General features: G+C 69.5%; 198 protein-coding genes, 2 pseudogenes and 2 riboswitches (1 of these 202 cut by a window edge). Of the genes and pseudogenes, 97 read left to right on the forward strand and 103 right to left on the reverse strand.

What is annotated here, in order from left to right:
• Nucleotides 1-161 precede the first annotated feature (161 nt).
• Nucleotides 162-830 (forward strand): lipoyl(octanoyl) transferase LipB, encoded by a 669-nt coding sequence (gene lipB / locus ASG73_RS04370; protein ID WP_055991473.1) that lies wholly within the window; start codon nt 162-164, stop codon nt 828-830.
• Here the strand turns inward: lipB and ASG73_RS04375 are convergent, their stop codons facing one another.
• Entirely contained in the window at nt 831-1259 is a 429-nt protein-coding gene (locus ASG73_RS04375) for a pyridoxamine 5'-phosphate oxidase family protein (RefSeq protein WP_055991476.1), read from the reverse strand.
• A gap of 158 nt (nt 1260-1417) precedes the next feature.
• Between ASG73_RS04375 and lipA the strand changes: the two genes are divergently transcribed.
• Genes lipA through ASG73_RS04390 form a run of 3 tightly spaced genes read left to right on the forward strand, consistent with a single transcriptional unit; the run spans nt 1418 to nt 4553 of the window.
• A complete protein-coding gene (lipA, locus tag ASG73_RS04380; RefSeq protein WP_055991479.1) occupies nt 1418-2473 on the forward strand; it encodes a lipoyl synthase in 1056 nt (351 codons plus the stop codon).
• 38 nt (nt 2474-2511) lie between these two features.
• Entirely contained in the window at nt 2512-3234 is a 723-nt protein-coding gene (locus ASG73_RS04385; protein WP_055991482.1) for a DUF4191 domain-containing protein, read from the forward strand.
• A gap of 41 nt (nt 3235-3275) precedes the next feature.
• Nucleotides 3276-4553 (forward strand): M18 family aminopeptidase, encoded by a 1278-nt coding sequence (locus ASG73_RS04390; RefSeq protein ID WP_055991485.1) that lies wholly within the window; start codon nt 3276-3278, stop codon nt 4551-4553.
• Nucleotide 4554: 1 nt separating this feature from the next.
• Here the strand turns inward: ASG73_RS04390 and ASG73_RS04395 are convergent, their stop codons facing one another.
• Nucleotides 4555-4962 carry an RDD family protein gene (locus ASG73_RS04395; protein WP_055991488.1) on the reverse strand — a complete coding sequence of 136 codons (408 nt, stop codon included), beginning with the start codon at nt 4960-4962 and terminating at the stop codon, nt 4555-4557.
• 210 nt (nt 4963-5172) lie between these two features.
• Between ASG73_RS04395 and glnA the strand changes: the two genes are divergently transcribed.
• Nucleotides 5173-6597 carry a type I glutamate--ammonia ligase gene (gene glnA, locus ASG73_RS04400; RefSeq protein WP_055991491.1) on the forward strand — a complete coding sequence of 475 codons (1425 nt, stop codon included), beginning with the start codon at nt 5173-5175 and terminating at the stop codon, nt 6595-6597.
• 69 nt (nt 6598-6666) lie between these two features.
• Here the strand turns inward: glnA and ASG73_RS04405 are convergent, their stop codons facing one another.
• Nucleotides 6667-7728, reverse strand: coding sequence for a tyrosine-type recombinase/integrase (locus ASG73_RS04405; protein WP_055991494.1), 1062 nt, complete (start codon nt 7726-7728; stop codon nt 6667-6669).
• A 182-nt stretch (nt 7729-7910) separates the two neighbouring features.
• Here ASG73_RS04405 and ASG73_RS04410 point away from each other — a divergent pair, with 182 nt between their 5' ends.
• The 15 genes from ASG73_RS04410 (at nt 7911) to ASG73_RS04480 (ending at nt 22434) form a co-directional block, all read left to right on the forward strand.
• Nucleotides 7911-8087, forward strand: a complete 177-nt coding sequence (locus tag ASG73_RS04410; protein WP_200946690.1) for a helix-turn-helix transcriptional regulator — start codon at nt 7911-7913, stop codon at nt 8085-8087.
• A gap of 33 nt (nt 8088-8120) precedes the next feature.
• A complete protein-coding gene (locus ASG73_RS04415; RefSeq protein ID WP_055991499.1) occupies nt 8121-9797 on the forward strand; it encodes an AAA family ATPase in 1677 nt (558 codons plus the stop codon).
• Nucleotides 9798-9799: 2 nt separating this feature from the next.
• On the forward strand, nt 9800-10027 hold the full coding sequence (locus ASG73_RS04420; RefSeq protein ID WP_055991502.1) for a hypothetical protein: 228 nt from the start codon (nt 9800-9802) through the stop codon (nt 10025-10027).
• 676 nt (nt 10028-10703) lie between these two features.
• Nucleotides 10704-12173, forward strand: a complete 1470-nt coding sequence (locus ASG73_RS04425) for a terminase large subunit domain-containing protein (protein ID WP_055991505.1) — start codon at nt 10704-10706, stop codon at nt 12171-12173.
• On the forward strand, nt 12170-13456 hold the full coding sequence (locus tag ASG73_RS04430) for a phage portal protein (protein WP_055991508.1): 1287 nt from the start codon (nt 12170-12172) through the stop codon (nt 13454-13456). Before ASG73_RS04425 ends, ASG73_RS04430 begins: the two co-directional genes overlap by 4 nt.
• Complete coding sequence (locus ASG73_RS04435; RefSeq protein WP_055991511.1) at nt 13453-14274, forward strand: hypothetical protein; 822 nt, start codon at nt 13453-13455, stop codon at nt 14272-14274. The genes ASG73_RS04430 and ASG73_RS04435 overlap by 4 nt, the downstream gene beginning before the upstream one ends.
• Nucleotides 14271-14678, forward strand: coding sequence for a hypothetical protein (locus ASG73_RS04440; RefSeq protein WP_055991514.1), 408 nt, complete (start codon nt 14271-14273; stop codon nt 14676-14678). Before ASG73_RS04435 ends, ASG73_RS04440 begins: the two co-directional genes overlap by 4 nt.
• A gap of 123 nt (nt 14679-14801) precedes the next feature.
• On the forward strand, nt 14802-15671 hold the full coding sequence (locus ASG73_RS04445) for a phage major capsid protein (protein ID WP_055991517.1): 870 nt from the start codon (nt 14802-14804) through the stop codon (nt 15669-15671).
• A gap of 118 nt (nt 15672-15789) precedes the next feature.
• Nucleotides 15790-15984 (forward strand): hypothetical protein, encoded by a 195-nt coding sequence (locus tag ASG73_RS04450; RefSeq protein WP_055991521.1) that lies wholly within the window; start codon nt 15790-15792, stop codon nt 15982-15984.
• The gene (locus tag ASG73_RS04455) at nt 15981-16295 is read left to right on the forward strand and encodes a hypothetical protein (protein WP_055991524.1); all 315 of its coding nucleotides are present in this window, start codon (nt 15981-15983) and stop codon (nt 16293-16295) included. Before ASG73_RS04450 ends, ASG73_RS04455 begins: the two co-directional genes overlap by 4 nt.
• Nucleotides 16296-16303: 8 nt before the next feature.
• Nucleotides 16304-16612: a phage head completion protein gene (locus ASG73_RS04460; RefSeq protein ID WP_162253963.1), complete on the forward strand. Its 309-nt coding sequence runs from the start codon at nt 16304-16306 to the stop codon at nt 16610-16612.
• 475 nt (nt 16613-17087) lie between these two features.
• Nucleotides 17088-17864 carry an NAD-dependent epimerase/dehydratase family protein gene (locus tag ASG73_RS04465; RefSeq protein ID WP_055991530.1) on the forward strand — a complete coding sequence of 259 codons (777 nt, stop codon included), beginning with the start codon at nt 17088-17090 and terminating at the stop codon, nt 17862-17864.
• Nucleotides 17865-17910: 46 nt separating this feature from the next.
• A complete protein-coding gene (locus tag ASG73_RS04470; protein ID WP_235499350.1) occupies nt 17911-19077 on the forward strand; it encodes an MFS transporter in 1167 nt (388 codons plus the stop codon).
• A 302-nt stretch (nt 19078-19379) separates the two neighbouring features.
• The gene (locus ASG73_RS04475; protein WP_235499351.1) at nt 19380-21068 is read left to right on the forward strand and encodes an SPFH domain-containing protein; all 1689 of its coding nucleotides are present in this window, start codon (nt 19380-19382) and stop codon (nt 21066-21068) included.
• Complete coding sequence (locus tag ASG73_RS04480) at nt 21061-22434, forward strand: SPFH domain-containing protein (protein ID WP_200946692.1); 1374 nt, start codon at nt 21061-21063, stop codon at nt 22432-22434. The genes ASG73_RS04475 and ASG73_RS04480 overlap by 8 nt, the downstream gene beginning before the upstream one ends.
• Nucleotides 22435-22607: 173 nt before the next feature.
• On the opposite strand, the gene ASG73_RS04485 is transcribed toward ASG73_RS04480, so the two are convergent.
• Entirely contained in the window at nt 22608-23171 is a 564-nt protein-coding gene (locus tag ASG73_RS04485) for a PadR family transcriptional regulator (protein ID WP_055991539.1), read from the reverse strand.
• Nucleotides 23172-23222: 51 nt separating this feature from the next.
• Here ASG73_RS04485 and ASG73_RS04490 point away from each other — a divergent pair, with 51 nt between their 5' ends.
• The gene (locus ASG73_RS04490) at nt 23223-23612 is read left to right on the forward strand and encodes a nuclear transport factor 2 family protein (protein WP_055991542.1); all 390 of its coding nucleotides are present in this window, start codon (nt 23223-23225) and stop codon (nt 23610-23612) included.
• Here ASG73_RS04490 and ASG73_RS04495 read toward each other — a convergent pair.
• The 3 genes from ASG73_RS04495 to ASG73_RS04505 all read right to left on the reverse strand — a co-directional run bounded on the left by ASG73_RS04495 (nt 23597) and on the right by ASG73_RS04505 (nt 27521).
• Nucleotides 23597-24382, reverse strand: a complete 786-nt coding sequence (locus ASG73_RS04495; protein ID WP_055991545.1) for an SGNH/GDSL hydrolase family protein — start codon at nt 24380-24382, stop codon at nt 23597-23599. The two genes, ASG73_RS04490 and ASG73_RS04495, sit on opposite strands and share 16 nt — an antisense overlap.
• Nucleotides 24382-26400, reverse strand: a complete 2019-nt coding sequence (locus tag ASG73_RS04500; protein WP_055992673.1) for an oxidoreductase — start codon at nt 26398-26400, stop codon at nt 24382-24384. Before ASG73_RS04500 ends, ASG73_RS04495 begins: the two co-directional genes overlap by 1 nt.
• Before the next feature lie 236 nt (nt 26401-26636).
• Entirely contained in the window at nt 26637-27521 is an 885-nt protein-coding gene (locus ASG73_RS04505) for a LysR family transcriptional regulator (protein WP_055991548.1), read from the reverse strand.
• A gap of 71 nt (nt 27522-27592) precedes the next feature.
• Here ASG73_RS04505 and ASG73_RS04510 point away from each other — a divergent pair, with 71 nt between their 5' ends.
• On the forward strand, nt 27593-28600 hold the full coding sequence (locus ASG73_RS04510; RefSeq protein ID WP_055991551.1) for a YeiH family protein: 1008 nt from the start codon (nt 27593-27595) through the stop codon (nt 28598-28600).
• Nucleotides 28601-28788: 188 nt separating this feature from the next.
• Here the strand turns inward: ASG73_RS04510 and ASG73_RS04515 are convergent, their stop codons facing one another.
• Complete coding sequence (locus tag ASG73_RS04515) at nt 28789-30147, reverse strand: MFS transporter (protein WP_055991554.1); 1359 nt, start codon at nt 30145-30147, stop codon at nt 28789-28791.
• A gap of 90 nt (nt 30148-30237) precedes the next feature.
• Between ASG73_RS04515 and ASG73_RS04520 the strand changes: the two genes are divergently transcribed.
• The 5 genes from ASG73_RS04520 to ASG73_RS04540 all read left to right on the forward strand — a co-directional run bounded on the left by ASG73_RS04520 (nt 30238) and on the right by ASG73_RS04540 (nt 35522).
• Nucleotides 30238-30978, forward strand: a complete 741-nt coding sequence (locus ASG73_RS04520) for an IclR family transcriptional regulator (protein ID WP_055991557.1) — start codon at nt 30238-30240, stop codon at nt 30976-30978.
• A gap of 169 nt (nt 30979-31147) precedes the next feature.
• A complete protein-coding gene (gene mhpA, locus ASG73_RS04525) occupies nt 31148-32851 on the forward strand; it encodes a bifunctional 3-(3-hydroxy-phenyl)propionate/3-hydroxycinnamic acid hydroxylase MhpA (protein ID WP_055991560.1) in 1704 nt (567 codons plus the stop codon).
• Complete coding sequence (locus tag ASG73_RS04530) at nt 32848-33798, forward strand: 3-carboxyethylcatechol 2,3-dioxygenase (protein ID WP_055991563.1); 951 nt, start codon at nt 32848-32850, stop codon at nt 33796-33798. The genes mhpA and ASG73_RS04530 overlap by 4 nt, the downstream gene beginning before the upstream one ends.
• The gene (locus ASG73_RS04535) at nt 33795-34643 is read left to right on the forward strand and encodes an alpha/beta fold hydrolase (RefSeq protein WP_055991566.1); all 849 of its coding nucleotides are present in this window, start codon (nt 33795-33797) and stop codon (nt 34641-34643) included. Before ASG73_RS04530 ends, ASG73_RS04535 begins: the two co-directional genes overlap by 4 nt.
• 117 nt (nt 34644-34760) lie before the next feature.
• On the forward strand, nt 34761-35522 hold the full coding sequence (locus ASG73_RS04540) for an alpha/beta fold hydrolase (RefSeq protein ID WP_055991569.1): 762 nt from the start codon (nt 34761-34763) through the stop codon (nt 35520-35522).
• Between the two features lie 17 nt (nt 35523-35539).
• On the opposite strand, the gene ASG73_RS04545 is transcribed toward ASG73_RS04540, so the two are convergent.
• Nucleotides 35540-35848, reverse strand: a complete 309-nt coding sequence (locus tag ASG73_RS04545) for a putative quinol monooxygenase (protein WP_055991572.1) — start codon at nt 35846-35848, stop codon at nt 35540-35542.
• A 150-nt stretch (nt 35849-35998) separates the two neighbouring features.
• Between ASG73_RS04545 and ASG73_RS04550 the strand changes: the two genes are divergently transcribed.
• The 6 genes from ASG73_RS04550 (at nt 35999) to ASG73_RS17770 (ending at nt 43224) form a co-directional block, all read left to right on the forward strand.
• The gene (locus ASG73_RS04550) at nt 35999-37219 is read left to right on the forward strand and encodes an MBL fold metallo-hydrolase (RefSeq protein ID WP_200946694.1); all 1221 of its coding nucleotides are present in this window, start codon (nt 35999-36001) and stop codon (nt 37217-37219) included.
• A 168-nt stretch (nt 37220-37387) separates the two neighbouring features.
• Complete coding sequence (locus tag ASG73_RS04555; RefSeq protein ID WP_200946696.1) at nt 37388-38890, forward strand: GntP family permease; 1503 nt, start codon at nt 37388-37390, stop codon at nt 38888-38890.
• 3 nt (nt 38891-38893) lie between these two features.
• Nucleotides 38894-40267, forward strand: a complete 1374-nt coding sequence (locus ASG73_RS04560) for a four-carbon acid sugar kinase family protein (protein WP_082567006.1) — start codon at nt 38894-38896, stop codon at nt 40265-40267.
• Nucleotides 40268-40274: 7 nt separating this feature from the next.
• Nucleotides 40275-41321 carry a 4-hydroxythreonine-4-phosphate dehydrogenase PdxA gene (pdxA, locus tag ASG73_RS04565; protein WP_055991576.1) on the forward strand — a complete coding sequence of 349 codons (1047 nt, stop codon included), beginning with the start codon at nt 40275-40277 and terminating at the stop codon, nt 41319-41321.
• Nucleotides 41322-41350: 29 nt separating this feature from the next.
• Nucleotides 41351-42148, forward strand: coding sequence for a DeoR/GlpR family DNA-binding transcription regulator (locus tag ASG73_RS04570; protein WP_235499352.1), 798 nt, complete (start codon nt 41351-41353; stop codon nt 42146-42148).
• Nucleotides 42148-43224 carry a glycerate kinase gene (locus ASG73_RS17770; RefSeq protein ID WP_055991582.1) on the forward strand — a complete coding sequence of 359 codons (1077 nt, stop codon included), beginning with the start codon at nt 42148-42150 and terminating at the stop codon, nt 43222-43224. Before ASG73_RS04570 ends, ASG73_RS17770 begins: the two co-directional genes overlap by 1 nt.
• Before the next feature lie 80 nt (nt 43225-43304).
• On the opposite strand, the gene ASG73_RS04580 is transcribed toward ASG73_RS17770, so the two are convergent.
• Both ASG73_RS04580 and ASG73_RS04585 read right to left on the reverse strand, forming a co-directional pair.
• Nucleotides 43305-43700, reverse strand: coding sequence for a type II toxin-antitoxin system VapC family toxin (locus ASG73_RS04580; RefSeq protein ID WP_055991585.1), 396 nt, complete (start codon nt 43698-43700; stop codon nt 43305-43307).
• The gene (locus tag ASG73_RS04585) at nt 43697-43969 is read right to left on the reverse strand and encodes a type II toxin-antitoxin system VapB family antitoxin (RefSeq protein WP_055991588.1); all 273 of its coding nucleotides are present in this window, start codon (nt 43967-43969) and stop codon (nt 43697-43699) included. The genes ASG73_RS04580 and ASG73_RS04585 overlap by 4 nt, the downstream gene beginning before the upstream one ends.
• Nucleotides 43970-44135: 166 nt before the next feature.
• Between ASG73_RS04585 and ASG73_RS04590 the strand changes: the two genes are divergently transcribed.
• Both ASG73_RS04590 and ASG73_RS04595 read left to right on the forward strand, forming a co-directional pair.
• Complete coding sequence (locus ASG73_RS04590; protein ID WP_055991591.1) at nt 44136-45149, forward strand: MBL fold metallo-hydrolase; 1014 nt, start codon at nt 44136-44138, stop codon at nt 45147-45149.
• A complete protein-coding gene (locus tag ASG73_RS04595; protein ID WP_055991593.1) occupies nt 45146-46339 on the forward strand; it encodes an MFS transporter in 1194 nt (397 codons plus the stop codon). The genes ASG73_RS04590 and ASG73_RS04595 overlap by 4 nt, the downstream gene beginning before the upstream one ends.
• 8 nt (nt 46340-46347) lie before the next feature.
• On the opposite strand, the gene ASG73_RS04600 is transcribed toward ASG73_RS04595, so the two are convergent.
• Both ASG73_RS04600 and ASG73_RS04605 read right to left on the reverse strand, forming a co-directional pair.
• Nucleotides 46348-47001: a hypothetical protein gene (locus ASG73_RS04600; protein WP_055991596.1), complete on the reverse strand. Its 654-nt coding sequence runs from the start codon at nt 46999-47001 to the stop codon at nt 46348-46350.
• Nucleotides 47002-47030: 29 nt separating this feature from the next.
• Nucleotides 47031-47552 (reverse strand): hypothetical protein, encoded by a 522-nt coding sequence (locus tag ASG73_RS04605; protein WP_055991599.1) that lies wholly within the window; start codon nt 47550-47552, stop codon nt 47031-47033.
• A gap of 68 nt (nt 47553-47620) precedes the next feature.
• On the opposite strand from ASG73_RS04605, the gene ASG73_RS04610 reads away from it, so the two are divergent.
• A complete protein-coding gene (locus ASG73_RS04610; RefSeq protein WP_055991602.1) occupies nt 47621-49078 on the forward strand; it encodes a hypothetical protein in 1458 nt (485 codons plus the stop codon).
• Between the two features lie 20 nt (nt 49079-49098).
• Here the strand turns inward: ASG73_RS04610 and ASG73_RS04615 are convergent, their stop codons facing one another.
• Complete coding sequence (locus ASG73_RS04615) at nt 49099-49476, reverse strand: PH domain-containing protein (RefSeq protein WP_055991604.1); 378 nt, start codon at nt 49474-49476, stop codon at nt 49099-49101.
• A gap of 88 nt (nt 49477-49564) precedes the next feature.
• On the reverse strand, nt 49565-50290 hold the full coding sequence (locus ASG73_RS04620) for an OB-fold protein (RefSeq protein WP_055991607.1): 726 nt from the start codon (nt 50288-50290) through the stop codon (nt 49565-49567).
• 376 nt (nt 50291-50666) lie between these two features.
• Here ASG73_RS04620 and ASG73_RS04625 point away from each other — a divergent pair, with 376 nt between their 5' ends.
• Entirely contained in the window at nt 50667-52163 is a 1497-nt protein-coding gene (locus ASG73_RS04625) for an immunity protein Imm33 domain-containing protein (RefSeq protein WP_055991610.1), read from the forward strand.
• A 19-nt stretch (nt 52164-52182) separates the two neighbouring features.
• Here the strand turns inward: ASG73_RS04625 and ASG73_RS04630 are convergent, their stop codons facing one another.
• The 10 genes from ASG73_RS04630 to ASG73_RS04670 form a co-directional block, all read right to left on the reverse strand.
• Complete coding sequence (locus ASG73_RS04630; protein ID WP_055991613.1) at nt 52183-53313, reverse strand: alanine racemase; 1131 nt, start codon at nt 53311-53313, stop codon at nt 52183-52185.
• Nucleotides 53314-53403: 90 nt separating this feature from the next.
• Nucleotides 53404-54027, reverse strand: coding sequence for an LON peptidase substrate-binding domain-containing protein (locus ASG73_RS04635; RefSeq protein ID WP_055991616.1), 624 nt, complete (start codon nt 54025-54027; stop codon nt 53404-53406).
• A gap of 315 nt (nt 54028-54342) precedes the next feature.
• Entirely contained in the window at nt 54343-55818 is a 1476-nt protein-coding gene (locus tag ASG73_RS04640; protein WP_156466133.1) for a hypothetical protein, read from the reverse strand.
• Nucleotides 55815-56684 (reverse strand): T3SS (YopN, CesT) and YbjN peptide-binding chaperone 1, encoded by an 870-nt coding sequence (locus ASG73_RS04645; RefSeq protein ID WP_055991622.1) that lies wholly within the window; start codon nt 56682-56684, stop codon nt 55815-55817. Before ASG73_RS04645 ends, ASG73_RS04640 begins: the two co-directional genes overlap by 4 nt.
• 86 nt (nt 56685-56770) lie before the next feature.
• Nucleotides 56771-58147 carry an NAD(P)-binding protein gene (locus tag ASG73_RS04650; RefSeq protein ID WP_055991625.1) on the reverse strand — a complete coding sequence of 459 codons (1377 nt, stop codon included), beginning with the start codon at nt 58145-58147 and terminating at the stop codon, nt 56771-56773.
• A 521-nt stretch (nt 58148-58668) separates the two neighbouring features.
• A complete protein-coding gene (locus tag ASG73_RS04655) occupies nt 58669-59145 on the reverse strand; it encodes a hypothetical protein (protein ID WP_055991628.1) in 477 nt (158 codons plus the stop codon).
• 119 nt (nt 59146-59264) lie between these two features.
• Entirely contained in the window at nt 59265-60572 is a 1308-nt protein-coding gene (locus tag ASG73_RS17435; RefSeq protein ID WP_082567008.1) for an exodeoxyribonuclease VII large subunit, read from the reverse strand.
• 259 nt (nt 60573-60831) lie between these two features.
• Nucleotides 60832-61785, reverse strand: coding sequence for a DUF6011 domain-containing protein (locus tag ASG73_RS17775; protein WP_156466134.1), 954 nt, complete (start codon nt 61783-61785; stop codon nt 60832-60834).
• Nucleotides 61785-63287, reverse strand: coding sequence for a hypothetical protein (locus ASG73_RS04665; RefSeq protein WP_235499353.1), 1503 nt, complete (start codon nt 63285-63287; stop codon nt 61785-61787). The genes ASG73_RS17775 and ASG73_RS04665 overlap by 1 nt, the downstream gene beginning before the upstream one ends.
• A 1-nt stretch (nt 63288) precedes the next feature.
• A complete protein-coding gene (locus tag ASG73_RS04670; protein WP_235499354.1) occupies nt 63289-65880 on the reverse strand; it encodes a hypothetical protein in 2592 nt (863 codons plus the stop codon).
• A gap of 422 nt (nt 65881-66302) precedes the next feature.
• Between ASG73_RS04670 and ASG73_RS18280 the strand changes: the two are divergent.
• The 10 genes and pseudogenes from ASG73_RS18280 to ASG73_RS04715 all read left to right on the forward strand — a co-directional run.
• Nucleotides 66303-68645: pseudogene (locus tag ASG73_RS18280) on the forward strand (restriction endonuclease); the annotation flags it as partial.
• Nucleotides 68646-69820: 1175 nt separating this feature from the next.
• Complete coding sequence (locus ASG73_RS18285; RefSeq protein WP_235499376.1) at nt 69821-71002, forward strand: type ISP restriction/modification enzyme; 1182 nt, start codon at nt 69821-69823, stop codon at nt 71000-71002.
• 157 nt (nt 71003-71159) lie between these two features.
• Nucleotides 71160-71612: a GIY-YIG nuclease family protein gene (locus ASG73_RS17780; RefSeq protein ID WP_235499355.1), complete on the forward strand. Its 453-nt coding sequence runs from the start codon at nt 71160-71162 to the stop codon at nt 71610-71612.
• 92 nt (nt 71613-71704) lie between these two features.
• Nucleotides 71705-72979: an exonuclease domain-containing protein gene (locus tag ASG73_RS04685; protein ID WP_082567009.1), complete on the forward strand. Its 1275-nt coding sequence runs from the start codon at nt 71705-71707 to the stop codon at nt 72977-72979.
• Nucleotides 72976-78366 carry an AAA domain-containing protein gene (locus tag ASG73_RS04690; RefSeq protein WP_055991642.1) on the forward strand — a complete coding sequence of 1797 codons (5391 nt, stop codon included), beginning with the start codon at nt 72976-72978 and terminating at the stop codon, nt 78364-78366. Before ASG73_RS04685 ends, ASG73_RS04690 begins: the two co-directional genes overlap by 4 nt.
• The gene (locus tag ASG73_RS04695) at nt 78363-79148 is read left to right on the forward strand and encodes a GIY-YIG nuclease family protein (RefSeq protein ID WP_055991646.1); all 786 of its coding nucleotides are present in this window, start codon (nt 78363-78365) and stop codon (nt 79146-79148) included. Before ASG73_RS04690 ends, ASG73_RS04695 begins: the two co-directional genes overlap by 4 nt.
• 1 nt (nt 79149) lies before the next feature.
• Nucleotides 79150-80367, forward strand: a complete 1218-nt coding sequence (locus tag ASG73_RS04700; RefSeq protein WP_055991649.1) for a DUF6361 family protein — start codon at nt 79150-79152, stop codon at nt 80365-80367.
• Nucleotides 80354-82141 carry a phospholipase D family protein gene (locus tag ASG73_RS04705; protein WP_156466136.1) on the forward strand — a complete coding sequence of 596 codons (1788 nt, stop codon included), beginning with the start codon at nt 80354-80356 and terminating at the stop codon, nt 82139-82141. The genes ASG73_RS04700 and ASG73_RS04705 overlap by 14 nt, the downstream gene beginning before the upstream one ends.
• The gene (locus ASG73_RS04710; RefSeq protein WP_055991654.1) at nt 82138-85362 is read left to right on the forward strand and encodes a helicase-related protein; all 3225 of its coding nucleotides are present in this window, start codon (nt 82138-82140) and stop codon (nt 85360-85362) included. The genes ASG73_RS04705 and ASG73_RS04710 overlap by 4 nt, the downstream gene beginning before the upstream one ends.
• A gap of 181 nt (nt 85363-85543) precedes the next feature.
• Nucleotides 85544-85813 carry a hypothetical protein gene (locus ASG73_RS04715; protein ID WP_055991657.1) on the forward strand — a complete coding sequence of 90 codons (270 nt, stop codon included), beginning with the start codon at nt 85544-85546 and terminating at the stop codon, nt 85811-85813.
• Between the two features lie 566 nt (nt 85814-86379).
• Here the strand turns inward: ASG73_RS04715 and ASG73_RS04720 are convergent.
• Nucleotides 86380-87543 carry a hypothetical protein gene (locus tag ASG73_RS04720; RefSeq protein ID WP_055991660.1) on the reverse strand — a complete coding sequence of 388 codons (1164 nt, stop codon included), beginning with the start codon at nt 87541-87543 and terminating at the stop codon, nt 86380-86382.
• Between the two features lie 519 nt (nt 87544-88062).
• On the opposite strand from ASG73_RS04720, the gene ASG73_RS17785 reads away from it, so the two are divergent.
• From ASG73_RS17785 to ASG73_RS18605, 3 genes and pseudogenes are all read left to right on the forward strand, one after another.
• On the forward strand, nt 88063-88686 hold the full coding sequence (locus ASG73_RS17785) for a hypothetical protein (protein WP_156466137.1): 624 nt from the start codon (nt 88063-88065) through the stop codon (nt 88684-88686).
• A gap of 221 nt (nt 88687-88907) precedes the next feature.
• Nucleotides 88908-89069, forward strand: a pseudogene (locus ASG73_RS18600) (helix-turn-helix domain-containing protein); the annotation flags it as partial.
• Nucleotides 89070-89152: 83 nt separating this feature from the next.
• Nucleotides 89153-89392, forward strand: a complete 240-nt coding sequence (locus ASG73_RS18605; protein ID WP_442905339.1) for a hypothetical protein — start codon at nt 89153-89155, stop codon at nt 89390-89392.
• Between the two features lie 122 nt (nt 89393-89514).
• On the opposite strand, the gene ASG73_RS04725 is transcribed toward ASG73_RS18605, so the two are convergent.
• The gene (locus tag ASG73_RS04725; RefSeq protein WP_055991663.1) at nt 89515-90435 is read right to left on the reverse strand and encodes a haloalkane dehalogenase; all 921 of its coding nucleotides are present in this window, start codon (nt 90433-90435) and stop codon (nt 89515-89517) included.
• Nucleotides 90436-90781: 346 nt separating this feature from the next.
• On the opposite strand from ASG73_RS04725, the gene ASG73_RS04730 reads away from it, so the two are divergent.
• Both ASG73_RS04730 and ASG73_RS04735 read left to right on the forward strand, forming a co-directional pair.
• Nucleotides 90782-92662: a tannase/feruloyl esterase family alpha/beta hydrolase gene (locus ASG73_RS04730; RefSeq protein ID WP_156466139.1), complete on the forward strand. Its 1881-nt coding sequence runs from the start codon at nt 90782-90784 to the stop codon at nt 92660-92662.
• Between the two features lie 123 nt (nt 92663-92785).
• Nucleotides 92786-93766, forward strand: a complete 981-nt coding sequence (locus ASG73_RS04735) for a thermonuclease family protein (protein WP_082567012.1) — start codon at nt 92786-92788, stop codon at nt 93764-93766.
• A gap of 320 nt (nt 93767-94086) precedes the next feature.
• Here the strand turns inward: ASG73_RS04735 and ASG73_RS17790 are convergent, their stop codons facing one another.
• The gene (locus tag ASG73_RS17790) at nt 94087-95169 is read right to left on the reverse strand and encodes a hypothetical protein (protein ID WP_156466140.1); all 1083 of its coding nucleotides are present in this window, start codon (nt 95167-95169) and stop codon (nt 94087-94089) included.
• Between the two features lie 72 nt (nt 95170-95241).
• Nucleotides 95242-95343, reverse strand: coding sequence for an HVA1 family protein (locus ASG73_RS17450; protein ID WP_082567013.1), 102 nt, complete (start codon nt 95341-95343; stop codon nt 95242-95244).
• 11 nt (nt 95344-95354) lie between these two features.
• Here ASG73_RS17450 and ASG73_RS18110 point away from each other — a divergent pair, with 11 nt between their 5' ends.
• From ASG73_RS18110 to ASG73_RS04750, 3 genes are all read left to right on the forward strand, one after another.
• Nucleotides 95355-95723 carry a hypothetical protein gene (locus ASG73_RS18110; RefSeq protein WP_200946698.1) on the forward strand — a complete coding sequence of 123 codons (369 nt, stop codon included), beginning with the start codon at nt 95355-95357 and terminating at the stop codon, nt 95721-95723.
• Nucleotides 95675-96055 (forward strand): NrtR DNA-binding winged helix domain-containing protein, encoded by a 381-nt coding sequence (locus ASG73_RS18115; protein ID WP_200946700.1) that lies wholly within the window; start codon nt 95675-95677, stop codon nt 96053-96055. Before ASG73_RS18110 ends, ASG73_RS18115 begins: the two co-directional genes overlap by 49 nt.
• A gap of 61 nt (nt 96056-96116) precedes the next feature.
• The gene (locus tag ASG73_RS04750) at nt 96117-96851 is read left to right on the forward strand and encodes a hypothetical protein (protein ID WP_055991675.1); all 735 of its coding nucleotides are present in this window, start codon (nt 96117-96119) and stop codon (nt 96849-96851) included.
• Nucleotides 96852-96921: 70 nt separating this feature from the next.
• Here ASG73_RS04750 and ASG73_RS04755 read toward each other — a convergent pair whose 3' ends face one another.
• Nucleotides 96922-97818, reverse strand: a complete 897-nt coding sequence (locus ASG73_RS04755) for a dihydrodipicolinate synthase family protein (RefSeq protein WP_055991678.1) — start codon at nt 97816-97818, stop codon at nt 96922-96924.
• A 74-nt stretch (nt 97819-97892) separates the two neighbouring features.
• Here ASG73_RS04755 and ASG73_RS04760 point away from each other — a divergent pair, with 74 nt between their 5' ends.
• The 6 genes from ASG73_RS04760 (at nt 97893) to ASG73_RS04785 (ending at nt 104228) form a co-directional block, all read left to right on the forward strand.
• Nucleotides 97893-98411, forward strand: coding sequence for a 2Fe-2S iron-sulfur cluster-binding protein (locus ASG73_RS04760; RefSeq protein WP_055991681.1), 519 nt, complete (start codon nt 97893-97895; stop codon nt 98409-98411).
• Nucleotides 98408-99397: an FAD binding domain-containing protein gene (locus tag ASG73_RS04765; protein WP_055991684.1), complete on the forward strand. Its 990-nt coding sequence runs from the start codon at nt 98408-98410 to the stop codon at nt 99395-99397. Before ASG73_RS04760 ends, ASG73_RS04765 begins: the two co-directional genes overlap by 4 nt.
• Nucleotides 99394-101478 carry a xanthine dehydrogenase family protein molybdopterin-binding subunit gene (locus tag ASG73_RS04770; protein WP_055991687.1) on the forward strand — a complete coding sequence of 695 codons (2085 nt, stop codon included), beginning with the start codon at nt 99394-99396 and terminating at the stop codon, nt 101476-101478. The genes ASG73_RS04765 and ASG73_RS04770 overlap by 4 nt, the downstream gene beginning before the upstream one ends.
• Nucleotides 101479-101535: 57 nt before the next feature.
• Nucleotides 101536-102390, forward strand: coding sequence for a hypothetical protein (locus tag ASG73_RS18120; protein WP_200946701.1), 855 nt, complete (start codon nt 101536-101538; stop codon nt 102388-102390).
• A gap of 218 nt (nt 102391-102608) precedes the next feature.
• The gene (locus ASG73_RS04780) at nt 102609-103448 is read left to right on the forward strand and encodes an urea carboxylase-associated family protein (protein ID WP_055991690.1); all 840 of its coding nucleotides are present in this window, start codon (nt 102609-102611) and stop codon (nt 103446-103448) included.
• Between the two features lie 135 nt (nt 103449-103583).
• Complete coding sequence (locus ASG73_RS04785) at nt 103584-104228, forward strand: NAD(P)-dependent oxidoreductase (protein WP_055991693.1); 645 nt, start codon at nt 103584-103586, stop codon at nt 104226-104228.
• Nucleotides 104229-104231: 3 nt separating this feature from the next.
• On the opposite strand, the gene ASG73_RS04790 is transcribed toward ASG73_RS04785, so the two are convergent.
• From ASG73_RS04790 to ASG73_RS04845, 12 genes are all read right to left on the reverse strand, one after another.
• Complete coding sequence (locus ASG73_RS04790; protein WP_055991696.1) at nt 104232-105014, reverse strand: hypothetical protein; 783 nt, start codon at nt 105012-105014, stop codon at nt 104232-104234.
• Nucleotides 105015-105090: 76 nt separating this feature from the next.
• Nucleotides 105091-106155, reverse strand: a complete 1065-nt coding sequence (locus tag ASG73_RS04795; protein WP_055991699.1) for an NADH:flavin oxidoreductase — start codon at nt 106153-106155, stop codon at nt 105091-105093.
• 150 nt (nt 106156-106305) lie between these two features.
• Nucleotides 106306-106509, reverse strand: coding sequence for a hypothetical protein (locus ASG73_RS04800; RefSeq protein ID WP_055991702.1), 204 nt, complete (start codon nt 106507-106509; stop codon nt 106306-106308).
• A 45-nt stretch (nt 106510-106554) separates the two neighbouring features.
• Nucleotides 106555-109299, reverse strand: a complete 2745-nt coding sequence (locus ASG73_RS04805; protein ID WP_055991705.1) for a helix-turn-helix transcriptional regulator — start codon at nt 109297-109299, stop codon at nt 106555-106557.
• A 41-nt stretch (nt 109300-109340) separates the two neighbouring features.
• Entirely contained in the window at nt 109341-110897 is a 1557-nt protein-coding gene (locus ASG73_RS04810; protein ID WP_055991708.1) for a M20/M25/M40 family metallo-hydrolase, read from the reverse strand.
• A gap of 200 nt (nt 110898-111097) precedes the next feature.
• On the reverse strand, nt 111098-112525 hold the full coding sequence (locus ASG73_RS04815) for a tryptophan-rich sensory protein (protein ID WP_055992685.1): 1428 nt from the start codon (nt 112523-112525) through the stop codon (nt 111098-111100).
• Nucleotides 112526-112530: 5 nt separating this feature from the next.
• A complete protein-coding gene (locus ASG73_RS04820; protein ID WP_055991711.1) occupies nt 112531-113253 on the reverse strand; it encodes a CPBP family intramembrane glutamic endopeptidase in 723 nt (240 codons plus the stop codon).
• Entirely contained in the window at nt 113250-114641 is a 1392-nt protein-coding gene (locus ASG73_RS04825; RefSeq protein ID WP_055992688.1) for a cryptochrome/photolyase family protein, read from the reverse strand. Before ASG73_RS04825 ends, ASG73_RS04820 begins: the two co-directional genes overlap by 4 nt.
• A complete protein-coding gene (locus ASG73_RS04830; protein WP_055991714.1) occupies nt 114638-115393 on the reverse strand; it encodes an SDR family NAD(P)-dependent oxidoreductase in 756 nt (251 codons plus the stop codon). Before ASG73_RS04830 ends, ASG73_RS04825 begins: the two co-directional genes overlap by 4 nt.
• Nucleotides 115390-116667 (reverse strand): SAM-dependent methyltransferase, encoded by a 1278-nt coding sequence (locus tag ASG73_RS04835; protein WP_055991717.1) that lies wholly within the window; start codon nt 116665-116667, stop codon nt 115390-115392. The genes ASG73_RS04830 and ASG73_RS04835 overlap by 4 nt, the downstream gene beginning before the upstream one ends.
• Entirely contained in the window at nt 116664-117428 is a 765-nt protein-coding gene (locus ASG73_RS04840) for a DUF1365 domain-containing protein (RefSeq protein WP_235499356.1), read from the reverse strand. The genes ASG73_RS04835 and ASG73_RS04840 overlap by 4 nt, the downstream gene beginning before the upstream one ends.
• The gene (locus tag ASG73_RS04845; RefSeq protein ID WP_055991720.1) at nt 117425-118702 is read right to left on the reverse strand and encodes an NAD(P)/FAD-dependent oxidoreductase; all 1278 of its coding nucleotides are present in this window, start codon (nt 118700-118702) and stop codon (nt 117425-117427) included. Before ASG73_RS04845 ends, ASG73_RS04840 begins: the two co-directional genes overlap by 4 nt.
• 140 nt (nt 118703-118842) lie before the next feature.
• Between ASG73_RS04845 and ASG73_RS04850 the strand changes: the two genes are divergently transcribed.
• The 9 genes from ASG73_RS04850 to fahA all read left to right on the forward strand — a co-directional run bounded on the left by ASG73_RS04850 (nt 118843) and on the right by fahA (nt 129810).
• Nucleotides 118843-119280 (forward strand): SRPBCC family protein, encoded by a 438-nt coding sequence (locus ASG73_RS04850; protein WP_055991723.1) that lies wholly within the window; start codon nt 118843-118845, stop codon nt 119278-119280.
• A gap of 21 nt (nt 119281-119301) precedes the next feature.
• Complete coding sequence (locus ASG73_RS04855) at nt 119302-120174, forward strand: MerR family transcriptional regulator (protein ID WP_055991726.1); 873 nt, start codon at nt 119302-119304, stop codon at nt 120172-120174.
• Nucleotides 120175-120508: 334 nt separating this feature from the next.
• On the forward strand, nt 120509-121639 hold the full coding sequence (locus tag ASG73_RS04860; RefSeq protein ID WP_156466141.1) for a polysaccharide deacetylase: 1131 nt from the start codon (nt 120509-120511) through the stop codon (nt 121637-121639).
• Nucleotides 121640-121711: 72 nt separating this feature from the next.
• The gene (locus ASG73_RS04865) at nt 121712-122389 is read left to right on the forward strand and encodes an IclR family transcriptional regulator (RefSeq protein WP_055991732.1); all 678 of its coding nucleotides are present in this window, start codon (nt 121712-121714) and stop codon (nt 122387-122389) included.
• 118 nt (nt 122390-122507) lie between these two features.
• Nucleotides 122508-124838 carry a cytochrome P450/oxidoreductase gene (locus ASG73_RS04870; protein ID WP_055991735.1) on the forward strand — a complete coding sequence of 777 codons (2331 nt, stop codon included), beginning with the start codon at nt 122508-122510 and terminating at the stop codon, nt 124836-124838.
• Nucleotides 124839-124874: 36 nt separating this feature from the next.
• Complete coding sequence (locus ASG73_RS04875; RefSeq protein ID WP_055991738.1) at nt 124875-126416, forward strand: GntP family permease; 1542 nt, start codon at nt 124875-124877, stop codon at nt 126414-126416.
• A gap of 50 nt (nt 126417-126466) precedes the next feature.
• Nucleotides 126467-127687 carry a homogentisate 1,2-dioxygenase gene (locus ASG73_RS04880; RefSeq protein ID WP_055991741.1) on the forward strand — a complete coding sequence of 407 codons (1221 nt, stop codon included), beginning with the start codon at nt 126467-126469 and terminating at the stop codon, nt 127685-127687.
• Nucleotides 127684-128553 carry a hypothetical protein gene (locus ASG73_RS04885; protein WP_235499357.1) on the forward strand — a complete coding sequence of 290 codons (870 nt, stop codon included), beginning with the start codon at nt 127684-127686 and terminating at the stop codon, nt 128551-128553. Before ASG73_RS04880 ends, ASG73_RS04885 begins: the two co-directional genes overlap by 4 nt.
• A 21-nt stretch (nt 128554-128574) precedes the next feature.
• Entirely contained in the window at nt 128575-129810 is a 1236-nt protein-coding gene (fahA, locus tag ASG73_RS04890) for a fumarylacetoacetase (protein WP_055991747.1), read from the forward strand.
• 132 nt (nt 129811-129942) lie between these two features.
• Here fahA and ASG73_RS04895 read toward each other — a convergent pair whose 3' ends face one another.
• From ASG73_RS04895 to ASG73_RS04910, 4 genes are all read right to left on the reverse strand, one after another.
• Nucleotides 129943-130650, reverse strand: a complete 708-nt coding sequence (locus ASG73_RS04895) for a class I SAM-dependent methyltransferase (RefSeq protein ID WP_082567015.1) — start codon at nt 130648-130650, stop codon at nt 129943-129945.
• A 235-nt stretch (nt 130651-130885) separates the two neighbouring features.
• A complete protein-coding gene (locus ASG73_RS04900; protein ID WP_055991752.1) occupies nt 130886-132967 on the reverse strand; it encodes a heavy metal translocating P-type ATPase in 2082 nt (693 codons plus the stop codon).
• A gap of 81 nt (nt 132968-133048) precedes the next feature.
• Nucleotides 133049-133807: an IclR family transcriptional regulator gene (locus tag ASG73_RS04905; protein ID WP_055991755.1), complete on the reverse strand. Its 759-nt coding sequence runs from the start codon at nt 133805-133807 to the stop codon at nt 133049-133051.
• Between the two features lie 9 nt (nt 133808-133816).
• On the reverse strand, nt 133817-135151 hold the full coding sequence (locus ASG73_RS04910; RefSeq protein ID WP_055992694.1) for a YjiH family protein: 1335 nt from the start codon (nt 135149-135151) through the stop codon (nt 133817-133819).
• 220 nt (nt 135152-135371) lie between these two features.
• Between ASG73_RS04910 and ASG73_RS04915 the strand changes: the two genes are divergently transcribed.
• Complete coding sequence (locus ASG73_RS04915) at nt 135372-136565, forward strand: PucR family transcriptional regulator (RefSeq protein WP_055991758.1); 1194 nt, start codon at nt 135372-135374, stop codon at nt 136563-136565.
• Here ASG73_RS04915 and ASG73_RS04920 read toward each other — a convergent pair.
• A complete protein-coding gene (locus tag ASG73_RS04920) occupies nt 136555-137778 on the reverse strand; it encodes an FAD-dependent monooxygenase (protein ID WP_055991761.1) in 1224 nt (407 codons plus the stop codon). The genes ASG73_RS04915 and ASG73_RS04920 overlap by 11 nt on opposite strands.
• 113 nt (nt 137779-137891) lie before the next feature.
• Between ASG73_RS04920 and ASG73_RS04925 the strand changes: the two genes are divergently transcribed.
• The 4 genes from ASG73_RS04925 (at nt 137892) to ASG73_RS04940 (ending at nt 142810) form a co-directional block, all read left to right on the forward strand.
• On the forward strand, nt 137892-139244 hold the full coding sequence (locus ASG73_RS04925) for an MFS transporter (RefSeq protein ID WP_055991764.1): 1353 nt from the start codon (nt 137892-137894) through the stop codon (nt 139242-139244).
• A gap of 64 nt (nt 139245-139308) precedes the next feature.
• Entirely contained in the window at nt 139309-140736 is a 1428-nt protein-coding gene (locus ASG73_RS04930) for an MFS transporter (protein ID WP_055992697.1), read from the forward strand.
• A gap of 53 nt (nt 140737-140789) precedes the next feature.
• Complete coding sequence (gene kynA / locus ASG73_RS04935) at nt 140790-141575, forward strand: tryptophan 2,3-dioxygenase (protein ID WP_082567053.1); 786 nt, start codon at nt 140790-140792, stop codon at nt 141573-141575.
• Nucleotides 141572-142810: a kynureninase gene (locus ASG73_RS04940; RefSeq protein ID WP_055991770.1), complete on the forward strand. Its 1239-nt coding sequence runs from the start codon at nt 141572-141574 to the stop codon at nt 142808-142810. Before kynA ends, ASG73_RS04940 begins: the two co-directional genes overlap by 4 nt.
• On the opposite strand, the gene ASG73_RS04945 is transcribed toward ASG73_RS04940, so the two are convergent.
• Entirely contained in the window at nt 142797-143561 is a 765-nt protein-coding gene (locus tag ASG73_RS04945; protein ID WP_055991774.1) for an alpha/beta hydrolase family protein, read from the reverse strand. The two genes, ASG73_RS04940 and ASG73_RS04945, sit on opposite strands and share 14 nt — an antisense overlap.
• A gap of 88 nt (nt 143562-143649) precedes the next feature.
• Here ASG73_RS04945 and ASG73_RS04950 point away from each other — a divergent pair, with 88 nt between their 5' ends.
• Genes ASG73_RS04950 through ASG73_RS04960 form a run of 3 tightly spaced genes read left to right on the forward strand, consistent with a single transcriptional unit; the run spans nt 143650 to nt 145816 of the window.
• Nucleotides 143650-144009 (forward strand): hypothetical protein, encoded by a 360-nt coding sequence (locus ASG73_RS04950; protein WP_156466142.1) that lies wholly within the window; start codon nt 143650-143652, stop codon nt 144007-144009.
• A 53-nt stretch (nt 144010-144062) separates the two neighbouring features.
• Complete coding sequence (locus ASG73_RS18125) at nt 144063-144743, forward strand: hypothetical protein (protein WP_055991780.1); 681 nt, start codon at nt 144063-144065, stop codon at nt 144741-144743.
• Between the two features lie 32 nt (nt 144744-144775).
• Entirely contained in the window at nt 144776-145816 is a 1041-nt protein-coding gene (locus ASG73_RS04960; protein WP_235499377.1) for an HNH endonuclease signature motif containing protein, read from the forward strand.
• Between the two features lie 266 nt (nt 145817-146082).
• On the opposite strand, the gene ASG73_RS04965 is transcribed toward ASG73_RS04960, so the two are convergent.
• The 8 genes from ASG73_RS04965 to ASG73_RS05000 form a co-directional block, all read right to left on the reverse strand.
• Nucleotides 146083-146790: an ABC transporter ATP-binding protein gene (locus ASG73_RS04965; protein ID WP_055991785.1), complete on the reverse strand. Its 708-nt coding sequence runs from the start codon at nt 146788-146790 to the stop codon at nt 146083-146085.
• On the reverse strand, nt 146787-147566 hold the full coding sequence (locus ASG73_RS04970) for an ABC transporter ATP-binding protein (RefSeq protein ID WP_055991788.1): 780 nt from the start codon (nt 147564-147566) through the stop codon (nt 146787-146789). Before ASG73_RS04970 ends, ASG73_RS04965 begins: the two co-directional genes overlap by 4 nt.
• Complete coding sequence (locus ASG73_RS04975) at nt 147566-148666, reverse strand: branched-chain amino acid ABC transporter permease (protein WP_055991791.1); 1101 nt, start codon at nt 148664-148666, stop codon at nt 147566-147568. Before ASG73_RS04975 ends, ASG73_RS04970 begins: the two co-directional genes overlap by 1 nt.
• Nucleotides 148663-149529, reverse strand: coding sequence for a branched-chain amino acid ABC transporter permease (locus ASG73_RS04980; protein ID WP_055991794.1), 867 nt, complete (start codon nt 149527-149529; stop codon nt 148663-148665). Before ASG73_RS04980 ends, ASG73_RS04975 begins: the two co-directional genes overlap by 4 nt.
• Before the next feature lie 33 nt (nt 149530-149562).
• Nucleotides 149563-150771, reverse strand: coding sequence for an ABC transporter substrate-binding protein (locus ASG73_RS04985; protein WP_055991797.1), 1209 nt, complete (start codon nt 150769-150771; stop codon nt 149563-149565).
• A 176-nt stretch (nt 150772-150947) separates the two neighbouring features.
• Nucleotides 150948-151772, reverse strand: coding sequence for an MOSC domain-containing protein (locus ASG73_RS04990; protein ID WP_055992700.1), 825 nt, complete (start codon nt 151770-151772; stop codon nt 150948-150950).
• Nucleotides 151773-151870: 98 nt separating this feature from the next.
• Nucleotides 151871-152407, reverse strand: coding sequence for an STM3941 family protein (locus ASG73_RS04995; protein WP_156466143.1), 537 nt, complete (start codon nt 152405-152407; stop codon nt 151871-151873).
• A gap of 24 nt (nt 152408-152431) precedes the next feature.
• A complete protein-coding gene (locus tag ASG73_RS05000) occupies nt 152432-152797 on the reverse strand; it encodes a hypothetical protein (protein ID WP_055991804.1) in 366 nt (121 codons plus the stop codon).
• Between the two features lie 162 nt (nt 152798-152959).
• Here ASG73_RS05000 and ASG73_RS05005 point away from each other — a divergent pair, with 162 nt between their 5' ends.
• The 5 genes from ASG73_RS05005 to ASG73_RS05025 are packed head-to-tail and all read left to right on the forward strand — an operon-like array spanning nt 152960 to nt 157548.
• The gene (locus tag ASG73_RS05005; RefSeq protein ID WP_082567017.1) at nt 152960-153925 is read left to right on the forward strand and encodes an ABC transporter ATP-binding protein; all 966 of its coding nucleotides are present in this window, start codon (nt 152960-152962) and stop codon (nt 153923-153925) included.
• On the forward strand, nt 153922-154680 hold the full coding sequence (locus ASG73_RS05010) for an ABC transporter permease (protein ID WP_055991808.1): 759 nt from the start codon (nt 153922-153924) through the stop codon (nt 154678-154680). The genes ASG73_RS05005 and ASG73_RS05010 overlap by 4 nt, the downstream gene beginning before the upstream one ends.
• Complete coding sequence (locus ASG73_RS05015; protein WP_055991811.1) at nt 154677-155822, forward strand: sensor histidine kinase; 1146 nt, start codon at nt 154677-154679, stop codon at nt 155820-155822. Before ASG73_RS05010 ends, ASG73_RS05015 begins: the two co-directional genes overlap by 4 nt.
• Nucleotides 155819-156424 carry a response regulator transcription factor gene (locus tag ASG73_RS05020; RefSeq protein ID WP_082567018.1) on the forward strand — a complete coding sequence of 202 codons (606 nt, stop codon included), beginning with the start codon at nt 155819-155821 and terminating at the stop codon, nt 156422-156424. Before ASG73_RS05015 ends, ASG73_RS05020 begins: the two co-directional genes overlap by 4 nt.
• A gap of 38 nt (nt 156425-156462) precedes the next feature.
• Entirely contained in the window at nt 156463-157548 is a 1086-nt protein-coding gene (locus tag ASG73_RS05025) for a DUF4185 domain-containing protein (protein WP_055991814.1), read from the forward strand.
• Between the two features lie 18 nt (nt 157549-157566).
• Here ASG73_RS05025 and ASG73_RS05030 read toward each other — a convergent pair whose 3' ends face one another.
• Both ASG73_RS05030 and ASG73_RS05035 read right to left on the reverse strand, forming a co-directional pair.
• Nucleotides 157567-158394, reverse strand: coding sequence for an SDR family oxidoreductase (locus tag ASG73_RS05030; protein ID WP_055991817.1), 828 nt, complete (start codon nt 158392-158394; stop codon nt 157567-157569).
• A 48-nt stretch (nt 158395-158442) separates the two neighbouring features.
• The gene (locus ASG73_RS05035; RefSeq protein ID WP_055991820.1) at nt 158443-159588 is read right to left on the reverse strand and encodes an acyl-CoA dehydrogenase family protein; all 1146 of its coding nucleotides are present in this window, start codon (nt 159586-159588) and stop codon (nt 158443-158445) included.
• 76 nt (nt 159589-159664) lie between these two features.
• Between ASG73_RS05035 and ASG73_RS05040 the strand changes: the two genes are divergently transcribed.
• Genes ASG73_RS05040 through ASG73_RS05070 form a run of 7 tightly spaced genes read left to right on the forward strand, consistent with a single transcriptional unit; the run spans nt 159665 to nt 168405 of the window.
• Nucleotides 159665-160441 (forward strand): TIGR03084 family metal-binding protein, encoded by a 777-nt coding sequence (locus ASG73_RS05040; RefSeq protein ID WP_055991823.1) that lies wholly within the window; start codon nt 159665-159667, stop codon nt 160439-160441.
• Nucleotides 160438-162186, forward strand: a complete 1749-nt coding sequence (locus tag ASG73_RS05045; protein ID WP_235499358.1) for an acyclic terpene utilization AtuA family protein — start codon at nt 160438-160440, stop codon at nt 162184-162186. Before ASG73_RS05040 ends, ASG73_RS05045 begins: the two co-directional genes overlap by 4 nt.
• Entirely contained in the window at nt 162183-163352 is a 1170-nt protein-coding gene (locus ASG73_RS05050) for an acyl-CoA dehydrogenase family protein (protein ID WP_055991826.1), read from the forward strand. Before ASG73_RS05045 ends, ASG73_RS05050 begins: the two co-directional genes overlap by 4 nt.
• Nucleotides 163349-164947 carry an acyl-CoA carboxylase subunit beta gene (locus ASG73_RS05055; protein WP_055991829.1) on the forward strand — a complete coding sequence of 533 codons (1599 nt, stop codon included), beginning with the start codon at nt 163349-163351 and terminating at the stop codon, nt 164945-164947. Before ASG73_RS05050 ends, ASG73_RS05055 begins: the two co-directional genes overlap by 4 nt.
• Nucleotides 164948-164957: 10 nt before the next feature.
• Nucleotides 164958-167006 carry an ATP-binding protein gene (locus ASG73_RS05060; protein WP_055991832.1) on the forward strand — a complete coding sequence of 683 codons (2049 nt, stop codon included), beginning with the start codon at nt 164958-164960 and terminating at the stop codon, nt 167004-167006.
• Nucleotides 167003-167791 (forward strand): enoyl-CoA hydratase family protein, encoded by a 789-nt coding sequence (locus ASG73_RS05065; protein WP_055991835.1) that lies wholly within the window; start codon nt 167003-167005, stop codon nt 167789-167791. Before ASG73_RS05060 ends, ASG73_RS05065 begins: the two co-directional genes overlap by 4 nt.
• Nucleotides 167791-168405, forward strand: a complete 615-nt coding sequence (locus ASG73_RS05070) for a TetR/AcrR family transcriptional regulator (protein WP_055992712.1) — start codon at nt 167791-167793, stop codon at nt 168403-168405. Before ASG73_RS05065 ends, ASG73_RS05070 begins: the two co-directional genes overlap by 1 nt.
• Before the next feature lie 12 nt (nt 168406-168417).
• On the opposite strand, the gene ASG73_RS05075 is transcribed toward ASG73_RS05070, so the two are convergent.
• Both ASG73_RS05075 and dnaE read right to left on the reverse strand, forming a co-directional pair.
• Entirely contained in the window at nt 168418-170562 is a 2145-nt protein-coding gene (locus ASG73_RS05075) for a S9 family peptidase (RefSeq protein WP_055991838.1), read from the reverse strand.
• Nucleotides 170559-174161, reverse strand: coding sequence for a DNA polymerase III subunit alpha (gene dnaE / locus ASG73_RS05080; RefSeq protein WP_055991841.1), 3603 nt, complete (start codon nt 174159-174161; stop codon nt 170559-170561). Before dnaE ends, ASG73_RS05075 begins: the two co-directional genes overlap by 4 nt.
• Nucleotides 174162-174333: 172 nt before the next feature.
• Here dnaE and ASG73_RS05085 point away from each other — a divergent pair, with 172 nt between their 5' ends.
• On the forward strand, nt 174334-175866 hold the full coding sequence (locus ASG73_RS05085; RefSeq protein ID WP_235499359.1) for an AMP-binding protein: 1533 nt from the start codon (nt 174334-174336) through the stop codon (nt 175864-175866).
• A 65-nt stretch (nt 175867-175931) separates the two neighbouring features.
• On the opposite strand, the gene ASG73_RS05090 is transcribed toward ASG73_RS05085, so the two are convergent.
• The 21 genes from ASG73_RS05090 to mraZ all read right to left on the reverse strand — a co-directional run bounded on the left by ASG73_RS05090 (nt 175932) and on the right by mraZ (nt 197563).
• Complete coding sequence (locus ASG73_RS05090; protein WP_055991847.1) at nt 175932-176867, reverse strand: RluA family pseudouridine synthase; 936 nt, start codon at nt 176865-176867, stop codon at nt 175932-175934.
• Nucleotides 176860-177444 carry a signal peptidase II gene (gene lspA / locus ASG73_RS05095; protein ID WP_055991850.1) on the reverse strand — a complete coding sequence of 195 codons (585 nt, stop codon included), beginning with the start codon at nt 177442-177444 and terminating at the stop codon, nt 176860-176862. The genes ASG73_RS05090 and lspA overlap by 8 nt, the downstream gene beginning before the upstream one ends.
• Entirely contained in the window at nt 177417-177905 is a 489-nt protein-coding gene (locus ASG73_RS05100; RefSeq protein ID WP_055991852.1) for a TraR/DksA family transcriptional regulator, read from the reverse strand. The genes lspA and ASG73_RS05100 overlap by 28 nt, the downstream gene beginning before the upstream one ends.
• Before the next feature lie 192 nt (nt 177906-178097).
• On the reverse strand, nt 178098-179222 hold the full coding sequence (locus ASG73_RS18480) for a DivIVA domain-containing protein (RefSeq protein ID WP_055991856.1): 1125 nt from the start codon (nt 179220-179222) through the stop codon (nt 178098-178100).
• Between the two features lie 73 nt (nt 179223-179295).
• Complete coding sequence (locus ASG73_RS05110; RefSeq protein ID WP_055991859.1) at nt 179296-179571, reverse strand: YggT family protein; 276 nt, start codon at nt 179569-179571, stop codon at nt 179296-179298.
• 85 nt (nt 179572-179656) lie between these two features.
• Nucleotides 179657-180127 carry a cell division protein SepF gene (locus ASG73_RS05115; RefSeq protein ID WP_055991861.1) on the reverse strand — a complete coding sequence of 157 codons (471 nt, stop codon included), beginning with the start codon at nt 180125-180127 and terminating at the stop codon, nt 179657-179659.
• A gap of 52 nt (nt 180128-180179) precedes the next feature.
• A complete protein-coding gene (locus tag ASG73_RS05120; protein ID WP_055991864.1) occupies nt 180180-180890 on the reverse strand; it encodes a YggS family pyridoxal phosphate-dependent enzyme in 711 nt (236 codons plus the stop codon).
• Nucleotides 180887-181618, reverse strand: coding sequence for a polyphenol oxidase family protein (locus ASG73_RS05125; RefSeq protein ID WP_055991868.1), 732 nt, complete (start codon nt 181616-181618; stop codon nt 180887-180889). Before ASG73_RS05125 ends, ASG73_RS05120 begins: the two co-directional genes overlap by 4 nt.
• Nucleotides 181619-181757: 139 nt before the next feature.
• Nucleotides 181758-183068, reverse strand: a complete 1311-nt coding sequence (gene ftsZ, locus ASG73_RS05130) for a cell division protein FtsZ (RefSeq protein ID WP_055991871.1) — start codon at nt 183066-183068, stop codon at nt 181758-181760.
• A 148-nt stretch (nt 183069-183216) separates the two neighbouring features.
• Nucleotides 183217-184020 carry a cell division protein FtsQ/DivIB gene (locus ASG73_RS05135; protein WP_082567022.1) on the reverse strand — a complete coding sequence of 268 codons (804 nt, stop codon included), beginning with the start codon at nt 184018-184020 and terminating at the stop codon, nt 183217-183219.
• Nucleotides 183971-185296 carry a UDP-N-acetylmuramate--L-alanine ligase gene (murC, locus tag ASG73_RS05140; RefSeq protein ID WP_235499378.1) on the reverse strand — a complete coding sequence of 442 codons (1326 nt, stop codon included), beginning with the start codon at nt 185294-185296 and terminating at the stop codon, nt 183971-183973. The genes ASG73_RS05135 and murC overlap by 50 nt, the downstream gene beginning before the upstream one ends.
• Nucleotides 185297-185405: 109 nt before the next feature.
• Nucleotides 185406-186518, reverse strand: coding sequence for an undecaprenyldiphospho-muramoylpentapeptide beta-N-acetylglucosaminyltransferase (gene murG / locus ASG73_RS05145; protein ID WP_055991880.1), 1113 nt, complete (start codon nt 186516-186518; stop codon nt 185406-185408).
• Nucleotides 186515-187789, reverse strand: a complete 1275-nt coding sequence (gene ftsW / locus ASG73_RS05150; RefSeq protein ID WP_055991883.1) for a putative lipid II flippase FtsW — start codon at nt 187787-187789, stop codon at nt 186515-186517. The genes murG and ftsW overlap by 4 nt, the downstream gene beginning before the upstream one ends.
• 2 nt (nt 187790-187791) lie before the next feature.
• Nucleotides 187792-189291, reverse strand: coding sequence for a UDP-N-acetylmuramoyl-L-alanine--D-glutamate ligase (murD, locus tag ASG73_RS05155; RefSeq protein WP_156466144.1), 1500 nt, complete (start codon nt 189289-189291; stop codon nt 187792-187794).
• Entirely contained in the window at nt 189288-190370 is a 1083-nt protein-coding gene (gene mraY, locus ASG73_RS05160) for a phospho-N-acetylmuramoyl-pentapeptide-transferase (protein WP_055991889.1), read from the reverse strand. The genes murD and mraY overlap by 4 nt, the downstream gene beginning before the upstream one ends.
• A complete protein-coding gene (locus tag ASG73_RS05165) occupies nt 190367-191770 on the reverse strand; it encodes a UDP-N-acetylmuramoyl-tripeptide--D-alanyl-D-alanine ligase (protein ID WP_055991892.1) in 1404 nt (467 codons plus the stop codon). Before ASG73_RS05165 ends, mraY begins: the two co-directional genes overlap by 4 nt.
• Nucleotides 191767-193308: a UDP-N-acetylmuramoyl-L-alanyl-D-glutamate--2,6-diaminopimelate ligase gene (locus tag ASG73_RS05170; protein ID WP_055991895.1), complete on the reverse strand. Its 1542-nt coding sequence runs from the start codon at nt 193306-193308 to the stop codon at nt 191767-191769. The genes ASG73_RS05165 and ASG73_RS05170 overlap by 4 nt, the downstream gene beginning before the upstream one ends.
• Nucleotides 193309-193319: 11 nt before the next feature.
• Entirely contained in the window at nt 193320-195335 is a 2016-nt protein-coding gene (locus tag ASG73_RS05175) for a peptidoglycan D,D-transpeptidase FtsI family protein (protein ID WP_235499360.1), read from the reverse strand.
• Between the two features lie 43 nt (nt 195336-195378).
• Nucleotides 195379-195957, reverse strand: coding sequence for a hypothetical protein (locus ASG73_RS05180; RefSeq protein ID WP_055991898.1), 579 nt, complete (start codon nt 195955-195957; stop codon nt 195379-195381).
• Between the two features lie 3 nt (nt 195958-195960).
• Entirely contained in the window at nt 195961-196965 is a 1005-nt protein-coding gene (rsmH, locus tag ASG73_RS05185) for a 16S rRNA (cytosine(1402)-N(4))-methyltransferase RsmH (RefSeq protein WP_055991901.1), read from the reverse strand.
• Between the two features lie 166 nt (nt 196966-197131).
• Nucleotides 197132-197563, reverse strand: coding sequence for a division/cell wall cluster transcriptional repressor MraZ (mraZ, locus tag ASG73_RS05190; RefSeq protein ID WP_055991904.1), 432 nt, complete (start codon nt 197561-197563; stop codon nt 197132-197134).
• Between the two features lie 323 nt (nt 197564-197886).
• Between mraZ and ASG73_RS05195 the strand changes: the two genes are divergently transcribed.
• The 3 genes from ASG73_RS05195 to ASG73_RS05205 are packed head-to-tail and all read left to right on the forward strand — an operon-like array spanning nt 197887 to nt 202398.
• On the forward strand, nt 197887-198882 hold the full coding sequence (locus ASG73_RS05195) for an AAA family ATPase (protein ID WP_055992718.1): 996 nt from the start codon (nt 197887-197889) through the stop codon (nt 198880-198882).
• Between the two features lie 10 nt (nt 198883-198892).
• Nucleotides 198893-200107, forward strand: coding sequence for a DUF58 domain-containing protein (locus tag ASG73_RS05200; RefSeq protein ID WP_055991907.1), 1215 nt, complete (start codon nt 198893-198895; stop codon nt 200105-200107).
• Nucleotides 200104-202398: a transglutaminase family protein gene (locus ASG73_RS05205; protein ID WP_055991910.1), complete on the forward strand. Its 2295-nt coding sequence runs from the start codon at nt 200104-200106 to the stop codon at nt 202396-202398. The genes ASG73_RS05200 and ASG73_RS05205 overlap by 4 nt, the downstream gene beginning before the upstream one ends.
• 116 nt (nt 202399-202514) lie before the next feature.
• On the opposite strand, the gene ASG73_RS05210 is transcribed toward ASG73_RS05205, so the two are convergent.
• From ASG73_RS05210 to ASG73_RS05235, 6 genes are all read right to left on the reverse strand, one after another.
• Nucleotides 202515-204086, reverse strand: a complete 1572-nt coding sequence (locus ASG73_RS05210) for an RNA polymerase sigma factor (protein ID WP_156466146.1) — start codon at nt 204084-204086, stop codon at nt 202515-202517.
• A gap of 176 nt (nt 204087-204262) precedes the next feature.
• Nucleotides 204263-204661, reverse strand: coding sequence for a universal stress protein (locus ASG73_RS05215; RefSeq protein WP_055991916.1), 399 nt, complete (start codon nt 204659-204661; stop codon nt 204263-204265).
• Nucleotides 204662-204734: 73 nt separating this feature from the next.
• Nucleotides 204735-205895, reverse strand: a complete 1161-nt coding sequence (gene metX / locus ASG73_RS05220; protein ID WP_055992721.1) for a homoserine O-acetyltransferase MetX — start codon at nt 205893-205895, stop codon at nt 204735-204737.
• A gap of 13 nt (nt 205896-205908) precedes the next feature.
• Nucleotides 205909-206018, reverse strand: a riboswitch (SAM riboswitch).
• A 62-nt stretch (nt 206019-206080) separates the two neighbouring features.
• Nucleotides 206081-207148, reverse strand: a complete 1068-nt coding sequence (locus ASG73_RS05225; protein WP_055991919.1) for a DUF4192 domain-containing protein — start codon at nt 207146-207148, stop codon at nt 206081-206083.
• 86 nt (nt 207149-207234) lie between these two features.
• A complete protein-coding gene (locus ASG73_RS05230) occupies nt 207235-207657 on the reverse strand; it encodes a YkvA family protein (protein ID WP_055991922.1) in 423 nt (140 codons plus the stop codon).
• A gap of 181 nt (nt 207658-207838) precedes the next feature.
• A complete protein-coding gene (locus ASG73_RS05235) occupies nt 207839-208579 on the reverse strand; it encodes an EcsC family protein (protein WP_055991925.1) in 741 nt (246 codons plus the stop codon).
• A gap of 115 nt (nt 208580-208694) precedes the next feature.
• On the opposite strand from ASG73_RS05235, the gene ASG73_RS05240 reads away from it, so the two are divergent.
• The gene (locus tag ASG73_RS05240) at nt 208695-210371 is read left to right on the forward strand and encodes a DNA polymerase (RefSeq protein WP_055991928.1); all 1677 of its coding nucleotides are present in this window, start codon (nt 208695-208697) and stop codon (nt 210369-210371) included.
• On the opposite strand, the gene ASG73_RS05245 is transcribed toward ASG73_RS05240, so the two are convergent.
• From ASG73_RS05245 to ASG73_RS05280, 8 genes are all read right to left on the reverse strand, one after another.
• Nucleotides 210368-211279 (reverse strand): PAC2 family protein, encoded by a 912-nt coding sequence (locus ASG73_RS05245; protein WP_082567023.1) that lies wholly within the window; start codon nt 211277-211279, stop codon nt 210368-210370. The two genes, ASG73_RS05240 and ASG73_RS05245, sit on opposite strands and share 4 nt — an antisense overlap.
• A gap of 67 nt (nt 211280-211346) precedes the next feature.
• Nucleotides 211347-215168: an ATP-dependent RNA helicase HrpA gene (gene hrpA / locus ASG73_RS05250; protein ID WP_055991934.1), complete on the reverse strand. Its 3822-nt coding sequence runs from the start codon at nt 215166-215168 to the stop codon at nt 211347-211349.
• Nucleotides 215169-215236: 68 nt separating this feature from the next.
• On the reverse strand, nt 215237-216499 hold the full coding sequence (locus tag ASG73_RS05255) for a GNAT family N-acetyltransferase (RefSeq protein ID WP_055991937.1): 1263 nt from the start codon (nt 216497-216499) through the stop codon (nt 215237-215239).
• A gap of 52 nt (nt 216500-216551) precedes the next feature.
• Nucleotides 216552-217799 carry a hypothetical protein gene (locus tag ASG73_RS05260; protein WP_055991940.1) on the reverse strand — a complete coding sequence of 416 codons (1248 nt, stop codon included), beginning with the start codon at nt 217797-217799 and terminating at the stop codon, nt 216552-216554.
• Nucleotides 217799-218101 carry a hypothetical protein gene (locus ASG73_RS05265; RefSeq protein ID WP_156466147.1) on the reverse strand — a complete coding sequence of 101 codons (303 nt, stop codon included), beginning with the start codon at nt 218099-218101 and terminating at the stop codon, nt 217799-217801. The genes ASG73_RS05260 and ASG73_RS05265 overlap by 1 nt, the downstream gene beginning before the upstream one ends.
• A gap of 147 nt (nt 218102-218248) precedes the next feature.
• A complete protein-coding gene (locus ASG73_RS05270) occupies nt 218249-219568 on the reverse strand; it encodes a bifunctional o-acetylhomoserine/o-acetylserine sulfhydrylase (RefSeq protein WP_055991946.1) in 1320 nt (439 codons plus the stop codon).
• Between the two features lie 18 nt (nt 219569-219586).
• A riboswitch (SAM riboswitch) is annotated at nt 219587-219699 on the reverse strand.
• Between the two features lie 47 nt (nt 219700-219746).
• The gene (locus ASG73_RS05275) at nt 219747-220160 is read right to left on the reverse strand and encodes a hypothetical protein (protein WP_055991949.1); all 414 of its coding nucleotides are present in this window, start codon (nt 220158-220160) and stop codon (nt 219747-219749) included.
• Entirely contained in the window at nt 220147-220515 is a 369-nt protein-coding gene (locus ASG73_RS05280) for a hypothetical protein (protein ID WP_082567024.1), read from the reverse strand. The genes ASG73_RS05275 and ASG73_RS05280 overlap by 14 nt, the downstream gene beginning before the upstream one ends.
• A 41-nt stretch (nt 220516-220556) precedes the next feature.
• On the opposite strand from ASG73_RS05280, the gene ASG73_RS05285 reads away from it, so the two are divergent.
• Complete coding sequence (locus ASG73_RS05285; protein WP_055991954.1) at nt 220557-222029, forward strand: carboxyl transferase domain-containing protein; 1473 nt, start codon at nt 220557-220559, stop codon at nt 222027-222029.
• On the opposite strand, the gene ASG73_RS05290 is transcribed toward ASG73_RS05285, so the two are convergent.
• Complete coding sequence (locus ASG73_RS05290) at nt 222026-222463, reverse strand: hypothetical protein (RefSeq protein WP_156466148.1); 438 nt, start codon at nt 222461-222463, stop codon at nt 222026-222028. The genes ASG73_RS05285 and ASG73_RS05290 overlap by 4 nt on opposite strands.
• Nucleotides 222464-222621: 158 nt before the next feature.
• On the opposite strand from ASG73_RS05290, the gene ASG73_RS05295 reads away from it, so the two are divergent.
• Nucleotides 222622-223995: an L-serine ammonia-lyase gene (locus ASG73_RS05295; RefSeq protein ID WP_055991960.1), complete on the forward strand. Its 1374-nt coding sequence runs from the start codon at nt 222622-222624 to the stop codon at nt 223993-223995.
• A 98-nt stretch (nt 223996-224093) separates the two neighbouring features.
• Here ASG73_RS05295 and ASG73_RS05300 read toward each other — a convergent pair whose 3' ends face one another.
• The 7 genes from ASG73_RS05300 to ASG73_RS05325 all read right to left on the reverse strand — a co-directional run.
• Complete coding sequence (locus ASG73_RS05300; protein WP_055991963.1) at nt 224094-225425, reverse strand: DUF2510 domain-containing protein; 1332 nt, start codon at nt 225423-225425, stop codon at nt 224094-224096.
• Between the two features lie 111 nt (nt 225426-225536).
• The gene (locus ASG73_RS05305) at nt 225537-226109 is read right to left on the reverse strand and encodes a hypothetical protein (RefSeq protein ID WP_156466149.1); all 573 of its coding nucleotides are present in this window, start codon (nt 226107-226109) and stop codon (nt 225537-225539) included.
• Nucleotides 226110-226123: 14 nt separating this feature from the next.
• Entirely contained in the window at nt 226124-227809 is a 1686-nt protein-coding gene (locus ASG73_RS05310; protein ID WP_055992724.1) for an NERD domain-containing protein, read from the reverse strand.
• 130 nt (nt 227810-227939) lie between these two features.
• Complete coding sequence (locus ASG73_RS18295) at nt 227940-228149, reverse strand: hypothetical protein (protein ID WP_235499361.1); 210 nt, start codon at nt 228147-228149, stop codon at nt 227940-227942.
• A 13-nt stretch (nt 228150-228162) separates the two neighbouring features.
• Entirely contained in the window at nt 228163-228579 is a 417-nt protein-coding gene (locus ASG73_RS18300) for a nuclease-related domain-containing protein (protein ID WP_235499362.1), read from the reverse strand.
• Between the two features lie 314 nt (nt 228580-228893).
• The gene (locus ASG73_RS05320; RefSeq protein WP_055991969.1) at nt 228894-229565 is read right to left on the reverse strand and encodes a Type 1 glutamine amidotransferase-like domain-containing protein; all 672 of its coding nucleotides are present in this window, start codon (nt 229563-229565) and stop codon (nt 228894-228896) included.
• Nucleotides 229566-229678: 113 nt separating this feature from the next.
• Nucleotides 229679-230686, reverse strand: the 3' portion of a protein-coding gene (locus ASG73_RS05325) for an HNH endonuclease signature motif containing protein (RefSeq protein WP_055991972.1). It continues 693 nt past the right edge of the window; the window shows 1008 of its 1701 coding nt (coding positions 694-1701); the start codon falls outside the window, past its right edge; its stop codon occupies nt 229679-229681.

Below are 230686 nucleotides of genomic sequence, written 5' to 3' on the forward strand. Positions count from 1 at the left end.
GTGCTCATGCAGCCATCATCTGGCCACTACCGGAGCCCCGGACTGTCAGCGGTGTCCCTTCACATACCTGTCAGACATGTCCCTTCAAATCACACCGACGATTCACCGGCGGGTTCACCTCCAATGAGGAAGGGGTGTGTCCCCGGCGTAGGCTGCTGGACATGCGTTTTGAGGAGCTCGGCTTCGCCCCCGACACCGTCGACTACCTGACCGCTTGGGAGCACCAGAAGCAGGTGCACGCAGCCGTCGTCGCCGGTGAGCTCGAGGACACCACCCTGCTGCTGGAGCACACCGCGGTCTACACCGCGGGCAAGCGCACCGAGCCGCACGAGCGGCCCTTCGACGGCACCCCGGTCATCGACGTCGACCGCGGCGGCAAGATCACCTGGCACGGCCCCGGGCAGCTCGTCGGCTACCCGATCGCCCACCTGCCGGGTCGGCGCGATGTCATCGCGCACGTGCGCCGCCTCGAGGAGATGATGATCCGCGTCGCCGCCGACGTGGGCGTCACCGTCACCCGGGTGCCCGGTCGCTCCGGCATCTGGGTGCCCGGCACCGACGGTGAGCGTGACCGCAAGCTCGGCCAGATCGGCATCCGCGTCTCCCGGGACGTGGCGATGCACGGCTTCAGCCTCAACGTCAGCTGCGACCTGTCCTGGACGCAGACGATCGTCCCGTGCGGCATCCCCGACGCCGACGTCTCGACCCTGGCGCTGGAGACCGGGCGCGACATCACCGTGGCCGACATCCTCCCTTCGGCCAAGGCCCACCTGCTCGAGGTCATGACGGAGGACCTGCCGCTGACCAAGGGGGCTGCGGCCACCGCCTGATCAGCGCTTCAGGATGGCGTGCTCCCACGGCCTGTCCAGGTCGAAGCGCCGACCGGTGACCTCCTCCGGGACGATCTCGACGAAGACCTCCTTGTCCGTCGGGATCCACGAGCGCAGTCGAGAGTTTTCGGCACGTTCGCGGTCGTCCCTCTTCTCCAGCACCCGCGCGTCACCACGCACGATGACCGACCACGCCTCGTCCTGCGCGTACCCGTCGATCTCGAAGGCCACGTCGGACTGCATGACGACCCCCAGGAGCTTGTTGCCCTGCGAGGTGCGAAACAGCAGGACCTCGTGGTCGGTCGCGTAGTTGAGCGGCACGATGTGCACCTCCCCCGTGAGGTGGAAGGCGAGACGGCCGAACTCGTTGCCGCGCAACAGCTCCCAGCACTCGTCCCGGCTCAGCTCGTGGATTGGTGACTGCGTCATCCCGACCTCCTGTGGCCCGACCCGGGCACCGCTGCCCGTCCCATGATCGTAGTGACGAAGGGGGTCCCCGTCGCCCCCCTTCGTCCCCCGCGGGGAGCGGCGTAGGCTTGAGTGATTCCGGACACCACCGGATCACCGAGAGTTGCCAGGAGAGTTGCGTGACCGTCGCACCCGAAGGACGTCGCATGTTGCGTGTCGAGGCACGCAATGCCGAGACCCCGATCGAGCGCAAGCCGGAGTGGATCCGGACCACGGCGAAGATGGGCCCCGAGTACAACCAGATGCGTGGCCGCGTCAGTGGCGCCGGCCTGCACACGGTGTGCCAGGAGGCCGGCTGCCCCAACATCTTCGAGTGCTGGGAGGACCGAGAGGCCACCTTCCTCATCGGAGGTGACGTGTGCACCCGTCGCTGCGACTTCTGCGACATCGCCACCGGTCGCCCGACGAGCCTCGACCTGGACGAGCCGCGTCGCGTCGCCGAGTCCGTCCTCGAGATGGGCCTGCGCTACTCCACCGTCACCGGCGTCGCCCGCGACGACCAGCCCGACGGTGCCGCGGGCCTGTACGCCGAGACGATCCGCCAGATCCACGCGCTGAACCCCAACACCGGCGTCGAGATCCTCCCGCCCGACTTCGGCGCCAAGCCCGAGCTCGTCGGCCAGGTCTTCGACGCCCGACCCGAGGTCTTCGCCCACAACCTCGAGACGGTCCCGCGGATCTTCCGCAAGATCCGCCCCGCCTTCACCTACGAGAAGTCGCTCGCGGTCCTGTCGATGGCCCGCGAGGCCGAGCTCGTCACCAAGTCCAACCTCATCCTCGGGATGGGCGAGGAGGACCACGAGATCGAGGAGGCCATCCGCGACCTGCACGAGGCCGGCTGCGACATCCTCACGATCACCCAGTACCTGCGCCCCTCCAAGCTGCACCACCCGATCGAGCGGTGGGTCAAGCCGGAGGAGTTCGTCCACTGGAGCGACCTCGCCGAGGAGATCGGCTTCAAGGGCGTCATGTCCGGGCCGCTCGTGCGCTCCAGCTACCGCGCCGGTCGTCTCTACGCGACCGCGATGCGCAAGTGGGGTCGCCCGATCCCCGAGCACCTCTCGCACCTCGAGGCAGCCATCGACGAGCCCGCCCGCCAGGAGGCCTCCTCGCTGGTCGCCAAGGCGCATGCCCAGGCCCTCCTCGACCAGCCCGCCACCGGCACCGACGGCTGACGCTTCCCCCTTCGCAAAAGGAACTAGACTCCCCCCTCATGGCCAGCAAGAGCGACAAGCCCGTCAAGCCCAAGCGCGAGAACCCCTTCAAGCGGATCGCCGGCGTCTACAAGACGATCAAGGCGATCGATCCGCAGGTGACCCTGTGGATGCTCCTCGCCTTCGTGGTGGTGCTGCTTGTCGGCACGGTCATCGGCCTGATCTTCGGGCATGTCATCGCCTCGCTGCTCGTCTCGATCCCCTTCGCCGCGCTCGCCGCGATGATCGTGCTCTCGCGGCGTGGTGAGGCGGCTGCCTTCAAGCAGATGGAGGGCCAGCGCGGCGCCTCGATCGGTGGTCTGTCGGCGCTGCGTCGTGGGTGGTACTACGACCAGGAGCCGATCGCCGCCGACGCGACCAAGCCGAGCGAGATCAACACCGCGGCCGTCGTCTTCCGCGCGCTCGGCCGTCCCGGCATCGTCCTGCTGGGCGAGGGCCCCAAGCACCGCGTCGACAAGCTCTTCGCCAAGGAGATCAAGAAGGTGGGCCGGGTCGCGCCGGGCGTTCCGGTGCACACCTACCTCGTCGGCAGCGGCGACGGTGAGCTGGCTCCTCGCAAGATCCGGATGACGCTGACCAAGCTCAAGCCCGAGCTGACCAAGGAGGAGATGTCGGTCGTCAACAAGCGGCTGAAGTCCCTCCCCGGGCTTCGCCAGGGCGTCCCGGCCGGGGTCGACCCCAACCGGGCCCGCTCCAGCCGCGCCGCCCAGCGGGGCCGCTGAGCGTCCACGCTCCACCCCACGTCTCGTCGAGGAGAGCCGCCCTGCCTGCTGCACCGATCGCCCACGCCGAGGACCTCGCCGACTTCGTCGACGCCTCCCCCTCGAGCTACCACGCCGCGACCGAGGTGGCTCGCCGCCTGCAGGACGCCGGGTTCGCCGCACTCGACGAGACGCAGTCCTGGCCGCAAGAGCCGGGCCGCTACCTCGTCGTGCGCGACGGTGCCCTCATCGCGTGGGTCCTCCCGAGCACGGCGTCGACGACCACGCCCGTGCGGGTCTTCGGCGCCCACACCGACTCCCCCGGATTCAAGCTCAAGCCGCAGCCGACGACCGGACGCCTCGGCTGGCTGCAGGCAGGTGTCGAGGTCTACGGCGGACCGCTGCTGAACTCCTGGCTCGACCGCGAGCTGCGTCTGGCCGGTCGGCTGGTCCTCGACGACGGCACCGAGGTCCTCGCCGACACCGGCCCGCTGCTGCGGTTGCCGCAGCTGGCGATCCACCTCGACCGCGAGGCCAACGAGCGCTTCGCCCTCGACAAGCAGGCGCACACCCAGCCGGTGTGGGGGCTCGGCGCCCCCGAGTCGGCCGACCTGCTGGCCGAGCTCGCGGGCTCAGCCGGTGTGGACGCCGCTCGCATCCGCGGCTACGACCTCGTCACCGCCGACTCCGCGCGCGGCGCCGTCTTCGGTCGTGACGACGCCTTCTTCGCCGCGGGCCGCCTCGACGACCTCGCGTCCGTCCACGCCGGCACGGTCGCCATGGCGGCGCTCGGCAGCGATCTCGACGCCGACCACATCCCGGTGCTCGCCGTCTTCGACCACGAGGAGATCGGGTCGGCGACCCGCTCGGGCGCGGCCGGCCCCTTCCTCGAGGACGTGCTCGAGCGCATCGGCCTGGCGCTCGGCGCCGATCGGGGCGAGCGGATGCGCGCGCTGGCGTCGTCGTGGTGCGTCTCGAGCGATGTCGGCCACTCCGTGCACCCCAACTACCCCGGCAAGCACGATCCTCAGGTCCGCCCGGTGCTCGGCTCCGGTCCGATCCTGAAGATCAACGCCAACCAGCGCTACTCGACCGACGGGGTCGGAGCCGCCGCGTGGCACGGCTGGTGCGAGGCGGCGGGCGTGACCAGCCAGGAGTTCGTCTCCAACAACACGGTGCCGTGCGGCTCGACGATCGGGCCGATCACGGCGACCCGGCTGGGCATCCGCACCGTCGACGTCGGCATCCCGATCCTGTCGATGCACTCGGCTCGGGAGCTGGCGGGCACGAGCGACCTGTACGACCTGACGCGGGTGGCGGAGCGCTTCTTCCGCGGCTGAGTCAGCGTCGCGTGATGCGGGTGCCGGCCGCGCGGTCGTGCAGACCGCGACCGTCGTCACCCAGGACGATCAGGGCGGGGATGAAGAGGCACAGCAGCGCAGCACGAGCGGCGGCACGAAGGGGGGTGACCCACTCCCCGTGCAGCGGCACGACCTGAAGACCCATGAGCCGGTGGCCGAAGGTGGCGCCCCCGAGGGTGACCCCGACGACGTTGAGCAGGAAGAGCAGCCCGAGCGGCGCGAAGGAGAAGGCCGCGGGGCTGAGCTCGACCACGGCACCGATGAGCCCGTGGACGATCAGCAGGCACGAGGCCCAGTCGATGACGAGGGCGATGAAGCGACGACCGAAGGGGGCGCGGCTCCCCCCTTCGTCCGAAGTGGGGGCGGGAGGACCGACTCTGCTGCTCACGCGCGGAAGCCTACGTCGCCGCGCGGCGGACGCTCCCACCGCCCGAGCCACTCGCTGAGTAGGATCGACCTCAGCAAATGGGGCCTCGGCCTCATGTAACACAGGTGAAACATGTGGGTCATGGCCGAGAAACCGTCCGTGTCTAGCGTGATCACCAACAGTTGAAGCGGGAGGTCACAGTGGCCCGCCGCCCCACCCCAGGAGGATGGTTTGTTCAGCTCCCCTGACGAGGTTCTTGAGTTCATCAAGGCCGAAGACGTCAAGTTCGTCGACATTCGCTTCTGCGACCTGCCCGGCGTCATGCAGCACTTCAACGTGCCCGCCGAGTCGATCGACGAGGAGTTCTTCACCGAGGGCCAGATGTTCGACGGCTCCTCGATCCGCGGCTTCCAGGCCATCCACGAGTCCGACATGAAGCTCGTGCCGGACATCGACTCCGCGTACATCGACCCCTTCCGCGTCGAGAAGACGCTCATCGTCAACTTCTCGATCGTCGACCCCTTCACGGGCGAGCAGTACAGCCGTGACCCGCGCAATGTCGCGTCCAAGGCCGAGGCCTACCTGAAGTCGACCGGCATCGCCGACACCGCCTACTTCGGCGCCGAGGCCGAGTTCCACATCTTCGACGACATCCGCTTCGACAGCCAGCCGCAGGGCTCCTACTACTTCATCGACTCGGTCGAGGCGTCGTGGAACACCGGCCGCAAGGAAGAGGGCGGCAACCAGGGCTACAAGACGGTCATGAAGGGCGGCTACTTCCCCGTGCCGCCCGTCGACCACTTCACCGACCTGCGCGACCAGATCTGCCTGAAGATGAAGGAGGTCGGTCTCAACGTCGAGCGCAGCCACCACGAGGTCGGCTCCGCCGGTCAGCAGGAGATCAACTACCGCTTCAACACGCTGCTCGCCTCCGGCGATGACCTGATGAAGTTCAAGTACGTCGTCAAGAGCGCTGCCTGGGCCGCCGGTCGTACCGCGACCTTCATGCCCAAGCCCGTCTTCGGTGACAACGGCTCCGGCATGCACACCCACCAGAGCCTGTGGAAGGACGGCGAGCCGCTCTTCTACGACGAGCAGGGTTACGGCGGCCTGTCCGACCTCGCCCGCTGGTACATCGGTGGTCTGCTCAAGCACGCCCCGGCGCTGCTCGCCTTCACCAACCCGACGGCCAACAGCTACCACCGGCTGGTCCCGGGCTACGAGGCCCCGATCAACCTCGTGTACTCCGCGCGCAACCGCTCGGCCTGCATCCGCATCCCGATCGCTGGCAACTCCCCCAAGGCCAAGCGCGTCGAGTTCCGCATCCCGGACCCGTCGAGCAACCCGTACCTGTGCTTCGCCGCGCAGCTGATGGCGGGCCTCGACGGCATCAAGAACCGCATCGAGCCCCCGGAGCCGGTCGACAAGGACCTCTACGAGCTCCCGCCGGAGGAGCACGACGCCATCGAGCAGGTCCCGACCTCCCTCCCCGAGGTCCTCAAGGCCCTGGAGGCCGACCACGAGTTCCTGCTCGAGGGCGACGTCTTCACCCAGGACCTGATCGACACCTGGATCACCTGGAAGTACGAGAACGAGGTGCTCCCCCTGCAGGTGCGCCCGCACCCGCACGAGTTCGAGATGTACTTCGACATCTGAGCCGACAGGGCAAGCGAAAGGCCCCAGATCCCCGAAATACCGGGGGTCTGGGGCCTTCGTCGTGCTCGGCTACTTGGCCGCTGGCCGCAGATTGGCCGCAGGCCGGTCCGCGAAGACGGCCGACATGGCTGCACGGCTGCGATCGTCGGCGTCCGGCATGAGGTGGCCGTAAGTGTTCAAGGTCGTGGTGGCCGAGGCGTGGCGCAGGCGGGCCTGCACGACCTTGACGTCGAGGCCGCCGGCGATGAGGGCCGAGGCGAAGAAGTGCCGCAGGTCGTGGTGACGGAACGCCTCTGGCAGGCCCTCCACCCCACCTCGGGCGGCCCGGATGGCGCGCTCGAGGGTGTGTGGCGCCACGGGCTTGCCGAAGGGGTCGGTGAGGATCGTTTCGCCGTGCATGTGCTCGGCCAGCTCGGCCGCGACCTCGACCGGGAGCGGCACCGTCGCGGCCGACGACGCCGATTTGAGGGGCCCGCCACCCCACTGGACCTCTGGGGTCACGCTGCCGGTCTCCAGGTCAACGTCCCCGGGTCGCAGACCGCAGACCTCACTGATGCGCAGGCCGGCGAAAGCACCGAGGAGGATGGCTGGCCGCAGGTGTTCGGGCATCGCGTCGTGGAGGCCCCAGACCTGCTCTGCCGTCGCGACATACGGCCGCTGGGCACCCTGGGGAGGTGCGGTCCGCCGGGAGCACGGAGAGCGCGGGATCAGGCCGTCGTGGGCCGCGTCGGCCATGACCTGCGCCAGCCTCCTGTAGATCGCGTACCGGGTCGAGGGTGCGTACCTCTCCCCCAGCTTCGCCACCCAGGCCGACACATCGCTGGGTCGCACATCTCCGAGCCGCCGGTCCCCGAACTCGGCCACGATGACGCGGCAGTGGACCTGCGCTTGGCGAAGGGTCGAGGCCCTCCTCGATGCATACCCCTCGAGCCACCGCTCGACCCATTGGGCCACCGTGGTCTCCGACGCCTTGCGGTCGAGGTGGTCGCCGCGCTGGACGGCCGCCTCGCCTGACTTCACCCACGCCCTGGCGTCGGCCTGGCGCTTGAAACGTCGGTGATGCTCCCGGCCGCGCTCATCCCGATATCGGGCTCGATAGGTGCCGTTCTCCTGCCGCCTGACGCTGCCCATGCTGGCCGCTCCTAACTTCGACTAGCCCTGACTCTAACCCCACTGCTACGTTCTAGTTAGACGTCCTGGTTGTTCCACAGAACTTCTCCTTTCGGGTCGAGGAAGCCTCTCCGAGAGCAGCGCACCAATCCGGGAAGCCCGGTACGTGTGATCCATGCAGATCACTACCGATGGGATCCCCCATGTCCACACGCCTCTTCACGAAGCCCGAGGTCGCCGAGCGCCTCCGCATCCCCGTCTCGACGCTCAACTATTGGAGGAGCCGGGGAGAGGGTCCGCGTTTCGTGCGCGTCGGCCGTCGCCTCGCCTGCACCGAAGCCGACCTGGAGGCGTTCATCTCCTCCCTCGCGGCCGCCTGAGCACCCTTCCCCCACAACGAGATCGGAGTACCCATGATTGACGCCGACATCACCACCGCACTGGCCCGCCTCGACGCCCACAACGACCGCTGCCAGGAGGCCCGCGCCCGCATCGAGGAAGAGCACCTCGCCTACGCCCGCGAGGCCGTCGGGCTGCCTTTCGGCCCCCTCGACCACGACGGGGAGCGTCGCCTCGCTGACGCCCTGCGCGAGCGCAAGAACCGAGAGCCCGACTGGAGCCTGCCCATCGGCGACTTCAAGGATCCACTGGACTGGCGAGAGATGCGCGCAGACACCGACGACCGGGGCCACATCGTCCTGATCGACGGCGAGCGCACCATCCCCTCCGACCCGATGGTCGAGCGTCGCCTGTCTGGCCTGCTGGCCGAAGCTGAGGACCGCCACGAGGCCGACCACGGCCAGGCCACCAACCCGTGGTGCGCCTCCTGCGAGATTCGCTTCCTGCGATCGCCCTACGGCGACAACGATCTTGCGTCCGCCGGCTGGACCGAGAGCGAGCTGCGGGAGAGCGCACAGACCACCCTGCGGGCCCGTGCCCGAGCCACCCTGCTGAGGACGCGGGGAGTCGTCCCAGACGCCACCCCGGCGGACCCGGAGACCGTGGAGACCCTCGGTGGGTCCTGGGCGGCGCAGGATCTCACCGACGTACTCGACGGCACTTTCGAGCCCACCGTGCCCTGCATCTTCGAGCGCGAGGATGGGCAGGCCCTGTTCTACGCGGGGATGGTCCACTCCATGCACGGCGAGTCCGAGTCCGGGAAGTCGCTCGTCGCACAGTGGGCCTGCGCGATCGAGCTCCAGATGGGCGAGAGCGTCGTCTACATCGACTACGAGAGCGACAGGGAAGAGGTGGTCGGCCGCCTACTGATGATGGGCTGCAGCAAGGACTCGATCCTCGACGGCTTCACCTACGTCCACCCCGAGGAAGACCCCGCCGCGGACCGGGCCAACTTCGAGGCTCTGCTGCGGACCAAGCCCTCCTTGGTCATCATCGACGGCGTCACCGACTCCCTCGGACTGGCCGGGCTGTCCTCGATGGACAACGACGATCTGGCGCGCTGGTCGAGGAACCTGCCTCGGCGCATCGCCAAGCGCACCGGCGCCGCCGTCGTGCTGATCGACCACGTCACGAAGTCCACGGAGGGCAGGGGCCGGTTCGCTCTCGGAGGACAGGCCAAGATGTCCGGCCTCGACGGCGCGGCGTACACCGTCGACGTGATCTCCCCCGCAGGAAAGGGGCGGTTTGGCCGCCTCTCCCTGCGAATCGCCAAGGACCGCCCCGGCGGGATCCGAGGAGCCTGTGGGGAGCCCCGGAAGTCGGATCGCACGCAGGAGGCCGCCATCGTCGTGATCGACGGCACCGTCGACGGGCAGATCGGCGTGAGGGTCAAGGCCCCCGATGAGCTGGCAGACCCGGCCGTCATCGAGCGTCGCCACCAGTCCAAGGCGGCCGGCATCATGCGCAACCTCATCGACGAGATTGAAGCCCACCCTGGCTCCACGAAGAACGCCCTCATTGACTCGGTCAAGGGCAACAAGGAGGAGAAGAGCACCGCACTGCGGTCCCTCATCGAAGACGGATACGTCCGGGTGGACACCGGCGCTCGCAACGCCCACCACCACCACATCGGAGACAAGCCCTTCGCCATCACCCCCGATCTCCTGCCCACCATCCAGACGGAGGACTGACCATGTGCATCACCGGCAAGCGCGCCTACTACTCACGGGCTGAGGCCAAGAAGAAGGCCAAGGACATGAGCCGACGCACGGGCGAGCGGGTCATCCCCTACCGCTGCGATGTGTGCCCGGACTGGCACATCGGCAAGCCACCCCCCGGCCTCATCCGGGGTGAGGTCTCCCGCTCGGAGATCCACCAGCACAGGTACGACCGTGCCCGCGCCCTGGGCTACGAGCAGTGACCATGACCTGCTGCCTCGAGTGCGGGGAGCTGAGCGACGAGGCCCGATGCGAACAGCATCGGGCCTCGCCCGTTGAGCGGCGCGGCTCGAGCCCACGCGAGCGGGGGTACGACGCCGCATGGGATCGCCTCTCACGGAGTGCTCGAGCAGCACAACCTTGGTGCTCAGACTGCGGAGCAACCTCAAGGCTCACTGCCGACCACAAGCCCTCCGCGTGGACGCGCAGGGCCAAGGGCCTGCCGCTGCGCCTCATCGACGTGGACGTCGTGTGCAGTGACTGCAACTGGGCCCGAGGCTCGAGCCGACCGGGGTCTCCTCGCGCCGACCCTGGGGGGTAGGGGGTGCGGGGTCCGAGCGGGACCGGGACGCAGAGGACGAATCTTCGACTCTCTCGAACACCTGTGCGACGAGGAGCCCCAGACCCCCCTCTCAGGGCCTCAAGCACCTACCTCACGCATGAGATAACGACCCTCTTTGCCCCACTGGGTCTGACTGGGTCTGACTGGGTCTAAAAGCCCCCAGACCCAGTGACCACGACTGGGTCTGGGTCCCCCCTCCCTTTAGGGGGACCCAGTCCCGGTCAGCGCTGGAGAATCGGTGACCGGGTCCGAGAGACCTGGACCCGGTCGATTTTGACCCTCAACCTCTACTTTAGACTTTGCGATACCCTCTCCTCATGGGGAAGCCGGGACCGAAGTCTCAGATCACAGCTCCCCCGCTCGACCTCACTGGAGCACCAGAGCGGGGATGGGAGCGGGTGGTCTGGTTCGCCCAACGCTTCCTGCTGGTCCCCAAGGGCACCGGCGCGAAGACCCCGTTTACCCTGCGGCCCTGGCAGGTCGACATCGTGCGGGAGTTCTTCCCGGCCGCTGGTCGGCCCCGGCAAGGACTGCTGTCCCTCCCCCGCGGCAACGGCAAGACGGCTCTGGCCGCCGTGCTGGCCCTCTACGCGCTGTTTGCTGACGAGCAGGAGGGAGCGCAGGTTCTGGTGGTCGCATCCGACGAGAGGCAGGCGGGGCACGTCCTGCGGGCTGCGCGTCGGATGATCGAGCTGTCTCCTGAGCTGGCCGAGCGCACTCACCTGTACGCCGATCGGATCCACTGCCCGCAGACCGACTCGGAGATGCGGGCGCTCCCTGCCGACGAGGGCGCCCTCCAGGGATGGGATCCCACGCTCATGATCGTGGACGAGCTGCACGTCGTCACGGAGAAGGTGTGGGAGGCCGTCACGAGCGCCTCCGGCAAGCGGGCCGAGTCGCTCACGCTGGCGATCTCCACGCCGGCCGACAACACCGAGTCTGTGATGTGGAAGCTGGTGCAGTGGGGCCGTGAGGGCACCGACCCCTCGGAGTTCGTCTACGTCGAGTACAGCGCCCCGGATGGCTGCGCTCTGGACGACGAGGAGGCCTGGGCTGTCGCGAACCCTGCCCTGGGTGACTTCCTCGCCATCGACGCGCTGCGGAGCCAGAAGCGCACCATCCGCGAGGAGGCCTTCCGCCGGTACCGCCTGGGGCAGTGGGTCGGGAGCGAGAACACCTGGCTCCCCTTCGACTCCTTCGCACCGCTGGCCCGCCCTCACCTGATCGGCAAGCGGGAGCGCGTGGTCCTCGCCTTCGATGGGAGCGCCTCGGGCGACTCCACGGCCCTGGTGGGCTGCACGCTCGGTCCGACGCCCTACGTCTTCGTGGTGGGCCTGTGGGAGAACCCGACGCCCGGCAAGGCCGGCTGGAGGGTGCCACGCGAGGAGGTCGACACCACGGTGAAGGACGCCTTCAAGCGCTTCAACGTCGTGGAGATGGCCTGTGACCCCTGGGGCTGGCGCTCTGAGATCGAGTCCTGGGCAAAGCGCCACGGGGAGCGCCGCGTCATCGAGTGGAACACCGCGCACGCCTCACGGATGGCACCGGCCACGGACCGCATGTACCAGCTGGTGGTCACTGGTGGGCTCGAGCACGACGGAGACCCCCGGATGATCGCGCACTTCGACAACGCGGTGGCGAAGAACACCAACCTCGGTGACCTCATCAGCAAGGACAAGAAGAACAGCACTCGGAAGATCGACTCGGCCGTGGCGGCCATCGTCGCCGCAGACCGGGCCGCCTTCCACACCCAGAAGCCCGCTCGCACAGGAAGTTTCGCCTCATGACCACTACCAAGACCCTCGAGGCCCTCACGGCCTCCCTCGACACTCGGCAGGCCGCCATCGCGGAGAACGAGACCTACCTCTCGGGCAAGCAGCGCCTGGCGTTCATGTCCTCGCAGGCCCGCGAGGCCACGAAGCTGGGCCGGATGGCGACCAACGTCCCCCGGCTGGCCGTCACCTCCTTGGCCGAGCGCCTGCGGGTGACCGACCTGCACCTGTCTGGCCAGCACGATGAGGCCCTGTGGGCCGACTTCCGGCGCAACGACCTCGACCAGACGCTCGGGCTGGCCTTCCGGGAGGCGCTCGGCCTGGGCTCCTCCTACGCCATCGTGTGGGACCGCACCGGGCGGGCCCGGCCGCGGGTGAGCATCGAGTCTGCGCAGCACGTCACGGTGCAGACCGACCCCGGCACCGGGGAGACCCTGGCCGCGGTGAAGCGGTGGAACGTGCCCGGCGGGAGCCGTGCAGTCCTCTACCTCCCCGACGCGGTGATCCCCTTCACCGCCGACGGCGAGAACGCCACCATCGGCTGGCGAGAGGGCGAGAGCATCCCCAACCCGCTCGGTGCGGTGCCGGTGGTGGAGTTCCGCAACGGTGACCGGCTCCTGGGCCCCGGCGTCTCCGAGATCGAGGATCTCAAGCCGCTGGTGGACGCCCTGAACAAGGTGCTGGCCGACATGATGGTCGGCTCTGAGTTCTACGCCCGGCCCCGTCGCTGGGCGACCGGCGTAGAGCTCGGCGAGGACGAGGAGGGCCGCCCGGTCAACCCCTTCCCCGAGGGCGACCGGATGATGATCTCCGAGGCCGTCGAGGCCCGTTTCGGCTCCCTGCCGGCTGCGGACCTGGGCTCCTACGAGGCTGCGGTGAAGATCCTCCTGGGGCAGATCATGGCCGTGTCGGCCCTGCCGGCGCACTACATCGGCGTCCTCAACTCCAACCCCACCAGCGCCGACGCAAACCGCTCGGCCGAGGCCTCCTTGGCCGCTCGGGCGCAGGCTCGGCAGGCGCAGTTTGGTCGGCCCGTCGAGGCCATCGGCCGGCTCATGCACGCGGTGCGTACCGGCACCGATCCCGAGGCCGCCGACGTCTCGGTGGTGTGGGCCGACCCGGCCACGCGCTCGGTGGCGCAGGAGGCTGACGCGGTGGTGAAGCTGCACGCCGAGGGCCTGCTGCCCACGGACTACGCGCTGGCCCGCCTGGGCTACTCCGGCGACGAGATCGCCCGTATCCGCCTGGCTCGCCTGCAGGAGAGCGTGGAGCGTGCGCGGCTGGAGCCGCCGGCATGACGGAGCCTCTGCTCGATTACCGGACGCTGGAGCTCCTGCGGGATGGGGCCGTGGCGATCTTCGAGCCGGTCTGGGGCTTCCGCAAGGACGTCCCGGCCGACCAGTGGGTCGACCTGGCGGCCCGGACGATGGTCTCCACCTCCCTGCAGGGTGAGGCCCTGGGCCGCTCCTACGGCTCCTACGCCACGACGGTGGACGGGAGCGCCCTCCTCCCGCCGGACATCGCCACGACGGCCCGCAGGCCCGCGCCGGACGACTTCGAGCCGCGCTCCTCCCGTGCGCCCAAGCCGGATCCGCTCATCGACGTGGAGGAGCGCTCCCGGGAGCTGGAGGGCCAGTACGTCTCTGCCCTGCGCACCATTGGTGGGCTCTCTAGTGGCTTTGAGGACGCCGACCGCCCGCGGGTCGATCGGCTCATCGGGGATGAGGCCGTGGCCGCTGTGCAGCGCGGCTATCAGGACGGTCTACGCCTCTACGACCAGGAGGACGTGGAGTACGAGGAGTTTGGGCAGGACACCGGCGGCCGCCCCGAGGTGGACGCGCTCGGCCGCGTCCGACCGAGCACGACTTCCACGAGGGTTCGCGGCTACCGGCGCGGGATCAACCCCGGCTGCTGCGAGCTGTGCTTCTGGCTGTGGAAGGAAGGGCGCGTCTACCCGATCGACCAGCCGATGCACCGGCACACCGGATGCCGGTGCGTGCCGGTACCCACCACCGACCCTGTGGGCCGGTGGTCCCTGAGCAACGAGGAGATGGATCTCCTCGAGGCGCTCTACGAGCGTTACGTGAAGACCGACGATGAGGAGGAGTCAGCATGACCGAGCAGGAGCAGACCGTGGAGCAGGACCAGGAGCAGGAAGGGGCCGACCAGGAGCAGGAGCAGGAGCCCGACACCTTCCCGCGTGACTACGTGGAGAAGCTGCGCAAGGAGAGCGCGGGGCACCGCACGTCCGCCCGTGAGGCCACCGAGGCCCTGCTGCCGCTGCAGGAGCGCCTGCATGGGGCACTGGTGGGCGCTACGGGCCGTCTGGCCGACCCGTCCGACCTCCCCTTCGACCCGGCGCACCTCGAGGACGAGGACGCCCTGACGGCCGCGATCGACGCCCTCCTCGAGGCCAAGCCTCACCTGGCCCCCCGGCGCGTCTCTGGGGACGTGGGGCAGGGACTGGGTGGCCCCCAGTCCGGCGTGGACCTTGGCGGGATGCTGCGCACGCGAGCCTGAACCCTCAACCTGTGGTCGAGGGTTTCTGTTACCCTCGACCACAGGAGCCCGGCGCTCCTCCTGAACAACGGCTAGATGCCCGCGTGACCACTTCCGCTGCATCTCGTCCTCAGGAGGACTCCAATGGCTCTCGACACCACCACCGCTACCGAGCTGACTTCCGAGCAGGTCCAGACCGTCCTGGTCCAGCCGCTCGAGGCCCGCTCCACCTTCCTCTCCTCCGGTGTGCGCATCATCGACACCGCCGGCCCCCTTCGCCTGCCCAAGATGGGTGGAGCGACCGCTCCCCAGTGGCACGGCCAGAACGAGCAGATTTCCGAGGTCGACCCCGACTTCGACGAGATCACGCTCCTGCCCTCGACGATGAAGTCGGTCAAGACCCTGACCCGCTTCTCCAACGAGCTGGCGCGGCAGTCCGTCGTGGCTCTGGACGAGGCCCTCAAGGCCCGCCTGGTCAAGGACGTGGCCGACACCATCGACGCCCAGCTCCTGAGCGCAGGCGGCGACGGCGTCACGATGCCCAAGGGCCTGTTCGGCTACGCCGGCACGCAGTCGGTGCCCGTGGGTGGAGACCTCACGCTCGACCACCTCATCGAGGCTGAGGGCCTGGCCCTGGCTGGCAACGTCAACTCCGAGGCTCTGAAGTGGGTCATGACCCCGCGGGAGTTCACCAAGCTCCGGAAGGTCAAGGACACCTCGGAGCGCTACCAGCTCCAGCCCGACCCGACCCGCGCCGGTGGCTTTACCCTCTTCGGTCACTCGGTCATCGTCACCGGCCGCGTCCCCGACACCACGGGCGCGACGCCGACGGCCCGCGTCGGTCTGGTCGACTTCTCGCAGGTCGTCGTGGCCCGCGACGCTTCCCCGAGCGTCAAGATCCTCGACCAGACCTTCGGCGACTTCGACCAGCAGGCCATCCGCGTGGTGGCCCGCTACGACGCGGCCCCGCTCAACTCCGAGGCCGTCATCGTCCTCTCGGGCATCACCGTCTGACGATGAGCGCGCTCACCAATCTGGAGGCCTCCCCCTCGGCCTCCTGCGCCCGCCGAGGGGGACGGTCCGACCTCTGCTCCTGGTCTGGCTGTCCCTCTCGGTGCGGGGCGGTGAGCCCATGAGCGAGCCCGTCCCCGTGCTGGCACTGGTGGGCCCCTCGGTCCTCCAGGAGGCCCGCGCACGCGGCCTGCGGGGCGGCGTCGAGGTGGTCTGGTCTCCCGAGCGTGGATGGCTCTGTGCCGACCACACCGCCCAGCCCTGCATCCACACCGAGGGCCTCCCCGGCCCCGGACTTCCTCAGGAGGACTCATGAGCGCACCGACCGGCCAGACCGTGGCCGACTTCCTCGGAGCGGGCGACGACGTGGAGCTGGTGGCCCTGGCCTCCCAGCACGTCCTGATCGTCACCGCGATGGCACGGACCTATGTGCGCGGCAACGGCTTCACTGAGGGCGACGTCTCCGAGGACATCGCGGCCGTCATCACCACGGCCACGGCCCGGATGGTCGCCAACCCCGAGCAGATCAACACCCAGATCGGCTCCACGGCTGTGTGGGGTGGCTTCCAGGGCTGGTCCCTGGCTGAGCTCTTCGTCCTCAACTCGTGGCGGGGGCGGGCGGCATGATCCGGGTGATGCATGAGCGGTGCGACCTCGAGGCATCCGAGGTCGATCGGTTCGGGGACACCACCTGGGTCCTCAAGGCGTCCAACGTCCCCTGCGAGATGGTCCCGCTGGACTCGAGCGAGCAGACCCAGCGCGGCGTCGCCGTCACGACCACCTACCAGTGGGTGACGCGCTCGACCCTGATCCCCAACGTGCAGACCAACTGGCGCATCATCTGGCGCGGGAGGGACTTCAACGTGGTGGGTCACGTCGAGGACTACTACCTGCGGGGCCGGCTGCAGCACCGGCAGGCCGTCGTGAAGTTCATCCAGGGCTGACCGGACGAGGGAACCTCGTTTGGCCGCAGATTGGCCGCAAGCGGGCTCACGATTGCTCGCATCCACTAGCACGCTCTAGACGCTTCCACACCGGATTTCCGGTGTTTCTCGCACCGGCTGACATGGGCTCACACCCTCCGATTAGTTCGAGATGTACTTCGACATCTGAGCCGAGCCGAGCGCCAGCGAGGGTCGGGTCAGATGTCGAACAGAAAACTCAGTGACATCTGATCCACGCCACACGCCGAAGGGCGGGACTCCCGATCGGGGGTCCCGCCCTTCGTCATGGCTTGGTTGTGTGTTGAACCGGTAGCCCAGGATGTCGGCATGCCCTGGGTAGCCCTGCCGGCACGCAGGGCTACCTGTTCAACACACAACCTTCCAGCGATTGGGCTCCCTCACCCGCGGTCCCCGGACGGCGACCGGTAGGTGACGTCCACCTGACATCCCCCGCCTCGCAGTGCACAGTGGAGTCATGAGCACACGACGCATCCTCATCACCGGAGCGGCAGGCGGGGTGGGGACGTTCCTCACCGAGCGTCTCAAGGACCAGTACGACATCACCGGCCACGACCTGGAGCCGCAGCCCGACGCGCACCCGGTGATCCTCGGGGCCGACCTCACCGACTACGACGCCGTCCGCGGGGTCATGGACGGCATCGACACGGTGGTCCACCTGGCCGGGGCCGCGTCGCCCGAGGCGTCCTGGGAGGCCGTGCTCAACGCCAACATCATCGGCACGCGCAATGTCCTCGAGGCAGCACGTGACGCCGGTGTGCGGCGGGTCGTCTTCGCCTCGTCCAACCACGCGATGGGCATGTACGACCGTCACGAGCAGTGGCCGGTCTACCCGGACACCGTGCCGCGACCGGATTCCTTGTACGGGGTCTCCAAGGTCTTCGGCGAGACGATCGGTCGCTACTACTACGACGAGTACGGCCTGTCCTTCATCGCACTGCGGATCGGGTGGGTCTCCGGCGACCCGACCGTCTCCGATGTCGACGTCCTGCACGCCATGTGGCTCAGCGAGCGTGACACCGCGCAGGTCGTGCGGTGCGCGATCGAGGCAGAGGTCGACTTCGGGATCTACTACGCGATCTCCGACAACCCCAACCGTCGCTGGGCGATGACCAACACCATGCTCGAGCTCGGCTACCGACCGCAGGACTCCTGGGCCGACGAGGCGCCGGCCGATGAGCCCGTGGTCGAGGGCGGTGTGCCCGTCGCCGACACCTGGCCCAAGGGGTCGTAGGTCGCGGGGTGAGGTCGGCCCGGCGTGACATGGGAGACTTCCCCCAGTGAGCAGTGTGTGGACGGCGCGAGGCATGCCCGCGCTCTTGTGGGCGACCTTCCTGGGGTTCAGCGGCTTCGCTGTCCTCATGCCGGTCGCTCCCCTGTGGGCGGTGCACGGCGGCGCTGACGAAGGGGGTGCCGGCCTCGTCAACGGCGTGCTGCTGGCGGTCACCGTCCTCACGCAGTTCACGGTGCCGGCGATGCTGCGCCGCTTCGGCTGGGGCCCGACACTCGCGGTCGGCTTGATCCTCCTCGGCGCTCCGTCTCTCGGCTTCATCGCCAGCGACTCGCTCGCCACCGTCCTCTCCCTGTCCGTCGTGCGCGGCGTCGGCTTCGGCATCCTGACGGTCACCGGCAGCGCCGCCGTGGCCGAGCTGTCGACGCCCGAGACCCGCGGCAAGGCGGTCGGTGCCTACGGGCTGGCGATCGCCGGGCCACAGGTCGTGCTGCTCCCCCTCGGCTCATGGGTCGCCGAGACGGTGAACTTCAGCGTCGTCTTCGTCGTCGGTGCGCTCCCCCTGCTCGGGGTGCCCGCGGCGCTGGCGCTCGGTCGGGTCGTCGACGCCTTCCCGGCACACAGCGAGACCCCGGGCGCCACGCCGGGAGCCAGCACCCACCGCGCCACCATCACCCTGCTGCGCCCGATGATGCTGCTGCTGGGCGTGACGGTCGCAGGCGGCGCAGTCCTCACCTTCGGCCCGCAGATGGTGCGCAACCCCGCGATCGTCATCCCCGCCCTGGCTCTCATGGAGCTGATGGCCGCCATCTTCCGCTGGTGGATCGGCGGCGTCGCGGACCGGTACGGAGCAGAGCGCTTCCTCGCCCCCTTCGTCCTGCTGACCGTGCTCGGTGTCGGCGGTATCGCCTGGGCCATCCACGAGCAGTCCGTGCCCGTGCTGCTCATCGGCGCGGTCCTGCTCGGCAGCGCCTACGGAGGCCTGCAGAACCTCACCCTCGTCATCTCCTTCGCCTCCGTGTCGCGACGGCACATCGGGCTGGCCAGCTCGATCTGGAATGTCGGCTTCGACCTCGGCTCCGGGCTCGGCTCCGTCATGGTGGGCGCGATCGCCGCCGGCCACGGCTTCCCCACGGCGCTGGCAGTGACAGCGGCCCTCGCGCTGCTGACGCTGCCGTTGGCGCTCGTGCGGCGGGGGCTTCGTGACGGTCGCTGAGCGACCTCCTCAGCCAGCGTGGTGACCGTCGCTGAGCGACCTCCTCAGCCGGCGTGGTGACCGTCGCCGAGCGACCTCCTCAGCCAGCGTGGTGACCGTCGCGGAGCGACCTCCTCAGCCAGCGTGGCGACCGTCGCTGAGCGACCTCCTCAGCCAGCGAAAACCGGGGAGTCCTCCCCTTCGCGCTGCCTCTGTCGACCGTGGGAGGATCGCCGCACACGATCGGGACAAAGGGGTATGGGTTGAGTACAGGGGCGCAGCAGTTCATGAATGCTGCCCGGCAGGTCGCAGGAGCGACCGGCATGGGACAAGCAGTCGACGACGTGAGGCAGCAGGCACAGGGGGCCGGCTTCGACCTCAACGCGCGGGACTTCCCCGCAGCCCGGGGCGAAGGGGGGACCGCCGGAACCCGGATCAACACCGAGCACGTCTCCCTCGACGACGCCGCCGAGGCGCTCAGCCGCAGCCGCTACGAGATGGGGCAGCACGGCCCGGTCCACGTCATCACGCCGATGATCATGCCCAAGGGGCGCCGCCTCAAGGCCATGCTGCCCGTGATCCTCCTGATCATCCTCGGCTTCGTCGGATCGCTCTTCCTTCTCCCCTTCGGGACCAGCCTGGCCGTCTTCGGCCCGCACTACTGGGTCCTTGTCATCGCCGTCGCGGCCTTCATGTGGTGGCGCCAGGGCATGGTCATGGTCCCCGAGGGCTGCACCGCGCTCATCAGCCGCTTCGGCAAGGTCGAGGCCGAGGTCGGTCCCGGTCGCGTGACCTTGTGGAACCCGTGGAAGCGGGTCTCCTACATCGTCAACACCACGCGCGAGTACCCCTTCAACGCACCGATCCGCTCGGCACCGACCAAGTCGGGCGTCCAGGCGTCGGTCGACCTCTTCCTGCAGTTCCGCATCGTCAGCGCCCGCGAGTTCGTCTTCGTGCTCGGCGCCGTGCAGGGCTTCCAGGACAAGCTCAACAACGCGATCTCCGAGACCACCCGCTCGCTCATCTACGAGCAGGAGGCCTCCAGCATCTACGACCTCGTCGGTGAGAGCACCGCGCGACTGCTCGACCAGCTCAACGCCCAGTTCGCCCCCGCGGTCGAGCTGACGACGGCCAACATCACGCACGCCGAGCCGTCGGCCCAGGAGTACCGGATGGACCTCGCGGCACCGGAGATGATCCGGGTGGCCAAGGAGGCCTACACCTATGACTACGAGCTGGGGCTGAAGAAGGAGCAGAACGAGGGTGACCTCAACAAGGACCTCGCCTCGCTCAACGAGAACCTCTCCGGCATCCAGGCCGACATCGCGCGCTACCAGGCGCAGATGGACACCGCGCTGGAGCGGGAGACCAACCGGGCCGAGGCGGTGGCGCGTCAGCGCTTCGTCGAGTCCGAGTCGGACGCCAATGCCAACGCGGCACTCCTCGAGGCGCAGGCCCTGGACATCCGCGCACTGAGCGCGGCGCTGGCCCCGGAGATCCTCGACTACCGCTACCAGCAGGACATGCTGGACAAGATGGAAGGGGTGTCCGGCTCCCTCCCGCAGATCGTGCGGATCGGCGAGGAGTCCGAGGGCGTGGACTACCTGCAGATCGCCCGCCAGCTCGTCGGCGGCCAGGAGGCCAAGCTCTTCACGGAAGAGGACATGGAGGCCATCCGTTCGCGTCAGGGCGACATCGCCGACCGGGTCAGCGCCCGCCAGGCCGACATCGTGGATCTGCTGCACGCTCCCGAGGAGACGGACGTGGAGATCCTTCCGGTCACCGAGACGCAAGCAGACCCCGAGGGCGAGCAGCGACTCGACGAGATCCGCCAGTCCGTGACCGACGAGAGCGTCACCGAGGCGCTCGGCGAGGTCAGCGGCACGCGCACCCCGGCCCAGCCGGCAGGAGCGCCGGAGCCACCCGACGCTCCGGTCGACCTGCCACCACCGCCGCCGATGACCGAGCCGATGACCCAGACCGACCCGAGCGAGGGTGAGCGCAATGAGTGACCAGATGATGGAGCAGGCGGTCCGCGCGGTGCGCGGCCAGGGCATGAGCTCGATCAAGGAGGTCGTCTCCGGGTGGAGCGATGTCGCGCGCTACCTGCGTGGCGGTGACTCCGGATCGCTCGTCCCCGTGGTCATCCCCAAGGACAAGCGTGGCCTGAAGTGGGCCTCACTCATCTGGTTCGGCCTGTGGGCACTCTTCAGCGGGGTCTTCCTCGCAGCGAGCGACCACGGCGCCATGGGTGGTCTGGCGATCTTCGTCGCAATCATCTCCTTCCTCCTGGCGGCACTGTGGTGGTGGCGCTCCGCGATCGTCGAGATCGAGGAGGGCACGGTCGGCGTGCTGACGAAGTTCGGCGCCATCTCCGGCCCCGGCCTCTCCCCCGGTCGCCACTACCTGTGGCACCCCTGGGCCCGGGTCGCGTACGTCGTCGACGTGACGACCGAGATCCCTTACACCGCACCGGTGCTCAGCTCACCGACGCATGAGAACGTGCCGCTGAAGTCGATCGAGTTCTTCCTGCGCTTCCGCATCGTCGACGCGATCCGCTTCGTCCAGACGATCGGCGCGGGCAACTTCGACCTCGTGCTGTCCAACTCGGTGCAGGACGCCATCCGTCAGCGCAGCCGGCAGGTGCGCACCGAGCAGGCCTATGACCTGCGCGGCAGCGACGTCAAGGACATGCAGGACATCCTCAACCGTCAGCTGACCCGGTACGGCGTGCAGATCATGGGCTGCAACATCCCCGACGTGCAGCTGCCCGACCAGTACCGCGAGCACATCGCCACGCGTGAGCGGGTCGCCAAGGAGCTCGTGGCCTACGAGAAGGAGTGGGAGCTGACGCGCAAGCGCCGTATCGACACCCTCCTGCTCGAGATCGAGCGGTCCAAGAAGGTGCGCGACGCCAAGGTCGTCGAGGTCCAGGCCTCGCTCAACAAGGCCCGCAAGGATGTCGCGCAGATGCTCGAGGAGCGCGAGACCGAGGCGCAGAAGATCCGCTACGAGATCGAGACCCGGGCCCGCACCAACCTCGTTGCGGCACAGGGTGAGGCGAAGGCCCAGGAGCAGCTGGCCACGGCCTACCGCGACAACCGTGCGGTCCTCAGCTACGAGCTCGCCCGTCGTCGCCTCGACGTGGGCGCGACCCTCGCCGAGGACGCCCCCCGGCCGGTCATCGTGCACACCGACGCCGGCAGCGGTGACACCTCGGCGCTGTCCACGCTGCTCATGGCCCAGCTGCTGCCGCAGCTGCAGTCCGGCGGCTCGGCTCCGCGTCGCGGATCCCGTCAGGTGGCCCAGTCCGCCGGCGACATCGACCAGGTCGCCGAGCGCGCCGCCCGCGCGCTGCGGGAGCAGACGCAGGGCTGAGCAACGGGCTGCAGAACCACGGCCGAAGGGGGGCGCTTCCGATCACGGGAGCGCCCCCCCTTCGGCTGAATTTCGTGGCGCCGAGGAAGCTCCTCGCTGCCTCTGCCGTTGCTCCGTACTTTGTGCCACGTGCCGCGTGGCACAAAGTACGGAGCAACGGCAGAGCGCCCGGATCAGCCCGGCGGCGCCTGCCGGGCATCGAGGACCGTGAGCACCTGCTGGGCCCACCGGATGTTTTCCTCCTCGAAGCTGATCCCCCGCAGCAGCGTGAGGTACTGCCCCACGCGCGGCTCCGCGACGAGGTACTCCTCTTCGGGCCGTCCGGCGAGGGTGCGCTCCTGCACGAGCCGGTAGACGGCGAGCTTGGCCTCGAAGGCCTCGAGCCGCTCGACGACGTGCTCCCGGATCGCCTCCGGCTCGCCCGACTCCAGCGCCGCCACCTGGACCAGCAGCTCGTCACGCACCGCCATGGGCTTGGGCGAGCGCAGCGTGTGGGCACGCAGGGCCGCGCGGCCCGCGGCGGTGAGGCGGAAGACCCGCTTGTCCGGTCGCTTCGACTGGGCCACGGTGCGCGCGGTGACCAGTCCGGCGTCCTCGAGCTTGTCCAGCTCGCGATAGAGCTGCTGCGGACTCGCGGTCCAGTAGTTGGCGACCGATACGTCGAAGGCCTTGGCCAGGTCGTACCCGGACGACTCGTCGTGCGCGAGAGCGGTGAGGATCGCGTCCTGGAGTGCCATGCCCGGATCCTACCTCTGGCACCTATTCATATCGTTGAGTAGGTTGAGCGCATGTTCCGTGAAGCGATCGAACGCCATGACATGGACGCCGCCGAGGCACTGCTCTCCGACGATGTCGTCTTCCACAGCCCTGTCGCCCACAAGCCCTACCCGGGCAAGGCGATCACCAACGCGATCCTGCGCGCGGTGACCGAGGTCTTCGAGGACTTCCGCTACGTGCGCCAGCTCCAGGACGGCAAGGAGGAGGCCTACGTCTTCGAGGCGACCGTCAACGGCCTCGAGCTCACCGGGGTCGACTTCCTCACCCTCGACGAGGACGGCAAGATCGTCGACTTCATCGTGATGACCCGACCGCTCAAGGCGAGTCAGGCGTTGGCCGACCGGATGGCCGAGCGCTTCCCTCAGATCCAACAGGCAGCGGCGGACTACCCCGCTCCCTGAGGAGGTCGCTCAGCGACCGTCTCGAAGGGGCTGAGCGTCGGCCGCTTGGCGACGCGTCCGTCACCAGAGGACCTGCCGGTCAGGCGCCGGCCGAGCCACGGGCCGACATGTCGACGGCTCCACTCGACCTCGGTGCGCACGCTCCGGCGGGGAGCCGCCCCGGCGGGCACCGAGTCCCAGCCCTGCTCCACGGGCACATCGAGCGCAGCGGCGCTGCCCAGGGCGAGCCTTTCGTGACCGAGCGCCGACAGGTGCAACCGGTCATCGGCCCATGCCCGCGGATCCTCGAAGATCGTCCCCGTGGTCGGCGCCGGCGGCATCATGCCGTGCTCGTCCGCCAGCTGCTGGTAGATCCCGTTGAGCACCAACCGCCGCCGCGCGATGAGGCGCCCGGCAGGGCTGACCGCCCGGATGTCCGGGATCGGCACGACGACGACGCGGGCCCCCTTCGCGGTGAAGGGCGCCACGACCTGCACGAGGGTCTCGCGCAGCTCGTCGACGTCCAACCGGGGCCGCAGGAGGTCGTTCATCCCCGCGGTGAAGGTCAGCACGTCCGGCTCCAGTGCCAACGCCGCCTCGACCTGGGTCTCGAGGATCTGCTGCGCCCGCAGACCCCGTACGGCGAGGTTCGCGTAGTCCACCTCACCGTGGTGGCCGGCGAGCAGCTCGGCGAGCCGGTCCGCCCACCCGCGAGGTGTGCCGTCGGGCCATGGGTCGTCACCGACCCCCTCGGAGAGGCTGTCACCGATGGCCACGTAGCGCAGCGCCATCAGACCCGCGCCGCGATCCGGGTGCCCTGGTCGATGGCCCGCTTGGCGTCGAGCTCCGCGGCGACGTCGGCGCCGCCGATGAGGTGGACGGTGGCCCCCTTCGCGTCGAGCTCGTCGTGCAGGCCCCGGTTGGGTTCCTGACCGGTGCACAGCACGATCGTGTCGACCGCGAGGACCTGCGACTGCCCGTCGATGACGACGTGCAGGCCGTCGTCGTCGATCCGCTCGTAGGTCACGCCGGGCACCATCGTCACGCCGCGGGCCGCGAGCTCGCCGCGGTGGATCCAGCCGGTGGTCTTGCCCAGGCCCTTGCCGACCTTCGTCGTCTTGCGCTGCAGGAGGGTCACCTCGCGCGGCGCCGACCGGTGCGAAGGGGGAACCAGCCCACCTCGTGTCGTGTGGTCACCGTCGATGCCCCAGGTCCGCTGGAAGGCCGCGATGTCCAGGCTCGCCTCGTCACCCGGGTCGGTGATGAAGGCCGCGACGTCGAAGCCGATGCCGCCTGCGCCGAGGATCGCCACGCGTCGGCCCACCTCGACTCGCCCACGCAGGACGTCGAGGTAGGTGACGACCGTGGGGTGGTCGGTGCCCGGCAGGTCGGGGACGCGCGGGGTGACACCGGTGGCGATGGCGACCTCGTCGTAGCCGGACAGGTCGTCCGCCTCGACTCGAGCACCGAGCTTGACGTCGACACCGGTCTCCGTGAGCTTGTGCCGGAAGTAGCGCAGCGTCTCGTCGAACTCCTCCTTGCCCGGGACCCGCCGGGCCACGTCGAGCTGGCCGCCGATGTCGTCGGCGCCGTCGAAGAGGGTCACGTGGTGGCCGCGCTCGGCGGCCGTCGTGGCGAAGGCCAGACCGGCGGGACCGGCCCCGACGACGGCGAGGCGCTTGGCCAACCGGGTCGGGCCGATGACCAGCTCGGTCTCGTGGCAGGCACGGGGGTTCACCAAGCAGGACGTGATCTTGCCGCTGAAGGTGTGGTCGAGGCAGGCCTGGTTGCAGCCGATGCAGGTGTTGATCGTCTCGGGCTCCCCCTTCGCCGCCTTGGCCACGAACTGCGGGTCGGCGAGGAAGGGCCGCGCCATCGAGATCATGTCGGCGTAGCCGTCGGCGAGGAGCTGCTCGCCGACCTCGGGGGTGTTGATCCGGTTGGTCGCGACGAGCGGGATCGAGACCTCGCCCATCACCCTCTTGGTCACGCCAGCCCACGCGGCGCGCGGCACCTGCGTGGCGATCGTGGGGACGCGGGCCTCGTGCCAGCCGATGCCGGTGTTGATGATGTCGGCGCCCGCGCTCTCGACCTCCTTGGCCAGCTGGACGACCTCCTCGAGCGTCGAGCCCTCGGGGACGAGGTCGAGCATCGACAGCCGGTAGACGAGGACGAAGTCAGGGCCGACCGCCTCCCGGACCCGGCGCACGATCTCGAGGGGGAAGCGGATCCGGTTGGCGTAGGAGCCACCCCAGCGGTCGGTGCGCTGGTTGGTCCGCGTGACGATGAACTCGTTGATGAGGTAACCCTCGGAGCCCATGATCTCGACGCCGTCGTAGCCGGCCTGCTGGGCCAGCCGGGCGCAGCGCACGTAGTCCTCGATCGTCTGCTCGACCTCGGTGTCGGTCAGCTCACGGGGAACGTACCGGCTGATCGGGGCCTGGATCGGCGATGGGGCGACGAGGTCGGCGTGAGTGGCATAGCGGCCGAAGTGCAGGATCTGCATGGCGATCAGGCCACCCGCCTCGTGCACGGCCTCGGTGACGATGCGGTGGTTGGCCACGTCGGCCTCGGTCGTCATGGCAGCCCCACCCTCCGCCGGACGGGCCTCCAAGTTGGGCGCGATACCGCCGGTGACGATCAGGCCGGCTCCCCCCTTCGCCCGCTCGGCGTAGAAGGCGGCCATCCGCGCGAAGCCGCCCGGCGCCTCCTCGAGGCCGACGTGCATCGACCCCATGATGACGCGGTTGCGCAGGGTGGTGGTGCCGACCGTGATCGGCTCGAGCAGGTGCGGGTAGGGCAGAGACATGGTCACCGACTTAATTGGTCAATTTGTTGAATAGGGAAACCATAGCGGGTCTCCCCGCGCGGCTGACCCGACCTCCGCCATCCGGGTGGAGGTATACCCGCCGACGAATCCTCGGCGAGCCTGCGTCCACCCAGGAACCCGCTTCGTCGAGTGGATGCCGACTCGCAGGTGAATCGTCCGCGGGTATACCTCCACCCGCGGGGGCAGCCGGCCGCGAGGTTCAGCCGGCCGCGGGGTCAGCCGGCCGCGGCGACGGCGAGCAGGGCAGACGTGGCGGCGCTCATCCGGCCGTCCTTGCGCCACACCGCCGTCAGCGGCCGCTCGAGGTCCAGGGTGGTCGGCACCACGACGAGGTGACCGGCGTCGACCTCGGTCGCGACCGCCCGCTGGGAGATGACTGCGGGCCCGAGGCCGGCCCGCACGGCACCCATGAGCGCGGTCGTGGAGCCGGCCTGCAGCGCGATGGTCGGCACCCCACCGAGGGCCCGTTCGAAGGTACTGCGGGTCCCGCTCCCTTCCTCCCGCAGCACCCACTCAGCCCGAGCCAGCACCTCCGGACGAAGGGGGGTCCGCCGCGCCGCCCACGGATGGTCGGGATGGACCACGACGACCAGCCGGTCGGTCCCGACGACGCGGTGGTCCAGGCCGGGCGCACGAGCGGCGGTCTCGATGAAGCCGATGTCGGCCAGCTGCGAGCGGACCATGTCGGCGACCCGGTCGCTGTTGACGACGTGCAGCTGCGGGTGGACCTCCATCCGCTCCCGCAGCGCACCGAGCCATCGCGGGAGGATGTGCTCGGCGATCGTCAGGCTCGCCGCGACGCGCACCTCCCCTCGCTTGCTCCCGGTCAGCGAGGACAGGCCCGCACGCATGGCCTCCACCTCGTTGAGGACCCGCCGAGCCCAGGCGATGACCGCTCGACCGTCGGTGGTCAGGGTGGACCCGCGCGGGGTGCGCTCGAGGAGCGAGAGCTGCCACCGAGCCTCGAAGGCTCGCACCCGCGCGCTCGCGGACGGCTGGCTCAACCCCCGCTCACGGGCAGCGGCACTCAGGCTGCCCGTCTCGTCGACGGCCACGAGCAGACGCAGCGTCTCGATGTCGAGGTCCGGAAGATCAGCCATAGCCCCAGCCTATGACCTGAGTCCAGATCGGGGTCTACTGCGACGCCCTCGGTCGGCGCACTGTAGGGAGCGTGACCTTGACCCGGACCGCATCCGCACCTGCGAACCAGACGCCGACCAGCCCCACGCGGCGGTACGCCTGGGGCACTGCCCTGCCACCGCTGACCGCTGCCGCGCTGGCGATGGTCGTCGCCCCCTTCGTCCCTCTGCTCAGCCCCCTCCTCCTCGCCCTCGTCGCCGGGACAGTCATCGCCAACTCCCACTTCGTCCGCCTCTCGGTCGTCGCCGACCACGCTCGGGCGACCCCCTTCCTGCTGCGGCTCGGGGTGGCGGCACTCGGGCTGCAGCTGCCCTTCGGCGACATCGTCGGGATCGGTCCCGCAGGGCTGGTGGTCATCGTGACGACGGTGGCGGTGACCTTCCGCACGACCTTGGCCATCGGCCGCCGACTGGGTCTGGACGAGGGCTTCGTCGTGCTGCTGTCCGCCGGGTTCTCGATCTGCGGCGCGGCAGCCATCGCCGGTGTCCAGGACTCGGTGCGGGCAAAGGAGAAGTTCGTCGCGCTCGCCGTTGCCATGGTGACGATCTTCGGCTCCGCGATGATCGTCCTCGTGCCGTGGCTGGCAGGGGTCATCGGCCTGAGCGATCACCAGGCCGCGATCTGGGCGGGCGCGAGCATCCACGAGGTCGCCCAGGTGGCTGCCGCAGGGTCGCTCATCGGCGGGCCGGCCGTGGCGCTCGCGATGACCGTCAAGCTCGGCCGGGTGGCGCTGCTCGCCCCGATCTCCGCGCTCCTGGCGAAGGGGGCGAAGGGAACCTCCGCGCCCCTCGTCCCCTGGTTCATCCTCGCCTTCGCCGTCGCGGTCGCGGTGCGCTCCGCCGGGCTGCTGCCGGCGCAGGTGCTCGAGGGGACGGGCCTCGCGACCACGCTGCTGCTGGCGGCCGGCATGTACGGGCTGGGGATGGGCATCCGGGCCAAGGACCTGTGGCCGCTGCCCGTCCAGGCGCTCATCCTGGCGACCGTCTCGACGCTCGTCGCCGGCGGGACCTCGCTCGCGCTCGTCCTGGCGCTGGCGTGACGAGCTCAGCGGCTCGCGGGGCACGGGTGGCGGGGCACGGGTGGCGGGGCACGGGTGGCGGGGCACGGGGCGCTGGGGCGCTGGGGCGCCGACGAGGTTCCGCCCGGGGGTGCTGGCATGCCTCCGGCCGTGACTCATGACGTGAATCTGATTCACCCCATGAGTCACGGCCGAAGGCGCGACACAGGTCAGGCGACGGGCACGCTCTCGGCGATCGGCCCCCTTCGCGTCGTGCGTCGTGCTGCGGACCGCGACAGGAGCACCGCGACCGCACTGATGACGTAGGCGCCGCCGATGTACCACGCGAGGTGGCTCGTGCCGGCGGAGTCGCTGACGAGGCGCTGGGCGACGAGCGGGGCCAGGCCGGCGCCGAGCAGCGAGCCGAGCTGATAGGTCAGCGAGACACCGGAGTAGCGGGCCGTGGGTTCGAAGAGCTCGGACAGGTAGGCACCGACCGGGCCGTACATCGAGGCCTGGATCAGCGGGTTGCCGACGAGGAAGGCGATCGTGATGAGCGTGGCGTTGCCGCTGTCGAAGAGCATGAACATCGGCCACACGGCAATCGCGGAGAAGACGGCGCCACCGATCATGACCTGCTTGCGGCCGAGGCGATCACTCAGCGCGGCGAAGGCCGGGATGGTGAAGATGTGCACGAAATTGCTCAGCGTCAGCATGTACAGCGCCGTCTCCCGGGAGACCGCGCCGCTGTCGACGACGTACGGGACCATGAAGACCGCGAGCAGGCCCTGGATGAAGAGCGGCGCCATGACCGCGAGGCTGCCGAACAGGATCGTGGAGCGGTACTGGGTGAAGAGGATGGCCATCGGCAGGCCCGTGTGCACCTCGCCGCGCTTGCGGGCGGCCTCGAACTCGGGGCTCTCCGAGACGCGGGTGCGCATGTACAGACCCACGGCGACGACGACGGCCGACAGGAGGAAGGGGATGCGCCAGGCCCACTCGACGAAGGCCGGACCGGCCAGTCCGGAGGTCACCGCGAGGACAAAGGTGGCCATGACGGCACCGAAGGGGGCTCCGGCCATCGCCAACGAGGCACCGAAGCCCTTGGTCCCGGTGGTGGAGTGCTCGCCGGACATGAGCATCGCGCCGGCCCACTCGCCACCGACGGCGAGGCCCTGCACGAGTCGCAGCACGGCGAGCAGGATCGGGGCAGCGATGCCGATGGACGCGGCGGTCGGCATCAGCCCGATGACCATGGAGACGATGCCCATGACGAGCAGGGTGATGACGAGCATCTTCTTGCGGCCGATCTTGTCGCCGAAGTGCCCGAAGAGCAGCCCACCGATGGGCCGGGAGATGTACCCGGTGAAGAGGGTGAGGTAGCTGAGCAGCACCCCTGTGCCGTGGTCCACCCCGGAGAAGAAGAGGTCGGGGAAGACCAGGCCGGCCGCTGCCGCGTAGAGCAGGAAGTCGTAGTACTCGACGGCCGAGCCGATGAAGCTCGAACCCTGCGCGCGACGCCTCTCGCGCGGGGTCGTCGTGACGGTGGCAGCGGGCGCCGCGGGGGTGGGCAGATCGTCGTTGATCATGGGGCCTCCAGGTCTGGGGTACTGGCCCCATTGGTGGGTCTGCGCGCCCCAGAACCCAGCACGCGTGCCACGTGGTGGCACGATGGGGCCATGCCCAAGCAGGTCAGCTCGGTCGAGCGTGCGGTCCAGCTGCTCGCGATGGTCGACCAGTTCGGCAGTGACGGACTCGGCGTGAGTGAGCTGGCGCGGCGCACGGACATCCCCAAGTCGACCGTCTTTCGCCTGCTGCACACCCTCGAAGCCAGCGGCGCCGTCGAGCGGCGCGGCGAGCACTACCGGACGGGTCCCCTCTTCGGCACCCACCTGGCTCTGCCGGACGACCCGCTGGTCGCCAAGGTGCAGACGCGACTGACCCCCTTCCTCTCGGTCCTCTACGAGCAGACGCGCGAGACCTGTCAGCTCGGGGTGCTGCGGGAGGGCGAGCTGCTCTTCCTCAACAAGCTGCACGGCGTGCACCGAGCGCACTCGCCCTCACGTATCGGCGGCCGCGCCCCGGCGCACGCGACCTCGCTGGGCAAGGTGCTGATGGCCTTCGACCGGGAGAGCGCGGACCGGGTGTGTGCCTCCGAGCTGACCGCCTTCACCGACCGCACGATCACCGACGGCGAGGAACTGCGCGTGGAGCTGGCCAAGGTCGCCCGCACCCGGATCGGCGTGGACGACAACGAGTACGTCGAAGGGGTGAGCAGCGTCGCCTCCGTCGTCATGGACGCTGCTGGCCGGCCGGTCGCGTCCCTCGCCCTCACCGGCCCCACCAGCGTCGCCCGCGCCGGCTACGAGCAGCTGCTGCTCGACGTGTGCGCGCGAGCGAGTGCGGCGATGCGGGCCTGAGCGTCCCTTCGAGACGGCCGCGGGCGGCCTCCTCAGGGACCGGGGCCCCGCTCCCTGAGGAGCTTGCGCAGCAAGCGTCTCGAAGGGTGTGCCACCGGGTGGCACGGCAGGTGGGCGGGGCGGGGCGGCGTTGCGAGGGTGGGCGCACAGACCCCGAAGGAGTGGTGACATGCAGACCGAAGTTGTGATCGTCGGAGCCGGCCCGACCGGCCTGGCCCTGGCCAACCTGCTGGGTCGTTACGGGCGGAGCGCGATCGTGCTCGAGTCCCGCAGCGACCTCATCGACTACCCGCGCGGCGTGGGCCTGGACGACGAGTCGATGCGCTCGATCCAGACGATGGACCTGGTCGAGGAGGTCACCCCCTTCACCATCCCCCACCACGTCATGCGCCTGGTCAACGGCAAGGGCGAGACGATGATGACCAACGCGCCCGCCGGCGAACCGCTCGGCTGGCCGCGCAAGTTCGGCTTCATCCAGCCGCTCGTCGACCGCCAGCTCTACGAGGGCCTGTCCCGCTTCGACGACATCGACATCCGCTTCGACCACACGGTCACCGACGCGCAGGACCGCGGCGACCACGTCGAGGTCACCGCGACCGTCACCGGCCCCGACGGGGCGACGCGCGAGGAGGCCATCACCGCGCAGTACGTCGTCGGGTGCGAAGGGGGAGCCTCCCCCACGCGCAAGCGGATGGGCGTCGACTTCGTCGGCCACTCCCCCTCCACGCGCTGGGTCGTCATCGACGTCAACAACGACCCGCTCGGTTTGCCCAATGTCTACCTCGGCGCCGACCCCGCGCGTCCGTACGTCTCCATCGGTCTGCCGCACGGCATCCGCCGCTGGGAGTTCATGCTCTTCGACGACGAGCCGAGCGAGCAGGTCGAGGACCCCGACTTCGTCGCCGCCCTGCTCAAGGACCACGTCCCCGACTCCTCGACGCTCGACGTCATCCGCTGTCGCGTCTTCACCCACCACGGGCGGATCGCGAGCAGCTTCCGCCAGGGACGTGTGCTCATCGCCGGCGACGCCGCGCACCTCATGCCCGTCTGGATGGGCCAGGGGTGGAACTCGGGCATGCGCGACGCCACCAACCTGTCGTGGAAGCTCGCCAGCGTCCTCGCCGGGCAGGCCGACGAGACGATCCTCGACAGCTTCGAGGCCGAGCGGCACGACCACGCCAAGGCGATGATCGACTTGTCGATGACCCTCGGCAATGTCATCAAGCCGACCAACCGCGTGGTCTGCGGAGCGCGCGACCTCGCCTCCCGGGCGCTCAATCTCAGCCCGCGGGTCAAGAGCTACTTCACCGACATGCGCTTCAAGCCGATGCCCTTCTACGCGAAGGGAGTGGTCGTCGCCCCGGACTCGCTGACGCCCGGTGAGCAGCCGCGCACGCGCACCTCCTCCTTCATGACGATCAAGAACGCGGTGGACAAGAAGACACCGGTCGGCGTCCAGTTCCCCCAGCCTCGCGTCAACACGGCGGACGTCACCGGGGCCCGCCTCGACGACGTCACCGGCGACTGGTGGACCATCGCCGCCTGGGGCAACGACCCGGCCCGGCTCTTCACCGAGGACGAGCGAGCACAGCTGCAGCACATGGGCGCTCGCTTCGTCTCCTTCATGTCCGAGTCGCAGCGCCCGTGGGCCGAAACTGAGTACGCCGGGTCCGGCACCCTCGTCGTCGGCGACGTCGACGGCTCGATCAAGGGCTGGTTCGACAAGCACGCGATGGGTGTCGTCTTCCTGCGGCCCGACCGCTTCGTCGGCGCGGCCTGCTTGGCGCAGGAGTCGGGCAAGGCGCTCGCTGCGCTGCGCGTGGCGATGGGCGCGACCAGCGTTGCGGCACCTGCCCTGGCGGTCGTCGCATGAGCCTCTCGCTCGTCGCCATGTCGCACACCCCGCTGCTGCACCGGGTGGAGGTGGACCCGCAGGTGCGGGCCGAGGTCGACGGCGCCTTCGAGGCGGTGCGCGCCTTCGTGCGCGAGGTCGACCCCGAGCTCGTGATCACCATCGGGCCGGACCACTACAACGGCTTCTTCTACGACACGATGCCGCCCTTCTGCCTCGGTCTGGGCGCCTACGGCCTGGGTGACTACGGCACCGCGACCGGCGCGCTGGACGTGCCCGCCGACATCGCCGAAGAGCTCGCACGTCACGTGCAGGGCGAGGACATCGACCTGACGATCTCGCGCGCCATGGGCGTCGACCACGGAGCGGTGCAGCCGCTCGAGGTGATCTTCGGCGGGATCGACACCGTCCCGACGATCCCGCTCTTCGTCAACGGCGTGGCCGCCCCCTTCGTCCCGATGCGTCGGATCCGCGCGCTCGGCGAGTCGGTCGGTCACTGGGCCGCGGATCGTCCCGAGCGGATCCTCGTCATCGCCTCGGGTGGGCTCAGCCACGACCCACCGGTCCCGCAGTGGGCCACCGCGACGCCCGAGGTGCGCGCGGGCCTGCTTGACGGGCGCAACCCGACGCCGCAGGCGCGCGCCGCCCGCGAGCAGCGCGTCGTCGACACGGCCCGCGACTTCGTCGCCGGCACCGCCACCATCCAGGACCTCAACCCGGAGTGGGACGCGCAGTTCATGAGCGTCTGCCGCGAAGGGAGGACCGCCGCCTTCGACGACTACGTCACCGAGGAGATGGCTGCCACCGCGGGCAACTCCTCGCACGAGGTCCGCAGCTGGGTCACCGCCTTCTCGGCGATGGCCGCCGTCGGCGACTACGCCGTCGAGCACGAGTACTACCGACCGATCCGCGAGTTCATCGCCGGCTTCGGTGTCATGACCGCACGCACCAAGGAGACCCACGCATGAGCGCCACCACCACCACCGAGCTGACCTACGAGTCCACGAGCCGCATGGTGCAGACGCGGCGCTGGAACATCCACATCAACGAGGCCGGCAGCGGCGAGCCGCTGATCCTGCTGCACGGCTCGGGCCCCGGCGCCACGGGCTGGAGCAACTTCTCCGCGAACATCCCGCAGCTGGCGCAGCACTACCGCGTCATCGCCGTCGACATGCCCGGCTGGGGCGAGTCCGAGGCCGTGACCTGGCAGGAGCGCGACCACTCGACGGCTCTGCTCGACCTCATGGACGCCCTCGAGCTCGACAAGGCCACCATCATCGGCAACTCGATGGGCGGCGGCACGACCCTGCGCTTCGGCTACGAGCACCCCGAGCGGGTCCACCGCCTGATCACGATGGGTTCCTCATCCGGCGCACCGACCCTCATGGGCGCGGCCGGCCTCACCGAGGGGCTGAAGGTCCTGCAGAAGGGCTACCGCAAGCCGAGCTTCGACACGATGCGCGAGCTCGTGGACGTCATGACCTTCGACTCGAAGTTCGCCACCGACGAGCTCATCCAGGGGCGGGCCGACATGGTCACCGCGCACCCGGAGCACGCGCAGAACTTCATCGACGGCACGGGCAAGAAGCCCGTCGTCGAGCTCGACCACGCGCGCCTGCGCGAGATCGCCGTGCCGACGCTGCTCTTCCACGGTCGCGATGACCGGGTCGTGCACTTCGAGCACTCGCTGCGCCTGACCTCGCTCGTGCCCAACTCGCGCCTGTACCTGATCAACGGCTGCGGGCACTGGCTCCAGATCGAGCACGCCCAGGAGTTCACCGACCAGGTGCTGCACTTCCTGCGCAACTCCTGACCCCGCACCTGGATCCACCGCAGATGTGGGCCTGCGGACTCGCTCATCCCTAGACTCGGTAGGCAGGATGCAGCAGTGCGCCTCGCCCGCTGCACGACAGGTGGAGGGATGAGATCAATGACGATCGAGCACACGCTGATGGGCACCGGCCCGACCAAGGTGATCACGGTGCACGGCTGGTTCGGCGGTGAGGACGGCTGGGGTCTGCTCCCCGAGCTGATCGACACCGACGCGTACACCGTCGCCTTCTTCGACCTGCGCGGCTACGGGCGGCGGATCGACGTCCCGGGCGACTACACGCTCGACGAGGTGGCGCAGGACGTCTTCGCCCTGGCCGACGAGCTGGGGTGGCAGCAGTTCGCCCTCGTCGGCCACTCGATGGGTGGGGCGATGGTGCTGCGCACCTTCAGCGACGACCCGGAGCGGATCACCGCGGTCATCGGGATCAGCCCGGTACCCGCGTCCGGGGTCCCCCTCGACGCCGACTCCCAGGCGCTCTTCGACGGGGCCGCGCAGGAGCACGGCAACCGTCGGGCGATCATCGACTTCACGACCGGCAACCGACAGCCGGCGAGCTGGCTGGACGCGATGGTCGCCTACTCCGCGCAGCACTCGCGGCCCGAGGCGGTGACCGCCTACCTCACCGCGTGGACCGGCGCCGACTTCGTCGCCGACCTGCCCGCGCTCCACGTGCCGATCCATGCCGTCGTCGGCGAGCACGACCCCGCCCTCGGTGAGGCGACGATGCGGGCGACGTGGATGGAGCAGCTCGCCGGGTGCGAGCTGACCGTGATCCCCAACGCCGGCCACTACGCGATGTTCGAGGCCCCGGTCTCCCTGATCGCCGCCATCGACACGACCCTGCGCAGCGAGGGCTGAGCAGGTCGGCCGACGGGTCAGCCGGCCAGGTCCACCTGGTCGCCGACGGGCGTCATCACGGTGACCACGGGCGGGCCCGTCACGAAGGTCTTGGTGGCCTGACCCATGGCGGCGAACTCGTCCATCGCGCCGTGCCGGCGCAGCGCGTCCTTGGAGTCGTAGGCCTCGATGAAGACGTAGTCGCCCTCGCTCTTGGCGACCCGCTGCAGGTCGTAGCGCAGGCACCCTTCGTCGGCGAGGAAGGCTGCGCGAGCTGTCGCGACCGCCGCCTCGAAGTCGTCGGTGCACTCGGGCTTCACGGTGAGGGTGGCGATGACATTCAGCATGCCCACACCCTATGTGAATCTGGCTTCAAGTACAGCCCCTGCTGCTGGTGAGCCGGATGGCGGGCGCGTTCCGGGGTGGCGAACACCGCGGCAGGACCAGCACGGGTTGCCTACGTTGACGCGCGACCCCGCTGATCAAAGGAGATCACCATGTCCGATCACACCGAGCACGGTCCCGCCTGCCTGTGCGACCACCTCCCCCACGAGCCCGTGACGAGCGAGCGCGACGAGGCGGTCGACGAGGCCCGCACCGGCCTGAGCCTCTCCCGTCGCTCGATCATGGCCGGCATCGGCGCGGCCTCCGGTCTCGCCCTCGTCCCCGGCATGGCGGCGGCTGCGCCCAACCCCCGTGCGAAGGGGGGACGCCCGCCCCGTGGTGAGGGCGTCGAGCTCGTCCTCCTCGGGACCCGCGCCGGCCCGCCGGTCGACCTGCACCAGGTCGGGGCCTCGAGCGCCCTCGTCGTCGACGGTCGCACCTATGTCGTCGACTGCGGCCGCTCGTCGGTCACCCAGTTCGCCGCTGCCGGACTGCGTTTCGACTCCATCGCCGGTGTCTTCCTCACGCACCTGCACGCCGATCACATCGCCGACTACTACAACTTCTTCATGATGGGTGGTCACATCAAGAACCAGGCGGGCGACCACATCGAGCGGCAGGTCCCGATCTACGGGCCCGGCTCCGCCGGTGGGCTGCAGCCGAAGTTCGGTGGCGGCGAGGTCCCGACCCTGAAGCCGTCCGACCCGACGCCGGGCACCGCAGCGATGACGCAGTCGCTGCACGACGCCTACGCGTACAGCATGAATGTCTTCCTGCGGGACATGAATGTCGCGGACATCCGCACCCTGATGGACGTCCGCGAGATCGGACTGCCGGCCGGCACCAACGCGACCTTCGAGCAGACGTCTCCTCGGATGCGTCCCTTCAAGATCTTCAGCGACGACAAGGTCGAGGTGTACGCCACCCTCGTGCCGCACGGCCCGGTCTTCCCGGCATACGCCTTCCGCTTCGACACCGAGTACGGCTCGGTGACCTTCAGCGGCGACACCCGCCACTCCGACAACCTCATCGAGATGGCGCACGGCACCGACCTGCTCGTCCACGAGGCCATCGGGGTCAAGGGCGCCGGCATCGGCGAGGCGTCGCTGGACCACATGCTCCAGTCGCACGTCGAGATCGACAAGCTCGGCCCGATCGCCCAGGAGGCCGGCGCCAAGCACCTCGTCGTCTCCCACTACGCCGACCTCGGCGCAGCCAAGGTCGACACCAACCTGTGGCGACGTGACGCGCAGAAGGGCTACGGCGGGCAGGTCACCATCGGTCAGGACCTCGACCGCTTCACCCTGCCGGCGCGTGGTCGCAAGCACGGCTGACCCCGCCGCATGGACGAAGGGGGGCGGCGGCCCCCCTTCGTCCACCTGCGCACCATCTGAACCACTATTGCGCAGTCTGCGCAAAAAGTGATTGTTTTACGCAAAAACTCGTGCCATACTCGCCTGTGCCGGGCAGCGCCGCCCGCCCCCGCTCTCAGGAGAGTCATCGTGGACATCAAACTGCTGCTAGCCCTGGTGGTGGGCATCGCGGCCATCATCGTGCTGGTCCTCCGTACACGGCTCGACGCCTTCGTCGCCCTGCTCATCGCCGGCCTCGTGACCGGTGTCATCGCCGGTCAACCGCTGACCGGCATCGTCAGCTCGATCACGACCGGCTTCGGCAACACCCTCGGCAGCATCGGCATCGTGATCGGTCTCGGTGTCGCCATCGGCAAGATCCTCGAGGTCTCCGGTGCCGCGGACTCGCTCGCCCGGGCCTTCCTCACCGCCTTCGGCAAGGGCCGCGAGGAGTGGGCGATGGGATCGGTCGGCTCACTGGTGTCGATCCCGGTCTTCTGCGACTCCGGCTACGTGATCATGAACCCGCTGGCTCGCTCGATCGCCCGCGTCAAGCGCGGCGGCTACGTCGCCCTCGCCCTCGCGCTCGGCTGTGGCATGACGCTGACCCACCACATGGTCCCCCCGACGCCCGGTCCGCTCGCCGCGACCGGCATCCTCGGTGCCGACCTCGGTCTGGTCATCGTCGTCGGCCTGATCTTCACCGTCATCCTGCTGCCGGTGGTCATCGTCTACGCCCGATGGGTCGGCCCCACCCTCGAGGACCAGATCATCCCCGAGGTGCGCGAGGCCGTCTACGGCCACCTGACCCCTGTCGGCGCCGGTTCCGGTTCCGGTTCGAGTTCGGGCCTCCCCGACGCTCCGGCATCCGGTGGTCACGACGGTGACGAGGTCAGGGAGATCGCCACGTACAACCCGAACGACTACCTGGGCGAGCCCCCCGCCGGCAAGTCCCACCGCCACGTCGGCGCCCTCCTGGGCTCGCTGCCGCTGGCCATCCCGCTCGTGCTGATCGTGCTCAACACGGTCACCGCCGCGGTCGATCGAAACCAGCAGGGCGCCCTGTCGGGTGAGTACGAGCCGAGCAGCTGGACGACCCCCTTCGCCTTCCTCGGCAACCCGGTCGTCGCGCTGGTCATCGGCGCCATCCTCGCCGTCTACGTCCTGCTCCCCCGCTGGACCCCGCGCAACAAGGTCCAGGGCTGGATGGCCGACGCTGCCGCATCGGCCGGTCTCATCCTGCTGATCACCGGTGCCGGTGGCGCCTTCGGTCAGGTCCTGCGCGACTCCGGCGTCGGCGATGCCCTCGCCGAGGCGGTCGCCGCGACGGCCCTGCCCGCCTTCCTCGTCCCCTTCGTCATCGCCTCCGTGGTGCGCATCGCCCAGGGCTCGGGCACGGTCGCGATGATCACCGCGGCCTCGGTCACCGCACCGCTCGTCGCGACTCTCGGTATCGACCCCACCGTGGCGGTCATGGCCTGCACCACCGGCTCGATGGTCTTCAGCTACTTCAACGACTCCTACTTCTGGGTGGTCACCCGCTTCACCGGCATCGAGGGCACGGCCGCGCTGAAGGGTTGGTCGGGCATCACCACGAGCGTGTGGGTCTGCTCCATCCCGCTGCTCTTCATCCTCAACATGGTGATGGGCTGAGCCATGGCCAAGGTTCTCGTGGTCGCCGATGACCTCACCGGCGCCAACGCCAGCGCCGCCGGCTTCGCGAGGACGAGCATGCGAGCGGTCACCCTGGGACGAGCGGACGAGTGGAGCGCGATCACGCAGTTCCACCCGCAGTTCGACGCGATCGTCGTCACGACCGACTCACGGCACGCCAACCCGCAGGACGTGCGTGGACCCATCCACGACGCCGTGCGGGCCGGCTGGCCGGTCGAGCTGCTCAGCACCCGGATCGACACGACCCTGCGTGGCAACATCGGCATCGCGACCGAGGCCATGCTCACGACGGTCCGGGAGCTCTCGGACCGCCGGGTGATGGCCCTGTGCCTGGCGGCTCACCCGGAGGCTGGGCGGGTGACCGTCGACGGCCACCAGCTCCTCGGCGGACAGAGGCTCGAGCTCACCGAGCTGGCTCGTGACCCACGCACCCCGGTCGACACCTCGGACGTCGGCGAGGTGCTGACCCGCTTCACCGACCTGCGCATCGGCTACCTGCCGCTACGCGCGGTCACCAGCCCGCGCGACGAGCTCGTCGACACGATCCGCGAGCTGCTCCACGAGGACATCGACGTCATCGTCGCCGACGCGCTGACCGTCGACCACCTGGAGCGCGTGGCCGCAGCCGCAGTCGCCGCGGATGACGACATCCAGTGGATGACCGTCGACCCCGGCCCCGGTGCGTTGGCCATGGCGATCGCACTCGACCTCCCCGACCAGTCCAGCACCAGACCGCTCCTGGCCGTCTCGGGATCGGCCACCGAGCTGACCCGGGCCCAGCTGCAACGACTCATCAGCGAGCGTGGCTGCCACGTCGTCAGCCCGACGGCCCTCCCCGGCTCGGTGGTCCCCGACGTCGACGCCACCGTCCCCGAGGTGGTGCGTGCACTCCAGCAGGCCGGCCCCGGCGAGATCGTCCTGGTCGCGACGGTCCTCGACAGCAGCCACCTGCGTCAGCTCACCCCGGCGGAGGGCGACGCGCTGCCGGTGGCACTCGGCGACATCGTCCGGCGGACCCTCGCGCGGGTCCCGGTGGACGGCCTCTTCACCACCGGTGGTGACATCACCGCGGCGGTCCTGCAGCACCTCGACGGTCAAGGCCTCGAGGTCGAGGACGAGGTCATCCCCCTCGCCGTCGCCGGTGAGATCGTCTCCGGCCCGTATGCCGGCCTGCCCATGGTCACCAAGGGCGGCCTGATCGGTGACCCGGACACGACCGTGCTGTGCCTCGACCGCCTCACCGAGATGGCCCAGCTGAGACGAAGGGCGGTCCGCGCGGCCCCCTCCCTGACCAGTCCCCCTTCGCCCGCTCCCCCAACCCACGACGTCGGCCCGACCGGGCCGCAAAGGAGATAACCCCACCATGGCTTCTGCGCCTGTCCTCGCCCTCACGCTCGGTGACCCCGCCGGCATCGGCCCGGAGATCACCGCCAAGACCCTCGCCGAGTTCGCCGGCACCCCGGAGCACCACGGCATCGCCGTCGGCGACCGCATCGCGCTCGAGAAGGCCGTCGAGGTCCTCGGCCTCGACGTGCAGGTGCGCAGCGTCGACGGGTGGGACACCCCACCCGCCGGTGAGGGCGTCATCGACGTCTTCGACATCGGTGTCCTCGGCGACACGATGGTCGAGTGGGGCACCGTCGACGGCACTGCCGGTCGGGCTGCGATCACCGCCATCGAGGTCGCGGCGAAGGCTGCGATGGACCAGCAGGTCGCGGGCATCGTCACCGGGCCGATCAACAAGGAAGCCATCTGGGCGGCCGGCAGCGAGCACCTGGGCCACACCGAGATGCTCGGCGAGCTCACCGGCGTGACCAAGCAGGACACGATGTTCGTCGTGCGCAACGACGCCCAGCAGGGCCACCACCTGCGGATCTTCTTCGCCACCCGGCACACCTCCCTTCGCAAGGCGCTCGACGCGATCACCATCGAGACCCAGATCGACTCGATCGAGCGCGCACACCGCGCCCTGCAGATCTACGGGGTCGAGCAGCCCCGCCTCGCGACGGCTGCCATCAACCCGCATGCCGGGGAGAACGGCGCCTTCGGCGACGAGGAGATCGACGTCCTGCGTCCCGCGGTCGCCGCCGTCAACGCCAAGGGCCTGGCCGTGGCCGGTCCGATCCCGGCAGACTCGGTCTTCCACCACGGGCTCATCGGCCGCTACGACGGGGTGCTCTCGCAGTACCACGACCAGGGCCACATCGCGGCCAAGACCTACGACTTCGACGGCACCATCTCGGTGACCGTGGGACTGCCCATCCTGCGCACCTCCGTCGACCACGGCACCGCCTTCGACATCGCCGGCACCGGCAAGGCCGACCACGGCACCATGCGCTCGGCCTACCTCGCCGCGGTCGACTACGCTCCCTTCGTCGATCGCATCCGGGAGGAGTACCTCCCGAGGTGAGCCGCCACCCACGACAGTCAGGCATCCAGATGAGTGACCTTCGAGCCGGCATGCACCGGGGCCGCGGCCAGCGGTTGAGCGAGATCGTCCGGCTGCTGCACTCCGGGGTCACCCGGGTGGAGGACCTCGCCGTGGCGGTCAAGATCTCCGAGTCGACGGTGCGGCGTGACCTGGCCTCCCTCGAGGCCGAGGGCGCGATCGCCCGGACCTACGGCGGTGCACAGCCCTTCGCTCCCTTCCGCGAGACGCTGCTGCACGATCGGATGAGCGTGGAGGTCGAGGCCAAGACCCGTATCGGGGCCGCCGCTGCCGAGCTCGTCGAGGACGGGTCGACGATCTTCGTCGATGCCGGGACCACGACCGCGCACCTCGTCGAGTGCCTGCGCGGCCGGACGGACCTGATCGTCCTCACTCGTGGGCTCGAGATCGCGCTGGCCCTGGCGGACAGCCCGATCGAGGTGATCGTCGTCGGCGGCGCGGTCTCGTCGTCGAGTCATGGGATGACCGGCGCGGTCTCGCAGCTCGTCCTCGAGCGGTTCGCCGTCGACATCGCCTTCCTCGGCTGCGATGCCGTCCACCCCGAGCGGGGTGTGGGTGAACCAACCATCGAGGAGGCCGCCACCAAGGAGGTGGCGGCGCGCAATGCCCGCCGCTCGGTGGTCCTGGCCCATGCCGCCAAGCTCACCGCCGGCGCGGTACCGGCGTGGGCACCGCTGCCGCTGGGATGGACCCTCGTGACCGACGAGTCCAGCGAGGCTCGCCTGCAGCCCTACCGGGATGCCGGGGTCGAGCTGATCGCTGCCGGGGCACGGCTCCAGGAGCGCTGATGGCGGCGATGGACGAAGGGGGTCGGGCCCGCCGGCGCACGGTGCTCGTCGCCCCGGACAAGTTCCGCGGGTCGATGACGGCACCCGAGGTGGTGGCGGCAGTCACCGCCGCTGCCGAGCCTCTGGGGTGGCAGGTCGTGGGCCGCCCGATGGCCGACGGCGGCGAGGGCATGCTCGATGCCTTCGGCGGCGCCAACCGCTCCAGCGAGGTCACCGGTCCGCACGGCCGGCCGGTGTCCGCGCCATGGCGTCACCACGACGGTGTGTCCGTCATCGAGAGCGCCCTGGCCTCTGGCCTGGACCTGGCCGGCGGCGGGTCGCTCAACGACCCGATGGCCGCCACCAGCCGCGGCACCGGTGAGCTCATCGCCGACGCCGTCCTCGACGGAGCCCGGCGCATCATCGTCGGTCTCGGCGGCTCCGCCATGACCGACGGTGGGCAGGCCGCGGTCGAGGCAGTCCTCGAGCGCCTCGGCGGGGACCGGCCGATCGACCGCGGCGTCGAGCTGCTCGTCGCCTGCGATGTCGAGACGGTCTTCACCGACGCGGCTTCGGTCTTCGGACCGCAGAAGGGAGCCGACCCCGACCAGGTCATCGAGCTCACCGACCGGCTGCACCGGGTGCGAGCCCACTACGAGGACCGCCACGGCGGCTGGCTGACCGAGCACGGCGTCGACCTCGCGACGGCGCCCGGTGGTGGCGCCGCCGGTGGGATGGGTGGCGGGCTGCTCGTCCTCGGCGGATGGCTCGTGCCCGGGCTCAGGCTGGTGGCCGAGCAGGTCGGCCTCGACGAGGCGCTCACGCACGTCGACGCGGTCATCACGGGTGAGGGCGCCCTCGATGCCGAGTCCTTCAACGGCAAGGTCGTGGGCGGTGTCGTCGACGCCGCACTCCTGCGTGAGCTCCCGGTGCTGATCCTCACGGGCACCATCCGGGCGGACGTGCCCTCTCTGCCGCCGCGGGTGACCGCCGTCGATCTCAGTGGAAGGTTCGGTGAGGACGCGTCGTGGACGCACACGGCCGCGTGCATCCGTCGCGCCGTCGAGCAGGAGATGGACAACTTCCCTGAAGGATGAGATCAGTGATGATCGACCACACGCTGGTGGGTTCGGCCCGACCAAGGTGAATCGAGCCTTCAGGTGCAGGCGCCGGTCGGCTAGTAGGCCGCACGACCAATGTCCGTCGCCGCGAAGGCGTCACCGATGAAGAGCAGCTCGTCGCCCAGGTCTGCCGCGAGTGCGTACGAGAAGCAGTCGCCCAGATTGAGCCGCGCAGGGCTGCCGCTCCCCCGACCGAAGTCGCGGTGCGCCTCGCGCGCCAGCCGAGCCTGCTGCGGCGTGAGCGCCGCTACCTCCACGTCCAGGGTCGTCAGCAGGTCGTCGAAGCGGCGCCGGGTGGCGGCGCTCGATCGGTTGTCGATGACGATGCCGCACTCGACATGGGTGGCCGCCGACATCTGCACCGAGTCCGCAGAGGCCAAGGCACGCAGGAGTCGCTCAGCCTCCGGCTCGTCGGCGATGATCGCGACCAAGGCCGAGGTGTCGACGATCATGCGGGCAGACCGTCCTCGTCGTACATCATCTCGAGGTCGGCTCGCATGGCCGCACGGTCCTCGTCGGTCATGGCGCCATGGATCTGGTCGACGAGCGCGCGGGCCCGGACGAGCTTTGCCTGAGGCCGGGAGTGTGCGTCCTGCTCACGCAGACGCGCCAGGTACTGCTCCAAGGCGGCCTCCAGGGCGCTCGTCTGGGTGCTGCCAGTACGCCGGGCCGCCTCTCTCGCCAGCTCGTGGACCCGCTCGTTCTTGATGTTCATGGCCATGACTACACCTCCATCAACACATTTTGCACCTGCTACACCACGGTGGATGTCGAGGTGTCAGACCGACATCTGCCGGGCCCCACTGGGTGGATGCGGACTCGCCGACGAATCGTCCGCGCGGATACCTCCACCCGGGCGCGAGGCAGAAGGTGCTTGACTCAGGCACATGACTCAGAGCGCGACCCATGACTGGACCGCCCCGGGACCCGAAGAGGTCGCTCCCGGGGTGCACCGCATCCCCCTTCCGCTGCCGATGGACGGGCTCAAGGCGGTCAACGTCTACGCCGTCCTCGGCGAGGACCGGCACACCCTCATCGACGGCGGCTGGGAGATCGAGGTCGCGCAGCGGGCGCTGGATGACGCCCTGGGCGAGCTCGGGTTGGCGACGCAGGACTTCGAGCAGTGCCTCGTCACGCACCACCACCGTGACCACTTCACGATGGCGATGGGTCTGCGGCAGCGCGCCGGTCTGATCGTCGGACTGGGCGAAGGGGAGGCCCCGCAGCTGGAGGCGATCCGCAGCACCCACGGGCTGGAGGGGTCCCACACCCTGCTGGTCGCCGCGGGCGCCACCTCGGTGATCGAGGACCTGGCCCGGCTCCCCCACGAGGAGCAGGACCGGTCGCTGTGGGCCGACCCCGACCGCTGGCTCGTCGACGACGAGTCGGTGACGGCGGGGCACCGCTCGCTGCGGGTCAAGGCGACGCCGGGGCACACGAGCGGGCACGTCGTCTTCTTCGACGACGACGCCGACCTCGTCTTCGCCGGCGACCATGTCCTGCCGCACATCACGCCGTCGATCGGCTTCCAGGCCAAGCCGGAGCCGACCCCGCTCGCGGACTACCTCGACTCGCTGGCCGCGATGCTGACCGAGCGCGACCGCGTGCTGCTGCCGGCCCACGGAGCGGCCGGCGGCAGCCTGCACCGGCGGGTCGAGGAGCTGCTCGCCCACCACGAGCGTCGGCTGGCGCAGACCGAGGCGGTCGTGCGAGCGGGCGCGTCCACCGGGTTCGACGCGGCCCGCGCGCTGCGCTGGACCCGTCACGAGCGGCACCTGGACGAGCTCGACCCCTTCAACCAGATGCTCGCCACCACCGAGACGCTCGCGCACCTGCAGGTGCTCGCCGCGCAGCAGCGGGTGCGGCAGAGCGAGGTCGACGGGGTGTGGCGCTACTCGTGACACGACCCGTCGAGTCGCCGTCCGCGCACCGCCGGACGGCCTGGATCACGCTGTTCGCCCTGCTGTCGGCGGGGTGGGCGACCAACCACTTCGCCGCGCTCCTGCCAGCCCTCGCGGACGTCTCGCACATCTCCAAGCCGGGTCTGGACGCGGCCTTCGGCCTCTACGCGCTCGGTCTGCTGCCCAGCCTGATGCTCGGCGGCGGGATCTCCGACCGCCGGGGTCGGCGACCGGTCGTCCTCACCGGGCTCGTCCTCGCGGCCTCCGGCAACCTCGTGATGCTCCTCTGGCCGACCTTGGCCGGGGTGGTGCTCGGCCGCCTCGTCGTCGGTCTGGGCGTGGGCATGGTGGCCAGCGCCGGGACCGCATGGGCGGCCGACCAGGACGCGGCGAAGGGAGCCGCCCGCGCCGGCGTCGTCCTCACCAGCGGCTTCGCGATCGGCCCCGTGGCATCCGCCCTCCTGGCGGTGTCGATGCCCGGTCGACCGGGCATCGTCCTGGCCTACGCCGTGCCGGTCGTGCTCACCGGCGTCTCGGCGCTGCTCGTCCTGCGGGCGCACGCCACCGCCCGGACCACGGCTACGGCGACCCGCCGGGACGACGACGCACGGTCCGCTCCCTTCGTCGACGGGCGGCGCATCGGCCCGGCCCTCGCCTCGGCCCTGCCGATGGGGCTGTGGGTCTTCTCGTGCGTCGTCGTGGCGGTCATCGTGCTCACCGAGCGCATCGGGGACCGGTTCAGCGGGCCGATGCTCATCGCGGTGGCCTGCGTCCTGTCGCTGGGCACCGGGATGGTCGCCCAGATCTCGACGCGCACCGTGGTCGGCTGGCGCCCCCTCGGCGTCGTCGGCGCGGGCCTGGCGGCCGCCGGGTTCGCCATCGCGGCCGTGGCCGGCGCGCAGATGGGGCTGGCGACCTTCGTCCTGTGCGCGCTCGTCCTCGGCTCCGCCTACGGGCTGTGTCTCGGCCAGGGTCTGCAGGACGTCGAGCGGCTCGCGCCGCGGCACGCGCGCGGACTGGTGACCGGCCTCTTCTACGTCGTGTCGTACTCAGGCTTCGCGCTGGGCTTCGTGCTCAACACCTACGAGGACAGCATCGGCTCGTCCGCCCCGCTGCTCGTGCTCGCCGTGCTGGCCGCGGTGACCGCCCTCGCCCGGTCCGTGGGCGGCGCGAGGAGCACGCAGCACTGACCCGGGAGCTACCGGCCCGCTCCTCGCTCCAGCACCTCGACCGCGGCGCTGGCCGCGAGCCGGTGCCAGCGCCCCGGGTGGTCGAGCAGGGCGTGGCCACCGCTCACCTGCTGGTAGGTGGCGTCGCCGCCGAGGGCGCGCAGCCGGTCGACGAGGTCACGTGAGCGCGCCGGGCTGCACACGGTGTCGTCCACGCCATGGATGACGCGGACGACCTTGTCCCGCAGGTGATCGACGGGGTCGTGCTCGCCGACCCACGGGGCGAGAGCGACAGTGCCGATTACCTCGTCCTGGCCCCCGCCGCGCAGTGCGGCCCAGCCGCCGCTGGAGTGACCGAGCAGCACGACGGGCAGGTCGTGCTCGGTGGCCAGGCGCCGCACGATCTCGCGGGTCTGCACCAGACCGGTGCCCGACGAGGCGATCCAGCCCCCGTGCCGGTTGTGCACGAGGACGGGCGCGATGCTCCCTCGCGAGGCCCGCGCCACGGCGGGTGCGAAGGGGAGCATCCGCAGGTAGGAGACGTCGCGATGGCGGCGGGGTTGTGGGGTCACCGAGCGCCCGCCGTGCAGGACCAGCGCGATCGCCCGGGTACGTGGCCCGACCCGCAGGCGGCCTTGCCGGACCGCTGCCATGAGGTCGTCGAGATCGTCGCGCGTCGTCATGTCGCGAGTCTCGCACGACGCTCGCCGGGTCAGCCGCCCGCTGGCCCCGGCTCGGCGGGCGCGTAGTCGTAGCGGGCGGAGGACCGGGTCTCGCGGAACTCCGCGAAGGTCATGCCGCCCGAGTCGGGGAAGGCCTCGTACTGCTCCCAGCGCGCCCACCTGCGCCGCCATGCGGCGTCCTTGGCGTCCTCCTCGACCGTGTAGTACCAGCGGTCGTCACCGAGGTGGCCGTCCTTGAGGACCAGCCAGATCCGTCCCGTCGGTCCTTCGCTCGTCGGCTCCCCACTCTCCGGCGCGACGGCGTCGTCGGGCTGGTCGGCCGCCTCGACGTGCGGGACCTCGTCGATGGCGTAGGTCGGCAGGTCCTGGATCTCGCGGTACTGCTCCCACGTGACGCCGAGGTCGACGCGCGCGCCCAGCTCCTCGAAGTCACGCTGCTCGTCCGCCACGAGCGCCTCCACGCGGGCCACTGCGTCTGCCTGCGCGGCGTAGTACTCGAAGACCGGCATCCAGCTCTGACGGATGCCACTGATGACCCAGACGTTGTGCATCGCTTCTCCTCAGATCACGGGCAGTGCTCCCCATGGCACTACCCCCTTCGCGCCGATTGACTCTCCCCATGACGAGCTTCCCCCGCCCCCTGCCCGCGACCGACTCCGTCCGCGGGGAGCAGCCCGCCGTCGACCTCGGTGGGGCGGTCCTGCGCTACCGGTGCGCTGACGAAGTCGCGTCCTTTGCCGGCCCGGTCATCGATCGATTTCGCCGGTACCACGCGTCGGGTGCACCGCTGGACGGGCAGCGCACGATCGTCGGCTTCACGATGTGGCAGCTGCGCCAGTCCGGTCCGCCGCACGAGTACTGGATCACCGCCTCCGACTACGACAGTGACGACATCGTGGACATCGCGACCGATGACCTGACCTTCGCGCTGTGGATCGAGGCGAGCCAGGTCGACGTCGTCGGGCGCGTGGGGGCACACGGCGATCAGGTGGACGTGTCCTCGCGGGTGATGTTCACCAAGGCCGCGTTGACTGTCATCGACAAGGGACGTCCGGACGAGCTCGTCCTGGAGCGTCGTGCGCCCAAGGACGAGCAGGACTCCGGCTGGTTCGTCCGCACTGCGGAGCGGTCTGTGCTGCGCAACAAGGAGGTCGAGATCCTCGCCGGGGTCATGGCCGGCACGACGCCGTACCTGCTGCCCCATCTCACTCTGCCGGTCGGGTCGGTGGTCCGCTTCGCCGATGGCCGCTGCCTGGGCATCTGGTCGGGGCAGGGTGACCTGCTGATCGACGGCAACGGCACCCGGGTCGCCGCCCCTTCCCCGTCGCGGGTGGTCTCGGACCTCGAGGTGCTCACCGAGACGGTGGACGGGGTGACGCTGCAGGCCAGGATCGATCCCGCGATCGCACCGCTCGCTGGAGGGATCGTCGCTGCCTTCGCCGCGGGCGCAGCGGGTCCGCTGCGGGCCGGCGCGCAGATCGCCTCCTCGTACGCGACCTTCACGCTGCAGGAGGGCGAAGGGGGGACCCTCCTGATCACCACCCCCGACTTCTCCTCACCGGAGAGCTACCGCAGCGCCACGACCGATGACCTGACCGCTGCCCTGTGGGCCCACGCGGCGCAGACCAAAATGGTCCGTCAGGCCGAGCTGGAGCCGCAGCGCACACGCGCCGGGACGACCATCGCGATCCAGCGCGCTGCGATGGAAGCCCTCGTGCTCGGCTCCAGCGTCCCCTACCTGATGGAGCGCATCCCCTCGGCGGAGGGTGAGGGCCTGCTCGCGGACGGCACCGTCCGCTCGGGCTGGTTCATCACCTCGCCGGTCGCGCAGACCGACGAGGAGCGCGCGATCCTCAACATCGACGCGGGCGAGCTGCAGGCGTGCGACCCGCTCTTCGCGCCCTACTACGCGCTGCCGGACCACGTGATCCTGGAGTTTGCCGGAGGTCAGCTCGCGGCGGGTCACCTGCTCGACCCCGTGAGGTTCGACGAGGTGAGCTCGCAGCACCTGGGCATGACCATGGGTGAGCTCCTGGGCTCCGGCAAGGTGTCGCGGCCGGTCCTTCGCTGCAGTTGATCCGGTCAGGCCGACCTGGATCAGGCGCCTGAGTTGAGCACAGCCCACGCGATGAGCTGGTCGAGCCGGCGGATGTCGATCTTCTTGTCGAGCTTGATCTTGATGTGCCCGGCACGGGTCCACATCTCCAGCTCCGAGTTGAAGTCGAACATGCCGCTGGCATTCTCCGACGACCACATGTCGATGCGGCTGTATGGCAGCGAGTAGACCTCGACCTTCTTGCCCGTGAGCCCCTGCGCGTCACGCACGATGAGTCGCTTGGTGGTGAAGACCGCTGAGTCGCGGAAGGTCTTGTACGCCGCGACGGCCTGCTCCCCCTCGACCAAGAGGGCGGTGACGTCGTCGGGGATGGGGATCTCCTGGATCAGGGTCCATGAGGTGATCGCTGCTGTTTCCATGACCGGATCGTGGCAGCGAGCTCTGACAACGCCGATCGCCCTGGGCCCGAGTCAATCTCGGGCCCAGGGCGATCGTCAGCTGCTGCGGTCAGACGACCTTGCAGTTCTTCAGGTCGACGCCCAGGTCGCCGCCGTCGTCGAAGTCGCCGATCACCTTGATCGCGTCGCCGACCGTGAGCTTGGACAGCACGTCGTTGCTCATGTCGTGGCAGGTGACGCTGAGGAACTCAAAATCTCCACCGTCGGTGATGTTGAGCAGGTACTTGTCCTCGTTGAAGAGCTCGGTGTCGATCTTCTCCACGACACCCGAGACCTCGACGGTCTTGCCCTTGTACTTCTGGTCCGCAGCAAGCTCGTTGCCCTCGAACTCCTTGATGAACTCACCCGCCGTGACCTTCATGTCGGCGCCAGCCGGGGCAGCCGGTGCTGGGGCAGGTGCCGGGGCCTTCGTCGATGAGGGGCTCTTAGGAGCCTCCTTCTTCTTCTCGGCCGGCTTGGCGGACGGCGTCGCCTCGGCGGCCTTTGCTGCCGTCGACACCTCCGACGACTCAGCCGCACTGCTCGTGCTCTCCGAGGACGAGGTGTCCGTGTCGTCGCTGCCCTGGCTGACCGCGACGGCGCCGCAGCAGCAGATGATGACCACGGCAATCACGCCGATGATGATCCACTTGACCATGCCGCCCTTCTTGGCGGGTGGCGTGGGGCCGGCCGTCGCAGCCGGAGCCTGTTGGGTCCGAGAGTCATCGGTCCACTCGCTACCGTTGAAGTAACGCTCGGTGCCGTCAGGCTGGGGGTACCACCCGGGAGAGCTCATGATCCTTCTTTCCTCGCATGAAGAGGCGGGAAGGGCTCTTGCGCGAGTCTGTCGCGACAGCACGAGTTCACCCGCCCCGACGCAGGGGCGAGCCACTTCATGGTGATCGTGCTGGAAGGGATGAAACAGCCCCAATGCCAGGCTCGACCGCGGTCGACAACTTGACCCCCACCGAATGTCTCCCCGACCGCAGTGAATGACGGCGCCAACGTAACACTTGATCGTTCAAGTGTGGGTTTGGTCAGCGTCGAGTTACGAAAACGTAAGAAAGGGCGCTGTTTCGCGACGCTCTGCTGCGTCCCTACACGACCTTCGGGGAGTGCTGGCTCGTCGTCGGGCCCCTGGCCAGACCGGCCGAACAGCGGGAGGCTGGAGTATGACTCCCTTCCCGCTCCCGAAGCCCACGACGGTGGCCGAGCCGCAACCGGCCCAGGACCTCGGTGGCGTGGTGGTCACCTTCCGCTGCGCCCCCGAGCTGGCCGGCTATGCCGTCCCCGTGATCGACCGTTTGCGCCAGCACCATGGGGCGAAGGGGGTCGAGCACGGACTGTCGACGCCCTTCGGCTTTTCCCGGTGGCTGCTGCGTCAGGACGGCGAGGCGCAGTACGCGATCACCTCGCCCGGCCACGCCGGCGGTGAGGGCACCGGCGGGGTCACCGATGACCTCACCGTGGCGCTGTGGGTCGAGGCGAGCCAGGCCGATGCGGTGCACCGGGCCGCGGTCCACCGTCAGCACGTCGACTTCTCCAACGCGGTGTCCTTCACCCGGGCCGCGCTGGCCGCCGTCGAAGGGGGTGGGCCCGGCGAGCTGGTCCTGCACCGACGCCGCCCATCGGCCGACGGCGACTCGGGCTGGGTCGTGCGGACGGCTGACCCGTCGACGGGGAGCGACGACGTCGAGGACATCCACGTCACCGCTGGCCGCCTGGTCGACGTCGCACCCCATCTCGTCCCCTATCTCGCGCTACCGGTCGGGACGGTGGTGCGCGTGGCCGAGGGGCGCTTCCTCGGGGCGTGGTGGACGGCGTCGAAGGACGGCACCATCACCGCAGCGGACCACCAGCTCCTCGACGAGGAGGGCCACGGCCCGGGCGCGCGTCGCGGCGATGACGCCGCGCCTGCGCGCACGACGGTGGAGCGGGTGAGCGAGGGTGTCACGCTGCGAGTGCGCGCTCACCCAGACCTCGCCGGGCTCGCCGAGGCGGTGCTCGTGGGCTTCGCCGACGGCGCGTCACCGCTCACAGCGGGGTCACGCCTGGAGTCGAGCTATGTCACCTACTCGCTCGCGGAGAGCGACGACGAGAGTGTCCTGCTCGTCACCGCCCCGGACTTCTCGTCGCCGAGTGCCTACCGCGAGGGGACGAGCGATGACCTGACGGCGGCGCTCGAGGTCGAGGCCGAGCAGGCCGCACTGGCCCGTCGCGCCGGTGTCGAGCCGGAGCCGGTCCTGGCGTCGGATGTCATCGCGATCCAGCAGGGTGCGCTCGACGACCTGACGCACCACCGGCTCACGTCCTATGTCATGGAGCGGGAGGCTCCCGCCCCGGGCTCGGAGTACCTCGCCGACGGCGCGCGCCGGTCCGGCTGGTCGATCAGCACACCGTCGGCGCAGTCGGAGCGCTCGCGGGCCGTGGTCCAGGTCGACGCGGGTGAGCTGCAGGCGTGCGACGACATCTTCGCCCCCTACTACGCACTGCCCGTGGGCACGCTCCTGGAGTTTGCCCACGGCAACCTGCACTCGGCCCACCTGGTCGACGAGGGTGGGTTCGAGGCGCTGGCCCGCCAGCACCCCGAGCGCAGCATGCACGACCTGCTCGCCTCGGGTGAGGTCTCGCGGCCACTCTTCGACCCGCACAGCACCCACGCCCCCTGAGCAGGCCCTCGAGCGACGGTCACCACCCGTGGCAGCGCTCCCACCGCTCGGTGACCGGCTCCCCTTCGCCGGTGACGACCTCGTAGTGGTCGTGCTGAGCCGCCGTGGCGCAGGCGTGGATCGGCAGGATCCGCACCCGCGTGCCGACGGGCAGGTCGGGCAGCTCGCGCTCGACGCCGGGGCGGATGGCGAGGACGCCGTGCTCCTGGCTCGCCCCGACCATGAGCAGGTCGGGCAGGACCTCGCCCGCGTCCGTGGTGACGAGGCCGAGGTGCTGGTCGACGGCCTGGGTGCCGGTGCCGCGGTCGCTGGAGGTGGCCGTCCACCCGGCGTCGGTGAGGATCGACGCGTCGTCGGGGCCGCGGCCGATGACGGTGGCGACGACCGACAGGGCGAGGTCGTCGATCGCGCACACGCCGATGCCGGCCATGACGAGGTCGAAGAAGACGACATTGCCGGCGCGGACCTCGGTGACGCCGGTGAGGTCGGCCGCGGCGTGGGCGGTCGGGGTCGAGCCGACGCTCACGACAGGGGCGGCATGGCCGGCGGCCCGCAACCGCTCGGCAGCGTCGACGGTGGCGCGGCGCTCCTGCTCGGCAGCGGCGCGCTGAGCCTGTGGGGTGGTCGCGAAGTAGGACCCGCCCGCGTGCGCCATGACCCCACGCGTCTGCGCCCCACCGTCGGTGAGGACGCGCGCGATCTCGAGGAGCTGCGGGTCGTCGGGGAGCACCCCGGCCCGGTGCCCGTCGGTGTCGATCTCGATGAGCACCGGCAGTGACTCCTCGTGCTCCGTGGCGAAGTCCGCAACCGCCTGCGCCTGAGCAACGGTGTCGAGCAGGATCGTCAGGTCGATGCCGCGCCGACGCAGCCGCGCGACCCGCTCGAGCTTGGTCGGCGCGATGCCGACGGCGTAGAGGATGTCGGTGTAGCCCGCGTCGGCGAAGAACTCCGCCTCGGCCAGCGTCGAGACCGTGATCGGCCCGGTCCCGCCGTCGAAGATCATCGCCGTCGGCTCGAGCGCCTTGCTCGTCTTGACGTGCGGGCGCCAGGTCACGCCGAGGGCGTCGAGGTGGGCCCGCAGGCGGGCGATGTTGCGCTCGACCTTGGCTCGGTCCACGCGGGCGAAGGGAGTGTCCGGTGACGTCGTCATGGGGTCATGATGCCCCCAACGCTCCCCGTCTCGAACGGTCCCTGAGGAGGTTGCGCAGCAACCGTCTCGAAGGGTCCCCGACATGCGGTCTCACGCCGGGTCGTCGGGGAACTGCATCGGCAGCAGGTCCAGCGCCTCGGTGGTCAACCGAGCGGTGCTCTCGAGCAGCTCGTCGACGGTGGCCGAGCGCAGGAGCGTCTGATGGTCCAGGGCGCCGAGAGGGGCGATGCCCGCCAGCTGCCAGCTGCGGCTGACGGGGTCGTCGGACAGCTCGACGTCGGACGGCCAGAGATGCTCGTGGTACTCGCTCATCACCGCCAGGGCCCGCCGGACGACGTGCTCGGTCTCCGTCAGTCGGGAGGCCTGCTCGCTGCTCCACTCCAAGGCCGGCACGAGGCGCACCTCGGCCCGCGGATACGGGTCGTCGGGGAGCCACTGGACGACCTCGAACCGGTCGCCGCCGCGTGCCAGCAGGCCCATCCGACCGCCCGGCATCGGGCGCAGCTGGTCGATGGTGGCGACGGTGCCGATCGAGAAGCGCTGGTCTCCCCCGCCAACCTCGACGCCGCGCTCGATGAGGACCACCCCGAACTGCCGGTCGCCGCCCACGACGTCCCGCATCATCGCCAGGTACCGGGGCTCGAAGACCTGCAGGAGCAGGGGGCTCCCAGGGAGCAGGGCTGCCCCCAGCGGGAACATCGGCAGTAGGTCCATCTGACCAACATGGCACACGTGGCGTCGGACTGGGCGCGCACGGATGCAGAGCGCCATCGGCGCCATCACGAGCTACCCCGCTGCATCGGACAGCACCGACGAGCCGGCCCAGACCTGCCCGACGGACACTCCTCGCGAGGGCGGCTGGACGTGCTACGCGCCCGATCAGCCCTGACGGGGACCGAAGTCGATGACGTCGGCGAACCCGCCGGCCCGCTCGTCTGGTGACCAGACGCCCGCAACCATCCAGTCCTCGTGTCCTCGCATCGCCTCGGCGATGCGCTTGCGGACCTGACCTCGCCACTCCGGTTTCGGTCAGACGCTTGGCAGCTCGCCCCGGTTTCTCATCTGCTGCTCCTTGTACCCCCGCAGCCCGGCCGCCTCCTCGGGGTCTGTGTCAGCAAGCAGCTCGAGTGCTTCCACGTCAGAGTCGCCGTGGTTGGCGCCCCCAATCCAGGCACTGACGAGCGGGACGCCCTCCCACGCTCCACCGCGTGCGACGGCGACGACGGCGTGCGGTGCGCGGAAGTCGAGGTCCACCCGCTCCACCTCGACCTGCTTGAGCTGCGGCGGCATTGACCCCACCCTGTCCAACGCGGTGAGCGCGGCAGCGCGGAACCCGTAGGCGTCGTACTCGGCGCGCACCGTCTGCACGCAACTCGTCACGGCGTCCGGCTCCTCCGGAAGGATCACTGCGGCTACCTCGGCCACCCCGGGTGCGTCCGTCAGGTCGAGCATCTCCTGGGCCGCCCACGCGGGCACGCGGCTGCGCCACTGCTGCGGTCGCCCCATGACGTCGGTCGGCAGGCGCGACCGCTCGCCCTCGGTCATCTGCACGCTCGTGGTTCGGACTCGCCAGCCAAACCCGTTGGCCTGCAGACCTCCCGGCCGCTCGGCATGCCACAGCCCCCCGTCGTCCAGCAGGGCCACGACCTCGTCGACGGCCTGCCACACCTGCGCGGGCTTGGTCCGCGGGTGCGCGCGCACGCTGATGACGTCGATGCCGTCCTGCGAGTGCGGCTTGGCCACGACGACCAGCCCCGCGGCGCGGGTCTCGACGATGGTCTGCAGGCCACCGGTGAGCCTGAGCCACGCGCCATCGGCCACCAGTCGCTCGGTCCACCTCGGCTCGAGGACGAGCGCGGTGGCCAGCACGATCCGGGTCAGCTCGGTGACCTCGAGCGGGAAGCGATCGATGAGCCCGCGCGTGTACTCCGCCGCCCACGCGTCGAGCGAGGCCTGGTCGGGGATCGGCCGCTCCACCCCTACGGGCGTCACCGCATCTGCGGCGGCCCACGCCCCGGCGGCCGCGGCAAGGGTCGGGTGCGGCTGCGCGAGCAGGCGCCTCCCTGCGGCACTCGCCTCGTCCAGAGACATCCCGAGGATCTCCTCGAGGGAGGCTCGGTCGTCCCCCGTGGCGCGCTCGGCGGCGGAGGCGAGGAGCAGCCAGAGCCCCGCGTGGGAGACCACGGAGGTCGTGGTCTGGTCGAGCTGCTCACGGCAGCGGGCCGCGTAGCCGGTGATGGCCCGGGCGACGGTCCTGTCCGGTGCCGGCGTCGCGGTGAAGTCCGCTGGTCCCCCTTCGACCGTCTCCCGCTGGCCGCACGTGAGGCACTCGGCGGTCCACATGCCCGGCACGATGAGGCAGCCACCGAGCCGCTGCCACGGGGTGGCGGCGACCTGCTCGGCGAGCTCGAGGGGCGGCATCCCCATGACGACCTGGTGGGTCGCGCTCGACCCGCAGCGTCCGCACTGCAGCCTTGTTGACTCATCGAAGGGGGCTGAATTCATGGGGTCTCCTGACGGTCGCGGGCTTCGGGGAGGATCTCGTCGTCCCAGTCGGCGATGAGTTGGAAGAGCAGGTGGACGTGCTCGCGCAGATGCTCAGGCACGAAGGGTGTGGCCAGCATGTCGATCATCGCCAGGAGGCTCTCGTCGTCGAGGACTGTGAACTTCACACCGTGGACGGAGCCGTTGAGTCGATCGGCGATCCGTGTCGCGTCGTCGCAGTCTGCGGCGTGATGATCGAGGGCACAGCAGATGCGGATGCGCGGCACGCTGCAGGATGACCGGACCCACACGAAGGTGTCGAGGTACTCGACGTAGACGTCTCCATCATCGGTCCCGTCGATCTCCGCGAGCATGGGACGCAGGGCGATATCGACGAGCTCGTTGACTTCCGCCCTGCTGGTGGGTCGGGCTCCATCGGCGTGGACGGGGCTGGCCTGCCAAGGCTCGACGGACGGCGGCGTGAGCTCATCAGACAGGCTCGTCAGCAGCGCCGGGTGGACGATGCCGAAGACGTCGCGCAGCACGCTGATGACCACCGTGGCCGGCTCGTCGGGGCGACACTCGTCGTAGTACTTCCCGTAGGTCGGCTCCTGCCGCGTGGGGCACACCATCCCCCAGCGACGGATGGCCGCCTGCTGACGACGGTTCATCCGCCACTCGCGCGCGAGCGTCATATTGCTCGCGACCTCGACGAGCACCTGAGGGCGCACGAAGTTGAGCTCGACGAAGGGGGTGTCTCCCTCGACGTCCTCGCTCGTCCGGTCGAGCGAGATGCGGAAGATGTTGTCACCGTCCCACTCCTCGATGACCGTGACCAGGCGCTCGTGGAAGTCCCTCCACGCCGCCTCGACCTGCTCGTCGAACATGCCCCGCTCCCCTCTCGACCCTTGAGCAAGGCTAGGTGGCAGCACCGACAACGGTCCTCTGCTCCGTTACGTGGATGTCGCGCAGGTCAGGGCATGCCGGCGAGCTCTGCCATGCGGGTCAGCGCCGGCCCGGCGCTGGCGCGTAGCCTGCCCAGCACCTGCTGCATGGCCTCGGACTCGGCCAGCTCCGGCGGTGTGCGGGCTGGGTTGAGCGCCACCGTGTCCGCCCATGCCTTGAGGTGGGGATCGCTGGCGAAGGCAGCTCCGGCGCGAGCGCCGATCACCTGCATCGCGAGCCAGTCGGTCGGGGTGTCGGAGTAGGGCGAAGGGGGGCACAGCCGGTTCTTCTCCACGTCACTGGAGATCGTCGCCTCTGCATGACCCGCGAGCGCCGCGCCGAAGCACGGGAAGCCGGTCCGGATCGGTTGCAGGGTGATGACTTCCGGCTGCCAGATCGGGACCAGCGGCGGGTACCGCAGCCCGGAGGCGGCGCAGTGCACGACGAGGGCGTCGGGGGCGACCTGCACGCTCCCGTCGGCGCAGACGACGCGCCCCTGCTCGACGGCCAGCACGTGGCCCAGGCGTACGACGTGCTCGATGGTGCGCAGTACGTCGAGCTCCCACGTGGCCAGGGTCGGCGTCTTGGCCATCGTCGGCGTGACCGTCGGGTCGATCCGCAGCAGGACACCCCGCTCCTCCAGACCCAAGAAGATCTCATCGGCCGTGGCCGCCGTGGCCGCGACCTCCATGACGTCGGCGGCGGCGCCGAGGAAGATCCGTGGGTCGGGTTGGATCATCGCGCGGTTGAGCATCCACGGCTCCCGGGAGCGCACCCAGCAGATCCGGTCGGGGTCGACGCCGCGGTCGAGCAGCCAGATGCACGCGTCGGTCGCCGTCTTGCCGGACCCGACGACCACGTACTCGGAGGGTGCGTCGGCCACCCGCACGAGCTCGTTGACCGGGATGACCCTGGCTCCCGTGTCCACGGCGAAGGGAGGCATCGTGGTGGCGGGGATGTGCGGTGAGAGGTAGTGCGCGTTGACCACCCGGGCGGGACCGCGCACGTTGTGCCGCTCCCCCGAGATCGTCGAGACGCACCGCCCGTCGTCCGTCCACACGTAGCCGGGCATGAAGCTCACCCGGCCCGAGGCCACCAGGCGCTCGGTGAGGACGGAGTCGTAGTACGCGCAGATCTGCGCGGCGGTGGCCCGCTCGTGCAACCCACGCTCCGGCCCGTGCTGCTGTGCGCGTCCGTCGCCGAGGAGCGTGGAGGCCACCCCGTAGAAGGCCGAGGCCTGGTGCAACCGGACGAAGGGGTAGGCGTCCAGCCAGTGCCCGCCGGGCGCGTGCCGCCGGTCGAGGAGGGCGACCCGCACGTCGGCGTGGCTGATGAGCGCGTCGGTGAAGGCCATGCCCATGGCCCCCGCACCGACCACGACGTAGTCGGCCTCGATGGTGCCCATCGCTCAAGCGTCCTCCCGCCGCGGGGGTGGGTCAACGCTGGTGCTCCTCGGCTCACGCCGCGCGGGTCAGGCACCTGAGTCAGCACGGCCCAGGCGTCGAGCCCAAGGGCTTGACCACAGGTTGGCGGTGCTTGCTCCGCCAACAACTCACGGCCCTATGTCACCGTGCGGCTCATCACCAGCCTCACCTCTGGGCGACCACATGGGCCAAAAGAGCTGGCCTTTGCCACGAGTCCTTTTGACCTCCACCTGCCAGGCCCTTGCTGCCCGATTCAGCGCTTGCCAGTGAGGGTCCGACAAGGGCGGTCCCATGAGCTCATCGCAGCAGTCGCATCGTCGGAGCTCGTCTACCCGACAAGCTTCCTGCTCCTGCCACCTCCGCAGCACCCGTGCGAAAAGGCCTGCCAGCACCCCCGCCCCGACCCCCTCGTGACGCTCGGTCATGCCAACCCCTCCCAGCACTCCCACGCCCGACAACGTTGCTCAGCGCCCACCTTCAATGCCCTGTCCGCCATGTCGTCTCACCTCTGGTCGTGACGTTCCCGAAGCCATTCATAGGCCACCTGCGCATCACGTCCTGGCCGCTCCAGGATGCGATCGCGAGCTTCAGTCGAGAGCGGCTCCGCGTGGCTGGAGGACTGCTCCCACAGCGCGAGGAAGAGTACGTCCACTCCGCCGACCTCTGCGACGAGGGTGCGCATCACGGCCCTGGCCCGTTGCTCGACACACTGACGGAGCAAGACGTGTCTGCTCTCCGCGTAGGTCCACTGCCCCACGTCGTGCCGAGCCGCCCAGCGTCCCAAGGCGATGTCATCAAGGAAGTCGACGACATCAGATGGATCGTGCGGGTCGACCAACTGCTCTTGCCCCGTGGTGCGAACCTCGTTGAAGAGTTCGCTCTCGTAGGCCAACGCCAGCAACGTGAGGACATGATCTGTCACGTTGTCAGCTTCGCCGTCGATCTCCTCGGGAACTACGCCTGCGGCGGCCAGCGACATCCACGCCCATGCTGCCCACCGGACGTCGCCGTGGCTGCCCCAGTATCGAAAGCATGTCCCCATGAGCAAGTGGAGGGCGTCAGGTCCCGTCGTCACACGTTGCGGCTGCACCATGCCCGTCACCGCAGGGATCGCAGTTGCGAGGGAGTGCGGCTACGCAGGACACGATCGCGCCATTCCTGGGTCGAGGACCAATCGCGTCGTGACCTCTGGCGCTTGAGAGGAGTGACAGCTCGTGTCGGCCCCCACGACACCCAGACACTGAGCACCACCAAGACACCCGCGGCTGCCAGGCAGACCCATGGGAGGAAACCCCAGACAGCCACCTGCACGAGCAGCACAGCGCACAACGAGATGAAGGCTGTGGCCAAGCGATGGGCCCGACGGCGGATCCGGACCACTGCATCCTCCACGAGGTGGACGTCGATCCATTTGTGCGCGTCATCAGCCTGGGCACGGCAGCGACGCGCGACTCTCTCAGCGAGCTCAACGCTGTTGCGCAACCGCGCGATCTCCCCCTTCTGCTCCCCCAACTTCTGCTGGCTGGATGACAGTTCGTTCTTGATCTTTTCCCGCTCTGTCTCGCGCCGCTTCCTCGCCACGGCAGCCCGGCCGTTTGAGACCAAGGACAGAGCGCGACCTGCCTCCCCCGGTGTCGGAAAGGCAGCATGCGCCGCAGCGTCCGCGAGGCTGATGTCCTCGCGGTGGCCGATCCCGGTGACCACCGGGACCGGCGACGCGTGGATTGCCCTGGCCAGATCAGCGTTGTCGAACTCCTCAAGTCCCGCCTTGTCGCCACCACCTCGGATGATGGCCACCACGTCGGCATCTCCCGGGGACAAGTCGGCTAGGAAGTCGGCACACCCCTGTGCCATCGTCTGACCCCGGCCTCCAACTGGGACCACGGTGAGCTGATCGTCCCGCAGATGGCCCAGCTGCCCTGCCACGTCCCGCCATCCGGCCCGCCCCGCTGGAGGAACAAGTGCCGTGATCCGGCGAACACCCTCCACGCCTCGGATGGAGTAGGAGTACAACTGAGCGTCCAAACTCCGACGTCGGATGACTCCCTGAGCTGACAGCGTCCTAGCGAATTGCTCACGGCGCTGCTGCCGGGGGCCGGTTTGCTGGGCCATTCGGGCATGCAGGGCCAAGCAAAACCAGCCCGGCTTGCCCTGATTTGGCGTTGCCCGCACCTGCATATCAAGGACCATCCCCAGCTCCACCCGGGGCGTCCGTCCACTCAGTTGACCGCCGGGGATGCAGACATCCACATACCCTCCGTCCTCCGCGACGGTCGCCCAGACATTTCCATCTGTTGGTCTGACCGAAATGACCTCAGCGCGGATGCGGCGAGGCTCCAAGGCGCGGATGAGCTCCCCCGCTTCGTCGCAGAGTTCCTTCAGTGGTGCTGACGCGATATCCGTCATGTCGCCCTCCCTGATCTCGTGCTTGTCACGCTATGGGAGACGTACGACATCGGAGGCTCAGCGCCTCCGGATAGAACCCGTCCTCGATGCGGGGGCCCGACGGGCTCGGCACAGACGACGTGGTGAATGGCGAGGCCCCGCCGCCCTAGGTGTAACTGGGCATGATCGTGGTGACGCGGGCCTTGGCGCGGGGGGCGCGGATGGGCCGTGGCCTCTGTCCCACCGATGGACCTTCTCTAGTCGGCGGGATCGAGGCTTATCAGCGGCCTGCCCGTATAAGCCGCCATTTCTCCAACTCCTTGGTGTACGCCTCCAAGGAAGCCTCATGCTGCACAGTGAAGGCGCGCTGCTGCTCGGCATGGAGCCAGGCAGCGCGACTCTTCCGTTCCGTCCACTTCTCGAACGCGGGGTTGGAGATCGTGCGCGCATGCGAGCCGTAATACTTGATGCAGTCCGTCCCGACTCGATGGCGCTGACTCTCAGGGTTCGTCAATCGCCGGCCACATTTGACGCAATGGCTCGCCATATCCCAAATGGTGGTGGGTGGCGCGGACCCGACTTGCTCGAGACGCACCTTCGCGAGCTTCGGCTTACGCGGCTTCTTGCCTGCGCGGCGGCGAGCCTCCGCTCGGTCCCGCCACGTGCGACGCGGGCGTGGTGACAAGCTCCCTTGCCCATGCACACCTGTCGTCGGCCCCGTCGGCCCCTCTCCCGATGTTGCGTTTCGCGGCGTCTTCTGAGGCCGAGCATTCACCTCGGTGGCCGTCAACGACCCGCTGTCCAGCAGAGCAGAGAGCCAGTCAACCGGCCCATCTTCATCGGACACGTGAACGGGCGGTGGTGACGACTGAGGCGTCCGGGCAGCGACGTGCCCCAAGATGACACCCAGATCCGGGTCGAGCCGCGACCCCCAGAGCGTTTTGCGGCCCAAGGGAGTCATCACTCGAGCGCTCTGTGTCGATCCCTTGGGCTCGCGGATCACCTCGAGCGGGAAAGGAACCCGCGTCACCTTGGCCCACATCGCCCCCTTGACTAGGAGGAGCGCCCGATCCGTCAAGACGGCATCACACCAGATGTGGGCGCTCACTGAGTAGAGCGCCCGTGGTACTTCGTCGGCTTCCAAAGCCTCGATAAGGGCCTGACGCATGCCGTTGTCTCGCAGCCCAATTTCACCGTTGAGAGGAGCCAGTCGGGCCTCGGTGAACGTCGCCATCACACCGTCCCTTCGAGGGACAGCTGTCCCCGGGAGAAAGCCTTCAGGATCCGTCGATGCGTCTGCCGTGGCAATTCCCTGGTCCCGGGTTCACCCAGCGGTGTGCCAGGAACTGCAGGCGCATTGTCGAGCAGCTCATCAAGCCCCGCACGGCTCACCAGCAGCAATCCGTGGGTTGCACGGGTACACGTCACGGCTAGCCGACCAAAGGCAGAGTTGAAGGCGTCCAGACCCGACGCTCCCGAGAGCGGGTGCACGGCGACGGTGAGCGTGTTGGTCTGTCCCTGCCAAGAGTCGACGGTGGATGCCACGATCCAGCCGTCCGGCAGACGGTGACGCTCCGTCAATCGCTCGACCATGGCGAAGGCGTCGTCCACCGCAGCATTGCGTGTCGCGAGGACAGCGATGACCGGGTCGTCGCCTTCCTGCTCCAGCGCCGGCACCGTGGTCGACTGCTGTGGCACACCGTGTGCGTCATACGTCCTGCCGTGGATCGTGACCTGCGCCGAGATCAGATCCTCGAGGTATGCCTCCAGCACCGAGAGCAGTGGTTGATCGATGTCCGGCGCCTCTGCGTCCGGCAGACCGTCCACCTCGAGGAGGGTGGGTTGGCCCGTACCCACCTGGTCCCACAGGACTTTCGCATCACCGGACAGTCCGTCGACTTCGAGCGCGCGGTCTCCCGGGCCAGCGACACAGGTGAGCGAAGCCCAGTCCGAGTAAAAGGCTCGCCAGAGCGGTAGCTGCTCGGCCGTGGGTCGCCACACGGCAGGGAGCTCACGCGTCCACGTGTTCGGGTCATGCCCAAAGCCCTCTGGCCAAGCGCGATACGGGTTGTGCCCGGGGTCGCCGCGCCATGGGTTCTGCGATGGGTCCAGTGGCGGAAGTTGACCGACATCGCCCACACCGACGATCAGCGGTGCCAGCCAAGAGACCTTGGCGTACCGATGGTTGGGCAGCTGCCAGGCCTCGTCCACGAAGAGCACGTCAAAGAGCCGCTCACCGTTGTGCGCGTTGCCCAGTCGGTCACGCATGTACCGAGCCGACCCCTCGAGCTTGTGGGTCGTCCCGATGATGACCTCGACCGACTCCGGGATGTCCTTGTAGCTGATGACCACCGTTGCCTTGTCGCGCACCCAGTCCGGCACCTTGTCGAACCACGCCTCGGACACGGACAGGCAGACGCGCTCTCGGCCCAGTTGGTCGCCCAGCTGCCCCGCCAGCGGGATCACCTGCTTGTTGGCGAAGGCAGTGACTCCCACCCGCGTGCAGCTCTCGTGGGCGAGGGCCTCCACCACCATTCGCTTCAGTGCGAAGGTCTTGCCGGCGCCCGCGGCGGCCTTGAGGAGGACCCGCTCATGCGGCTCATGTCCATCGAGGGCATCTTGCAGCGCGCCGATCGCTTGGGTCACGACGTCCAAGTTCTGGATCGCAGCGGAGGCGTGGTGCGCGCCCGTGGCGTCAGCCATGGACGAAGGGGGCGTGAAGTTCAGTGTCGTCATCTCAGTCAACGTCATCCGGGGTCTTGTCCGAGGGAACTGTCATGTCCGTCTCGGCCTCTGTCGAGTCAGTGGGCGTGCCAGCTGCAGGCGTGTCGAACTGGTCCATGTCGATGACCGGGGGCCACACCTCGGGGTTCATCTCGCCAGCCGCACGCTTCTCTGCGATCCAGTCCGAGGTCCCGGCCTCCCGGGACTCGTGCGGTTGGCAGCAGAACTGATGGTTGTCCGGGTCGTCGACGAAGGACTCCTCCGTGCAGTCCTTGCCGGGTCCGCTCTGGTTGTCAGCGGGTGGGCGTCCGATCGCGATCTCATGGCCCGACTTGTAGCCACCGCCGATCCAGTCGGAGTGCGCGACGACGACCTCGTCCCCGATCGAGACGACGGCAGGAACCTTCGGCTCCCAGACAAGGCTCGCGTCGAGTGCAGTGCGCTCGTCCTCCTCCAACTGCGCGAGCGGCCACTGACCGAACCGGAAGGAGCCCGTCTGCACCTTCAACGTCACGTCCTCCCCATCGACGACCGGTCCACGACCGTCCAGGACGACAGCCACCTTGTCGCCGGCGCCGATCCGACGCGTCTTCAACCGCAGCCGGACAGGGTCCACGGCCACGACTTCCGCGTAGGCGACTTCTCGCGTCCCGGCATCCCGCGCTGCCTCACGCGCAGAGTGCGGATTGCCCAGCACCCTCAGTTGTGAGGCGCAGGTCGTGTCCTTGTCGAGAGCTGGCACGAGCGAGTTGCGCCAGTACCAGTTCACTCGACCGAATCGGACAAGGTCAGAGGCGCGGAAGTCCAGACGTCGCCTCCACACCCGCTGAGCATCACCCTCGATGGCCCGATACACCTCGCGCAGCCGCGAGACCGGCAACCCTTCCAGCACCGCGGCGGCCCGGTCGACGATGTCCGCCTTGTACTCGAGTTCTTCGCGGATCAGTTCCTTGTAGTCCCCCTGAGGCGCTTCTCCTCGCTTGCGACGAGAACCCGGCAAGGACCGGTGGATCTTGTCCGAGCTGGCATTGGAGAGCCGCGCACCAGAGGTGTGCAGCTCGGAGGCAACAGCGTCGGAGACCACCCGGTGGTCGAGGGGATCGACGGCTTCAGCCCAGGTGACGATGTAGTCCAGTCGCCCCGCGTCACTCAGGACTCCCCCGGGAACCACGTGCCGGCGAAGCGCCGCCCGCAGGTCCACGAAGGACTCTCGCAGGACCATGGCGCGACCGCGGTCTTGGTCGAGGAGGAAGCTGACAGCCAAACGTTGGTGCTCGGTCAGCGCCTCGGGGACGGCTGCGGGTTCACCGTCGAAGGTCAGGGGCGGTCGGCCCACCTCGAGATCGCGCTGCCAGCGCAGACGGCTGATCTCCGTCCCTGCGAGCGAGTCCGCCATGGAGACCAACAGGTCTCCGGATGCGGTGTCCGGCAGGACGACCTGGACGGGCCCGGGGGCGGTGGGACTCGCTGCGGCCTGATCCGCCATCGCCTCTGCAACAACCGTCCCGAGCAACTCCATGATCGCCAGTCGGGTGCTCATGGACTGGCCGTCGTCGAAGATCGACAGCTCCCACGACATTGCGTCCTTCACCGAGTCCACTCGCCTGACCCCGATGCCGTAGCAGCCGAGCGCCGCCGCGTCCGACTTGGCCAGGACGAGGAAGACCGTGCCGGGCAGCCCCACCGGGTCGGTCCGTCGCTGGCCGGTCCACACGGCTTGTCCATCGCGCGTGGCGACCACGGCCCCGATGGTGCTGTCCGGCACATCGGCCGTCTCGGCCCCTCCCGCAGCGACCATCGACAACGCGGGTCGCTGCTCAGGCGGGATGCCGATCTCCGTGAGCAACGCGGCCGGGTCACTCATCGAGCGGATCTGCTCACGGCAGTATTCAAAGAGGTTGCACGTCGGGCAGGTCGCTGGGTTGAAGGTCTTCTCGAGGTGGTCGACGTACGCCTTCAGCTCGTCGTCCGAGAGGTCGCTTCCGGCCTCACCCACCAGCTGTTGACGCTCCTGTGCCCGCACCCGAACCTCCGCGCGGTGGTCGTCCAGCCGCTCGACCACGGCCATCGGCTGCAGGAAGGCATTTCGAGGCACGGCCAGAGCACCCCATGGGTGCACCGTCATCCCTGTCGGCAGCTTGGACCACTCGTCGACGGACTCCGCCCCGAGGGCCACCTGTAGGAATCCCTTCAGCATCCGCTGGTCGTCGATGAAGGCACGGACGCGCTCGTAGTCCTTGGCATCGCCCATGACGAGCCAGCTACCGATGGGCTTGGCGACTTCCGCGTCGACATGTGCCTCGCTCTGACCGGGCTTGACCTCGAACCGTGGGGTGACCACGGCGAAGTCAGGCTTGACCGGCGTCGCACCAGACACTCCCTCGAGCCCGACGAAAGGGGCGGCGAGCGACGTGATCATCGTGGCCACTCCCTCGTGCATCGCCTTGAGCTGCGCCTGACCAAGCACGGTCGCGGTCGTGTCCGTCCGGACGCCCCCGTCTGCTCGACGGATCCCCGTGGGTCGAGCGAGGTCAAGCGCACCGACAGTGGTCGTCAGCAGTCTCGACACGAAGGCCTCGTGCCGGATGAGCCGCTCGAAGGTCATCGCCCGCATCCAACGGGCCTCGGGAATGCGAGCCGTCTTGTCGGGAGCGCCCAGCGTGTCCGCTACGTCTCGACGACTTCGCCCGAGCACCATCTGGTCAGTTCGGCGGAACCGCTGACACCCAGCATGCTGCGATGCAGCGACCGCGCTGCTTCCCCCACCCGTTGCAAGATTCCCCACGATCCGCACCATAGGGCGGATTGCCGACAACGCGGGGCTTGCTACGCAATGCAATCAATTCGTGAGGCGGTCCCCCGCCCAATCGGCCTGCCGTGCAGGCACATAATGGCGCCATCCGCACCACCGATGAAGGATGAAGAGTGTCTGAGTCGACCTACGAGCTGCTCCTCGAGAAGCTCGACAAGATCTGGAACGGTTTCGGCGAGGACAAGGTCGGCAAGGGCTCTGCCTTCGAGCACCTCATGGCGAGCTATCTGCGGACGGCCCCCGAGTATGCCGAGCGCTTCGACGAGGTCTACCTCTGGCAGGAGTGGCCCGAGCGCGGTAACCAGCACGACCACGGGATCGACATCGTGGCGCGGGACGTCCACAACGGTGGGTGGTGCGCGATCCAGTGCAAGTTCTACGACCCGCAGCACCACGTCTCCAAGAAGGACATCGACTCCTTCCTCGCGGCCTCCGCCAAGACCCAGTTCACGAGTCGGATGCTGTTCTCGACTGCCAAGGACTGGGGACCGACGGCAGAGAAGCAGCTCGACGGTCTGTCAGTCCCGATCACCCGCATCGGGATCAGTGATCTCCTCGAGTCCAAGGTCGACTGGTCCCAGGTCGACTGGCAGGACCCCCAGCAGTACCTGCCCACCACGGGCAAGCACTCCCTTCGTCCACACCAGACCAAGGCCAAGCAGGCAGTCATGCAGGGCCTGACCGAGCACGACCGCGGTCAGCTGATCATGGCCTGCGGTACGGGCAAGACCTTCACCAGCCTGAAGATCGCTGAACAGTTCGCGACTGACCACAAGGCGAAGGCGACGACGGTCCTCTTCCTCGTCCCCTCGATCCAGCTCCTCAACCAGACCCTGCGCGAGTGGAAGCAGGAGAGCGAGATCCCCTTCCGCGCCTTCGCTGTCTGCTCCGACACCCGGGTCGGCAAGCGGGCCGATTCCGAGGACATCAGCGTCACGGACCTGATCCACCCGGCGACCACGGACACCACCGCCTTGGCGGAGCAGATCCGTCAGCGTCACGAGGACGACCAGTTCACCGTCGTCTTCTCCACCTACCAGTCGATCGACGTCGTCGCCAACGCGCAAAAGGGCGGCCTGCCCGAGTTCGACCTCATCATCTGCGACGAGGCCCACCGCACGACCGGTGTGACTCTGGCTGGCGAGGACGAGTCCGCCTTCGTCCGGGTGCACGACAACTCCCGCATCAAGGGCGTCAAGCGTCTCTACATGACGGCCACTCCCCGACTCTTCAACCCGGAGACCAAGGAAAAGGCCGACAACAACGACGCCGTTCTGGCCTCCATGGACGACGAGTCGACATACGGTCCCGTCCTCCACCGGCTCGGCTTCGGCCAGGCCGTCGAGCAGGACCTCCTGACCGACTACAAGGTCCTGGTGCTCAAGGTCGACCGCGGCACGATCGCCGAGTCCTTCCATCAGGAGCTGGCGGCCACGAGCGACATCAAGCTCGATGACGCCACCAAGCTCGTGGGCTGTTGGAACGGCCTTGCCAAGCGCTTCGACCAGCGCGACGCCGATGGAGCGTCGATCGCCCGCAACCCGATGAAGACGGCGGTTGCGTTCGCCAGCAACATCAAGTCGTCCAAGGCTGTGACGGATGCCTTCCCCCAGATCGTTGACCGTCTGATCTCGACCTACGAGGACGACACCGACGCGCAGCACCCCAACAACCTCAAGGTCGACATTCGGCACGTCGACGGCACGATGAATGCTCTGGAGCGTGGCGGGGACCTCCAGTGGCTCAAGGCTGGCAGCTCCTCCGAGGACAACACCTGTCGCCTGCTGACCAACGTCAAGTGCTTGAGCGAAGGGGTGGACGTCCCCTCACTCGATGCCGTGATCTTCCTGAGCCCCCGGGCTTCACAGGTCGACATCGTCCAGTCCGTGGGTCGCGTCATGCGCAAGGACCCGACGGGACGGAAGAAGACCGGATACATCATCCTTCCGGTGGTCGTGGACGGCGACACTCCCCCGGAGTCGGCGTTGGCCGACAACAAGTCCTTCCAAACGGTCTGGGAAGTTCTGCAGGCTCTCCGCGCGCACGACGACCGCTTCAACGCAATGGTCAACCAGCTCGATCTCAACAAGCAGAAGGACAGCCACGTCATCTTCGATGACGCGACTCCCGGCGGCAAGAAGTCCGACCAGGAGGCGACACAGCTGACGCTGCCCTTCGGCATCGAGGCCTGGCGCGACGCGATCTACGCCCGGATCGTGAAGAAGGTCGGTGAGCGACGCTACTGGGAAACCTGGGCCAAGGACATCGCCGAGATCGCCCAGACCCACATCGTCCGCATCAACGGCCTACTCGCCGACCGCGACTCAAACGCGGCAAAGGAGTTCGATGCCTTCCTCGAGGGCCTCCGTGGCAACCTCAACGACGGCATTACGCAGGCCGACGCGGTCGAGATGCTCGCCCAGCACCTGATCACCCGCCCCGTCTTCGAGGCCCTCTTCGCCGGGTACGACTTCGTTAAGAGCAACCCGGTCGCGCAGACGATGGACCGGATGCTCACCGTCCTCGACGAGCACTCCCTCGACGACGAAAACGCATCGCTGGAGAAGTTCTACGACTCCGTCCGGGCACGGGTCGAGGGCGTCGACAACGCTGAAGGCCGACAGCGGATCATCGTCGAGCTCTACGACAAGTTCTTCGCCACCGCCTTCAAGCGCACCGTCGACAAGCTCGGCATCGTCTACACCCCAGTCGAGATCGTCGACTTCATCCTCAACTCCGCCGACGAGCTCCTGCGCCAGCACTTCGGTCAGGGCCTGACTGACGAAGGGGTGCACATCCTCGACGGGTTCACCGGCACCGGGACTTTCATGACCCGTCTGCTCCAGTCGGGGCTGATCGAGCCGCACGACTTAGCGCGCAAGTACGCGAAGGAGATGCACGCCAACGAGATGCTGCTGCTCGCGTACTACATCGCTGCAGTGAACATCGAGACCACCTATCAGGACCTGCGTAGGGGGACCCTTGAGGAAGGTGCAGCGGAGTACGAGCCCTTCGACGGGCTCGTACTGACCGACACCTTCCAGTCCTACGAGGACGGTGATGACGATGACCTGAGGGTCTTCCCGGTCAACAACGAGCGCATCAACCGCCAGCGTCAGCTGCCAATCACCGTCATCGTCGGCAATCCTCCGTACTCCTCTGGGCAGGACTCCGCGAACGACGACAACGCGAACGAGAAGTACCCCGCGCTCGACGTTGCGATCCGCGATACGTATGCCGCCCGGTCGACTGCGACGAACAAGAACAGCCTCTACGACTCCTACATCCGCGCGATCAAATGGGCCTCGCTACGGGTTCAGGACCGCGGTGTTATCGCGTACGTCACCAATGGCGGCTGGCTCGACTCCAACACTGCCGACGGGATGCGCATGTCGCTAGCCGAGGAGTTCAGCGACATCCACATCTACAACCTCCGCGGCAACCAGCGCACCGCCGGTGAGCAGTCCCGCAAGGAAGGCGGAAAGGTCTTCGGCGGAGGATCCCGCGCCACCGTCGCCATCACCCTCCTCGTCAAAGACCCCGCTCAAGACGGACCGGCCACCGTGCACTACACCGACATCGGCGACTACCTCACCCGCGAGCAGAAACTGGCGGCAATCGCCGACACTGCATCCACGGGGGCCTTGAACCCCACACGCTTAGCCCAAATGCCCACGGCGACTGGCTCAATCAGCGTCAGGATGATTTTGCGGGCTGGATGCCACTCGAGTGGATGTTCTTGGAGTCTGGGCGAGGGCTCGAATCTGGACGTGACGCATGGGTCGCGAACTTTAGTGCTCGACGTCTGCGACAAAACATGGAGTCCACCATCGGAGTCTATGAAGCGGACCGGTCGCATGGTGGGGAACGAACCCTAGATCCATCGGCAATCAGTTGGACCGCGACTCTGCAGTCCTCGCTGAGGAGGGGGCTGGGGACTTCGTTCTCGCTGGATGCAGTGACGACGGGGCTTTACCGGCCGTTCACCAAGGTTGTTCGGTACGTGGACTCGGTATGGACACACCGTACCGGGCAGACGCTGCGTTCCTTTCCGACGAGGAACCATCCAAACCGAGGTTTTACCCTGACGGGTGCAGCCTCCCACTACGATTTCTGTCTGATTTCCACGGAGGCGGCTCCGGATCTGCATCTTCTGGACACGGGTCATTTCTTTGCGCGGTGGCGGTACGACTCTGTTGTGCCCACCGATGGGCTGCTCGAACTCGAGGCTGGTGTCGGTGAGGTGGTCGATGGCTACCGCAAAATCGACAACATTACCGACCAGGCGCTGACCCACTTCCAGACTGCGTACGGAGAGTCGTTCGCCAAGGACGACATCTTCTACTACGTCTACGGGGTGTTGCACTCTCCGGACTACCGCGAGACCTACGCAGCGGACCTGAAGAAGTCGCTCCCGCGCATCCCACTCGTGGGGGACGCCACCCCCTTCGTCGAAGCGGGCCGGAAACTCTCCGAGCTGCACCTCGGCTACGAGACCGTGGAGCCGTATCCACTCGATGGGCTCGAGACAGAACTCGGCTCCGCTGACCCATACCAGTTCTATCGCGTCGCGAAGATGAAGTTTGCCAAGGTCCGCGATCCCGAGAGCAAAAAGCTCGTCGCCGAGAAGTCGACAGTCATCTACAACACGCAGATCACCCTCAGCGGCATCCCCGAAGCGGCCCACCGCTACATGCTCGGGTCGCGCTCCGCGATCGAGTGGATCATCGACCGCTACCGAGTGAAGACCGACAAGCAGTCCGGGATCGTCAACGACCCCAACGACTGGTCACTTGAGGTCGAGGACCCGCGCTACATCATCGACCTCCTCGCCCGGATCGTCACGGTCAGCCTGGAGACGATGGCCATCGTCGACTCCCTGCCCGCCCTCGATATCCGTGACACACAGGGCTAAGGGAGCGCGGGACATGGCACGAGAAAAGCCTAGGGGAGCACTCATAGGCGCCTATGGACTGTTCTGGGACCACGATTGGGTCGAGTTTGACGGATTCGGACCTGACAATGTGCCGCTTTTCGGCAGGCGTACGACCCCTGCCCGAGACTCTCTGGTAGTGAACGCAGCAGCGGCGACCGCGTGCTATGTCCTCTACAACGACTACGGGCCCATCTACACGGGAATCTCCGACGCCGGGCTTGGTCGCCGTCTGAAGCAGCATCACAAGAACCCGCCGCGCGGCGAGTGGACCCGATTCAGCTGGTTTGCCTTCGGAGACGTTGGGGCGATGAACGGCGAAAAGAGCGAAGGTTGGTCCACCATCTCTCGTCGAAGTCGACCCGAGGCAACCAATCCCGAGGCGAATGTCCGTGAGCTTGAGGCACTCTTGATCCAGCTACTGGGTCTCCCCCAGAACCAGATGAAGTTCCAAAGGGCCGACAAGTGGGACCAAGTCGACTTCTACGAAGCCAGCGACCTGATCGCCGATCGCTACGTATCCGACAGCCACTTTCCTCCCCAGTGGAAGAGAAGGTGGGCAAGGGGCCACACCCACGGCGACTCCGTCTGATTACACAGACCAGCCACCCGCGAACGGTGTCGGTGGCGTCAGGGATCATTTGGGAATGGCGGGACGGGGAGTCTCGCGGAGGGGAGCACAACATGTCGGGATACACGGTCATCGATGTCGAGACCACAGGGTTGTCGCCGGAACGCCACGATCGAGTCGTGGAGCTCGGGGTCGTTTACGTCTCTGACGATGGCGAGATCCAGGACAGCTGGTCCACGCTCGTCAATCCGGGCCGCGACGTCGGGCCGACGCGGATCCACGGAATCACCGCGAGCGACATCCTCGACGCTCCCCGCTTCGAGGACTTGGCTCCGTACGTGCTCCGCGCGGTCACTGGCCGGACCATCGTCGCGCACAACGCCCCCTTCGACCTGCGGTTCCTCGCGCACGAGCTCCAACGTGCGGGCCTGAGCACGACGCCGCCGTCGGGCCTGTGCACGATGCAGTGGTCCACCGCCTACCTCCACGCCCCCAGCCGTCGGCTCATCGACTGCTGCCGGGCCTCGGGCATCCAGCTGGACCATGCCCACTCGGCCCTGGCCGACGCCACAGCCACCGCACAGCTGCTCGGTCACTACCTGCAGCTGTCGGATCGCCAACCACCGTGGGGCGAGATCCTCCAGGCCAGCCGCAACCACCCATGGCCGGCCTTCGACGGCCCCTACCCGGCCGTTGGGATGGTCGCCCGGACAGCGCGTTCCGCAGTACAGGATGCGTGGATGGGGTCGGTGGTCTCCCAGATGCCACGAGCTGCCGACGCACGCACCGACAGCTACCTCGCCGTCCTCGAGACCGCGCTGCTGGACGGCGTGATCGACACGGAAGAGCAGGCCGCACTGGTCAGCCTGGCCCACGAGTCAGGACTGACACGTCAGCATGTGCTTCGCATCCACCACCAGTACGTCCTGGACATGGCCAAGGTGGCCACATACGACCACGTGGTGACGGACGCCGAGCACGCCGAGCTGGTGCGCACCTCGCACATTCTGGGCCTCGGCCCCGACGACCTCGAGCACGCCCTCGCGGTCGCATGGCGTGAGGCGAAGTCCGGGCACTCCTCACCGCGCCGTGAGTCGACAGCCGGGATCACCCTCGAGCCCGGTGACCGGGTCTCCTTCACCGGCGACATGAGGGTCGAACGGCCCCTGTGGGAAGCCCGCGCCCAGGCAGCAGGACTCACCACGGGTGGGGTGACCAAGACTGCGAAGCTCTTGGTCTCCAGTGACCCGAACTCGCTCAGCGGCAAGGCCAACAAGGCCAGGTCCTACGGGGTCCCGATCGTCTCCGAGGGAGCCTTCGAGGGCCTCATCACCGACGTCGAGCGCTCGTCGCTCCCCCCGTCCGTCACCACCGGAGGACCAGCATGACCACCGACACACAGGTTGACCCGCTCGTCGACAAGGCCACTCGCCTCTTCACCTTCCTCGCCAAGGCACAGCGGCTGAAGGAGCGACCCGTACGGGACGTCGAGCAGTACAAGCGCGGGGTCGGGATGGTCCGCTGGTTCAGCGACCTGCCGCAGCACGAAGCCGTCCGCTGGAGCGCACCGGACGCGGCAGATGACGGACCGCTGCTGGTCATCGACCGGCTCGACAAGATCGATCCACCCCCGATGCCAACGGACATCGGGACGTGGGTGTCCGGCGGTGGCCTGCGCTGCGACGAGAGGCCCTCCCTTCGCCCGTATCTCGTCACCGGTCAGCGCTGGGACGAGGAGAGCGAGGCGATGGTGGAGGATCGTGTCACCATCGAAGAGCGCCCCGATGTCCGGGCCCGATTCGACCGCTGGATGTCGACGTGGGATGCCTGGGCCACGGACGAGAAGGCAGCCATCCCCGTGCGCGAGACCTACAAGGAGATCTTCGGCGCCCACGTGGAGTCCTCGCAGAACGCCGAGGAGAGCGAGCTCGTGCTCGGCCTCGGACTCCTCGCCTGGAACAAGCTCGACCACCCACCAGTGCGCCGGCACATGTTCACCCTCAAGCTCGACGTGCACGTGGATGCGCGGACCGGGCAGCTCGTGGTCGCGGCCGACCCCGAGGCCATCGGCCTGAAGGCCGAGCTCGACATGCTCGAGCCCGAGGCATTCCCCACGTGGGACCTGCCCCAGAAGACCGAGGAACGTGCCGCCGGGTTCTCGGCACCAGCGCTCGACCGTGCAGCACTCCAAGACCTCGGGTCCATGACGATCCACGAGCTGGACCCGGAGGGGCGGTACCTCGACGAAGGGGGCAGTCACGCCCCCACCGAGACCGCCACCCTGGCGTGGTCGCCTGCGCTGGTCCTGCGACCGCGTCCCAAGATCGGACTGGCGCAGGCCTTCGAGAAGATCGCCGCTGACATTGCTGAGGCCGGCGCCGTGCCCGCGGGCCTGCGCCCCCTGCTCGACCCGAACGAACCGCCCCCCGCTCAGCCGGACCCCAGCCCCGGTGCTCTATTGACCGTTGGCGCCGACATCTTCTCGCCGCTACCGCTCAACTCGGTGCAGCGGCAGATCCTCGAGCGAGTGGACCGCAACGCGCAGACCCTGGTGCAGGGCCCGCCCGGGACGGGCAAGACCCACACTGCGGCTGCACTGCTGTCGCACCTGCTCGCCCAGGGCAAGCGCGTGCTCGTCACTGCGCACACCGACCGGGCGCTCTACGAGGTCCGCGGCAAGCTGCCGGAGCTGATCCGGCCGCTGGCCGTCTCCGTCATCGGGGCGAGCCGCAGCGACATGGCGGAGCTGCGGACCGCGGTCGACACGATCTCGCGCAATGCAACCGAGCACGACGTCCCTCAGACGGAGTGGAAGGTCGAGGAGACGCTCCAGCACGTGCAACAGCTTCGAGCGGAGCGGCAGCGACTCAACGAGCAGCTGCTCAACGCTCGCGAGCGCGAGACGACGGCGCTCGCCCACGCCGGATACTCCGGCACCCTCGCAGGCATCGCCCAGCAGTACGAGGACGAGCGTGAGCAGTACACCTGGATCACGGACCTGGTCGGCGAGTCCTCCGACCCCGTCCCCGTCTTGTCCGACGACGAGGCTCTCGAGTGGTTGGGGCTGCTACGGGACGAGCGGTTGCTGGTCAACGGAGAAGAGTCCCTCCGGCGCTCCCTCGACCTGTCGGCCATCCCCTCCCCGGAGGTGTTTGCCAGGATGGCCGAGTCGCTCAATGCTGCCGAACACCGCCACCAGTCCTTCCAGTCGGTGGCAGACCACGCGGCCCGCAAGCCACTGTCGGATCTCCCCCCGGAGGATCGTCGCTCCTTCCGCGATCGCCTCGATAGCGTCGTCGGCCTCGTCAAGGACACGTCGCAGCTGCGGGCGGCATGGCTCGACGATGCGATCACCGACGTGCGCACGGGGGTGACGGACGTGTGGGATGCGCGCTACCGCGACATCGTGGCCCAGCTGGAGTACGTCGACCTCCGGACGAACTTCCTCGGCTACGACACACGGGTGGAGGCGATGGGCGACCCCAACGCCAACATGCAGCTGGCCCAAGCGCTCCGGCAGCACGTGGCATCGGGGTCCGAGGTCAAGGCGAATGTCGACGGCTCGGTGAAGACGGGCATGTTCACGCCGTCGATCGTCAAGCAGTGCAAGCCCTTCCTCGATGCCGTCAGGGTCAACGGCAGAGCACCGACGACGACGGACCTCATCGACCGGTTCACCGCGCACCAGGAGTCACTCTGGACGTTGGAGCGCATGGACCGTGCCTGGCCGGCCGGCACCGTCGTACCCCAAGAGGACACGCTGAGCGAGCGGGCTGCCTGGCACCGCGCCCAGGTGCAGACCCTCGGTCGCGTGCTGGGGATGCGACAGCAACTCAACGAGATCGACGGCTTCGTCCGTGACCGCAGCATGCCCGCCATCGACTGGACCGACCTGGACCACGTGGTCGAGTACGGCACCGTCGTTGAGGCGCTGGGCGCCGAGGAGGAGCACGGTGAGGTGAGCGCCCCCCTTCGCCGTCTCTACGAGGAGCTCGCCACGGTGATCAAGTGGGACGACCAGGCCGACTGGATCGTCCCCATGCAGCAGGCCGTCGACACCCTCGACCACCGGGCCTACGCCCGGGCGCACACACGCGCGCAGGAGCTCGCCGACGTGGCCCGCGACCTCGATCGCACGCATGAGCTCACCCTCCGGGCACGGGCGGCGGCTCCCCGTCTCACGGACGCCGTGACGACGGAACCGCACCAGGTCGAGTGGGATGGACGTCTGTCACGGCTCGAGGCAGCGATCGCATGGGCGGCGACCGGCCACTGGATCCTCGAGCAGGAGGCCCTCGACGCCAACGACCTGCAGGACGAGATCTCCCAGATCGAGGACCGACTGCAAGGTGCCGCAGAGTCGGTCGCGGCGATGCGCGCGTGGAACCACGCGGTCGGACCGGACCGTCTCTCGCTCGGCTCACGAGCAGACCTCACCCAGTACTCCCAGCTGGTCAGGCGACTGGGCAAGGGAACGGGCAAGTACGCGTCGAAGCAGCGAGCCGAGATCCGTGAGTCGCTGGACCGCTGCCGCCCGTCCGTACCTGTGTGGATCATGCCGATCTACCGCGTCGTCGAGCAACTGCGCATCAGCGAAAACATGTTTGACGTCGTCCTCATCGACGAGGCCTCCCAAGCAGGTCTCGAGGCGTCCTTCCTCCAGTACCTCGCACCCAAGATCGTCGTGATCGGTGACGACAAGCAGGTCTCCCCCACCGCGGTGGGTGTCGACCAGCAGGCACTGCGGGACCTCGCGGACCAGTACCTGCACGACGACCGGTACAAGGCGTCCTGGCTCGACCCTGCACGGTCGCTCTTCGACGAGGCATTGATGCGCTACGGCGGGCAGCTCACGCTGACCGAGCACCGACGGTGTGTCCCGGAGATCATCGGATTCTCCAACCGAATTGCCTACGAGCCCAACGGGATCCGTTTGGTCCCGGTCCGTCAGTTCGGCGCGGATCGCCTCGAGCCGATCAAGATCACTCGGACCGACAATGCCTTCGAAGAAGGTTCGAGTGGCAGCAAGGTCAACCGTGGCGAGGCCCGAGCACTCGTCGATGCGCTCAAGGACTGCTTCGAGGACCCGAGCTACGACGGACGGACCTTTGGCGTCATCTCGCTGCTCGGCACGACGCAGGGCAAGCTCATCGAGTCGATGCTCCTGGATGAGGTCGGAGCTGATGAGTGGGAGCAGAGGGATCTGCGGGTCGGGTCACCGGCCGAGTTCCAAGGCTCTGAGCGCGATGTCATCTTCCTCAGCATGGTCTCCTCAGCCGAGCCCGGCCGTCGCGTCGCCGCCCTGACGCGCGACATGTACATGCAGCGGTACAACGTCGCGGTCAGCCGGGCCAAGGACCAAGTCTGGCTCTTCCACACCCTCACCATGCGTGACCTGACCAACGAGCAGGACATGCGCTTCCAGCTCCTCGACTACGCCTACGGGGTTACCCAGCGTGGGCGGGACCTCGACGTCGGCGAGTCTCCCGTCGTGCCGGAGGACGAAAGGATCGAAGGGTTCGACTCGCTCTTCGAGCAGCGCGTCTACAACCGGATCGTCGACCGTGGCTTCACGGTGGTTCCCCAGCTCGAGGCGCAGGGCTATCGCATCGACTTGGTCGTCGTCGGAGCCAATGGTCGCCTTGCCGTGGAGTGTGACGGCGACCGATGGCACGGGCCGGACGCCTACGCCGCAGATCTCGCCCGTCAGCGGGACCTCGAGCGATGCGGGTGGACCTTCTTCCGGGTGCGCGAGTCTGCCTTCTACGTCGACAAGGCGGCAGCCCTGGCACCTCTGTGGCAGACGCTCGAGGAGCTGGACATCCGACCCGCTGACTACCTCGACGAGACTGCGGTGGAGACGGTCGACGAGGAGACCCTCGGCGAAGGAGCAGACGAGGACAGCGAACCCGCGTCCGTCCCGGTTGAGTCCGAGACGGCCAACGCGGAGACCCACCCGGACGTTGCAACCGCGACCGAGGAGGTCCACTGGACCGCCAGGATCCCGGAGTCCGACGATGACGCCGCTCTGGACTCATTTGCTCCCGTGCCTGCATTCGAGTCGTCCTCACACGCGGTCCCCGTGCTCTCCGCTGACGCGCCTCCGACGATGAGCACGCCTCCGCCACCGCCTCCCGCCCCTGTGGTGGGGTCGATGGTCACCACGCGCGCCCAGACGACCGAAACCGACGACCCACTGGCAGATGCAGCGGATGCCGTGACCGTCGCCGGACAACTGCCCGCCTATGGCGTCTTCTCCGGAGCCACCGTCCCTGTCGGTGAGGCCACGACGGAGGAGATCATCGACGGCCTGGAGCAGATCGTCATGGCCGAGGGGCCCCTGACGGGCGAGCGTCTCGTGCGGTGCTACGTCAACGCCTCGGGCGGCAGGCGCATCGGGAAGCTCATCGCCAAGGAGTTGAACTCTGCCGTGACGCGAGCCGAGCGGTCCGGCCGCATCGTCTCCGACAACCCCCTGCTGCAGCCGGGGATCAAGCCGAAGACCTTCCGGCTGTCCGACCAGCCTGCGGTGACACTTCGGTCTTTGGGGCCACGCACGCTCGACGAGGTCCCCCCTGCGGAGTTAGCCGCGGCGATGCACATCGCTGAGCGCGAGCACGGTGCCATCAGCGACGAGGAAATCATGAGGACCACGTTGTGGCTCTTTGGCCGCAAGACCCTCACGCAGGCGGCTCGAGACCGGATGGACCCGGTATTGGCTCTGGTACGTCGGCAGGAAATCGGAATCGACAATCCAGAGGAAGGCCTGTCATGACCGAGAGCGAGACATCCGAGGACGGACGCTCCGTCCAGATGGAGATCCGTCTGTTCCTGTCGGAGGACGAAACGCGGCTCGGTGACGTCTATCGGTTGCGTGAAGAAGGGCTGACCCCAGCCGAGACGGCCGAGAGGTTGGGCGTCCCGAGTGTCGGCTTCGCGTACTCGTACGCCCAACTTCTGGATGCGCTGATCGATGGGACTCTCCCGAGGAACAGCGCCCATCTCTCACGGCAGGCGGCTGGACGCACCCGAACTCTGCTCAAGTCCAAGGGTTGGTCACACGCGGCTCGCGCTTGGCTCGAGCAGTTGGAGACGCAGCTCGACGCCCTTGCCGCCGACGAGGTCGTACGTGCACGAGAGGAGGACGAAGCACGGGATCGCACCGAGCAAGCAGAGGACACACGGCAGCCAGGAATCTACGTTTACGCCCTCCCGCACTACCTGCGATACCCCTACGATCCCGAGCGCGGCCACACGCTACTGAAGGTGGGGCAATCGCAGGTGGACGTCTACCAACGCTCGACGCAACAAAGGAGGACGACAGCTCTCCCGGAGGACCCCCTGCTACTTCGCGTGTACGGGACGACGTCCGAAGACGCACCTGCGACCGAGCGGTATTTCCACACCTTCCTCGAAGACGCTGACCACCACCGCAATCGCTCCACACGCGCTGGTCGTGAGTGGTTCCTGACCACGACCAAGTTCCTGGATCGTCTTGCGACCGAAAAGGGCCTGGACGTCGAGGTCATCAACGACCTAGATCCTGCGACGGATTGATATGCCCTCGACGATCGGCTGGCTCGACACGACCGCGGAGCAACAACGCATCGCACGCGAGATGGTCTCGCTCTTCATGGTGAGCGAGTCTCGCGACGAGCTCGGCATCGGGCAGATCCGCGACGTGATGAGCAACTGGATGTTCCCCGGCACGTCAGTGCTGCAGGCGCGGGCCCGGTACTTCGTCCTGGTCCCGTGGTGTCACCTCGTGGCGGAGCGACGATCACAACGCAGGGGCCAAGACCTCGCTCAGCAGGTGCGCGAGGTCCAGCTGGAGATGATCGAGACGATGCAGCGTGAGCATGGCGACGCCACCGGCCTGATCGGCAAGCAGTCCGGGCGATCGCTGAAGGGTCTCCCCCGCGATCTCTTCTGGACCGGCCTCGTGACCTTCGACATCCGTCGTTCTGAGAGCGAGCTCCCCCGTCATCGAGGTCCTGCCGAGGGCGAGGTCACCGAGATGGCCAACCGGCAACCCACGGCGTGGGACCCGGACCTACCGCCCGTCCCTGAAGGATTCCCGGCCGAGGTACCGGGCGGCCTCGACATGGCCGCCGAAGAAGCACAGTGGCTGTATGAGCGCATGCGCGCTGACCGCGAAGACACGTACCTCGCCCACCTGCTCGCCCTCGATCCCGCACTCATCGACGTGGCCGACGCACCGTGGGAGGTGGCGAGCAACACAGCGTTCGCATCGGTGAGGCACGCCCAACACTTCAGTCTCGTCATGGAGGGGGCCTCGCTCCTCTACAACCTCCTCGTCGCCGAACACTACGAGGACCACACGGACCTCAACCGTCTCGACGGGGACGGCCTCGGCACGAGCTACCGGGACAAGCTCGCCGACTGGTCCATCCGGCTCTCCAGCACCGCCCCGCTCGGATCATGGGACCTCGACGAGTTCATCTCAGAGGTCAACGCCCGCAACCGTCGGATCAGCCATCGCACATGGGCCTTCGTCGTCGACTGGGTCACCCTCCTGAGAGACGAGGGCCCGGAATCGGTGGCGGACTCACCCGACGCCCGCCGCCTCATCGCGGCGAGAGAGAGCCGCAAGGGCGCCAAGTCGCGCCTCACCGACAACTCGAAGACCCTCGAGACGTGGAGCGGCGACTCCGGCAGCGGCGCACTGACCTACCGTTGGCCCGTCATCAAACGACTGCTCCTCGACATCAATCAGGGCCTCGGGACACAGGAGGTCACCAGTGCTGACGCCTGATGCCCGAACCGTCCTCCTCGACGACCTGCGCGCGCCCACCGGGTACACCATCGACCACGCCGTCGCCACGACCTTCACTCTCGACCTCACCGCAGCGATGCTGCCCCCCTTCGCCATCGCCAACATCGGGATGACCGGTCGTCCCGACCCGATCACCCTCCTGCAGGCGTTGCGGCACGCGAGCGACAAGGTCGACATCTTTTGCCAAGCAGGCGCCATCGGGGTCCCACGGAGCGAGGACCTCGTAGCCTTCCTCGAGCCGATGGTCCACCAGGTCGTCACGACAGGCGGCCTCTTCCACCCCAAGGTGTGGGTCATGCGTTTCGTCGCCGACGACGCGCGACCGAAGTACCGGCTCCTCGTCCTCAGCCGCAATCTCACCCACGACAACACGTGGGACATCGCCGTCCGGCTGGACTCGGAGTCCATCTCGGACGGGCCGATCGAGATGAACGGCCCTCTGGCCGCGCTCCTGCGTTGGCTTCCCGAGCACGTCCACCACATCGACTCCGACCGCGCGACACGACTCCGCTCGCTCGCCGACGATCTCTCGCACGTGACGTGGGAAAGGCCAGAGGACGTCGAGAGGCTTTCCTTCCACGTCGTCGGACTCCCCGGGCACGACACCCTGTCGCTGCACGCCGGTCGCCACCTCATCATCTCCCCCTTCGTCGAAGACGACGGCTTGGCGAGGGCCACCCGTGGCCGCCAGAAGGCGCCCACCCTGATCTCCCGGCAAGAGACCCTCGATGCTCTGTCGGAAGACGCGCTCGATGGCGTCGACGCGTACACGCTGGCAGCGGACGTCGATGTCCCCACCACCGACGAGACGGGTGAGGACGAACCGGACGTACCGCTGCTGCACGGTCTGCACGCGAAGGTCTACGTGCTCGAGCCAACCGACAAGTGGACCAAGGCAAGGGTCCTGCTCGGGTCGAGCAACGCGACGACGCCCGGCCTGACAGGCAACGTCGAGTTCCTCGTGGAGGCTCTCGGCCGGCGGGACCGGCTCGGCATCGACAGCATCGTGCCCCCCGATGCGGAGAGCCGCAACGGGTTGCGACCACTCATCGAGCCTTACGTCCGCCAGCCGCCACTCGACCGTGAGGACGAGCGGACACGGCGACGTCTGCAGGGCACATTGCGGTCGATCGCAGCCATCGAGCACCTCGTTGAGATCGTCGACGAGGCCGCGTCAGCCGATGGGCAGATGTACCGCGCCACGATCTCGACCAGCGTCGACTACCCATCGACGGAGGCCTCGGTCTCCGTCGCTCTGCTGACGCGTCGGGCGAGCACAGCTGACGTCGAACGGCGCCCCCACCTCGTCGTCCACCACCTGCCCCCGGCGGACATTTCGCCATGCGTGATCGTGACGGCTTCGGAGGGCGATATCACCGAGTCCACGATTGTCCTGGGCCGGCTGATCGGCGCACCGGAAGGTCGGCTCGACGCTGTCATCGCGCGGCAGATCGATGATCCCGAGAAGTTCATGCGACTGCTGATGCTCATGCTGAGCCTCGGCAACCCCTCCGAACTGGCTGCTCTCCTGGCGGCGCACCGAGGCTCCGGCAGCGGTGGGGACAGCCTCGACATCACCACCTCCGGGGTGCTCGAGCTGGTCTTGCGAGGTCTGAGCACCGGCGGCGCTGGCATTGAGGACCTCGACCACCTGATCACCAAGGTGCTTGATGACAACGTCCTGCCGGGTGGATTCCGCGAGTTCTGGAGCCAAGTGTCCCAAGCACGCCGATTGCTGGAGGACAAGCGATGAGCGACGAGCGGTTCGCAGCCGAGCCAGTGCTCAACGGACTCAAGGGGTTCCAGCGCGACACTGTCGAGCACGTCTTCAGGGCACTGCACGGCGAAGGAGGATCCAACCGGTTCCTCGTCGCCGATGAGACCGGCCTCGGCAAGAGCATCGTCGCTCGCGGCCTCATCGCGAAGACCATCGAGCGACTCCAGGACGACGACAGCGTCCAGCGGATCGACATCGTCTACGTCTGCTCCAACATGGACCTAGCTCGTCAGAACATCGGGCGGCTCAATGTGACGGGCGAGCAGGAGGTGGCCTTCAGCAGCCGCCTCACCTTGCTCGGTCAGCACTCCGCGCGGCTGAACCAGCTGGAGGGGCGCCGGTCCTTCAACGGCAAGCCCGTCAACCTCATCTCCTTCACGCCGTCGACCTCCTTCGATCCTGGGCATGCAACCGGGCAAGCCCCTGAAAGGGCACTCCTCGTCCTCGTCCTGGAACAAGTCCTCGGGATGACGGCCAAGGAGAGGAACTGGACGACGAACCTGCTCCGGGCCTCGGTTTCGAGCGTCAGGTCGATGCGGGGATACGTCTCGGAAATGGAGGCCAGCCTCAAAAACGGTATCGACGACTCGGTGCTCGACCGGTTCTCGGAGGTGGCCAGTGCTGTATCGACCTCCGGGGAGCCGTCGTTGGACCAGTTCCGGGCTCTGCTCGACGAGGTGATGGTGCACCGCGGCGTAACCCAGGTCCATCGCGACCGAGCGCACAGGATCATCGGCGCCCTGCGCCATGATCTGGCCAAGGCAGGCATCGCCACCCTCGAGCCAGACCTCGTGATCCTCGACGAGTTCCAGAGGTTCCGACCCCTGCTGGCCCGGGACAACGACGCCGGATCATTGGCCCACGACCTCTTCTCCTTCGATGCGGCCAAGGTCCTGCTGCTATCGGCCACCCCCTACAAGCCGTTCACTTACGCGGAGGAAGCCGAGGACCACGCCTCCGACTTCCTGCGCACGATCCGCTTCCTGCACGACGAGCCCGAGGGATCATCCCCCGCCACCGATCGCATCGCCGACCTCCTTGCGGACTACCGACGGGACGTGACGACGGGTCAGGACGCCAGCACGGCGGCCGACGCAGCAAGTGAAGCACTCCTGCGCGTCATGTGCCGTAACGAGCGACCACTCATCGGCGACCGTTCGATGCTAGACGTGCGGCTGAGATCGGCAGATGCAATCACCGCCGAGGACCTCGCCGGATACGTCCGGTTGAAGCAGCTGGCCGATGTCGTCGATCCACGAGCCGGCCTCGTGGGCATCGACTACTGGAAGTCGGCGCCGTACTTCCTCACCTTCTGCAGCGGGTATCGGCTGCGAGACCGGATCAAGGACTGCGCAACGCCGGAACTGCCTGACGCGCTGCAGGCCGCGCAGCACCTCACTCGCGCTGACATCGACGCACGACGTCCCATCGATCTGGGCAATGCACGCATCCGACAGTTGGCAGACGAGCTCGCGGACAGCGGGCTGTGGCGCCTGCTCTGGATGCCCCCTTCGTTGCCCTATCTCGCCCCGAGCGGCCCGTATGCAGGGATCGACCAGACCGAGGTCACCAAGCGGTTGGTCTTCTCTGCTTGGACCGCGACCCCCGCCTCCGTGGCCAGTCTGCTCAGCTACGAGGTCGACCGCCAGATCCACGAGGTCTCAGCGGGCGGCATGTCCGAGCGTGGTCAGATGTTCGTCTACCGCGGCATGTCGGAGACCGGCCGACCGCAGTCAATGACGACACTCATGACCTTCTGGCCCATGCCGGGTCTGGCTCGACTCACTGACCCCCGCGAGCATGCGAGGCGTCATGGCGTCACTGGTGTCGACGACTTCCTGACGGAGGTCATCCCGAGCCTCCGCGCACAGTTCGATGGCCTCAGTGGGACCGGCAGTGATGCGGACGGCGAGGACGCGCAGCGCGCGTGGCACTCAGCCTTCGCGCACCCGTCATGCTGGCCGCGCGAGAACAGCACCATCACGGCGATCACGCAGGCCATGGCACCAACAGCCAAGGCGACGGCCATCGACCATCAACGGGAGCAGACGGAGGCCTCGCGGCTACTGAGCCAGCACGTGGTCTTTGCCTCCGAACTCGACGACAGCCCAGCGCTGCGTGACGAAGACGTCCGGATCCTCGCCGAAGTCGGGGCCTTCTCCCCCGCCAACATCAGTTGGAGAGTCCTCCAGCGACTCTTCGGAGAGCAGGATGACGTCTCGGACGACGGCCTCATGGTCGCTGCCGCGGCCCTGGCCGGCGGGCTACGCACGCTCTTCAACACACCGCACGCCACCGCGATCGTGCGGGCCGCAGGTGAAAGTGATCAAGGCCTCCCGCAGTGGCGCCGTGTCCTCAACTACACGGCAAAGGGCAACCTTGAGGCCGCACTCGAGGAGTGGCTCTTCAACCGACGCAACGAGGTCGCGCGAGACTGGTCCGATGCGTCCTTGCTCACCTTTGCAAGCGACGAGGCCGCCGCGATCGGCCTGCGCACGTCGACGCTGACAGCCTTCGACGCCAGCACGCACGGCTCTGAGGACCCGACGATCCGCTTCCCGATGCGCTTCGCCGTCCGGTACGGGGCCAGGGACTCACACGGCGGGGACGACGCCCGCATGCCCGAGGTGCGAGCCTCTTTCAACAGCCCCTTCTGGCCCTTCGTACTCGTCTCCACCTCGGTCGGGCAGGAGGGCATCGACTTCCACTGGTGGTGCCACGCGATCATGCACTGGAACATCCCACCCAACCCGGTCGACTTCGAGCAGCGCGAAGGGAGGGTCGACCGGTTCCGCGGCCACGCGCTCCGAAAGAACATCGCCGAAAAACACGGCAACACCGCGCTCAGCGGCAACGGGGCGAGTCCCTGGCCGCACCTCTTCGAACTGGCAACCGACCTGCGCCACGAGCACGGCCACTTCACGCCCGACTGGGTCTATCCCGGTCCAGCCAAGATCCAACGCCATCTAGCGCCCTACTCCATGAGTCGAGACGAAGAGCAGTACCGGAAGGTTGAGCGAGATGTGGCGCTCTATCGGCTGGCCCTGGGGCAGCCTCGACAAGAAGACATGATCGCCTTGATGCGGAAGCAGACTGACGCGGGTGCGAGCCCCGCGCGAATCAACCTCAGACCCGGGACGGCATCTTGGGGTCCCCGAGGTCAGGGACGTGACCCGGAATATCACCGAGAGCCATGACATCACCGGGTCAAGACCTGGCCGAGCAGTAGCCTCGCGCCTGAGATCTTTCTCGGGCCGCTGTTTGCCGCCGGCGCTGCCGATGGCGCATACGCTGGGCTTGCCCTCGTCGCCATTGACGAGCCTCAGCTGCTGGTAGTTCTCGATGGTTCTGCTCCCACTCATGATTGGCTGTCGATAAATGGACACAGAGATTCAGCTCATGAGCGACGGTGACGGGCTCGCCGTCATCGGCGACCCACAAGCTCTTGAGCGCTTCCTCGCGGCCGAAGGTCTCGAGTCGAGGACTCTGGACCTGCCTCGACTCGGGACAGTGCTGAGCGCTGGAGCAGCGACTGCGCAGGCGGGATCAGAGATCGCGGCCGGCTCGGGCCGCTGGGTGAAGCTCACCAAGGAATCTTCCGCGCTCAAACTCATCCGGGACCAGGTCGGCCACGTCCTCGCGCTCTGAATCCAGCGGTTCGACGTAACCCATGTGCTCTCCTCGTCATCAGCACCCTGACCTCAGGCGCTTGTGCAAGATAGCCGATTTGACGTCAGTCGCGGCCCCCTGTCGACGACGTTTGAAACGAGGCCATAACGACGGGCAAAACGAGTCCACCCCAGATTGGATGGGTTATCTCTATGGAGGATTGACGACAGCTGCGCAGGCCCCAGTGATCGACGGTGAGCCACCGTCCTCCAAGGATCCAAACCAATAGCTCAGTGCCAGAACGTGATGGCTACAGCCCAGCCCTGCGCGCTAGTACTCCACGCGGAAGATGAAGCATGCTCAGCTTGTGCACGACGGTTCCATAGTGTCGGCAACGACGCAGGAGGCACCTTGACTCGAGATGTGGCGTTCTCTTCCCCCTCCGCCGCAGGAGCAGTGTGCCTGGGGGCGGTCGGTCTCCATCAACGGACGAACCGCTTGGAGTGTGGCAAACGGTTCCACCTAAGGAGACTGGGCATCACAGACCGGTGGAATTCCAGACTGACCTCATGGGTATCCGGGGACGCGGTGGTGTGGGCTCCCCGTCAGGCCCAGCCACGAGCCTCCGTGCGGACTGCCTGTGCACTGTGGTCGGCCCCGGTGAGGTCGGCAACCCGCTCGAGAAGCGCGAGATCCTTTGCTCGTGCTTTGCCTCGTACAGCCACGGTCTTGACGGCGGCGCGGTATATGGACTGCAGGTCGCCTTCCGTCTCTTGAAGGATGCCCCACACGCGAGCGCGGTCCACCTCGATGACAGCACGCAGTTCGTCCAGCGCCTCGTCTGCTGAACCCAACTCACGCAAGTGTCTGGTCACGTGATGAAGCAGCAGGTGCTGGCTGGTCGTGGCTGGCCCATCTGAACACGCCACCGTCCACATGATCCAAGGCAACGCTCGGTGGTGTGGAGTAGAGGCGGCAATCCTCTCTGCCTCCTCCATCAGCTTGGCTTCCAAACGGAATACCTCTCGCGCATGCCCCCCAGCGGTCTTTGTGGTCCAGTAGTTCACTCCAGCAGAGAGCGGCACACCGACACCAGGAATGGCGAACTTGATGACGTTGCGCTGAAGCAGATGCTTGCCGACCACGGGCAAACTCTTGGCTGCCGCCAAGGTCCCCTTGCTGAACACCTTCTTCACCACGGGCCGGACAAGCGCGGGCACCCCCTTCATCAGGGCGGTGCCCCCGACCTCACCAGACTTGATCACGAAGGCGATCCGGATCAGTTTCCACAGGTCGTCGGGGTCCTCCACGTCCAGCGGTACGCCATAGAGGACAGCGATGTCGTACGCCAGCCTCAGCTGGAGTTGTGACGTGTAGACCATGTCGACGGCGAAGCTAGCGCCCCCAGCGGGCAGCGTCAGAGGGGATGCCGCACCACCACTGCCAATCGTCGCTGCGACAGCTCCGGTATACGCCGCAGCGCTCAAACCGCCCTCGATGCTCGCGTACCGGGCTGCCATCTGGATGCGCTCTTGCACCACGGCGTCGGCGGGGAGGTCGGGGTACTTACGGCGGAAGTACCCTGCGTTGACCTCCTTGACGTACCTGTCCAAAGAGAAGGTCAGCAAGTTCGCGAACCAGTTCCCCTGCTTGAGGTCGTCCATCGAAAGATTCTTGACAAATTCGCGGACACGCTCAAGTTCTCGCCGCACAACTTTCTCGTCCTGGGTCGAGACATCCCGGTTGTTGTCCTGCGCATCGTCCGTCATGAGGCTCCGTTCATTGGGGCCCGACCACCGGGCTCGATACCAAGGGCGATTCTACGAGCGGCGCGACTCCTGCAGCTTGTAGCGCCTCCACCAACAACGGGACCGTTGGGTGACCACGACAAACTCCGTGGTGAGGGCCATCCCGCGCGCGTTCATATATCCCTGGCGCACGGATCAAATCGTCTGCGCGAAAAGTCCCAATTGGTTCGCCGAGACCGCAGACGGGCCTTCTGCCTCGTCCTTGAGCAGGCTCGGGTTAAGCACGTGGAAGGGCTCGAAGAGCAGTCGATACCGAACCATCTCCGATGAGCCAGCTCCGCCCCCAGACTCTCGGCTTGGGCACGCAGCTCGGACCTGGTGGCGGCATTCCGCTGATCTTGCCCCGTCACGAAAGCCCGCGAACTTCGTATAGGGCGACGACCGCCGTAGCGAGGTCGGTCCAGGCGTCGGAACCAGCATCTCTCCCTTCGCCCCGCAAGAGCTAGGCTTGCGACTGGTCACCAAACGAGGGGAGGAACGATGGGCCAGATCGTACTTCCGCCCAACGTGATCGGCTACGTGTTCCGCACTGACTGCGCAGCACAGGGCTGGTCGTACATCGGCCAGAGCACGCGCCTCGATCAAAAACACATCGGAGGCTACTTCGGTAGCAGCTCCGCTATCAAGGAAGCCATGGCAGAGCATGGGCTTGACGGGCTCACGAAGCGCGTGCTGGCTACGGCTGAGAGCGCGCTTGAGCTTCACTACCTAGAGATGGTCTCGATAGCTGAGGCTCGCAAAAACGGCGTGCAACTACTTAACGGCGACTTTGGTGGTCCACGACCATTCCCAACAATGCAACGTGCACTGTGGGCAGCGCTCCCTGCGGCGATGCGGGTGGCGACAGATCCCAAGAAGTTTCACAAAGTCATCACGAGAAATCGCGAAATGGTCGAGCAAGCGATCCTCGATGCATCGTCGGTCTCCGGCGATGAGTACTACATCGGCTTGGAACGGGACCTATTGGCGGTGGAAGACCTCTCATACGATTGCCCCTCATGTGGCTCACTCGCAGGCACGGTCTGTCGTACGAACTCGACGGTTGAGACCAAGCCGCACAACCCGACGTCGAACCATAAGGCTCGACCGCGAGCAACTTCATAGTCACTGGCTCAATGGCTGCGGCTCGCTTCACGTCGTCGTCCAATTGCCCCTTGCCCAGCAACACCTTGGACGGTTCAACGGTTCATTCGGATTCCCGCTCTCCACCAGCGTGATCAGGCGGTCGGCGCGGTGGCGAGCTTGTGCCAGCCATCGAGGATCAGGGTCTGACTGGCCGCCAAGCGCAGCCGACACGATCATTTGATCTGACTAGGCTTGCAGGCGTGGACATTCGGGAACGATGGCACGCAGCTGGCATGTGCCAGGCACAGCTCGCGCGTGCCGCACGTGTTGCTCAGCCCAACCTGTCAGCGTACGAGAATGGCCGACGCACACCCACTGAGATCGTCCTCCAGCGCATCACTCGCGCACTCAAGATCCCGATCGCGGATCGGGTAAACCTCCACCGCAACGCCATTCATGAGCTCGTCATCAAGCACCATGCGCCACGCCGAGGGTGTTCGGATCCGTGGCCCGGGGCGATGCCGCACAAGGGGCCGACCTCGATCTCATCGTCGACTTCACCGACGAGGCGTCTCTCCTCGACGAGGTCGGTCTACGACTGGCCCTGCGTGACCTCCGACGTGGAGGTCGACGTCGTTGGAGCCGACACTCTGCGGCGCGAGGTGCGGGAGCGGATCCTTCACGAAGCAGTTGCGCTTTGACCGACCCGAGGCCAAGACTCTGGACGATCCCGGCTCCGACCTGAGCCGGAGCGTGTCGGCACCCAGCGATGGAACTTCCGCCGACGCCACCTGATCTCGACCACGTGCCACACCGCTACATCGTGCTGGCCCAGGCCAGCGGAATTTCCCACTGCCGCAGCAGAGGTCAGCCGCGGCTCCTGGTCACGAACTCCGCGACCACCCGCCCCAACTCCTCACCCGCATCCTCCTGGAGGAAGTGCCCAGCGCCCGCGATCACTGGGTGAGTCACCCCCTTCGCGCCGGGGATGTGCCGCTCCAAGACGGGCGCCATCGCCGCGGTGATCGGGTCGTGGTCGCTGAACGCGATGAGGAAGGGCTTGTCCCAGCGCGCCAGTTCCTCCCACGCGCGACGATTGGCTGGCGTGGCCGGGTCATCGGTCGACGTCGGCACGAGGCCGGGCATCGCGCGGGGGCCTGCTTTATAGGTCTCGTCCGGGAAGGGCGCGTCGTACGCCGCCCGCACCTCGGCCGTCAGGTCATGAACACACCCCGAGGCGACCAACCTGCCGACGTCGAGGACCTCGGCCCCCTCCACGGCGCGCCGGAAGCGCCACCACACGTCGGGCATGCCGTGATCGCCCGACGGCAATCCCGTGTTGGCGGCCACGACCGACGCAAACCTCTCCGGGTTTTCCGCGACGAGGCGCAGACCGATCAGCCCACCCCAGTCCTGGCCGACGAGCGTGACTTCGCGCAGGTCGAGCACGTCGAAGACCAGGCTGCGCACCCATTCGACGTGCCTGGCATAGGTGTGATGGGCGGGGTCGGTCGGCTTGTCCGAGCGACCAAAGCCGACGAGGTCCACCGCGACCGCGTGGATCCCCGCGTCCGCGAGCACCCGCAACACGTGCCGATAGAGATAGGACCAGCTTGGCTCACCGTGCAGCAGCAACACCGTGGGTGCCTCCCCGACCGGCGGCCCGGCTTCGACCCACGCCATTCGAAGGGAGCCACCGTCCTGATCGGGGACGTCAGCGTAGCGGGGCTCGAAGTCATCGTCAGGCAAATCGGTGAAGCGGTCGTCCGGGGTGCGCAAGATCTCCATGACGAAAGCCTACGAGCGCGGTCCGTCTCACCTCCTCCTATCGGCCCCCTGAAGCGACCGACAGGTGGATCTGCACCCACCCCGCAGCCGCGCCGCTCGATCCCTGGAGCCCGCTTGCGTCGCAGCTCGTCCAGATCCGCCGGGCCAGCGCCGATCATCCAACGCCACTGCCGACGGAGTGCCACACCCCCAGTCAACGCTCTACTTGTGCACCGCGTCACACTGTGGTTTCGTAGCATTTCACCGGGCGCATCCCATCCGGCACTCGCCACTTCGTGGGCGGACAACGACGTTCGCTACCCCTGACACGCAGGCTCGCCCACCCCCTGCCCTCTCAGGAGTCCACGTGCGTCGATCTCATAACCCCTCCCGCCTCACAGCGACTGCGGCCGCAAGCCTCACCCTCGTCCTGAGCGCTGCCGGCCTTGCCGGAGCCACCACCCAGGGCGAGGCTGCTCCCCCTTCGCCCGCTCACCAAGCCTCCGCGGCTCTCACCGTCGCCGACCCGCCTGGCGCATGCGCGGCCATGACGGGGCAGACGGTGCGCAAGCAGCTCATCGGAACGCCGAAGATGCAGCGCGAGGACGCCACGATCACGACCGCCGAGCTCGTCGAGGCGAGCGATGCTCGCACTACGCCGGACGGCTCCGCCGTGGAGCCCGGGGCCACCTCGTCCGTCGTGGCACCCGCCAAGCCCCAGTTCTGCCAGGTCACCGGGACGATCGCCGCGTCGACGAAGGGGGCACAGCCGATCACCTTCCAGGTGAATCTGCCGACGGAGTGGAACGGTTCGGCGGCCCAGTTCGGCGGCGGTGGGTTCAACGGCTCGCTCATCGACGCCACCGGATACATCTCGATCGACACCAACGCGGGCAGCACGAGGACGCCGTTGATGCGTGGCTACGCCACACTCAGCACCGATTCGGGCCACCTGACGAGCAAGAGTCCTCGGGCCACCTCGTCGGATCCCGTCGAGCGTGCCGGCGCCCGCTTCGACTTCGCGCTCAACGACGAGATGTGGCGCAACTTCTCCACCGACGCCTACCGCAAGGTCAAGGACGTGGGCGACCAGGTCACCCGCCGCTACTACCAGCGACCGCCGCGCACGTGGCTGTGGTTCGGTGGCTCCGAGGGTGGCCGTGAGGGTCTGCTCATGGCCCAGCAGCACCCCAAGGAGTTCGACGGAATCTTCGTCCGCAACCCCGTCATCGGGTGGGCCGGACTCTTCAGCAACTTCATCAACACGCTCCACGCCGTGGAGCGAGACGACAAGGCGGGCGCCTTCACGAGCACGGACATCGCCTTGCTCGCCCGCACCTCTGCGGCCGCCTGCGACAGCCGGGACGGCTCCCCCGACGGCGTGCTCAGTGACTATCAGTCCTGTCAGGAGCCGGTACGCGCTGCCGTCGACCGTCTCGAGTGTCAGGACGGCCCCCAGCCGGGCACCTGCCTCACCAAAGCACAGCTGCGGGTCGTCGACGCCGTGTACGAGCCCTACAAGCTCGGCTACACCCTCCCCAGCGGTCTGAGCAGCTATCCCGGATTCTTCTTCGGCGGTGAGGAGTGGTCGCTCAAGGACAAGATCGGCACCGACCCGTCGATCGACTACGGCGAGGCCGGCTACCCGAACTACCTCTACTACGGCGCCGGTGCCGCCAAGTTCGTCTTCGCCCAGGACCCCGACGTCGATCCGCTCACCGTCGACCCGCAGCAGATGCAGGACCGGCTGAGTCAGATCTCGCGCGACATGGACACCGTCGAGCCGGACCTGTCAGCCTTCCGCAACCACGGCGGCAAGCTCATCGTCCTCGAGTGCACCAACGACTACGCCCAGTCAGCCCGGATGGGGATGGACTACCACGGCTCGATGACGGCGACGATGGGCCCCGTCGACGACTTCTTCAAGCTCTACGTCTCCCCCGGCACCGACCACGGGTGCGGTGGCTCGATCAACCCGTCGACCCTCGACGAGGACGGCCTCACCCCCGGTGGGGTCCAGACCAACGCCGGGACCACGCATGGTGTCCCGCGCAATGTGGACTGGGCCACCGTCCTCGAGGACTGGACGGCTGGCACGGCACCAGGGCACTCGGTCACCGCGACCGCCAACGACCCGGCGGCTCCCTTCGCCGCTCTGGCCAGCAAGCCGGTGTGCGCCTACCCGGCCCACCCCCAGCTCACCGGCAGTGACCCGACCCGGTCGGACAGCTACAGCTGCGTCGAGTAGCCGGACGCGTCCAGGTCACCACCTCGTCCGAAGGGAGCGCCGACACCATCCGAACGGATGAGTCGGCGCTCCCTCCCTTCGGCCTAGTCTCTGGCTCACCAGGACAGCAAGCGAGGGGACGTCATGATCAGGTCAACGCGTGCGGGGTCGACCCAGGTGCGAAGGGGGCCACGCGGGACGGTCATGGCCGCCGGCATCCTTGCCCTCGTGCTGACGGGGTGCACCCCCGGGGACGCATCAGGCGGGGACTCTGCTCCTTCCGCGGTCGCCAGCGACGCGGCCGAGGCCGTATCCGATCTAGCCGCCGCAGAAACGGCGACGCCCACCTCTGACAGCACGTCGAAGCAGTCCCCCTCCGCGTCGACGAGCTCGTCACAGAGCACGGCGAAGAAGGCCGCTGCAGGGTCGGGGCAGGCGTCGACCCGTCGTCTCTACCGCGTCACGCGAGTCGTCGACGGGGACACCGTCCGCGTCGACCTCAACGGTGGCGAGGCGGTCCGGATCATCGGCATCGACGCACCCGAGAGCGTCCACCCCGACAAGCCCGTGGAGTGCGGTGGCCTCGCGGCCTCCGAGGCGGCTCGCACGATGCTGAGCGGCAAGCGGGTGGCCCTCGTCTTCGATCCCACCCAGGCTCGCCGCGACCGCTACGACCGACTGCTGGCGTACGTCGAGATCCCGGGCAAGGGTGACTTCGGCAAGATCATGCTGCAGAAGGGGCACGCGCAGGAGTACACCTTCGCCGCGCCGTACCAACGTCAGGCCGCCTACCGCGCCGCCGAGCGGCAGGCCCGTTCGTCCGACCTCGGGGTCTGGGGCCAGTGCACTCAGCAGCCCACGACCGCCCCCTCCACCGCTCCGGCACCGACGTCTGCGCCGCCGACCACGCCGGCACCCGCGCCGGCACCGGCACCTGCACCTGCCCCTCAGCCGAAGCCCGTCCCCAAGCCCGCACCGCCGGCCCCGCCCGCGCCTCCGGCCGTCGTGTCACCCGGCCCGGGCTGGACCACCGATGCACTGACGCCCGGCTACACCGGCTGCCGCCAGGGATATCCCGGCGGCAAGATCAACGGCATCTACTGGTGGAAGCCGATCGCCTGCTGACAGCCAAGGGATCCTGCGGCCCACACGCGGCCCGTCTGCACCGTGCAGCAGGCGTGGGCTGGTCCGAAGGGCGCGACGACAGAAGAGCTGGTACGGGTGGCCGAAACCCACCGCGCCATCGACGTGTGGGCCACGGTGCAGGTGCACACGCGGGTGGCCGCCGACGTCCTCACCGCCGCGCCCCCTCGTAGTCGCGTTCTTGGGTGTGGACCCTGGTGATCGTGCCGGTCACCTGAGCAGCCTCAGAGTTCCACCCCACCTGGTCACCGACGTTGTACCACCGCGTCAGGCGCGGTAGGCCGATGGGTGGCCCTGCCGGATCACCAATAGGCCTTTTCCTTGGCGTCATACGTGACGTAGACGACGGTGCCGTCGTAGATCCACGTAAGTGCCCACTTAGCCCCATTGGCAGATGTCCACGACCCCTCTCCTTCATCTTCCTTCGACACCCTATTTCGAAGCGAGGCTGGCAAGCCCAAGGCGGTCATGAAGCACTCCTGGGCTACGTATGCGGCATAAACCAAGTCATCACTGTCACTCTGCGGCCGCGGTTCCTTCAGGAGGAGAAGTTCATAGACCAGCGGATAGCCGTCCTCCACCTCGAGGAACTCATAGTCGACCTTCGGACACGCCGTGATGGCGCTCTTGAATGCCGCAGTGTGGAGGGCGCCGGCAGCTTGTGTGGGGGAACTGGTCGATTCTTCGGGCTCATCGTCCAGCGACCAGTCGTCCGCCTCGGTGGTCTCTTCAGGCTCAGTGTCTGAGCTGGTCGATTCTTCGGGCTCATCGTCCAGCGACCAGACGTCCGTCTCAGTGGTCTGTTCAGGCTCAGTGTCGACGGACCCGTCGCTTAGATCGGTCGGGCCGGCGTCGGCAGACTCCGGCTCTGATGCTTCAACGCCGGCCGCTCCGATTGGACAGAAGGTCTGCTCGAGGTACGTCGTCATGGTCGCGGCCTCGGAATCGGTCGCCCCGGTCGAAATCGCCTCGCTTCGACTGTCATCCCAAGTCTTCTCACCAGATGCGACATCGACACACTCGAGATAGACCGAGTAAGCAAATGTGGCTTGTTCCTCAGTCGTTGCCGGCCGGGAACGCCACATATACCCAGTCTCACGGCCTACTACAGCAACTGCTCGAACATCGGCCGCGGTGTAACCAGCCTCCTCAAGGGCCAAGGACACCGTCCCGTCGTCGCCATCATCGATTCCATCCTCGGGGACGTCGTCGAATTCATTCTCTGGCGGCGAGTAAGTCGGACGATCAGTCTCGACTGAAGTGTTCGGGTTGGTGTCCTCTCCAGCGCAATCGGAGAGCGAAAGAGCCATGACACAAATAACGGCAGCGGCAAAAATCCGACCGCCCAATAGTGTTCCATGCCCATTAAGACGGCTCGCGTTCATGGGCGAATCATATGCGGCGGACACCCCTCCAGCCAGAAGGGCTGGTCAACGACCTGGACCGAGAGAATGGGGTCACGTGACGCGGTGCAGGCCCGACCCCTTGTGCGCGGCGACGTGGTCGGTCTTGTCGCTCTTGATCTGATACGGCGGGTCGTCCTGCCTGGCTCGGTGCATGAGTTCACGTCATGTCCCAACGACGCTCGCTCGACGCCTACCCCCGCCCCGGCGTGACCGTCGATCTGGCGATCCTCACCGTCACGGCCGCAGGCACCGACGAGGCCGCGCTGCGTGTACTCGTCCAAGAGCGGGAGGACCCGGACGGCCAGGTGCTGCCCGGGCGCTTCCTGCGGGAGCGACGCACCGTCGTCGACACCGTGCAGGAGGTCTTCGAGCAGAAGGTGGGAGTGAACCCGAGTGAGGTCACTCCCCACGCCTGCTTCCCCTCTTCGACGCCCCCGACCGCGATGACCGGACCTGGGCGATCTCCGTCGCGCACTCCGTGTCGATGCCCGAGCGTGAGCTCGACGGCGCGAAGGGAGAGCTCATCGCCGTGACCGCGGATGGCCGGCTCGTGGACGGTGGGGCGATGCTGTGGGACCACGACGAGATCGTGGCCGCGGCGGTGGCGTCGCTACGGGAACGGTACGAGTTCAGGTACCGCTACTCGGACACTGCGCCCGATCCGGACAGGTTCCTGGAGGAGCCCTTCACGCTGCACCAGCTGCGCAAGATGCACGAGGCGGTGATCGGCGAGGAACTGCACAAGGACACCTTCGCGCGGCGAATGAAGCCTCAGCTGAAGCCTGTCGTACGGCGTGGTGAGGTGGTGAGGTCGTCTGCCACGCGAGGGCGGCCGGCGGCGTTGTGTTGGCGGGTTGGGACGTGACCGTGACTGGGTTTGCCCTGCTCAGGGCCCGACGGCCAGCACTTCGGGGCAGACTGGCGCCATGGGGATGACCACACGCAGTGCCCGCCTGCTGAGCGCTGCCATACTCGCCACTTCCCTTGCCGGCTGCGGCAAGCCCACTGCCGCCGAGGTCTTCGAGGACAACCGCGACGCCGCCGCTCAGACGCAGCAGCAGATCGAGACAGACCTACAGCCACTGGATGAGGTCGGTGAACGGGTCGGGGCCTCGGTCCTCGACAGCTGTGAGACCGGCGACCGCAACTGGGTGAGCGACGCGGGGTTCGATGTTCGCTGCGAGGTCCTCATCAAGCGGGCCTATGTCCTTCCGGCCGGGGACTTCCGCGACGCGGCAGACACCGTGAACCGGGCGGCGACCTCCTCGGACTGCGCGGTGGAGGATACCGAAGCAGAGAAGACCCTCACCAACGAATGGGACAAGCTGAAGGGGACTGAAGACCCCTACAAGGGCCCGTACCGTCCGGACGATCTACCGAGCTATCCGCTCGGCTGCTCCACGGACGACACCCGATCAGCGCCGGACACGCTCTCGACGACTCCGCGCCTTGAGGCACGTGCCTGGGCCACCGTCCCCGTCGAAAAGGGGGCGCTCCCGCTGCTCGATTGGAAGCTCCGCGAAGAATGCACCTCGACGCCCGACAGCCCGTGCCGGTGGAGCGGTGACACCGCCGAGGATGTGCTCAAGTCACAGCCCGAGCACGGCTGGCTGGTCTTCGTCTGGGCCCGCGCCGACTACGCCCTGACCGGCGCCGACTGAAGGCCGCCGGCGCCTAGGTCGGGCCGGCACAGGAGCTCCACGACACGAGATCAAGGGTGCGCCACTGCAATCACCCGGCCAGGCCCAGCCGGCCGACCACCTCGACGACACGCGCCCGCTGGTCGTCGTCGAGCCCCTGGATCGGCAGCGGCAGGCAGCGCGGCACCACCAGGCCGAGGTGCTCGGCGATCGCCGCGACGACGCGCAGGCTCCCTCCGTACTCGGCGAAGAGGTCCCACAACGGCGCCAACCGGTCCGACGCTGCGAGGGCGTCGGAGGTCCTCCCTTCGCCCACTGCACGGGTGATCGCGAGAGCCGGTTGCGGGAGGATGCCGCCGATGACGGAGTACCAGACGTCGCACCCTGCGACGAGACCCGCCGCAGCCATCCCGTCCCCCGAGACCCCGATCGTCACGTGCTCGGGGACCACGGCCCGGATCGCGGTCACGTGCTCCCGGGCCGCGTCCGGGTCGCCGGGCACGCCAGGGATCTTGATCGACGCGATGCCCGGCAGCTCGGCGATGCGGCCGTAGAGATCGGTGGAGAAGCGGAAGTGCGTCGTCCCCGGGTTGTCGTAGACGACGACCGGCAGGTCGGTGCTCTCGGTGACGGTGCGGAAGAGGCCGTGGACGTCGTCGTCGGTGAGCGGCTGGTAGCTCATCGGGGCGAGCAGGACCCCCTTCGCCCCCGCTTCCTCGGCACCGGCGACGTGCTCGAGGACGTGCGAGGTGCGCAGCGCCCCCACCCCGACGATGACGGGGGTGCTCCCGGCGTGCTCGACGGCGAGCCTGGCGACCCGGGCCCGCTCCCCTGCGGTGAGGTAGGCGTAGGAACCGGTCGAGCCGAGCGCGGTGATCGAGTCCACCCCGGCTCCGGCGAGGCGCTCGACGAGCCCGACGAAGGCCGACTCGTCCACCGCGTCGTCGACCATCGGGGTCAGGGGGAAGGCGCTCAGTCCGGTGAACATGGTGGGACGGTACCGGTTGGCAGACGGCCAGACGGGTAGGAGGCAGCACCGGGGACCTCGACCCAAGGACTGCCATGGAAGCCGACATCACTCTCGTGGTCGACGGTGAGCGCCGGTCGCTCACCGTCGACACCCGCACGAGCCTGCTCGACGCGCTGCGCGACCACCTGGGCGTGACCTCGCCCAAGAAGGGCTGCGACCACGGTCAGTGCGGTGCCTGCACCGTCCTGCTCGACGGGCGACGGGCCACGACCTGCTTGACCTTCGCCGTCGCCCAGGACGGCGCGGAGGTCATCACCGCGGTCGGGCTCGTCACCGACGGGGAGCTCCACCCGGTGCAGGAGGCCTTCTGCGAGAACGACGCCTTCCAGTGCGGCTTCTGCACACCCGGCCAGGTCTGCTCCGTCGTCGGCATGCTCGACGAGCTGCGCGCGGGCCACCCCAGCCACGTCACCGCCGACCTCACCGCCGAGATCGGTACCGACCCGGCCATCGAGGACGACGAGATCCGCGAGCGGATGAGCGGCAACCTCTGCCGCTGCGGCGCCTACGGCAACATCCTCGCCGCCGTGCGGCAGGTGACCTCGTCATGAGGCCCTTCGACTACCGCCGCGCCGGCGACGTCGACGAGGCGATCGCCCTGATGGGCACCTCCCCCACCGCGCGCTACCTCGGGGGCGGCACCAACCTCGTCGACCACATGCGGCTGGGCCTCGAGACGCCCGACCTGCTCGTCGACGTCAGCCGCCTACCCCTGGCCGACATCGAGGACCTGCCCGACGGCGGGCTGCGCATCGGCGCGGCGGTGCGCAACAGCGACCTCGCAGCCGACCGCCGGGTCCGCGAGCGCTACCCCGCGCTCTCCCGGGCGCTGCTCGCCGGCGCCTCCGGGCAGCTGCGCAACCTCGCGACCACCGGCGGCAACCTCCTGCAGCGCACCCGCTGCCCCTACTTCCAGGACGTCACGACGCCGTGCAACAAGCGCGAGCCGGGCAGCGGCTGCTCGGCGATCGAGGGTCACTCCCGCAACCACGCCATCCTCGGCGCCTCGGACGCCTGCGTGGCCGTGCACCCCTCCGACATGGCCGTCGGCCTCCTCGCGCTTGATGCCGTCGTGCGCGTCCACGGTCCGGGCGGCGAGCGCACCATCACCATCGACGACCTGCACCGCCTGCCCGGCGAGCACCCCGAGCGGGACACCGTCCTCGAGCCCGGTGAGCTCATCACCGCCGTCGACCTGCCGCCGACCCCCTTCGCCCGCCGGTCCACCTACCGCAAGGTGCGCGAGCGGGCCTCCTTCGCCTTCGCCCTCGTCTCCGTGGCCGCCGCCGTGGACCTGCACGAAGGGAGGATCGCCGACGTCCGCATCGCCTGCGGCGGCATCGCCCACAAGCCGTGGCGGGCCCGCCGCGCCGAGGAGATGCTGGTCAGCGAGGTGCCCGACGAGGCGCTCTTCGAGCGCGCAGCGCGAGCGGAGCTCGACGAGGCACGGGCCTTGCGGGACAACGGGTTCAAGATCCCCCTGCTGAGACACACCATGGTCGCCACCCTCCGCGACCTCACCCTGGAGACGTCATGACCGACACGCTGACCGCGCACTCGATGGGCACGCCCCTGGTCCGGCAGGACGCCATGGCCAAGGTGACCGGGATGGCGCCCTATGCCTACGACCACCGGCAGGACGATCCTGCCTACCTCCACCCCGTGCAGGCGACGATCGCGCGGGGTCGCGTGGTGCAGATCGACACCACGGCGGCCGACGAGCTCGACGGGGTCCTGCTCACCCTCACCCGGCACAACGCCCCGCGCCTCGCCGAGAGCGAGGACACCGAGATGCACATCCTCCAGCACGACGAGGTCGCCTTCCGCGGGCAGCTCATCGGTGCGGTCGTGGCACGCACCCCCGAGATCGCCCGGGAGGCCGCCGCGCTCGTGCGGGTCACCTACGAGGAGGAGGCGACCGATGCCCGGCTGTCCGCCGACCGGGAGGACCTCTACCGGCCGGAGCAGGTCAACGGGGGCTTCGAGACCGACACCGACACCGGCGGTGTCGACGCCGCCCTCGCCTCCAGCGCGGTGCAGGTCGACCAGACCTACACGACGCCCATGGAGCACAACAACCCCATGGAGCCGCACACGACCGTCGCCCTCTGGCAGGACGAGCACCTGACCCTCTGGGACTCCATCCAGGGGGTGCACGCCGCGCACACCGCGCTGGCCCCGCTGCTGCGACTGGAACCCGAGCAGCTGCGGGTGATCACCCCCTTCGTCGGTGGTGGCTTCGGGTCCAAGGGCAAGCCGCACTCCCACGAGGTGCTCGCCGCGATGGCCGCGATGCGGCTGCCCGGGCGGGCGGTCAAGCTCGCCCTGACCCGGCAGCAGATGTTCACCCTCGTCGGGTACCGCACGCCGACGATCAACCACGTGCGTCTGGGCGCCGACCGGGACGGACGGCTGCAGGCGATCAGCCACGAGGTCGTCGAGCAGACGGCCCGGCTCTACGAGTTCGCCGAGCAGACCGCCGTGCCGAGCCGCACCGTCTACGCCGCGCCGCACCGCCGGACCAGCCACCGCCTCGCGACTCTCGACGTGCCGGTCCCCTTCTGGATGCGCGCCCCGGGCGAGTGCCCCGGCATGCACGCCCTCGAGGTGGCCATGGACGAGCTCGCGATCGCCTGCGACCTCGACCCGGTCGAGCTTCGCGTGCGCAACGACACCGCGACGGACCCGGAGACGGGCCTGCCCTTCACCCACCGCGACCTCGTCGGCTGCCTGCGCGAGGGCGCCGACCGATTCGGCTGGGCAGACCGCGACCCGCGCCCACGGCAGCGCAGGGAGGGCGACTGGCTGGTCGGCACGGGGGTGGCCGCCTCGACCTACCCGGCGATGAGCATGCCGGGCAACACCGCACGCATCCGCTACGGGCTGGGGCGCTACACCGTGGAGATCGGGGCGGTCGACATCGGTACCGGCACGTGGACCGCGCTGGCGCAGATCGCCGCCGACGCCCTCGAGTGCCCGGTCGGGCACATCGACCTGCGGATCGGCGACAGCGACCTGCCCCAGGCCACGGTCGAAGGGGGCTCCAGCGGCATCGCCTCGTGGGGCGGGGCCGTGGTCGCGGCGGCCAGGGCCTTCCGCGCCGAGCACGGACGGCTTCCGGCCGAGTGGGCCCAGACCGAGGCCGAGCTGCCCGAGAGCGACGTGACGCAGCGCTTCGCCCCGCACTCCTTCGGCGCCCAGTTCGCGCAGGTGCGGGTCAACGCGCGCACCGGCGAGGTGCGGGTGCCCCGCATGCTGGGCGTCTTCTCCGTCGGCCGGATCGTCAACCCCCGCACCGCCCACTCGCAGCTCACCGGCGGCATGGTCATGGGCCTGTCGATGGCCCTGCACGAGCACAGCGTCATGGACGAGCGATGGGGGCACGTCGTCAACCACGACCTCGCCGGGTACCACATCGCATCCCACGCCGACGTCTGCGACGTCGACGCGATCTGGCTCGACGAGGTCGACGAGCACCTCAACCCGATGGGCACCCGGGGCATCGGCGAGATCGGCATCGTCGGCGCGGCCGCCGCCATCGCCAATGCCACCTTCCACGCCACGGGCGTGCGGGTACGCGGGCTACCGCTGACGCCCGAGCACTTCCTGGACCACTGACCGCTCCCCGCCCGACAGTGGTCACCCGCCCCCGGCCAACAGGCCTATGGTCGGCTCATGGTCAACTTTGCGCAGGTCACCCCCCACGACGTCCAGGAGGCGGTCGCTGAGTACGACCGCGTCGGTCAGGACGAGTTCCTGAGCGGGCACGGCTTCGGCCGCAGCCGGGGGTACGAGCTCATGGTCGACGGCAAGGCCTACGACTCCATGGCCGTCCTCGGCGTGGCCCACCGGTACGCGACCGGGGCCCTCGCCAGCAGCAGCGAGTTCAGCGGTGGCAAGTACGGCGCGGCGAAGGTCCTCGGGGATCTCGGGTTCGAGGTCACCCAGCCCGCGGAGTCATCACCCGAGGTCATCCCTGCCACGGGGTCGTGGCGAGATGTCTCCGACATCGGCTCCGATGCGGCCCGCGTGGCCTGGAGCGACGCCGCACGGCCGGTCCTCCTGGACATCGCCCGCCGCTACCAGGGCCTGATCACCTACAGCGAGCTGTCCGCCGAGATCCAGCGACAGACCGGGATCCGCACCAAGCAGGGTCTGCAGCACTGGATCGGCAAGGTGCTCGAGCGGGTCGCCATCGACTGCCACGAGAAGGGCGAGGCCAACCTCAGCTCGCTGGTCGTCAACAGCTCCGGCAGCGTCGGCGCCGGCTACGCGGCGGCGGTCCGCACGATCGACGGTGAGGAGCCCGCCGACAACGACGCGCACGCCGCCGCCGAGCGGCTGGCCTGCCACCGGTTCTTCGAGGCTGTGGGCCTGCCCGCTGACGGCGGGACCGCCGCCCTGTCCCCGCAGCTGGCCCAGCGCCGCGAGCGGGTCCGCGCCCGAGCGACTCCCCCGCCGGAGCCGATCCTGTGCCCGACCTGCTTCATCGCACTCCCCTCCTCGGGACAGTGCGACGGCTGCGCCTGACCACGGAGCAGCACGGCGTGGTCCAGGTGCGCGATGCTTGTCCGGGCTGCCTTCTGCGGCCTGTCCGTCGCCATCCTCATCGTGCTGATGCGGCTGCTGAGTCTCCGCTCTGGCCACCGGGGTGCTGTGCCTGGCCCTAACCCGCCGCACTGGGCACCGCCGGGGTAGGAGACGACGCGCAGAGCTGATCCCCTCCGCCGATCCGCGACACTGAGGTGATGGACCTCACCGCAGCTGCCTACCAGAGCGAGCCCGGCGGCCCGCTCGACGTCGACCGCGAGCTCTACGGCCGCATCGGGGCGATGACCGAAGGGCGTGAGCTCGTCGACTCCTTCACCATCCCGATCCGCAGCGGCCGGGCGTGGGAGGTGCCGGCCGGGCACGTCTGCCGGATCGTCACGATCGAGGGGCCGCAGGTCGCCGACCTCAACCTGTGGAACCTCCACGACCCCCGTGAGCGACTGTGGGCCGCACGCACTCGTCAGCTGCAGGCCGCGCACGTCTCGACCTTCGACCGGCTGTGGTCGACGCTGCCCTTCCTCCGCCCGCTCGTGACGATCACCGGGGACTCGCTGGCCGACTACGGCGTCGATGACGAAGGGGGCCGCGTCCACGACCTGCTCGGCACCCGCTGCGACCCGTACGTCAACCAGATGCTGAACGACGCCCCCTTCGACTACCACTGCCACTCCAACCTGACGCGAGCCGTGCGGCCCTGGCACCTCACGGAGTTCGACGTGCACGACGTGCTCAACGTCTTCCAGTGCACGGGGCTCAACGAGCACGACGAGTACTTCATGAAGACCTGCCCGGCGCAGCGCGGTGACTACTTCGAGTTCTTCGCCGAGGTCGACGTCCTCGCCGCGCTCTCGACCTGTCCCGGCGGTGACCTGTCGGTCCCGATGTTCGGCCCCGACGCCGGTGACGCCGAGGCGGTCTGCCGTCCGCTGGGCATCGAGGTCCACACGGTCCCCGAGGCGGCGCTCGAGGGCTGGGTGCCGCCGGAGCGGGCGGCCTACGCGCAGGACCACGGCCTGGCGGCCCGCCCGTGGGCATGACACCGACCGCTCTGGCCACCTACCGCTGATCTCCGCCGCAGGAACAACTTGACGCAACAACTTGTTGTCGAGTCGGCGACGGGCGGTCCCCCTCCCGTCGCCGACTCCACCTCCATCCACAGCAAGGAATTGCTCATGTCCACGATCGTCATCTTCGGCGGAACCGGTTACGCCGGCGGCAACATCGCCGTCGAAGCAGTCTCCCGCGGCCACCAGGTCATCTCCTACAGCCGCACAGTCCCCGAGCAGACCGCCGACGGTGTCGAGTACCGCATCGGCTCGCTCACCGATGACGACGTCGTCGCCCGCGCCGCCACGGACGCCGATGACCTCGTCGTCGCCACCCATGGCGCGGATGTCGGCGGCTCGCCGCTCGTGGACCACGTCGCCCGCCTCACCTCCGCCGCGATCGAGCACGGCGCGCGCCTGTCCTTCGTCGGCGGCGCCGGCACCCTGAACGTGACGAAGGGGGGTCCCCGCCTGGTCGACACCCCCGAGTTCAACGACGAGTGGAAGCCCGAGGCCCTCTCCCACGCACTGGTGCTCGACGCCCTGCGCTCCGGGCCGCAGGAGCTGAGCTGGTTCTACGTCTCCCCCGCCGCCCTCTTCGGTGCGTGGACCCCCGGCGAGACCACGGGCAGCTACCGCGTCAGCGACGACGAGCTGATCGTCAAGGAGGACGGGACCTCCGAGATCTCCGGCACCGACTTCGCCACGGCGTACGTCGACGAGATCGAGCAGGGCAAGCACCCGAGGCAGCGGTTCGCCGTCGGGCACTGACGGTCAGGAGAACCAACGCCACCTTCGGCGGGGTCTCGGTTCATCTGGCTGCAGGAATGCCTGCCGCAGGAGGCGAAGTTCCTCAGGAGCGCCGACCGCACTCACGCCGGGGATCGGCCAGCCGTGCAGCCACCAGAGGACCTCTTCTGCGGGGCCTTCGAGGACCGCAACAGGTGGGGCTGCGGCCACGAGTCGGTACTCCCCGTTGAACTCGTCCACGTCCACGGGGAAGGCGAGGTACCACTCGTCGCCGGTGTCCGTGGCGTGGACAGCCACGGGTTGCGGTCGCCACGCCACCTGCGGATCTGCTGAGGACCAGTGCGAGAGTGCCTGCCCCACACCGTCACTCGCGACCTGCGGGGTCAGATCGTGCCAGGGCTGGTCGCTGGCCACTGTGGCCGCGTGAGCCAGGGTGATGGTCTCGTGAGCCAGCAGCCTCGCGAGGTCGGCACAGGTCCCCGGCTGACCGAAGTAGTCGATCGGGCCGTCGGGTCCAGCGTCCTGGAGCAAGGTGACGAGCCGGGCGTGCTCGGCTGCGATCCCGGCGAGCAGGGAGGCGTGGTCCGACGGTGGCACAGGGGCTTCGCGCTGGTCCCAGGCGGCGCTGCGGTGCTCGAGCGACCACGACCAGATCTCCACGGTGGCCCAGTGCTCGTGGGCAACCTGGTGCGCCGTCGCATCGTCCGGCGCCAGACGAGCCTTGGGCGGCAGCCCAGCCAGCCGGGTGACGGCGAGCTGACCGTGGCCGGCCAGCAACTCGACGTGCTCGGTGAAAGAAGGACCCACTCGCTGAGTGTAGGCACGCGTGGACAGCGCCACCTGTCGATCAGGCGACACCTGTCGATCAGGCGACACCTGTCGATCAGGCGACGAAGTCCGGCCACCCGGCGTCGAGGTACTCCACGAAGGTCTCGCTGACGTGCTCGGCGTGCAGGTGCTCGCGGCTCACCGGTAGTGGCGCCATCGCGAAGGCGTGGTCGGCGTCCGACTGCTGGGGGAAGTCGTGGTGCACGATCGCCGCGCGGCCGATGTCGACGAAGTCCGCCCCCTTCGACAGGCACCACCGCGCCTGCTGCGCGGAGCGGATCTTGCCCGCGACGCCCAGCCGCGTCAGGCCGCGCGGGAGGGAGGTGAAGGCGTCGATGAGCAGGTCGCCCTCCTCGTCGACGGTCATGAAGGCGTCCCAGAGCGACATGTCGACGTAGTCGACGAGGCCGGAGTCGAGGATCCAGCCGGTGACGGTGACGGCTTCGTCCAGGACGATGCCGTTGCCCTGAGGGGTCAGGCGGATGCCGACCTGGAAGTCGGCGCTCGTGCGCTCACGGATCCCTCGCAGCACCTCGAAGGTGATCCGCGCCCGGTCCTCCAGCGAGCCGCCGTAGCCGTCGGTGCGCTGGTTGTGGCGACCGTCGAGGAACTGGCACAGCAGATAGCCGTGCGCGCCGTGCACCTCGACCCCGTCGAAGCCCGCTCGCTCGGCGCGCTCGGCCCCGACGACGAAGTCCTCGACGACCTGCTGGATCTCGGCCGTGGTGAGGGCGCGGGTGTTGCGCTCGGCGTCGTCCCAGGGCGCGACATTCGGCGCGCCGGTCACGCTCGGGTCGGAGCGACGGCCCGCGTGGTGCAGCTGCACCGACGAGACGCTGCCGGCCGCACGGATGCCGTCAGCCAGCCGCGTGAGCCCTGCCAGGTGCCGGTCGTCGCTGATGCCGAGCTGCCCGGCCCACGCCTGCCCCAGCCGCGACACATAGGTCGCGCAGGTCATCGTCAGGCCGAAGCCGCCCTGTGCGCGGGCCACGAGCCACCGGTACTCGTCGTCGGAGAGCGTGCCGTCCTCGTGGCTCTGGGTGTTGGTCAGCGGGGCGAGGGCCAGGCGGTTGTGCCACGTCGGGCCGTGGGCGAAGTCGAGGGACTCGTGCAAGGTCATGGGTTCCATCGTCTCAACCCACCCTCGACCACGCACGAGGGCCCCGTCCGCGATGGACGAGGCCCTTCCCTCTCCCCCCGGAGAATGGGTTCGCGCTGGGCGACGAGGATGACGCTAGCTGCGGGTCGTCGGCCCCACCTCAGTGATCGGCTACTGGTCTTCCAGCCCGACGGCATCGGTGTCGCGCTCGAGCTTGGCGTGGGCCACAAGGAGCAGGGCCGCCACCGATTCGACGGGGATCCCGAGCGCCGCTGCGGTCACGATGTCCTCGTACCCGGCCCGCTGCAGCCGCAGTGCCACGCCGTGGGCGGGCGACATGTCATCGACCCGCTTGTCCCACTCGTTGCTGACCACGTCTCACGGTAGGCGGATGCCCGGCCCGCGAGCCTCAGTGGTGCACTACTGGGCTCTGTTGTGCACGCCCCCGGACCATGCCCGTGGCAGGTAGCGCTCGAGCTCGCCCCGGGAGGTGACGCCCAGCTTGGCGAAGACCTGGTAGAGGTGGGACTCCACCGTGCGCACCGAGAGCACGAGCCGGTCGGCGATGGCGGAATTGCTCAAGCCGGCCACGGCCAGCGCAGCCACCTCCTGCTCCCGGCGGCTGAGCCGGACCGCCGGGTGGGTCGTGGTCATCTCGGGCCGCAGGACCGGGTCCACCCTCAGGGCCAGGGTGTCGGTCCGGGCGGTCATGCGGCGGGTCCCGTGCGCGGCGCCCGCCTCTCGGTAGGCCTGCGTGGAGGCATGGGCGGTCTCGACCGCCAGGTGAGCGAGGCCGCGCGTGGCGAAGCGTTCGGCCACGTCCTCCAACGCTGCACCATCGTTGGCCCGCAAGGCATCCGCGTGGTCGGCGAGCAGGGTGGGGTAGTCGCACTCGGCCCGACCGGCGATCTGGCGAAGGGTGGTGGCCACCTCTCGGCTGCGCTCACCCAGACGGACGGCCAGGTGGAGCAGCGAGGCACGATCGAGCTCCAGCTCGGGGTAGCGGTCAGCGCCGTCGCGGGCCAGGGCTGCAGCGGCGGTCCGGCTCCCTTCGGCCGCGACGAGCCAGACCCGCGCGGACAGGTGGTCGACGGCCTGACGGGGCAGATCGACGAATTGCTGCTCCGCCGAGGCCTCCTCGCGCCACGCCCGCGCCGCCTCGACCCGCTGGCTGAGCGAGGCGGTCTGGCTGAGCAGGGTCAGGGCCCAGGTGAGGCAGTCGGCCAGGTCGCTCTCACGGAAGTCGGCGAGCGCATCGAGCAGGACGGTGCGGGCCTCCTCGAGGCGACCGGACAGGATCAGACAGCGCCCCAGCCCGAGACCGGCCAGACCACGCATGATGGCGTCGGGGCTGTGGGCCACCTCGCTGTGGTGGGCGATGAAGACGGGCAGGACGTCGGCCACGCGGCCATCCAGCATGGCGGCGAAGAGAGCCTGCATGTCCGCCTCCGCCGTGACCCTGGACGAGGGACCCATGACGCCGACCGGGAAGCTCCTCATCCGGTCCCACACCGTGGCGGCGCGTCGGTGCAGGCCCAGCTGGCCGAGTGCCTCGCCAGCGGTCTCCAGGACCACCAGCTGCTGCGCCGGTGCCAAGGACGATCGCTCGAGCAGCGGCTCGACCAGCGTCAGAGCCTCCTTGGGGTGCCCTGCGCTGATGGCGATGCTGGCGCGGTACGGCGCCAGACGATCGCGGCGATCTGCGATGTCGCGGCTCGGACCCTCCGTCCGCGGGGCCTCCTCGATCCGGTCGAGGAGGGCGACCACGTCCTCGATCCGGCCGAGACCCAGCCCGGTGGCCCGGTAGCGGACGTCGACGTAGTCATCGACCAGGGGCGAGTCGGGAAGCTCGATGACGAAGTCCTCGAGGTCCGCGAGCAGCCGCTCGGCCTCCTCGACCTCGTTGGACCCCACCAGCGCTCGACCCAGTTCGATGACGACCCGGGCTCGATCGAGTGAGTCGTCGTCCTCGCTGGCCGCGAGCGCGGCGCGGGCCAGTCGGGCGGCGACATCGTGGCCGAAGGCCTGGTTGGCCCTGACTGCCGCATCGACGAGGTCCGCGCGTGGGACCTGCTGTCCCGCGTCGAGTCGCCACGTCACCACGCGGATCGACACGGCCTCTGCGTCGGCGGGATCCACCGTCTCGAAGGCATCGGCCAAGGCCGCCACCAGCCCTCGGCGTCCGATCCGTCCCACGCGCTCCAGCACGACCTCGCCGTACAGCGGGTGCGCCGGACGCAGCACGCCGTGACCGAACCGGCCATCCAGCCGCACCAGGCCGGACTCCTCCAGCGACCCGAGGACGGTGATCGGGGCGACCCGCTCCGCGACCGAGAGGGGCATGGGCTCGCCGAGCGCCACCAGTGCCAGTGCGCGCCGCTCCTCGGGGTCGAGGGTGGCCAGACGGGCGCCCACCGCGTCGATCAGGCGAGGGGCGAGGACGACCTCCTCGTCCCAGACCCAGACGCCGTCCTCCTGGTTGAGGGACCCGTGATCGAGCGCCGCGATGACCAGCTCACGGGCGTAGAGCATGTTGCCACCGCTGACGCTCGCCAGGCGCGACAGGGTGCGCCCGGTGGTCAGGCCGCCGAGGGCCCCGGCGATGACCTCGCCCATCTCCTTCTCCGACAGGGGCTGCAGGTCCACGCGTAGTGCCAGCCCCTCCTTCCACAGGGACGTGATCGCGTCCGGGACCTGCTCCCCTCGACGGACCGAGATCACCGGCGCGATGATGCCGTCCAGACTCAGCTGGAGCAGCAGTGCGGCGCTGCCGTCATCGAGGTGCTGCGCGTCGTCGACGAGGAGCACCATCCTCGGGCCCGAGCCCAGCGCCTGGGCGAAGGACGCGTGCCAGCCAGCGTGCTCGGCAGGCGTACCCGAGCCCGGGGGCAGCAGGTGCAGCACCGCGCCATAGGGAGTGAGCCGGCCCGCCTCGGTGGCGATGATGGTCGCGGTCCGCATGCCGCGGCCCTTGGCCCAGTGACCGACCTCCCGCGTCAGGCGGGTCTTGCCGACACCTGCGGCCGCGACCACCACCGCGCCGGACGGTCCCGACTGCTCGCTCCCGAGGGTCGAGGTGATGAGGTCGACCTCGTCCCGGCGCCCGCCGAAGGGCCACTCCGCGTGCAGGGCGCGTGTGGGCTCGCCACTTCGCAGCCCGGCCATTGATTCAGGATACCGGGGGGTCCGCGGTTACCCCCGCTCAGTCAGCCCTCGTCGGTGCGGAAGGCGCCGAACACCTCGTACATGTAGTCGCTGCCCTGCTTGAGTGCCTCGACATAGATCCGCTCGTTGTTGCCGTGCATCCCGATGAGCTGCTCGTTGCTCAGCACGTACGGGTACACGCCGTAGCCGGGGACTCCCTTCGCCCGCCACGGTCCCAGACTCGTCCCGGCCTCGAAGAGCGCCGGGGCGAAGGGGGTGTCCTCGTAGGTCGCCTCCGACGCGTCGGACAGCGCCCGCCACAGGTCGGTGTCGAGGTCAGCGGGCGGGGTCGCCCACGTGGTGTCGAGCCGGGAGAGCGCCTCCTCCTCGCTCTCCCCCTCGGCGCCGATGACCTTGACCTCGACATCGCGGTCCCTGAGCAGCGTGCGCACCGCAGCGACGAACTCGCGCGGCTTCTCCCCTCCGGGGATGCCACGGCAGTTGACCCGCGTCGTCGCCTCGGACGGGATGACGTTTTCCTTGTAGCCGGCCTCCTGGATGACGAAGGCGTGCGTCGTGCGCAGCAGCGCCCGGTGCAGGTACGGGTAGTCCGACAGCTTCACCACGAGCCGGGCCGCGCGCTCGCGGGACGGTTGGCTCTTCGCCTTGAGCATCAACCGGATCGCCTTGGCGAAGCTGCGGTCGCTCGTCGCATCCGCGATCGCCTCGAAGTACTCCCGGGTGACCTCCGTCAGGTGCACCGGTGCCTCCCACTCGGACAGCGTGCTGATCGCCCGCGAGACCTTGACGACCGCCGAGTCGTCCGGCATCGGCTTCGACGAGTGCGTCGCTGTCCCCGTGGCCACGAGGTCGAGGTTGAAGTAGACATTGTCCTGACGCGTCGCCGTGATGAGCATCGGGGTCGTCTTGTCGCTCTGGGCCAGGAACCAACCCCCTTCGGTCAGGACGGCGCCCGCGTCGATCTTGTCCCAGTGGTTCTTCGCCAGCCAGCGCGACCCGTAGTCGCCGGCCTCCTCGTCGCAGTCGGTGAGCACGATGATGTCGCGGTCGAAGGTCGCTCCCTCGTCGACGTGGCGCAGCAGCGCGCTGATCATCGCCGAGTTGGCGCCCTTCATGTCCAGGGCGCCACGACCATAGATCTCACCGTCGACGACGTCCCCGGCGAAGGGGTCGACGTCCCAGTTCTCCTCCTCCACCGGCACGACGTCCGAGTGACCGAGGACGAGCAGCGGTTCCTCGGCGCCGTTCCCCGGGATGCGAGCGATGAGGTGGACGTTGTCGGGCTGCGGGGTGTCGATGATCTCGACCGGCACGCCGGCCCGCTCCCAGACCGCCTTGAGCATCTCGGCGTGCGGCCGGGTGTTGCCACCCTGACCGTGGTTCTGCGTGTCGAAGGACAACATCCGCTTCAGCAGGTCCAACGCGTCCATGTCGGCCGCAGGGATCGCGGCCCCGGACAGGCTGGACGAAGGGGAGGACGTGCCGGCGAAGGCACCGGCACCTTGTGCCGTGGCAGCGCCCACGACGGCGGCTCCCACCCCTCCGAGGAAGGCACGGCGTGGCAGCGAGCGAGTGGTCTCATCGGGTGAGCTGTGCATCGGTCGACTCCTTTGTCGGTGGTCCGCGCAGGCTCTCGCCGAGACCCGTTGCACCCCAAGGGCGACCGCTCGGTAGTGAGGCGAGCGGTCCCCCCTTCGCGACGGACGGACGAGCCGCCCGGCAAACCTGACCGAGCCCCGCCCAAGCCTTGACGAAGGCGTGACCTTGGCCCTCGCGCCGGCCGCGGGGAGCCCGACCGCTACCTGTTGCGGCGCGCGATCGCCGTCGACAGGGCCGCGGCGAAGGCCGTCCAGGCTGCGTAGGGCACGAGCGCCCATCGCCCCCGTCCACCGGCAGCGCCGGCCCGACGGGCCAGGTCGGCCGAGCTCACCGCGAGCACCCCGGCCTCGAGCGCTGCCAGCGTCGGCCGGCGCACCCGCCAGAAGACGACGCTCCAGCCGGTGTTGAGCACGAGGTTGACCCACAGCGCGCGACGGTAGGCAGCCGCCTCGTCACCGCGCCCCTCCGCCTCCAGTCGCGAGAGGGTCGCGACCGAGCTGGCCGCGATGTCGGCGTACAGGGGCGTCCACACCAGAGGGAAGGCGAGCGGCGGTGGCTGCCACGACGGGAGGTCCAGCGAGCGGTACCAGCGGCTGTCCGGCTGCGTCGCCACGCCCCCGGTCGCGGCACTGGCGATGGTCGCCGCGGTCACCGTCAGCACGTCGCGCAGCACGTGGTCGGGCCGCGCGGTGCGCATCGCCCGCCGCACCGCGTCGTCGAACCCGATGAGCCCGTGCGCAGGCAACCCCACCAGCTCGTCGAGGTCCTGCTCGCGTCGCACCACCTCGTGCACGAGGCTGCCGACGAGCGGCTTGGCGACATCGGCCGCGACGGGCGTGATGATCCCGACCCAGTGGCTCGCCAGCCACGGCGTCAGCACCGGCACCCCGACGATCAGGCGGCGGTGCAGCCCGTTGACCGCGGCGAACCGCTGGATCATCTCCTCGTAGGTCAGCACCTCCGGTCCCCCGATGTCGAAGGTCCTGTTGACCTCCGCCGGCAGTCCTGCAGCGCCCACCAGGTAGTGCAGCGCGTCGTCGACGGCGATCGGCTGGATCCGGTTGCGCAACCACTGCGGCGCGACCATCGCTGGCAGTCTCTCGGTGAGGTGGCGCAGCATGTCGAAGGACACCGACCCGTCGCCCAGGACGACCGCCGCTTGCAGAACCGCAGCAGGTACGGGCGCGTCGAGGAGCACCTGCCCGACCTCCACGCGCGAGGCGAGGTGGACCGAGAGGTCGGCGCCCTCGGGGTGCAGGCCGCCGAGGTAGACGATGCGGCTCACCCCTTCGTCGGCCGCTGCCGTGGCGAAGCCCTCGGCCAGCTCGCGGTCTCGCCGCGCGAGGTCGCCGCCGCCGTCCATGGAGTGCACGAGGTAGTAGGCGACGTCGACGCCCGACAGGGCCGCCCTCAGGTCCGAGCCAGAAGTGACATCACCCTCGACGATCTCGACCCGGTCGGCCCACTCCGCGGAACGCAGCCGCTCGGCTGACCGGGTGAGCGCACGCACCCGCCAGCCGGCGTCAAGCAGTCTCGGGACGAGCAGCCCGCCGATGTAGCCGGTGGCGCCGGTGACGAGGACCGTGCCGGGGACGAAGGGAGTGGATGTGGCTGTGGACGTGGTCATGTCGGTCACCTCAGGAGGTCGAGGGCGGGTGGGAGGAGGAAGAGCATCGAGCTGGACCAGACGACGTGCGTGATGATCGGGGCGAGGACGCCGCCGGTGACCCGGCGTTGGGCCCCGGTGAGCACCCCGAGGAGCAGTGCGGCGAAGGTCAGCATGAGGTTGCCGGTGGCTGCGGTGACGAGGCCGTAGACGAGGGTCGTGATCGCGATGGGGTGCCGGCGTCCGACCGAGGCGAAGAGTGCGCCGCGGAAGAACAGCTCCTCCCCGATCCCGGTGATGACGGTGATCACCCAGACGAGGGGCAGCGAGCCGTAGCGAGCATGGTCGAGGACCTCGTCGACCCGGCCGGCGAGCCACGGCACGCGGCCGACCACGAGCGCCCCGGCGAGGAAGACCGCCACGGCGAGCAGCGCAAGGGCCACGGGCTGCACCACTGGTCGCGCCAACCCGGCCCCCCGGGTGTGCGCCCACCCGACGTGCAGCCGACCGGCGGCCAGTCCCCCCGCGATCCAGACCCCGGCGAGCACCAGCCCACCGACGTAGAAGAGGTGATCGCCCGGCGGGATCCGCAAGGTCAGTGCCAGGACGAGGGACCCGAGCACGAGCGTCACGGCAGTCACGACCCGTCGGCGTCGCACCCGCACATCGGGCTCGTGGTGGTCACGGGGCACGGGGGCCACGAGCGCGGCAGCGACGAAGGAGCGCAGCTCCCTGACCGGGTGGATCACCTCTGTGCCCGCGCCATCTCGTACCGGTCCAGCGCCTCGCGGCGCTCCTCGGCGTGGTCGAGGACGCGCTCGGGGTAGCCGTGGGCGGCGCCGTCGGGGTGGGTCCACGGCGTGTGGGCAGCCTTGCCCGACAGGTGGGCGAGCTCGGGCACCCAGCGACGCACGTAGGCGCCGTCGGGGTCGAAGCGCTCCCCCTGGGTGATCGGGTTGAAGACCCGGAAGTACGGTGACGCGTCGGTCCCGGTGCCCGCCACCCACTGCCAGCCGTGGCTGTTGGAGGCCAGGTCGCCGTCGAGCAGGTGGTCGAGGAAGTGCCGCGCCCCGACCGGCCACCACACGTGCAGGTCCTTGGTGAGGAAGCTCGCGACGACCATCCGCACCCGGTTGTGCATGAACCCCTCGGCGAGCAGCTGGCGCATCCCCGCGTCGACGAAGGGGTAGCCGGTGCGCCCCTGCCGCCAGGCCTCCACGAGCCGGTCGGTCTCGGACCCGTCGTCGTAGGGCAGGCCGGCGAGGGCATCGCGCAGGTCGGCCCACGCCGAGTCGGGGCGGTGCCACAGGACGTCGGCGTAGAACTCCCGCCACGCGAGCTCGGTGACGAAGCGCTGCGCGGCATCGGAGTCGGCCGCCGGGTGCGCCGCAAGGTCGGCGAGCATGGTGCGCGTGTGGATCTCGCCGTGGGTGAGGTGGATCGACATGCGGCTCGTGGCATCGCGGTCGGGTCGGTCACGATCGGTGTCGTAGCCCGCGAGGTCGTCCCGGAGGAAGCTGCGCCACCGCTCCTGCGCCGCGTCCTCCCCTGCCGGCCCGTCGATCGCGTCCTCGTCCGCGGCGGCGAGCACGCGCTCGAGGCCGTCCTCGCCGACCTCGGCGAGCAGGTCGGCACCGTCCCGCAGCCACACGTCGTCGCCGACCCGGTCCGCGGGCGCCGGCCAGCCGTGGTCGCGCCAGGCCCGGGCGAAGGGGGTGAAGACCTTGTACGGCGTGCCCTCACCCGTGAGGACGAGCCCGGGGCCGACCGCGCAGGGGGTGCCGGTCGTCACGAGCTGCGCGCCCTGCTCCTGCAGCCGACCGCCGACGTCCTCGTCCCGCACCCGGCCGGCAGGGGTCGTGTCACGGGTGATGTGCACCCGCTCGGCCCCGACCGCCGCAGCCGCCTGCGGCACGAGGTCCACCGGGTCACCGCAACGGACCACCAGTGCTCCGCCGGTCGCCTCGTGCAGGGCCGCGATCGAGCGCAGCATCCGGCGGGCCGACGGGCGATGGTCGCTGAGCACCTGCGGCTCCACGACGACGAAGGGGAGGACCTCCCCTTCGTCGGCTGCGGCCAGGAGCGCCGGGTGGTCCGACAGTCGCAGGTCCCGGCGGAACCACAGGAGGGCGGTCACGAGGACGAGCGTGCCACGCGGGCGGTGATCGCCGCCCACAGCCGCACCGGCAGCACACGGGCGACCTTCATCGTCACGGCCATCCGGCGGGGGAAGACGATCTCGACCTTGCCCCCTTCGAGCCCGTCGGCGATCTCGGTGGCCGCCTCCTCCGGCTCGATGATGAAGGGCATGGGGAAGGAGTTGGTCTCGGTCATGTCGGTGCGCACGAAGCCCGGGCAGACCGTCGTGACCTGCACGTCCTTGGTCGACAAGGACGCGCGCATCGACTCCAGCAGGTTGATCTGCGCCGCCTTGGTCGCGGCATAGGCCTCTCCCCCGGACAGACCGCGGTAGCCGGCGACCGAGGCGATCCCGACGAGGTGCCCGCTGCGGTGCGAGACCATCTGCGGCAGGGTCGCGGCGATGACGTTGTTGAGCCCCAGGAGGTTGACCTCGACATGCGTCACGAACTCGTCGGCCTGCCAGTCGGTGGCGGTGTAGGTGTGCCAGTACCCGGCGCACCAGATCACCATGTCGATGGCCCCGATCGCCGTGCGCACCCGCTCGGCAGCGGCCCAGCACGCGCTCCGGTCGGTGACGTCGAGCGGGACCGTGACCATGCGTCCGCCCGAGACCTCGTCGAGCCGCTCCGCCCGGCGGGCGCTGATCGCCACGATCGCGCCTCGGCGCTGCAGCTCCTCCGCCAGGGCCGCACCAATGCCGCTGGAGGCGCCGACCAGCCAGATGCGTTGTCCGACAAGGCTGGTCATGCGATCACCTCTCGCTCCAGACGGATCTGCGCGACGTCGATGTACCCGGCGGCGAAGCCCGCCTCGCAGTAGGCGAGGTAGAACTCCCACTTGCGGCGGAAGGTCTCGTCGAACCCCGCGGCCGCGATGCTCGGCCACTGCTCGACGAAGGTGCGTCGCCAGCGTCGCAGGGTCTCCGCGTAGTCGCTGCCGAAGCGGCTCGTCGAGGTCACCTGCAGCGACGTGTGCCGCCTGGTCGTCTCCTCGATCGCCTGCGTCGAGGGGATCAGACCGCCGGGGAAGATGTGCTTCTGGATCCAGCCGTAGGAGTTCCTCGTGGCGAGGTACCGGTCGTGCGACATGAGGATCGACTGGATCGCCACGATTCCGTCGGGAGCGAGCAGCTCGTCGATCGTGCGGAAGTAGGTCGGCCAGTACTCCTCGCCGACGGCCTCGATCATCTCGACGCTGACGATGGCGTCGAACTGCCCGCTGACCTCGCGGTAGTCCTGCAGGCGCACCTCGACACGGGCGGCGAGGCCTGGGTGCTCGACGTCGGCGGCGGTGATGCGCTCGCGCGCCAGGGCGGCCTGCTCGTGCGACAGGGTGATCGTCGTGACCGTGGCGCCGCGTCGGGCGGCGGCGATGGCGAGGGAGCCCCAGCCGGTGCCGATCTCGAGGACGCGACTGCCGGCGCGCACCTGCGCGGTGTCGAGGATGGCCTCGATCTTGGCGTGCTGGGCCTCCTCGAGGCTCTGCACGGCGAGCGGCCGCGACCGGTCGAAGAGCGCGGAGCTGTAGCTCAGGGTGTCGTCGAGGAAGGCCTCGAAGAGGTCATTGCTCAGGTCGTAGTGGGCCTCGATGTTCTTGCGCGAGCCGAGCAGGGTGTTGCGCGTGGTGCTCGGGATCCGCCGGTCGACGACGCGCTTCATCCGCGCGAGTCCCGAGGGGACGAGGGTGGTGATCCGCTGGGCGAAGGGCAGGAGCGCGTCCGCCAGGTCGGTCCCGGGGGCCGCCTCCCAGTCGCCGGCCATGTAGCCCTCGCCGATGCCGATCTTGGGGTGGTGCGCCAGCCGCTCGAAGAGCGCGGTCGGGTGCACGATCCGCAGGGTGGGTGCGCCGACCTCGCGGCTGCCCCCGAGGGTGGTGCCGTCGGGCATGGTCACCCGCACCGGCGCCCGGTCGAGCACCGCGGCGAGGATCGGGCGGGCCAGACGGGCCCGCAGGCACCACGGACGAAGGGCGGGTCGGCGCAGGCAGATCGGTTGGTCGAGGGTGGGGACGGAAGCGGTCATCGGAGGTCCTCCTGCGAGTGCGGGGTACGAGGCTGGATGGGGAGTCGGCGCGTCCACAGCCAGATGCCGTGGACGCGGATCAGGGCGCTGACGCGCCAGGTCATGAGCAGGTGGCGGGCGGCGGTGCGCACGACGGCGGCGTCGGTCGCGGCGCGTGGGACACCGCTCGTCGTCGCGGTGAGGATCCGCTCGCCGTCGCGGTCCAGGCCGACGGTCACGACGACGCGGTCACGCTCCAGGCGCAGGCTCACCGCGTACTCGCCGCTGGTGTCGTTGAAGGGCGAGACGTAGAAGGCCTTGTCGGTGCGTGCCCGCCCGCTCTCGTCGACCTCGAGCAGGTAGGCGTGCCGCTCGCCGTAGGTGTTGTGCACCTCGAAGACGCAGGCCCGCAGGCGCCCGTCCGGCGCGAGGCACCAGTAGACGGTCAGCGGGTCGAAGACGTGGCCCAGGACCCGCGCGTTGGCGAGCATGACGACCCGGTCGTCGGCAGCGAGCGTGATGTCCCGGTGGGCGAGGAATCGCGCCAGGTCACCGCGGATGCCGCTGCCCTGCTCGCCCCCGTCGAGGTGATCGCGTGCCTCGATCCGGGTCAGTGCGCTCAGCGGCCACCGGTGCCTCGGCAGCTCGTCGACGTCGACGAGCCACTGGTACTGGCGGTTGCTGAAGGCGTGCTCGACCGGGGTGCGACGGGTGTGGCTGACGGTCCCGACGACGAGGCTGGGCAGGGTCGGCAGGTCCGTGAGGGTCGGCGAGATCGTCACCACGCCACCCCGAGCCGCTGCGCCGCCTCGACGCCCGAGCGGCAGCCGTCCTCGTGGAAGCCCCAGCCGAGGTGGGCTCCGGCGAAGGCGAGCCGGTCGCCGCCGGCGGTGCGCAGGCGGGCGGCTGCGGCGACGGCCTCCCGGGTGAAGACCGGGTGGGCGTAGTCCATCCGGGCGACCACGTCCCCGTCGTCGAAGGGGGTCGAGGAGTTGAGCGTGACGACCAGCTGGTCGCCGTCCTCGTCGAAGCCCTGCAGGCGGTTCATCCAGTAGCTGACCCGCGCCTCGCTCGCCCCGCCGCAGGTCTCGCTGCGGTAGTTCCACGAGGCCTTGGCCCGCTTCGCCCGCGGCAGGTGCGTCGTGTCGTGGTGCAGGACGGTCGCGTTGCGGGAGTAGCGGATCGTTGCGAGGTCCTCCTTCTCCTGCGGCGTCGCGTCAGCGAGCAGGCCGAGCGCCTGGTCGGCATGGGTGGCGATCACGACCTTGTCGAAGAGAGCCACCCCACCGGCGGTTCGCACATCGACCCCGCCGGCGTGCCGGGTCACGGACGTGACGGCGGCACTCGTGCGGACGTCGGCCAGGCGCGCGGCCAAGGCGTCGACATAGGTCCTGGACCCGCCGACGACGGTGCGCCAGGTCGGGGACCCGGAGACGCTGAGCATGCCGTGGTGCTCGAGGAAGGCGAAGAGGTGTCGGGCCGGGTAGTCGAGGGAGTCCTCGTCCCCGGACGACCACACGCACGACACGAGCGGCAGCGCGAAGTGGGCGATGAAGTACTGCGAGAACTTGCCGCGCTCGAGGAACTCACCCCACGTCGGGTCGTCCCCCTCGCGCTCGTCGGCGAGGACCGCCCTGGCGGCCCGGTGAAAGCGCGGGATCTCCAGCAGCATCCGCAGGAAGCGTGGGTCGGCGACCCGCCACGGCTGGGCGAGCACGGCGCCGATCCCGGCGCCGCCGGCCCAGGACAGGCCGCAGCCGTCACAGGTGATCGACATGCTCATCTCGGTCGGACGCGTGGCCACGTCGAGCTCGCGGAAGAGCCGCAGCAGATGGGGGTAGGTGCGCTCGTTGTGCACGATGAAGCCGCTGTCGACGCGCACCTCACCGCCACCGCTCGTGGGGACGGTGTGGGTGTGGGCGTGGCCGCCGAGCCGGTCGTCGGCCTCGAAGAGGGTGACGTCGTGGGTCTGCGACAGGACATACGCCGCAGTCAAACCGGAGACGCCCGCGCCGATGACGGCGACGCTCGGGCGGTCGGGGTGGTGCTCGGTCACGACGGATGCTCCTGCTGGGAGAGGAAGGGGGGGCACGATGGGTTCGGAGCCGACCGCGCCAAAGGATTGTTCAACCTTTGTCCAAGACGCTAGAGTCACCGTGACCACGCTGTCAAATGTTTGTTCAAGGATGTGCAGCCATGAAGATCACCCGAACCATCAACGTCGCTGATACCCCACCGTCGGCCGTCTACGCCTACCTCTCCGACTTCACCACCAGCGAGCAGTGGGACCCCGGCACGCTCGAGACGACCCTCGTCGAGGGTGACGGCGGCGTCGGCAGCCGCTACCTCAACCGCTCGGTCTTCCGCGGCCGCCAGACCGAGCTGACCTATGTGACCGTGGACCTGCAGCCCGACCGGCTCGTCGTCATGCGCGGGGAGAACAAGAGCGTCATCGCTCAGGACACCATGTCCATCAGCCCAGGGCCTGACGGGAGCGGTAGCGTGCTCGTCTACGAGGCGGACTTCACCTTCAAGGGGCTCGCCAAGCTGGCCACCCCCTTCCTGCGCGGCCAGCTCACCGCGCTCGGCGACGAGGCCGAGCAGGCTCTCGCCCGAGAGCTCCCCCGGCTCTGACAGACCCAAGGACCGCCCCGGATGTACACGATCAAACGCGCTGCCGAGCTGACCGGCGTCCCCGCCGCGACGCTGCGCGCCTGGGAGCGCCGCTACGACCTCGTCGAGCCCGAGCGCACCGAGTCGGGCTACCGCCTCTACGACGACGAGGCCGTCGCCCGCGTCACCCAGATGGCAGCCCTGATCGCCGACGGCTGGAGCGCGAGCACCGCTGCGGCAGAGGTACACCGGCGCCTCGATTCCGACAGCGCGACACTCCCCCCTTCGCCGTCGACGGATGGCCCGACCGCCACCGCCCAGCTCATCGCGGCCACCGCCGCGATGGACCCGGCCGAGCTCGACCGGATCCTGGACGAGCAGCTCGCGCGCACCCCCTTCGAGGCGGTCGTCGACGACTGGCTCATGCCGACACTCGAGGAGGTGGGCCGAGCCTGGGCGGACGAGCGCATCTCCATCGCCGGCGAGCACCTCGTCGCGCACGCGGTGCTGCGCCGACTCTCCGCTGCCTTCGACGCCGCAGCGAGCCGTCCCGGCGGTCCGCGGGTCATCGTCGGACTGCCCGCCGGGGTGCACCACGAGCTGGGCATCTTCGCCTTCGCCGTCGTCCTGCGGCGACTCGGCGTCGACGTGGTCTACCTCGGACCGGACCTGCCCGCGCCGGCCTGGCGTGACGCGCTCGAGACCCACGGCGCGAGCTGCGCGGTGCTCGGGGTGCCACGACGACGCGACGCCCGGCCCGCCCGCGAGGTCGTCGAGGCGCTGCACGACGTCGACGACACCCTGAGGATCCTCGTCGGAGGAGGGCACCAGGACGAGCTCGACGGCACGCGCACCACGCGTCTGGGGCACCTCATCGGCCCGGCCGCCGCCGAGGTCGCCGGCCTGCTGCGCTGACGGACCCCCCTTCGTCACGCCCCGGTCACGCCCGCCGTGTCGCAACGCCTCGCGACGACCCCGCAGCTAGCGTGGCCGCCAAGGGACATCGGGACCACGCTGACATCTCACGAGGTCCCGCCGCTCGGGTGGAGGGGTAGTGCGCATGTGGGCCAACCGGAGGGCGCGCGTCACGGTGCTGCTGACCTCGACGGCGGCACTCGGCATGCTCGTGGGTTGCTCGTCCACATCCGAGACGACCACGTCGTCGTCGAGCGAGTCCGTCACACACCCCAGCTCGACGACCAGCGCGGATGGGACTCCCGCCTCTCGTACGCAGCATCGCCACAGGAGCGTGGAGCGGTCCAGGACGGCCGCGGCGCAGTACGACTACCGGGGCGCGTTGCAGCACCTTGAGGGCCTCGAGGGCGCGGACGTGGATCGGCTCACCACCCGGATCGCCGCGCAGAAGAAGGACGCGGTGGAGTGGGCAGACAATGCGCAGATCCCCCACCTGTTCTTCCACTCCCTCATCGTCGACGCGGACCGGGCCTTCGTGTCGCCGGACAGTGCGCAGGGCTATGCGGACTACATGGTCACCGTCGAGGAGTTCAGGGCCGTCCTCGCCTCGGTCCACGACAAGGGCTATGTCCTCGTCAACCCCGACGACTTCGCCCGCGAGGACGCGCAGGGAGAGATGACGTACGTGCCGATCACGCTGCCCCCGGGCAAGAAGCCACTCGTCATCTCCGAGGACGACGTCAGCTACTACGAGTACATGAAGGGCGACGGGTTCGCGACCAACATGGTCATCGGTGACGACGGAGCGGTCACCAACACGTACCAGGACGCCTCCGGTACGAGCGTCGAGGGCGCCTATGACATGCCGGCCGTCGTGGACGAGTTCGTCAGGAAGCACCCCGACTTCTCCTACCGCGGCAGCAAGGGCATCCTCGCGCTGACCGGGTACAACGGTGTGCTCGGCTACCGCACCAGCGACATCGAGTACGGCAACGACCCGGACATCGACGTCGACGAGCAGAAGAGGCGGGCAACAGCTGTCGCCGACACCCTCAAGGACGACGGGTGGGTCTTCGCCTCGCACACCTGGGGCCACACCAATGTCACGGATGCGTCGATGACCAGGCTGACCGCGGACACGACGAAGTGGAAGGACGAGGTCGCCCCGATCATCGGCGACACCGACCTGATGATCTTCCCCTTCGGCGCGGACATCAGCGGGGTGGCGCCGTACAACGGGCCGAAGTACCAGCTCCTGAAGGACGACGGCTTCGACTTCTACTTCGGCATCGACAGCTCGACCCCCGCATGGGGTCAGCTCACCGGGGGCTACGTGCGCCAGGCCCGCATCAACGTCGACGGGTTGAGCATGGCCGCGGCGAAGACCAACGATCAGCACGTGCTGCACGACTTCTTCGACGTCGATGAGGTCATCGACCCGGCGCGGGCGGAGCACGGGTTCTAGGGCTCCCGCACCGCCAGCAGCCCGCTGCGTAGACTCCCCGCAACGCGCGTCAGTCCGAGGAGAAATGAACCAATGAGCACCTTGCAGACGCTCGACCGCGGCCTCGAGGCGATCGAGATCATCTCGCAGCGAACCGGCGGCATCTCGCCCGCGGCACTGGCCGACGAGCTGGGCGTGCACCGGGCCGGGGCCTATCGGATCCTGGCCACCCTCGAGCAGCGTCACCTCGTGGCCAAGGGGAGCGACGGGCTCTACCGCCTGGGCAGCGGGGCCCTCGTGGTCGCCGGCCGGTTCATGAGCCAGTACAGGGCCTCGGCCCAGCCGGTCGTGCAGGACCTCGCCGACCGCAGCGGGTGCACCGCCTTCGTCGCCATCGCCGACCGGACGGAGTCGATCGCCATCGCTGTCGCCGAGCCGAGCGCTCGCGGCCCCATCGGCATCAGCTACCAGGTGGGTGCCAGACACCCCCTCGAGCAGGGCGCCGACGGGCTGGCCATCCTCGCCCAGCGACCCGCGCGCGACGGCGACAGCGAGCCTGTGCGATCCACTCGCGCACAGGGCTACGCGATCTCGGACGGCGAGGTCCAGCCCGGAGCCGTCGGCGTCGCCGTCGGCATGGGCCGGGGGGCCTCGACCGATGTCGAGGCCTCGATCGGCGTGATCCGCCTGGGGCTCCCCGGCGACCTGGACATCGAGCGTCTGCTGCCGCTCGTGCAGGATGCCCGCGCTGCCGTGGCCCGCCTGTACTGAGCCCGCCCACGCAGAGCCGGGACCGAGAGCGACCCCCTTGACCACTCCCTTCGGCCTGCACTAGGTTGTGCGCAGTCCGCACACTACTGTGCGCTCACCGCACAAGGGAGTGCTTCGCATGTCTGCCTGTCCTGTCTCCGCCAACGCGGCCGAGTTCGATCCCTTCGGGGACGGCTACCAGCAGGACCCGCCCGCCTATGTGGCCTGGTCCCGCGAGAGCGAGCCGGTCTTCTACAGCCCCCAGCTCGACTACTGGGTCGTCACCCGGTACGACGACATCAAGGCGATCTTCCGCGACAACCTCACCTTCTCCCCTTCCGTCGCGTTGGAGAAGATCACGCCCACCAGCCAGGAGGCCAACGACGTCCTGGCCTCGTACGACTACGGCATGAACCGCACGCTGGTCAACGAGGACGAGCCCGCGCACATGGAGCGCCGCCGAGCGTTGATGGAGCCCTTCTCCCCCGAGCACCTCGCCCACCACGAGCCGATGGTCCGTGCCCTCGTGCGCGAGCACGTCGACGCCTTCATCGACGAGGGTCGCGCCGAGCTGGTCAACCAGATGTTCTGGGAGATCCCGCTGACCGTCGCGCTGGAGTTCCTCGGCGTCCCCGACGACGACAAGCCGAAGCTGCGTGAGTACTCCGTCGCCCACACCGTCAACACGTGGGGTCGGCCGGAGCCCGAGGAGCAGGTCGCCGTCGCCCACGCCGTCGGCAACTTCTGGCAGTACGCGGGCGGCGTCCTCGAGCGGATGCGCGAGCGCCCCGACGACGAGGGATGGATGCAGTACGGCATCCGCAAGCAACGCGAGCTGCCCGAGGTCGTCACCGACTCCTACCTGCACTCGATGATGATGGCCGGCATCGTCGCGGCCCACGAGACGACCGCCAACGGCATCGCCAATGCCGTGAAGCTCCTGCTGGAGAACCGCGTCATCTGGGACCAGATCTGCGCTGACCCCACCCTCATCCCCAATGCCGTCGAGGAGTGCTTGCGGCACAACGGGTCCCAGGCCGCGTGGCGCCGCCTGACGACCAAGGACACCGAGATCGGTGGCGTTGCCGTCCCCGCCGGCGCCCGCATCCTCATGGTCTCCTCCTCCGGCAACCACGACCCGCGACGCTTCGAGGACCCCGAGCTCGTCGACGTGCGCCGTGACGACGCCGCCGACCACCTGACCTTCGGCTACGGCGCCCACCAGTGCCTGGGCAAGAACCTCGCCCGCATGGAGATGCAGATCTTCCTCGAGGAGCTCACCGGCCGACTGCCGCACATGCGTCTGGCCGAGCAGGACTTCAGCTATGTCCCCAACACCTCCTTCCGCGGGCCCGAGCACCTGTGGGTCGAGTGGGACCCGCAGGCCAACCCCGAGCGCACCGACCCGGCGGTCCTGCGTCCGCGCGTCGAGGTCAACATCGGCGAGCCGACCACGGCCCACCACAGCCGACCCATGCGCGTGGAGCGCGTGATCGATGCGGCCGACGGCGTCCGTCACATCACCCTGGCGAGTGCCGACGGGTCCGCGCTGCCGACCTTCACCGCCGGCTCGCACATCGACATCGAGTGCGGCGACACCGGCATCGTGCGGCAGTACTCGCTGTGCGGCACCCCACCCGCCCCGGTCCAGCCCGAGGGCTGCCCGGTCCCCCACGTCCCGCGCCCGGAGCACTACGAGATCGCGGTCCTGCGTGAGGACGAGTCCCGTGGCGGCTCGGCCTGGGTGCACGACCACCTGCGCGAAGGGGAGGTCCTCACCGTCCGCGGACCGCGCAACCACTTCCGCCTGCCCGAGCAGGCGCAGCGCTATGTCTTCGTCGCCGGCGGCATCGGCATCACCCCGATCCGGGCGATGGCCGCGCAGGCCGCCCGCGAGGGCACGCCCTACGAGATCCACTACCTCGGCCGCGAGCGCGCCGGCATGGCCTTCGTCGACGAGCTGGTGGCCGAGCACGGCGATCGACTCCTCGTGCACTGCTCCAGTGAGGGCACGCGGACCGATCTGCGCGCCCTGGTGTCCGACAACGCTGCTGACGGTCGCGCCGGGCGCGTGCACGTCTACGCGTGCGGTCCGCAGCGGATGATCGACGACCTGACCGTCGACACGGCGGACTGGCCCGAGGACACCGTCGTCTTCGAGCACTTCTCCTCGACCCTTGGTGAGCTCGACCCGGAGCAGGAGCACGAGTTCACCGTGCACCTCGCGGACTCGGACATCGACGTGGTCGTGACCCGTGACCGGACCCTCCTGCAGACCCTGCGCGACGCCGGGTTGAGCATCCCCTCCAACTGCCAGGAGGGGCTGTGCGGCACCTGCGAGGTGCCCGTGCTCGACGGAGCGGTCGACCACCGCGATGTCGTCCTGTCCGCATCCGAGCGCCGCGAGGGCGATCGGATGATGTCGTGCTGCTCCCGGGCCACGGGCGAGCACCTCGTCCTGGGTCTCTGACCCCCCTTCACCCCAACCCCACACCAAAGGCAACCGATGACGCTTGCACTCCTGGGCATCCTGCTCTCGCTCGTCCTGCTGATCACCCTGGCCTACCGCGGCCACTCGGTGATCGCCGTCGCTCCCTTCGCCGCGACGGTCGCCGTGCTCATGTCCGGCGCACCGCTGCTGGCCAGCTACACGCAGGTCTTCATGCCCGCTCTCGGCGGGTTCATGGCGGCCTTCTTCCCCCTCTTCCTCGTCGGCGCGATCTTCGGTCGACTGATGACGGTCAGCGGCTACGCGCGTGACCTCGCCGGGTGGATCTCGGGAGTGCTCGGTCCGCGCTTCGCCATCCTCGTCACGGTGCTGGCCACCGCGCTGCTGACCTACGGCGGCGTGAGCGCGTGGGTCGTCGTCTTCACGATCTTCCCGATCGCCACCGCGCTCTTCGCGGAGGCAGACATCCCCAAGCGGCTCATGCCGGCGGCCATCGCCCTGGGCATCTTCACCTTCGCCACCGCTGCGCTGCCCGGCTCGCCGCAGATCCACAACACGATCCCGACGAAGTTCTTCGGCACCAACACCTTTGCCGCACCCGGCCTCGGCCTGCTCGGCGCCATCATCGTCTTCGCCCTCGGCATGCTGTGGCTCGAGCGCCGGCAGAAGCAGCTGGCTGCCGACGGTGAGACCTTCGGTGATCTGACGATCGCCGAGCGCAAGGAGGCCGAGCGCCTCGGCGGCGGGCGCGCGACCGGCGGCACCTCTCCCGAGCGGGGTGTCGCCGACCCCGACGCACCGGAGGGTGGCGCCGCCACCCAGCCCGCCTCCGCCCCGGTGTCCGTCGCGCTGGCCGAGCGGACCTCCCCTTCGCCCGAGGTCGGTCAGCGTCCCGGTGCCGTCGCCGGTCTCATCGGCCTGAGCCCCATCCTCGCGATCGTCGCGGCCAACGCGCTGTGCACCTACCTGCTCTTCCCCGCCCTCGACTTCGGCTACCTCGCCGACAAGAAGTTCGGTGGCACCTCGATCGCGGCCGTCACCGGCATCTGGTCGGTGACCGTGGCGATGCTCGCCGGCATCGCACTCGTCTTCCTCATGCGCGTGGGGTTCTGGCGTGAGTACGTCGAGGCGCTCACCGAGGGTGCCCGCAATGCCGTGCTGCCCGTCTTCAACACGGCGAGCGAGGTCGGTTACGGCGCGGTCATCGCCTCGCTCGCGGTCTTTGCCACCGTCCGCGACGGGATGTTCGGCGTCAGCGACAACCCGGTCGTCGTCGCCGCCGTGTCCACCTCTGGCATCTCCGGCCTCACCGGGTCGGCGTCCGGAGGTCTGACGATCACGCTCAACACCTTCGGTGAGCAGCTGGCGACGATGGCCACGGACCAGGGCATCTCGATGGACCTCATGCACCGCGTGACGGCGATGGCCTCGACGGGCTTCGACTCACTCCCCCACAACGGTGCCATCATCACCTTGTTGCTCGTCTGCGGACTCTCGCACCGCGAGTCGTACAAGGACATCTTCGTCGTGACCGTCATCGTCCCCGTCGTGGGACTGCTCGCAGTGATGGGTATCGGCCTCACCGTCGGAACCTTCTAGGACCCCACCCAACGGCGAGTCACCCCCTCGCCCGAGATCAAGGAGTGACCATGGCCCACTACCGCCAGGTCGGACCGGTGCCGGACAAGCGGCACACCCTCTTCAAGGACGGCAACGGCAAGATCCTGTCCGAGGAGCTCATGGGCGAGGAGGGCTTCAGCTCGGACAGCTCGCTGCTCTACCACCGCCACATCCCGTCGGGCATCGTCGGCGCTCGCCACTGGGAGCTGCCCGACCAGACGCTCACACCCAATGAGCCGCTGCTCCCCCGGCACCTGAAGCCGCACGACCTCTTCACCGACGAGCAGGTGGCCGGCACCGACGCGGTGACCGGCCGGCAGCTCGTCCTGGGCAACCCGGACGTGCGCATCTCCTACGCCCACGTCGGCGCGACCTCCCCGTTGTACAAGAACGCGATCGGTGACGAGTGCGTCTACGTCGAGCGCGGCTCGGCACTCCTGGAGACCCAGTTCGGCGCGCTCGAGGCGAGCGAGGGCGACTACGTGATCATCCCGCGCGCCACGATCCACCGCTGGGTGCTGCGGGAGGGCGAGACCGCTCGGCTGTACGCCATCGAGGCCAACAGCCACATCGCCCCGCCCAAGCGCTTCCTCTCCCGGTACGGGCAGTTCCTCGAGCATGCGCCCTACTGCGAGCGAGACCTGCGCGTCCCCACCGAGCCGCTGCTCGTCGAGGAGCAGGACGTCGAGGTGTACATCAAGCACCGCGGGCGCGGTCCGAGCGGCATCACCGGCACCGTGCACACCGTGCCGGAGCACCCCTTCGACGTCGTGGGCTGGGACGGGTGCCTCTACCCGTACACCTTCAACATCCGCGACTACATGCCGATCACGGGCAAGGTGCACCAGCCGCCGCCGGCCCACCAGGTCTTCGAGGGCAACAACTTCGTCATCTGCAACTTCGTCCCGCGCAAGGTCGACTACCACGAGCTCTCCGTGCCGGTGCCGTACTACCACTCCAATGTCGACTCCGACGAGGTCATGTTCTACGTCGACGGGGACTACGAGGCGCGCAAGGGCTCGGGCATCGCCAAGGGCTCGATCTCGCTGCACCCGGGCGGGCACGCCCACGGTCCGCAGCCGGGTGCCGTCGAGGCCTCGCTCGGCGCCGAGTACTTCGACGAGACCGCGGTCATGGTCGACACCTTCCGCCCGCTCGACCTCGGGGTCGGCGGCGTCGCCACCGACGACGGCGTCTACGCGCGCTCGTGGACCGGCGGCCGGTGGATCACCGACGAGGACGGCGCATGACCAGCACGAAGGGGGGCACCGTCCCGGAGCAGTTCGTCGAGTTCTTCGACGACGCCGCGACCTTCCCGCCCGGCCTCGCGCCGGTCGAGCAGGCGGTGACCGACCACGTGGCGCGACGGTCGGCTCCCTTCGTCAGTGCCGTGGGACCGGCCGTGCTCGCCCTCGCGGACCTGCCCCGGGCACGCGAGATCGCCGCCGGTCTCGACCTGTCCGGCGGTCCGGTGGAGGTCTCGGTGGTGACGCCTGCCGGTGCGCTCGACGAGGCCCTCGCCGCCGGGCAGGCGCTCACCCCCGAGCTGCGGATCGTGGCCGTCGAGCTCAAGACCGACCCGAGTGACCGGGCCATCTGGAGCGAGCAGGTGCGCGAGGCCGCGGCCGTGGGCAACCTGCCGATCTACGTCGAGCTCACCGCCGGCCAGGTGGCCGACGGCGCCCTCGACCTGCTGGCCGGCACCGGGCTGCGGCTGAAGTACCGCACCGGCGGCATCGAGGCGCATCTCTTCCCCACCCCCGAGCAGCTCGCCGACGTGCTCACCGCTGCGGTGGCCGCGGGCCTGCCCTTCAAGCTGACCGCCGGTCTGCACGAGGCGGTCCGCTACACCAACGCGACCACCGGCTTCACCCACCACGGGTTCCTCAACATCGCGCTGGCCACCCAGGCCGCACGCGCCGGCGAGGACCGCGAGGTCGTCGCCGGCTGGCTCGCCGAGACCGACCCGGCCCGGCTCGCGGAGGCCGGCGCCACCTCCGACGGCTCGTGGCGCAAGTCCTTCACGTCCTTCGGCACCTGCAGCGTCGGCGAGCCGGCCGACGCCCTGCGGCGCCTCGATCTCTTCCCCGGCCCGACCCCCTTCGTCCACCCCTGACCTGAGAGGTCCCCACACCCCATGACGACTGCAGCGCAGCGCTTCTCGACCACCGGCTTCGGCCCCGACCACCTGCCCTACGCCTCCTTCTCCCCCGCCGGCGCCGACCCGCGACTGGGCGTTCGCCTGGGTGACCTGGCGATCTCCCTGGGCGACCTCGTCGCCGCGGTGACCGCCGCGAGCGGACCGCGACTGCCCGCGGAGGCCGGCACCGCCGCCTCCGCCGACGACCTCAACGCGCTTCTCGCCGCCGGCCACACCGTGTGGCAGCCGCTGCGCGCCTGGCTGCAGGAGGTCGTGACGACCGAGGGTCTCGACGGCGTCGTCGAGGCCGTCGCCACCCCGGTGTCCGACATCGAGCTGCACATGCCCTTCACCGTCGCGGACTACGTCGACTACTACGCCTCCGAGCACCACGCCTCCAACATCGGCAAGATGTTCCGCCCCGACCAGGCGCCGCTGCTGCCCAACTGGAAGCACCTGCCGGTCGGCTACCACGGCCGCGCCGGCACGGTCATCGCTTCGGGCACCGACATCCCGCGCCCCAAGGGCCTGCGCCCGGAGGAAGGGGGGACCCCCAGCTTCGGTCCCTCGCGTCGCCTCGACATCGAGGCCGAGCTGGGCTTCGTGCTCGGTGGCTCCGCCCCTCAGGGCGAGGTGTCCGTGGCTCGGGCCGGCGCCGAGCACCTGTTCGGTGTCGTCCTCTTCAACGACTGGTCCGCTCGCGACATCCAGGGCTACGAGTACGTGCCGCTCGGTCCGTACCTCGGCAAGTCCTTCGCCTCGTCGATCTCGCTGTGGGTCACGCCGTGGGAGGCGCTGGCCGCCGCCCGCGTCGCACCGCCGGCGCGCGAGCACGAGCTCGCCGAGTACCTCGACGACTCGGTGGACGGGCCGTGGGGCCTGGACATCACCATGGAGGTCGAGCTCGACGGGCAGGTGCTCTCGCACCCGCCGGCCAAGACCCTGTACTGGACCGCGCCCCAGATGGTCGCGCACATGAGCGTCAACGGCGCCTCCCTTCGCCCGGGCGACTTCTTCGGCTCCGGCACGGTCTCCGGCACCGAGGTCGACCAGCGCGGCTCCTTCATGGAGCTGTCGTGGGGAGGCAAGGAGCCGCTCGTCCTCGCCGACGGCCGGGAGATGCGGTTCCTCGAGGACGGCCAGACCGTCACGCTGCGGGGCACCGCCCCCGGGGCCAACGGGTCGGTCATCGACTTCGGCGAGTGCGTCGGGACGATCCTCCCGGCGACCTGAGGACCTGATCTCGCACCTCTGACGCATCCTGACGCCTGGACGCATCAGACCTGCGACGACCATGTCCGGCGGCTCCGGCCGTGACTCGCGCGGTGGATCATGATTCACCACGTGAGTCATGGCCGGAGGCGCCTAAGTCACCTTCTGGCCGGGTGGACGCTTGCGCGCAATGACCGCGAGATGAGGACGGTGCTCCCGCGAGGTACGGGTATGTGTCGAGAGCACGTGGAAGCCAGCAGCCTCGATCTGCGTCGTCAGGCCCTGCTCGGATCGGCAGTAGGCCGTGGTGACGGCATGGTCGAACGGGTGGCCGTCCGGGCCTAGGAATGCCCCCATGAGGAGATGCCCGTCGTCGGTGGTGACCCTCGCGAACTCTGCGAGGGCCGAGGCGCTCTCTTCGGGATTCATGTGGATCACGGAGTACCACGCGAGGACACCCCCGAACCGCGCGTCCACGAACGGCAGCTCAAGGAGGTCTCCCACCTCGAAACTCGTGAGCGGGAACCTCTCGCGAGCGGACTCCACGAACTGCGGGACGGCGTCGACACCGTGCGCCACGCACCCACGCGACCGAAGGAAATCGGTCCAGTGACCGGGACCGCTCCCCGCATCGAGGACCGGGCCAACAAGCGTGTCCGACCATTCACCAAGAAGACACGCATCCAGCGGGTTCATCTGCCCGACGGACCCCAAGAGCGAGATGTACTCAGCCGCCCTCGCGACATATGCCGACCTCGTCCGACCCGGCCAAGCTGCGGTGGTCACTGAGACCCCTCCGTCATTTTCCTTGCCCTCTCGACAGTCCGGTAGATCCTGCAGGTACCTTCCGAAAGTGTCCATGTTCGCACCAGCAGCGGAGTGGACCCGCGCCGTTCAGGATGCGACCTAGCGTCGACGGCCTGGCGAGCAGTGACAGTCGGCGCTTCGCACACTTGCTGACACCGCGACGACCATGTCCGGCGGCTCCGGTCGTGACTCGCCCGATGGATCGCGATTCACCACGTGAGTCATGGCCGGAGGCGCCGGAGCCATCCAGCAAAAGGACCGTCGGAGACGAGCCGAGACCGCGTCGCGCTCAGTCGAGGAAGGACGCCGCGCTCTTCGCCGGGCTCAGGTCCAGCCGGCGAAGCAGCTGGGCGTTGAGCGCCACGACCACGGTCGACGCCGACATGAGGATCGCCCCGACGCTCATCGGCAGGACGAAGCCGATCGGCGCCAGGACACCAGCAGCCAGCGGGACGGAGATGAGGTTGTAGCCACCCGCCCACCAGAGGTTCTGCTTCATCTTGCGGTACGAGGCGCGGGAGAGCTCGATGACCGAGAGCACCGAGCGCGGGTCGGAGCTGGCGAGGATCACGCCGGCCGAGGCGATGGCCACGTCCGTGCCGGCGCCGATCGCGATGCCAACGTCCGCCTGGGCCAGCGCGGGGGCGTCGTTGACGCCGTCACCGACCATGGCGACCTTCCTCCCTTCGCCCTGCAGCTCGGCGACCTTGGCCGCCTTGTCCTGCGGGCGCACCCCGGCGAAGACCCGGTCGATGCCCAGCTCCGCGGCCACCGTCTGCGCGACGGCCTGCGCGTCACCGGTGATCATCACGACCTGCGCGCCCGCAGCGTGCAGCGCGTCCACGGCATCACGGGACTCGGGGCGGACCTCGTCGGCCAGGCGCAGCGCGCCGATGACGACGCCGTCGGCCACCACGTGCAGGATGATCGCGCCCTCGTCGCGCCAGGACTCGACGGCTGGCAGCTCGACGAGGTCGTGCTGCTCGAGCAGGTAGGGGCCGCCGACCTCGACGACGGTGCCGCCGACGCTCGCCCGGACACCCACCGCGGGTGACGAGGTGAAGTCGCTGGCCGCCGCCACGTCGAGCCCCTCCTCGGTGGCGGCGCCGACGATCGCGCGGGCAAGCGGGTGCTCGCTGTCACCCTCGGCGGCGGCAGCCAGCGCGAGGACCTCGTCGCGGGTGTGGCCGTCGACCGGCTCGACGGCGGTGACCGTCGGCTCGCCCTTGGTCAGCGTGCCGGTCTTGTCGAAGAGGACCGTGTCGACGGTGCGCATGGACTCCAGTGCGAGGCGGTCCTTGACGAGCACCCCGCCGCGGGCGGCACGCTCGGTCGCGATCGAGACCACGAGCGGGATCGCCAGACCGAGTGCGTGCGGGCAGGCGATGACCAGGACGGTGATCGTGCGGACGACGGCGCTGTCGGGCATCCCGAGCAGCGACCAGACCACGGCCGTGACGAGCGCCGCGCCGAGGGCGAACCAGAAGAGCCAGCCCGCGGCCGTGTCGGCGATGCGCTGGGCGCGTGAGGACGAGGCTTGCGCGTCGGTGACGAGTCGCTGGATCCCGGCGAGCGCGGTGTCGTCGCCGGTCGCGGTGATCTCCACCCGCAACCCGGAGTCGGTGGCGACGGTCCCGGCGACGACCGCATCCCCCTTCGCACGGCGGACGGTCCTGGACTCCCCGGTGACCATCGACTCGTCCATGCTGGCCGAGCCGTCGACGACGGTGCCGTCCGCGGGAACCGCGGCACCGGGGCGGACGATGACGACGTCACCGACCTCGAGGTCGGCCGGCGCCACGGCGACCACCTGGTCGCCCTCGACCCGCTCCGCCTCGTCGGGCAGGAGCGCAGCGAGGGAGTCCAGCGCGGACGTGGTCTGGGCGAGGGAGCGCATCTCGATCCAGTGGCCGAGCAGCATGATGACGACCAGCAGCGCCAGCTCCCACCAGAAGCTCAGCTCGTGGTGCAGCACACCGAGGCTGGCACCCCACGAGGCGATGAAGGCCACCGTGATGCCCAGGGCGATGAGCAGCATCATCCCCGGCTTACGGGCGCGGATCTCGGACACGGCTCCGGTGAGGAAGGGGCGGCCACCCCAGACGTACATGACCGTCCCGAGGACCGGCGAGACCCAGCGAGCCCACTCCCCCTGCGGCAGGTCGTAACCGACGAGGTTGGCGAACATGTCGTTGAAGCCCACGACAGGCACCGCCAGCGCGAGCATGATCCAGAAGAGGCGCCGGAACTGGCCCGCGTGGTCGCCGTGCCCGGCGTGACCACCGTGACCGGAGTGGTCCCCGTGCCCGGCATGCTCATCGTGGCTGGCAGGCTGGGTGTGGTCCGCGTGGTGGTCCTGTACGTCCGTCATACTTGGTGAACGTATACCTCCGGGGGGTACATTCCCATCCGCGCAGACCAGGAGGCCTGATCGGTCCCGCCACGGGATCCCTCAGGCGCGCAACCGAGCGGTCACCGCGTCGGCCGCCCGTCGGACCGTCCGCGCGGCGGTGGCCACACGGGCAGGGTCTGGGGCCTCCCCGCCGTCCATCGTGTCGGACAGCCCGATCGCCGCGACCGGCCGGTCGAGGGGATCGACGACGGGTGCTGCCACGGTCCAGATGTGCGGGCTGATCTCGCCGCGCTCGATGGCATGACCATCGAGGCGGGTCAGGCGGAGCAGCTCGGCGAGCTCGCGATGGGTGCGCGGCCCCACGCCGGTGCGACTGACGAAACCATCCTCGGCGCTCAGCAGCGCCAGAACCTCGCGCCGCTCCATCCGCGACATGATCGCCCGCCCGGTCGCCGTGAGATAGGCCGGCATCCGCACGCCCGTGGCCGTGATGATGGCCGCGGAGCTGACCGCCTGCTCCTTGACCAGGTAGACGGTCTCCCAGCCACGCAGGACCGCGAGCTGGGCCGTCCCGCCGGTGGCCTCGGCGAGGTCCCGCACGATCGGCTGCGCCTGGCGCCGTAGCGGATCGCTGCGCACATAGGCGCTGCCGAGCTCGGAGACACCGGCGCCGAGGAGGTACCCGCCACCGGACCGGCTGACCAGGGCCAGCTCCTCGAGGACACCGAGCAGGTCGTAGACGCTCGACCTCGGCAGGTCCAGCGCGCGGACGAGCGCGCCCGCGCTCACCGGCCGGTTGTTGCCGGACAGGTGACGCAGGATCGCGACCGCTCGCCGCAGCGCTGGGACTTCTGGCACCGCCCGATGCTAGAGGAGGATGTGCGCGACCGGGGCCGCCACGAGGATCGTGAGCACGACTCGCTGGAACCACACGACCACGAGGTGCCAGATCTTGATCGGGATGTCCGTCGCGAGGATGCACGGGACCATCGCCGAGAAGAAGATGATCTGGGAGACCGCGACGACCGCGACCACGAAGCGCGTGACGAGCGACTCGACGCCGGCGGCCTGGACCGCCGGGAGGAACATCTCGACGATGCCGAGCGCGATCGCCTTGCCCGCGAGGACTGGCTCCGGCAGCTGCGCCACCCAGGTGAAGGGGACGAAGATCCAGCCGATCCAGTCGAAGATCGCGGTGTGCTCCGCCAGCAGCAGGCCGATGAGGCCGACCGACAGGATCGAAGGGAGGATCGCCGCGGCCATCAGGGTGCCGTCACGCAGGTTGGACCAGATGTTGCTCCAGAACCCGGGGACCTCCGCGAGCGCTCCCTTCGCCTCACGCCACGCAGTACCCAACCGGTCGTGCGTGACCATCTCCTCCGGCTGCGGAGTGGCGTCGGGGTGGTAGTCGTCGCTGATGCGGGACAGCGGCGGGATCCAGACGGTGATCGCGGTGACGATGAAGGTCACGACGAGGGTGCCGAAGAAGTAGGTCAACCAGATGTCCATGATCCCCAGCGTCTTGGCGACGATGATCATGAAGGTCGCTGAGACGGTGGAGAAGCCGGTCGCGATGATCGCCGCCTCGCGGGTGCTGTACTTGCCCTCGCGGTAGACCCGGTTGGTGATGAGCAGACCCAGGGAGTAGCTGCCGACGAAGGACGCGACGGCGTCGACCGCGGAGCGCCCCGGGGTGCGGAAGACCGGCCGCATGATCGGCTGGACGATGACGCCGACGAACTCCATGAGCCCGTACCCGACGAGCAGTGCGAGGAAGACGGCTCCGACGGGGACGATGAGGCCGACCGGGATGACCAGCTTTTCCCACAGGAAGGGTCCGATGCCTTCGGCGGCCAGCCAGGAGGGCGCCGTCTCGGTGAGCATGACGACCGCGACGACCAGGCCCAGCACGTTGAGCACCGCGAAGATCGTGCGGGTCGTGCTCGCCCGCCAGGAGCCCGACACGAAGGGCCGCAGCGTCCCGAGCACCACGAGGGCCAGGATCGCGAAGGGGACGACGGGCTCGGCGTACTTCTGGATGGCGGTGACGAGGTGGTCGAGCGGGATCGTGTTCTTGCCCGCGATCGTGACCGGCACGAAGAACATGAAGATGCCGATGGCGCTGAAGACGAAGAACCGCCACTGCCCGGGCGGATTGCTGGTCGACGCGCGCGCTGCGCTCGTCTCGGTCCTGCTCGACATGACGTGGCCTGCTTCCCGGTGAACGACGGTGTTCGTGAATGACTCCATGGTTGACCTTTCAGCGGCCCTCCGGCAGCCCTTCGTGCCACGAAGTGTCCGACATGTCGGACTTCGGTCGGGTGAGCAGCTCCTCGCCACGGGCCCGGGCGCGGCGGCTCGGCGGCTAACCTGCCCGGAGGGCACCAGTCAGCGAGGGCACACCACACCAGGAGCACGTCCGATGCAGCACCACAACCGAGCGTCTGCTGGTCACCCGAGTCCCGCGACCAACCTCGACGACGCCCTGCAGGACCTCTCCGAAGCGGTCCAGCAGCGCCTCGTCGTGCTCGACGAGAGCATGCGGGTCATCGCCTACTCCATCCACGAGAGCGAGCCGGACCGCGCCCGCCTGTCGCACCTGCTCGCCCACAGCGACACCTGGCAGGCGCCTGCCGCCGGCAGCGGCGGCGCGACCACCCGCACCGCCGGCGACGGGACGCAGTGGGTGCTGCACCCCCTTCGCGATGACCGTCACCGGGTCGGCCACCTCCTGCACACGCGGGCGAAGGGGGTCCCCTCGCCTCCCGCGGGCGTCCTCACCGAGGGCGCGGCGCAGCTGGGCGTGCTCCTGTCGCTGCGCACCATGTACGCCGAGCGGGACGCGGCCCGGGCCCGCGGGCTGCTCACCGACCTGCTCGGTGAGCGGTCCTCCGAGGCCGGGCGAGCCGCTGCCGCAAGGGCGCTCGTTGACGAGGAGCTCGTCGGGTCGGCCGGGCAGTACTGCGCGGTCGTCCTGGCCGTCCCACCGGGCGAGCCGGGCGGCGACTGGGAGGCGCGCACAGCGGTGGACGCCACCATGGACTTCGTCGCCCGCACGTCCACCGCGACGGTGGTCGGCGGTGTCGTCGACGGACACGGCGTGCTCGTCTTCCCCCGACCGGTCGTGCCGGACCGCCTGGAGCGGATTCTCGGCGCTCCCGGGCTGGCGCAGGTGCGCGCGGGCATCGGTGGGGTCGTGGACGACCTGCCGTCCGTCGCCACCTCCCACGAGCAGGCCCGGCGGGCCTGGCGCGCAGCGTGCCTCGACCCGCAGACCCACCCCCGCGTCACGCAGTGGTCGGCGCTCGGGATCGACAAGCTCCTGCTCGCCCTGCCGCTGGACCAGCTGGGCCCCGAGGACCTGCCCGAGCCGGTCGCCCGGCTGCTGCGCTCCGACCACCGCGAGGTCGACGTGCCGACGCTCGAGGCCTACCTCGACGCCGGCGGCGATGCGCAGGCGAGCGCAGTCGCGCTCGGCATCCACCGCTCGACGCTGTACTACCGGCTCACCCGGATCCGGGAGACGACGCAGGCCGACCTGGGCGATGGTCGGGTGCGTCGCGACCTGCACACGGGGCTGCGGGTGGCCCGTCTCGCGGGACTGCTCAGCGGCTGAGCGACCCCGGGCGGATCCCGGTGTCCCGGGTCGGGTCGTAGCCGTGGATCCACGCGAGCTTGTCCTCGAACCAGTCGGCGCCCGCCATCGCGGCATTGCGCGCGTCGGCCTGGGGGCCGTCGGGCAGGTGGAGCACCTCGGCGACCTGGGCCGAGGCGAACTGGACTGCGCGCGTGCGCATCCGGCGCCGCGCCTCGAAGGCCTCGAAGGCTGCCGTCGGGTCGCCCGCGCCCACCGTCGCCAGCTGCTCCGCGAGCGCCCAGGTGTCCTCGATGGCCTGGTTGGCGCCCTGCCCGTGGTGCGGGACGAGGGCGTGCGCGGCGTCGCCGAGGAGCACGACCCTCCCCCTGTGCCAGCTGGCCAGCGGCGGGCGGCGCATGAGTGCCCAGCGCTGGGTGACCTCCACGGCCCCGAGCATCTGCGTCACCGCGGGGTGCCACCCGGCGAAGGGAGCAAATTTTTCCTCGTCGCGCGCGGGCACGACCCACTGGTCCGCGGTCCACTCCTGGGGGTCCCGGCTCACCGCGAGGAAGTTCACGTCCTGCCCCTCACCGCCCATCGCGTAGTGCAGGAGGTGACCGGTCGGGCCGATCCAGAACTGGATCGCATGCGGGTCGGGCAGCTCGGTCAGCTGCTCGGTGGGGATGATCCCGCGGAAGCCGGAGCGACCGGAGTAGATCGCGTCGTCGTGGCCGACCACCCAGCGACGGAGCATCGAGCGGGCCCCGTCCGCGCCGACGACGATGCCCGCGCTGCGCTGCGAGCCGTCCGCCAGGTCCAGCAGGACCCGGTCGCCGTCCTCGTGCAGGTCGGTCACGTGATGGGAGAGCAGGATCCGGTCCGGGCCGACCGCCTCGGAGAGGACTCGCTGCAGATCGGCTCGGTGCACACCCAGGTAGTCCGCCCCGAAGCGCTCTCGGTACGCGGACCCGACCGGGGTACGGCCGAGCGTCGTCCCGGAGCGCCCGTCGCGGAAGACCAGGTCGGTCTGCGCCCACGACACCTCCTCGAGAGCACCGAGGACACCGAGGCGGGCGAAGAGGTTGTTGGCATTGGCCGACAGCGCAACGGCCGCGCCGACCTCACGCAGCTCGGCGGTGCGCTCGAGGATCGTCGCGTCGATGCCGTGCTCGCGCAGGGCGAGGGCAAGGGTGAGGCCGCCGATGCCGGCGCCGATGATCACCACGTCGTCGTGGGGAGTCTGCTGGTCCATACCGACGACGCTAGAGCGACACGCTGTCGCTGTCATCGGGCGTGATGACGCATCTGACCGGCAGTTCTTGCGACACTCTGTCGGATCGCTGACCGAGGTGGCATGCTCCGTCCGTGACCTCCGCAGACGCGCTCTTCTCCCGGGTGGTGCGACGCGACCTCGAGGCAGAGGCCGAGCTGCCCACGGCTGTGCGAGCAGACTTGCCGGGCAACTCCCTTCGCCTCATCGGAGCCAACGCGCTCCAGTCCTCGGGAGACCAGAGCGTCAACGCGTCCACCGTCCTGCCGTGGCTCTTCCACGCGCTCGGGGTGCCGGCCGTGCTCACGGGTCTGCTCGTCCCGATCCGCGAGTCCGGATCGATGCTCCCGCAGGCCTTCCTCACCCCCCTCGTCGTGCGGGTCCGGCGGCGCACCCACGTCTTCGTCGCCGGCGCGATCATCCAGGCGGCGTCCGTGGCGGTCATGGCCGGCACGGCCGCGCTCGCCAGCGGTCTGGTCGCCGGCATCATCATCGTGGCGGCGCTCGCCGTCTTCTCCCTCGGCCGGTGCCTGTGCTCGATCTCGTCCAAGGACGTGCAGGGACGCACCATGCCGAAGGGAGAGCGCGGCCAGGTCAACGGCCTCGCGACGACCGCCTCGGGACTGGTCGCCATCACCCTCGGCCTCGCCGTGCGGGCGCTCGGCGAAGACCTCGACGTCACGATCCTCGCGGGGATCCTCGGCCTCGGGGCCGTGCTGTGGGTCCTCGTCGCTCTGGTCTACTCCGGCATCCGCGAGCCGGTCGACGAGGGTGCGCTCCCTTCGAGACGGTCGCGGGGCGACCTCCTCAGGGAGCGTGAGGACGAGGGGCCGGGATGGTTGGCGCAGACGCTGACGCTGCTGCGTGAGGACCGCGTGTTCCGCTCCTTCGTCACCGTCCGCGGCTTCCTGCTCGTCTCCTCGCTCAGCCCGCCCTTCATCGTCACGCTCGCGGTGCAGTCGGGTGCGCCGGCACTCACCGGGCTCGGGGGCTTCATCATCGCGTCAGGCCTGGCCGCGCTCCTCGGCGGACGGGTCTTCGGGCGGCTCGCCGACCGCTCGAGCAAGCACCTGATGACGGTCGGCGCCGCCCTGGCCTCCGTCGTGCTCGTGACACTCGTCCTGATCGTCACGCTGCTCGACCTCGATGGCGGCAGCCTGCTCACCTACGCGATCTTCGTCAGCAGCTACTTCCTCGTGACGATGCTGCACACCGCGGTGCGCGTCGGTCGCAAGACCTATGTCATCGACATGGCCGAGGGTGACCGGCGCACGACCTATGTCGCCGTCTCCAACTCGGCGATGGGCGTGATCCTGCTCGTCGTCGGCGCGATCAGCTCGGTGATCGCCGGCTTCGGCATCGTGTGGGCGTTGCTCTTCCTCGCGGCGCTCGGCGTGCTGGGGGTCGTGTCGTCGACGCGGCTGCCGGAGGTCTCCCGCGGCGCCTGATGCTCAGTCTGGACCGAGCGCAGCACGGACGATGGAGGACGATGGCCTCGTGGGAGACGAACGGATGACGAGCGCACACGACAGCGGTCTCGGTGGCGACACCGGGCTGCGTCTGGACTCGGCTCGCGGCCGCTGGCTGCTTGTCATGACGATCCTCGGCTCGGGCATGGCCGGGATCGACGCGACGATCGTCAATGTCGCACTCCCGCAGATCGGGCGCTCCTTCAAGACCTCCTTCACGACGCTGCAGTGGGTCGTCACCGGCTACGCGCTCACCCTGGCCGCCTTCATCCTCCTCGGCGGCGTGCTCGGCGACCGCCTGGGCCGGCTGCGCGTCTTCGTCATCGGGGTCGTGTGGTTCACCGTCGCATCGCTGGCCTGCGGACTCGCCCCGACAGCCGGCACGCTCGTCGCGGCCCGTGCCCTGCAGGGCATCGGCGGAGCGCTGCTCACCCCGGGCAGCCTGGCGCTGCTGCAGTCCGCCTTCGCCCGCGAGGACCGCTCGCGCGCGATCGGCACCTGGGCGGGCCTGGGCGGCGTCGCCATGGCCGTCGGGCCCTTCGTCGGTGGCTGGCTCGTCGAGGTCGCCTCGTGGCGGTGGGTCTTCCTCATCAACCTGCCCGTCGCGGCAGTGGTGCTGCTCATCGCGCGGGGACTTCCCCCCTTCGCCCGGCCCGTGGGCAGGCCTCCCCGCCTGGACGTCCTCGGTGCCGGCCTCGGGGTGCTCGCCCTGGCCGGCGCCACCTACGCCCTCACCGAGATCGGCGGAGGCGAGCTCTCCCCCTTCGCCATCGGGGCGGCGGCGGTGGGCGGGATCGGGACAGCGGCCTTCATCCGGCACGAGCACCGCACCGCCCACCCCATGCTGCCGCTGACGATCTTCGCCTCGCGGACCTTCACGACGGTCAACGCCGTGACCTTCCTCGTCTACGGCGGGATGGGCGTGGTCTTCCTCCTCCTCGTCCTCCAGCTGCAGGTCGTCGCAGGGTGGTCCCCGCTGGCCTCCGGCATCGCGAGCCTGCCCACGACGGCGATGATGATGCTCGGGTCGAGCCGCTCGGGCGTGCTGGCCGATCGCATCGGACCGAGGCTGCAGATGGGGGCCGGGCCGCTCGTCATGGCCGCGGGCATCCTGCTCCTGCTGCGGATCGGCACGGACACCGACTACGTGCTCGACGTGCTGCCCGGCGTCCTCGTCTTCGGGCTCGGACTCACCGCCCTGGTCGCCCCGCTGACGTCCACCGCGCTGGCCTCCGCACCCGACGAGTACGCCGGCCTCGCCTCCGGGGTCAACAACGCGGTCGCCCGCACCGGTGGGCTCATCGGGATCGCCGCCGTGCCGGCCCTGGCCGGGCTGACGGGACAGATCGTGGAGGACCCCGCTGCCTTCGACGACGGGTTCCGGGTCGCGATGCTCACGTGCGCAGTGGTGATCGCCGCGGGCGGAGCGCTGGCGGCGACCGTGCTGCGAGGCCGTACCGTGGGCGAGTGACCGGCAACACGCGAGACATCGAGGCAGGCGTCCACCAAGACTTCCGGGAGGAGATGTCCTACGGGTCGTACCTGGCGCTCGAGACGCTGCTCGACGCGCAGCGACCGGTGAGCGAGCACCACGACGAGATGCTCTTCATCATCCAGCACCAGACCTCCGAGCTGTGGCTCAAGCTCGTACTGCACGAGACCCGCTCGGCGATGCAGCTGCTCGCCGCCGACGAGATGCGGATGGCGCTCAAGCGGATCGCGCGGGTCAAGCACATCCAGCGCACGCTCACCGACCAGTGGTCCGTGCTGGCGACGCTCACGCCGACGGAGTACCAGGAGTTTCGCCCCCACCTCGGTCACGCGTCCGGCTTCCAGTCCTGGCAGTACCGCGCCGTGGAGTTCGCCCTGGGCAACAAGCACGCCGGCATGCTGCGGGTCCACGAGGCCGACCCCGAGGCGCACGTGGTGCTCACCGAGCTGCTCGAGGCCCCGAGCCTCTACGACGAGTTCCTCCGGTACCTCGCACGGCGCGGCTACGCCATCCCCGAGCACGTGCTCACCCGTGACGTCACGCGCGCCCACGAGCTCGACCCGGAGCTGACCCGGGTCCTCACGCAGATCTACGCGGAGGCGGAGGACAACTGGGACGTCTACGAGGCCTGCGAGGAGCTCGTCGACCTCGAGGACAACTTCCAGCTGTGGCGCTTCCGCCACCTCAAGACCGTGCAGCGGGTCATCGGGATGAAGACGGGCACCGGCGGCAGCTCCGGTGTCGGGTTCCTGCAGAAGGCCCTCGAGCTGACCTTCTTCCCCGAGCTCTTCGCCGTGCGGACGGAGATCGGGTCGTGAGCGGCGTCGGCAGTGCACAGGCGTTGCGGGACAAGGCGGCTGCGCTCGACGCGGCAGACCCCCTTCGTCATTGTCGGGAGCTGTACGTGCCGGCCGAAGGCCTCGTCGCCTACCTCGACGGCAACTCGCTGGGCCGCCCTCTCTTGGCCACCGCGCAGCGGATCACCGACCTCGTCGCCCACGACTGGGGCACTCGACTCATCCGGTCGTGGGAGGAGCAGTGGATGGACCTGCCGCTGCGCCTCGGTGATCGGATCGGCGAGGTCTGCCTGGGCGCTGCTGCCGGCCAGAGCGTCGTCGGCGACTCGACCACGGTGATGCTCTACAAGCTGCTCCGGGCAGCCGTCGCCGCGGCCGGTCCCGCACGGCCCGAGATCGTGGTGGACACGGAGAACTTCCCGACCGATCGCTATGTGGCCCAGGGCATCGCGGACGAGACCGGAGCGCAGCTGGTCTGGATCGAGCCGGACCCGACGAAGGGGGTCACCCCCGACCTCGTCGAGGCCGCACTCACCGAGCGCACCGGTGTCGTCCTGCTGTCCCATGTCGCCTACAAGTCCGCGTGGATCGCGGACCTGCCCGAGATCACCCGGCGGGTGCACGACGCCGGCGCCCTCGTCCTGTGGGACCTGTGCCACTCGGTCGGTGTGGTGCGCAGCGACCTCGACGCGCACGACGTGGACCTCGCGGTGGGGTGCACCTACAAGTTCCTCGGCGGCGGACCGGGCGCGCCAGCCTTCGGCTATGTCGCGGCGCGCCACCAGGAGCGGCTGAGCCAGCCGATCCAGGGGTGGATGGGCCACGCCGAACCCTTCGTCATGGGACCCGACTACCGGCCGGGTGCGGGGATGCGCGGGTTCATCTCCGGCACTCCCCCGGTGCTCGGGATGGTGGGCATCGAGGACACCGTCGACCTCATCGAGTCCGTCGGGCTGGATGCGGTGCGGGACCAGGCCGCTCGGCTCGGGCGCTTCGTCATCGAGTCCGTCGACGAGCTGCTCGCCGGGCACGGGGTGCGGGTCACCTCGCCGCTCGACGACGAGCAGCGAGGCGGGCATGTCACCCTGGCGCACCCGAGGTTCCGAGAGGTCTACCGGGAGCTGTGGGCGCAGGACGTCGTGCCGGACTTCCGCGAGCCCGACGGCATCCGGCTCGGGCTGTCGCCGCTGAGCACGTCCTACGCCGAGGTGGCCGAGACGCTCGTGCGGATCGAGGCGCTGCTCAGCGCGGCGTGAGCGCGGCGAGGACCGACGGCCAGTGCGGGGAGGCCGGGTCGATGACGTCGAAGTGGTGCGCGCCGGGCAGCACCGTGCGCTCCCACGCCTGCGTCTGACGAAGAGGGACCGTCGCGTCCTCGTCCCCGTGCAGGATCGAGATGCGTTGCGCTGCAGAGGAGTCGGCCGCGAGGAGTCTCGTCGGGTCGAGTCGTGCGTAGAGGTCGGATGACTGCTGCGGGTCGGCGCCGACCCAGTCGTGGACCGCGTCGGCGCCGAGGTGCTCGGCCACGGCCGTGTCGAAGTCGGCGACCGGGGCGAGTGCGAGGGCACGCGTCGGGGCAAGGTGATGCTGCAGGGCACGCCACATGACGAGCGCTCCCCCGGCGCTGTGGCCGACCCAGGCAGTGATGTCGTGACCGGCCTCGCGCAGGTGGGTGTCGAGCGCGGCGAGGTCGTCGGTGGTGGCGTCCGGGCTCCCCGGGACCCGCCGGTACTCAGCGAGCACGACGCGCCAGCCGGCCCGGGCGAGGGCGCGAACCATCGGGCGGGCGTGGGTGCGGTCGACCGCCGGACGGAAGTACCCGCCGTGCACGACGACGAGGGTGCGCAGGTCGGTGGGTCCTTGGGTGGGCGAGACGCCGACCCGTGGAGCGTCGGGGGCGCACGTCTCGTAGACCTGGCCGGGCTGCGAACCGTAGGCGGTCACCGGGAAGGCGAGGGTGCTCCCTTCGTCCAGCAGGCGCTGCAGCGCGACATCCTCGGCAGTCATCGCCCCAGCCTCCCACTGGACCCGGTACCGGGCGCGTTGAGGAGATCTACCCAGTGACGTTGTCGGAGGTCGCACCTAGGTTTGGGTCATGGCGATGGCAGCGACGCGACGACCCGATCGGGGATGGATCCATGTGGTCCCGGTGATCGCCCTCGCCGTGGGCGCAGTCGCCTACCCGCTGTACGTGCTGGTGGCGACCTTCCGCATCGCCGACGCCGACATCTCGACCCGGCCGGGGGCGCCGTTTGCCGCCGCTGCCATCACGGCGATGGCCCTGCTCGCGGGGGTGCTCGTCGCCAGCTTCGTCACGATGGTGGCCTACGGGGTGTGCCGGACGGGGAGCACGCGTCTGGTGCGCGCCGCCCAGGCCGTCGGCATGGCCCTGACCGGCATCGGGTGCGGCGTGGGCATCTGGCTGGCGATCATCGTCGCTGAGCAGATGGGCTGACGTTGTCCACACGAGGCCTTGCGCTCGAACACCTGTTCGACTAAGGTTGATCCATGGAGACGACATCGGGGTTCGAGGAGATGCTGACGCAGTCCCTGCGTCGCGTCGACCTCCACACGATGCGACGTCCGATCGAGTTCCCGCAGGGCATGGCCGAGACCATCCAGCGCGCGCACCGCGAGGTCGACCACATGATGGAGCGGCTGGTCGACGAGGAGGCTGATATCGCCAGCCTGAGAGAGCAGGTCACCCAGGTCGAGCGGCTCAAGCGTCGGGTCGAGGCGGTGCAGCTGCGACTGACCGCCAAGGCGTCGCGATCCAAGGCGCACGAGGCCGATGGCCAGCTCGACTCCGGTTCGTGGCTCGCAGGTGCGACCGACAGCGATCGGCGGCAGGCCGCCGGACAGGCGGCCCTGGCCGATGCGCTGGGTGACACGCCTGCCGCAGCTGGGTCCGACAGCGATGCTGCCGGCGATGGCGCACCGGAGGGTGGCGCCACGGGTGATGGGGCGGCTGGCCGAGGTGACGCAGCCGGAGCGGGTGACGCAGCCGGAGCGGGTGACGCAGCCGGAGCGGGTGACGCAGCCGGAGCGGGTGACGCAGCCGGAGCGGGGACGCAGCCGGAGCGGGTGACGAGCATGACGGCCCGACGGACGCTGACGGAGACGCGTGCGGTTCTGGCACAGGTGATCGCCGCGCAGCTGGCCGTCGCGCGGACGGCCGGCCTCTGCTGACGGCGACAGGCGCCGCGCTCGACGCCGGCACGATCAGCGCCGCGCACGCCCAGGTCATCATGCGAGCTCTCGACGACCTGCCCGAGTCAGTCACCGACGAGCAGCGACGTCAGTGCGAGGAGGAGCTGCTCCTCCTGTGCACCAACCGCTCCCCGGGTCAGCTGCGACGGGCCGCACGACGAGTGCTCGAGGCCATCGAGCCCGAGCCGGAGGCGGTCGACCAGCACGAGGACGACCTCGTTGCCGACGAGGAGGAGCAGGCGCGAGGCAAGGCTGCCTTCTGGCTCAAGGACAACCAGGACGGGACAGTGACGGGGCACTTCACCGTGCCGTGGGTCTCCGGGATGATGCTCAAGAAGATCATCGACGCCATGACCGCTCCCCGACGCCGTGGGACCGACGACGAGGCCGGCCGGGACGGCGCGGCACGCGGCACGGGCACGGACGGCGCGGCACGCGGGACGGGCACGGATGGCGCGGCACGCGGGACGGGCACGGACGGCGGTGCCGGCACTGGCTCGACGAGCAAGGACCGCTACCTCGACTGGCAGCACCGGCGGGGCCTGGCCTTCGCCGACCTGCTGACGCGCATCCCCACCGACCACCTGCACACCAAGGTCTCGGCCACGATGCTCATCACGACGCGCCTGTCGGACCTGATGGACAACTTCGAGGCCGCTGGGACCAAGGTCGCCACGACGGACATGCAGGACGTCCTCAGCGCTGGTGCGGCGCGGCGCCTGGCCTGCGGGGCAGGCCTGCTTCCGGCCGTGCTCGACGGCGACTCGGTACCCCTGGACCTGGGGCGACAACGACGACTCTTCACCGACACCCAGCGAATGGCCTTGGCCGGGCGCTACAGCGAGTGCGCGGCGCAGGGCTGCGACCGTCCCTTCGCGTGGACCGAGACCCATCATCTGAAGCCGTGGGAAACCGGCGGCAGGACCGACCTCGACAACGCCGTCCCTCTCTGCGGCACCCACCACCACATGATCGACAGCACCCTGTGGAGCTACGTCGTGACGATGCTGGCCCGTCGGACCGTGTCACTCGCATTCCATCGACGGACATAGACCACGACCCCGGCCGGCCAGAGGGTGACTGGCCGGCCGGGGACGTGGTGCTGTGGCTGTTGTGCTGTGGCTGTTGTGCTGTGGCTGTTGTGCCGTGCCGTGCCGTGCTGTGGGTCGCGGTCGAGGATGATCTCCTGGATGTCCTCGACCTGGTACACCCAGACGCCCAGATGGGCCCGCCGTACCCGGACTGCCAGATGGGCCCGCCGTACCCGGACTGCCAGATGGGCCCGCCGTACCCGGACTGCCAGATGGGCCCGCTGCACCTAGACGCCCAGATAGGCCTGCTGCACTGCGGGGTTGTCCGCCAGGTCCGCGGCCGCACCGGAGAGCACGACCCGGCCTTCGGCCAGGACGTAGCCGCTGGTCGCGATCTTGAGTGCCGAACGGGCATTCTGCTCCGCGAGCATCACGCCGATGCCCTCCTGGTTGATCCCGACGATGGCGTCGAAGACCTGCTGGGTGATCAGCGGCGCCAAGCCCATCGACGGCTCGTCCAGGATGAGCATCTTCGGGTCCGACATCAAGGCCCGCCCGATCGCCACCATCTGTTGCTGGCCACCGGAGAGTGAGCCGGCGCTCTGGTGGCTCTTGTCCTGCAGTGCAGGGAAGAGCTCGTAGGTGCGCTCCAGCAGTGTGCGCACCCGCGCCCGATCCCGTCTGCCCACGTAGGCGCCGAGCATCAGGTTCTTCTCCACGGACATCCGCGGGAAGAGGTGGCGTCCCTCCGGGCAGTGGGCCAGACCCCGGCGCACGATCGCCGCCGAGCGGCTGCGGGTGACGTCCTCGCCGTCGAACTCGACCCGACCGCTGCTGGAGCGTATGAGCCCGCTGACGGTGCGAAAGAGTGTCGACTTACCGGACCCGTTGGCCCCGAGGATGACCGTCAGCTCACCCGCGGCTGCCGTGATGTCGACCGAGTGCAGCACATCGCCCGCGCCGTACCCGACACTCAGGTCGGAGATGGTCATCATGTCGTGACTCCCGTCGTGTCCGCGTCCGCCCCGAGATAGGCCTCGATGACGAGCGGGTTGCTCCTGATGTCGTCCGGGGTGCCCACGGCGATCCGTTGACCGTGGTCGAGGACGACGATCTGGTCGGCGAGGTTCATCACCATGGACATCTTGTGCTCGACCAGACAGACCGTGACTCCCCGGGCGACGATCTCCCGGATGAGGCTGCCGAAGGCCTCCGTCTCCTCGTCGTTGGTCCCGGCTGCCGGCTCATCGAGGAGCAGCAGTCGCGGCTCCGTAGCCAGGGCCTGCGCGATCGAGATGCGCTTCTGCGCCTCCTGCGGGAGGGTCGAGGCGATCTCGTCACGCAGGTGCGCCACACCGACGAACTCGAGCTCGCTCATCGAGGTGTCGAGACTGCGCTTTTCGTCGCGTCGGTGTCGAGGTGTGTGCAGCACCGCGTCGAGGGCGTGTGAGCTCGACCGCACCACACAGGCCGCGCGCACATTGTCCAGGACGCTCGCCCCCTCGAAGAGGTGCGTGGTCTGGAAGGTCCGGGCGATGCCGGCGCGCACCGTCTGGTGCGGCTGCATACCCGTGATGTTCTTGCCGTCGAAGGTCACCGTCCCAGCGGTCGGGCGGTAGAACCCGGCCAGCAGGTTGAAGAGGGTCGACTTGCCGGCGCCGTTGGGCCCGATGATCGCTGTCACGCGGCCTTCCGGAACATCGAAGTCGACGTCCCGGACCGCGTGCAGGCCGCCGAAGGCCTTGCCGAGTCCACGTACCTCGAGCAACATCACAGTCCCCCTTCACTCGTAGCGGCAGCAGCCGAGGTGGCGTGCGGCCTGTCGGGGGCAGTGCCTTGGTCAGGGCCACTGCCGCTGCGCCCGTCCGCTCCCCCGTTGCGCCCGTCCGGCCCTCCGCTGGGAGGCGGCGACGCTCGACGCGATCGGCGCGAGGTCAGGAAGTCGTTGAGGTACCCGACGATGCCGCGCGGGGCGAAGATCACGAGCAGGACGATGATCGGGCCGAGCACGATGAAGCGGTAGGACTCCAGCCCCTGGAGCAGCTCGAAGAGGAAGGCGACGAGGACGCTGCCGACGACCGGTCCCATGACCGTGCCCATGCCTCCGATGAGCAGGAAGAGCAGGAACTGGAAGGTCAGGTCGATCGAGGCGGAGTCCGCGCCGATGAACCCGTTGAGCGTCGCGAAGAGTCCTCCGGCCAGCCCCGCGAAGCCTGCCGAGGCGGTGTAGGCCAGCTGCTTGCTGACACCGACATTGACGCCGATGGACTTCGCGAGGTCTTCGGAGGTCCGGATGGCGACGAGCGAACGGCCCGCATTGGAGTGCAGGATCGCGTGCGTCATGTACGCAGCGCCCGCCAGGAAGAGGATCACCAGGTAGTACAGGACGACCGGGTCGCTGAAGTCGAGCGGCCCGATGCTTTCGGGCAGCTTGATCCCGCTGACCCCCGAGTGGGCGTGGGTGACGCTCTCCCATCGGATGATGATGATGAAGATCAGGAAGCCCAGAGCCATCGTGAAGATGGCGAAGTAGGCCCCCTGGGTGCGCAACGCGATCAAGCCCGAGGCGTAGCCCAAGACCGTCGTCGCGAGGATGGCCACGCCGAAGGCGGTCCAGAAGGACCAGTCGTGGTCGGTCGTCGCCAGTCCCACGATGTAGGCACCCACACCGAAGAAGGCACCGTGGGCCAGGGAGAGCTGGCCGGTCAGCCCGAGGATGATGTTGAGCCCGTAGGCCGCGATCGCATAGATGGCCGCTGTGGTCACGATCCGCAGCAGGTAGGGCTGTCCCGACACGAGCATGGGCGCCACGAGGAAGGCGATCGCGATGAGGAGGACTCCGAGGAGTCGTGGTCGCAGCAGGGTCGTCATCGTTGAACCACCGTCCCGAAGATTCCTGTCGGCTTGATCGCCAGCACCGCCATCAGGACGATGAAGACTGCGGCCTGGCCGGCCCCGACGGAGATGTATGTCGACGCCATCACCTCCGCCATCGCGATGAAGAATCCTCCGATGATCGCTCCCGGCAGGGAGCCGAGACCGCCGAGGATGATGATCGCGAAGACGATGAGGCTGAGCGACTCCCCCATGCCCGGTGACAGCAGCTGGATCGGCGCGACGAGGCCCGCCGAGATCGCCACCAGCGCGAAGGAGACTGCGAAGGTCATCATCGAGACGACATTGGCGTTGATGCCCACGAGCGCGGCGCCGGTGCGGTCCTGCTCGATGGCCTCGATCGACTGGCCGTGCACGGACCTCTTGAGGAAGAGGGTGAGCGCGATGAGGACGACCATCGCCGTGATGACGATGATGATGCGCTGCGTCGAGATCTGGGCGCCCGCCACCGTCATCCGGCCGTCGAAGGGGGACTCCATCCGCAGGAAGCCGGTTCCCCAGATCTCCTGGACGAGCGAGATCAGGAAGAACATGACCCCGACCGTCGCGATCATGTGGTGGGTGTGCGGCGCATGGCGCAGCGGGTGGAAGATCAGGCGCTCGAAGACGACACCGATGACGGCCAGGATCAGCGCGGCGCACACGATGGCCACGACATAGGGCAGGCCCACGTCGACGAGCAGCGTGTAGGTCACGTAGCCGCCGACCATGAAGAGCGCGCCATGGGCAAGGTTGGGGAAACCCAGCACGCCGAAGACCAGGGTGAGGCCGATGGCGGCCAGGCAGTAGATGCCGCCCAGCGCCAGGCCGTTGATGAGCTGTTGGATGAAGAGGGTCACCCGCCACCTCCGTCGAAGTCCGCGATCATCGGGTCAGTCCTTCGGCTGGTCGATGGGGAAGGACTCGTACTTGCCCTTGTCATTGCGGTAGGCCGCCTTGAGGCCGTCGGAGACGAAGTGCCCGCTGTCGCTGATGCGGTCGGGGGCGAAGGCCACCTTGAACTTGTCATCGACGTTGCCGACGGCCTCGGGCATGGCGTCGCGGATGGCCTGCGGGTCGTCGACGGTGCCGGCCGACTTCATCGCCTCGACGAAGACCGGGAGCGACTGGTAGTTGAGGGCGATGTCGGCGTTGACCGGCTTGTCGGACTTGAACTTCTCCTTGTAGCGGGTGATGAAGTCCTCAGTGCCGTCGAACTCGGTGAGCGGGGCGATGCCGACGGAGTCGTTGAGGTTCTTGGGGTCGGTGAACTCCTCCAGCTCCTCGAACTTGGCCTGGTCGATGATCATGAAGGCGCCGTCATAGCCCTGCTTGCGGGCCTCTTCGATGATGAGTGCCGTGGGCTGCGAGGGGCCGCCGACGAGGATGACATCGGGCTTGCCTGCAAGCGTCTTGGAGACCGGGCCGGCGAAGTCGGACACGGAGCCGTAGTCGATGTTGTTGTTGTCGAGGACCTTGCCTCCGGCCTCCTTCCAGCTGGCCGTGGCGGCCTTGGTCCACTCCTGGCCGAACTCGCTCGAGGTCGTGAGGAGACCGAGGCTGCCGGTGCCCTTGGTCGCGACCTTGTCGATGAAGGGGTCGATGTAGCTGGTGAAGGAGGGCGGGATCATCACGGTGAGCTCGTTCTTGCTCGCGAGGATCTCCGGGTCAGAGCTGTAGGCCCCGAGGAGGAACTTGTCTCGCGTGGTGTTCAGCTCCTGGGCAGCCTTGATCCCACCGGCGTGAGGGACGAAGACGATCTTGGCGCCTTCCTTCTGCACGAGGCGCTGTGCGTTGGTGCCGGTCGTGCTCGGCTGGTACTGGTCGTCGAGGCTCTCGAGCTTGAGCGTGTAGTTCTTGCCGCCGATCTCCACGCCCTCGGCGTTGAGCTCGTCGATGGCCATCTGCAGACCGTTCTGGACATTGAGGCCGTACTCGGCGGAGCCCCCGCTGATGCCGGCGGAGTACCCGATGACGAGAGTCTCGCCCTCCGACGAGCCTCCTCCCCCGTCACCACCACAGGCGGCGAGCGCGGCCACGAGGCTGCCGCTCGCGACCAGGACGAAGGACCGACGCATACGGGACGATGATGCTGGGGTCATCAGGAATCTCCTCGTTGAGATGCTCAAGATATGAATCTGCGTTCAGATTCAACTCCCGCCGAAGGTAGTGGCGCCCGTCACAGATGTCAACGGAAGGCCACTTTCCGGGCGCGGCGGATCGTCACGCCGCCTGCGCGGGGAACGGTGCTCGGGCTCGGGTCTTCGTCCGTCGGCGCTCAGGCGCCGGGGACGACCTCGTCACCCACGTGCAGCTCGCCGTCGGCGAGCGGGACCAGTCGGGTGCCGAACCAGGTCCTGCCCTCCCACGCGCGGCGCCGTGAGAGGGTGCGCACCGGCTCCTTGCCGCTCGCCTGGGTCTCGGGGTCGATGGTCGTCATGACGCAGCGGTCGCAGACCTCTGCGGTGCGGAAGTCGACCTCACCGATGCGCACGGTCGGCCAGCCGTCCTCGGCGAAGGCATTGTCGCCGTCGATGACGACATTGGGGCGGAACCGGATCATGCTCAGCGGCTCGGTCGGCGCGCTCTCGCCCTCCTCGGCAGCGCGCTCGTCGACCCACGCCTGCAGCTGCGCGAGCGAGGTCTGCGAGGTCATCAGCAGCGGCCCGGCGTCGGCGAGCGAGAGCGTGTCGCCGTCCAGACCGCCGTGCGCACCGGACATCCGCCGCATGCGGGGGTCCTCCTGCCAGACGAGGCGAAGGGGGCGGCCCACCCGTTCGCTGATCCACTCGCTGACGTCGAGGTCCGCCGGCGGGGCGTAGCCCTGCCGCGAGTGGCTCACCGGGATCGGTGGGAGGCCCAGGGGGATGTCCACGAGGATGCTCTCTCCCCCGTCGTGGATGCGGATCGTCTCCTCATCGACCTGCTGCGCCCGCAGGCGCAGGAGCGCGTGCTCCTCGCGGGCCGTGACCTTTTCACCGGACGGGTCGACGAGACCCCACCGGCGGTCACCCTCGATGCCCCAGGGCTCGACGTGCGCCGACTCGATGTCCATGCCGCCGAGGGACTTGACCGGGTAGAGCCGCAGCTGGGTGACACGCATGTCCCGACGATATCCACCGGCGACACCGGCGAGCGACACCGGCGAGCGACACCGGCGGGCGACACCTGCCGGCCATGTCCGCGGACACAGCGAAGTCGTCAGGCGCTGCGGCCGCTCCACGCCTCGTGCCCGGCCTCGAGCGCGCGGAGGACCACTTCGGGCGGGGCGGAGATGGTCTGCGGGATGACCACGCCCGGCCCTCCGGGTGCTTCCTCGACGACGTCGCGCGCGTCACGTCGGGCCGCGTCCCAGCGCTCCTGGGCCTGCGGGAGCAGGCGCAGCACCACGGTCGGGCGGGCGGCCAGCACCTCGCGGTCGACCTGCGTGATGTCAGCCCACGGGATCCAGGCCGACGTGCCCTCTCCAGCAACCCGGACGCCGCGATCAGCGTTGACGCTCAGCTCGAGGGCAGGGCGGATGAGCCTCCAGATGGTGAAGGGGATCCCGACGAGACCGAAGAAGACGGCCACCGCGATGCCGAGCATCCGCAGCAGCCCCTCGCCTCCACCGAGGAGGCACAACCCGATGATGGTGAACCCGACGCAGATCATCAGCATGAAGATCATGCCGGTGCGGGCGGTGCGGAACTCGAGCTCTTCGCCGCGGGCCAGCCGGGCTGCGTGGTCACTGCTCATGGGAGCCATGATCTCCCACGCGGCTCAGGCGTCGACCGGCACCTCGTCGGTCGAGATCTCCTCTGCCCCGGGCGTACCCGGATCGAGGTGCTGGTCACCCGCGCGGCGCAGCGCGTACCAACCACCGAACAGTGCGGCAAACATGCCTGCGTCGACGTCCTTGAGGACGAGTTGCGCGCAGTGGCCGGTCTGGACCAAGAAGCCGACCGCGCCTGAGGTGGTCAGTCCGTCCTTGAGATAGAGGATGTGCCGACCGGCGGGGATGTCGAAGCGGACCACAGAACGCGTCCCGTCGAGGACCCCCAGATCGGTGGACCCGAGCATCACGTGCTTGCCGCTCAGGTGCTCCGGCGCGATGTTGCCGGTGCTGATCTCGACTGCTGCACCCATCGGGGGTACCTCCTGGTGTCCGTCGGCCCAGTCGGGCAACCGGGCCCTCATCTCCATGATGCCCGCCCCACCTGTCTCCTGTCTGCCCCATGACAGCTGTCATTACGCAGTCGTGACATCAGGGGATGGCCGGGGCCCTCCCTTCGCCAGCAGGGTGGAGCCATGATCACGACGAGCAGCCCACCGACGGGCACCACGACAGCCCCTCCCCCGCCCACGAGCGAGGGCATCCACCTCGAGGGCGTGACCAAGGCCTTCCGCTCCGGGGGCGAGGTCGTCCAGGCCGTGGCCGGCGTCGACCTGAGCATCGCGCCGGGTGAGGTCGTCGCCGTGCTCGGTCCCAACGGGGCCGGCAAGACGACCACCCTCGACATGGTGCTGGGGCTGACCGAGCCGACGTCAGGTCGGATCACCTCCTTCGGCGCGGCTCCGCGACGGGCCGTGCACGAAGGGAGGGTCTCTGCAGTCCTGCAGACCGGCGGGCTGCTGCGGGACCTCACCGCGCGGGAGACGGTGCGCTACATCGCCTCGACCTTCCCCGACCACGAGCCGGTCGAGGAGGTCCTTCAGCGAGCCGGTCTGGCGGACAAGGCCGACCGGTTGGTCTCGAAGCTCTCGGGGGGTGAGCAGCAGCGGCTGCGCTTCGCCCTGGCGCTGCTGCCCGACCCTGACCTGCTGGTCCTCGACGAGCCGACGGCCGGTATGGACGTGGCCGCTCGCCGCGAGTTCTGGCGCACGATGCACGAGGACGCGACCAATGGCCGCACCGTGCTCTTCGCGACGCACTACCTCGAGGAGGCCGACCACTTCGCCGACCGCATCGTGATGATGGCCGGCGGGCGGGTCGTCGCCGACGGCACCACCGAGCAGATCCGGGCCCGCGCGAGCGGTCGCACTGTGAGCGCCGACGTCCGCAGGGGGGACGTCGACGCCGCTGTCGAGCGCTTGCGCGGGCTCACGGGTACCGCCACGGTGACGGCCAACGGTGAGCGGGTCACCGCGATCGGAGAGGACTCCGATGCACTGGCGCGAACCCTGCTCGTCGAGTTGGGCGGTACCAACCTGGAGGTCACGACGGCCTCCCTCGACGCGGCCTTCGTGGCCATCACGGGTGAGGAGTCCCGATGAACCCCACACTGATCGGCCTGGAGCTCAAGCGGTACTGCCGCGACTACGTCGGCCTGTTCTTCATCGCGGTGCTCCCTGCCTTCATGTACGTCGTCTTCGGCGCGGCGCAGACCTTCGGCAAGGCAGACATCGGGCGCGGCAATGTCTCGCTCTACGTCATGATCTCGATGGCCGTCTACGGCGCCGTCACGGCGACCGTCTCGGTCGGCGGGTCCGCGGCGGTCGAGCGGATGCAGGGCTGGGGACGACAGCTGGGGCTGACCCCCCTTCGCGATGTGTCCTACGTGGGCACCAAGGCCGTGCTGGCCATGGTCATCGCGTGCATCCCCATCGCGCTGATCTACGCGATCGGCCTGGCCACCGGGGCGAAGGGGGACACCTGGGTCTGGTTCGCCACCGCCGGGATCACACTCTTCGCCGCGTGCCTCTTCTCGCTCTACGGGCTGATCTTCGGGCTGGCCCTGAAGTCCGAGTCCGCGGTCGGCGCGGCGAGCGGGTCGCTGGTGGTCTTCGCCTTCCTCGGCAACATCTTCATCCCGCTGTCGGGCCTGATGCTGACGATCGCGAAGTTCACCCCGCTCTACGGGATCGTCTCGTTGGCCCGCTACCCGCTGACCGAGGGCTACTCGGTCGACATGGCCGGCGAGCTCACCCACGAGGCCATGTGGGTCCCGCTGGTTAACGTGGGCGTGTGGACACTGATCCTGGGCCTGCTGACGATCCACCTCGTGCGACGGGGGCGGGACCGGCAGTGACCCGCGCCGACGGCCCGTGCTGCCCCGACGTCGACCTCGACGTCGGGGTCCCCGACCCATGGGCGCGCCACGGCTGGCTGCTCGCCGCCGTGTGGTTGGTCTTCCTCGGGTTCCCGGCCAGCTCGGTCTTCGACACGACGGTTGGCCAGCCCGCGGTCCGGGTCGCCGGGCTGCTGCTCCTCGTGGCCTTCGCGGCGATCTACATCTTCGCCTTCATGCGGTCGCAGATCGGCGTGCACGGCGGGTGGACCCGCACTCGGCTGGTGAGCGTCTACGGCGGGTTCGTCGCCCTCGTCCTCATCATGGCGCTGCTCTGGCCGATCATCGGAGCCGAGGTCCTCGGGGTGACGGCCTTCCTCGCCAGCCTCGCTGCCTTCGGTTTCCCCTTCCGCAGCGCCGTGGTCGGGGTGGTCCTGGTGACCGTCGCGGGGGCCGTCACCCTCGTCGTCACCGACTCGCTGGACGAGCTGTGGCCGCTGCTGCTCCTCCCCGCGCTCATCGGCAGCTTCGGTCTGCTGCTGCGCCGGATGATCATCGGCGACGAGCGCCGCGAGGCGCTGCAACGCACTCTCGCCGTTGCGGCCGAGCGCGACCGGGTGGCCCGCGACGTGCACGACGTCCTCGGGCACTCCCTCACCGTCGTCTCGCTCAAGGCCGACCTGGCCGAGCGCCTCGTCGACATCGACCCGGCACGGGCGAAGGGAGAGATCGCCGCCATCCGTTCGCTCACCCGCCAGTCCCTGGCCGAGATCCGCGCGACCGTCTCCGGTCTGCGGATCACCCGTCTGTCCGACGAGCGCGAGGCCGCGGTCGCCGCACTGCGTGACGCCGGGATCGAGGCGTCGGTGCCCGACGACTACGACATCGTCGACCCGGCCCACCGCATCACCGTCGCCTGGGCGCTGCGCGAGGCGACGACCAATGTCATCCGGCACAGCGGCGCCCAACGCGTCGACGTGGCGTGGGGTCCGACCTGGCTCGAGGTCACCGACGACGGCCACGGCCTGCGGGGCCGGCGTGAGGGCAGCGGCCTGACGGGACTGCGCGAGCGGCTCGCGGGAGTCGGCGGGCACCTCGACGTCGGCGAGGGCATCCCGGGCCGCAGCGGCCCGGGCACGCGTCTACGAGTGGAGCTGCCGTGATCACCCTCCTGCTGGCCGATGACCAGGCTCTCGTGCGCGGTGCGATGGCGGCGTTGCTCGGCCTCGAGGAGGACCTCGAGGTCGTCGCCGAGGTCGGGTCGGGCGACGAGGTGCTCGAGGCCGTCCGACGCACCCGGCCCGATGTCGCGGTGCTCGACGTGGAGATGCCCGGGCTCGACGGCATCTCGGCCGCTGCACAGGTGACCCGTGAGCTGCCGGGGACCAGGGTCCTGATCGTCACGACCTTCGGTCGGCCCGGCTACCTCCGCCGGGCGCTGGAGGCCGGGGCGAGCGGGTTCGTCGTCAAGGACACCCCGTCGCACGAGCTGGCCGCGGCGGTGCGCACGGTCGCCGGTGGCGGTCGGGTCGTCGACCCGTCGCTGGCCACCGAGGTCGTCATCGGTGGACCCAACCCGCTGACCGACCGCGAGCGCCAGGTGCTCGGCGAGGCGTTGGAGGGGCACTCCGCCCCGGCGATCGCCGCGCGGGTGCACCTCTCCCCCGGCACCGTGCGCAACCACCTGTCGTCGGCGATCGGCAAGACGGGCACGAGCAACCGCGTGGAGGCGGCTCGCCGGGCACAGGATCTAGGCTGGCTCTGACCCCCTTCGTCCTGTGACGAGTCAACCCGAGGAGCCCCATGCGCCCGACCCGCCCGGCCGCGGCCCTCGCCGCGCTCGCCGTGGGTGTCGGCCTGCTCGTGGGGTGCAGCGACGACACCGCGCAGGGTGACTGCCGGGCGACCAGCGCCCAGTTCTCCTGGGCCAGCCCGTCACCCGCGGACGACGAGCGCTTCGACCTCACCGGACCGGGCTGGATCGGCGGGGACTCGACCTACTCGGTGCGCCTGCCCGACCAGCGGACCCTGTGGCTCTTCAGCGACTCCTTCATCGGGGAGGTCTCCCGTAGTGGCAAGCCGGCCCCCGGCATGACGATGGTGCACAACGCGCTCATGGCCGAGAGTGAGTCGGGGCGCCTGAGCACCCGCACTGCCGAAGGTCCCGAGTCCTTCTTCCCCGACCCGAGCGCTGACAGCTACTACTGGGTCCAGGACGCCGTCGTCGAAGGCGACCAGCTCGTCGTCTTCCTGTCGCTGACCCGCAAGGTCGGCGATCAGGGTTTCGCCTGGGACCACAACGCCATGGCCCGCGTCTCGCTACCCGATCTCACGGTCACCGACATCATCGACCCGGGACCGGGGTCGCCGGACCGCGTCGCCTGGGGTGCCGGTGTCATGTCGACGCCGACCCACACCTATGTCTACGGCGTCGAGGACCTGGAGAAGACCAAGTACCTGCACCTCGCGCGGGTGCCCGCCGGCAACCTCACCGACCGCTCCCACTGGGAGTACCGCACGGACGACGGGTGGTCGTCCGATGTCACGCAGAGCGCCCGCCTGACCGACGCGGTCGCCAACGAGCTGAGCGTCTCCCCCTTCCGCGACGGCTACCTGATGATCTCCTCGGACACCTCGCAGGGTTTCAGCCCGAAGATCAACGCCTGGACGGCGTGCTCGCCGCAGGGCCCGTGGAAGGACCGGCAGACGATCTACGAGACGCCGGAGTCTGGCGGGCAGCACTTCACGTACAACGCGCACGGCCACCCGGAGATCAGCGAGGACGGCCAGCTGCTCATCTCGTACAACGTCAACACCTTCGACTTCGACGAGCTGACCCGGGACCCGACGCTCTACCGGCCGAGGTTCATCACCCTCGAGCTCGACTGAGCCCAGCGACCACCTGCCTCATCGGTCGAGGAAGAAGTCGGTCATCAGCTGCTCCCGCGGCGGGCCGTACGAGGAGAGGTCTGTGATGCCCTCTTCGGCGAGGACCTCGTCGTCGACGAGGAACCGGCCGGTGCACTCGGCAGGGGCTCGGGTGAGGATCGCGTGGCCCGCGTCCGCCATGATCTGCGGGCTGCGGCTGCGGGCCATCGTCTGCTCACCGCCGAGGAGGTTGGCCACGGCGGCCGTCGCGATGGCCGTCCTCGGCCACAGGCTGTTGGCCGCGATGCCCAGCTCGCGCCACTCCTGCGCCAGCCCCAGCGTCACCAGGCTCATCCCGTACTTCGCGATCGTGTAGCCCAGGTGAGCACCGGCCCAGTGCGGGTCGAGGTTGAGCGGCGGTGACAGCGTGAGCACGTGCGCCGCGTCCGAGGCCCGCAGGTGCGGCAGCGCCGTCCTGGCCAGCAGGAAGGAGCCGCGGGTGTTGATGTCCTGCATGAGGTCGTACTTCTTCATCGGCAGGTCCGCGGTCGGCGAGAGGTCGATGGCGCTGGCGTTGTTGACGACGACGTCGATGCCACCGAAGCGCTCGACGGTGCGGGCGACGGCCTCCTGCACCGACTCCTCGGAGCGGACGTCACCGAGGATCGGCAAGGCCTGCCCACCGGCTGCCTCGATGGCGCTCGCGGCGGTGTGGATGGTGCCCTCGAGCTTGGGGTGCGGGGTGTCGGTCTTGGCGAGGATCGCGATGTTGGCGCCGTCGCGAGCGGCCCGCTCGGCGATGGCCAGCCCGATCCCGCGGCTGCCCCCCGACATCAGGATGGTGCGTCCGGCGAGTGTGCGGTTCATGGGTTCTCCTGGGTGACGTCGTTGTCGGTGGAGCGGGGCGAAGGGGGGTCAGGCGGGCAGGCCGTCGAGCCGGGCCAGGACCTGGAGCATGACCTCGTCGGCGCCGCCGCCGATCGAGCCCAGCCGCATGTCCCGGAAGTAGCGGGCGGTCCAGGTCTCCTCCATGTAGCCCATGCCGCCGTGGAACTGGATGCACGCGTCGGCGACCTCACGGGCGAGTCGTCCGGCGGTCAGCTTGGCGACGCTGGCGCCGCGGGTGATGTCCTCACCGGCCGTGTACGCCTCGCACACGGCGGCGTTGTGGCTGCGCAGCAGCTCGACCTGCGCCTGCAGCTCGGCGAGGCGGAAGGTGACGTACTGCTTGCTGGCCAGCGGCTGGCCGAAGACCTCGCGCTCGGTGATGTACTGCCGGGTGCGGGCGAGCGCCTTGTCGCAGCTGCCGACGCTGGAGTAGGCGGCGTACATGCGCTCGATGACGAACTGCTGCATCTGCTGCTGGAACCCGCGCCCGATCTCCCCGATCGTCTGGCTCACCGGCACCCGCACCTCGTCGAGGACGAGCTCGGCGGTGTCCGAGCTGCGGTTGCCCAGCTTGTCGAGGCGTCGGGCGACTGAGAAGCCCGGGCTGTCGGTCGGGACGATGATCTGCGACATCCCGCGGTGGCCGCCCTCGTCGGAGGTGCGTGCGAGCAGGCACAGCCAGTCGGCCTGGGTGCCGTTGGTGATGTACATCTTGCGCCCGGTGACGACCCAGTCGTCACCGTCGCGCACGGCGCGGGTCCGCAGCCGGGAGACATCGGACCCGGTGTCCGGCTCGGTCACGGCGATCGCCGCGACCTCCTCGCCCGCGAGCGCGGGGGCCAGGTGCTTGCGCTTGAGCTCCGGTGTGCCGAAGTGCGCGAGCGAGGGCGTGGCCATCATCGACTGGACGCCGATGGCCATGGCCACGCCGGCGGAGTCGCTGCGACCGAGCTCCTCTGCGGCGATCATCTGGAAGGAGTGGTCCGCGCCCTCCCCTCCGTACTCGGGATCTCGCTCGAGTCCGAGGATCCCCAGCGCCGCGGCCTTGCGGAAGAGATCACGGGCCGGGAAGATCCCGGCCTCCTCCCAGTCGTCAGCGTGCGGGTTGATCTCGGTGTCGACGAAGGTACGCACGCTGGCGCGGAAGGCATGGTGCTCATCAGTGAGGCGCATGTCGTGACGCTATCGACCGATCTCGGATAAAACAAGCATGCTTGATTGTTTAGGGACTTCGTGCCAGTCTCGCCGCATGAGCGACACCGTGGCAGCCTTCCTCGACGAGTGCACCGATCTCGACGCGCTCGTCGCGCCCCTCGACGCGAGCGACTGGTCCCGGCCGACGCCTGCACAGGGGTGGACCATCGCGCACCAGATCGCCCACCTGGCGTGGACCGACGAGGTCTCCCTCCTGGCAGCGACGGCTCCCGAGGAGTTCGCCCGGGAGGTCGAGGCCGCGCTGGCCAATGTCACCGGGCACGTGGACGAGCAGGCGGCGAAGGGGGCAGCCGCTCCCCCCGCCGAGCTGCTCATCCGCTGGCGCACCGGCCGTCAGGAGCTGGCCGACGCCCTGCGAGCCGTCCCCGACGGGACGAGGCTGCCGTGGTTCGGTCCCCCGATGAGCGCTCGCTCGATGGCCACGGCCCGGCTCATGGAGACCTGGGCGCACGGTCAGGACGTCGCCGATGCCCTCGAGGTGCCCCGCGAGCCCACGGACCGCCTCCACGGCATCTGCCACCTCGGGGTGCGCACCCGCGACTTCGCGTACATCATCAACAACCTCCCCGTCCCGGCTGCTCCCTTCCGCGTCGAGCTGACGGCTCCGAGCGGCGAGGTCTGGACCTGGGGCGACGGTTCGACCACGGACAGCCTCACCGGCTCTGCCGAGGACTTCGCCCTCGTGGTCACCCAACGCCGCGAGGTCGCCGCCACCGACCTCGTCGCGACCGGCGAGGCAGGGCACTGGCTGACCTTCGCCCAGGCCTTCGCCGGGCCACCTCCGAAGCGGGCGGACGGAACCCCGTCGTGAGCATCGACACCACCGAGGTGCTGCGGGTCGGCAACTGCTCCGGCTTCTACGGCGACCGTCTCTCGGCGATGCGCGAGATGCTCGAGGGCGGCGAGCTGGACGTCATCACCGGCGACTGGCTGGCCGAGCTGACGATGCTCATCCTCGGGCGGGACCGCATGAAGGACCCGGCGACGGGCTACGCCAAGACCTTCGTGCGGCAGCTGCGCGACTGCCTCGGGATCGCCATGGACCGCGGTGTGACGATCGTCGCCAACGCCGGCGGGGTCAACACCGCCGGGCTGGTCACGGCGATCCGTGAGCTCGCCACCGAGCAGGGCCTGACGCCGGCCGTCGCCCATGTCCGCGGCGACGACCTGACCGGCCGGGCGGCCGAGCTGGGACTCGGGTCACCACTCGGCGCCCATGCCTACCTGGGCGGCTTCGGCATCGCGCGGGCCGTCACCTCGGGCGCGGACGTCGTCGTCACCGGACGGGTCACCGATGCCTCGGTCATCGTCGGTCCGGCCATCGCGCACTTCGGGTGGGGGCGCGAGGACCTCGACGCCCTCGCCGGCGCGACCGCTGCCGGCCACGTCATCGAGTGCGGGACGCAGGCGACCGGCGGCAACTACCCCTTCTTCACCGAGGTCGCCGACCTCGTGCACCCGGGCTTCCCGATCGCCGAGATCTTTCCTGACGGGTCGAGCGTCATCACCAAGCACCCCGGCACCGCGGGAGCGGTCACGGTCGACACCGTGACCAGCCAGCTGCTCTACGAGGTGCAGGACGCGCGCTACCCCGGCCCCGACGTCACGACGCGACTGGACTCCATCTCCCTTCGCCAGGACGGTGCCGACCGGGTCACGATGACCGGGGTCCACGGCGAGGCCCCGCCGCCGGACCTCAAGGTGTCGCTGACCTCCCTCGGCGGGTTCCGCAACGAGATGACCATGGTGCTCACCGGGCTCGACATCGAGGCCAAGGCCGAGCTCGCGCGACGCCAGTTCGAGCACGCGCTGACCACCGCTCCCGGCGAGCTGACCTGGTCGCTCGCCCGCACCGACCACGAGGACCCGGCGACCCAGCAGGAGGGCGCCGCGATGCTCACGGTCGTCGCCCGCGACGCCGACCCCCAGGTCGTCGGTCGGCCCTTCTCCAACGCGGCCATCGAGATCGCGCTCGGTTCCTACCCCGGCTTCCACACCACCGCTCCCCCGTCGGCGGCGACGCCGTACGGCGTCTTCACCGCCGGTCTTGTGCCGCAAGGGATCCCGGTCCACGAGGTGGTCCTGGACGACGGCTCCGTGGAGTCGGTCCCGGCACCGTCGACCACGCGGGTGCTGGAGCCGCTGACGGCCCCCGTCGAGGCGCCTTCGTCACCCCCGGGGGGACAGGCGGAGGCGGGACCGACCTGCCACATCCCCCTCGGGACGCTCGCCGGAGCCCGCTCGGGCGACAAGGGCGGCAACGCCAACGTCGGGGTGTGGGTGCGCGAGGACACCGGGGACGCAGGGTGGCGGTGGCTCTCCGCCCTGCTCACCCCCGAGCGGGTGCGCGAGCTGCTCCCCGAGACGGCCGACCTGCCACTGACGATCACCCGCCTGCCCAACCTGCGAGCGGTCAACATCGTCATCGAGGGCCTCCTCGGTGAGGGCGTCGCGTACAACGCGCGCTTCGACCCCCAGGCCAAGGGGCTGGCCGAGTGGCTGCGCGCCCGGCACGTCGACATACCGCTCGCACTGGTGCCGAAGGAGCATGGATGAGCCACCGCGACTGGCGCAGCGACGAGCTGCGCGCCCTGCGAGCCACGACGACCCGGCTCGTCACCCGCGAGGTCCTGCCCCACCAGGACGAGTGGGAGGCAGCGGGTGAGATCCCCCGCGAGCTGCACCGCACGGCCGGCGACCTCGGCCTCATCGGCGTCGGTTTCCCCGAGTCCGCGGGTGGAGGCGGCGCCGGGCAACGGGCCGCCGTCACCGTCACCGAGGCCTTCCACGAGGCGGGCGGCGCGGGCGGCGTCTACGCCTCCCTCTTCACCGCCGGCATCGCCTGCCCGCACATCGTCACCGCGGGCGACCGGGACCAGATCGACCGCTGGGTGGCCCCGGCGCTGGCCGGCGAGATGATCGGCGCCCTCGGCATCACCGAGCCCGACGGCGGGTCGGACGTCGGCCACCTGCGCACGACCGCACGAAGGGAGGGCGACGAGTACGTCGTCAACGGCACCAAGACGTACATCACGTCGGGAGCCCGTGCGGACTTCGTCACGACCGCGGTGCGCACCGGGGGTGGCGACAGCCCCGGCGCCCGTGGCCTGTCGCTCCTCGTCGTCGAGACCGACACCCCCGGCTTCGCGGTCACCCGCAGGCTCGACAAGATGGGCTGGCGCTCCTCCGACACCGCGGAGCTGTCCTTCACCGATGTCCGCGTCCCGACCAGCCACCTCGTCGGCCCGGAGAACGCCGGCTTCCTGCTCATCGGGAGCGCCTTCCTCACCGAGCGCATCGCCATCGCCGCGCAGGCCTACTCGCAGGCGCAGCGCTGCCTCGACCTGGCGACGCAGTGGTGCCGGGACCGGCGCACCTTCGGCGAGCCACTCATCTCCCGGCAGGGGGTGCAGACGACCCTCGTCGAGATGACCTCGCGCATCGACGTCGCCCGCACCTACACGCGAGCCCTCGTCGACCGCTTCGACGACGGCGAGCCGCTCCAGGACCTCATCCCGGCGGTGTGCTTCGCCAAGAACACCGCGACACAGGCCGGCGAGTGGGTCACCCACCAGGCGGTCCAGCTCTTCGGCGGGATGGGCTGCATGACCGAGTGCGAGGTGGAGCGGCAGTACCGCGACATGCGCATCCTGGGCATCGGCGGGGGCACCGTCGAGATCCTCAATCAGATGGCCGCACGACGACTGGGACTGGTGGCATGACGATCCTGAGCAGCACGCTCGACCCGAGCACACCCCAGGCACAGGCTGCGGCGGAGGCGATGCTCGTCTCCTTGGCCGAGATCGGGGTCGAGGTCGCCAAGGCCGTCGCCGGTGGCGGTGAGAAGTACACGACCCGCCACCACGACCGCGGCAAGCTCACCGCCCGCGAACGCATCGAGCTGCTGCTCGACCTGGAGTCACCCTTCCTCGAGCTCGCCCCCCTGGCCGGCTACGGGTCGAGCTTCACCGTCGGCGGCTCCGTGGTGGCCGGCATCGGCCTCGTCTGCGGCGTGGAGTGCCTCCTCGTCGCGAACGACCCCACGGTCAAGGGCGGGGCGAGCAACCCGTGGACGGTGAAGAAGACGCTGCGGATGCACGAGGTCGCGCTGGCCAACCGGCTCCCGGTGATCTCACTCGTGGAGTCAGGCGGCGCGGACCTGCCGACGCAGAAGGACATCTTCATCCCCGGCGGTGCGATCTTCCGCAATCTCACCCGACTCTCGCGCGAGGGCATCCCGACGATCGCGCTCGTCTTCGGCAACTCCACCGCCGGTGGCGCCTACCTGCCGGGGCTCAGCGACCACGTCGTGATGATCGAGGAGCAGTCCAAGGTCTTCCTCGCCGGCCCTCCCCTGGTCAAGGCGGCCACCGGCGAGGAGTCGGACGACGAGTCGCTCGGTGGCGCCGACATGCACGCGCGCATCTCGGGACTCGCCGACCACTTCGCCCGCGACGAGCAGGACGCGATCCGCATCGGTCGTGGCATCGTCACCCGGCTGAACCACCGCAAGGCGAGCGGTCCCGTGACCACGCAGCCCAAGGCCCCCCGCTACCCGGCCGACGAGCTGCTGAGCATCGTCCCGCCCGACCTGAGGTCCCCCTTCGACCCGCGCGAGGTCATCGCCCGGATCGTCGACGACAGCGACTTCGACGAGTTCAAGCCGCTCTACGGCAGCTCGCTGGTGACGGGGTGGGCCCAGCTGCACGGCTTCCCCGTCGGGATCCTCGCCAATGCCCGCGGCGTGCTCTTCAGCGAGGAGTCGCAGAAGGCCACCCAGTTCATCCAGCTGGCCAACCGCTCCAACACCCCGCTGCTCTTCCTGCACAACACGACCGGCTACATGGTCGGCAAGGACTACGAGCAGGGCGGCATCATCAAGCACGGGTCGATGATGATCAACGCGGTGTCCAACTCCACCGTCCCCCACATCTCGGTGCTCCTGGGCAACTCCTACGGGGCCGGCCACTACGGGATGTGCGGGCGCGCCTATGACCCGCGGTTCGTCTTCACCTGGCCGTCCGCGCGCTCGTCCGTCATGGGAGCGACCCAGCTGGCCGACGTCGCCTACTCGGTGTCCAGGGCGTCGGCGCTCTCGCAGGGCAAGCCCTTCGACGAGGACGGCGCCCAGGCCATGCACGCCTACATCGAGGGTCAGATCGGCGCCGAGGCGATGCCGATGGTCCTGTCCGGTCTCGTCTACGACGACGGGATCATCGACCCCCGCGACACCCGCGACGTCCTCGGGATCGCCCTGTCCGCCGTCCACACCGCACCGATCGAGGGCACGTCGTCCTTCGGCGTCTTCCGGATGTGAGGAGCACACCGTGAACCAGCTCTCCCCCCACAGCTCCACCACCGCCATCCGCTCGGTCCTCGTGGCCAACCGTGGCGAGATCGCCCGCCGTGTCTTCGCCACCTGCCGCACCCGCGGGATCGCCACCGTCGCCGTCTTCTCCGACGCGGACGTCGACAGCCCGCACGTGCACGAGGCCGACGCAGCCGTCCACCTGCCGGGCAGCTCCCCCACCGACACCTACCTGCGCGCCGACCTCGTCGTCGAGGCCGCCCTGCGGGCCGGGGCCGACGCCGTCCACCCCGGGTACGGCTTCCTGTCGGAGAACGCGGACTTCGCCGAGCAGGTCATCGCCGCGGGGCTGACCTGGATCGGGCCGGACCCGTTGGCCATCAGGGTGATGGGCAGCAAGGTGGAGTCGAAGCAGCGGATGGCCGACGCCGGCGTCCCGGTGCTGGAGCGGATCGCCCCCGAGGCGGTCACGCAGGAGCAGCTGCCGGTCCTCGTCAAGGCCTCCTCCGGTGGTGGCGGCCGGGGCATGAGGGTCGTGCGCAGCCTGGCCGAGGTCGACGAGGCGGTGGCCTCCGCATCTCGCGAGGCCGCGTCCGCCTTCGGCGACCCCACGGTCTTCGTCGAGCGCTACCTCGAGGCCGGGCACCACGTCGAGGTCCAGGTGATGGCCGACGCGCACGGCACCGTGTGGGCGCTCGGCGAGCGCGAGTGCTCGCTGCAGCGGCGCCACCAGAAGGTCATCGAGGAGGCCCCCTCCCCCCTCGTCGACCACGTCGGCGCAGGCATGCGCGAGCGCCTCCTGTCGGCCGGGCGCGACGCCGCCGCGGCCGTCGGGTACCGCGGCGCCGGCACCGTGGAGTTCCTCGCGCTGCCCGACGGCTCCCTCTTCTTCCTCGAGATGAACACGCGCCTGCAGGTGGAGCACCCGGTCACCGAGTCGGTCACGGGCACCGACCTCGTCGCCTTGCAGATCGATGTGGCCGAAGGGAGGTCCCTCCCCTCCCAGGAGCCCGTCACCCGGGGGTGGTCGATCGAGGCCCGCCTCTACGCGGAGGACCCCGCCGACGACTGGCGTCCGCAGACGGGCAGCATCGTCACGCTCGACGTGCCCGGGGTCGTGACGCGGTTCGAGGTGGCGCCGGAGCACGGCATCCGCCTGGACTCGGGCGTCGAGGCCGGATCGGTCGTCGGGACCCACTACGACGCGATGCTCGCCAAGGTGGTCTCCCACGCGCCCACCCGTGAGGAGGCAGCCCGCGAGCTCGCGGCAGCCCTGCGGCACAGCAAGATCCACGGCATCACGACCAACCGTGACCTGCTCGTGGCGAGCCTGGTCGACCCAGAGTTCCTCGCGGGCACGGCGGACACCGGCTTCTACGACCGCCACGGTCCTCAGGAGCTGACGCAGGACGCTGCTCTCTCCCCCGACCTGGCCGCACTCGTCGCCGCCCTGTCCGACGGCGCACGCCAGGTCGCGCGTCGCCCCGCCCTCGGGTCGGTGGGCAGCGGCTACCGCAACGTGCCGTCGTCCTTCCAGCGACGCACCTTCGCGTACGGGGAGCACAAGGTGCTCGTCGGCCACCGGGTCGGGCGCGGCGGGCTCGAGCTGGAGTCACCCCCTTCGTCCGTGGACCGGGTTGCCCTGGTCGAGGCGACGCCGGAGGACGTCGTGCTCGACCTCGACGGGGTCCGGCGTCGCTTCGCCGTCGCGTGGCTCCCCGGGGACGAGGAGCTGGTCGTCGTCGACTCCCCGCTCGGCTCGCGGACGCTGCGGCTGCTGCCGCGGTACGTGGACCCGGCCGCCCGGGCCCCGGCCGGCGCGCTCGTGGCGCCGATGCCGGGCACGATCATCGCCGTCCACGTCGCCGAGGGGGACCTCGTCGAGGCCGGGGCGGCGATGCTCACGCTCGAGGCGATGAAGATGGAGCACACGATCACCGCACCGGCGCCCGGTACCGTCGCCCACGTGGCGGCCGTGGTCGGCCAGCAGGTCGACCAGGGGGCCACTCTCGCCGTCGTCAGCGACGAGACCACGCCCGACAACGACGAGAGGGATGCCGCACGATGAGCGCACCACAGGGACCCCGTACCAGGACCGAGACCACCGCTGGGGTCCTCACGATCACCCTCGACTCGCCGCACAACCGCAATGCGCTGTCCGACCAGCTCGTCAGCGAGGTGCTCGAGGGGCTGGCCGCTGCCGCGGGCGACGAGGACGTGCGCTGCGTCGTGCTCACGCACACCGGCAACACCTTCTGCGCCGGCGCCGACCTTTCCGAGGCCCGCGGCAACACGGCCGGGGACCCCGCCAAGGAGCGCGCCGACCAGCTCGTCGACCTGCTCCGCGCGATCGTCGCCCTGCCCAAGCCGGTCATCGGCCGGATCGACGGGCACGTGCGCGCGGGTGGGATGGGTCTGGTCGGTGCGTGCGACATCGTCATCGCGAGCGAGGCGTCGACCTATGCCCTCACCGAGTCCCGCCTGGGGCTCGCCGCGTCGGTGATCTCCCTGACCGTCCTCCCGCGGCTCGACCCGCGCGCGGCGTCGCGGTGGTTCCTCACCGGGTCGAGGTTCGACGTCATCGAGGCTGCTCGCACCGGTCTGGTCACGCAGGCCGTGGCCGGGAGCGACGAGCTCGACGAGGCCGTCGCCCGGGTCACCCGTGACTTCGGCTCGTGCTCGCCGCAAGGACTGCGCGAGACCAAGGCGCTGGTCACCCACGAGGTCCTCGCCCACATCGACGCCCACCGCGAGCGCGTCGCCACGCAGTCCGCACGACTCTTCGTCAGCGAGGAGGCCCGCGAGGGGATGCTGTCCTTCATGGACAAGCGCGCCCCGCGGTGGGCCAGCTGATGACCTCTGCACGGACGGTCAACGAGCCGAAGCAGGACCGCAGCCGGGTCACCCGGCAGCGGCTCCTCGAGGCGACCGTCCGCTGCCTCGCCGAGCGCGGGTGGGCCGACGCCACCGTGTCGGTCATCGCTGCCGAGGCCGGGATCAGCCGCGGCGCGCTCCAGCACCACTTCCCCACGAGGGAGGCGCTCGTCGTCGCCGCGCTGGAGTACGTCTTCGAGGAGCGGCGGCGCCAGATCGAGGCGCTGCCCCCGCCCACGACGACCGGTGCTGCTCGCGTGCAGAGCGTGGTCGCCACCCTCATGGAGACCTACAACGGCGAGCTCTTCCGTGCCGCCCTTCACGCGTGGACCGCGGCGGCGGCCGACGAACAGGTGCGCGAGGTCATCGCGCCGCTGGAGCGACGATTCGCCCGGTCGGTGCACGATCTCGCGGTCACCCACCTGGGTGTCGACGACAGCGACCCGCACGTGCGCACGCTCATCCAGGCCACCCTCGACCTCGGCCGGGGCCTGGCCCTGGCCGATCTGCTCACCGACGACTCCAAGAGGCGCCGACGCATCGTCGACACGTGGGCCCGGCTGCTCGCGACCGAGCTGGCCGGTCGCGGCTGAACCACCACCCCGTCAGACGCGTTCGGTCGCGCCGAGCCGGTCGAGGACCCAGGCCCACTCCCAGGCGGTCTGCTCCCATGCGTCGTAGCGGCCCGAGCGACCACCGTGCCCGGCACTCATCTCGGTGCGCAGCAGGATCGGACGCTCAGCGTCGTGCGTGGTGACCTCGCGCAAGCGGGCCACCCACTTGGCCGGCTCGGTGAAGTAGACCCGGGTGTCGTGCAGCGAGGTCGTCGCGAGGACCGCGGGGTAGGCGACCTTCGCCACGTTTTCATAGGGGCTGTAGCCGCGCATGTAGGCGTAGACCTGCGGGTCCTCGAGCGGGTTGCCCCACTCCTCCCACTCGCCCACCGTCAGCGGCAGGTCGGGACGCAGGATCGTCGTCAGCGCGTCGACGAAGGGCACCGCGGCGAGCACGGCCGCGAAGCGGTCCGGGGCGAGGTTGGTCGCCGCGCCGACGAGCAGACCGCCGGCGGACCCCCCTTCGGCAGCGAGGCGGTCACGCGCCACCCAACCGCTCTCGTGCAGGTGCTCGGCGGCCGCGACGAAGTCGGTGAAGGTGTTGCGCTTGGCCAGCATCTTGCCGTCGTCGTACCAGTGCCGGCCCAGCTCACCGCCGCCGCGCACGTGCGCCACGGCGTAGACCAGGCCCCTGTCGAGCAGCGACAGACGCGCGATCGAGAAGTACGGGTCGAAGCTCATCTCGTAGCTGCCGTAGCCGTACAGCAGCCCCGGGTTGGTGCCGTCGGCGACGGTGCCGCGACGCATGACGAGCGAGACCGGGACCTGCGTGCCGTCCGGGGCCGTGGCCCAGGTGCGCTGCTGCTCGTAGTCGGCCAGGTCGACGCCCCCGAGCACGGGCTGGCGCTTGAGCACGGTGCGCTCCCCGGTCGCCACGACGATGTCGAGGACGGAGCGCGGTGCCACCCACGACTCGTGGATGACGCGGATGCGGTCGGCGTCGGGGTCGGAGACCGGGCCGAGGGCGACGCTGTGCAGCGCGTCGTCGAAGCGCACCTCGGTGGGCAGGCCGTAGTCCGACCCGACGAAGGGGGTCGAGCGCTCGACCCGCGGCAGGATCCGCAGTGCGGGCAGCCCGTCGGCACGCAGCGAGAGCACCGCGAAGTCGTCGAAGGCGTCGATCCCGACGAAGCGTTCGCCCTCGGCGCGCTCGAGGAGGGGCTGCCACTGCTCGTGGCTGGTCGCGTCGAGCGGGGCCCAGGCGAGGTCGCCCTCGGGCTGGCGCTCGTTGTGCACGATGAGCAGGTGGTCGTCGGCCGGCTCGACGTCGTAGTCGATGCCCTCACGGCGAGGAGCGACGCAGCGCATCGGGCCCGTCGGGTCGTGGGCATCGATGAGGTGGATCTCGGAGGTGGTCTTGCTGCCCAGACCGAGCACGACCCAGCGCTCGTCGCGGCTGGCACCCAGACCCATCCAGAAGCGCTCGTCGTCCTCGCGGTGCACGAGCACGTCGGCCTCGCGGGCGGTGCCCACCTCGTGGCGCCACACCTCGTGCGGACGCCACGCGTCGTCGACCGCGATGTGGAAGAGGTGGTGGGCATCGTGGGAGAAGACCAGGCCGTAGCCGGCGCCGGTCACCGCCTCGTCGAGGACCTCGCGGGTGGCGATGTCCATGACGACGACATCGAAGCGCTCGTCACCGGTCACGTCGACCGCGTAGGCCATCCGTGAGTGGTCGGCGCTGATCTCGAAGCCCCCGAGGGAGAAGAACTCGTGTCCCTGCGCGAGCTCGTTGCCGTCGAGGAGCACCTGCTCCCCCGGCAGCGGCCGGGTGGGATCGAGCTCGGGGACGGCCGCGCGGTCGGTGAGCGGCGCACGGCACTGGATCGCGTACTGACTGCCCTCGACGGTGCGCGCGTAGTACCACCAGTCGTCGGCGGCCACGGGCACGCTGAGATCGGTCTCGAGGGTGCGCGCCTTGATCTCGTCGAAGAGCCGCTGGCGAAGGGGGGCCAGGTGCTCCGTCGTGGCGTCCGCGTAGGCATTTTCGGCCTCGAGGTGTGCGATGACCTCGGGGTCCTCGCCGTCGCGCAGCCACTCGTAGGGGTCAGCGACGTCCTCGCCGTGGTGGGTGCGCGTCCACGGCTTCTGGGCCGCGACGGGTGCAGTGAGGTCGGGTCCCTGTGCTGTGCTCATGCCGATACCGCCCGTGCTCCGAGGATGACCTTGAGGTCGCCGATCAGCGCCTCCGTGGGCTCGACCCGGTAGCTCGCATCGACGGACATCGTCACCGCGCGGCCCGGCTGGACGAGCTTGATCTGAACGTCGGTGCTGCCGGGGTGCTGGGCGAGCACCTGCTTGACCTCTTCGATGCGTCCGGTCGTCGCCCGGGCGTAGTCGAGCGTGAGCACGACGGGCCCGCGGGGGCCGTCGGTGATCTCTGGGATCGTCAGGTCCTCCGCGTACAGCGAGACCGTGTCGTCGCGGGCATTCACCCGGCCTCGCACGACGGCGACGATGTCCTGGGTGAGCATCGTCTGCACCGTCAGATAGGTCTTGGGGAAGAAGAGGCACTCGATCGCGCCCTCGAGGTCCTCGACGGTCGCGATGGCCCAGAGGTCGCCCTTCTTGGTGCGCTTGACGCTCAGACCGGTGACGAGGCCGGCGATCGTGACATGGCTGCCCTCCTTGACCCCGGAGTCGGGTTGGGTGAGCGCTGCGATCGAGGTGTCGGCGGCACGCTGCAGCACGTGCTCGACGCCGAAGAGCGGGTGGTCGGAGACGTAGAGGCCGAGCATCTCGCGCTCGTTGGTCAGCTTGGTCTGCTTGCTCCACTCGACGTCCGGGATCGGCCGCAGCCCCATCCCCTCGATGCCGGCGCCGGGGACCTCGGCCTCGTCGTCATCGCTGCCGAACATGTCCCACAGCGAGTCCTGACCGATGGCCTCCTGCCGCTTGACCCCGACGAAGGCGTCGACGTACTCCTCGTGGACCATGACCAGGCCCTGGCGTGGGTGCTGGAGGTCGTCGAAGGCCCCGCCCATGATGAGCGACTCGATGGTGCGCTTGTTGCACACGGGTGCCGGGCTCTTGGCGAGGAAGTCGTCGAAGGAGGTGAAATCCCCCTTCTCCTCGCGGGCGGAGACGATCCCGTCGACGACATTGCGGCCGACATTGCGGATCGCGTGCAGGCCGAAGCGGATGTCGCTGCCCACCGCGGCGAAGGTCCCGACGGACTCGTTGACCGAGGGTGGCAGCACCTTGATGCCCATGCGGCGGCACTCGTTGAGGTAGAGCGCCGACTTGTCCTTGTCGTCACCGACCGAGGTCAGCAGGGCCGCCATGTACTCGGCCGGGTAGTTGGCCTTGAGGTAGGCCGTCCAGTACGAGACGAGGCCGTAGGCGGCGGTGTGCGCCTTGTTGAAGGCGTAGTCGGAGAAGGGGACGAGCACGCCCCACAGCGCGGCGATCGAGGCCTCGTTGAAGCCCTGCAACTTCATGCCCTCGGAGAAGGGGACGTACTCCTTGTCGAGGACCTCCTTCTTCTTCTTGCCCATGGCACGACGCAGCAGGTCGGCATTGCCGAGGGTGTACCCGGCCAGCTTCTGCGCGATCTCCATGACCTGCTCCTGGTAGATCACCAGGCCGTGGGTCGTCTTGAGGATCGGGTCGAGGGCATCGACCATCTCCTGCTGGAGCTTGCCCTTCAGCTGCGGGTCGAGCGGCACGGCCTCCTGGCGGCCGTTCTTGCGCAGGGCGAAGTTGGTGTGCGCGTTGACACCCATCGGGCCGGGTCGGTAGAGCGCGAGGGCGGCGGAGATGTCCTCGAAGTTGTCCGGCTGCATCAGCCGCAGCAGGGTCCGCATGCCGCCGCCGTCGAGCTGGAAGACGCCGAGCGTGTCACCGCGCGAGAGCAGGCGGTAGGTCGCCTTGTCGGTCATGTCCTTGCTCAGCGCGTCGAGGTCGATCTCCTCGCCGCGGTTGGCCTTGATGTTGATCAGGGCGTCGTCGAGGATCGTCAGGTTGCGCAGGCCGAGGAAGTCCATCTTGACCAGGCCGAGCGTCTCGCAGGTCGGGTAGTCGAACTGCGTGAGGACCTGCCCGTCCTGCAGGCGACGCATGATCGGGATGACCTCGATCAGCGGCTCGCTCGACATGATGACGCCGGCGGCGTGCACGCCCCACTGGCGCTTGAGCCCTTCGAGGCCCTTGGCCAGGTCGACGACCTCACCCAGGTGCTTCTCGGACTCGACGAGCTCGCGGAACTCCTGCCCCTCGCCGTAGCGGGCATGCTCCTTGTCCCACATCTTCGCCAGCGGCACGCCCTTGCCCATGACATCGGCGGGCATGGCCTTGGTCAGCTGCTCGCCGACGTTGAAGGGGTGGCCCATGACGCGGGCGGCGTCCTTGACGGACTGCTTGGCCTTGATCGTGCCGTAGGTGGCGATCATCGCCACCCGGTCGTCGCCGTACTTGTCGGAGACGTAGCGGATGACCTCGGAGCGCCGACGCTCGTCGAAGTCGACGTCGAAGTCGGGCATCGACTTGCGCTCGGGGTTCAGGAACCGCTCGAAGATCAGACCGTGCGGGACCGGGTCGAGGTCGGTGATGCCCATGGCATAGGCGCACATGGAGCCGGCACCGGAGCCACGGCCGGGGCCGACGCGGATGCCGTTGTCCTTGGCCCAGTTGATGAAGTCGGCGACGACGAGGAAGTAGCCGGGGTAGCCCTTGCCGACGATGACGTCGATCTCGTAGTCGGCCTGCTTCTGCGCGTACTCCGGGATCCCGTCGGGGAAGCGGCGCGCCAGCCCCGTCTGGATCTCCTTGATGAACCAGGACTGCTCCGACTCCCCCGCAGGACACTCGAAGCGCGGCATGTACCGCCCTTCGCCCTCGACGAAGGAGACCTCGCACATGTCGGCCACCAGCAGAGTGTTGTCGCACGCCTCCGGCAGCTCGCGCCACAGGTGGCGCATCTCGGCGGCCGACTTGAGGTAGTAGCCCTCGCCGTCGAAGGAGAAGCGGTCCGGGTCGTGCAGCTTGGACCCGGAGTTGATGCACAGCAGCGCGTCCTGGGCGATCGCGTCACCCTGGGCCACGTAGTGCAGGTCGTTGGTCGCCAGGAGCGGCAGCTGCAGGTCCTTGGCCAGGCGCATGAGGTCCTCGCGCACCCGGCGCTCGATCTCGTTGCCGTGGTCCATCAGCTCGAGGAAGTAGTGCTCCTTGCCGAAGATGTCGCGAAACTCCGAGGCCGCCTCGATGGCCTTGTCGTACTGCCCCAGACGCAGCCGGGTCTGGATCTCGCCCGACGGGCAGCCGGTCGTGGCGACGAGCCCGTCGCCGTACAGCGACAGCAGCTCGCGATCCAGCCGCGGCCACTTGGCGAAGACCGAGTCGAGGGAGGCACGCGAGCCCATCTTGAACAGGTTGTGCATGCCGGTGTTGTTGCGCGCCAGCAGCGTCATGTGCGTGTAGGCGCCACCACCGGAGATGTCGTCACGGGGGTTGGTGCGCTCGTCGCCCCACTTGACGCGGGTCTTGTCCGTGCGGTGCGTGCCGGGCGCGACATAGGCCTCGAGCCCGATGATCGGCTTGACGTCGTAGGACTGCGCCGTCTTCCAGAACTCGTGGGCCCCGAAGAGATAGCCGTGGTCGGTCATCGCGATCGCCGGCATGCCCATCTCCTGGGCGGTCGAGAACATGTCCTTGATCCGCGCAGCCCCGTCGAGCATGGAGTACTCGGTGTGGTTGTGCAGGTGGACGAAGTTTTCGGAACGCGGCAGCTCGGACATCGACCCGAGTCTAGATCGACCCTGGGACAACCCCGCACGCCGTCGGTCGCTTCGTGGCCGCCACTCGGCGCGTCGCGATGCGAGACCTGCTTCCCGCCGCAGCGATGGGGGTCTAACGTCGTGATCGACACCGCTGTCTACACCCACGGAGGGCCCCGGGATGTTCGTCCCCATGACCGTCAACGACTTCATCGATCGCGCGGCGAGCGTCTACGGAGAGCGCATCGCTGTCGTCGACGAGCCGGACCAGCCGGCTGCGCCCTTGGAGGACGTCACGTACGCCCGCATGCGCCAGCTCGCCAACGCCCAGGCCGCGCACCTGGACTCCCTGGGGATCGAGGTCGGTGACCGGGTCGCGGTCGTCTCGCACAACTCGGCCCGCCTGCTGACGAGCTTCTTCGGTGTCGCCGGCTCCGGTCGCGTCCTCGTGCCGGTCAACTTCCGTCTCGCGCCCGAGGAGGTCTCCTTCATCGTCGAGCACTCGGGCGCCCGGGTCCTCTACATCGACCCCGAGCTGACCTCCCTGATCGACGAGGTCAAGGCCGAGCACACCTTCGTCATCGGCGAGGACGAGCACCTCTTCGGCGATGTCGACCCCGCGACCGCCGAGCCGCGCCCCTGGGAGCCGGACGAGTCGGCCATCGCGACGATCAACTACACCTCGGGCACGACGGCCCGCCCCAAGGGCGTGCAGATCACCCACCGCAACATCTGGACCAATGCGCTCACCTTCGGTCTGCACGCAGGCATCAGCGACCGTGACGTCTACCTGCACACGCTGCCGATGTTCCACGCCAACGGCTGGGGCATGCCCTTCGCCATGACGGGCGTCGGGGCCCAGCACGTCGTCATCCGCAAGATCGACGGCGCCGAGATCCTGCGTCGCGTCGAGAAGCACGGCGTGACCGTCATGTGCGCGGCCCCGGCCGTGGTGAACGCCGTCCTGGCGGCGGCTGCGGACTGGGAGGGTGAGATCCCCGGGCGGGACACGGTGCGCATCATCGTCGCCGGCGCCCCGCCGCCGACCCAGACCATCGCCCGCGTCGAGGAGGAGCTGGGCTGGGAGTTCATCCAGATCTACGGCCTGACCGAGACCTCTCCCCTGCTGACGATCAACCGCACCCGCGCCGAGTGGGACGACCTGTCCCCGCAGGACCGCGCCGCCAAGCTCGTGCGCGCCGGCGCCCCCGCGATCGGCTGCACGATGAAGGTCGACGAGGTGAGCGGCGAGGTCCTCGCCCGCAGCAATGTGGTCATGGAGGGCTACTGGGACCTCCCCGAGGAGACCGAGCGCACCTTCGAGGGCGGCTGGTTCCACACCGGTGACGGCGGCACGCTCACCGACGACGGCTACGTGACGATCAGCGACCGCAAGAAGGACGTCATCATCACCGGTGGCGAAAATGTCTCGTCGGTCGAGGTCGAGGACGTGCTCTTCTCCCACCCGGACGTCACCGAGGTCGCCGTCATCGGCGTCCCGCACGACAAGTGGGGCGAGACGATCCTGGCTCTCGTCGTCGTCACCGAGGGCTCCACCGCCACCGAGGCCGACCTCATCGCCTGGTGCAAGCAGAAGGCGGCCGGCTACAAGGCGCCGACCTCCATCGAGTTCCGCGACGAGCTGGCCCGCACGGCCACAGGCAAACTGCAGAAGTTCAAGCTGCGCGCCCCCTACTGGGAGGGCCGCGAGCGCCAGGTCAACTGACCCACCACTGACGAAGGGAGGGACTCCGGATCACGGCGGAGTCCCTCCCTTCGAGGCTCGTCGCGTCAGAACATGTCCGCGAGGCGGTCCAGCGCCGTCTGCAGGTCCTGCGGGTAGGTGCTCTCGAAGTGCACGTAGTCACCGGTGCCCGGGTGGACGAAGCCCAGGCCCTTCGCGTGCAGCCACTGCCGCTCCAACCCGAGCTTCTTGCCGAGGGTGGGGTCGGCGCCGTAGGTCGGGTCACCGACGCAGGGGTGGCGAAGGGCGGCCATGTGCACCCTGATCTGGTGGGTGCGGCCGGTCTCGAGGGTGACCTCGAGCAGCGAGGCGTGGCGGAAGGCCTCGAGCAGCTCGTAGTGGGTGATCGCGTGCTTGCCGGAGTCCATGACGGCGAACTTGTAGTCACCGCTGGGGTGGCGCCCGATCGGGGCGTCGATGGTGCCCACGTGCGGGTCGGGCAGCCCCTGGACGAGCGCGTGGTAGGTCTTGTCGACCGTGCGCTCCTTGAAGGCACGCTTGAGCACGGTGTAGCCGTGCTCGCTCTTGCACACAACCATCAGGCCCGAGGTGCCGACGTCCAGACGCGAGACGATGCCCTGTCGCTCGCTCGCCCCACTGGTGGAGATGCGGTAGCCGGCCGCGGCGAGGCCACCGAGGACGTCGGGGCCCGACCACCCGACGCTGGGGTGCGCGGCGACGCCGACGGGCTTGTCGACGACGACGATGTCGTCGTCGTCGTGGATGATCCGCATGCCCGGGACGGGCTCGGCGACGATGGCCAGGGTGGGGCTCTCGTCGGCAGAGGGCAGGGTGATCTCCACGTGGGAGCCGGCCATGACCCGCGCGGACTTCGCGACACTGGCACCGTCGACCAGGATCATCCCCTCGGCTGCCATGTCGGCGGCGCGGGTGCGCGAGAGGCCGAAGAGTCGGGCCACCGCTGCGTCCACGCGCTCACCCTCGAGTCCGTCGGGGACGAGGACGTTGCGGGTCTCACTCATCGGTGGCGCCTCCTGTGGCGTGCTGGGGTCGGGACCCGTCAAGGCCCACGTTGGTGAAGACGAGCCAGATGAGCAGGCCCGCTCCGGCGACGATGGCGATGTCGGCGATGTTGCCGACGAAGAGCCCGCCGTAGTCGATGAAGTCCACGACATGCCCACGCAGCGGTCCCGGGTCCCGGAAGAAGCGGTCGACGAGGTTGCCGAGGGAGCCGCCGAGCAGCAGCCCCAGGGCCAGGGCCCAGCGCCTGGACCCGACCCGTCGGGAGGCCCACAGGATCGCGAGGGTGACCATCACCGCGATGAGGCTCATCAGCCAGGTCATCGAGTCGCCGATGGAGAAGGCGGCCCCGGAGTTGTGGATCAGGCGAAGGGAGAGCAGGTCACCGATGAGCGGACGGACACGGCCGTCGCCCAGGGCGCCGAGCGCCCAGACCTTGGACGCCTGGTCCAGCACCAGGGTGATGATCGCGGCGAGGACGTACCGACGAAGCACCCCGGAGCGGCTGCTCGCCGCCGGGGTGCCGTCGTCGTCTGGGGTGTGCTGGGCGCTCAGCGCCGCTCCTGTTGGCTCTTGCATGTCATGCACAGGGTCGCACGAGGATAGGCCTGCAGTCGAAGCTTGCCGATCGGGTTGCCGCAGGACTCGCAGGTCCCGTAGGTCCCGTCCTCGAGCCGAGCCAGTGCGCGCAGGTTCTGCTGCAGGCCCGCGCGGGCACCGGCGACGAGGGTTGACTCGTGCTCGCGCTCGAAGGACTTGGCGCCGGCATCGGCCTGGTCGTCGCCCGCTCCGTCGATCGGTTCCTTGAGGAACTCGCTCAGGTCGCTCTCTGCGGCGGCGACCTCGGCGGTGAGCCGCGCGATCTCCGACTCGAGCTCCGCCCGGACCTCCTTGAGCTCCTTGGCCGTCCACGGGCTCTCGTCCTCACGGACGGCGAGCTTGGCCGCCGTGGTCTTCTTCGCCGTGGCCTTCTTGACCGGCGTCTTTGCTGCCGGCGCCTTTGCTGCCGGCGTCTTCGTGGCCGTCTTCTTCGCCGCCATGACCGTCCTCAGTTCAGTGGGTCCGTACCGCTGTACGGAGCAGAGTCACCGAAGAGTACGACGTTTTCGCCCAGAAATCTGGCTGGGCGTGCCACGTGTCCTCCTCCGCCCTGCGCCGGGGATCGGGCACCAGGAAGCGGCGGCCTCCCGATGTCGGGAAACCGCCGCTTCATGGGTCCTGCGTGGTCGCGATCAGCTCTTGGAGCTGGGCTCCGGCGCCACCGACACGTTGGCGTCCAGGCCCTTGAGCTGCGAGCCGATGAAGTCCTTGAGCTTGCGACGGTAGTCGCGCTCGTAGGTCGTTAGCTCGGCGACCTGGGCCTCGAGCTTCGACTTCTGCGCGTTGAGGTCGTCGAGGATCTTCTTGCGCTGGGCCTCGGCCTCGCTGACCATCGTCGAGCTCTTGGTCTGGGCATCCGAGATCAGCTTGTCGCGCTGGGTCGTGCCCTCGCCGACGAACTGGTCGCGCTTGCTCTGACCGGTCTTGAGGAAGTCGTCGTGCTTGGTCTGACCCGTCTTGACGAAGTCGTCGTGCTTGGTCTGACCGGTCCTGACGAACTCGTCGTGCTTGCCCTGGCCGCTCGAGACGAGCTCGTCGTGCTTGCGCTGCGCCTCGGCGATGAGCTTGTCGCGCTGGGTCGTGCCCTCGGCGACGTGCTCGTCGTGCAGGCGCTGGGCGAGGGCGATGAGACCCGATGCTCCCGCGCCACCACCGGCAGCCGCGGCGGCCATCTTGCCGGCGCCACTGTCGTTGTCGGTAGCCGGCTGTGCTGCGGCCGCCTTGGCGGACTCGTCCTGACGGGCCCTGGCCTCGGCCTCGGCCTTGTCAGCAGCGGCGTTGGCGGCCGCGATGCGCTGCTGCGCACTCTCCTCGGCCTCCTTGGCACGAGCGTTGACCAGAGCGATGCGCTCGTCGGCGCCCTGCTGGGCCTTGCCGAGCTTGGCCTCGTCACCCTTGGCCTGCTCGTCCCGGGTGCGGCCGGACTGCTCGAGCTCGCCGACGCGCTTGTCGGCCGCAGCGCGGGCCGCGGTCTCCTTGTCGAGACGGGCACGCAGGTCGCGGTTCTCGCGGGTCAGGGCCTCGTCAGCCTTGCCGGAGCCGGTGGCGGCAACGGCCGCGGGGGCGGCCGCAGCAGCGGACGTGGTGGAGCCGCCGTCCTCGGAGCGGGCCCGCAGGTCCTCCGAGTCCTTGACCATGCGGCGCATCTCAGCGACGACCTCGTCCAGGAAGTCGTCGACCTCGCGCTCGTCGTACCCACGACGGAACTGGGTCTGGGTGAAGGTCTTGTTGAGGACGTCCTCGGGCGTGAGCGCCATTGTTCCTCCGTATGCGTTCGGACAGGTTGCACGCCTGTGACGCACAACAGCGCGCACGGGCATCGCCGTCAGCCTAGACGATCCTCAGCAGCAGCGAGACCGCGATGATGAGCACCAGGAAGGAGACGTCGATGGCGACGCCGCCGAGACGCAGCGGCTTGAAGACCCTGCGCAGGGCCTTCAGCGGCGGATCGGTGACGGTGAAGATGGCCTCGGCGACGACGAGGATGACACCCGTGGGGCGCCACTGGCGTGCGAAAACTTGGATCCAGTCGAGGATGAGACGCCCGATGAGGATGAGGAAGTAGACGTACAGCACGAGGTGCAGCACGCTGCGGACGATCGTCATGCAACCAGCCTAGGTGGGCGCCCTGAGACGCCGCTGAGAGGGTCGACCTTGCCTGAGGAGCTTGCGCAGCAAGCGTCCCTAAGGGTCAGCTCTGGTTGAACAGCGCGCGGGGCGCGACCGGCTCGCCGCCCTCGGAGTCGACCTCGATGTGCTCGGGCGAGAGCAGGAAGACCTTGTTGGTCACGCGCTCGATGGACCCGTGCAGGCCGAAGACGAGGCCGGCCGCGAAGTCGACGAGGCGCTTGGCGTCGGAGTCGTCCATGTCGGTGAGGTTCATGATCACCGGGGTGTTGCTGCGGAAGCTCTCGCCGATGGCGCGGGCATCGTTGTACGTGCTCGGGTGGATCGTCGTGATGCGGTTCATCTGGGTGACCTCCACCTCACGGACAGCCGGCGCGCTCGGGACGCGACGCAGCGGGGTGACCTCGGCAGCGCGCTCGTCCTCGACGAGCTCGTGGCCGCCCTCGTAGTCGTCGGCGTATTCGTCGTACTCGTCGTAGCGCTTGTCATCCTCGGCCAGCCCGAGGTACACCATCGCGTTGCGCAGTGCCGTCATGTCGTCAAATCCTCACATCAAACTGGTTGCTGCCTCGTCGGTGTCACCGAAGTTACCGGTGTGACACGCGAGTTCCGAGGATTGCGGTCCCGACACGCAGGTGTGTCGCTCCGTGTCGCACTGCGGCCTCGAGATCGCCACTCATGCCGGCCGAGACCATCTCGGCCTGCGGATGGTCGGCCAGGACCCGCTCGTGCAGCCGTGCGAGCCGCTCGAAAGCGGCGTCCGGGTCAGCGTCCAGGGGAGCGACGGCCATCAGTCCACCCAGGCGAAGGGAGCTGCTCGCGATCTGGTCGGCCAGGGCCGGGACGTCCGCCGGCTCCGCTCCCCCGCGCCCCGCCCCGGCCCCAGGGTCCAGGTTGACCTGGATGAGCGCCGTCAGCTCACGCTCGGCGGCCTCGGCACCGCGCGCCAGCGCGGTGATGAGCTTGTCCCGGTCGACGGACTGGACGACATCGGCCCACCGGGCGACGGCGGTGGCCTTCTTGGACTGCAGCTGACCGATGAAGTGGGTGCGCACACCGGGCGGGGTCCCCCCTTCGGCCAGCTTGGCGGAGGCCTCCTGCTCACGGTTCTCGCCGATCTCGGTGACACCGAGGCCGGCGAGCAGGTCGAGGTCGCTGCGGGGGAAGAACTTCGTCACGACGATCAGCTGGACGTCCTCGCGGGGCCGGCCGGCACTCGTGCACGCGGCCGCGATCCTCCCTTCGACATCGGCGAGGTTGGCGGCGAGCTCCTCGCGTCGCCCGTGGTCCTGGGTCATGCCGGCCGCCCGATGACTCCGGCGAAGCGTCCGGTCTGCCCGTCGCGCCGGTAGGAGAAGTAGGCGTCGTCCTCGCGGGCGCACCCGGGGACCCACCGCACGGGCACCCCGGACCCCTGCAGCTGGTCGACGACACCGCTGGCGACGTCGATCGCGGCGGTGCCGGCCCACGTGACCGCGGCGGACACGGGAGCGACCTGCGCGGCGGCAGCACGCATCTCGACGGGCACCTCGTAGCACCGGCCGCAGACCGAGGGGCCGACCGACGCGATCAGGTGGGTGGCGCCGAGATCACGCATGGCCTCGACGAGGCGCTGGGCGACACCGGCGACCATCCCGGGTCGGCCCGCGTGGGCCACCCCGACGAGCGCACTGTCCTCGTCGTGCACGAGGACGGGCGTGCAGTCGGCGACGAGCACGCCGAGGGCGATCCCGGGGAGGTCGGTGACCATGGCGTCCCCGATGCCCACCGCGCCGGTGTCCGTCCGGGGCCCTCGCAGCAGCTCCTGCGTCACGTGGAGGACGTCGCTGCCATGGACCTGGTCGGCCCAGACCGACGTCATGCCGATCGCCTCCTCGAGGCGGGCACGGTTGGCCGCGACCGCCGCTGGGTCGTCACCCACGTGCGCCCCGAGGTTGAGGCCGGCGAAGGGGGCCGCACTCACCCCGTCGTGGCGGTCGGTGAAGGCGCGCACGAGGCCCGCGTCGTCATCTCTCCAGGCAAACACGACTGCAACCTACTCTGCCGGCTCGCCCCACCTGCCACCCGATTTCGGGGGTGACCCGAGAAACCCTCCCTTCGCAAGGGTTTGGAACTCTTGCGAAGGGAGGGTTTCTCTTGTCGAGCAGTGCGGCGTCAGCCGCGGGTCACTTCAGGAAGTCGGGAACGTCCAGGTCGTCGCCGTCGTCGAAGGTCACCTGACGCGGCGGCGCGGCCTGCTGCGGCTGACCCTGGACGGGCTGCTGCGGCTGCGCCGGAGCCTGCTGCTGAGCGGGCGCCTGCTGGACCGGAGCCTGCTGCGGCTGACCCTGGTGCGGCTGACCCTGGGCGGGGCGCTGCTGCTGGGCCGGGACCTGCTGCACGGGCACCTGCTGGGCCGGAGCCTGCTGAGCGGGCGCCTGCCGGACGGGAGCCGCCTGCTGGGCCGGCGCCTGCTGAGCCGGAGCCTGCCGACCCTGGCCACCGGACTGGACCTGGCCGAGGGCCCGGTCGTCGGGACGCTGGGTGGGTGCGCCACCGTCGAAGCCGGCCGCGATGACGGTCACGCGCACCTCGTCACCGAGGGCGTCGTCGATGACCGCACCGAAGATGATGTTGGCCTCGGGGTGGGCGGCCTCCTGCACGAGACGGGCCGCCTCGTTGATCTCGAAGAGGCCGAGGTCGCTGCCGCCCTGGATCGACAGCAGGACGCCGTGGGCGCCGTCGACACTGGCCTCGAGCAGCGGTGACGATATCGCCAGCTCGGCCGCTTGGACCGCGCGATCCTCGCCTCTCGCCGAGCCGATCCCCATGAGCGCGGACCCCGCGCCCTGCATGACGGACTTGACGTCGGCGAAGTCGAGGTTGATCAGGCCGGGCGTGGTGATCAGGTCGGTGATGCCCTGCACACCGGAGAGCAGCACCTGGTCCGCACTGCGGAAGGCGTCGAGCATGCTGACCGCGCGGTCGCTGATCGAGAGCAGCCGGTCGTTGGGGATGACGATGAGGGTGTCGACCTCGTCGCGCAGCGCAGCGATGCCGGACTCGGCCTGGTTGGCCCGACGGCGACCCTCGAAGGTGAAGGGACGCGTGACGACACCGATGGTGAGGGCACCGAGGCTCTTGGCGATCTTGGCCACGACGGGCGCACCGCCCGTACCCGTGCCACCGCCCTCGCCCGCGGTGACGAAGACCATGTCGGCCCCCTTGATGACCTCTTCGATCTCCTCGGCGTGGTCCTCGGCGGCCTTCTTGCCGACCTCGGGGTCCGCGCCGGCGCCGAGACCGCGAGTCAGCTCACGACCGACGTCGAGCTTGACGTCCGCGTCAGACATCAGGAGTGCCTGAGCGTCGGTGTTGATCGCGATGAACTCGACGCCCTTGAGGCCGACCTCGATCATCCGATTGACGGCGTTGACGCCACCGCCGCCGATGCCGACGACCTTGATAACGGCCAGATAGTTCTGGGCTGATGCCACGGGGGACTCCTGTTGCTGGTGCTCGGTGCTGTCCTGATCCCGAAACTCAAGGTGAACTTCAGGGTTACAGTTTGGTCACGCTCGGTGTGTGGCTGACGTTATGCGGCCCGGGCCGCTTGGGCAAACGCTGCACCCGCGTGTCGTCAGACTACCCCTTCGTCACCGGCGTGTCGGGGGCGGAGACGTCGATGACCTCGGGCTTCTTGGCCAGAAGTATCTTGATCACCTTGACCTTGACGTCCGGCCGTTGGGCATCGCCCCAGATGATCTGGGTCGAGCCGAGGGTGAAGCTGATCTGGTCGGCCGAGTCGACCGCGATCCCCGTGACCTTGCGCCGCAGGTCCTGCGGCATCGAGGCGAGCATCCCCTGGGCTGCGCGCACCCCGTGACCGGAGACCCGCGCCTCACCATCGGCCGACACGGTCGGCACGCCGGAAGGTGCGCTCGAGACGGTCCGAATGACCACACCCTCGAGGTCGAGCAGGCGGTATGCCCCGCCCCCGGCCCGGACGGCCAGCGCCGGAACCCTTGAGGTCACCTTGACATTGAGGGTGTGCGGCCAGCCGGAGTCGACCGAGACATGGGCAGCACCGGGCACCTCGTCCATGATCCGGCGAGACAGTGCGTCGCCGTCCACCCGGACGAGGGGCGTCCCGATCTCGTCCTCGGCGATCCGCTCCACCTGGCGTCGGTCTGCCGGGTCGGCGCCGGTGACCGCGACCTCCCGGGTGTCCAGCGCCGAGGAGAATCCGATGACCCAACCGAGTCCGAGCAGCACGGCGACGACGAGGAGACCGACGGCCCAGCGGCGCACCCGGTGCGCACGCACCTGGGCCGCGCGCTCGGCGAAGCGCTCCTCGGTCGCTTCGCGCGTGCCGCTCCCCCGGCTCACCTGCAGGCCCTCATCGCCCGAGGACCTCGAGCAGCTGCGGGCCCAGGTGCGTGATGTCACCCGCGCCCACGGTCAGGACGAGGTCGCCGGGCTGCGCGTCGCGCGCGACGCTCGCCAGTGCGGTGTCCACGTCGACGACGCGGGCCGAGCGGCCGGACGCGACGAGCGGCCCGGCGATCAGCTCGGAGCTGACGCCGTCCATCGGGTCCTCGCGGGCGCCGTAGATGTCGAGCAGCAGGACCTCGTCCGCCGGCGACAGGCCAGCGGCGAAGGCCTGGGCGAAGTCGCGTGTGCGCGAGTACAGGTGCGGCTGGAAGATGACGAAGAGTCGGTGCTCGCCGGCGATCTCCTTGGCCGTGCGCACGACCGCCTCGACCTTGCCGGGGTTGTGCGCGTAGTCGTCGACGACCGTGACCCCGCGCACCTCGCCCTTGGTCTCGAAGCGGCGTCGAGTTCCTCCGTAGGCGGCCAGGCCGTCGAGGACTGCCTGAGGCTCCACGCCGAGGCCATGGGCGGCTGCGGCGTAGGCGGCTGCGGCGTTGAGCAGGTTGTGCCGGCCCGGAACGGTGATCGCCAGCTCGCGTCGCACCTCGCCCTCGACGAGGACGGTGCGGGCGCTCGTGCCGTCGAAGGCAGGATCGACGAGGCGCACGTCGGCGTTCTCGGCGAAGCCGTAACGCACGACGCGCAGCCCCGCCGCGCTCGCCCGGACGGCCAGACGCTCAGACCCTGCGTCGTCGGCGCAGACCACGAGGAGCCCCCCGCCGACGATCGTCCCGGCGAACTCGAGGTACGCCGACTCGACGGTCTCGACGTCGCCGTAGAAGTCGAGGTGGTCGGGCTGGACATTGGTCACGACGGCGACGTCGGGCTGGTAGGCGAGGAAGGAACCATCGGACTCGTCGGCCTCCGCGATGAAGGCCGTCCCCGTCCCCAGCGCTGCATTGACGCCTTGGGTGGACAGCTCACCACCGAGCGCGAAGGACGGCGCCTCGCCGGCCTCGAGCAGGGCGACGGTGAGCATCGAGCTCGTCGTCGTCTTGCCGTTGGCACCGGCGATGGCCACGCGGGACTGCTCCCCCATCGCCGAGGCCAAGGCTTGACTGCGGTGGAGCACCCGCAGGCCGCGTGAACGCGCGGCGGCGAGCTCGGAGTTGTCCTCGCGGATGGCGGAGGAGACGACGACCGTGTCGGCACCCTCGAGGTGCACCGGGTCGTGACCGACCCAGATCGTCGCGCCGCGCTCACGCAGCCGGTCCAGCAGGGGTGAGTCCTTGGCGTCGCTGCCGCGCACCTCCACGCCGGCGTCCAGGAGCAGGCGCACGATCGCCGACATGCCCGCACCGCCAGCGGCCAGGACATGGACGACTCCGAGGTCCGCGAGCGGCACGCGGGGGGCGAGCACGTCGAAGCGCTCGTTGCGCGGCACGGGAGGCAGGGGGGCCTCAACCACGGCTGCCCCCGGACTGCCACGCCTGCGTGACCATGTCGGCGAGGGTCTCGTCGGCGTCGCGGTGGCCGACCGACGCCGCGGCGACGGACATCGTCTCCAGACGGGTGCGGTCCTGCAGCAAGGGCACGATCTCTCGCGCCACCCACGCCGGGTCGACGTCAGCATCCTCGACGAGGAGGCCTCCCCCGACCTCCACGACGTCTGCGGCGTTGAGGCGCTGCTCGCCGTTGCCGATGGGCAGCGGGACGTAGACGCCGGGCAGACCCACGGCGGTCAGCTCGCAGACGGTGTTGGCCCCGGCACGACAGACGACGGCGTCCGCCGCCGCATAGGCCAGGTCCATCCGGTCGACGTAGGGCATGACGACGTACGGGACGGACTCGTCACCACCGAGCGCGACGAAGTCCTTGCCGGCGCCGGTCGCGTGCAGCACCTGCACCCCGGCGTCACGCAGCGTGGCGACGCTCGCGGCGAAGGCGTCGTTGAGTCGCTTGGCACCGAGCGATCCACCCGTCACCAGGAGGACCGGCAGGTCGTCGCGCAGGCCCAGGCCGGCTCGCGCCGGGGCTCGCTCTGCGGCCCGGTCGAGGGCGATGATCTCGGGGCGCAGGGGCATGCCGATGACGCGCCCCCCGGCCAGCTTGGTGCCGGGGAAGGTCACGCCGATGTGGTCGGTGAAGCGGGCCCCCACCTTGTTGGCGATGCCGGCCCGAGCGTTCTGCTCGTGGATGACGATGGGCACACCGGCCTTGCGAGCGGCCAGGTAGGCGGGGGTCGACACATAACCACCGAAGCCCACGACCACCTGGGCGTCGATCTGCTCGATGGCCCGCCCGGCGGAGGCGACGGCCCGCCGCAGGTTGACCGGGAGGCGCACGAGATCGCCGGAGGGGCGGCGCGGCAGTGGCACCTTGGGGATGGTCGCGAAGTCGTACCCGCGCTCGGGGACGAGGCGGGACTCGAGCCCTTCGCCGGTGCCGAGGGCGAGGATCGCCACCTCGGGGTCACGACGGCGAAGGCAGTCGGCGAGGGCGAGCAGCGGGGAGACGTGTCCGGCGGTGCCACCCCCCGCCAGCAGGATGCGTGAGGGGCGGATGGGCGTCATCGCGTGGATGTCCTCCTGCTGGGGAACCGGGCGAGCAGGGCACGCACCCGGGAGGGTTTCGCCGCGATCATCTCAGAGCAGCCGGGCTCGGCACGAGCGAAGCTCAGCAGGACACCGACAGCGAGCATCGATGTGACGAGTGAGGACCCGCCCGAGGAGACGAAGGGCAGCGGGACGCCGATGACCGGGAGCATGCCGATCACGGCGCCGATGTTGATGATGGCCTGGATGAGCACCCAGGAACAGATACCTGCGGTGGCGATGCGCACGAAGAAGTCCTCGGTGCGCGTCACCAGCCGCAGACCCGCGAGGGCGAAGGCCGCGAACAGACCGAGGATCGCCAGGGAGCCGAGCAGGCCCAGCTCCTCGCCGATGATCGCGAAGATGAAGTCGTTGTAGGGCTCGGAGAGCCATCCCCACTTCTCCCGGCTCGCCCCGAGCCCGACACCGAGCCAGCCGCCGTCGGCGAGGGCATATCGGCCGTGGATGGACTGCCGGCAGACACCGTAGAAGGACTCCGTACCGGGTGCGCACCGGGCCGGGTCGAGCCAGACCTGGATGCGCTCCATGCGGTTGTTGCCGAGGCTGGCCGCCATGAAGCCGAGGACGGCCAGGACACCAGCGCCGAGCGCGAACCAGCGCAGCTGGATCCCGGCCGCGAAGAGCATGCCGACGACGATCGCGAGGATGACCATGGCGGTCCCGAGGTCGTGGCCGAGCATGACCAGCAGCACCATGCCCAGGGCCACCGGGGCGACGAAGGGGACGAGCGCGTGCTTGATCGAGCCGAGCAGCTCCCGCTTGCGCTCGAGGACGAGCGCGCCACCGAGGACGAGCCCGATCTTGGCGATCTCGCTCGGTTGGATCGACAGCGATCCGACACCGATCCAGTTGCGGTTGCCCTGGAAGCCGAAGCCGAGAGGAGTGAGGACCAGGCCGAGCAGGACGAAGGAGGCCGCGATCGCGGGCAGTGCGAAGCGCTTCCAGAAGAGCACGCTGCGCCGCGAGGCCCACCACAGGGCGACCCCACCGGCGAGAGCGAAGACGAACTGCTTGAGGAAGATCGTGAAGGACGAGTCGTTTTCTCTCAGGGAGACGATCATCGACGCCGACAGGACCATGACCAGACCGATGCCGACGAGCAGACCGACGACTCCGAGCAGGAGGTAGTAGGTCGTCATCGGCGACTCGAAGCGGGCCGTCCACTGCTCGATCCGGGTGCGAGCGGGCCGCGTACCGGCGCGACGACTGGTCGCTGCGCTGCTGCTCACACTCACCCCTCCTGCAGGTACCGATCCACCGCGGCAGCGAAGGCATCGCCGCGCGCCCCGTAGTTGTCGAACATGTCCATGGATGCCGCTGCCGGGGCGAGCAGCACCACGTCCCCCGGCCGCGCGAGCTCTGCCGCGTGTCGGACGACGAGATCCATCGCCCCAGTGTCCGTTGCCACGACGTCGATCACCGGGACCTCGGGGGCGTGTCGTGCCAAGGCGGCCGCGATCTGCTCCCGGTCGCGGCCGATGAGGACGGCAGCGCGTAGTCGCCTCGCGGCAGCCGCGACGAGCTCGTCGACATCGGCCCCCTTGAGCAGTCCCCCGGCGACCCACACGACGTGCTCGTAGGAGGTCAGGCTGGCCTGCGCCGCGTGGGGGTTGGTCGCCTTGGAGTCATCGATCCAGTGCACCTCGCCCTGAGTGGCGACGTGGGCGATGCGGTGCGGCTCGGGTCGCCAGGCGCGCAGCCCGTCGCGCACCGCGACGGGCGGGACGCCGTGCGCACGCGCGAGGGCGGCAGCGGCGAGGGCATTGGCGACCAGGTGCGGCGGGACGCTCGGCGCGTCGCCCTGGAGGTCGGCGAGCGTGCCGAGCTCGGCCGCGGTCGCGGCCCGGTCCTGCACGAAGGCCCGGTCGGCGAGCACGTTGTCGACCAGGCCGAGCATCGACGGTCCGGGGCTGCCGAGGGTGAAGCTGACGGCGCGGCAGCCCTCGATGACATCGGCCTCCTCGACGAGGCGGCGGGTGGCCGGGTCCTGCTCGTTGTAGACGCAGGCGATCTCGGTGTTGGCGTAGACCTTGCCCTTGGCCGCGGCGTACTCCTCTAAGGAGCCGTGCCAGTCGATGTGGTCGGCGGCGATGTTGAGGCAGGCGGCCGCTTGTGGGCGAAGGGAGTCGCTCCAGTGCAGCTGGAAGCTGCTCAGCTCGACGGCGATGACGTCATAGGGGTCGGGGTGCTGGACCAGGTCGAGCACCGGGGTGCCGACATTGCCGCCGCTGGCGGCCCGCAGCCCGGCGGCCCGCAGGATCGAGGTGAGCATCTGGACGGTGGTGGTCTTGCCGTTGGTGCCCGTGACGAGGAGCCACGGCGCCGCCCCGGTGCTGGGACGCAACCGCCACGCGAGCTCGACGTCACCCCAGATCGGGATGCCGGCCTCGGCTGCCGCTGCCAGCAGGGGCTGGTGCGGAGGCCAGCCCGGAGAGGTCACGATGAGGTCGATGTCGTCCGCGGGGACGGGCAACGCGCTCTCGGCACCGTCTCCGAGGTGCAGGTGGGCGTCGAGGACCTCGAGGATCTGGGCCCGCTGGGCCATCGGGGTCTCGGGCTCGGGCGTCTTGGCATCGACGACTCGTACGTCGGCGCCGTACTGGAGCAGGGCGTCCGCGGCGGCGTAGCCGCTCACCCCGAGCCCCGTGACGACGACGCGCAGGCCACTCCAGTCGGCCTCGCTGCTGGTCAGACCGGCCAGCCGTGCTCCGCGCGGGTGGGCACCGCTCACGGTGCTCCCACGACCCACTCGCCGTAGAAGAGCGCCAGACCGGCGCCGACGAAGAGGCCGGCGATGATCCAGAAGCGGATGACGATCGTGACCTCCTGCCACCCGAGCAGCTCGAAGTGGTGCTGGAGGGGTGCCATGCGGAAGACCCGCTTGCCGGTGGTCTTGAAGGAGGCGACCTGGATGATGACCGAGGCCGTGATGGTGACGAAGAGGCCGCCGAGGATGACGATGAGCAGCTCGGTGCGCGAGAGGATCGCCAGGCCCGCGAGGGCTCCGCCGAGGGCCAGCGAGCCGGTGTCGCCCATGAAGATCTTGGCGGGCGCGGCATTCCACCACAAGAACCCGAAGCACGCGCCGGTACCGGCCGCCGCGACGACCGCGAGGTCCAGCGGGTCCCGCACGTCGTAGCAGTTGATGCCGGGGTTGGTCTGGCAGTTCTGGTTGAACTGCCAGATCGAGATGACGACATAGGCGGCGAAGACCATGACCGATGAACCGGTCGCCAGTCCGTCGAGGCCGTCGGTGAGGTTCACGCCGTTGGAGGTGCCGGCGATCATCAGGTTGGCCCACAGGATGAAGAGGATCGTCCCCACGACCGGACCGGCGAGGGCCAGGTCGAAGGCCGTGTCACGCACGAAGGAGATGCTCGTGGAGGCGGGCCGACGCAGGGCGTCGTTGGGGAACTGCAGGGCGAGCACGGCGAAGATGATGCCGACCGCTGCCTGCCCAGCGAGCTTCTGGCCCGACCTGAGGCCGAGACTGCGCTGCTGGCTGATCTTGATGTAGTCGTCGGCGAAGCCGACGGCTCCCATACCCACCATGAGGAAGAGGACGAGCAGACCGCTCACGGTCGGTGGGTTCCACACCACGAGGTGAGCGGCCGTGTAGGCCAGCACCGTCGCGAGGATGATGACGGCACCACCCATCGTCGGCGTGCCGCGCTTGGTGTGGTGGGAGGTGGGTCCGTCGTCGCGGATGAACTGTCCGTAGCCCTGCTTGACCAGGTAGCGGATGAACATCGGCGTGCCCAAGAGGGCAAAGACGAGGGACACGACGGACGCGATGACCACTGCCTTCACGAACGGGCCTCCCTTGTGACGATGCGATCTCCGAGCCACCGTAGTCCGGCATCACGGCTCGACTTGAACACGGCGATGTCCGGCGTGGCGAGCTCGGCCGCCAGGACGGCCTCAGCGGCGTCGGTGTCCGGGACGACCCGGACGTTGACGTCGCGGGCCCCAGTCTCCCCCGCGCCGGCCGCGATCGGTGCCGCCGACTCGCCGACGACGAGGATCTCGTCGAAACCGAGCTCCGCGGCCTCGCGGCCCACCGAGGTGTGCAGCCGTGCGGAGTCGTCCCCCAGCTCGAGCATGGTGCCGAGGACTGCCCAGCGCCGCCCGGTCGTGGCCATGCCGGCGACGCTGCGCAGGGCGGCGGACATCGAGTCAGGGTTGGCGTTGTAGGCGTCGTTGACGATGACGACGCCGTCCTCGCGGCGGGTGACCTCCATCCGCCAGCGGCTCACCGGGCGGGCCGCGGCCAGGGCGGGGACGATCTGCTCGAGCGTCATGCCGGCGGCGTGGGCCGCGGCGATGACGGCCAGCGCGTTGCCGACGTGGTGGCGTCCCACGAGCGAGAGCCGTACGCGGGCACTGCCGAAGGGGGCCTGCACGGTGAAGGAGGCAGCACCCAGCTCGTCGAGCGTCACGTCGACGGCCCGCACCTGCGCCGTGTCGGACTCACCGACCAGCACGACGGTGGCCGAGGTCCGCTGCGCCATCGCGGCGACGAGCGGGTCGTCGGCGTTGAGCACCGCGACCCCGTCAGCGGGAAGGGAGGCGGGCAGCTCTCCCTTCGCCTGCGCGATGGCCTCGACGGAGCCGAACTCGCCGACGTGCGCGTGTCCGACGTTGAGCACGATGCCGATGCGCGGTGGCGCGATCCTGGTGAGGTAGTCGATGTGGCCGATCCCGCGCGCGCCCAGCTCGACGACGAGGTGGTCGGTCGTGGGGGTGATCCGGCAGACGGTGAGCGGGACGCCGACCTCGGAGTTGTACGACCCGATGGGGGCGACGGTCTCGCCGACGGTCGTCAGGACCGACCCGAGGAGGTCCTTGGTGCTCGTCTTGCCGGAGGATCCGGTGATCCCGATGACCTTCAGGTCGGGGCTCGAGTCGACGAGGTGGCGGGCGAGGGCGACGAAACCCGCCTGCTCGTCGTCGACGACCACGCACGGGAGCGCGTCGACCGGCCGGGTGGTGAGGGCCGCGACGGCTCCCCGCTCGGCTGCACCGGGGACGAAGTCGTGCCCGTCGGCGCTCTCACCGATCCGGGCGACGTACAGGCTTCCGGGGCCGGCCTCGCGTGAGTCGGTGACGACGGGGCCGTCGACGGTGATCGCCTGCGCCTGCGTGGTGCTGCAGCCGTGGAGGCGCCCGCCGGTGATACCGGCCAGTGCGCCCAAGGTCGTGGGGATCATCCGCTGATGCTCCGGCGGTCGAGGGCGGCCCGCAGGACCGCCCGGTCGTCGTGGTCGCGGATCTGTCCGCGGACCTCTTGTCCTTGCTCATGGCCCTTGCCCAGGACCGCGACGGTCGCGCCGGGCCCGGACTCGTGGGCGATCTCGACCGCACGCTCGATGGCGCTCACGCGGCCTTCGACGACCTCGAGACGGGCGCGGGAGCGGGGCCACACGCCCTCGGCGACGGCCTCGCGGATGTCCGCAGGGTCCTCGTCACGCGGGTTGTCGTCGGTGACGATGACGACGTCGGCGTGGGCCGCGGCGGAGGCACCCATGCCCGGCCGCTTGCCCGGGTCACGACTGCCGCCGGCACCGAGGACGGCGACGAGCACGCCGTTGGTCTGCGGGCGCAGAGCGGCCAGCGCGGCGCCCACGGCGTCAGGGGTGTGGGCGAAGTCGACGATCGCGCGCGGCAGGTCCTCGCGGTCGGGGTCGCTCGGGTGCACGACCTCCATCCGGCCGGGAACCTGCGGTGGTGCGAGGACGGCCTCGGCGACCTGCGCCGTCGAGATGCCGGCCTCCATGAGTGCGACGGCGGCCATCGCGGTGTTGACCCGGTTGAAGTCGCCCGGGAGAGCCGACTCGAGGTGGAGGACATGGTCCTCGCCCGTCAGGCTCAGCTGTGCCTGACGGGGGTCGCCGCCGATGATCCAATCAGCTTCGACATCCAGTCGGGAGGTGACCGTCGTGACCGGCACCGTGGTCTCCTGCGCCAGCCGCTGCCCCCACTCGTCGTCGATGCACACCACGGCCCGGCGGGAACGTTCGGGCGTGAAGAGGCTGGCCTTGGCCAGGTAGTAGTCCTCCATCGTGCCGTGGAAGTCGAGGTGGTCCTGGCTGAGGTTGGCGAAGAGGGCCACGTCGTAGACGACCTCGTCGACCCGGTGGAGGCTCAGCGCGTGGCTGGAGACCTCCATGACGCACTCGTCGACGCCGCGCTCCGCCATGGTGGCCAGCAGCGCGTGCAGGTCGGTCGCCTCCGGGGTCGTGCGCACCGAGCGGATCCGCTCGTCACCGATCCGGGTCTCGATCGTGCCGATGAGCCCCGTGGTGTGTCCCAGCGCCTCGAGGGCCGAGACCATGAGGTAGGCGGTCGTGGTCTTGCCGTTGGTCCCGGTGATGCCGAACATCGTGGGTCGCTCGTCGCCGCTGTCGTAGAGCGCTGCGGACACACGACCGAGGACCTCGCGCGGGGCCTCGCACTCGATGAGCGGCAGATCGACCCCCGACGCCCGGAGTCGAGAGACCCCGTCGGCGTTGGTCAGCACGGCCACCGCGCCGGCCGCAAGGGCCTTCTCGACGAAGTCGGCGCCGTGGGCGCGAGCCCCCGGCAGTGCCGCCCACAGGTCACCGGGGCGAAGGGTGGCGGTATCGAGGGAGATGCCGGTCACCACGGTCTCGGGGTCACCGTGGATCAGCCGGGCACCGTCCCCGATGAGCTCGGTGACGGTACGCAGGGTCAGCGGGAGAGCCCGCTCGGGGCGAGGGAAAGACACGGCGCCTGAGCCTACCCGGCGCCCGGCGAACCGTGGTCCATGAGCAGGCCCGGGGTGTCTGCGGCGGGGCGCTTGGACAGCTTGGTCTTGACCTTGGGGGCCTTCTGGTCCTGCGGCGTCGGCGGGACCTTCTCCTTCTGCAGGGCGTAGGTCATGACGTCCTTGAAGACCGGCGCCGCGACGGTACCGCCGTAATAGCCCTTGATCGGACGCTGCAGGATCACCGACACGACGAGCTGAGGGTCGTCGGCCGGGGCGAACCCGATGAAGCTCGCGGTCTTGCCGGAGTACCCGCCGACCTTGGGGTCGTAGCGGTCGGCGGTACCGGTCTTGCCCGCGACGCGGTAGCCCTCGATCTTCGCCTCCGGCGCGGTCCCCTCGTCGGAGACGACGCCCTCGAGCATGCGGGCGACCTGGTCGGCGGACTTCTTGGAGACGGTCTTGGTGCGCTTGCCGGCCGGGGCCGGGTCCCACCCGCCCTCACCGTCGCTGATCTCCTTGACGAAGGTCGGGCTGATCCGGACCCCGCCGTTGGCGATCGCCTGGAAGACATTGGTCACCTGCACGGCAGTCGTCGAGATGCCCTGACCGTAGGTGATGGTCGCGCGCTGGGAGCCGCTCCACGTCTCGGACTTGGGTAGCAGACCTGCGGACTCACCGGGGAACCCGGAGCCGCTGGTGCTCCCGAGCCCGAACTTGCGCAGGTACTCCTCCATGGTCTTGGGAGTCATCGTCTCGCCGATGAGCATCGCGCCGGTGTTGCTCGACTCCGCGAGGGCGCCGGCGACCGTGCGGTACTCGTCGGGGTGCGGGTGGGAGTCCTTCAGGACACGGTTGCCGCGCTCCATGGAGCCCGGCAGGATCATCGGCGTGCTGGGGGTGATGTTCCCCTCCTCGAGACCGGCCGCGACGGTCATGATCTTGGAGGTCGAGCCCGGCTCGAAGACATCGCTGAAGGCGAGGTTGGAGTAGACGCCCTTGCCATCGCCGAGGTTGTTGGGGTCGAAGGTCGGGTACGACGCGAGCGCCACCAGCTCACCCGTGTCGACCCGCTGGACGACGATCGTCCCGGAGAGCGCCTGGGTCTTCTTGACCTGGTTGGCCAGGGCATTTTGTGCGTACCACTGGATGTCGTTGTCGATCGTCAGACGGATGTCCTTGCCGGACGTCGCCGAGCTGACGTCGTCGGAGGCATTGGGCAGCCGGGAGCCGTCCTGGGCGATCTCGTAGGTGGCCTGCCCGGGCGTGCCCTTCAGGATGTCGTCGAACTGCAGCTCCAGACCGCCGCCGGCGGTCTGGTCCTGCGGCTGGACGAAGCCCACGAGCGAGGCCACGGTCGTCGACTGGGGGTAGGTGCGCTGCGAGCTGCGCTCGGAGTAGACGCCCGGGATGCCGAGGGCGTTGATCCGGCGCCAGGTGAGCGGCGAGATGTTCTTGGCGACGATGCGGTACCGCTGTGTCCCCGTGAGCTTCGGCTCCAGCTCGCGGGCCGACTCGCCGAGGATCGCGGCCAGGTCCTTGGCCGCGCCCTCGACCCCGACCTTGGTGCGGGTCCCGGCGACCTTCTTCTCGTACTCGGTGACCGCCGTCTGGTCGATGACGACGGTGCGTCGCTCCTGGCTCTGCGCGAGCACGGTGTTGTTGGCGTCGTAGATCGTGCCGCGGTGCGCCGGGATCGCCTCGGTCTGGGTGCGCTGGGCCAGGGCGTCCGCCGCCACGGCCTCGGAGTCGAAGCCCTGGATGCGCACGAGCTGGGCCGCGAAGAGGCTGAGGACGATGAGCGAGACGACCATCATGCCGCGCATGCGAGCCCGCGGGTTGCCGACGGCGGCCGGGCGAGCGGCCGGTCGCCGGGACGTCGGGCGCGCAGCGGGCCTGCGGGCCGAGGTGGCCTTCTTGGCGGGTGCCACCTTCTTGGCGGGTGCCGCCTTCTTCGTGGGCCGCTTCGCCGCTGCCTTCTTGACGGGCCGCTGTCCACCCGCGGGGCGGCCGGTGCCCCGGGGACGCTCGGGTCGGCGCTGGCTCAACGTACGGCCCTTTCGTGGTCGGCGTCGTGGTGGTCGGTGACGATCAGTTCTTCGCCGACGAGTTCTTCTTCGCGGTCTTGGTCGGGCTCTTGGCCTTGTCGGCCTTCTCGGCCTTGTCGGCCTTCTCGGCCTTGTCGGCCTTCTTGGTCTTGTCAGCCTTCTCGGCCTTCTCTGCCGTGCTCGGCTCGTCCGCGGTGCTCGTCGCGGCTGCTCCCACGTTAAATCCGACCGGCGCCTTGGCCACCTCCGCCACGCCGAGGACCTTGTCCTTGTCGATGTCGATGAAGGCGGCGCTGCTCGCCGGCACCATCCCGAGCTCGTCGGCGCGGACGGCCAGACGCTGGGGGGCCGCCTTGGAGTTGATCGACTGGGCGAGCGCGTCCTCGTTGTCGGCCAGGGTCGCCGAGCGCGACTCGAGCGCCGAGACCTTGAAGGAGTCCTGAGCCATCGACGTGTTGAAGCCGAGGACGGCTGCCAGCCCGGCGAGGAGCAGGGCCACGCACACGACGGGGAACCACACCGATCCGGCGCGGTCGGCGGGGGTGACCACCTGCAGCGAGGCGCGCTGCCGGCTGGCGGGCGCGCGACGGGCAACAGTGGTGGCGACGGTCGACTGGCTCATCTGTCAGGCGCCTTTCGTGCGACGGGGAGGACGGATGCGCTCGGCCCCACGCAGGTGGACCGAGGCGGAGCGGGGGTTGGTCGCGAGCTCTGACGCACCGGGGGTCAGGGCCTTGCGACTGAGCAGGCGCAGCTCGGGCGCGTGCTCGGGCAGCTCGACCGGCAGGTCGACGGGCGAGGTGGATGCGGCACCGGCGGCCAGGGCGCGCTTGGTGATCCGGTCCTCGAGGGAGTGGAAGGACAGGATCGCGATACGACCGCCGACGGSGATCCGGTCCAGGGCCACGGGGATCGCTCGGGCCCAGCCTGCAAGCTCCTCGTTGACCTCGATGCGCAGCGCTTGGAAGGTCCGCTTGGCCGGGTGCCCGCCATTGCGCTGAGAGGCCATCGGGATGGTTGCGCGCAGCAGCTCCACGAGGCGGCCGGACCGATCGAAGGGAGCGGCCTCCCGCTCCCTGACGACCGCGCGGGCGATCTTCTGCGCGAAGCGCTCCTCGCCGTACTGGGACAGCACCCGGGCGAGCTCACGCCCGTCGTAGGTGTTGAGCACCTCGGCCGCGGTCATCCCGGTCGTCGGGTCCATCCGCATGTCCAGTGGCGCGTCGTGGGCGTAGGCGAAGCCGCGCTCGGTCTCGTCGAGCTGCAGCGAGGAGACCCCGAGGTCGAAGAAGGCAGAGGTCACGGTCTCGATGCCGAGGTCGTCGAGGACCGAGCCGATCTCGTCGTTGACCGCGTGCACGAGCGTGGCCCGCTCGCCGAACCGGGCGAGCCGCTCCCCCGCGAGGCGCAGCGCCTGCGGGTCGCGGTCGATGCCGATGAGGCGCACCTGCGGGTCGGCCTCGAGGACGGCTTCTGCGTGCCCACCCATGCCGAGGGTCCCGTCGACGTGGATCGCGCCCGGCGTGGAGAGCGCGGGCGCGAGCAGGTCGAGGACCTCGGTGAGCATGACGGGGACGTGCCGGGAGGCGGCGTCGCGACCCTGCTGGGGTCGGGCGTCTGCGTCGTCCACGGGCACTCCCTTCGTCTCGGCTCGGTGGTTGTGGTGGTCGTGGTGCGGTGTCGGGGGTGATCTCCGGGTCTGTCCTGCAGCTGCCACCTGGTCCCCATCCGGGACGATCCGGCCCGGGGGAAGTCGGGTCGGCGCCGTCACGGCTGGAGGCCGGATGGCAGCTGCCTCACATGAGTCCGGGGATCACCTCCTCGGACTGGTCGGCGAAGGCCTGCTCGGTGCTGGCGAGGTAGTCGTTCCACGCAGTGGTGTCCCAGACCTCGACGCGCGAGCCGGTGCCGATGACCGTGCAGTCACGGTCCAGGCCGGCGTACTGACGCAGCGCGGCGGGCACGGTGACCCGGCCCTGCTTGTCGGGGATCTCGTCGCTGGCGCCGGAGAGGAAGACGCGCATGTAGTCACGTGCGGCCTTGCTGGAGGTGGGCGCCTCCTGGAACTTCTGCGTGACCTTGACGAACTCCTCCATCGGGAAGACGTAGAGGCAGCGCTCCTGGCCGCGGGTCATGACCAGACCGCCGGCGAGCTTGTCGCGGAACTTGGCGGGGAGGAACAGGCGGCCCTTGTCGTCGAGCTTCGGGGTGTGGGTACCGAGAAACATCGCGCCCACCTCCCCTTCGTGTCGACCCTCATGGCTCCCTGCTCTTCCTTGTTCCACCACTTTACTCCACTACTGCTCCCAAGCACACCCCAGACGGCCCTCCTGAGCGAAAAATTTGCTGGGTTTTCCCTGATAAACAAGGGGTGGTGCAAAGTGGGGCACTTTTTCACCATTCCGGGCCGAAGGGGGGTTCTCCCCCTCCTCTTGCGCCACCGTGACCGGCTGGTGACCGCATTTCCCGCGGTCCGGGGCGCTGCGCCCCTTAAGGTCGGGTGGACAGCGGAGCGAAGTGGGGCGGCGAGCTCGTCCGGATCGGAGACCTGGTGACTCTCAGCAGAGAGAGCACGCCCTCGGTGACGCCATCACCCAGCGCAGACCTCGAGGACGTCGTACGTGTCGGGGGTGCACTCGCCGACACGATGAACTCGGTCATCGAGGGCAAGCCCGATGTGGTGCTCACGGCCATCACCGCGCTTCTGGCGGAGGGGCACCTGCTCATCGAGGATGTCCCCGGCGTCGGCAAGACGATGCTCGCCAAGACCCTCGCGCGCAGCATCGACGTGTCGGTGCGCCGCGTGCAGTTCACTCCCGACCTGCTGCCGAGCGACATCACCGGCGTGAGCATCTACAACCAGGAGCGGCGCGACTTCGAGTTCCGTCCCGGGGCGGTCTTCGCCAATGTCGTCGTCGGCGACGAGATCAACCGCGCGTCACCCAAGGCGCAGTCGGCTCTCCTGGAGTGCATGGAGGAGTCGCAGGTGACGGTCGACGGCCACACCTACGAGCTGCCGCACCCCTTCATGATCATGGCGACGCAGAACCCCGTGGAGATGGAGGGCACGTACCCGCTGCCCGAGGCCCAGCGCGACCGCTTCATGGCCCGCCTGTCGATGGGCTACCCGACAGCGGCTGCCGAGGTCGCGATGCTCGACCACCACGGCGCGAGCTCCCCGATCGAGCAGCTGCGGCCCGTCACCGACGCAGCGGGCATCAGCCGACTCATCCATGCGGTGCGCACCGTCCACACCTCGCCTGCCGTGCGGCAGTACATCGTCGACATCGCGGCGATGACGCGCACCAGCTCCCTGATCCGTCTGGGGGCCTCCCCGCGAGCGACCCTGCACCTGCTGCGCGCCGGCCGCTCCCGCGCTGCCCTGGCAGGACGTGACCACGTCCTGCCCGACGACATCCAGGCCATCGCCCCCATCGTGCTCGCCCACCGGTTGCTGCTCAGCAGCGAGGCCCAGCTGGCTCGCCGCGAGCCGCTGGAGATCGTCACCGAGCTCGTGCGCCGCACCCGGGTCCCGGCTGCGAGATGAGGAGATCCCGGTGACGGCGCGAGGGCGACTCTTCCTCGGCGCCGGTGCGCTCGTCACCCTCGCCGGGCTCATCCTGGGCCTGCACGACCTGACCAAGATCGGTGTCCTGCTGCTCCTCCTCCCGGCCCTCGCGGCGACGCTCGCCCGACGCGACCTCGACCTGGAGGTCTCCCGGACGGTCGCGCCGGTCCGGGTCACGACCGACGCACACGCCGACGTCACGGTCCAGGTGCACAACTCCAGCCGCCTGCCCACACCTCTCCTGCGCGGCGAGGAGGGACTGGCCTTCGCCCTCGGCGACCGACCGCACCTGCTCATCCCGCGGCTCGATCGCGGCGAGAGCCGCCGGGTGACCTACCGAGTGCGCTCGCACGTGCGCGGGCACCACCGCATCGGCCCGCTGACGATCCGGGTCAACGACCCCTTCGGCCTGGCCACCCGGGCGGTCGACCTGCCGGGCGAGACCTCACTCGTCGTCCTGCCGCGAGTCCTCCCCCTGGGGTCGGTGCGTGGCGTCCCCGCGGGCGGCGGCGGCGAGACGTCGAGCTCACCGCGCGTCGCGCTCCACGGTGAGGAGGACGTGGGGGTTCGCGAGTACCGGGTCGGTGACGACCTGCGCCGCGTCCACTGGCGCTCGACGGCACGGACGGGCGAGATGATGGTGCGCCAGGACGAGCAGCCCACCCGCCGCCGCGCACTGGTCCTGCTCGATGACCGGGAGTCGGTGCATGCCGGGACCGGCGACGGCGGCTCCTTCGAGTGGTCGGTGACGGCCGTGGCCTCCGTGGTGACGCTGCTGCTCGGCGAGGGCTTCCAGGTCCACCTGTGTCGCGCCTCCGACGAGTCCGGGGCCGTCGTGCCCGTCGCGAGCCTCGATCACGCGCTCGACGACCTCGCCGGTGTGCAGCCGAGCGGGACGACCTCACCCCGCGGCCTGTCAGAGGCCCTCGACGAGTTCACCCAGCACGGTGGCGGCATGGTCGTCGGAGTGCTCGGCGCCCTCGACGACGAGGTCGCGGCGCTCTTCACCGCCAGCAACCGCCGCGGGATCGCGATGGTCGTCGACCGGGGTGGCTTCACCGACCGACGCTCCGTGCCAGGTCCTGCGGACGCCACGGTGCACCGGCTGACGAGTGGCGGTTGGCGCGCCGAGGTCGTGCGGCCCGGTGCCGTCCTCGCCGAGATCTGGGCCCGGGCGAGCGTCGGTGTGGGGACGCTGCGATGAGGCACGACCCCAAGATCATCGCCGGGCTGCTCGCCGCCGCCGCGACCCTGGTCGTCATGCTCCCGATGCGGGGGCTCTTCGACGCCTCTCCCTGGCTCTACCCGTCCGTCCTCGGGGTCGTCGTGGTCGCCGCCTCAGGCATGATCCTGCGATCCCTGACCCACCGGTCCGGGGTGATCATCATCGGGCAGGCACTCGTGGCCGCCGCCTATGTGCTGGTCACGCAGCTGGGCGAGACCACCCGGCTGGTGGTGCTGCCCACGCCACGGTCGGTCACGGCGCTCGTCGACCACTTCGAGCAGGCCAGGGACACGATCACGACCTACGCCGCTCCCGCTCCCGCCACTCCCGGCATCGTCGTCGCCCTCGTCATCATCGTCGTCGTCGTCGCCCTGGCCGTCGACCTGTCGAGCGTCACCGCCGGCACCCCGGCGGTGGCGGGACTCCCCCTCCTGTCGCTCTTCCTCGTCTCGGCAGCCAACTCCGGAGGATCCCTCTACGGGCTCTGGTTCGTCGTCAGCGCCGCGCTGTGGCTGGCCATGGTCGCCCACCAGTCCGACATCGACCTGCGTGGGTGGGCGACGTCCATCCCTCTCATGGCACGGGGTGACGGCGACGGGATCGCCTCGCGGTCACACCGCTGGCAAGCGGCCCGGGTGGGGGCCTTCGCTCTCGTGGCGGCCGTCGCGGTCGCGACCTTCGTCCCGCACCTGCCGCCGCGCTATGTCCTCGACGGGCTCGGCCGAGGCGGTGGCGGCGCAGGAGGCGGGGCCGGTCTGCGGCTGTCCTCCGAGCTCGACCTCAGGCGCAGCCTGGAGTCCCCCAGCGAGGTGCCCGTCCTGCGCTACACCACCGACGACCCGACACCGGGACCGCTGCGGGTCGCCGTCGTCGAGGACTTCGACGGGGGCCTGGGGCGGATGCGCTCGCGTGCCCTGGAGCCCCAGGAGGGATACTCCCCCGAAAACCCGGTGGCCAGGGTGCCGGACACGATCGGTCGCGACCTGCGCACCCTCGTCGTCGAGGACAACGGCATCGCCGCACCCCAGCTGCCCCTGCCGTGGCTGACCCGGTCGGCCGACCTGGGCGGCATCCCGTGGTCGCTGGGAGTCGATGGCACCGCGCAGGTCCAACGCACACCCGGGACCTACTCGGCGTCCTTCGTCGAGCTGGACCCGCAGGACGCAGACTTCGCCGTCCTTCCGCCGAGCAACCCGGACACCAATGTCGACAACACCGCCTACCGGGACGCCTACCTCAGTCTCGACAGCGGATCGATCGTCGAGGTCTCCCGGCTGGCCAACTCCTTGGCCGGGATCGACGCCACCCCGATCGAGATCGCCCAGGCCATCCAGGAGTACCTGCGCGGCCCCGACTTCGAGTACGACCTGGAGCTGCCCGAGAGGCCACAGGGCCGCGACCCGGTCGTCCACTTCCTGCGGACCAAGGTCGGCTACTGCCAGCAGTTCGCCGCCACCATGACGCTGCTCGCCCGCGCCCGCGGCATCCCCGCCCGGGTCGTCATCGGCTTCCTCCCCGGCTCGAGCGCCAACGGCCGCGACCGGATCGTGCGGGCCAGCGACGCTCACGCCTGGCCGGAGCTGTACTTCGAAGGAGTCGGTTGGACGCGCTTCGAGCCGACACCGGGCCAACGGGCGGCCAGCGTGCCCGGGTACTCGATCAGCATCGACGACTCCACCAGCACCGACACGACCACGAGCACCAGCGAGCCGACGAGCACCTCGAGCACGGCGCCCTCGCAGACCGACGAGACCGTCGTCGCCGACCCAGCCGCCGCAGCGCAGGCGGGCACCCCGCGATGGGTCTGGTGGCTCCTCGGCCTGGCGGGTCTGCTCGCGGTGCTCGCGATCCTGCCGGCCACCGCGTGGTTCGCCCGACGACGTGAACGGCGCACCGCCCGAGACTCTGCGGAGCGGGTCGAGCGCGAGTGGCGCGAGCTGGTCACCCAGCTCGAGGACCTGGGCATCCGGGCACCGGTGGGCGCCACGCCTCGCCAGTCGGGGCGTTGGATCGGCCACCGGATGCACCTGGAGGCACCGATGCAGGAACAGCTCGACCACGTCGTGGCCACCCTGGAGCGGGCTCGCTACGGCACGCCCGGGCAGGACCTGCCCGATGTCTCCCGCGAGGTCGACGCGCTCGTGGGCCGGGTCCGCTCCAGCCGTCAGCGGTCGGCGCAGCTGCGCTCGATCCTGTGGCCGCAGGACGGCCTCGACGTCTGGCGGTCGTGGGGGCGGGCGGTCCTCGACCGCCTCCCCGGGCGGAGGTAGAACCGCCCACGAGTCGTCCGCGCGTCGACCTCCACCCAGAGCAGTGACGACGAAGGGAGGCACCCACCATCTGGTGGGTGCCTCCCTTCGTGCCATCCGGCCGCGCTGTCTCGACCTCAGTCGAGGTAGTCGCGCAGGACCTGCGAGCGGCTCGGGTGACGCAGCTTGCTCATGGTCTTGGACTCGATCTGACGGATGCGTTCACGCGTCACGCCGTAGACCTTGCCGATCTCGTCGAGCGTCTTGGGCTGGCCGTCGGTCAGACCGAAGCGCATCGACACCACGCCGGCCTCGCGCTCGCTGAGCGTGTCGAGGACCGAGTGCAGCTGCTCCTGCAGGAGCGTGAAGCTCACGGCGTCGGCCGGCACGACCGCTTCGGAGTCCTCGATGAGGTCACCGAACTCGGAGTCACCGTCCTCGCCGAGCGGGGTGTGCAAGGAGATCGGCTCGCGACCGTACTTCTGGACCTCGACGACCTTCTCGGGCGTCATGTCCAGCTCCTTGGCCAGCTCCTCCGGGGTGGGCTCGCGGCCCAGGTCCTGGAGCATCTGCCGCTGGACGCGGGCGAGCTTGTTGATGACCTCGACCATGTGCACCGGGATGCGGATGGTGCGAGCCTGATCGGCCATGGCGCGAGTGATGGCCTGACGGATCCACCAGGTCGCGTAGGTCGAGAACTTGTAGCCCTTGGTGTAGTCGAACTTCTCGACCGCACGGATCAGGCCGAGGTTGCCCTCCTGGATGAGGTCGAGGAAGAGCATCCCGCGACCCGTGTAGCGCTTGGCCAGCGATACGACGAGGCGCAGGTTGGCCTCGAGCAGGTGGTTCTTGGCGTTCTTGCCGTCCTGGGAGATCCACCACAGCTCGCGCTTGAACTTCATGTCGATCTTCTCGCCCGCGGACAGCTTTTCCTCGGCGAAGAGGCCGGCCTCGATGCGCTTGGCCAGCTCGACCTCCTGCTCGGCGTTGAGGAGGGCGACCTTGCCGATCTGCTTCAGGTAGTCCTTGACCGGGTCAGCGGTGGCGCCGGCGGTGACGACCTGCTGGGCAGGCGCGTCGTCCTCGTCGTCGTTGCTGATGGTGAAGCCGGACTTCTCGTCCTGCTCCTCCGGCTTGTCCTTGGGCTTGGGGTCCTCGCCGAGGACCTCGTCCTCGCCGGGCGCCGGCTCTTCGGCCGTGGTCGTCGTCGGGTTCGAGGCGGCCTTCTTGGCGGCGGCCTTCTTGGCAGCCGTCTTCTTCGCGGCGGCCTTCTTCGCGGCGGGCGCGGCGGCAGCAGCAGCGGCCGACGTGGTCGCCGCCGTCTTCTTGGTCGCGGCCTTCTTGGTCGTCGCTGCGGCGGCGGCCTTCTTCGTCGGCGCGGCGGCGGCCTTCTTGGTCGTCGTCACAGCCGCCTTCTTGACGGCCGTCTTCTTCACGGCCGCCTTCTTGGCGGGGGCCTGCTTCGCCGTGGTCTTCTTGGCGGTTGACTCTGGCACCTGAACCTCGATTCCCTGGTCGTCGAGCGCCCGCAGGACGATGCGTCCGCGGCTGGGGCTGACCTGCGCCTCGCCGAATGCGGTCTGCAGCTGATCGCTGGTGATGGATCCGGTCGTGTGGCCCACTCGGACCAACTCCTGGAGCGATGGGTGCGAGAACTCCTTGGGGAGGGAGCCCTGCGCCCCTTCGGACCGTGGGGACACAGCAGTCACCAACAACCTTTCGTCACGGGAGATGTCGCCGGGCACGTGATGAGGTTGGCGTGAGAGCCTCATCCACCCGACTCGCCCGGACGCTGTGCGTTGGGCTCATCACCATTATAAAACGACATGTCGGCAAACACCGCAGCGGGCGCCCCGAAGGGCGCCCGCGATGGTCGAGATGGGGTTCAGCGCGCCTTGACGGCGAGCACGTCGCAGGGCGCATCGAGCAGCACCCGCTGGGCGTTGGAGCCCAGGATGAGCTTGCCGACGGGGGTGCGCTTGCGCAGCCCGATGATGATCAGGCTGGCGTCGGTCTCCTCGGCGACGACGATGAGGTCCTCGGCCGGCTCCTTGCCACGCACGAGTCCGCGGACCTCGCCCTCGACACCTGCCTCCTCGAGGCGGCTGCGCACCTGCTTGAGGTCATCTTCGTTCTTGCGGGCGCTGTCGCCGCTCAGACCGGCACCCCCGCGGTCGGAGTGGATGACGACGAGGTTGTCCTTCCGTAGGCGGCACTCCTCGAAGGCTCGCTCGAGCGCGGCCTCGCCTTCCTTGGTGGACACATATCCCACGACGATTGTCATCGTTGCTCCTCGGCAGTTCTACTGGTGCGGATGGACCTGCGCCAGACGCTACACCGCGGCGGCGTGACCTGTCTCACTCCGCCTCCACCGTGTCGGGCGGGCCCACGCCCGAGACGGCCTCGCGCAGCAGCATGGCCACCTGGTCGACCTCGGTGAGGAAGCCGTCGTGCCCGACCCTCGAGCTGATCGTGGCCAGCTCGGCGCCGAGGTGGGCCTGCGCCACCTCGTGCGACAGCCGCGGCGGGTAGAGCCGGTCGGAGTCGACGGGGACGAGCACGAGACGACCGGCGAAGGGAGCCAGTGCCGCGGTCAGCCCACCTCGCCCTCGACCGATGTCGTGGGAGTTCATCGCCTCCGAGAGCACGATGTAGGAGTTGGCGTCGAAGCGCCCGGCGAGCTTGCCGCCGTGGTGGTCGAGGTAGCTCTCGATCGCGTAGCGCGGCCGGCCGTCCTCCCCCGGGACCTCGTCCTGCTCGTCGCGACCGAAGCGCTCGTGCAGCTCGAGCTCGCTGCGGTAGGTGACGTGGGCGATGCGCCGCGCGATCCCCAGCCCGACCTCGGGGCCGTGCGGGTTGTCGTAGTAGTCGCCGCCGGCGAACCACGGGTCATTGCGGATCGCGAGGATCTGGGTCTGGCTCCAGGCGATCTGCTCCGCCGTCGCGTACCCGCTGGAGGCCAGCGCCACCGCGGTCCGCACGCGGTCGGGGAAGGACGCGACCCACTCGAGCGTGCGCATGCCGCCCATGGACCCGCCGACGACGGTGTGCCACTGGGCGATCCCCAGGGCGTCGGCCAGTCGCGCCTCTGCGGCGACCTGATCACGGATCGTGACGCGAGGGAAGCGGCTGCCCCAGGGGCGACCGTCGGCGGCAGATGTCCCCGGACCCGTGCTCCCCTGGCAGCCACCCAGGACGTTGACCGCCACGACGAAGTACTCGTCGGTGTCGAGCAGCGCTCCGGGCCCGACGAGGTCGGGCCACCAGCCGACCGTGGGATGGCCCGGACCGGACGGGCCGACGACATGGCTGTCTCCGGTGAGCGCGTGCTCGACGAGGACGGCGTTGTCGCGGGCCGGGTTGAGCGCGCCCCAGGTCTCGTAGGCGAGTACGACGTCGGGCAGGTGGTCGCCGGACTCGAGGGTGAGATCACCGATCGCCTGGAAGATGCGGTCGCCGGGCGGGTCGCCGTCGCGCCACAGCGCGGTGCCCGTGGGGGGTGTGGTGGTAACACTCATCAGGATGACTCCCGGCTCGCCTTGCCACATCACTGCGATGCAGCCTGGTCATCACCCGGGGCACCCCGTCGCGAGGAGGGTTGCCGGCCAGCGAGCCGGGGCTTGACGCTGGCGCTCATGACCTGGCAACCATGCTAGCCGCAGGAGCAGCCCTCGATCGAGCCCGGTCCGGTGTGCGGACCGACTCAGGCAGCCGAGTCCGGCACGGCCCCGGGCCCGGTCAGCTCCCACGGACGCACTCCCTCGGACAGCAGGCTGAGCAGCAGGTCCGACAGACGGTGCCCGGGCTCGACCTCGAGGGCACGCTCGAGGCAGATCCCGGCGACGGTCCCGTCACCGGTCCACCACGCGAGGAGCGCCGTGACGGCGAGGAGCGAAGGGGTCAGCTCCACTGGCACGAGTCGCGTCAGCTCACCCAGGCGCAGCCGCACGGCCATCAGGTCCTCCTGGTGCTGGCCGCGGGGCGTGCCCGGTCCCGCCCAGGTGCACCGGGAGCAGGCGCGACGGGCCCGGGCGATGTGCGGAGCGGACAAGGCCGAGCACGGCATGGTGCCGGGGCACAGGACGGCCAGGAGCGCGTCTCGCCAGTCGACGTCGAGCACGGACGCAGCCAGGAGGTGCAGCTCGTCATCGCCCAGGTCGGCCACGGCGAGCGCCTCGCGGGAGGGGTCGAGGACCCGTCCCCAGGCGTGCGCGACCGCATCGTCGTCGGCCGGCATGCCCGACGGGTGCCGCGCTGTGGCCACGGCTGCGGCGCGCAGCTCGTCGCGCTCGGGCAGCGCGCCCCTGACGAGGTGGTCGCGGCTCGGCAGCGGGTACACCCCGGCGTGCACGAAGGGAGCGACCGCCGGGACGTCCTCCGGCGGCGGCAAAGGGCGCACGATCGTCGGCCCGCGCTGACCGGCCAGGTGGCCGTGACCGTCCCGGACGACGAGCTGCAGATCGACCTCGAGGGCCACCTGGTCGGCGGCAGCGGTGAGTGCCTCCGCGAGCGGCACGGACTGCCCTGCGTCGTCCTCGAAGGCGATGAGCAGGATGCTCGTCGCACCCTCACGCACGGCGACCGACAGGGCGTGGCGGGCGCTGTGGAGACAGTCGTCCGGGTCCGCTGGCAGGTCATGGCGTTGCAGCATGCCGAAGCGAGCACCGTGCATCACGACGAGGACGATGGACGGGCCCGGGTGGTACCCGAGCTGGTACGGGAGCACGACAGCGAGCTCGAGCGGGTTGCGTGGTCTGGCGATGGTTGTCATGCAACGAATCTGGCCCCTGCCGAGGTGCTCGGCTGGGGCCAGATCTTTGCTGTGCAGGGCCCTTGTGGCGACCCCTGGGCTGTGGATCAGTCAGGCACGACGTACGACGGGATGGGCTGCTCCCACTGGGCGTGGGCCGACGGCTGCTGCGTCTGCTGGGCGGTCCACTCCTCGCGCGCGGCCATCCCGTGCTCCCAGGCGATGAAGTCCTCGGTCTCGCGCACGAGCGTGGCCGCGACCCAGCCCATGACCATCACGTCATCGACGAGGCCGAGCACGAGGAAGAGCCCCTCGGGCACCACATCGATGGGCGAGACGATGTATCCGACACCTGCGAGCAGCATGAGCAGGCGGCCCGAGGAGAGCCCGTGGTACTCCCCCGAGCGCACGGCGCGGATCATCCGTGGCACGGCGCGCAGACGCTGCCACAGGCTGGGCCCACCGGGGCGGGCAGCCGTGCGGACGGCCGACGCGAGGTGGGCGGCGTTGCGGATGCGGTGTGTGGCCATGGACATCTCCTGACGCTCGGGCGCTCCCGGTCCGGGCGCGCTCCCGCATGACCCAACGTAGCGCGCCCGTCCGGGATTCCCCACGGCCAGGCAGCCGCTCCGGTCACTCCCGGGAGGCGACTCTCTCGTCGGGCGCGCCCCCGTGTCAGCGCGAAGGGCGCCGTCGTCCTGACGAGCGCCCTCAGGCCCCGGGCGTGTTCGTGATCGCGCGCGGGAACTCCTTGCGCACGTGCTCCGCCAGCTGCCGCATCAGCCACACGTCCATCCCGGCGCCGACGGCGCCGCCGACGACGGGGACGGCCTTGCCGAACCGGGCGAAGACGCCCTTGCCTGCCGAGGAGAGGATCCGGAAGCCGACGGCCTTGTTGACGACCATCAGGGCGGGCCCGGGCAGCCGCTGGGCGGCCAGCCCGGCCAGCCGCCCGGTGGGCGCGACCATGCCGGCCTTGGCGAGCAGGTCCTGGGCATCGGCACCGACGAGGCTGAGCAGCACCGCGGAGCGGATCTCGGGCTGCGTGAGGTCGTGGCCACGCAGTGCGGCGACGGACGCGGACATGCGCGTCGCGAGGACGTAGAAGCCCAGGACATTGGCGGGCAGGGCGACGATCATCGTCGCAAAGCCACCGAGGTTGGTGACGAAGCCGGCCGCCCCGGCGAGCTTGAGGTGGTCGGAGACGACCTCGTCGACGGCCTTGTCCACGTCACCCGCGTGCTTGGCGCGGGCCTTGTCGGCGACCTTGGCCGCGGAGTCGAAGGGCCCGCGTCCGTCGATGCCGGTGTCGAGCAGGTTTTCGACGAGCTTGAGCGACGACGACGCGAGCGCGCCCTCGTTCTTCGGGTCCTTGGCCTGCTCCAAGGCGGTGCGCGTGTCCTTGACCTGCTTCTTGCGGCCGAATCCGAGACGATCGGAGATGAATCCCATGTGCCGTCCTCTCTCCTGATGCAGTGGTGGTCCTGGCGGGCATCCTGTCACGGCAGACGGGCGCCTCGCGTCCTCACGACCGGAGCGTCGGTGCTCCCCGGTAGCCTCACGCAACGTGGGTGCAGCCGAGCCGGGAGCCGTCGTCGTCGGAGTCGACGGCGTGGGCGCCCTGCTGCCCCCGCAGGGCCCCGCAGTGCTGACACGGGACCTCCCTTCGCTCATCGCCGCTCTCTCCCCCGGGACCCGCTATGTCACCTGGTCGGCCACGTCGGTCGCTCCCCTGATCGCCGCCGGCGCCGCCCTCGACCGCACCTGGGACCTCGCGGAGGTCCACCGACTCGTCCACGGAGGTTGGGCGGCGGGGCCCGAGCGGACCTGGGCCGCCGTCCACGGCCTGGACCCCTCGGCCGCGCCGAGCGCGCCGAGCGGCGACCTCTTCGACCTCCTCGCCGACGAGGTGCCCCCCGAGCAGCTGGTCCTCGACGACGGGTACCTGCGCGCCGATGCCGTCACGGGGGCCTGGCTGACGACGCCGCAGCGGTGCGCGGCCTTCGCCGAGGCGGCTCGGCAGGTCGCCACCGCACAGCACGAAGGGATGAGCGCCCGCGGTCCTCGCGTGCTCGCCACCGCGTACGCCGAGTCAGCGGCCGCGGTGCTCTGCGTCGAGCTCGAGCAGGGCGGTCTGCCGATCGACCGGGACACCGCGAGAGCGTTGGTCGCGGACGCGGCCGGCGACGAGCCGCACACGATCGAGGAGGAGCTGGCCTCCCGGGTGACCCGCGACGCGCCGGTCCTCGCGGCGCTGCCCGGCACGGGCCACGTCGACCTGCGCAACCCCGCCCAGGTCAAGGCGATGCTCGCCCGCGCCGGCATCGACGTGCCCTCCACCCGCAAGTGGGTCCTGGAGGCCCATGTCAGCACGCACCCCGTCGTCCCGGCCCTCCTCGAGTGGCGCAAGCGCGAGCGGATCGCCACGACCTACGGCTGGCGGTGGCTGCGCGAGCACGTGGGCACCGACGACCGCCTGCGCGGCGCATGGGCGGCCTGCGACGGGGCCGCCGGCCGGATGACTGCCCAGGCGGGCCTGCACAACCTCCCTTCAGAGCTGCGACCCGCGGTCGCCGCCGACGACGGGTACGTCCTCGTGCGCGCCGACCTCGGGCAGGTCGAGCCGCGGGTGCTCGCTGCGGTCTCCCGGGACGAGGCCTTCGCGGCGGCCACGCGGGAGGACGACCTCTATGCCCCCGTCGCGGCGCGGTTGGGCGTCGAACGGCCGGTGGCCAAGATCGCGGTCCTCGCCGCGATGTACGGCCAGCGGTCGGGACCGGCGGCCGAGGCACTCAAGGGCCTGGAGCGTGAGTACCCGGTCGCCATGGCCCACCTGCAGCGCGCTCAGGACCGCGGACGGCGTGGTGAGCCGGTGCGCACCTTCGGCGGTCGGCTCGTGCGTACCGACTTCGGAGTGGGTGGCCTCGACGACGAGGGCCGCGACGGGCTGGCTGCCTCTCGCGGGCGCTTTGCCCGCAATGCCGTCATCCAGGGGTCGGCGGCCGAGCTCTTCAAGGCCTGGGCCGCGACGGTGCGCGTGGCCGTGCGCCCTCTCGGCGGCCGGATCGTGCTCTGCCTGCACGACGAGCTGCTCGTCCACGTGCCGCAGGAGCACGCGGACGAGGCGGCTGCCGTGGTGGACCGCGTGCTCACCGACGCCGCACGACGCTGGCTCGGCGGCGAGCAGGTGCGCTTCGTCTCCGACACCTCGATCGTGCGGCGCTGGTCGGAGGCGAAGGACTAGGGGTTGTCGGTCTCGTCGACCGTGCGCAGGAAGTCCTCGAAGTCGGCGCCGATCTCGTCGGCGGACGGGAGGTCATCCCCTTCGCCAGCGAGCAGGCTGGGCCGCTCGAGCCCGCGCAGGTGGACGTCGTACTGACGCTCGAGCGCCTGCACGGCCTCCTTGACCTCCTCGTTCTCCTCGACCTCGCGCTCGATCTGCAGCCGGCCCTCGCCCGCTGCCTCGGCGAGCGCGTCGTTGGGCAGGTTGAGCCCGGTGACGTCGACGATGGCGTTGAGCGCGGTGAGCGCGGCGTCGTGGAAGGTCGACTGCGCCAGGTAGTGGGGCACGTGGATGCTGAAGCCGACGGCGTCGCGGGAGGACTCCCCCAACCGCATCTCGAGCAGCGCCGCGAGGGAGGCCGGGACCTGCACCGTGCCGAAGACCGGCTTGTGATCACCGATGAGGCGCTCGTCGGAGCCGTGGACGGTCATGCCGACCGGGCGCGTGTGCGGGACGGCCATCGGGATGCCGTGGGCGTGCACCGCGATCGAGATGCCGATCTCGTCCATGAGGCTGGTGACCGCGTCGATGACCGCCTCCCACCGGAAGTCCGGCTCGGGACCGGTGAGGATGTAGTACGTCTGACCGTCCCGGTCGAGCAGGTGGTACAGGATCAGGGCGGGGTCGTTGTAGTCCGTGTACCGGTTGGCGTCGAAGGTGATGACGGGTCGTCGGCTGCGGTAGTCGATGAGCGAGTCCACGTCGAACGATGCGACGACGCTCGCGTCGCTCGCCTCGAGGAGGTGGTCGACGAGCAGCCGCTGGGCCATGCCCGCGTCGAAGAAGCCGTCGAAGGCCACGATCATCGGCCCGGGCTGGAGCAGCGCGGGGTCGGTGTCGGCCTCGTAACGGTAGAGACGCTCGGTCACGTCAGGACCTCCTGGTCGGTGAAGCATTCATTGTGGCAACGACCGGGGCGATCCGGCCATTCCCCCCTCAGGTCGAGACGGCGGCGATGGCGGATCGCACCCGCTTGGCCGAGACCGAGCGCGCCGTCCCGATGGACTGCGCGAAGAGCGAGATCCGCAGCTCCTCGATCATCCACCCGATGTCCACGACGTCCGGTGAGCGTCTGCGCAGGGGTGGCAGCTTGTCGAGGAGGTCGGCGTAGGCGCCTTCGACCCCGTCGACGGCCTCCTGGTGGGTGGCATCGCGTCGCGGGTTCTCGGCCGCACGCTCCAGACGAAGGGAGATCCCCCGCAGGTAGCGCCGCAGGTCCGGCAGCCGCTCCAGCCCGGTGTCGGCGATGAAGCCGGGGCGCACCAGCCCGTCGAGCTGGGCCCGCACGTCGGCGACGGTGACGCCGAGCGCGGGAGCGCTCATCCGGGCCAGCAGCGCGAGGACCTCGGTGCGCTGCGCGAGGACCGGCTCGACCTCGGAGACGGCCGTCAGCACCCGCTGCGCGACGTGGGTGCGAGTGGCAGCGAGTGCCCGGTCGAAGTCGGCGCGCGTGCGCACCGCCCCGGTGACGTGCTGCAGGACGATGTCGTCGACGGCGGCCGCGAGGGCGTCGTCGAGGAGCTTCGGGACGGAGCCGTGGGGGTTGTCCGCGAGCGCCAGCTTCTGCGCATTGGTCAGCCGCGCGAGCACCCGCTTCCACGGCGGGCTGGTGCTCAGCAGGAGGAGGCGGCGCACGCCGGAGCGGTGGGCGGCGATCGCCTGCTGCTCGTCCGGCAGCACGCGGACGGCGACGCTGCTCCCTTCGTCCACGAGGGCCGGGTACCCGATGACGGTGTGCTTGCCGGTCCTCGTGGTGAAGGTGCTCGGCAGCTCGTCGAGGTCCCACGTCGTCAGGCCGGTGCGCTCGATGGAGGCGCCGGCGCGTGACATGCCCTGCTGGACGTGCCCGGCGAGGCTCTCCCGCAGGGCTTCGAGGTCCTTGCCATGGCCCAGGCGGCGTCGGCGGTCGTCCTCGACGGTGAAGCTGACCCGCAGGTGGTCGGGCACCTTGGCCCAGTCCCACTCCCCCTCGTCGATGCGGATGCCACCGCGCCGGCCGAGCACTGTCGACAGCTGCGAGGTGATCGTCGTCCCGGCCTCGGCGTCGAGCTCGGCCAGCGCTGCCCGGGCGTGGTCGGGCGCGGGGACGAGATGGCGGCGGGTCGCCTTGGGCAGCGACTTGATGAGCGCGGTCACCAGGTCGGCGCGCAACCCGGGCACCTGCCAGTCGAAGCCGTCGACGGTCAGTCGGTTGAGCACGGCGACGGGCACGTGCACGGTGACACCGTCGTCCTCGGTGCCGGGCTCGAACTGGTAGGTGACGGCCAGCTCCAGCCCGTCGGTGCGCCAGCGCCGCGGGTAGTCCCGCTGGTCGACCTGGGCCGCGTCGTCGCGGGTCAGGAGGTCCTCGGTGAGGGTGAGCAGGTCGGGCTGCTCCCGGCGGGCGGACTTCCACCACGAGTCGAAGTGCGCGCCGGACACGACGTCGGCGGGGATCCGCGCGTCGTAGAAGGCGATGACGTCCTCGTCGTCGACGAGCAGGTCGCGGCGGCGGGCCCGCTCCTCGAGCTGCTCGAGTCGACGGATCAGCTTGCGGTTGGCGGCGAGGAACTCGTGCCGGCCCTCCCACTCCCCCTCGAGCAGCGCGTGCCGGATGAAGAGCTCGCGGCTGACGACGGGGTCGATCCTGCCGTAGGACACCGATCGGCCGACGACGAGCGGAACACCGAAGAGGGTGACCCGCTCGGTCGCCATGACGGACGCCGCCTTCTTGCTCCACCGCGGCTCGGAGTAGGTGCGCTTGACGAGGTGGGCCCCCGCCCGCTCGGCCCACACCGGGTCGATGCGGGCCGACGAGCGCGCCCACAGTCGCGAGGTCTCGACGAGCTCACCTGCCATGACGAAGGGGGGTTGCCGCTTGAAGTTCGTGGTGCCGGGTTGGATCGAGAAGCGCGCTCCGCGCGCTCCGAGGTAGTCGCGCTTGTCCTCGTCGCGCAGACCGATGTGGCTGAGCAGACCGGTGAGCAGCGCCTGGTGGATCCGGTCCCAGTCGGGCTCGGCATCCTCGGCCGAGGTGCGCTGCCTGGTGTCGATCTTGTGCTGCTTGGCGGCGCGCACGAGCTGGGAGTGCAGGTCCTGCCACTCACGGATCCGTAGGAAGTGCAGGTACTCGCGCTTGCACATCCGGCGGAAGGCGCTGCCGGACAATGTCTTCTGCTGTTCCTTGAGATAGACCCACAGGTGCCACCAGCTGGCGAAGTCCGAGCCCTCCTGGCGGAATCGGGCATGCTGCTGGTCGGCCTGGGGCCGCTTGTCGACCGGTCGCTCGCGCGGGTCCTGGATCGACATGGCGGAGATGATGACGAGGACCTCGGTGGTGCAGCCGAGCGTGTCGGCCTCGATGAGCATCCGCCCAAGCCGCGGGTCGACGGGCAGGCGCGCGAGCGTCTTGCCGGTGGGGGTGAGCCGACGACCACCGCCACGGCGTCCTCCCTTCGCCTGCGTGGTCTCGCGGGCGGCCGCGGTCTCGGTGTCGAAGGCCTGCAGCTCCTGCAGCAGGCGGACTCCGTCGGTGATCTGGCGGGAGTCCGGCGGCTCGAGGAAGGGGAAGCGCGCCACGTCGCCGAGGCCGAGCGAGGTCATCTGGAGGATGACGCTCGCGAGGTTGGTGCGCAGGATCTCGGGGTCGGTGAACTCAGGACGTGACTCGTAGTCCTCCTGCGAGTACAGGCGGATGCAGATGCCTTCGGCGATGCGACCGCACCGGCCGGCACGCTGGTTGGCGGAGGCCTGCGAGACGCGCTCGATGGGTAGGCGCTGGACCTTGGTCCGTTGGCTGTACCTGGAGATGCGGGCGGTGCCGACGTCGATGACGTAGCGGATCCCCGGGACGGTCAGGGAGGTCTCGGCGACGTTGGTGGACAACACGATTCGCCGTCCTGAGTGCCGCGCGAAGACGCGGTGCTGCTCGGCCGCGGACAGGCGGGCGTAGAGCGGGATGATCTCGGTGTCGGGCAGCTGCATCGAGGTCAGGGCCTCTTGCGCGTCGCGGATCTCTCGCTCCCCGGAGAGGAAGACGAGCGTGTCGCGAGGGCCGCCGTCGTCGGGCTCGGTCCACAGCTCCTCGACGGCCTTGCAGATGCCGGTCACCTGGTCGCCGTCACCGTCGTCCTCCTCGTCGTCACCGAGTGGCCGGTACCGCACCTCGACCGGGTAGGTGCGACCCGAGACCTCGATGATCGGCGCGGGCTCGCCGTCGGGTCCGGCGAAGTGCGCGGCGAAGCGCTCCGGGTCGATCGTGGCGGAGGTGATGACGACCTTGAGGTCGGGGCGGCGCGGAAGCAGCTGCTTGAGGTACCCGAGGATGAAGTCGATGTTGAGCGAGCGCTCGTGCGCCTCGTCGATGATGATCGTGTCGTAGCGGCGCAGGTCGCGGTCGCGTTGCATCTCGTTGAGCAGGATGCCGTCGGTCATGACCTTGACGCGGGTGTCGGCGCTGCTGTGGTCGGCGAAGCGCACCTGGTAACCGATGAGCCCCCCGAGCTCGCCCCGCAGCTCCTCGGCGATCCGCTCCGCGACCGCGCGGGCGGCGATGCGGCGGGGCTGGGTGTGACCGATCTGGCCGGTGCGTCCGCGCCCGATCTCGAGCGCGATCTTGGGCAGCTGGGTCGTCTTGCCCGACCCGGTCTCCCCCGCGACGATGACGACCTGATGGTCGCGCATCGCTGCTGCGATGTCGTCCCTGCGCGCGACGACCGGCAGGTCCTGCGGGTAGTACAGCTCCTCCGCGGGGATGGCTTCGCGAAGGGGGGTGGGCATGGCGGTCAGGATACGTGCCCACCTCTCCTCGCTCCCCGAGGAGGTTGCGCAGCAACCGTCTCGAGGGGTCAGAAGTCGATGGTCCCGACGGGGCCGAGCGGCGTGCGCAGCGCGGCGTCGAGGGCCGCGACCGCGGCGGTCTCGCCGGTCACGTAGCCGGCGGCGGCCCGAGCCGCGATCGACTGCCCGCCGAGCCAGACCGCGCCGAGGTCACCGATGTCGAGGCTGACCGCGGCAGCGTCGTCGGTGCGGCTCAGCCGGCCGATGCCGTCGCGCGCGGTCCAGCGCCACCGCCCCGCCTGCTCGGTGAGGATCTCGTCGCGCACCTGCACGACGACGTCGACGTCCACCGCGTGACCACGCTCGGCGACGGCGGTCGGCAGGTCGACGAGACGGACCCACAGGTTGTCGGCCACGCCGCTGACGCTCATCGACCGGAGCGACGGCTGCCAGAGGGCGAGGACGTCGTCGGGTGCGACCCAGTACTCGGTGCTGCCCATCAGGTCGAGGTCGACAAGCCGCTCGGCCAGTGCGAGGCGTGCCCCCGCGTCCACCGACAGGAGGAAGAAGACCCCAACCTTGCCCGCAGCGCTGCCGTCGTCCCACTTGGGCGTGCGGTGGAAGTACGCGCACCCGACGTCCCGGCCGTCGCGGGTCGCCCACAGCAGCCGCGCCGGCTCTCGCTCGCCGCGGCTCTCCGGGGTGTCGGTGAGCAGCCGCTGGTTGTCCTCGGCGCTGCGCACGAGGTGCCCTGGCAGGGTGGTTGCGCACGCGCGCGCGAGGGCGTGCCATCGCTCGCCCTGGTCCGGGCTCGCCGTCGTGGTCCTCAAGGTGGTGACCTCGGCGACATCGCGGACCGACTGCGGCGCAGCGAACTTCGTCCCCCGCGCGAAGCTCGACATCAGCTCGGAGCTGGCGACGCCGTAGCCGAACCGGCCGTAGATCCCCGGCTCGGACGCCTTGAGCACGGAGATGGACCGCCCCTGCTCGTCCCTGGTCCACCGCAGGTGGTGCGCCATCATCGCGCCGAGCACGCCCCGCCGTCGGTGGTCGGGGTGCACCCCCACCCAGGTCAGGCCCTCTGCGGGGCGAAGGGAGGCGCCCCCCTTCGCCGCCGGGACCGACAGCTCGACGTCCCACGAGCCCGCGATGCCCGCCGGCTCGCCGTCACGGGTGGCGACGAAGCCGGCCCGTCGTGGGGTGTCGCGCAACGCATCCGCCCGCGGCACCCGGCCCGATGCGGACCAGACGAGCTCGTCGAGGTCGAGGATCTGCTGGACGGCTGCGTCGTCGGCGGGATCGATGCGGGTGACGTGGATGTCGGAGGGCATGCCGTCACGCTCGCACCCGGCCGAGGGCGCCGCAACGGAGTTTTGGCAGCGTTCACGGGATCGGACTCGCGACCGGCCGCGTCGTCAGGTCATCGACCGCTGCATCCCGGCGCTGCTGGTCGGCCACCTTCCGACGCTCGGCGGCCTCCTCCTGCTGCTGTCGGGCCGTGCGCTCCGAGGAGGTCTCGGTGAGCCGGTCGTAGCTCTCCTTGTGCTTCTTGACGGCGGCGACCTGCTCGACAGTGTGGTTCGTCGCCCTCACCGAGTACTTGATGACCACGCCACCCTTGCGCACCCGGCCCGAGCCGGCGACCGCCGCCCAGTCGGTCGCGAAGTCGTCGATGAGCCGGGCACCGGACTTCTGCGCCACGATGTCGCTGACCTTGTCCTTCAGCCAGACCTTCGACGTGGCCACCTGGTGTCTCGCGGATACCTTGGCATTGGCCACGATCCGCTTGCGTGCGATGGGGTTCGTGGACTTGTCGGCTGCCTTGATCCCCCGGAGATGCTCTGCACGGCCACTCGCGCGGAAGGTGTTCTTGGCGGCCACCCTCTTGCTCACGGGGAGGGCTGTGTTCAGGCCCGCGAGGAGGGTGCTCGCACCGACGTCCTTGTAGCTGCCCTCGCCGTACACGACGCGGCGACCGAGCTTGCCGACGGGATCTCCCACGCCGAGGACGGACATCGGCCTGAAGACGGGGAGCCAGTCGACGACCGGGTTGTGGACCAGTGAGCTGGTGCCCACCCGGCTCGACTTCTCGAAGGCGTTGTAGGCCCTCGGGTCGGTCAGGTCCGGCGCCACGTCACCCAGCCGGGTCGCCACGGCCCGCTCGTCGACACTGGCCTCCTCGGCCTCACGGGTGAACTCGCGCTTGTTGGTCTGTCGCGCGTTGCTTGCCGCCCGGTACTCCCGGTCCACCCTCGCGTACTGCGGGTCCTCGGGCGTCATCGTCGCCAGCGTCGCCTTGCGGTCCTGCGAGGTCGTGACGTTGGCGTCGTAGCGGGCACGGATGCGCGTGAGCGCGGCCTGGCTCGTCTCGAGCCGCTCCGCGTACGGACGGATGATCCGCTCGGTCCCGGCCAGCCGGTTGGCGATGGCCACGAGGTCGTCAGGGGTCGCGCCGACCTCGGCGTCGAAGGTGGTCCCCGCGCAGGAGTCCCACACCCCCTTCGTCGAGACCGTGCGCAGCATCGCGGCCACCGTGTGGATGTTGGCGGCAACGGTCTTCAGCTCGTCGGCCTCCGCACGGATCATGACGGGGTCGCCCTCCTCGATGGTCCCCGGGTCGTAGAGAGCCATCAGAGGATCCCCCGATTGCGCTGGTCGACGAGGTCCTCGGTGTCGACGTACCAGGACCCGGCGTCCTTGGCCAGGCGGGCGAGCTCGCGCAGCTGCTTGCACACCCGCGTGCGCTCCAGCTCGTAGTCCCCGAGCGCTTCCTCGTACGCGTTGGTGCCCTCCCAGCTCGGGAAGCCGAAGGTCTCCACGAGGTCGTTGTTGGCCTTGGCCGCCTTCTCCTCCAGGTAGTCGGCGATGCTGGACAGCTGCCGCCCCAACCCCTCGATGCCCGCGCTGTCGATCGATATGCGTTGTCCGCCCATGCCCCGAACGCTACGAAAGAACGCCGCTGGGCCCGTGGAGATTTCCACAGGCCCAGCGGCGCGGACCCTTCGAGACGGTTGCTTCGCAACCTCCTCAGGGAGCGAGGAGGATCAGGCCTTCGCAACGTCCTCAGGGAGCGAGGAGGATCAGGCCTTCGCGGCGGCGAAGCCCTCCTCGAGGTCGGCGATGATGTCCTTGGTGTCCTCGAGACCGACCGACAGACGCACCAGGCCGGGGGTGACGCCGGCAGCGAGCCGGTCCTCCTCCGGACCCTGCGAGTGGGTCGTCGACGCGGGGTGGATGACGAGCGAGCGCACGTCGCCGATGTTGGCCAGGTGGCTGTGCAGCGTCAGACCCTCGACGAACTTCTTGCCCGCCTCGAGACCACCGGAGATCTCGAAGGAGATGACCGAGCCGGCCCCCTTCGGCGTGTACTTCTGCGCGGTGTCGTAGCTGGCGCTGGTCGGCAGCGAGGCCCAGGTGACCTTGTCGACCTGCGCGTGACCACCGAGGAACTCGGCGATCTTCGCGGTGTTGGACAGGTGACGGTCCATCCGCAGCGAGAGGGTCTCGATGCCCTGCCCGATGAGGAAGGCGTTGAAGGGCGAGATCGCCGGACCGAGGTCGCGCAGCAGCTGCACGCGGGCCTTGAGGATGAAGGAGAGGTTGGCGCCCATGACGCCGTTGATCCCCAGGTCCGGGCCGTAGCGCAGGCCGTGGTAGCCCGGGTCCGGCTCGTTGTAGTTGGGGAACTTCTCCGGGTCGGCCGCGTAGTCGAACTTCCCTGCGTCGACGATGACACCGGCGATCGAGTTGCCGTGGCCACCGAGGAACTTGGTCGCGGCGTGCACGACGATGTCGGCGCCGTGCTCGATCGGGCGCAGCACGTAGGGCGTGGCGATCGTGTTGTCCACGACCAGCGGGACACCGGCGGCGTGGGCGGCATCGGCGATGGCGGCGATGTCCAGGACGATGTCCTTGGGGTTGCCGATGGTCTCGCCGAAGAAGGCCTTGGTGTTGGGCTTGACCGCGGCCTTCCACTGCTCGATGTCGTGCGGGTCCTCGACGAGCGTGACCTCGATACCGTACTTGGGCAGGGTGTGCTGCAGGAGGTTGACCGTGCCGCCGTAGAGCGCGGCGCTGGCGACGATGTGGTCACCGGCCTCGGCGAGGTTCATCAGCGCGAGGGTGGTCGCGGACATGCCGGAGGCGGTCATCAGGGCCGCGATGCCACCCTCGAGCGCCGCGATCTTCTGCTCGACCGCGTCCTGGGTCGGGTTCATGATCCGCGTGTAGATGTTGCCGAGCTCCTTGAGCCCGAAGAGGTTGGCGGCGTGCTCGGTGTCCTTGAAGACGTACGACGTCGTCTGGTAGATCGGCAGGTTGCGGGCGCCCGTGGTCGGGTCGGGGGCCTGGCCGGCGTGGATCTGCTTCGTCTCGAAGCTCCACGTGGACTGATCGGTCATGGGTTCACTCCTGTGCATGGTGCGCGCTTGACCGTGACGGACGCCACGGACCGGGTCGTCTCCCGGGGCACCCCACCGCGGAGGAGGGTTGCCGGCCAGCAAGCCGGGGCTGTGCGCTGGCGCTCAAGACCTGCTCCGATGATAGGAAATCAGCCGCGGGCCACCAGCCCTGTCTCACCTAGCGGGCGGAGTGTCCAGATCGTGCACGGTGGATCCACCACAGGCCGACGAAGGGGAGGACCAGCGGCAGGTAGCCGTAGCCGGACCCGAAGTGGGACCAGACGGTCTTGTCCGGGAAGAGGTCCGGTTGCAGATAGGACAGCGTGCCCACCGTGAGGACGCCGACGGCCTCCACGAGGATCGCCCCGGTCGCCACGCGGGCGCCGGAGGCTCCCCCCTTCGCCAGGGCAACGGTCGCGACGATGTAGACCACGGCCGCGAGCGCCGAGAGCACGTACGCCAGCGGCGCCCGGTCGAGGTACTCGGTGATCTGCAGGACCGAGCGGCCCGTCGCGGCGAGCGCGAGGACGCCGTAGACGGCGACGACGATGCGGCCCGGCCCGGTGCCGGTGCTGACCTCAGGCGGGGCCACTGGTCTGCCAGATCTGCAGGATGCGGTAGGTCATGACGCCCACGGTGAAGGCGCCGGCGATGACGACGCCCATCGCCCAGCGGGTCTTCTCCTTCAGGGCGATGAAGACGACGATCGGCGGCAGGATCGGCAGGGTGAGGGCGTAGGCGAGCATCGTCGCGCCCTCCCCCGTGCCGGTGATCTGCCGGTGGACGACCGCGGTCACGACCGCGAGCACGATCAGGCCGAGCTCGACGACGGCGGTCACGAGGAGCAGCCCGTCGTCGACGAAGCGGTCGATCGCGAGGTACCCCAGGGCGATGAGCCCGAGTACGGCGACGGCGATCATCACGAAGGTGGTCAGGGGCACAAGCACCGGGCAAGGTTACCCAGCCTCCGCGGTGGGAGCATCACGGCATGAGTACGTCGCGTCCTGGTGCCCAGCAGCTCATCGCCTCCGTGGTCGATGCCGACAGCTTTGTCTCGTGGGACGAGCCCCTCGACCTGGGCGGGCTCGACGAGACCTACCGCGCGACGATGGCCAAGGCCGCCGAGCGCGCTGGCACCGACGAGTCGATCCTCACCGGAGCGGCCAGCATCCGCGGCCACGAGGTCGCCCTCATCGTCGGCGAGTTCCGCTTCCTCGGTGGCTCGATCGGCCGGGCAGCCGCCGGTCGGATCGTCTCCGCCATCCGCCGGGCGACCACCGAGCGCCTCCCCCTCGTGGCGGCGACCGCCAGCGGTGGCACGCGGATGCAGGAGGGCACGCCGGCCTTCATGACGATGGTCGACATCTCGGCGGCGGTCGTCGCGCACAAGGCTGCCGGGCTGCCGTATCTCGTCTACCTGCGCCACCCCACGACCGGCGGCGTCTTCGCGTCGTGGGGCTCGCTCGGTCACATGACGATCGCCGAGCCGGGAGCGCTCATCGGCTTCCTCGGCCCGGTCGTCTACGAGACGGTCAACGGCGTGCCCTTCCCCGAAGGGGTCCAGCTCGCGGAGAACCTCGTGGACAAGGGCATCGTCGACGCCGTCGTGCCGGTCGAGGGACTGGCCGACATCGCGGCCCGCGCCTTGACCCTGCTGTCCGCGACGACCGAAGGGAGCACTGCCGACCCGTCGGACCACCCCGCCTGGCCGGTCGCCCCCTTCGTCTCCCGCCCGGAGCCGAGCGAGCAGGAGATCGCCGAGCTGTGGTCGGCGATCGAGACGACGCGAAGGGAGGACCGTCCCGGCGTGCGCGAGCTGCTCAGGCACGCCGCCGACGACGTCATCCCGCTCAACGGCACCGGGTTCGGCGAGTCCGACAAGGGCGTGATGCTGGCCCTGACGTCCTTCGGCGGGCGTCCCTGCGTGCTCGTGGGCCAGGACCGTCGCTACCAGGTGTCGGAGTCGATGGGTCCGGCAGCGCTGCGTGAAGCCCGACGCGGCATGCGCATGGCGAGCGAGCTCGGGCTGCCGCTGGTCACCGTCATCGACACCCCCGGGGCGGACCTCTCCCCGCGCGCGGAGGAAGGCGCGCTGGCCGGTGAGATCGCCCGGTGCATCGCGGACATGACCTCACTGACGGTGCCGAGCGTCTCGGTGCTGCTCGGGGAGGGCACCGGCGGTGGGGCCCTCGCCCTGCTGCCCGCCCGTCGGGTCATCGCGGCCGGCAATGGCTGGCTCTCGCCGCTGCCGCCGGAGGGGGCGAGCGCCATCCTCTTCAAGGACACCGTCCATGCTCCGCTGCTCGCTGCCCGTCAGCGGGTCGGCGCCCGGCAGATGCTCGAGGACGGGCTGGTCGACGTCATCGTGCCGGAGTCCCCGGCCGCCCACGAGGACCCGCAAGCCTTCGCCGTCGCGATCGGGTCGGCGATCACCGCCGAGATCGAGGGTCTGCTGCTCTAGGCCGGCATGGACAGCTGGTCCCACCTGGGCATCTCGGCGACCGCGTGGGCGGTGGCCAGGTAGGTGCCGAGCAGCGGCACCCCGTGATCACGACACCCGGCGATGGCTGCCGCGTGCCACGCACGGGCCTCGTCGTCCGGGGCGTGCCCGAGGGGCCGGCCGATGGCGACGACCACCCCGCCCAGGCGCTCGGCGAACTGCCCGACGACGAGGTCGAAGGGCCGCTGGTACTCCCCCGGTTCGGGTCCGACGATGTCCAGGTCGGTGATCGAGATCGGTTGGATCATCCGCAGGGTGTCGTCGCACAGCAGGATGCTCAGACACCCCGTGGCTCGGTCGCTCTCACGCACGACGAGATCGATGACGTCGGCCGTCAGGCGCGGGTCGGTGAGGGGTCGGGTGGGCCAGTCGTGGGGCAGGTCCTTGTAGGTCATGGCATCGAGGATGGCCCGATCTCGCAGACGCGCCGCGGGCTTTTCCACAGGGTGCGAATCCCCTCGACCCGGGTGGGTAGTGTGATCTGTGGCACGACGCCCCACCCAGCGCGTCCGCCGTTCCGTGCGCCCACCCCCAGCACCCAGGAGAGCCACCCGTGGCACTGAGCGTCTTCGACCTTTTTTCGATCGGCATCGGGCCTTCGAGCTCGCACACCGTCGGCCCCATGCGCGCCGCGGTGCTCTTCGCGGAGGGGTTGCGCGACGAGCGCCTGCTCCCGGACGTGCGTCGGGTCAAGGCCGAGCTCTTCGGGTCCCTGGGCGCGACCGGTCACGGCCACGGCTCCAACACCGCGGTCCTCCTGGGCCTGTCCGGCGAGCGCCCTGAGCTGTGCGACCCGCGCTCCGTCACGGGCAAGCTCGAGCGGATCCGTGGTGCCCGACGCGTGAGCATCCTGGGCGAGCACGAGATCGACTTCGTCGAGGACGACGACCTGGTGCTGCACCGGCGCAAGTCGCTGCCCCTGCACCCCAACGGCATGACCTTCACCGCGTGGGGCGAGGGCGAGGAGCCGATCAGCAGCCACACCTACTACTCGGTCGGTGGCGGCTTCGTCGTCGGCGAGGACGCCTCCGGGTCGACCAAGATCGTCGCGGACACCACGCCCGTCGCCCACGCCTTCACCACCGGTGACCAGCTCCTCGCGATCTGTCGTGAGACCGGCCTGTCGATCGCCCAGGTGATGATGGACAACGAGAAGTCCTGGCGCACCGAGGACGAGGTCCGCAGCGAGCTGCTGCACATCTGGTCGGTCATGGTCGAGTGCATCGACAACGGCACCCGCACAGAGGGCGTCCTGCCCGGCGGGCTCAAGGTCCGCCGCCGCGCACCCCAGCTGAACCAGCGTCTGCGGTCAGAGGGCGACAGCACCGACCCCCTGCGCGGCATGGACTGGCTGACGCTCTACGCGCTGGCCGTCAACGAGGAGAATGCCGCCGGTGGCCGGGTCGTCACGGCTCCCACCAACGGAGCGGCCGGCATCATCCCCGCGGTCCTGCGCTACTACGTCGACTTCGTCCCGGGCGCCGACGACGACGGCATCATCCGCTTCCTGCTCACCGCCGCCGCGATCGGCGTGATCTACAAGGAGAATGCGTCGATCTCCGGCGCCGAGGTCGGCTGCCAGGGCGAGGTCGGGTCGGCCTGCTCGATGGCTGCTGGTGCCATGGCCGCCGTCATGGGCGGCAGCCCGGGTCAGGTGGAGAATGCCGCCGAGATCGGCATGGAGCACAACCTGGGGCTGACCTGCGACCCGGTGGGCGGCCTCGTGCAGATCCCCTGCATCGAGCGCAATGCCGTGGCCTCGGTCAAGGCGATCACTGCCGCCCGGACCGCCATGCGCGGCGACGGCTCGCACGTCGTCTCCCTCGACAAGGTCGTCAAGACCATGCGTGAGACCGGACGAGACATGAAGGTGAAGTACAAGGAGACCGCCCGCGGCGGTCTCGCGGTCAACGTCATCGAGTGCTGAGCGTCCGCTCCCTTCGCCGGGCATGACGAAGGCGCCGGGCATGACGAAGGCGCCGTCCCATCGGGACGGCGCCTTCGTGCTGCTCGCGGGTCAGGAGATCACTTCTTGGTGATCGTCCAGTCGCCCGATGCATTGACGACCAGGTACTTCGTGCCGTCCTGGACGGTCGAGGTGCCCTCGTAGCTGTCGTACTCGCTGACGAGACGGTCCGGGTAGTCCTCGGCGCCGACGGCCTGGATCTTGATGTCACCCATGAAGGAGTCCTTGGGCTGCGTGTACTTCACGCCGATGTCGGACTTCTTGCCGTCCCACTTGAAGACCTTGGCGCCATCGCCCTTCTCGGACGTGCCGAAGGTCGGAGCCTCGCCGATCTTCTTGAAGGTGACGGTCCACGAGCCCTTGGTGTCCATCTCGATCTGGGTGGTGCTCGTGTTGTAGCCCGTCAGGTTGTACGCGACGGTGCCCTTCTTGCTGTCGGTCGAGGAGATGATGTACTCGGAGTTCTTGCCGTTGTAGTCCAAGCCCTTGACCGTCAGGCTGTCGTACTTCTGCCCGTCGTAGGTGTACTCCACCAGACCCGGACCGTCACCGGCCGGGACCTTGAGCGTCTCAGCGCCCTTGCCCTTGTACGTGGTGTTCCACTTGGCGGCCTTGCCGTCGGCCGTCTGGGTCGGGCCGTCCGTGGTGGTCGAGGTCGTCGGGTCGGACGTCGTGCTGGAGGTCGGGTCGGACGTCGTGCTGTCCGTCGGGTCGCTCGACGTGGCGTCCGTCGGCTGGCTCGTCGTCGACGGCGGCGCCGCGGTGGTGGGGTCATCGTCGCTGCCACCAATGAGCTTGAAGCCGAGGAAACCCAGGACGAGCAGGAGCACGAGACCCAGGACGCCGAGACCGGCGATCAGCGGGAGCTTGCTCTTGCTGGCCGGCTGGCCGGCGGCGTAGGACGGCTGCTGGCCATAGCCACCGGCCTGCTGCCCGTAACCGGGCTGCTGCTGGCCGTAGCCACCCGCCTGCTGACCGTATGCGCTGGACTGGTCGTAGCCCTGCTGGCCGTAACCGGACTGCTGGCCGTAGGCGCCGGACTGGTCGTAGCCCTGCTGCCCGTAGCCCTCCTGGCCGTAGGCCGAGGCACCGTAACCGGCGGCACCTGCGGCGCCGGCCGAGTCACCGAAGCTCGTGCTGTCGGTGGAGATGGCCTCCGTCTCGGGCGAACGGTCGGCGTTGGGGCGCACGCGCGTGGCCTCGTCGACCTCGCTCGTGGAACCGACAGTGTCCTGCCGGGTGCCGGCACCCGACGAGTCGGGGCCCGGCGCACCGGTGCCGAAACCGTCAGGCGTGGCCTGCCGGTGCTCGGTCCATCCGTTGCCGTCCCAATAGCGAATCTGACCCTGATTGTCAGGGTCCTGATACCAACCGGCAGCCCAGTTGCTCATCGCAGGCCCTCTCCCGTTTCTTGTGAATGTCATCGTCTTGTGCGGGGCCCAGACTACCTGCGCTGCACCCCCGTGCCATGGGGAGAACTCCCCATGCCGTGCCGACTTTCGTCAGTTCTGGTAACCGGCTCTCCGGTTGAAATCGACGGCGCCCTGATAGGCGTGGTACATGCCCCAGCCCCAGGCCACGAGCATCATCGGCAGCCCGATGAAGCCGATGATGATCCAACCGAGGCAGATCACCAGGACGAGGCCGAAGATGTAGAGGCCGAGGAACCCGGCCCCTGCGCCCACGTCGCCGTTCATCATCGACCCGACGCCGGGGATGAGGAAGGAGATGAGCAGGGCGATGGCCGGCTCCTTGCGAGCGGCCGGCAGCCCACCCGGGTAGGGCGGCTGCGGCGAGCCGAAGGGAGGCTGCGCGGCACCGAAGGGAGGCTGCGCGGCACCGAAGGGTGGCTGCGCGGCACCGAAGGGTGGCGCACCCGCTCCGTGCACCGGCGTCGGCGCGTAGGGCACGACCTGGCTCGCGGCAGGCGGTGCGGACAGCGGTGCCGGTGGCGTGGGCGGTGGTGGTGGCGTCGGCGATGCCGCGGGCGCCGACGACGAATGCGTCCACTGGGAGCCGTCCCAGTAGCGTCGTTCACCCTCGTGCTCGTACCAGCCGGGCGCGTGTTCGTTCATGTTCTCCCCTGTGTCTACGGGGAGATGCTACCTGCGGACTGCAGTGCTCGCGCCACGTGCTCCTCTGCGGCGGCGATCACATCGAGGTCGCCGACGACCACCAGACGGTCGGTCGCACGGGAGAGCCCCACGTACAGACGCTCGCGGAAGCGGCCCGTGGTCCCGCTCTCGTTGACGCAGAGCACGACGGCGCGACGCTCCATCCCCTTCGCCCCGAGGACGTGCCCGTAGAAGACGTCGTCGTTGTCCCAGAAGGTGTCCCAGTAACCGCGCTGCCCGAGCTCTTCCTGCCTCTCGGCCTGCACAGGGTGCCGTCTGCCGGTGGTGAGGAGGGCGACGTGGCTGGGGTTCCACCCTTCGTCCAGCAGGAGGTCGACCTGGTCGTCGGCGACCTCGAGGGCGTCCTGCGAGGCCGCTTGGACGAAGACGACGTCGCGCCCGTCGCCGCCCTCGAGGCGCATCCGCAGCGGCGCGAGCGGACGGAAGACCTCCGCGATCTGCTTGGTGTTGCGCAGGTTGTGGTCGAGGACGAGGGGCACGAGCGGGACCGGCGGGCGGCCGAATCGGTTGAAGAGGCGCTGGTTCTCGTCGGAGTAGATGTAGAGGCCGCCGTCGCTCTCGTCGACGAGCGCGCCGATCAGCGGCTGCCACCACGACTCGGCGAAGTCCTGCGCCTCGTCGACGACGAAGGAGTCGAAGCGCTCCCCCGGCGGCAGCTCGGCGGCCTTGTCCGCCATGAGGCGGGGGAAGGTCTCCTCCCAGTAGTCGGGGTCGTCGCGGGTCCCCGAGGGGACGCCCCAGAGGTTGCCGAGCTCTTCGAAGGTGCCGACGAAGGCGGGCCGTCGGCGGCGCGGCCAGGTCGCCACCTCGCGCCCCAAGTAGGTCGCGAGGCCGATCGAGTAGCAGAGCAATGCGACTCGCTCGGCCTGGCGGGGCATCTCGCCGGTGCGGCCGGCGCTCAGCTGGGCGGCCTGGGTGAGCGCGAGGACGGTCTTGCCACTGCCGGCTCCCCCGCGGATCTCGACCCGCCGCAGGAGCCGGGTGACGTCGAGGATCAGTCCCTGCTCCTGGGTGAGCCGGTCGGCTCGGGCCTCGCGCTCGTCGGCCTCACCGACGACCGTGGTGATGGCGTCGGTCCCGCGGGCGGTGAGGATGTCGACGATGCTGTCGCAGTCAGTCTCGTCCGGGACCCGCAGGTGGGTGTCGAAGCCGAGCGGGATGTCGGCCAGCCGCTCGGCGAGCGTCGCCATGTCCTCACGGTCGTGGATCATCCAGCGCGGGCAGTCGGGCAGGTCGAAGTCCAGACCGAGACTGACGAAGGGGGTGACCACCGCGTGCGCGATCCGCACCCTCGAGCGTGAGGAGTCGGCCCACCGACGGTCGGGCTCGATGTACTGACGGATCGCGTAGCGCGTGCTACGCACCTGGTCCACCGGATCGATGCGCTTGCGCTGGCCGCCGCGCTGGATCGACCACTGGCCGTCCTCGATGCGCACCCCGCTCCCCTTGACCTCGACGACGACCACCCCGACGTCCGGCATGACGACCACCAGATCGGCCTCGTGGTCCTTGCGGGTGTCGGTCAGGCGGAAGTTGGCGATCAGCGTGTCCTGCGGGCGAAGGGAGTCCCTCAGGTTTGTCCACACGACGCGCTCGGACTCGTTGGCGAACCTCGGGTCCTGCGGGATCAGGTGTGGCATGAGGTCAAGGTAGCGACCCTCGTGCTCCCGGAGGACGTTGTGCAGCAACCGTCTCCACGTTCCCAGCGCGAAGCAACCGTCTCCACGGTCCCTGAGGAGGTTGCGAAGCAACCGTCTCGAAGGGAGCCCCTCACGCGGGCGGTAGCCGCGCGGCGAGCGCGGCGTGGACCTCGGCGACGTCGAGGAGCGGCTGCGTGTGCCGGGTCAGGAGCTTGGACAGCTTCTTCGGCCCGAGCACGTGGGCGCCACGGGTCATGAAGTCACCACCGATCAACGGCCAGTCGGCATCGACGAAGCACAGGACGCCGGTCACGGGGGCCTCGCCCACGACGTCCTGCACGATGCCAACCTGCTTACACGCCGTCGACAGTCGTGGTGCAGCTGCGTCGACCGACGATGAGCTTGTCGACACGAGGACGCAGGATCCCCCCTTCGATCTCGAGTCGTGGGCGCCCCTTGTAGCGCTTGGCGTCGACGACCCAGATCCTGCTCGGAGTGATGACGAGGTGATCGATGTTGGCTCGAGTGCCGGGGATGCGGCGGTCGTGGAGCACCGCGATCGACGACGAGGCGAGGCCGTCCAGGTGGGCGCCGAGACGTTCCTCGCCGACCGCGCCCGTGACCCATGCCTTGGTGCTCTGCCTTTCGTCCGACAAGGCGACGGCGACGCCGCCGAGCCGACCCCACTTCTGGCGCAGTCGCTCCTCGTCCTTGGTCTTGCGACGTTCGTACTCACGGCGCGCGGACGAGCCGGCCCTCGAGGTGACCACGGGTGCCGGGAGAGGTTCCGAAGCAATAGACGCTGGAGCACAGTCGATGCAGCGGACGGTCTTGGTGGTCTTGTCATAGATCGCGGCCGTGTGCGCAGGAAGGTGGCTGCCGCACCGTCGACACACCCCGGCGTACCGCAGACGCATCCTCTTGTCCGTTGAGGGTGGGCCTGTTGTCTCGGGCACCTCTGAAGCGTCCATCCACATCGTCCTCGACTCCCCCAGCACCCACGCTGCTGATGTCGCGTGAGCATAGAACTGAATGCCGTGGCGCGACAGGCCCCGCGATTCGCCCCCTTCAGAGGGGGCGAAGGTCACGCCGGGTCGAGCCGCTCCCACCGTCCTTCGGACACGACTTCTACGACGCCGTCGACCACGCAGATGGCTGTCTGGTCGTCGATGACGTACGCCGTGTTGGGGAGCCTGGCCGCCCACCGCCGTGCGGTCTCCATGGTGTTGTCCGGCAGGTCCGGGTTGTCGAGGTGCGGGAAGATCGAGAAGTCGACGATCCCGAGCGTCTCGTCCCCGCCCTCGGGCTGCTCCCACTCGACGAAGTCGCGGCCGATGCGTGGCGTCATCACCATGCTGCCGGCGCTCAACCCGACCCACACCGTGTCGTCCAAGGTGTCGAGGAGGTCGGCGAGGCCGGACGCGCACATCCAGTGGTGGAGGTACATCGCATCGCCTCCGTTGACGAGCAGGACGTCGGCAGCGCGCACCCACGAGACCCAACGGTCGTCACCGATGCTGGGCAGCGCGGTGAGCTCGAGGACGCCCACGGACTTCCACCCGAGATCGGTCATCGCGCCCTCGTCGTGACCGCTGATGAACCTCCAGGCAGCGTCGGGCCGGACCATCGGGTGCCCGTAACCCGCGGTGGGGATACACAGCGCATCGCACTCCTCGATGGGCTTGCCGAGGAGCTCGACCAGCCGAGCGCGGATGGTCGGGTTCTTCACTCCTGCGGAGGTCAGCAGCAGACGCATGACGTTCCCTTCGTGGGCGGCTTCGTGGTCGAAGGGAGCCTGTCACGCAACCGCTGGACCTCGCCTCCCCTTCGCCCGGTTCGCCCCCTCCAGAGGGGGCGAAGGTGGCCTCGTCAGAAGGACGGCTCGCCCGCGAGGGCCAGCTCGCGCTCCTCCGGACTCCCAGACCGTCCACGCAGCTCGGCCAAGCGCGCGGCTCGCAAGGCTTCGTCCTCCTCGTCCTCGTCGCAGATGTACCGCGGCTTCGAGTCGTTCGCCCCCTCTGAAGGGGGCGAGTCCTCGTCGTCGGTGTGTACCCACAGGCTCGGGAAGGTGCCCGTCGCGACGCCCGCCGGGCTGATCCACTCGGTGCGCCCGTCCTCGTGCAGCCGGTGCGTCCAGCCCGGGGTGTGCTTGAGGCGGTGGTGGTGCCGGCACAGCCCCGACAGGTTGGCCGGGCAGGACTCGCCCTGTGGCCATTCCGTCGCGTGGTCGAGGTCGCCGTTGGTCAGCGAGCACCCTTGATCGATCGCGCGGTTGCAGCCCCACATGCGGCAGGTCTCGTCCCGTGCCTGGACGAAGTCGCGCATCCCCTCCGTCACGACGTACCTCGGGTTGCTCGTCTCCACGAGGGTCCCGGTGCGGGCGTCGACCAGCGCCCGCGAGACCTTGGTCTCCAGGTTGCTCGTCAGTGCCGCGACCACGTCCGCCGGGATGAACCCGACACCCGGGATCTCGCAGCCGCTGATCCAGCACTCCTGCCCACCCGGGCCCAGGCTCGCGGGCACCTGTGAGGTCACCGCGTCGCCCGCCCACTCCTCGGGGATCACGTCGACCGCGTCGGCGCCCTCCCCGGTGACGAAGCGCCCTTCGCGGGCGGTCGGGCCGTGCAGGTCTTGGCCGACGGTGGTCCCACGCTGGTCGAGGTGCGACGAAGGAGTCTCGTGACCTTCGCCCCCTTCGTAGGGGGCGAAGGTCAGTCGGGAGGCGGCAGACGTGATGACCGGGATGCCTAGGCGGATACTCGCCCGGACCTCCACTCCCCGCAGCGCGAGGTCGGCGAGCCCGTAGGCGCGTGAGGCGCCGGCGGTCAACGTCGGATCGGACTCGCGGCGCAGTTTCGCCGCCACCTCGATGGCCTC

Source organism: Janibacter sp. Soil728, from assembly GCF_001428305.1.
Taxonomy (GTDB): domain Bacteria; phylum Actinomycetota; class Actinomycetes; order Actinomycetales; family Dermatophilaceae; genus Janibacter.

What these genes read in the sequence shown, in the direction of transcription:
- ASG73_RS04895 (WP_082567015.1), bottom strand. Translation starts at nt 130,650, where the DNA reads ATGGACACTTTCGGAAGGTACCTGCAGGATCTACCGGACTGTCGAGAG.
- ASG73_RS05010 (WP_055991808.1), top strand. Translation starts at nt 153,922, where the DNA reads ATGAACCCCACACTGATCGGCCTGGAGCTCAAGCGGTACTGCCGCGAC.
- ASG73_RS05290 (WP_156466148.1), bottom strand. Translation starts at nt 222,463, where the DNA reads ATGACCTACAAGGACCTGCCCCACGACTGGCCCACCCGACCCCTCACC.
- ASG73_RS04605 (WP_055991599.1), bottom strand. Translation starts at nt 47,552, where the DNA reads ATGCACAACGTCTGGGTCATCAGTGGCATCCGTCAGAGCTGGATGCCG.
- ASG73_RS18110 (WP_200946698.1), top strand. Translation starts at nt 95,355, where the DNA reads ATGTCCCAACGACGCTCGCTCGACGCCTACCCCCGCCCCGGCGTGACC.
- ASG73_RS04490 (WP_055991542.1), top strand. Translation starts at nt 23,223, where the DNA reads ATGTTCCGTGAAGCGATCGAACGCCATGACATGGACGCCGCCGAGGCA.
- ASG73_RS04815 (WP_055992685.1), bottom strand. Translation starts at nt 112,525, where the DNA reads ATGACCACGTCCACAGCCACATCCACTCCCTTCGTCCCCGGCACGGTC.
- mraZ (WP_055991904.1), bottom strand. Translation starts at nt 197,563, where the DNA reads ATGTTTCTCGGTACCCACACCCCGAAGCTCGACGACAAGGGCCGCCTG.
- ASG73_RS05055 (WP_055991829.1), top strand. Translation starts at nt 163,349, where the DNA reads ATGACGATCCTGAGCAGCACGCTCGACCCGAGCACACCCCAGGCACAG.
- ASG73_RS04760 (WP_055991681.1), top strand. Translation starts at nt 97,893, where the DNA reads ATGGAAGCCGACATCACTCTCGTGGTCGACGGTGAGCGCCGGTCGCTC.
- ASG73_RS04865 (WP_055991732.1), top strand. Translation starts at nt 121,712, where the DNA reads ATGAGCACCTTGCAGACGCTCGACCGCGGCCTCGAGGCGATCGAGATC.
- ASG73_RS04560 (WP_082567006.1), top strand. Translation starts at nt 38,894, where the DNA reads ATGGCCAAGGTTCTCGTGGTCGCCGATGACCTCACCGGCGCCAACGCC.
- ASG73_RS04650 (WP_055991625.1), bottom strand. Translation starts at nt 58,147, where the DNA reads ATGGGCACCATCGAGGCCGACTACGTCGTGGTCGGTGCGGGGGCCATG.
- ASG73_RS04435 (WP_055991511.1), top strand. Translation starts at nt 13,453, where the DNA reads ATGACGGAGCCTCTGCTCGATTACCGGACGCTGGAGCTCCTGCGGGAT.
- ASG73_RS05085 (WP_235499359.1), top strand. Translation starts at nt 174,334, where the DNA reads ATGACCGTCAACGACTTCATCGATCGCGCGGCGAGCGTCTACGGAGAG.
- ASG73_RS04785 (WP_055991693.1), top strand. Translation starts at nt 103,584, where the DNA reads ATGTCCACGATCGTCATCTTCGGCGGAACCGGTTACGCCGGCGGCAAC.
- ASG73_RS04735 (WP_082567012.1), top strand. Translation starts at nt 92,786, where the DNA reads ATGATCAGGTCAACGCGTGCGGGGTCGACCCAGGTGCGAAGGGGGCCA.
- ASG73_RS04965 (WP_055991785.1), bottom strand. Translation starts at nt 146,790, where the DNA reads ATGATGACCATCTCCGACCTGAGTGTCGGGTACGGCGCGGGCGATGTG.
- ASG73_RS05100 (WP_055991852.1), bottom strand. Translation starts at nt 177,905, where the DNA reads ATGGCGGCGAAGAAGACGGCCACGAAGACGCCGGCAGCAAAGGCGCCG.
- ASG73_RS04550 (WP_200946694.1), top strand. Translation starts at nt 35,999, where the DNA reads ATGTCCGATCACACCGAGCACGGTCCCGCCTGCCTGTGCGACCACCTC.
- ASG73_RS05320 (WP_055991969.1), bottom strand. Translation starts at nt 229,565, where the DNA reads ATGCGTCTGCTGCTGACCTCCGCAGGAGTGAAGAACCCGACCATCCGC.
- ASG73_RS05090 (WP_055991847.1), bottom strand. Translation starts at nt 176,867, where the DNA reads ATGAGTGAGACCCGCAACGTCCTCGTCCCCGACGGACTCGAGGGTGAG.
- ASG73_RS04920 (WP_055991761.1), bottom strand. Translation starts at nt 137,778, where the DNA reads ATGGACCAGCAGACTCCCCACGACGACGTGGTGATCATCGGCGCCGGC.
- ASG73_RS17775 (WP_156466134.1), bottom strand. Translation starts at nt 61,785, where the DNA reads ATGGCGACGTTCACCGAGGCCCGACTGGCTCCTCTCAACGGTGAAATT.
- ASG73_RS04425 (WP_055991505.1), top strand. Translation starts at nt 10,704, where the DNA reads ATGGGGAAGCCGGGACCGAAGTCTCAGATCACAGCTCCCCCGCTCGAC.
- ASG73_RS04500 (WP_055992673.1), bottom strand. Translation starts at nt 26,400, where the DNA reads ATGTCTCTGCCCTACCCGCACCTGCTCGAGCCGATCACGGTCGGCACC.
- ASG73_RS04635 (WP_055991616.1), bottom strand. Translation starts at nt 54,027, where the DNA reads ATGGACCTACTGCCGATGTTCCCGCTGGGGGCAGCCCTGCTCCCTGGG.
- ASG73_RS17435 (WP_082567008.1), bottom strand. Translation starts at nt 60,572, where the DNA reads ATGACGGATATCGCGTCAGCACCACTGAAGGAACTCTGCGACGAAGCG.
- ASG73_RS04545 (WP_055991572.1), bottom strand. Translation starts at nt 35,848, where the DNA reads ATGCTGAATGTCATCGCCACCCTCACCGTGAAGCCCGAGTGCACCGAC.
- ASG73_RS05225 (WP_055991919.1), bottom strand. Translation starts at nt 207,148, where the DNA reads ATGACAACCATCGCCAGACCACGCAACCCGCTCGAGCTCGCTGTCGTG.
- ASG73_RS05025 (WP_055991814.1), top strand. Translation starts at nt 156,463, where the DNA reads ATGCGCCCGACCCGCCCGGCCGCGGCCCTCGCCGCGCTCGCCGTGGGT.
- ASG73_RS04570 (WP_235499352.1), top strand. Translation starts at nt 41,351, where the DNA reads ATGAGTGACCTTCGAGCCGGCATGCACCGGGGCCGCGGCCAGCGGTTG.
- ASG73_RS05300 (WP_055991963.1), bottom strand. Translation starts at nt 225,425, where the DNA reads ATGAGCAACTGGGCTGCCGGTTGGTATCAGGACCCTGACAATCAGGGT.
- ASG73_RS04810 (WP_055991708.1), bottom strand. Translation starts at nt 110,897, where the DNA reads ATGCACAGCTCACCCGATGAGACCACTCGCTCGCTGCCACGCCGTGCC.
- ASG73_RS17450 (WP_082567013.1), bottom strand. Translation starts at nt 95,343, where the DNA reads ATGCACCGAGCCAGGCAGGACGACCCGCCGTATCAGATCAAGAGCGAC.
- ASG73_RS04625 (WP_055991610.1), top strand. Translation starts at nt 50,667, where the DNA reads ATGACTCCCTTCCCGCTCCCGAAGCCCACGACGGTGGCCGAGCCGCAA.
- ASG73_RS05235 (WP_055991925.1), bottom strand. Translation starts at nt 208,579, where the DNA reads ATGGGATTCATCTCCGATCGTCTCGGATTCGGCCGCAAGAAGCAGGTC.
- ASG73_RS05310 (WP_055992724.1), bottom strand. Translation starts at nt 227,809, where the DNA reads ATGCCACACCTGATCCCGCAGGACCCGAGGTTCGCCAACGAGTCCGAG.
- ASG73_RS05120 (WP_055991864.1), bottom strand. Translation starts at nt 180,890, where the DNA reads ATGACCCAGGACCACGGGCGACGCGAGGAGCTCGCCGCCAACCTCGCC.
- ASG73_RS04495 (WP_055991545.1), bottom strand. Translation starts at nt 24,382, where the DNA reads ATGGCGCTGCGCTACGTGGCCATCGGTGACAGCCTCTCCGAGGGGGTC.
- ASG73_RS18115 (WP_200946700.1), top strand. Translation starts at nt 95,675, where the DNA reads ATGCCCGAGCGTGAGCTCGACGGCGCGAAGGGAGAGCTCATCGCCGTG.
- ASG73_RS04700 (WP_055991649.1), top strand. Translation starts at nt 79,150, where the DNA reads ATGCCCTCGACGATCGGCTGGCTCGACACGACCGCGGAGCAACAACGC.
- ASG73_RS05070 (WP_055992712.1), top strand. Translation starts at nt 167,791, where the DNA reads ATGACCTCTGCACGGACGGTCAACGAGCCGAAGCAGGACCGCAGCCGG.
- ASG73_RS04875 (WP_055991738.1), top strand. Translation starts at nt 124,875, where the DNA reads ATGACGCTTGCACTCCTGGGCATCCTGCTCTCGCTCGTCCTGCTGATC.
- lipB (WP_055991473.1), top strand. Translation starts at nt 162, where the DNA reads ATGCGTTTTGAGGAGCTCGGCTTCGCCCCCGACACCGTCGACTACCTG.
- ASG73_RS04580 (WP_055991585.1), bottom strand. Translation starts at nt 43,700, where the DNA reads ATGATCGTCGACACCTCGGCCTTGGTCGCGATCATCGCCGACGAGCCG.
- ASG73_RS04750 (WP_055991675.1), top strand. Translation starts at nt 96,117, where the DNA reads ATGGGGATGACCACACGCAGTGCCCGCCTGCTGAGCGCTGCCATACTC.
- ASG73_RS04685 (WP_082567009.1), top strand. Translation starts at nt 71,705, where the DNA reads ATGTCGGGATACACGGTCATCGATGTCGAGACCACAGGGTTGTCGCCG.
- ASG73_RS04670 (WP_235499354.1), bottom strand. Translation starts at nt 65,880, where the DNA reads ATGACCTTCGAGCGGCTCATCCGGCACGAGGCCTTCGTGTCGAGACTG.
- ASG73_RS04450 (WP_055991521.1), top strand. Translation starts at nt 15,790, where the DNA reads ATGAGCGAGCCCGTCCCCGTGCTGGCACTGGTGGGCCCCTCGGTCCTC.
- ASG73_RS17790 (WP_156466140.1), bottom strand. Translation starts at nt 95,169, where the DNA reads ATGAACGCGAGCCGTCTTAATGGGCATGGAACACTATTGGGCGGTCGG.
- ASG73_RS04465 (WP_055991530.1), top strand. Translation starts at nt 17,088, where the DNA reads ATGAGCACACGACGCATCCTCATCACCGGAGCGGCAGGCGGGGTGGGG.
- ASG73_RS04520 (WP_055991557.1), top strand. Translation starts at nt 30,238, where the DNA reads ATGCCCAAGCAGGTCAGCTCGGTCGAGCGTGCGGTCCAGCTGCTCGCG.
- ASG73_RS05205 (WP_055991910.1), top strand. Translation starts at nt 200,104, where the DNA reads ATGAGGCACGACCCCAAGATCATCGCCGGGCTGCTCGCCGCCGCCGCG.
- murC (WP_235499378.1), bottom strand. Translation starts at nt 185,296, where the DNA reads ATGTCGGCGATCGTGCGCCTGCTCCTGGACGCCGGCGTGGAGGTGCGC.
- ASG73_RS04385 (WP_055991482.1), top strand. Translation starts at nt 2,512, where the DNA reads ATGGCCAGCAAGAGCGACAAGCCCGTCAAGCCCAAGCGCGAGAACCCC.
- ASG73_RS04725 (WP_055991663.1), bottom strand. Translation starts at nt 90,435, where the DNA reads ATGGAGATCTTGCGCACCCCGGACGACCGCTTCACCGATTTGCCTGAC.
- ASG73_RS04440 (WP_055991514.1), top strand. Translation starts at nt 14,271, where the DNA reads ATGACCGAGCAGGAGCAGACCGTGGAGCAGGACCAGGAGCAGGAAGGG.
- ASG73_RS05000 (WP_055991804.1), bottom strand. Translation starts at nt 152,797, where the DNA reads ATGGGTGCAGCAGTCGAGATCAGCACCGGCAACATCGCGCCGGAGCAC.
- ASG73_RS04995 (WP_156466143.1), bottom strand. Translation starts at nt 152,407, where the DNA reads ATGAGCAGTGACCACGCAGCCCGGCTGGCCCGCGGCGAAGAGCTCGAG.
- ASG73_RS04770 (WP_055991687.1), top strand. Translation starts at nt 99,394, where the DNA reads ATGACCGACACGCTGACCGCGCACTCGATGGGCACGCCCCTGGTCCGG.
- ASG73_RS04420 (WP_055991502.1), top strand. Translation starts at nt 9,800, where the DNA reads ATGTGCATCACCGGCAAGCGCGCCTACTACTCACGGGCTGAGGCCAAG.
- ASG73_RS04485 (WP_055991539.1), bottom strand. Translation starts at nt 23,171, where the DNA reads ATGGCACTCCAGGACGCGATCCTCACCGCTCTCGCGCACGACGAGTCG.
- ASG73_RS05285 (WP_055991954.1), top strand. Translation starts at nt 220,557, where the DNA reads ATGAGTACGTCGCGTCCTGGTGCCCAGCAGCTCATCGCCTCCGTGGTC.
- ASG73_RS05180 (WP_055991898.1), bottom strand. Translation starts at nt 195,957, where the DNA reads ATGAGCCAGTCGACCGTCGCCACCACTGTTGCCCGTCGCGCGCCCGCC.
- ASG73_RS05115 (WP_055991861.1), bottom strand. Translation starts at nt 180,127, where the DNA reads ATGACGGCACTGCGCAACGCGATGGTGTACCTCGGGCTGGCCGAGGAT.
- ASG73_RS04430 (WP_055991508.1), top strand. Translation starts at nt 12,170, where the DNA reads ATGACCACTACCAAGACCCTCGAGGCCCTCACGGCCTCCCTCGACACT.
- ASG73_RS05230 (WP_055991922.1), bottom strand. Translation starts at nt 207,657, where the DNA reads ATGGCCACACACCGCATCCGCAACGCCGCCCACCTCGCGTCGGCCGTC.
- ASG73_RS04615 (WP_055991604.1), bottom strand. Translation starts at nt 49,476, where the DNA reads ATGGAAACAGCAGCGATCACCTCATGGACCCTGATCCAGGAGATCCCC.
- ASG73_RS04985 (WP_055991797.1), bottom strand. Translation starts at nt 150,771, where the DNA reads ATGACCCCAGCATCATCGTCCCGTATGCGTCGGTCCTTCGTCCTGGTC.
- ASG73_RS04610 (WP_055991602.1), top strand. Translation starts at nt 47,621, where the DNA reads ATGACGAGCTTCCCCCGCCCCCTGCCCGCGACCGACTCCGTCCGCGGG.
- ASG73_RS04460 (WP_162253963.1), top strand. Translation starts at nt 16,304, where the DNA reads ATGCATGAGCGGTGCGACCTCGAGGCATCCGAGGTCGATCGGTTCGGG.
- ASG73_RS04900 (WP_055991752.1), bottom strand. Translation starts at nt 132,967, where the DNA reads ATGACGGACGTACAGGACCACCACGCGGACCACACCCAGCCTGCCAGC.
- murG (WP_055991880.1), bottom strand. Translation starts at nt 186,518, where the DNA reads ATGACGCCCATCCGCCCCTCACGCATCCTGCTGGCGGGGGGTGGCACC.
- ASG73_RS04455 (WP_055991524.1), top strand. Translation starts at nt 15,981, where the DNA reads ATGAGCGCACCGACCGGCCAGACCGTGGCCGACTTCCTCGGAGCGGGC.
- ASG73_RS04765 (WP_055991684.1), top strand. Translation starts at nt 98,408, where the DNA reads ATGAGGCCCTTCGACTACCGCCGCGCCGGCGACGTCGACGAGGCGATC.
- ASG73_RS05075 (WP_055991838.1), bottom strand. Translation starts at nt 170,562, where the DNA reads ATGAGCACAGCACAGGGACCCGACCTCACTGCACCCGTCGCGGCCCAG.
- ASG73_RS04585 (WP_055991588.1), bottom strand. Translation starts at nt 43,969, where the DNA reads ATGGCCATGAACATCAAGAACGAGCGGGTCCACGAGCTGGCGAGAGAG.
- ASG73_RS05040 (WP_055991823.1), top strand. Translation starts at nt 159,665, where the DNA reads ATGAGCGACACCGTGGCAGCCTTCCTCGACGAGTGCACCGATCTCGAC.
- ASG73_RS04755 (WP_055991678.1), bottom strand. Translation starts at nt 97,818, where the DNA reads ATGTTCACCGGACTGAGCGCCTTCCCCCTGACCCCGATGGTCGACGAC.
- ASG73_RS04870 (WP_055991735.1), top strand. Translation starts at nt 122,508, where the DNA reads ATGTCTGCCTGTCCTGTCTCCGCCAACGCGGCCGAGTTCGATCCCTTC.
- ASG73_RS04850 (WP_055991723.1), top strand. Translation starts at nt 118,843, where the DNA reads ATGAAGATCACCCGAACCATCAACGTCGCTGATACCCCACCGTCGGCC.
- ASG73_RS05050 (WP_055991826.1), top strand. Translation starts at nt 162,183, where the DNA reads ATGAGCCACCGCGACTGGCGCAGCGACGAGCTGCGCGCCCTGCGAGCC.
- metX (WP_055992721.1), bottom strand. Translation starts at nt 205,895, where the DNA reads ATGAGTGTTACCACCACACCCCCCACGGGCACCGCGCTGTGGCGCGAC.
- ASG73_RS04795 (WP_055991699.1), bottom strand. Translation starts at nt 106,155, where the DNA reads ATGACCTTGCACGAGTCCCTCGACTTCGCCCACGGCCCGACGTGGCAC.
- kynA (WP_082567053.1), top strand. Translation starts at nt 140,790, where the DNA reads ATGTCCTACGGGTCGTACCTGGCGCTCGAGACGCTGCTCGACGCGCAG.
- ASG73_RS04515 (WP_055991554.1), bottom strand. Translation starts at nt 30,147, where the DNA reads ATGATCAACGACGATCTGCCCACCCCCGCGGCGCCCGCTGCCACCGTC.
- ASG73_RS17785 (WP_156466137.1), top strand. Translation starts at nt 88,063, where the DNA reads ATGGGCCAGATCGTACTTCCGCCCAACGTGATCGGCTACGTGTTCCGC.
- hrpA (WP_055991934.1), bottom strand. Translation starts at nt 215,168, where the DNA reads ATGCCCACCCCCCTTCGCGAAGCCATCCCCGCGGAGGAGCTGTACTAC.
- ASG73_RS04945 (WP_055991774.1), bottom strand. Translation starts at nt 143,561, where the DNA reads ATGACTGCCGAGGATGTCGCGCTGCAGCGCCTGCTGGACGAAGGGAGC.
- ASG73_RS04645 (WP_055991622.1), bottom strand. Translation starts at nt 56,684, where the DNA reads ATGTTCGACGAGCAGGTCGAGGCGGCGTGGAGGGACTTCCACGAGCGC.
- ASG73_RS04915 (WP_055991758.1), top strand. Translation starts at nt 135,372, where the DNA reads ATGCAGCACCACAACCGAGCGTCTGCTGGTCACCCGAGTCCCGCGACC.
- ASG73_RS04415 (WP_055991499.1), top strand. Translation starts at nt 8,121, where the DNA reads ATGATTGACGCCGACATCACCACCGCACTGGCCCGCCTCGACGCCCAC.
- ASG73_RS04855 (WP_055991726.1), top strand. Translation starts at nt 119,302, where the DNA reads ATGTACACGATCAAACGCGCTGCCGAGCTGACCGGCGTCCCCGCCGCG.
- ASG73_RS04405 (WP_055991494.1), bottom strand. Translation starts at nt 7,728, where the DNA reads ATGGGCAGCGTCAGGCGGCAGGAGAACGGCACCTATCGAGCCCGATAT.
- dnaE (WP_055991841.1), bottom strand. Translation starts at nt 174,161, where the DNA reads ATGTCCGAGCTGCCGCGTTCCGAAAACTTCGTCCACCTGCACAACCAC.
- ASG73_RS04540 (WP_055991569.1), top strand. Translation starts at nt 34,761, where the DNA reads ATGACGATCGAGCACACGCTGATGGGCACCGGCCCGACCAAGGTGATC.
- ASG73_RS04910 (WP_055992694.1), bottom strand. Translation starts at nt 135,151, where the DNA reads ATGTCGAGCAGGACCGAGACGAGCGCAGCGCGCGCGTCGACCAGCAAT.
- mhpA (WP_055991560.1), top strand. Translation starts at nt 31,148, where the DNA reads ATGCAGACCGAAGTTGTGATCGTCGGAGCCGGCCCGACCGGCCTGGCC.
- ASG73_RS05165 (WP_055991892.1), bottom strand. Translation starts at nt 191,770, where the DNA reads ATGATCCCCACGACCTTGGGCGCACTGGCCGGTATCACCGGCGGGCGC.
- ASG73_RS05265 (WP_156466147.1), bottom strand. Translation starts at nt 218,101, where the DNA reads ATGGGCGGACAACGCATATCGATCGACAGCGCGGGCATCGAGGGGTTG.
- ASG73_RS04480 (WP_200946692.1), top strand. Translation starts at nt 21,061, where the DNA reads ATGAGTGACCAGATGATGGAGCAGGCGGTCCGCGCGGTGCGCGGCCAG.
- ASG73_RS05030 (WP_055991817.1), bottom strand. Translation starts at nt 158,394, where the DNA reads ATGAACCGCACACTCGCCGGACGCACCATCCTGATGTCGGGGGGCAGC.
- ASG73_RS04665 (WP_235499353.1), bottom strand. Translation starts at nt 63,287, where the DNA reads ATGACGACACTGAACTTCACGCCCCCTTCGTCCATGGCTGACGCCACG.
- ASG73_RS04640 (WP_156466133.1), bottom strand. Translation starts at nt 55,818, where the DNA reads ATGAATTCAGCCCCCTTCGATGAGTCAACAAGGCTGCAGTGCGGACGC.
- ASG73_RS04695 (WP_055991646.1), top strand. Translation starts at nt 78,363, where the DNA reads ATGACCGAGAGCGAGACATCCGAGGACGGACGCTCCGTCCAGATGGAG.
- fahA (WP_055991747.1), top strand. Translation starts at nt 128,575, where the DNA reads ATGACGACTGCAGCGCAGCGCTTCTCGACCACCGGCTTCGGCCCCGAC.
- ASG73_RS04690 (WP_055991642.1), top strand. Translation starts at nt 72,976, where the DNA reads ATGACCACCGACACACAGGTTGACCCGCTCGTCGACAAGGCCACTCGC.
- ASG73_RS04880 (WP_055991741.1), top strand. Translation starts at nt 126,467, where the DNA reads ATGGCCCACTACCGCCAGGTCGGACCGGTGCCGGACAAGCGGCACACC.
- ASG73_RS04590 (WP_055991591.1), top strand. Translation starts at nt 44,136, where the DNA reads ATGACTCAGAGCGCGACCCATGACTGGACCGCCCCGGGACCCGAAGAG.
- ASG73_RS04950 (WP_156466142.1), top strand. Translation starts at nt 143,650, where the DNA reads ATGGCGATGGCAGCGACGCGACGACCCGATCGGGGATGGATCCATGTG.
- ASG73_RS04990 (WP_055992700.1), bottom strand. Translation starts at nt 151,772, where the DNA reads ATGCGTGTCACCCAGCTGCGGCTCTACCCGGTCAAGTCCCTCGGCGGC.
- ASG73_RS04600 (WP_055991596.1), bottom strand. Translation starts at nt 47,001, where the DNA reads ATGACGACGCGCGACGATCTCGACGACCTCATGGCAGCGGTCCGGCAA.
- ASG73_RS04885 (WP_235499357.1), top strand. Translation starts at nt 127,684, where the DNA reads ATGACCAGCACGAAGGGGGGCACCGTCCCGGAGCAGTTCGTCGAGTTC.
- ASG73_RS04975 (WP_055991791.1), bottom strand. Translation starts at nt 148,666, where the DNA reads ATGACGACCCTGCTGCGACCACGACTCCTCGGAGTCCTCCTCATCGCG.
- ASG73_RS18480 (WP_055991856.1), bottom strand. Translation starts at nt 179,222, where the DNA reads ATGGCGCTCACGCCCGAGGACGTCCTCAACAAGACCTTCACCCAGACC.
- lspA (WP_055991850.1), bottom strand. Translation starts at nt 177,444, where the DNA reads ATGCAAGAGCCAACAGGAGCGGCGCTGAGCGCCCAGCACACCCCAGAC.
- ASG73_RS04445 (WP_055991517.1), top strand. Translation starts at nt 14,802, where the DNA reads ATGGCTCTCGACACCACCACCGCTACCGAGCTGACTTCCGAGCAGGTC.
- ASG73_RS05035 (WP_055991820.1), bottom strand. Translation starts at nt 159,588, where the DNA reads ATGCGCCTCACTGATGAGCACCATGCCTTCCGCGCCAGCGTGCGTACC.
- ASG73_RS04830 (WP_055991714.1), bottom strand. Translation starts at nt 115,393, where the DNA reads ATGACCAGCCTTGTCGGACAACGCATCTGGCTGGTCGGCGCCTCCAGC.
- ASG73_RS04780 (WP_055991690.1), top strand. Translation starts at nt 102,609, where the DNA reads ATGGACCTCACCGCAGCTGCCTACCAGAGCGAGCCCGGCGGCCCGCTC.
- ASG73_RS18285 (WP_235499376.1), top strand. Translation starts at nt 69,821, where the DNA reads ATGTTCTTGGAGTCTGGGCGAGGGCTCGAATCTGGACGTGACGCATGG.
- ASG73_RS18125 (WP_055991780.1), top strand. Translation starts at nt 144,063, where the DNA reads ATGGAGACGACATCGGGGTTCGAGGAGATGCTGACGCAGTCCCTGCGT.
- ASG73_RS04720 (WP_055991660.1), bottom strand. Translation starts at nt 87,543, where the DNA reads ATGACGGACGATGCGCAGGACAACAACCGGGATGTCTCGACCCAGGAC.
- ASG73_RS05110 (WP_055991859.1), bottom strand. Translation starts at nt 179,571, where the DNA reads ATGACGATCGTCCGCAGCGTGCTGCACCTCGTGCTGTACGTCTACTTC.
- ASG73_RS04970 (WP_055991788.1), bottom strand. Translation starts at nt 147,566, where the DNA reads ATGTTGCTCGAGGTACGTGGACTCGGCAAGGCCTTCGGCGGCCTGCAC.
- ASG73_RS04620 (WP_055991607.1), bottom strand. Translation starts at nt 50,290, where the DNA reads ATGAGCTCTCCCGGGTGGTACCCCCAGCCTGACGGCACCGAGCGTTAC.
- ASG73_RS04530 (WP_055991563.1), top strand. Translation starts at nt 32,848, where the DNA reads ATGAGCCTCTCGCTCGTCGCCATGTCGCACACCCCGCTGCTGCACCGG.
- ASG73_RS17770 (WP_055991582.1), top strand. Translation starts at nt 42,148, where the DNA reads ATGGCGGCGATGGACGAAGGGGGTCGGGCCCGCCGGCGCACGGTGCTC.
- ASG73_RS05270 (WP_055991946.1), bottom strand. Translation starts at nt 219,568, where the DNA reads ATGACCGATCAGTCCACGTGGAGCTTCGAGACGAAGCAGATCCACGCC.
- ASG73_RS05255 (WP_055991937.1), bottom strand. Translation starts at nt 216,499, where the DNA reads ATGCCCTCCGACATCCACGTCACCCGCATCGATCCCGCCGACGACGCA.
- ASG73_RS05005 (WP_082567017.1), top strand. Translation starts at nt 152,960, where the DNA reads ATGATCACGACGAGCAGCCCACCGACGGGCACCACGACAGCCCCTCCC.
- ASG73_RS04930 (WP_055992697.1), top strand. Translation starts at nt 139,309, where the DNA reads ATGACGAGCGCACACGACAGCGGTCTCGGTGGCGACACCGGGCTGCGT.
- ASG73_RS05215 (WP_055991916.1), bottom strand. Translation starts at nt 204,661, where the DNA reads ATGACAATCGTCGTGGGATATGTGTCCACCAAGGAAGGCGAGGCCGCG.
- ASG73_RS04710 (WP_055991654.1), top strand. Translation starts at nt 82,138, where the DNA reads ATGAGCGACGAGCGGTTCGCAGCCGAGCCAGTGCTCAACGGACTCAAG.
- ASG73_RS05065 (WP_055991835.1), top strand. Translation starts at nt 167,003, where the DNA reads ATGAGCGCACCACAGGGACCCCGTACCAGGACCGAGACCACCGCTGGG.
- ASG73_RS05260 (WP_055991940.1), bottom strand. Translation starts at nt 217,799, where the DNA reads ATGGCTCTCTACGACCCGGGGACCATCGAGGAGGGCGACCCCGTCATG.
- ASG73_RS04505 (WP_055991548.1), bottom strand. Translation starts at nt 27,521, where the DNA reads ATGGCTGATCTTCCGGACCTCGACATCGAGACGCTGCGTCTGCTCGTG.
- ASG73_RS04655 (WP_055991628.1), bottom strand. Translation starts at nt 59,145, where the DNA reads ATGTCGCTGGCCGCCGCAGGCGTAGTTCCCGAGGAGATCGACGGCGAA.
- ASG73_RS05305 (WP_156466149.1), bottom strand. Translation starts at nt 226,109, where the DNA reads ATGAACGAACACGCGCCCGGCTGGTACGAGCACGAGGGTGAACGACGC.
- ASG73_RS04805 (WP_055991705.1), bottom strand. Translation starts at nt 109,299, where the DNA reads ATGGCCGGGCTGCGAAGTGGCGAGCCCACACGCGCCCTGCACGCGGAG.
- ASG73_RS04375 (WP_055991476.1), bottom strand. Translation starts at nt 1,259, where the DNA reads ATGACGCAGTCACCAATCCACGAGCTGAGCCGGGACGAGTGCTGGGAG.
- ASG73_RS04535 (WP_055991566.1), top strand. Translation starts at nt 33,795, where the DNA reads ATGAGCGCCACCACCACCACCGAGCTGACCTACGAGTCCACGAGCCGC.
- ASG73_RS04475 (WP_235499351.1), top strand. Translation starts at nt 19,380, where the DNA reads ATGGGACAAGCAGTCGACGACGTGAGGCAGCAGGCACAGGGGGCCGGC.
- ASG73_RS18120 (WP_200946701.1), top strand. Translation starts at nt 101,536, where the DNA reads ATGGTCAACTTTGCGCAGGTCACCCCCCACGACGTCCAGGAGGCGGTC.
- ASG73_RS04835 (WP_055991717.1), bottom strand. Translation starts at nt 116,667, where the DNA reads ATGACCGCTTCCGTCCCCACCCTCGACCAACCGATCTGCCTGCGCCGA.
- ASG73_RS04715 (WP_055991657.1), top strand. Translation starts at nt 85,544, where the DNA reads ATGGACACAGAGATTCAGCTCATGAGCGACGGTGACGGGCTCGCCGTC.
- ASG73_RS04630 (WP_055991613.1), bottom strand. Translation starts at nt 53,313, where the DNA reads ATGACGACGTCACCGGACACTCCCTTCGCCCGCGTGGACCGAGCCAAG.
- ASG73_RS04410 (WP_200946690.1), top strand. Translation starts at nt 7,911, where the DNA reads ATGTCCACACGCCTCTTCACGAAGCCCGAGGTCGCCGAGCGCCTCCGC.
- pdxA (WP_055991576.1), top strand. Translation starts at nt 40,275, where the DNA reads ATGGCTTCTGCGCCTGTCCTCGCCCTCACGCTCGGTGACCCCGCCGGC.